A 230,686-nucleotide genomic window follows, 5' to 3' on the forward strand; every position below is an offset into this window, starting at 1 on the left:
TCTGTATTCGCTAAATAAACGTAGACCACGGTGCCGCCCTCATCGCTTAACGTCCCATTCGCAGCGATGCCTGTATTATCGGATTTTAAGGTGTAGCCAGTTTTAGGCTGTCCAACAGTCGTGTATTTCAAATAATCGTCAGCAGTCACATCCGTCCCGTGGGTCGCACGACCCGTGTCCGTTGCCACGACATGCGTCTGTCCATCTGCATCGATGTACTCGTAACGATAGACGACGTCCACATCACCAAGCGTTAAAGTACCGGGCGTCACACCAATTTGATAGTTTTGATTGACCGCACTGGTCTGATCGACAGTCGCGGTAATGGTTTTGGTACCCACCGAACTCATCCCGTCAGTCAGACGATAGCTCAGTGACTCGCCATTAACGGTCCCAGAAACGGTCGCCGTCAAATTTTTAGTCGTGCCATCAACCCAATAAACCTGACTCGGAATGGTAATCGTGGCCTTAACGGTATTGATCGTCAACGTGCCATTCACATACGTGATTTGATAATTTTGTGTTGCATCGGCAGTTGTACCGGTCATGGCATACGATCCCGCATTGGTTTCAGTTGCAGTCCCACTGCCATCCGCGGTAACGGCGGTAAAGGTCAACGCATCATAATTGGTCCCGCTGGTGACACTCGCCGCCGTCCCATGCGCCTGCCCATCGTAATCAACACTCGCATTGTTCACGGTTACAGTTAGGGCTGCCGGCTTAATCACGAGTGTGCCATTAATCTTGGTAACGGTATAATTTTTGGATAAAAGTGCCGCTTGGTCGGCATCAGCCAATCCCGCCGTCATGGTGTAAGAGCCGGCATTGATTTCAGTTGGCGTTGTAAAATCAAATTGATCATACGCCGTTCCACTAGTGACACTGACGCTAGTCCCGTGGGCCTTACCATCGTATGTCACGGTGGCATCAGCAGCGGTCAGTTCTAGTGGTGCAGCCGTTACTTTATTACTAGTTTTGGTGAACACTGACGATGCGTCGAGAACGTAATTGGACCCTAGTGCCGCTTGAATGGCCGCCTGCCCGGCCGCGTTCAAGGTCATCGTGTACGATCCAACATCGACACCCGTTAGATTTGGTTCAGCACCTTGGTAAGTGTCCGTGAAATCTGCTGCAGTCAGAATGGTTTGATTGGCCTGGCCAGCGATATCATCACTTGCGGCGGTAATGACGCCGTTCTTGATTTGAAGAATTATTTTACTCGAGCCATCCCTGACCGTAACTTGTGGCAACATTGTCAGTGAACCAGAATATTCCTGAGAAGTTGCCGCCATCAACAAAATATTTCCAACACCTTCGTTTGTAATGGTTGCTGGCGAAATTTTGACGGTAAAGGTATAGGCTGAAGCATCCGCTGAAAATGTTGGCACATAGTCATCTAAGTTGACATCGTCCGCAAGGTCATAGTAAGTCGCATATTCCTGAATAATGTCAGCCATCGCTGATTTTCCAGCAGCACTCAATGTAAAGGCATAAGTTCCGACTTGATCAAGCTCTGCCAAATCGGTATCGCCATTATAATTCGTGACCTGGCCGTTGACATCTTTATAAGCAATATCAAAATAATCTTTAACATTGCCTACATCCATAAATAATAAATATAATAGATTGACTTTTTGACCGTTCGTATCCGTTAAGTAATTACCAGCTGCATCTTGAATATTGTAAGCGATATCATTATCCGGGCTAGCTTCTGGTCCACTAATATGATCACCCAAATAATTCAGGGCCGCGTTATTCACATGATAGGTCATCGAGACAGTGCCCTTGGTCGCTAGTGAGACCGTCGCCTGGGTTTCATCCGCGCTGGCTACCGCCGATACAGCCTGAATGGCTGATTTAGTCGTCAGTGAGGTGCTGGTGGTTGTCGGTGTTAAACTTAGCGCGGCCATTGTTGCATTCGTCCGCAAACGCGTCATTGGCGTCGCGCTAGAATCTACTGAGGCATTGACTGCAACATCTGATTCTGAGGCAGTATCACTTGCCTGTTCACTAGAGTCGCTGTCATTCGAACTATCCGTTGTCGCATCAGTCGTGGAATTACCCGTCGACGGGTTCTCTTGATTACCATTCTGATTACTCGTATTTGAATCGTCCTTAGTACCTTGCGTCGTTGCCGGGGTCGTCGCATCCGAAAGCACACTAGTCCCCGTTGATTCATCCGTAGTAGCCTGATTAGTGGTCGCAACACTGGCTGAATCAGATTTTGAAGCCACCGTTGATTGCGTGTCACTTGTTTCAGATTGGGAAACGACCGTATCACTCGAAACCGTTGCGGTTGTATCCGCTTTAGTATTATCGCTGGAAGCATTTACCGTACTAGTCTCATCCGTTGCAGTTGTCGACGTTGCATCCCCGGTTTTAGTCGCAGTCCTCGACGAATTAGTGGTGGCATCTGTCTTAGCCCCGGTGCTCCCTGAATCAGTTTTAGTCGCTTCATCAGACTTTGCCGTCGACGTTGTCTCCGCCGCAGTGCTTGCCGTGGCAGCAGTATCCGCTTTCTCAGTCGTCGACGAAGCCCCTGACTTTAAAACCACGGTCTGGCTCTTGACCGTGGTCGCACTCGCATTGACATTGCTGCTACTTTCGGCGTCATCCGCAGCCGTACTAGTTGCCGCTTTGACTTGTTCCACCTGACTAAACGTTAAACCAAGTCCAACTGAAAACACCGTGATGCCGGCAGTTACCCAACGCCGGCCAGACTTGTAAAGTTTAAAATGCGTCTTACTTGTTAAACCCATTTGATTGAATCGATTTTTCATGATACAGCCTCCAAAGTTCGAACATATGAGGATAATAAGTGAGCTAAATTAATCAATCGATATTCGCACTGATCGCGAACGTTTTGATGTGATTTAATCCCCAGTTTTAATTATAAAATAGCTACTCAATTGACCCCTTCAATCATTAGTATATGTTCAAACAGGTGGAAATAACAAGGGTAAATATTAACTTATGTGGTAATATTGTTGACCAATGGTATCGATTAACGTTATAACGCTGTTAGTTTATCGACCAAACTCAGGTCTAGCCTCATTCTTCGGATGCTTTGTTCATTCAACATCGTTACCAGATAAACCGTTATTTTTCGATTTGAACCGCACCAATCACTTCTTGTATTCTGAGATTAATTCGTCGATTATCACAATTTGTACGGTCACAGAAGATGACGACTTCTCGCTAGTTGGATCCTAAAAATCGGGACGAAAAATAGATCACCACAAAAAAGTGCTGATCGATTTTAGATATGAGGCACAACCAACTATTGGCGTCCTTTCCATAAGAGCAGAAGTGTCTGAGGCTGGCCGCCAGTCTCGCAGCAGTCCAATCCAAAAATTATGGCTTTTGCCTTAAATTACGGCTTGCTGATAGCATCTCGTTTCTGTTGGAATCTTTATCTGCAAGCCGGATCACAGGTACTTCGCTGACATGGCAGTCAGTATAAAGTATAGCTTGAGTACGGCCGGACATGACAATCCCACATGAACATTAAATACGCATCTGTCTACCTTTAAACATGAATAAGACTGAAGCCACTGTCAGAACAATTAACAATAACAAAACACCTAGATTACCTCCTGTTGTTCCTTGAAATGTACTAAATAAACTGGCTACGATGGTTGTACTCATCGCACCAACAAACTGCTGGAGCGTATTCAAGATACCATTTCCATCTGTTTGTTCAGATTTTGTTAGTTGCGATAAAGCCACTGCCATCAGATTGCTCGCCGCAAAACCAACACCCATCATCAATACAACATCAAACATTAATAGCGCCATAAAACTGGCCCGAGAAAAATAAACAGTTGTCAAAAGCATCCCAATAAACATTAGCATTAGCCCTAACAAGATTGGGCGATAAGGGCCAAATCGATCCATGATAATGCCGGACAAAGGGGCCAAAACTGCAACCAGAATTGCACCGGGAAACATAAAAAGGCCTGATAGCGCGGCAGAAACATGTAATCTAAGTTGTAAATAATTCGGCAGAATGAAGGATAAGCCCAAAACAGTTGCTTGAATCGCTAACACACCAAATAGTCCAGTAACAAATTGACTGTTTTTAAAAATAGTCAAATTGAGAATTGGTTTGTTTCTGTTGAAACGATAAAAAAATCCAAAACTGATCAAGCTGATGAGGCCCAAAAACCAAGATAAGTTTTCTATAGCTAGCAATAATGTAGATAGACCAATTGCCAAGCAGAGAAAACTAATAAAGTTAAATGGTTCCCCTCTCTTATGACTTTCATATCCGATGCCATCCACACCTAAAAATAGAGATAGGACTAAAAATGGAAGCAAAAATAAAAAAATACGACGCCAGTCAAATAACGAAAGCATCAAGCCACCATATGTTGGACCAATTGCGGGCGCTAAAGAAGTGGTCATCGTTGCAATCCCCATCATTAAGCCCCGTTTACTTTTTGGTGCGTAATTCAAAATGATATCAAACATTAGTGGCAGAGCTATCCCCGTTCCGACTCCTTGAATGATCCTTCCAAGCACAAGAACTAATAAACTTGGAGAAAGAAAATCCAGGAGTACGCCTAAAGCAAATAATAAATTGGCAGTGATAAATAGTGTTTTAATTGAAAAATTACGAACTAAAAAAGTTGAAAGTGGAATAACAATTGCTAGTGCTAACAAGTAGCTAGTCGTTACCCATTGAATTGTTGCACTAGTGGTGTTGAACTCAGCCATTAGAGTTGGAAAAGTAACATTCATGGATGTTTCAATCAAGACTCCTGCAAAGCTCATAATCGCTGTCGCAATGATTGCTGGTACAACTCGCCATCTTTTATGATTCATAATCGACTGCCTCCAAATTATTCAATGCAAATTTTTCTTTGCAAATTCATCATAACTTGGATATTTTGAAAATAGAAGTAGGCACTTTTTTGTTCGATAGTTTCCAAAAAGTAGCAACTAACCAAAAAGTGCGTCCTTTACGAGGCTGCTAATTTAAGTGGCTGCCCGCTACAATATTAACCAGCAATCTGTTTTTGGCCTTTTCAAGATTAACGGCCAAGAAACGTTTTGGCGTGAGACGCATTAGGTTAGCGAGCTTTCCATGAAACTTTATTTTAACGCCCTAGTCTTACGTACAAAAGCGACAAACTTAACACCAATGGCAAACAAAACACGTCATCGCATCCCACAAAAAAGGTGTAAAAAAACAGGCCACCACAAAAATGTGATGACCTGTCCTCACCATTAGCCCAGCCTAAGCTGCAACCAATGATTGTTGACGTTGTGATTTAGCCACGACGACGTTCTGGGATACGAGCAGCCTTACCATGTAAGTTACGCAAGTAGTATAACTTGGCACGACGTACGCGACCTTGACGAACGACATCAATTGCGGCAACCCGTGGTGTGTGTAATGGGAATGTCCGTTCCACACCAACACCGTTACTGATCTTACGAACAGTATAGGTTTCGCTGATACCGGAACCATGGCGCTTGATAACAACACCTTCGAATAATTGGATCCGTTCGCGAGTACCTTCGACAACTCGTGCATGAACACGAACTGTATCACCGGCACGGAAATCAGGGATATCCGTACGAAGTTGTTCGTTGGTGATCTTTTCGATTAATTGATTTTGACGCATAATGTATTTCTTCCTTTCGCCGACATTCGTGACAACCTGGTCAGCGGAACATCGTTAATGGGCACAATAGCCAATAAATAGAATACCACATCCGCGACCGGACGTGCAAGTTTTTCTTAACTTTTTCATCGAACTGGTGCGCACATGCTATGCTTGTTCCGCGTCCGCTTTGATTTCAGCTAGCATCTGCCGCGCCTTGCCAGACAACGACAAACCCGCTAACATATCGGGCCGCCGTTCATAGGTGCGTTTAAGCGCCTGTTCTAAGCGCCAGTCATCGATTTTACCGTGATCCCCACTCAGTAAGATGTCAGGGACTTTCATACCCCGGAAATCAGCTGGGCGTGTGTATTGGGGATATTCCAACAAGCCACTCGAGAACGAATCCCCTGGTGCGGAGTCCTCATTCCCCAACACACCTGGCAACAAGCGAACAGTGGCGTCAATCATCACCATCGCACCAAGTTCGCCACCAGTTAGGACATAATCGCCTAATGAGACTTCATCCGTCACTAATGACCGAATCCGTTCATCATAGCCTTCATAATGGCCACAGATGAAGGTCAGGTGTTCTTCCTTAGCGAAGTCTTCAGCGACGTGTTGGTTGAACTGAACCCCAGCTGGATCAAGCAAAATCACGCGTCCAGGTTGCGGATGCTTCTCCTGAACACTCGCCAATGCATCAAAAATCGGTTGTGGCTGTAGCAACATGCCAGCACCACCGCCGTATGGATAGTCATCGACATGGTTATGTTTATCGGTCGTAAAATCACGGAAATTCGTCACATCCACGTTAATGACCTGCTTTTCGATGGCGTTACCAATCATCGATTCGTGCAGCGGCCCAGCAAACATCTCTGGAAACAGGCTTAAAATATCGATTTGCATTAATCAATCAGCCCTTCCATTAATTCAACCGTCACGACCCCGGCATCCAAATCAACCTTTTTGATGACCTGCGGAATTTTTGGCAACAACACATCCGCTTGTCCGTGTGCTCGTTTAACGACCCAGACATCGTTGGCGCCTGGTGACAAGATTTCCTTAATCGTTCCCAGTGGCTCGTCATCAGTCGTCACGACGTCTAAACCGACGATTTGATGATAGTAATACTCACCAGCTGGTAATTGATGCAAGGCTTCAGCGGGCACTTTGATCGTCCATCCCTTATAACCTTCAACATCATTAATATTGTCCAAGCCCTCAAAAGTCAGAAAATATAGGCCCTTTTGTTCGCGTGCTTTTGCGACTGTGACGGTAATTCCACCAGCCGTTGCATCTGGCGACTTAAACAGGACCAGTTGTTGCCCGACTTTAAATCGTTCTTCAGGAAAATCAGTCACAACGACGACCTTCACTTCACCACGAATGCCGTGGGTATTAACTAGGGTTCCAACACGATAGTAATCCATGCGTTACCTGCCTCCTCATTTCATCTCAATGACTAAGTAAATTATTCTAACACATCTGATGCCAATCAAGCACCCACTCTGACCATCCGGCGACAAACCCTATTTAGACTATCCCGGTCTCGGACTAGCTTGGCAATTGCTCCGAGGATAATAAAAAACTCTTAAACAAAACATCACTGCTTCGCTCAAGAGTTTTTTTGTTGTCCGTCTTCGATCGTAAGCCGGACACGTTTTGGTCCTGAAACTCGGACACTATACACAATCGTCCGAATTGCGGAAGCAACCCGTCCCTGCCGGCCAATGACCCGACCAATATCTTCGGCGTTAACCGTCAAGTTGTATTCAAGGTACCGTGTGGTTTCCTTGAAATTGACTTGAATATCGTCCGGGTATTGAACTAACGGGGTAACAACTGTGATGATTAAAGCTTTAATATCTGCCATGATCTATTACCGCTTTATTATTTAGTGAACTTAGCTTCGTGGTACTTCTTCATGATACCGGCCTTGGATAAGATATTCTTAACCGTATCTGAAGGTTGGGCACCATTGTTCAACCAACCGAGGATATCTTCCTCTTCAAGCTTAACTTGGGCTGGTTCAGTAAGTGGGTTGTATGTGCCGACTTGGGCGATAAAACGACCATCACGTGGTGAACGTGAATCTGCGACAACAATCCGGTAAAATGGATTTTTCTTTGAACCCATCCGCTTTAGACGAATCTTGACTGACATTTAAACACCTCCCGAATTCTTTAACAGGTAATAATATACCAGTAAATCAATAGCTTGTAAAGGACTTTTTCTTGACAGGCTAAAAATTCTTACTGATTAGCGTTTGCGACGGCGCATGGCCTTGGCTAAACGCTTTTGTTTTTTCTTCTTCGTCTGACGAACCATGCGCTTCATCGCCATTTGCTGCATCTTACCGCCGATGCCGCCACCGCCATTTGCGCCGCCCATGAGGCCTTCCATACCGGAGAAGTTCCCCTTGGACATTTGATTCATCATTTTCTTGGTCTGATTAAATTGTTTGATCATCCGGTTGACTTCATGAATCGGACGTCCAGAACCGGCCGCAATTCGCCGCCGACGAGACGGATTCAGTAGGTCTGGATCAGCCTTTTCAGCTTTGGTCATTGAATAGACGATCGCACGAATATGTGCAATATCCTTGGGATCCATGTTCAGGTTCTTCATGGCCGGGTTGTTGGCCATGCCGGGAATCATTTTCATGATGTCTTCCATGTTCCCCATCTTGTCGACTTGGTCCAATTGGTCAATGAAATCGTTGAAGTCAAAGGTATTCTCCTGAATCTTCAGGTTCATTTCTTCGGCTTGTTTTTCATCGTATTGCTGTTGCGCTTTTTCGATCAGCGTCAGCATATCACCCATACCAAGGATTCGGTCTGCCATCCGGTCTGGGTGGAAGACGTCCAAGTCGGTCATTTTTTCACCTTGACCAACGAACTTGATGGGTTTACCAGTCACGGCGCGAATTGATAAGGCCGCCCCACCACGGGTGTCACCATCTAACTTGGTCAAAACGACCCCGGTGACGTCGAGCTTATCGTTAAACCCTTCGGCAGTATTAACGGCGTTTTGCCCAGTCATCGCATCGATAACTAACAAAATTTCATCTGGATGAACTAAATCTTTGATGTTGGCCAATTCATTCATCAGCTGTTCATCGATTTGTAGCCGCCCAGCCGTATCAATGAAGACGTAATCGTTATGATTTTCTTGGGCTTGCGCCATCCCTTGACGAACGATTTCCACGGGATCGACATCGGTTCCTAATTGGAAGACTGGCACATCGATCTGCTGACCAACCTGTTGCAATTGTTCAATCGCAGCGGGCCGGTAAACGTCAGCCGCAATCATTAACGGCCGTGCGTTTTGTTCGTTCTTCAACTTCAGGGCTAATTTACCGACCGTCGTCGTTTTCCCGGCCCCTTGAAGCCCAGCCATCATGATAACGGTTGGAATTTTAGGTGATTTATTCAGTGGGACTGCTTTTTCACCCATCGTTTTCGTTAATTCTTCATCAACGATCTTCACAATTTGTTGTGCTGGATTTAACCCTTCCAGCACCTTTGCGCCGAGCGCGCGTTCGCGAACCGTTTTAACAAAATCCTTAACCACCGTAAAGTTAACGTCGGCTTCCAGTAAGGCTAACCGAATTTCACGCATCGTGGCTCGTAAATCGCTTTCCGAGATCTTCCCTTTGCGCCGTAAATTGGTCATTGCTTTTTGTAACCGTTCCGTTAGGCCTTCAAATGCCATTGGTGTCACCTAACCTTTATTATTATTCTGAGTCAGCTTCTAAGTTGACTAGTTGTTGAATCATCTTAATTAACTGGGTATCCCCATGATAATGTTGCTTAATATAGTCAGAGATCGCGTCGACTTCATGATTACGTTCCACGAAGTCCTTGTAGAGGTGCAGCTTAGCTTCGTAACCTTCTAAGATCTTTTCCGTCCGTTTGATATTGTCATACACGGCCTGCCGTGAAACGGAGAATTCCGCTGCAATCTCGCCTAAGGAATAGTCGTCAGCGTAGTACAGTTGAATATATTCTTTTTGCTTGTTCGTTAACAAGGGCTCGTAGAACTCAAATAACGAATTGATTCGATAATTTTTTTCAATTTCCATGCGGGACTCCTCACGCTCATAATCACAGACTACACACTAAATAAGAGTACCGATTTTATCGGCATTCGTCAACTATCAGTCGCGATTTCAGTTAAAAATAAATGGCAATCGTTCCCGACCGGAACAATTACCATTTATGGTCAGCTAGATACGCTTCAACAGCGATTAGCCAGTAATAATATCCTTGAACAAGCCATAAACAAAGTCGTTGGCATTAAACGGTCGTAAATCAGTGACCTTTTCGCCTAATCCCACGTACTTGACAGCGAGATGTAGCTCATTACGAATTGCCAGCACGATCCCACCACGAGCCGTCCCATCGAGTTTCGTCAGGACGATTCCGCTGACATCCGTAGATTGTTTAAACAACTTGGCTTGATTGAGGGCATTTTGCCCGGTGGTTGCGTCTAAGACCAGTAACACCTCATGGGGCGCGTCCGGGATCTCACGGGTGATGACCCGTTTGATTTTTTCCAACTCATTCATCAAGTTGACTTTGTTTTGCAACCGACCGGCAGTATCGACGAATAGCACGTCGTAATCTTCGGCCTTAGCCTTTTTGACGGCATCGAAGCAGACCGAGGCTGGATCACTCTTCTCGGCCTTAGCGACGACGTCAACCCCATCGCGTTGCCCCCAGACTTGTAACTGCTGGATGGCCCCAGCTCTAAAGGTATCGCAAGCCGCCAACAAGACTTTCTTGCCCTGTTGCTTATACATATTGGCCATTTTACCGATGGTGGTCGTCTTACCGGCCCCGTTGACCCCAACGAATAAAATCACGGTTGGGCCACTGGCAGCCATGTGAATCGAATTATCTTCGCCTTCACCGGCTTCACCGTACATATCAACCAGCTTTTCAACGATGACGCTTGAAATTTCTTTCTTGCTCTTCGCATTCTTGAGTTTGACCTCATCGCGTAGTTCATCACTGATACGCATCGCCGTTTCGTAACCTACATCGGATTCGATCAAGGTATCTTCCAAGTCGTCAAAGAACGCTTCATCGACGTGCCGGAAGTTTGCTAAGAACGCATTGATGCGGTCCCCGAACGTCTTCCGTGACTTCTTCAAACCGCGGTCATACCGTTCTGCTTCGGTCGGTTCGTCGTTGGCTTCAGCTTCTGTCGTCGCTGGCGTTTCAGATTCTGCCGACGTATCTTTGTTTTCAGCTGCTGGTGTGGTTTCAACCGTAGACTGCTGGTCAGTCACGGTCTCTTCCGATTGGGTCGCTACTTGAGAGGCCACGGACTCAACTGGTGCCGACTGACTGGCTACCGCAGTATCGCTGGAAACTGGTGCTTCACTGGTTTTGGCCGTTCCTGCTTGAGCGGCTGATTCACGTAAGGCCGCTAAAGACTGGGCCACCATCTCACTGGCCGTTAGTGGCGCAGCTGAAACGGTCGCTTCTTCATTGTCGGCGGCCGACTGCTCAGTTGGTTCAACATCGACTTGAGATTGTGCGTCTGTTTGTGCCTCAACTGTTGCTTCACGGACATCAGCTTCACTTGCAGCGACCGTTGCGTGCTGATTTTCAGCACTAGTACTGTCAGCGGCACTCGAATTGGCGCTACTTTCAGAGGTCGTCGTCTCGTTGACCGCCGTCATTGATTGTTGGGACGTCGTATTGCTAGCCGCAGAAGTAGGTGCCGACGCTTGACTCGCCGTTGCAGAAGCGGCACTAGCGGTCGAATTGGCCTGTGAGTCATCGGATTCAGGTAAGCTGAACGCCTTTTTTAATCGACTAAATAATCCCATCTGTAACACTTCCCTTTTATTTTAATTTTGATTATCTTTCAAGTCTGATAATGAGACCGAAACCATTTTGGAGACCCCAGATTCTTCCATCGTGACCCCATATAGCACGTCAGCGTGCATCATCGTCCCTTTACGGTGCGTGATAATCACGAATTGCGTGCCCGTTTGGAAATCATTCAAGTACTGGCTGAAACGGTCGACATTGGCATCATCCAACGCCGCTTCGGCTTCATCCAAAATACTAAATGGCACGGGCCGAACTGCTAAAATGGCAAACAGTAACGTAATCGCCGTCAATGCCCGTTCACCACCAGAGAGCAGACTCAGTCGCTGGAACTTTTTACCAGGTGGCTGGGCCATGATGTCGACCCCACTGGTCAATAAGTGGTCCGGATCCGTTAAAATCAATTCAGCCTTCCCGCCGCCAAACATTTGCTCAAAAATCGTACTGAATTCGCTGGCGACTTGGTCAAAAGCGGTTTTGAAGCGAGTCGCCACCGTCGTATCCAAGTCAGTCATCGTTTGCAGCAGATGTTCCTTAGCTTCCTTCAAGTCATTGGCTTGATTGTTCAAGAAGTCAAAGCGTTCCTTGACCCGCTCAAACTCGTCAATGGCACCAAGGTTGACCGTTCCAATTTCATCCAGCCCCCGTTTGAGTAGTTTCAATTGCTCGCTAATGGCTGGTAATTCGAGCGGACTGACGTCTTCTTGAGCCGCTGCAACCGTCAGTTGATACTTCTCGGCTAAATCAGCCGTCGCATGGTCGACTTCGCCGGTGAGCTTTGTCTGACTGAGTTCTAAGCGCCGATAGTCATCCGTCGCCGCGGCTGCTAATTGCTGCAGCCGCACTTGCTTAGTCGACAACGCTTCAACATCGTCATTGAGGGTTGCTAATTGATTTTCACAAGTAGCCTGTGCTTTTTGGACCTCCGTTTGTTGCGCTTTAGCCTTCTTTAAGACCGCATCACGCTCAGCCACGGACATCTGCTGACTGGCTAAGGTCGTTTGGATCGCAGCTAGGTCTTGTTCCGTTTGCTGCTTAGTCTGTTGTGCTTGAGCCAAATTAGTTTGACATTGCGTTAACTGTTGCTGTGTCTGCTTGACGTGCTCTTGCGCCGTAATCAGCGCTTCACGTTGCGCCTGCAGTTTAGCTGCCTGAGTCTGTTGATAGCTTTCATAGTCAGTTTGTTGTTGCTGAACGGTCGCCATCTTAGCTTGATAATCCGCTAGCTTAGCGGCGTTCTCCGCTTGGGCCTGTTGATTGCGCGCTACCAACTCATCGTAACTATCATCGGCTTGTGCTTGCTGCTGTTCATAGGCCAAGGCCTTGACTTGCCGACTCAGCTGAGTCTGTTCGCTCTGTGCAGCCTGTAATTGTGCCTGCACTTGGCTGAGTTGGTCCTTAAGCTGGCTGAGTTGTTGACGTGAAGTTTCAACCTGAGCTGTCAGATCCTGGTTGGCTTTCTTTAAGTCGGCCAACCCTTGTTCGTAGGTCACGAGTTCGGATTGCATTTGCTGAACATTAGCTGCAATCTTTTCAGCAGATTGCTGTTGTTGTAACAGACCGTTATCGTCGTGACGCGTCGCCCCACCAGTAATCGCACCACTTGCCGCAATCGTTTCACCATCGACCGTGACCAGTTTGCACCGGAAACGGCGTGTTCGTGAAATCGCCATGGCATGATCCAGCGTATCCACAATGGCAGTTGTGCCTAATAAATAGCGCTTGATTGCCATCAGTCGCGGTTCACAATCGACTAGCTCGCTGGCAACGCCTAAAACACCGGGCTGTTGTAACAGTTCGTGTTCCGTATTAACTGGCAATTGCCGTGCCGTGATTCGTTCAATCGGCAGAAACGTCGCCCGACCAGCATGATTTTGCTTCAAGAAATTAACGACCGCTTTAGCCGTTTGTTGCGTGTCACAGACCACGTTTTGCAACTGGCCACCTAACGCCACTTCGACCGCTTTCGTGTACTGTGCTGGCACGGTCAGTAATTCTGAGACCGCACCGGCGACCCCGCTGAATTGCTGCCGGTGTTGTAAGACCATCCGCACACCCGCATAAAAATTCGTGTAGCGTTCCTGAACGGCTTGCAGGGCTTCTAACCGCGACTTTTCACGTTGCATCATCCCTGCCGCATCCAACCAGCGTTGTTGCTGAGTATCGATTTCTTCAGCGTTGTGCTTAACTTGCGCCTGTTGGGCCGTTAGTTTCGACTGTTGCTGATTGACTTGATTTTCTAAGTCCCGTTGGTCGCGATTATGCACGTCGACGGTTGTCTGGACCCGTTTCAAGTTCGCTTGCGCTTGGGCCAATCGTTCGGCTAATGCGCTACTCTGCGTTCCTGATTGTTGATGTTGCTTAGTTAAGTTTTTGGCTTCATTATTCAGTTCGGCCTGGATCTGCTTTTCATCAATATAAGCATTGCGTAGCTTCTCTAGCTCATCCGCCAATTGTTGGCGTCCAGCAGCACTAGTGGCCGTTGTCAGCTCAGCAACCGTCGCCTTTAAGGTTTTAACTTGATTTTGTTGCTCAGCCAAGGTTTGCTGCAGCTGGCCTTGTTGCTCGGTCAGTTCAGCAATCTGCCGCTCAGTCGTCGTCAGCGTCGCATTCAAACGTTCCTGTTCAGATTGTTGATTTTGCCGCCGTTCTGCGTCGACCCCTTGCTGACCCTGTGTATTCTCAATGGTCTTGGTCAAATCGAGATTCTGAGCGGCTAACTCATCCTTATGCTTCAAGGCAGCCGTTTGTTGCGTTTTAAGCTCGGCCAATTTGGTCGCACCCGCATCCACATCTCGCTGGTACTTGGCAACCAGTGCCTTCGCATTAGTCAGTTTTTCGTTGACGCCTTGTAACTGGTCACGAGCAATCGTCAACTTTTTGACCAGCCGTGAGCGGTCTAGATAATCATACTTTTGCTTTTGATCCTGATAGTCGCGTGCCAAGCTGGCTTGTTCTTCTAGCGGGCCTTTTTGCTGATTTAATTCAGCGATAATATCATTCACGCGGTCTAAATAATCAGTCGTTTCGGCCAGCTTATTTTCCGTCGTGAGCTTATCTTTTTTATATTTCAATACCCCCGCGACATCTTCAATGATGCTACGGCGGTCTTCTGGTTTAGCGTTAAACACGGCCTCGACTCGGCCTTGTGAAATCACTGAAAATGAATCTTTGCCCAGTCCAGTATCAATCATCAAATTAGTAATATCTTTTAAACGACAGGATTGATTATTAATTAAATAATCGCTATCCCCATTACGGAAGAGTTTCCGCGTGATACTGACCTCAGCATAGTCGAGGGGGAGAAAATGATCACTATTATCAAAAGTAATCGTGACTTTCGCCATATTTAACGGTTTGCGATTCGCCGAGCCGGCAAAAATCACATCGGTCATCTTGGTGCCACGCAGACTTTTGACCGCCTGCTCACCAAGCACCCAGCGAATAGCTTCAATAATGTTACTCTTACCACTACCGTTTGGGCCGACAATTCCCGTCATTCCGGCTTGAAAATCAATTTTGGTTTTATCAGCGAACGATTTGAATCCACTGATTTCTAATGATTTAAGTTGCATTCGACACAAACTTCCTGTAATTATTAGTCGTCTTGGGTTGGCTGACTATTTAATGGCACTGATCACCGCACACGTCCATTGACTTAAACGAGCAGGCAACGGACGGCTCCGGGTTGCTTGACCGGTTGCTAGTTAGTCGCCCACGCACTGTCATAATCGCATCGCGAGTCACACGCAGACTAGGACCAGTACGTCTTCAACTGATGACAACCTGCAATTTTTGACCACTAAACGTCCACCCAATCGTTGATTATTGTTGTTGTAACTGTGAATAGGCTTGCCGGGCAGCACTCTGCTCAGCTTCCTTCTTGGAATGGCCGCGACCTTCACCGATTTTTTGACCATCGGCAACGACGGCAACCTCATAAGAACGTTCGTTAGCTGGGCCTTCCTGTTCGATCAGCTGATATTCAATGGCCACATCACCGTCACGTTGGAGGTATTCCTGTAACGTGGTCTTATAATCGAACACGCCGTCAAAACGTCCTTCATCCAGCTTTGGAAAAATCACTTGGTGAACGAACTTCAAGACGGGTTCGCGGCCTTGGTCCAGGTAGAGCGCACCCACGAAGGATTCGAAGATGTCACATAACAGTGAATCACGTTCCCATGCGCGGGCCTTTTGTTCACCCTTACCTAGACGAATATATTGTGGAAAGTCACATTCACGAGCAAAGCTGGCGAAACTTTCTTCGCAGACCATTGCTGCCCGTAAACGAGTCAACTTGCCTTGGGGCATGTCTTTATAACGTTTGTATAAATATTCGGATACCACTAATTCCAAGACGGCATCCCCCAAAAATTCGACCCGTTCGTAATATTTTAATTGCTGATCCTGATGCTCGTTGACGTATGACGCCTGAGTAAAGGCCTCCGCTAGTAACGCAGGATCATTGAAGACGATGCCAAAGCGTTCTTTGAGCATTGCAGCTAATTCAGTTATCATTTGAAACTTCCTTTCAGATTTTGTTTGAATGCCTGTCAATCCCAGTTGTGCTGGGGGCATCAAAAATACGCTTGTCCATGGAGACACACCGGTCAAGCCATTGCGTATCATAACATTATACTATGATTTAGGGGTTAATAACAACGTTAGCGCCTAGGTGAGACGTGATTCAGGCCAATTAAAAACAGGTACGCTGCACATCGCATACCTGTTTTTAAGGCGGATCGTCTTATTTAGCTTGATGAGCAGCCACGTAATCGACCACTTCACCGACCGTTGATAGCTTTTCAGCATCTTCATCTGAAATCTCACTACCAAAGGTATCTTCTAATTCGAGTACAAACTCGACAAAATCAATGGAATCAGCATCCAAATCGGTTTGCAAGTTCATGCTGTTGGTAATCGTTGCCTTATCAACTTCGAACCGATCAGCAATGATATCCGCAATTTTATCGAAAATTTCTTCTTTCGTCATGTAAAAATCCCTCACTAACTTGAATTCACTAAAGTATTCTAATCGTTTTCAGCAGGATTGTCTACACTTGCTTGCTGATTAGCCTGTTGATTTGCAAAATATTCCGCGACACCCGGTACGATATCGGTGCTGACCATCTGCCGAATTTGCCGGATCGTATTAACGATCGTCGGCGCTTTACTAGAACCATGCGTCTTGACAACTGGCGCTTTCAAGCCCAGTAGCACGGCACCACCATATTGCGAGTAGTCCATTTGTGAGCGAATCTCGTTGAACCCGTTCTTGAGGAGTAAGCCACCCAGTTTACCACTAATCCCGGTATTGTAGACCGCATCCTTCACGAGACCCAGCATTGAGCGCGCGGTCCCTTCGATACTTTTCAATACCGCGTTACCCGTGAACCCGTCAGTGACGACAACATCCGCCACCCCGTTCAATAAATCGCGAGATTCAACGTTACCGATAAAGTTGACCCCTTCCGTTTGCGAAAGCAGTTCAAAGGCCGCCTTGTGTACTTTATTCCCCTTGTCGTCCTCAGTCCCATTGTTTAACAGCGCGACCCGAGGATGTTTGGCCTGCATCATCCGCTCAGCGTAGTACGTCCCTAAGACACCGTATTGTTGAAGGTTCAAAGGCTTACTGTCCGCATTGGCACCGATATCCATCATGACAAAGTTAGACTGATTGGCGTTACGGACGACCGGCAAAACGGTCACGAGTCCCGGCCGGTCAATCCCTTTGATTCGTCCGACGATAAATAAGCCAGCCGCGAGCACCGCTCCCGAATTACCGGCGGAGAAGAAGGCGTCCGCTTGCCCATCTTTGACTGCTTGGGCCGCCATCACGATTGACGAGTGCTTTTTACGGCGAACCGCTCGAACTGGTTCATCTTCCATCGTAATCACTTCATCAGCGTTGATAATCTGAATCCGGTCCCGGTTTTTCAGTTGGGCGTTGATCACATCTCGTTGCCCATAGAGTAAAAAGACCGTGTCCTCAAATAAGTCCCGAGCCTGTTCAACCCCTTCAATCACTGCGTTAGGCGCGTAATCGCCACCCATAGCATCAATCGCAATTTTAATCATTGTGTCACCATTCCTCTCATCACGGTACGCGATTTGTTTGTTAATCAAGTGTTCCTACTGCTGCTAGCTTGGCGCTCAAATACGTCGCTAGCGCATGGTTCTCAGGTTCATCCTGCCAATTTGGTCGCTGAACGATGGCGTGGGCATCCTGCTGTGCCACCTGTAAGACGGTCAAATCCGCAATCGGGTCGCCGACTTTGAAGGCCGGCATCCCGGATTGTTTGACCCCCAAGACGTCACCGGCGCCCCGCAGTTCCAAGTCCTTTTGCGCAAGCACAAAACCATTAGTCGTCTTGGTCATGATTTGCATCCGTTCGATTCCCTGCTGATTTTTCGGGTCCGCCACTAAAATACAGTAAGACGCCTTAGTTCCTCGTCCGACCCGACCACGCAATTGGTGAAGCTGGGCCAAACCAAACCGGTCGGCATCATAAATCATCATGATCGTCGCATTTTTGACATCCACCCCAACTTCAATGACTGTCGTCGAAACGAGCAATTGAATCTCGTTAGCTTTAAACGCCGCCATCACCGCTTCTTTTTCTTCCGGTTTCATGCGACCGTGTAACAATCCGACCTTGACCTGCGAGCCAAAATACTCTTGCAAGTTTGCGGATAAAGCTTCGGCGTTCTTCACGTCTAACGTTTCCGATTCTTCAATCAGCTGGGTGACCACGTAAGCTTGCGAGCCATTGTCAATTTGCTGGTGAACGAAACTCAACGCGGAATTGGCCTGGTTACTGCGAACCCACGTCGTTTGAATCGGTTGCCGGCCAGCAGGTAGCTCGTCGATTTCTGAAACGTCCATTTCGCCGTACGCAGTGATCGCCAGGGTCCGCGGAATCGGGGTCGCCGTCATCGCAAGCGTATCAGGCTGACCACCTTTTTGACGAAAGGCCGCCCGTTGATTGACCCCAAACCGGTGTTGCTCATCAGTAATGACCAGTCCAAGGTTGGCATACTCGACGCCATCTTGAATCAGCGCATGCGTTCCAATCAACAGGTTGATCTCGCCAGCGGCCAGCGCTGCCAAGAGTGTCTTTCTGGCAGCCGGTTTGGTTGCACCCGTCAACAAAGCGACGTTAACGTCCGTGTCGGCGAAAACTTTTGCTAAATTATTGGCATGTTGTTCTGCCAAGATTTCGGTCGGTGCCATCAGTGCTGCTTGATATCCCGCCGTAATTGCCGCGTACATGACGATGGCCGCCACGATCGTCTTCCCGGAACCAACGTCACCTTGTAACAGCCGGTTCATATGTTTCGGCGACTTTAGGTCTAAACAAATTTCGTTGACGACTCGTTTTTGGGCACGCGTCAATTCAAACGGTAGCGTCTTAATGAACGCTTTTAGTCGTGAATTGTCATAGGCAATCGCAATGCCATCCGTCGTCGCGTCAGACTGCTTCAACGCCTGCATCTGCATTTGAAACAGCAAAAATTCTTCGTAGGTCGCTGAACGTCGGGCCGCAGTCGAATCCGCTTGGCTGGCTGGAAAATGCATGTCATGAATCATCTGCCGCCGGGGTAACAAGCGATATTTTGCACGCAATGGCTCCGGTACGATATCCGTAATGACCGGCGCATAGCTGTCATACGCCTGTTTGATTAATTTTTGAATGGTGCCCTGCTTCACTGACTTACTAGCAGGATAAATTGAGCCAAACGCCGAATCCGCATTATTGGGATTGATAATTTTCATCCCAGTCAAACTACTGCGCGTCGCATCCCACTTGCCATAAACCGCTAAGTCTTGCCCCGTTTCAATCTGTTTCATCAGATAAGGTTGATTAAAAAAGGTGACCATGTACACATCGTGGTCAATCAGCAGGCGAAAATTCAAACGGTTCTTTTTGCGACCAAACCGCGCCAAGACCGGTTCAGACGCCACCGTGCCTTTGAGCGTGACTTTCTCTTGATCTGCAATTTCATTGACGTCTTTGACTTGGAGATCTTCATAGCGAAACGGATAATAAGTCAACAAGTCCGCAATCGTATTAATGCCGAGGGCTGCCAAGGCCTTTTGACGGGTCGGACCGACACCGCTTAACGTCGCGACTGCATCACTCAATTGTTGGGCCACGCTTGACCACCTGCCTTTCTATCAAACTCAAAATCTACCGTCATTGCAGAGACCGCTACATACATTGGTCATATTTACATGACTGCCGCGAATTGCGGCTTACACATAGACACGACCAAGCGCGTATCTCGAATAACAGTCAATCATCATTATTATACCAAAAATTCAGTTTTACGCTTACCGCAACGGCTGACTGAACAAAAACAGGCCCCAGCATCGCTGCCAAGCCCTATTTTTGCGAAATCTTATTATTCAACTGATACGAGGAATGGATAAACCGGCTGATCACCCTCATGAATTTCAATTTCTAATTCATCATCCAAGTCTTGGACTTTGGCCGCCAATTTATCGGCATCCGCCTTAGTTGCATCTTGGCCATAAATGATCGTGACGAGCTCGCTATCCTCATCCAACATGGCTTTAACCATGTCTAATGCCGCCGTATCGCGATCAGGGTTCGTAATGACGATTTTGCCATCAACTAAGCCCATGTAATCATCTTTCTTGATTGCCAAACCATCGATGGTCGTGTCACGCACCGCATGAGTCACTTGACCGCTGACTACCGTGCTCAAAGTCTCTTCCATCGCCGCTTGGTTATCATCAAGACTGGCTTCCGCATTGAAGGCCAACATCGCGGTCATCCCTTGTGAAATGGTCTGACTGTGGATGATCTTAACCGGGACGTCAGCAACTTCTGCCGCCTGTTCAGCAGCTAAGAAAATATTTTTATTGTTTGGCAAAACTAATGCCTGCTTGGCACCACTGTCGTTGACAGCCTTGACGATATCCGCCGTACTTGGGTTCATCGTCTGACCACCAGCGATAATGTCAGTGACCCCGAGGCCTTTGAACAGCTTGCCAATCCCATCACCGGATGAAACTGAAATAATGGCGTAACCGTGCATGTCAACTTGTGGTTGCGATGGCATGGCTGGTTCTGCAGTTGCTTGGGCTTCACTTTCTTTATCGTGTTCCATGATAGTTTCTTGTTGAAGCCGCATGTTGTCCACTTTAACCTTGATGAGGGCACCAAAACGTTGGCCCCAAGTCATAACATCACCAGGATGTTCCGTGTGGACGTGGACCTTAACGATTTCATCGTCGTTAATGACTAACAATGAGTCACCAAGTTGGGCTAAGTAATTGTAAAAGGTATCGTAGTCAAACTTATGATCAACTAACTTACCATCACCAATTCGAACCATGATTTCAGTACAGTAACCGTACTTAATATCGTTCGGATCTAATTGGCCCTGGACACTCTGATGATGAGCAGCATCGATCATTGAATCCATTTCAGCATCGTCTGGCACGTAGTCTTGCGATTCATCGACTTTACCACTCAGCGAGTCACTGAAGGCTTCTAAGACAAAGGTCAACCCTTGACCACCAGAATCAACGACACCGACCTGTTTTAAGACAGGCAAAAGGTCTGGCGTTGATTTTAATGCCGCCTCAGCAGCAGTAACCACAGCATCCATCACTTCACAAATATCATCGGTCGTTTTAACGGCCTCTTTACCAGCACCAGCGGCTTTGCGAATTACTGTTAGGATTGTTCCTTCAGTGGGCTTCATAACAGCCTTATAGGCGGTCTGAGCCCCTGCAGCGAGTGCATCCGACAAATCTGTCGCCGTTAAGACGTCTTTATCAGCAACCGCCTTTGAAAAGCCGCGAAAAATTTGCGATAAAATAACCCCAGAGTTGCCGCGAGCACCCATTAAGAGTCCCTTGGCTAACGCTGACGCTAAATCGCCGACTTTGGTGCTAGTTTCTTCACGTTCATACTTGGCACCGCTGGCCATTGATAGGCTCATATTAGTCCCGGTATCACCATCTGGTACCGGAAAGACGTTCAAAGAATTAATAAATTCAGCACGTTGGCTCAGCTTTTGTGACGCCGCTTGCACCATTTTGCCAAATTCAAGATTAGTAATCGTGGTGATTTTCAATTTCAAAATTCCTCCTTGGCTTCCACCAACTTCAATTTAGTCGTTCATTACCCGGACACCTTGGACAATGACGTTGACCGAATTGGCCGTAACGCCAAGCATGTTTTGTAAGTTATATTTGACCTTGGCTTGGACATTGCGTGAGACTTCTGAAATTTTGGTCCCATAACTGACGATAATGTTGACATCGATTGCCACCCCATTATCCTCTTGGCGAACAACCACACCGCGCGCATAGTTTTCGCGGCGTAAAATTTCATTAACGTTATCACGGATCTGGTTGCGACTTGCCATACCGACAACACCGTAGTTATCCGTTGCAGCGCCCCCAACGACCGTCGCGATAACATCATTATCAATATCAATGGTTCCAAATTGGGTTTTGATTTTGACAGCCATGAAAATAGCCTCCTTGTTTTAACGCGTTCATTTACGATAGTTTATCATAGCACAACCACTCTTGAAAGAAAAATTAAGCGACTGCTTATCGGAAGCCCGGAAACTGGGAATTTAGCAGTAAAGTAAAATTACTTGATAGAAATGTATTGCAACCTTCATTAATCTATGATAAATTATTCTAGTGAATGATAAAGACGACCTTTTATCAATGATTACCGAAGGAGGCAGATCAACATGGCAAAAGACTACGTTACAGGCAAGCGGACGCACTTTGGTAACACGCGTTCCCACGCTTTAAACCACAGCCGCCGCAGCTGGAAAGCTAACTTGCAAAAAGTTCGCATTTTAGTTGATGGTAAACCAAAGAAGGTTTGGGTTTCAGCTCGGACTTTGAAATCAGGTAAAGTTACGCGCGTTTAGCGCAGCAAATCGCCACCACAATTTTTTTGTGACTGGCGTTTTTTGTTACCTAAAATCAGGTTTTCACGATCATTTTTTTATAAAGTTTATAATTTCAGTTTCTCAAAAAGGACCAGGTTAGTCGTTGTTGTATAACGGTCAACTCGGTCCTTTTTTCATGCTAATTTGATTATTTTTTCAGTAACACTACTTAAGTTTTCTGAAAGGCTTGATCAATTCAATTAAGAAAACGTCAGGATAGCCCAGCTCAAGACTTCCAAGCAGTGCCTAATCGCTCACCTGGTCATCTTTACTTTGAATCACCGCTAAAACACCCGCATCAAAGCTGAAATGGCCAGTATCACCACTAAACTCGTTGCTGGCCCATGAGATTGGGTAGTCATTATGGGCCGCTTTCAGCTGGTATTTTTCATCCGACAACGTCAGGTGCATCGGCATCATCGGCACGAACGCCAGATATTTTTTATCCGCTTCCTTTTGGATCTCATACTCACCCGGCAAAAAGAATTGCACGCTATTCTGCTTATCAATCAATTTGATTTGGGGTGCCCACTGCCGAAAGACGGGGTCTAAAACCAGCCACAAATTGGCTAAAAGATGGTCTAAACGGCCACCCGTAGCCCCATAAATGTGCACGGCGGTCGGGTTTAACTGTTCAAAGATCGACTTAACTGCTAACTGGGTATCGGTGTGATCCTGGTCGGGTTTGACGATAATCGTCCCTGCCAGTGCCTGCTTGACCGTCTGTAATTCGGCTTCATCGATCGAATCAAAATCACCAACGACCATCACTGGCTGAATGCCACGTTTGACAAGTCGTAGTGCGCCCCGATCCGCGCCGACCCAGTCCCCAGGAATCGCCGTCAAATCGGCCGGATAATTGGCAGTCGGCCCACCCACTAATAAATTAATGATGGTCGCCATTAATTGGTCGCCACCTTCAAATCTTGGATCCGTTGCGCCGGATCCGTGCTATTGTAAACGTATGAACCGGCCACAGCGACCGTTGCACCCGCCTCATAGCAAGCTTTGACTGTCTGATCATTGATGCCACCATCGACTTCGATATCGAATTGATAGCCCTGTTGTTGCTTGATTTTGTTAAGTGCCGCAATCTTAGCAACCATCCGGTCCAGAAAATGTTGGCCACCAAAACCAGGGTTGACGGTCATAATCAAAACTTGGTCAACTAATGGCAGTAAGTCAGTAATCATATTAAGTGGTGTGCCAGGATTGACAACCACTTCGGCTTTGACGCCGGCATCCTTGATCAATTGTAAGGCATGGTAAATGTGGCGCGTACTTTCAACATGCACGCCAATCAAGTCCGCACCGGCTTTGGCAAACTGACCGACAAACCGTTCTGGTTCCATAATCATCAAATGACAATCTAACATCAATGACGTGACGGGCCGTAAGTCCGCAACCGTCCCCATGCCAAAAGATAAGTTCGGCACGAATTGGCCATCCATAACGTCGATATGCAAGGCATCCGCACCAGCATTCTCGGCCATCTTAACATCACGTTGTAGGTTTGCAAAATCTGCACTCAAAATTGAAGGGGCAACTTTAATCATTAATCTCACTCACTTTTTTTATTTTTTCTTGTTATAAACAACTTTTTTATTTTTGATAGTTTCGTAAAACTGCAAATAATTCTCATAACGACTGGCTAAAATCTCACCGGCATCCAATGCTTGTTTGACGGCACATTGGGGCTCGTTGATGTGCACACAGCCCCGATATTTACAATCCGCACTCAGGCGGACAAACTCTGGGAAGTAATGCGTCAATTCGTTGGCCGCAATATCAAAGACTTCATACGATGAAAATCCTGGCGTATCAGCAACTAGGCCACCTGCAATCGGAATCAAACTAACTTTACGCGTCGTGTGTTTCCCACGGTTGAGTGCCTGAGAAATTTCACCGGTCGCTAAATCTAAGCCCGGCTGTAAGTGATTCAGTAAGGTCGACTTACCGGCACCCGTCTGGCCCATCACGACCGCGACATGGTCCGTCAACGCCGCCTTAACCGCTGCCAACGCCGATTCTGAGAACGCCGTGCGTTCGCAAATCACTTGATAGCCAATTTTGCGATAGGCTTCCGCTAACGTTAGTCGGTCTTGATAGACGGTATCCGTCAACAAATCCGTTTTTGCGAAATACAATAACGGTTCAATGCCAGCGACGGCCAGCGCTACCAACTGCCGATCAAGCAAATTGGTTGAGAATTCCTGTTCCGTCGTGGCCGTCACCACGATACCTAAATCAACATTCGCTACCGGCGGCCGCACCAATTGGGTTTGCCGCTCACGAATTTTTAACACGTAACCTTCCTGAGGCGTTGGGGCATCAAACTCCACCACGTCACCCACGAGGGGTGTAATCTTACGTTTCCGGAAATTGCCCCGCGCCCGGGTCCGATACATTTGGCCATCCGCATACACGTCATAAAACCCGCTTAGCGATTGCCGAATTTGTCCAATTTTCAAATTAGCACCACCTTATTTTATATTTGGTACGGTCCACTTTTCTATATTGTACCAAAAAAGTCATGCGTTGCGCATGACTTTGACTTATTTTGTTGCATTTTCACTGGTAATATTGTTCTTTTCCATAATGGTGACCCCGTTGCGGACAATCCGGTAACACCCCTTCGTGTCACCGGTCAGCTGAAACGGTAAACTGATTTTGGTCGACCGCATGATGGCAATATCGCGATAGACCGTCTCAATCATGTGGGTGTCATCATACAGATAGATTTTCACATCATTTGCCGCAGAATTACTCGTGGACAACGCCTTGTACGGAATCGTCACTTTGACATAAAAATTCTTCGGTGGCGTTGTATGATCATCAGATCCGCGTGACATGGTCACCGTCACTGTCGACCCAGTGCGGACGTTGCCGCCGCCATCTGGATCCTGATCAAATGAATAGCCAGATTTCTGCTCACTTGAATAACCCTGTTTGAAATTGATATTCAAGTCATTCGACCGCGCATAGTCCAAAATGTCACTGCGGCTCTCGCCCGTTAAATCTTTCAATTCGACATACCGGCTACCGGCACTGACCGTAAACGTCACGGTCGTGTCTGTCGGCATCACCCGACTACCCGCAACGACATCTTGACTGATGATTTGGCCAGCGGAGACTGATGACGTACTGTAGGTCTCCTTGACCTTAAACCCCGCCGAAGTCAACGTTTGGCGGACGTCATGATAATTATCATTGACATAATTACCAAAGCTCATCGGCTTCGCGCCGTTACTGACGACCAGGTTGATGCGTGAATGTGACTGCACCTTGGATGCCTTGGCTGGTGTCGACTTAATGACCTGATTTTTACGGACTTGATTACTCTTGGCATGTTGCACCTTACCAACAGTCAAGTTATGCTTTTTCAATACCTTGGTCGCCGCGGCTTGACTCATGCCCGCCACATTCGGCACCTTAGTCGTCTGTGGCCGACTCAGTTCAAGACCAACAATCACGGCAATAACCAGTAGCAGAACGACGGTACCCCAGAAAATGATGCGGCGCCGTAACGGATGACGTTTAGACCATGACCGCGTTGGTAGTGGTGCATCATCATCGTCATCGTGAGTGGCTTGGTGAGTATCAGTATCATGAGGTGCTGATTTAGCTTGTTGCGCAATTTTATGTGCCACGACCTGTGTCTTACCATCCTGATTGGCGGCAATCGCGGCTTGGATATCCGCACTTGGCATGATTTTTGTCTCGTCATTGCCAATGTCTTGTGGCACAAAGCGTTTCTCCCCTGCCCGATCTGCCGACAAAACCGTCAATAAGTCAGCGGCCATATCTTCAACCGTGGCATACCGTTCGCGGGGATCCTTCGTCGTTGCTTGGAGCACAACGTTTTCTAACGCTTGCGGAATATCAGCATCAAATTCTCGGACCGATGGCATCGCGTTCTGAAAGTGCTTGAGCGCGATTGAAACCGCCGTTTCACCTTTGAAAGGTACCGAACCGGTCAACATTTCGTATAAAATAATTCCTAGTGAATAAATATCTGACTGCTTAGTTGCCATACTACCCCGCGCCTGTTCCGGCGACAAGTAATGTACGGATCCCAGAATCGTATTGGTTTGGGTCATCGTATGTTCAGACAAAGCGACGGCAATCCCAAAGTCCGTAATTTTGGCATTTCCCTGCTCATCAATCAAGATATTTTGTGGTTTTAAGTCCCGATGAATAATATTATGCGCGTGGGCCGTTGCCACGGCACTCAATATTTGCTCCATAATGTCGATAACTTGCTGCAATGGCAGTGGAAAGTTCTCTTTAATATAGTTCTTGAGATCCATTCCTTTAACGTATTCCATTACAAGGTACTGCATGCCATTCTCTTCACCGACATCGTACAAACTCACAATGTGGGGATGTACTAATTCAGTCGTTGCTAGTGCTTCACGTTGAAATCGTTTGATCGTTTTCGGATCATCCCGTAAGTCTAGCCGGAGCAATTTGACCGCAACATCACGATCTAATATTAAGTCATGTGCCAAGTAAACATTGGCCATCCCACCTTCACCTAAGGACCGGACGATACGATACCGTCCGCTAAGGGTATAGTTGGGTGTCATTTACTGGCCACCTCACCATCAAGTGCCATAATCAGGGCGGTAATATTATCCTTACCGCCAGCTGCGTTCGCTAACTTAATCAAAGTCTCACACTTCTGCGTCGCAGTTTGCTGCGTTGCTAACACTGTGGCGAGTTGGTCGTCAGTCACCATATTAGTTAAACCATCTGAACATAGCAATAATTGATCGCCGGCCTGCATCTGGTACAGATTAGTATCAATATCCGCGTCTGGCGAAATTCCGAGTGTCCGCGTAATAATATTCTTTTGTGGATGTTCGCGCGCTTGTTCGGCGGAAATTTCACCACGTTTGACAAGTTCGTTGACTAACGAATGGTCTTCCGTGAGCTGGTGTAATTTGCCGTCACGAAAGAGGTACCCGCGACTATCACCGATATTAGCCATCAAGAATTTCTGATCAAACAGGAGTGCTGCAACCATCGTCGTGCCCATCCCATTTAAGTCCGAAAACTCGCGCGCTTTTTCGATAATGTGTTGATTTTCGTCCTGAACCTCGCTGGCGAGCCATTTGACAGCATCGTTGGGTTCTTGAAACGTCGTATTTTCAAACCGAAAACCCATGTGCGACACGGCCATCTCAGAAGCCACGTCGCCCCCTTGATGACCGCCAATACCATCCGCTACGATTGCAAAGTTGATCCCTGCTTTATTTTGGAAGAAGCCGACGTAGTCCTCGTTTTCATCACGCTTTTGGCCAATATCCGACCGGTATGCAAAATCCATTGTTTACCACTCCACCATTATTTTTTTCGTAAACAAGCAATGAAAAAGCCGTCAGATAAATAGTCGTCTGGATAAATCGATAACGTTTTATCCGTCCGGTCAGCTTTTAAATCTTGCTCAGTTGGCGTTGTTTGCAACTCAAATTCGGGATGGTCAGCTAAGAATTTCGCAATCACATCCTGATTTTCCTGTTGCAAAATCGTGCACGTACTATACGTCATGATACCACCTTTTTTCAAGGTTGGGGCGACCACCGCCAAAATCGCAAGCTGAATCTTTTGCAAGTTCAGACTGTCTTGTAACTGTTTTTCGTAGCGAATTTCTGGTTTACGCCGCATTAATCCTAACCCTGAACATGGTGCATCCACTAGAATGCGGTCAAAGCTTTCGTCATCGAACTGGGTTTGAACCTTACGAGCGTCCAGTTCAGTTGCGGCCACGCGATCAGCAACGTGCATCCGTGCCGCATTTTGGCCAATCAGGCGCACCTTATTGGCGTGAATATCCAGTGCGACCACTTCGCCACCAGCATCCGCATCCAATTGGGCTGCAACCTGCGTCGTTTTCCCACCAGGCGCGGCACAGGCATCTAAGACTTGGTCACCAGGCTGCACATTCAAGGCTGGTACCACCAGTTGGGCACTCTCATCTTGAACCGTGAACATGCCATAACGCATTGCTTCGGTATTGATGGCCTGTCCATCCGTGACCACTAACCCGAGTGGTGAAATCTTGCTTGGTTCCACTGTTAACCCATCGTTGGTTAAAGCGGTCGTCACGTCTGAAACCGTTGATAAGGCCGTATTGACCCGCAACGACTGCTTGGCCGGTTGGTTCAACGAAGCAATAATCGCTTCCATCTTAGTCGCGCCCAACTGCTGCCGCAATTCTTGAATCAGCCAAACTGGCATACTATAAGTGACACTCAACCGCTCATCGGGGTCTTCAATCGTGTCGAACGCAGGCAGGCCACTCCGATCCATTTGATGCAAAACACCGGTCACAAAACGGCGAATTCCAGGATGGCCCTTCACTTTGGCAATTTCAATCGTTTCATTGAAAACGGCCCGTTGTGGAATCTTGTCCAAATATTGCCATTGATATAAGGCGCTCAATAACAATTCGCGTACCCACGGATCAAGTTGATGCGGATGGCGAACAAATGGTTTTAACCAAAACTCTAAGGTCAACCGATGTTGAATGACGCCGTAAACCATGTTGGTCAATAAATTGATATCACGTCGATCCATGCGGTGTTCATTGATCAATTGATTCAATTGTAAATTTGAATAAGCCCCATTTTTGATTTTTGCTAATGCTGCCACCGCTAACCAGCGGGGGGTGTTGTCAACTGTGCTCATTTACGAATAACCTGCTCTCCGGTAGCAAATTTATCTGCTGCCCCATTTAAAAAGTCTGTGATCGTCATCTTCGGTTTGCCAGCAGGTTGCAACTGATTAATTGCCAGTGCGGTATGGTCGGCCGCCGCAATAACCAGTTCATGCTTGGTCTTTCGTACCACCTGACCAGGTTCCTGGGTCACAGGACCTTCGTCTAAGGGCGTCACGTCCCAAAACTTCGTCCGTTTGCCATCCATCATGGCATAGGCGATCGGTGCAGGCCGCATCCCCCGAACTTGGTGATCGATTTCAGCAGCCGTCTTGGTAAAGAAATCCAAGACCTCCTGTTCTGGTTGGATATTAGGTGCAAACGTCACCTGGTCCTCATCCTGTGGCACGGCTTGAATCTCGCCGGCGATGAGTTTTGGCAAAGTTTCCAATAACAGATCACGGCCAACTAGGCTCAGCTTATCAAACATCGTGCCAGTATCATCACTCGCTTCAATTGGAATCGCACGTTGGGCCAGCATGTCACCGGCGTCCATTTTTTTAACCATATAAATAATGGTAATACCCGTCTCTGCTTCGCCGTTAATGATGGCATATTGCACCGGCGCACCACCCCGATACTTCGGTAATAACGAGCCGTGAACATTGACCGCGCCAATCTTGGCAGCTTTCAATAGTTTCGTTGGTAAAAATTGTCCAAAAGCGGCCGTCACGATTAAATCCGGCTGCAAGTCAATAATTTGCTGCATTTCAGGACTGCCGCCGATTTTTTCAGGTTGAAAGACCGGAATGTCATGCGCAACAGCCACTTCTTTGACTGGTGAGGCGGTTAAAACGTGTTTACGACCCACGCGTCGGTCTGGTTGGGTGACCACACCCAAAATTTGATAATCTGCTTTAATTAAACTTTCGAGAATTGGTGCCGCAAATGCGGGTGTTCCCATAAAAACGATCGATGTCATTACACTTATTCCTCCTCGAATCGTTACATAAAATGCAGCGGTTCTACATCAATTCCAATCTGCAAGCCTTGACGCTGCTGCGCTTGGGTCTCATGTAACAGCGTTGTCAACGTTTTAGCGAGATTGGGTTCCTGTTTGTATTTAATCACAATTTGGTAATAATAGCGCCGGTTCACACGCGCAATCGGTTTGGGCGTCGGACCTAATAAAATCGTGGATGGTGCCAAGCGTGGCCGTAGCCACTGTAATAATTGGTACATCCGTTTGGCCGCGACTGCTTCCTCCAAATCACTCGCTGTGATCTGGACGGTAAAGTAGTACGGTGGATAGCCGCCGCGATGCCGCATCTGCATTTCATACTTGAAAAAGCCTTCATAGTCATGGTGTTGCGCAAAGCGAATCGCATAGTGGTCTGGGTTAAACGTCTGAATATAGACGTGCCCGGTCTTTTCCGCCCGACCTGCCCGGCCACTCACTTGGGTTAAAAGTTGGAAGGTCCGTTCACTCGCTCGGAAATCAGGCAGTCCTAGGGCCGTATCAGCATTCAAGACCCCGACCAACGTGACGTTTGGAAAATCAAGGCCCTTGGCAATCATCTGAGTTCCAATCAAGATATCCGCTTCACCACTACCAAACTTGGCTAGTAGCTTCTCGTGGGCGCCCTTCTTACGTGTCGTGTCATTATCCATCCGAATAATCGTTGCGTCTGGAAGCAAGTCCTGTAATTCTTCTTCGACTTTTTCCGTTCCCGTCCCGTAATAACGAATCTGACGGCTATGACAGTTGGGACACGTCCGTGGAATCGCTTCTTCATGGCCACAATAATGGCATTTCATGGTGTGGGTATCCATGTGTAACGTCAGTGAAATATCACAATTAGGGCATTTCAAGACAAATCCACAATCTCGGCAGAGCACAAACGAAGAGTACCCGCGTCGATTTAACATCAACACACTTTGTTCATGACGTTCAAGCCGATCCTGCAGTGCGACGAGTAATGGGGCCGAAAAATTACTCTCGGCATGTTGCTGCATCTCCTTTTTCATATCAATGATGGAAACTTTAGGCAACGGCCGTCGATTGACCCGGTCTGCTAGCAACAATCGCTGATAGACCCCTTTTTCAGCCCGTGCACGCGTCTCTAATGAAGGGGTCGCGGACCCGAGAACAACTGGGCAATGATGATACTGACTCCGCCATAACGCCACTTGGCGCGCATGATACCGCGGTGCATCATCCTGTTTGTAAGTACTTTCGTGTTCCTCATCCATGACGATCAACCCAATATTTTTCAGTGGTGCAAATACCGCAGAACGAGCGCCGACTACGACTTGGGCTTCACCACGTTGAATCCGACGCCACTCATCATATTTTTCACCACTGGAGAGGCCACTGTGAAGAACGGCCACGGCTTTCCCGAACCGCCCCTTCACGCGTTGGACCATCTGTGGCGTCAATGAGATTTCGGGCACGAGCATCAATGCGGTCTTCCCCTGAGCCAGGGCGGCCGCCATCGATTGCAGGTAGACTTCGGTCTTTCCGCTCCCCGTCACACCCTCTAGTAAGAAGGTCGTCGTCGCAGCCTGATCAACGGATGCAGTAATCTGATCGACCGCAACCTGCTGCTCATCGTTCAACTTCAAAGCCTTAGTTGCCTTAATATCGTGACTGGCATAGGGATCGCGATAAACTTCGACCGCGATTTTTTCGAGCCACCCCTTCTGTGCAGCGGTTCGGATGGCACTCTCATTGACCTTAAACCGCGTACAAAAGGCTTTTTGCACCATCGTTTCACCATTTAGCGTAATTAGGCCTTGTAAGATGGCCATTTGTTGCTTAGCCCCCGCCCGAACGTTGGCCTTCTCAGCTTCAAGTTCTGGAATCGACAATCTTGCTTTCAGTGCCGTTTGGGTCTTACGCCGCGCTTGATTTTTCACTTGGTAATAAACATCGACCTGACCAGCTGCTTGCAGTCGCAAGAGCTGACTGACAATGGCCGGGGTCGTGGCGACCGTATCAAACGGGACCATTGATTGACCACCAAACAAGGTCTCGCGAATTTCGTCAGGCGTCGTCGCTGTTGTTCGCAGTTGTTTCTCATATTTAGCCCGCATGACGGCTGGTAACATGGTTTGAGCACAGGTGATTTGAAATGAAAAGGTACTCTCAGCGAGCCACTTGGTCATCGCTAAGCCTTCTGTGTTCAACACCGGTGCCAAATCGACCACCGCATCGATTGGTTTAAGTTCACCATCAAAATTAGTGACATCATCACAAGCCAACACAAAGCCTTGGACCCGCCGTTTTCCACGACCAAATGGGACGACGACGCGCATGCCAGGCTGCACCTGGGATTGCCACGCAGCTGGAATCTGATAACTATACGGTCGATTTGTCTGCATAGTGGGCACATCGACTAAAACTTGGGCAATTTGTGCCACACAACTCTTCCTCTCTTTTAAATGCTTTGACTAATTCAGTGCACCGTCCGCAATTGCCGTCTCTAAAATGATTTTGGCAATCGCCGTCTTAGATGCTAATTCCGTAGTCACTAGTTGCTGATGCGGCCGCAATAACGTCACTTGGTTGGTATCACCATTAAAGCCAACGCCTGGTTGTGAAACGTCATTAGCAACTAACAAGTCCAACTTTTTATGAGTTAATTTTCGATTGGCGTTTGCTAGCAAATCCTGCGTTTCGGCGGCAAAACCAACCACATACTGATGCTTCTTTTCGGCTGCCAACGTTTTGAGAATATCAGGCGTTTCCGTTAATTGAAGCATCAAATCGCCATGACCAGCGGGTTTCTTAATTTTCTGCGTCGCCAGCTCTGTCGGTCGATAGTCCGAAACGGCCGCAGCCATGACTAAAATATCTGCGTCATCAAAAGCGGTACGAACAGCAGTTAATAGCGACGATGCCGAGTCAACCGGAACGATGGTCACGCCCGTGGGTACTGGCAGATGGGTCGTTGCACTGATCAAGGTGACGGTCGCACCCATTTCACGCGCAACTTGTGCCAACGCATAACCCATCTTGCCTGATGAACGGTTAGTAATAAACCGGACGGGGTCTAACGCTTCACGCGTCCCACCAGCCGTCACAACGACGTGGCGTCCCGCCAACGGTAAATCAGGTGTAAGCTGAATCAATTGGTCCGTCAGCCACGCCAGAATTGCCTCAGGCTCAGGTAAGCGCCCCTGACCGGCGTAGCCTTCCGCTAACATCCCAGTTGCTGGTGTCAGCACATGCAGTCCGTCAGCGGTAAGCTGTTCCAAATTACGCTGTGTTGCTGGATTCGCATACATGTGAGAATTCATTGCTGGGACCACAAACTTCGGCGCAGTTGTCGCCAAGACCGTGGTTGTGGCAGCATCATCCGCCAACCCATTTGCGACTTTGGCAATTAAATTAGCGGTGGCTGGAACGAGCACCATCACTTCCGTCCAATCTGCTAAGGCAACGTGGACAACGTGCTGCGGATCAGTCGTCGTAAATTCATCCAGAACGACTGGTTGCTGGGTCAACGTCTGAAAAGTCAGTGGCGTTACAAACTCAGCGGCGTGAGCAGTCATTGCCACTCGCACTACCGCACCCTGTTTCATTAAACTCCGAATCAACACTAGTGCCTTGTAACTCGCAATCCCACCACTAACCACTACGGTTACATGGCGCTTTGTCCATACACTCACTTTTTCACGTCCTTCAAAAATCAACGCTGCAACCTGCAACGTCATTTTGTCACTTTAATGTTTCAATTGTATCAAGAATCCACGGTCACGTGAAGCTGAACGTCCGTTTGGGTGCAAAATAAAAAAAGCACCAAGCCTGAATTGGCTTAGCACCTTGTTTTATGACTAGTCTTCGTCGATTTCATCTGGATCGATCATTAAGTCACCAGCGGCAATTTCTTCCATTGCCCGACCGATCGTCTTAACTGACTTGTATTCACTAAGCATTGGTGGCGCACCGGCATCTAATTCGTGGGCCCGCTTGCTAGCTAACATAATCAGTGAATACCGTGAGTTAACTTGCTTTAATAAATCATCAACTGATGGATATAAAATCATGATTCCACATCTCCTAACATTTCTTCATACTCAGGCATCACCCGTTTGACACTAAACCGTTCACTACGAATAATTGCTTTGATTCGTTCAGCGGCTAACGGGACTTCGTCATTAATTACGGCGTAATCATAATTCCGCATCATTTTGATTTCATCAACGGCTTTAGCCATCCGTTTGTTGATCACACTCATATCATCTGTCCCACGACCGATGATTCGGTGCTTCAATTCCATTAAGTCCGGCGGTGTCAAAAAGATAAACACCCCATCAGGCATCTTTTCGCGAACTTGCATCGCACCGTTAACTTCAATTTCTAAGAAAACGTCTTTGCCAGCTGCTAATGACTGCTTAATATATTTTAAGGGCGTTCCATAGTAATTGTCAACATACTTGGCATATTCAAGCATCCCGCCACTCTTAATTTCATCCTCGAATTCTTCTTTGGACACAAAATAGTAGTCCTTGCCGTCTACTTCGCCCGGACGCATCTGCCGCGTCGTCATCGAGACTGAATATTGAAAATCGTTATCATCTGAGTCAAATATTTCCTTCCGAACAGTACCTTTACCGACACCAGAAGGACCTGATAAGACGATTAACATGCCTTGTTTCGCCATGATCACAAATTCCCCTTAATTAAAATATGTTTTAAAGCTTATTTTGCACTTTTTAGGCTTAGATTGCAAGTATTATCAAGGTTTCACCTGATTTTTCATTTTTTAAAAATAATTTTTCCCGATTTAGGGCTTGCTTTTTAGAACGCCTGTTCGTATAATGGAAACACAAACAAATGTTCGAGGTGGCTATTATGCAAAATCAACAATCAAATTTAAAATTAATTTCTAAGAACTTACACGCTTCCTATCGCCAATTTATGGATGACTTTACTGCTGCCCCGACCATCGTTGCACCATTATTACCAACGATGCCGGCTTTCCAGCGGGATTTGTTCTTAAAGCAGGCGCATGACCAGCAGTACCACGTGATGCTACAGATGCAGCCCCAGTTAACGGAGGCCCACCCTTATAACATTCATGGGGTCCTCAAATATCTGGCGAGTGGTCAACTCGTCTTAGTTAACCACCAATTGCATCTGACGCATTTGGTCAATCTAGCGGCCGTGCGTTATGTCAAACGCGTTTAATTCAAATCAATAATCCTTGCATCGAAAGATGAAATCACGTTAATACAACCTTGCATATTCGCGTGGTGTTTTCGATGCAAATCAAAAAGATTGATGTTACAGCTCCACGAACTTCCCTGAATGAGTGAGTCGGAGTACCTGTAAATCAATCTTTTTTAATTACATCTATTTTTGTGTTGGATCCGCCCGTTTTTCAATCCAGGCTAACACCGTGTCAGAAATAATCGCCATTAAGGCCGTTGGTAACGCACCGGCGAGAATGATCGCCCCACCATCCGTGGCGTTAGTCCCACGAATAATGATGTCTCCTAAACCACCAGCACCAACGAAGGTCCCAATCGCGGTAATCCCGATAGCTAAGACCAACGCATTTCGCAAACCAGCCATGATAACGGATAGCGAAAGTGGTAATTCAACCATCCGTAGCAATTGCCAGCGAGTCATCCCCATCCCCTTACCAGAATCGAGAATGCTGGCACTAACATTTTGCATCCCGGTATACGTATTTTTGATAATTGGCAGCAAGGCGTACAAGAAGACCGTCACAATCACCGTATTAACGCCTAAGCCAAGTCCAATCATGATAATCGATAGCATCGCTAATGATGGAATCGTTTGAATCACGTTCGCAATGGCAATTACCGTTCCACTCAGCCGGCTATGATGGGCAATAAAAATTCCAATCGGAATGCCGACGATGGCCGCAAAAAGCACACCATAAATTGAAATCAAGAAGTGACGACTAAATTGACTCAAGACGTACACACCATTTTGTTGGTAGTAATAAATCAACTGTTCCAGCAAGTTCATATTAGCCATTATTTGTCACTCCCTTCAAAATAATTGTGCTTTTCAAGGAACTGTTTAGCGACCACTTCAGGTTCCACTAAGTTGTTATCAACTTGATAATTCAACTTTTGCATCGTCTTCAAGCTAATTTTACCATTCAAACGATTCAGAATCGGCTTCAACTTAGGATGTTCCTTTAAAATCTGATTCGTGGCGACTGCACTAGCGTTATATGGTGGGAAGAAGTTCTTGTCGTCCTTCAAAATCTTCAAATCATAACTGCCGATCCGTCCATCGGTGGAATACCCTAAGATGGCATCCATCTTACCGGATTCCAGTGCATCGTAGACCAGCCCAATTTGCATTGGATAGGTCTTACCAAACTGGTAACCGTACAGTTTTTGAAAGGCATCGTAACCGTCACCCTTACGTTCCAGCCAAGTTTGGTCAAGTCCAACCGTTAACTTGGAAGCCACCTTTTTCATGTCGCTGACCGTACTCAAGTTATACTTCTTAGCCGTTTGCTTGGTGACCATGAATGCATACGTATCCGCGAACCCATAAGTTGGGAAGTAGTGCATATCGTACTTGGTATTGAATTGACGTTTAACCTTGGCATCCGTTGCTTTAACGTTGCCACGATCCGCTTTTTCACCTAGAATAGTCGTCAAATCAGTCCCAGTATAGCGAATCGCAGAAATGTCAGCCTGACCATTCTTCAAGGCATTAAAACTAACCGTCCCGGACCCTAAGTTGTTAATAATGGTCGTATTCAAGTTAGAATAGTGTTGAATCATGTCTTGAATCACATAGGCCATAATTTGTTGTTCCGTCGTATTTTGCGATGCGATTCGAATCGTATCAGAAGACGTCCCGGATAAGCCAGGAAAACCACAGCCGGCTAGTAAAATCCCACTAGCAACTGTTGCGACCGCACCTAATAACCACTTTTTAAATTTTTTCATCTCAGTTTTCCCCCTTACGCTTGTGTGGTTCTTGGGGTGACAACTGCTTCCAGCTTACCCAATAGCCAGTCAACGATGAGGGCCAAAATAATCACGGGAATCGAACCACCCAAAATCAAATCGGTACGGTACAAGTTCAACCCGTTAAAGATGAAGTCACCTAGACCACCGGCACCAATATAGGAAGCTAGCGCTGCCCAAGCAATCACATAGGTTGCTGATAAGCGAATACCGGCCATGATCACCGGCGCTGCCATTGGTAATTCGACCTTTACGATCGACTGCCAATTGGTCATCCCCATTCCTTTGGCGGCATCAATCAGGGCTGGATCAACATCTTCCATCCCGAGATACGTATTCCGTAGAATAGGTAACAGTGAGTAGATGAACAACGCAATGATGGCAGGAATCGCACCAATCCCAAAGAACGGAATCATCAGTGCTAACAACGCCATCGCTGGAATCGTCTGGAGCATACTAGCAATTGACATCACGACGTTGGCGATTGGCTTGACCCGTGTCAGTAAAATACCGATTGGCACCGCAACAATCACCCCTAGTAACAGTGAGAACGCCGAAATGTAGATATGCTGCCACGTTTTAACAATGAGTTGCATCCCATAAGTCTGTAGGAAAGTAATCATGCTTGGTCACCGCCTTCAGCGGGCGCGTCGTCCTCCCCATGATGAATATTGTTTTCAGCTTCATCTTCGTCTTCATCGCCCCAAAGTGCATCGTACACGATATCAACCAAGGTTGCCCGCGTCACGATACCGACGAGTCGATGCTGATCATCAACAACTGGGATATTCTTTAGACCGCGTTTCAAAATCCGTTCAACAGTATCCCGAATCAAAGAATTGGATTGCACGTAGAACAAGTCAGTCTTCATGATATCACCGACACTCGTGGCTGAATTAAAGTTGTAATCAACATCTTCAATGCCAATCACACCCTTTAAAATACCCGCCTCATCAGTGACCAATAGCGAGTCGACACGCTTGTCATGCATTTGGCGTAAGGCGACCGTTAAGGACTTCCCAGGGGTCGTGGCAATCGGATCTTTTAACATCACTTGACCAACTGTCGTAATACTTGGCCGGGCTTGAATCAACCGATCCTTACCAATCAGGTTTTCAACGAATTCATTGGCTGGATGACGCAAAATGCCATCCGGAGTATCGATTTGCATAATTTTACCGCCGTCCATGATTACAATGCGCGTGGCTAACTTCAGCGCTTCATCCATATCATGGGTGACAAACACGAAGGTCTTACCTAAACGCTCCTGCAAGTCCTTGACTAAGTCTTGTAATGATTCCCGCGTAATTGGGTCCAAGGCCCCAAACGGTTCATCCATCAAGACTAAATCTTGGTCTGCAGCTAACGCCCGGACAACCCCGATCCGTTGTTGTTGACCACCAGAAAGTTCTGATGGATAACGGTCTAAGTAGTCTTCAGGCAATTCAACCAACTTGATCATCTTTTTGGCACGTTCGTTCATTTTTTCTTGGGGCCATTTTAATAACCGTGGCACCAACGTAATGTTGTCACGAATCGTCATATGGGGCATCAAACCAATGTTTTGAATCACATAACCCACTTGACGGCGCAATTTAACCGGATCAATCTGGCTAATATCTTTCCCATTAAGTTTAATGGTTCCGGAAGTCTGACTTAACATCCGATTAATCATCCGCATAGTGGTCGTTTTACCTGAACCAGACGTCCCGATGAAACAAACAAATTCACCTTTTTCGATTTCTAAATTAAAATCTTCAACGGCGACCTTGCCACCAGGATACGTTTTATTCAAATGTTCCATTGTCAGAAACAACCTCATCACTCCAACCATTTACTCAGTTTATTTCGTTTCCTAATAAACTGTACTGTAATCAAGCATAACTTATAATGAAAGTAAAATGCAAATAACAAGACATATAAAATATTTATATCAACGTCAATAAGCTAGCATTCATACCGTTTGAGCCCTGGTCAATAAATTTAGACCCGTGATTTACTGGCTTCAACATCATAATCAATCACATTATAACGTATTCTGTTCGGACTGTAGACCATTGTCACTTAAGAATTACCGCGTCCAAAGCATCCTGTCACCTGGCGTAATATCTCGGGTTGTTCAGACTTTCACGGGCAACCAAAAAAGGCCCACCATCACTGGTCGGTCTGATTTGAATGCTTATTTGAATTAAGGCGTAACAGTACTCGCTTAATCGAGCCGTCAGTTAGTTTACACCTCTGATTACTTGCCAGCACGTCCAATGACACTGTATCGCCTGCTAATTTGGAATTAAATCAGCTATGAAAAAAACATCATTCGTCCTTTTCTTCATCGGCCAGTTGCAATAGCTCTTCGGCATGTTCCAATGAAAGTTTAGTCACCTTCGTACCAGCCAGCATCCGGGCCAATTCTTTCACCCGGGCAGCGTTATCCAGTTTCGTGACACTCGTCTTGGTGCGTTTGCCGGTGATTTTTTTGGCAATGAAGTAATGATGATCACTCATTGCCGCTACTTGTGGCAGATGCGTGATACACAGCACTTGTGAAAAGTGTGCAATTCCATTGATTTTTTCAGCAATCGCTTGTGCGACCCGACCGCTGACCCCGGTATCCACTTCGTCGAAGATAATACTGGTGATTCCTTGTGATTCTGAGAAAATCGTCTTGAGTGCTAGCATCATCCGTGAGAGTTCCCCACCAGAGGCAATCTTAGCCAGTGGTCGCATTCGCTCACCTGGGTTGGTTTGAATGTAAAACTCGACACTATCTAAACCACTCCGATAGATTTGACCTTTAGTGGGCTTAAACCGAACTTCGAAAATGGCCTTGTCCATGTATAAATCTTTGAGCTCTTGATGAATCTGACGTTGTAGGACTTTGGCAGCCGTGCGCCGCTTATCTGACAAGGCCTCACCCGTCTTCAACAGTTTGTCTTTGGCATCGGTCACTCGTTGTGCGAGATCTTCACTATTTTCTTCTGAGTCAGTCATTTTGGCGAGCTCAGCGGCAATTTTTTGATAATAATCGAGAATTTGCTGTTCAGAATCACCGTACTTGCGTTTCAATTGGCTCAACACATCTAGGCGTTGCTCAATTTCATCTAGCCGCCCTTCATCGAATTCTTGTAAGTCTAACTGATTTGAGATTTGCCCAGCTGCATCCTGCAAGCCATAAAAGGCATTCTTGACATTGACGGTAATTTCGTTGAACGCCGAATCCAAATTGGCAATCGGCTCCAATGCATTCATCGCCGTCCCAACCATGTCGACAGCTCCAGTCGTTTCCTCGCCAGCAGCTAACAACGTATAGCTTTGTTGCAACGCCTGATTGATCATTTGATAGTTATCAAGCCGATCCCGTTCAGCAATCAGCGCCGCCTCTTCACCAACTTTAACTTGGGCAGCTGCGATTTCATCAACCTGAAAATTCAGCATGTCTAAACGTTGTGCCCATTCTTTTTCATTTGCATTTTTCTGTCGTAGTTCGCGATTTAATTGCTGATAGTGATCATACTGCTGTTGATACTGCTGCTTTAACTTCCGAATCTTGGCCGCAGCAAATTCATCTAATAGCCCTAAATGCTTTTCTGGTTGCATCAATTCTTGATGTTCGTTTTGTCCATGAATATCAACAATCGTTTCACCAATTTGCTTCAAAGTCGTCGTATTCACCAGCATGCCATTGATTCGACAAGTGTTGCGGCCACTCTTCGTAATTTCGCGTTGCAAAATCACCGTATTGTCAGCGTGGTCAATTCCTGCTTCATCTAACAGCTGAGCCGTCACGCCGTCCGCCGGCAAAATAAACATCCCCTGTAAGACAGCTTTATCTGCGCCCGTCCGAATAAATTCTGACGAACCGCGGCCACCTGCTAACAGGCCGACCGCATCAATAATAATCGATTTACCAGCACCCGTCTCACCAGTCAAAACTGTCATCCCAGCTTCAAAGGCAATATCTAAATGTTCAATAATTGCAAAATTCGTAATCGATAGTTCTTGTAACACCCGCAAGCCCTCCTTAAAAGCATTTGCGTGACCCAAAAGTTTTTGAAAAAAAGCGACCTGACACGCACGTGAACAGGTCGAAGATGGCTTACCAGCCTAATTATCGCTAAGTAAGCGTTGAATTTTTTGTTGCAACTCGAGTGTCATCGCGAGCGATTTGCAGATAATCAAGACGTTGGCATCATCACCAAGCGTCCCAAAAATTTCTTCATAATGCATCGCTTCTATTAACGTTGCTAGCGCCGGCCCATTACCTGGCAACACCTTGATGAGCACGAACTTATCCTGGGTCGCATAAGACACATAGGCATCTTTCAGCGTTCGCTTCAGCTTCTTCTCGGTATCCATCTGTTTCTGCACCGGCATACTATAATGGTAACCGCCCGTTGCCGAGGGAACCTTGACCAGCTGCATATCCTTAATATCGCGCGAAATCGTTGCCTGCGTCACGTCGATATTTTCGGCACGTAACAGCTTGACAAAGTCTTCTTGTCGTTCAATTTCGTTCGAACTCAATAATCGTTTAATGTAGCGTTGGCGCTCTTGCTTCTTCACCCGATCACCCCCGGTAGCTATTCATACTTATTTAAACACATCATAAGCCAAATTGCATAAATATGAAAGTCCGGATTTAAAAATTAGGCTTTGTTCAACTGTTCATAAGCAGCAGTCTGTGTTTTTTCGATTGAAACGGATGGTGCAACCCGTGGCGTTTCATCCGTGGCTTGTAGGTGAACCAAGAATTCGATATTCCCTTCACCACCCTTGATTGGTGAGAAATCAAGGCCTAAGACGTTGTAGCCATTTTCCTGGGCAAATGAAATAATATCCGTCAAAACGGCTTTGTGGACGGCGGGATCACGCACAATGCCGTGCTTTCCAACGTTCTCACGACCTGCTTCAAACTGTGGCTTAATCAATGCCACCACGGACCCACCAGTTTCAATAATCGCGTGCAGTGGTGGTAAGATCAAATGCAGCGAAATAAACGACACATCAATTGAGGCAAAGTTAGGCTGACCTTCCTTGAAGTCCGCTAACTTACTATACCGGAAATTGGTATGTTCCATGACCACTACTCGGGGATCTTGGCGCAATTTCCAGACCAACTGATTGCTACCGACATCGAGTGCATAACTCATTTTGGCACCATTTTGAAGTACGACGTCAGTAAAGCCACCCGTTGAAGAGCCAATGTCCAACACGGTCTTACCAGTCAAATCAATTTCAAAGCTCTTGAGGGCTTTTTCTAACTTTAAGCCACCCCGAGAAACATAGGGCATCGGTTTGCCCTTCAAATGTAAGGCGGTGGCCACTGGAATCTTCATCCCAGGTTTGTCCAAGCGTTCTTCATTTACGCCCAGAATTTCACCGGCCATCACCGCCCGCTTGGCCTTTTCACGGGTATCAAATAACCCCTGTTGTACTAATAATACGTCAACTCGTTCTTTTTCCATCTAAATTAGTCCTTAATCTGTAAAATACGTCAAGAAAGCTGCTAACAGTGTCATTTCACGCTCACTGATTGCTTGCGCTTGTTCCAAGGCCGCTTCAGCAGCCGCTACCGCCTGTTTGAGCGCCTGTTGCGCGCCATCGAGGCCTAACAAGCCCGGATAAGTGTTTTTATGCTCATCCGCATCCTTGTGCGTCGCCTTACCAAGTTCTTCAGGGGTACTGGTGACATCCAAAATATCATCATAAATTTGAAATGCCAACCCATACGCATCCGCATACGCTAATAAGGGGTCTTGAATTGCCGTTGGTACTTCGGCTTGAATTAGTCCGGCTTGAACAGCATAGTGGATCAATGCCCCAGTCTTTTCACGATGCAGCTGTTGCAAAGCTGGTAACGCCAGATGACGTCCCGCACCCAGCACATCCGCAACCTGACCAGCCACCATTCCTTTTGGACCAGTCGCTTGGGCTAAAGCGAGCGTTTGTTGCGCAATCATGGTTGCCGGCAAGCCACTATCTGCGATCCATTCAAACGTTAGCGGCTGCAACGCATCACCGGCCAAAATCGCGACATCTTCACCAAACTTGACGTGATTAGTTGGTTCCCCACGGCGCAAGCGGTCATTGTCCATTGCTGGCAAATCATCGTGAATCAGCGAATAAGTATGCATTAATTCTACCGCCGTACTGGCACGCAAATGTGCTGGTGTAATTGTAACCCCAAAGACATCAAGGACGGCTAGTGTTAGTAGCGGCCGCAAGCGTTTGCCGCCAGCTAGTACTGAATAACGCATTGACGCTGCCAACGTTGGCCGGTCTGAGCAAGCCTGTAACTGTTGGTCCAAATACTGATTGATTCGAGGTCGCCATTCGGCTTCAAAGGCTGCCAATTGTTGCTTATTCATTGGCGTCAGCTTGCTCAAACGGGACTTCGTCACCATTTTCATCCATCATCTTAGTCAGTGTCTTTTCGGCACCTTCAAGGGTTGCTTGTAACTGCTTGCTCAGCGCAACCCCTTTTTGAAATTGATCCAAGGCTTGTTCCAACGGCACGTCACCTTGTTCTAATTGGTTAACGATCGTTTCTAATTGTGATAAATTTTGTTCAAAAGTAGGTTGTTCAGCCATTATTTTCCTCCATCAATCTTAGTAACTTGAGCTTCAGCTTCACCATCAGTCATATGAATCGTCACAGTTTGTTGCGGTTGCAACTGCTTGACGCCATGAATGACCTGGTCCTCAGCAGTGACGAACGCATAGCCACGGGTCATGATCTTCAACGGACTCAACAAATCTAATGATTGAACCGTCTGCGTTAGCTGTTGGCGCTTTTGCCGAAGGACTAACTGAGTACTCCGATTTAAGCGCTGCTCCAAATTGGCTAGTTGCGTCTGCGCTTGGCGAACTTGGTGAATGGGTGTCTGTTGCCGTAACTGCTGAAAGACGCGTTGATATTGTTGATTAGCGACATTCAACTGGTTTTGACCCGCTTGTTTTAGGCGCTCGTTCAAGAAATCCAGTTTCTGCAAGTAGCCTTCATATAAGCGATTAGGCTGTGTGAAGACATACGAGGCCGTCAGCTTATTTAAACGTTGCCGGTCACGCTGGACCAAGTTTTGAAACGCGTTCAGCACCCGCGTCTGATCCTGCTTCAATTGTAGCAAGACATCATTGTATACCGGAACCGCCAGTTCTGCCGCAGCAGTCGGCGTTGCGGCGCGGACGTCCGCAACTAAATCCGCAATCGTCGTATCGGTTTCATGTCCGACCGATGAGATCACGGGTAATTGACTTTGGGCAATTGCGCGCGCCACGACTTCTTCATTGAACGGCCACAAATCTTCAATCGAACCACCACCACGCCCGATGATCAGGGTGTCAAAATCACCCTGGGCATTGGCACGTTCAATCTGTCGACTAATTTCGGCAGCCGCCGCGTCTCCTTGGACCTGGGCTGGAAATAGGACGATCTGCGCAATCGGAAACCGTCGCCGGGCCGTTGTGATAATATCTCGAATCACGGCCCCACTGCGACTTGTCACCACGGCAATTCGTTTTGGAAAACGCGGAAGCGGCTTTTTGGGCGCACTAAACAAGCCCTCAGCCGCTAATTTCTTTTTTAATTGTTCATAGGCTTGGTACAGCGCACCAACCCCATCTGGTTCCATTCGTTCAACGTAGATCTGATAACTACCACTCGGCTCATATAGTCCGATGCGGCCAACGACCAGCACCTTCATTCCTTCTTCAGGTTGAAACTTCACCTTGGCAAAGGCCGATTTAAACATGATGGCTGAAATCTTCGCATGGTCGTCTTTCAGGCTGAAATACTGATGCGTATTCGGCCGCGGCCGGTAGTTTGAAACTTCACCCGTTAGATAGACCTTGCCTAAATACGGGTCGACTTCAAATTTACGCTTGATATACTGTGTTAAAGCTGAAACCGTCAAATATTGTTGACTCTCACTCACGTACATCACTCCATTTTGCAAGTTCGACTGTCGTCTGCATCAACGTGGCAATCGTCATCGGGCCGACCCCACCAGGAACTGGCGTGATCAAGCCGGCGACCCCTTGTGCAGATTCAAAGTCGACGTCACCCACTAGTTTACCATTTTCATCACGGTCCATGCCAACATCAATAACCGTTGCGCCCGGCTTGATATCATCACCCGTAATTAAATGGGCAATCCCAGTCGCAACCACTAAGATATCAGCCGTACGGGCGACTGCTTTTAAATTCGCTGTTTTACTGTGGGCAATCGTTACCGTGGCGTTGGCATTCGTCAACAGTGCCGCCATCGGTTTGCCGACAATCGTACTACGACCAATCACCACCGCCGTCTTACCAGCAGGATCAACGCCATATTCATGAAGCATCGTCATGATACCGCGCGGCGTGTTGGCAACGGGATAATTCCCAGGAAAGTTGGTCAGTAACTTACCGACATTACTTGGATGGAACCCATCCACATCCTTTTTAGGATCAATCGCCATGGTGATCAGTGGCTCATTGATTTGGGCGGGCAATGGTGACTGCACCAAAATCCCATGAATACTTTCATCAGCATTGTAGTCAGCAATAATCGCTAACAACTCCGCTTGCGTCGTCGTTGCCGGTAATTGCCGAACGACGGAATGCATCCCCAATTTAGTGGCTTTGCGATTCTTATTTCGCACATAGATTTGACTGGCTGCATCGTCCCCAACGATAATGACAGCAATCCCCGGTTGAATTCCTTGCGCAACTAAATCCGCGACCGCCGTTGCTGTCTGTGCATTAACCTTCTTTGCTACTGCTTTACCATCAATAATCTTCGTCACAAGTGCCACACTCCTCTTTCTCTGTCTGGTCTTATTTTAGCATATTCATTGCCTTGATTTATGACAGGTTTTCTAATAACTTATTAAAAAAAGTCTGGCAAACAGCCAGACTTTTACGGTAGAACATAAGATTGTTCGGTTTTAGACTAATTGGCTTGATTTTTGACCACTTTGCCCAGGACACCACTCACGAATTTCCGTGACCGGTCATCACTGAACGCCTTGGCCAATTCAATTGCTTCGTTGACAGCGACCTTGGTCGGCACGTCGTCAACAAATTGCAATTCAAAGAACGCCATTCGTAAGATAATCAAATCCGTCTTAGCGAGGCGATCCAAGGACCACTTCTGACTAAGATAAGGTTGAATTTGAGCGTCTAATTCCGCTTGATGTTCACGAACACCAGTTACTAACGTGCTTAAATAAGCTGGAATCTCGATATCATCCGCTTCTTCAGGGTTGAGTAACTGTTGGAATAACTGATTTTCATCAGCGTCCGGGTTCGCATTTAACGCAAACAGCGCTTGAAATGCCTTTTCCCGGATTTCATGACGCGTTAAACTCACGATTCTTCACCATCTTCATTTTCATCGGCAGTGGTGTCTTCATCGCCAAACAAGTTGTTTGGATCGATCGCACTTTCAGTCTTTTCAGTCACGATACCCGTGATATGCACGTTTACTTCGCTCAGTGCTAGGTCAGTCATGAATAAAATCTGTTGCTTGACCTTATCCTGAATCGCCAACGCCACTTTCGGCACTGACACACCATAGTCTAAGTAAGCATAAACGTCCACACTAATTTGTGAATCGACGATTGTCAGCTTGACACCCTTACCAAGATTTTTCTTGCGACCGAACAACTCATTTACACTGGAAGAAATCGTTCCACGCATCCGGTTGACGCCATCAATTTGACTTACGGCGATGCCAACGATGATTTCAAGCACTTCTGGTGCAATTTGAATTTGTCCTAAGCTGGGTTCTTTGGTTTGTAACGTAATGTTGCTACTGTCAGCCATTTTGACATTCCTCCAATTCCATGTTTGCCGGTATTAGTTCGTTGAAATTAAGCCCGTGAAACGTAAGTGGAATCAACGGTGTTGACGATCAACTTGTCGCCCGCCTTAACGAAGAATGGCACTTGAATGATCGCACCAGTTTCCAACGTTGCTGGCTTTGAACCACCAGAAGCCGTGTCACCCTTGATACCAGGTTCAGTTTCGGCAACTTCCAAAGTAACCGTGTTTGGTAAATCAATCCCTAACACTTCACCCTTGTAAAGTGTCACTTGAACTTCCATGTTTTCCTTCAAGAACTTCAATTCGTTTTGAATGTGGTCGCCAGGAATTTCGATTTGTTCGTAAGTTTCAGTATTCATGAAGACATAACTGTCACCATCGGCGTAAAGGTACTGCATCGTACTCTTTTCGATTGGGGCTTGTTCCATCCGAGCACCGGCACGGAACGTCTTGTCTTGAACCGCACCCGTCCGTAAGTTCTTAAGCTTTGAACGAACAAAGGCGCCACCCTTACCAGGCTTAACGTGCTGGAATTCCACGATGCGCCAAATTGCGTTGTCTACTTCAATGGTCAAACCATTTTTAAAATCTGCTGTTGAAATCATTTTAAAAAATCCTCCTCAAAGATATCTTTATAACTATAACAAGACCAGGCCGTTGTGGCAACTGTCTTAACTATAAAATCAGTAAATCACGAGTGGCCTGTGTCAGCCGTTCATGTCCGGTCGCAGTCACGAGCACGTCATCCTCGATGCGCATGCCACCCAAATCAGGGAAATAAACGCCGGGTTCAACGGTTACCACACTATTGGGCACTAGGACCCCGGTCGTGTTTTTAGAGATCAGTGGTCCTTCATGAATTGCTAAACCAATCCCGTGGCCCATCCCATGGTTGAATGCGGGACCGTAGCCGGCATCCGTCAAAAGTTGACGACCAACAGCATCTAGCTCAGCCGTCGCTGCACCAGCCTTCACCTGATCCACCACTGCCTGTTGCGCCGCTTGAACCGCTTGGTAAGCCGTTGCCAGTTTGGCATCCGGCGTTCCAAGCGCAAAGGTCCGGGTCATATCAGAAGTATAGCCATTTAGAAAATAGCCAAAGTCCAATGTAACCAGCTGCCCCGCCTTAAGCAGCGCATCCGAGGCCGTCCCGTGTGGCAAGGCCGCTCGTGCGCCACCAAGCACGATGGTGGTGAAAGATGGCCCACTAGCGCCGTGTGTGCGCATAAAGGCATCTAGCAAGTTACTGACATCAATTTCACGCATGCCAGGACGAACGATGCTGGTCACGTACTCAAAACCGGCATCCGCCAACTTAGCGCTAGCACGGAGCTTGGTCAGCTCATCAGGTTCCTTAGTGATGCGCAAATCGTCGACAACGTCTGGCAGTGCCACCAAGTCACTGACCAAGTTCTCATCCAAATAGCTGTAGGCTGAATATGGAATCTCCGCCTCAAATCCCATGACACCAGTGTGCGTCCGTTCAATAATATCACAAACGGCCCCCAGATAATCACGGGTGATGACTAAGTGCTGGTCATCATAACGGGTAGCAAATGCAGTCTGGTAACGGGCATCCGTCACCAGATAAGCGTCATTCGCCAACACTAGCAAGTAACCGTCACCGGCCATGTCTGCCATTCCAGTCAAATATTGCAGGTTCGCACCGCTAGAAACCAAGAATGCATCGATTTTCAGTGGATCAAACTGATCTTGTAACCGCTCAACTCGAGTTTTCATACTGTCACTCCCATCATAACCTCACGCTTCATTATACCAAACTTTCCAAAACCTGAAGCTAATGATTTCAATGGCGCATCCAGTCAACGGTAAAATTAGCACCGTCGCCACGTGAGCTTATGCGCTGGCGTCACAAAAAAAGAGCCTCCATGCAGAGGCTCTTCAAAAATTATTTTGCTGGGTAAACAGAAACTTGGCGCTTGTCGCGACCTTTGCGTTCAAAACGAACGACACCGTCAGCCATTGCAAATAATGTATCGTCGCCACCACGGCCAACGTTTACACCTGGGTAAATATGGGTTCCGCGTTGACGATAAAGAATGTTCCCATTCTTAACAGTTTGGCCGTCAGCCCGCTTGGCACCTAAACGCCGACCAGCTGAATCCCGACCGTTGGCAGTTGAACCGCCACCTTTATGGTGAGAGAAGAATTGCAAGTTCATTAACATAGTAAAGTCCACCTCCGAATGTGGTTATCGTGTTTGTTCGCGAACTTGGATGTAATCTCCATAGTTCGCGGCCACATCGTTCAAACCAAGTGTGAAACTCGCCAGTAACGTCTGTAATTGGGTGTTCGCCAAGTCAAGCTTGGTAAAGTCCGCAATCAACAAACCACCATTGGTTTCATCACTTTGCACTGCGGGTTGTAAGTGGGCAACTTGTTCAATCCCATTGATCGTACTAATTGCTAACACCGAAACCGCCGCACAAACGATGTCTTGTCCATAAGCACCTGAATCAGCATGTCCCGTTAACTTAAAGGCGGTCACCTGACCGGTCGCATTACGGGAAATGGTTGCCTGAATCATAAAGGAATGCCTACTTTCTTAATTATGCATTAATTGTGTCGATCGTTACCTTAGTGTATGGTTGGCGATGACCCTTCTTAGTATGTTGGCCCTTCTTAGCCTTGTACTTGAAAGTAACCACTTTACGGCCACGGCCCTGCTTTTCAACAGTACCTTCAACCGTCGCACCATCAACAGTAGGTGTTCCAACCTTAGTTGTGTCGCCACCAACAAAGACAACTTGATCAAAAGTTACCTTGTCGCCAGCAGCAGCGTCAAGCTTTTCAACGTAAATTGCTTGGCCTGCTTCAACTTTATATTGTTTACCACCAGTTACAATAATTGCGTACACGTTTGTGCACCTCCTTAAATTATGAATCACTTAGACTCGCCGAATGTAAGTGCCATTGCTGAACTTAAGACTCAATCCGTGCGGTTGTAGCTGTAGAAGTCCACAAATACAACAGGAAAATATTATCAAATTTCCATTCAATAGTCAAGCAATGATTTTATTTGACAAAAAAATCAGTAAAACTGATATTACTCATCGTCATTAAATGATGCATCTTTTTGATACACTTCGTCAAATAATGTGGCGTATAGATCATGTCATTTTCCAGCCAGTCCGTAATCAACCCGACTGTCGCAGAAACATAATAAGCGATTTGAATGCTGACCGGCACTTCCAAATCTGCAAATTGCGCTTCAAATTGATGATAAAATTTGTCCATCCAAGTCGTCATCTGCTGGTTGATGCGCTGGTTCACCGCTAACTGCCGTTGATGGAGCAAGAGGGTCTCGAAGGCTTCTGCATGCTGACTAATATAGCCCAGTGCTTTCGATAGCGACAGCACCTGCACACGTTGCAACGGATCGATTGGATTAGTCATAATATCTCCGACCGACACCGTGACCATCGCCGTCTCAAACAGCTCCGTGACCAAATCATCGAGGGCCTGATCAACAAAGGCGGATTTGTCCTTATAATGAAGGTAAAAAGTTCCACGCGTCACTGACGCCGTACTGGTCAATTTTTGCACAGAGATGTTCTCCACTGATTCTGTTTGTAATAAGGTAATTAATGCTTTTCTTAGTCGGCGCCGAGTTTTATCGACGCGCGGGTCCACTTCATGGCTCATGTTTACTTCCCTACTTTCATTTCATAACTAATATAACATTAATTACTAAGAGCGTCTAACAGTTACTGATTACCCAGACAAAAAGTTTAATTACGTCTAACATCAAACAGAATATCAAGGCAAGCGCCACTACTCTAGGGAAGCCAATCTTACCGACATAGCGGGCTTTGAGCGTCCTCTACTGGTAATTTCTCACCCATTTCATCGCACCTTGATCCATAATCAGGCACCGTAAGCATCGCTGTAAAGGATTTTATCTTGACAACCAGGTAAAATAACCGGTATACTAATAATGCAATTTTTAGGAAAAGTCTGGCTTTTCCTGTTAATTCGGTTGCAATGTACACTATTCTTGTTTAATATAGTCGTTATTGGACTAATCAAAGGAGGGACATCTCTTATGACTGTTGTTGCAAAACCATATAACACCTGGGCGGCACGTCGGCCAGTTGCAGGCAAGCAAAAGCGCGTTCGTCGCGAAAAAGAAATTGCTGCTATCCAACGTTGGGCTGCCGGCAAGACTGACACCATCGAAAAAGCACCAAAACTTAAGTAATTAAAAAAAGAACTGCTCATTACGATGAGCAGTTCTTTTTTTAATTTGATTGTATAATACCGATGTGCGTAAGAATCCCCGTTGACTAACGGTCATTACGGGAAGCAGTGAAATGCTTACTGCTTGCATTCTCTTTGGCAACAAAGTTTGAATAATATTGGACGCCACCAGCGATGGCGATGATACCGACAATTGCAACTACTGAACCCATAAGAATTCTCCTTCCTTGTTACATGATTATTATCGTTTTGTTACAGCAATATTTCAAGTGAAACAAATCGGTTTAATGCTTTTTTTGCATTTCTTTAACTTTTCTTAATGGTTGTTGGTTAATTTCCCTTTTTTAGTCTCGTTTTAGCTTGGATCTTTAAGTCATTTATTTTCGTGTAAGCACCGACATTGTGACTGTTATTAAAGGGTTTATACCCGGTCGTTTTTCTGAAAATGATCTGTCTTGGCTGAAAGAAATTTAAGTCCTACGATCAACAGCGATTTTATCAGCAACATCCTCCACGTAATTCAATTGAGCTGATGTGCTTACTTTTTATTAACACAGTTCTGTTACAAATATTACAATCCGACGATATAAACTTGATGTATTCGCTAAAATCAAAACTATTTCTGAGCGACTGACGCTAGCTCTTAACTCGCCCCGCGAACAGCACGCTTGCCGGACGACAGCTTTCTGTCGTGTCGAAGTTACGTTCACATCCCAAAATAGCCGTCAATGTCAAATTGACCTAGTGACCATTAACCAGATTTTGCTTGCAGTTACCAGCAACGTCGATGACACAAATAATTTTCTTATCCGGCTGACCAGTCATTCTAAAAACAAAATAAGACATCAATTTCATGAGCACATTTTTCCAATAATTGCAGTTTTTAAAGACACACGAAAAATCAGGAACCCCGTTAAACGTTGATTTAACGGAATTCCTGATTTTTTGTTTTGCACCAATAGCTTCTAATATGTCACGAGTGAGACTTGAACTCACAACCCTCCGCTTAGAAGGCGGATGCTCTATCCAGTTGAGCTACCGTGACAACAACAAGATTAATTATAGTTAAGTTGTGGAAGTGTGTCAATTTATTATTTAAACATTGAATAAAAATCCAGTTACTGACAAATAACCAGGGTGAATTTTTCAGTTGAGGAAACTTTAATTAGGATGGAAATACACCAACCAAGGAGGAAACTTTTTTATGACACAAGACGAAAAAACTATCAACTTTATTGTAAGCTCTGCCACAGTGATATTCAGTGCGATAATTGGCAACGCTTATCCCGACGTCCCACAATGGGTGAGCTGCGCAATCGAGATTTGGATCCTCGCGTTCTTGTCTTTTGTCGTAAACCATCATCAAGTTGCCTTCGACCCAATTAAACAGCTAGATACAACCGTCTCGTGGACAATAGTACCATCATTGATCGCCATAGCTATTCTTATCGGAGACACGTCACTAGTTACTAATACACCAGTCCAACCTTTATTCAAAATCATGAGTTTGACGCTTTCTTCAATGCTAGTGGCGTATATGGGCAACATTGGAAGTAAGTAAACCTGAACTGACTCATCCCAACTAACATTCGCTGACCCAACAATCCAAGTGCATCGTGACCACCCCACCGACCAACGGGATTAAAATAGGCTTATTAATGGACCTCAGGGGGGCGTTCACCAATGTTAATCCGTCATGGCATCAGCAGTAACATCTATCTCAATGACACGCTCACGTTTATCCAACAAGGGCGCGCAACGTTTGAATTTCACAACAATTTACTGGTCGCACAACGACACTACCGACTGACGATACTAGCCTACCGCGCGTTTAACCAGTTTTATGCCGCGGAAAAGCAACGCGCGGAACAGTTGCTCGATTGATTCTACGATCAAATCAGCGCTCGCATCAGGGTCAAATAGTGCGTATAATATGACCTGAGGTGAACTGTATTGAAACTTGAAGCAATTGCCGGTAACGTGGCCCACGCCATCAAAGACCGGTCGACTGACACGCCGTTCGTACTGGCAGTGGAGTTTACGGACAAAGACTCTAAAGGAAAATCTGCGACTGGTTGCGTGATTGCGCGGATGCCTGACCACCAACACTATACCATCACCAGCAACGATTACCGCTACATGGACGCCGGTAAAGATATTTTAGCCGAGGAATTAGGTGCGTTCTTTGAATGTGATGACGACCTTGACCAGCGACAAACATTGATTGACCGTGTCAACGAGCTGGTGGCTCAAGATCCAGATAACGACGCCGAATTGATTACGGCAGACTAAAAAACCTAGTTACGTGAATGTGCTTGCTCGCGTAACTAGGTTTTTTTAATAGTGATCTGCTTGTCGTTGCTGATTAACTTGATTTTTAGCCGTAAACGCAGCCTGAATCTCGTCTTGCGTAAAGCCGAAGTCCACCAGCCCAATCTTCAAGAAAACGTGCCAAGCGTGCCGATAGCTCTCTTGACGATGATTGAAATAAGCATCATAGACCAAATGTTTGATGGCTAAGTATTGCTTATTCAAATCAGTGGCAGGCTTTGCTGCGATTTCCTGTAATTGCTCAGCGGTCAGTGGGATGAGATGGGTCCACTGCTGAATCGCTGAGACGAGGAAGAAGAAGTCCATCGCGTCGACGTATTCGTTTAAGAGTGTCTCGCGATGCGTCTTATCCGGATCAGCTTTGCCGCGATGAATTTTCCATACTTTGAACCACTCCGATGTATTAGCCATTTCTGCCAATTCCACATCGAGTGAGACCATCGCATTTTGTAGCCGTTCTTCTGGTCGCCAATGAATTTGTTGTCGGGCCGTGATATCACGGTCGAGACGAATAGATTGCTGTAACAATGTCGTTAATTCTAGCATCAAAATCCCCCATGTTTAAGCAAATACTAATGGATCCGCTTTTATTTCGAGTGAGTCGATATTATCTAGATACCAGTCGCGCATAAACCCAAAGTGCAAGAGCACGTCGAACCATGATACCGTTTGGTCAGGATCATGCACCGTCAATACCCACTTAGGGCTCGCACCGGCGTCAGCCGCATCAAAAATGTCGACTGTTAGCCCGGCCCGTAATTCGATCTGCGCGCCATGGCCCTGCTGTGAGTTCCGCAACATATAGTCATTTTCCGCCGCACTCACAAACAGTTTGTCAACGATTGCTTGGTCCAGGTCTGCGGCGCGTAATTCATACTTGGCCGCATTAGCAACATCCAAGATATTGAAATCAACGTTGAAACCGAAATCATCCTGTAAACAGTGACCAAACTTAATCAGTGTCGACAAGACCGTATTGATCTGATCAATACCCGTCCCCTTCAATAATAATTTATTAATAAATAAATTGGTGAACGCCGTACTATTGAAACGTAATAAGCGCCGTTCTAGATTAATATAAAAGAGTTGTTCGCCGGTCGTTTGTTCCCGGTAGTAAGCGCCACCATTCCCCGTTGCGACAACTTGATACAAGAACGTATAGTCATCGGTCAAAGCGCTGTAGACGTGGTATAACGCTTCAGTATGGCGTTGTGAGTTGAGAACGGCCTGTTCATCACCGTGCATCCCCAGTAAACGACTCATAAAAATCAGGTAGTAATCCGCATTCTGATACTGATGCGGGAATGTCACGTAGGCCGTATCCAGCTTAAAATCAGCTAACGTTTGGGCAGCCGCCAACAAAGTTTCCCCATCGGTCGTGTCGATCAATTGGTCCATCAAGGCCGTGAATCGTTCCCCGTTTGCTAAACCTTTCTTGAGGCCTTCATTAAAGGTACTCAGTTTGCCATGGGTGCTTAATGTCGCCGTATCGATTTGTGTGTCTGTATTATTCGCCATCAGCCGCTACCTGCGCCTTCCCAATCAGCGTTGTCAAGTAGTCCACGTAAAGACTACGGTTGCGCTCATTAAAATTCTCGAAACTCTTAAAGGCGTTTTCAATCGCTTGCTTTTCGTAAGCCAAAATCGTATCTTCCTTGGATAACGTCAAAATTTTAGCTTCGTTATCTTTCATGGTTGCGTGCGCATTATTCGCCTGTTCATCTTCGTCCGCTAACTTAGTCAACTGGTCAATGATCTGTTGGCGTTCTTCCTTGATGCGGCCAGAATCAAAGAGTGAGTTACGCTGACCATTTTCCTTCAATTGTTTGCGCAACTCATCTTTTTGGGCATCACGGTCAGACTGGGCATCAATTAGCTTTTGCAGTTGGTCGCTGCCGGCTGAGATTTGTTGAATCCGGTCCGTATTGAACCGTTTATGTGCCGGTGCCAGTTCAAAGGTCTTTTCAAGTTTGTTATATTCTTCGGAGCTGAATTCAAACGCAACTTTTAACACGTTCAGCTTACCGAAGCGACGCCGATCCCACCAATTACCAAAGTAGATCTGAAATTCCCCGAGTTGGGTCTCTTCATAGTAGAAAAATGGGTACTCGTGTGCTAGATAATCAATTAACTTGGTGCTCAAATAGTGACTGATTGCCGGATAAACGTCCGTAATTAAATCGACTTGGGCGTTACGGGTTGGATCCGGTTCCTCGTTAAGTAAGGCTTGGTGATAATGGTCACCATCGATCAATTCATAGATCAACCGGTCGTCACCAGCCGTTATTGCTTGGCGCACCGTGGTTACATAGTCTAACTTTTGTTGAAGTCGCTTCGTAAGCGCGCGCGTTGGTTGATCTTGTTTTTCAAGATCAGGCTGATTTTGTTTTTCCATAATAATCTCCTTGCAATCAATAATAATTGGATACTTGCTGAATTGCACTGCTATTCTTAATGTTACCGAAAATTAACCGATTAATAAAGGTCAACCCGACTAATTTACTAATTTTATAACAAAAACGGCTAGTTCGCCATTGAAGGTGCCCTAACCGTCTCATTTTAATCTAAATTAATCGCTTAGTACAATTCCATGTACTGATCGCGTTCCCATTCGCTAACTTGTTGACGATATGATGCCCATTCAAGTCGTTTAGCTTCCAAGAAACTCTGATAGATGTGTGGTCCTAACGCCTTCTTCATCGTTGGGTCCGTCTGGAATTCCTTCAGCGCGTTGTGTAAGGTCGATGGTAAATCGGCGATGCCAGCAGCGGCACGTTCATCCTCATCCATCACATAAATGTTACGGTCAACACTCTTTGGTGGTTCGATGCCATTCTTGATACCATCCAAGCCAGCTTCCAATACGGCTGCAAAGGCCAAGTATGGATTGGTTGAGGCATCAACACTCCGTAATTCCAAACGAGTGGATAAGCCACGCGCACTAGGAATCCGAATCATTGGTGACCGGTTTGAAGCAGACCAAGCCACGTAAACGGGTGCTTCATAACCTGGCACTAACCGTTTGTATGAGTTGACCGTTGGGTTGGTAACCGCCGTATAAGAACGGGCATGCTTCATTAAACCGCCTAAGAAGTGGTAAGCGTCAGATGACAATTCTAAGCCACTCTTATCACTAGCATCATAGAAAGCATTACCTTGGTCATGGAATAAGGACATGTTGACGTGCATCCCAGAGCCGTTAACACCATTCAATGGTTTCGGCATGAAGGTTGCCCAGAGATTATATTTACGGGCAATCGTCTTCACGACCAGTTTGAAGGTCTGAATATGATCCGCCGCTGACAACGCATCCGCATACTTGAAATCAATTTCATGTTGGCCCGGCGCCACTTCATGATGACTGGCTTCCACATTGAAGCCGAGTCGTTCGAGTTCAAGCGCGATATCACGCCGGCAATTTTCACCTAAGTCCATTGGTGATAAGTCGAAGTAACTCCCCTTATCATTCAATTCAGTCGTTGGTTCACCCTTTTCATTCATCTTGAAAAGGAAGAATTCTGGCTCAGTCCCACAATTAAACGACGTATAACCCGCTTCACGCATGTCGTTCAAGACCCGAATCAAGTTGTTCCGCGGATCGCCTTCAAACGGTTTGCGGTCAGCTGTATAAACTTCACAGATAATCCGTGCAATTTTACCATGTTCCGTGTTCCAAGGCATGATCAACCAAGTTGATAAGTCTGGATAGAGGTACATGTCACTTTCTTCAATACGAACAAACCCGTCAATGGATGAACCGTCAAACATCAACTTGTTATCCAAGAGTTTGTCGAGTTGTGAAACTGGAACTTCAACGTTCTTGATCGTGCCGAATAAATCGGTAAACATCAACCGCAAGAAATTAACGTTCTCTTCTTTGACGATGCGGCGAATATCGTCTTTCGTGTAGGACTGTTTTGCCATGAAAATCGCTCCTTAAATTGATTGACTAACGGATGCAAATACCTTTAGTGTGCCGGGTAATTGGGGCCCTTATCGGACTGCAATCGACCGAGATTCAGGAATTCGTCTTGAAGGATCCGGCGAACGTCGCGATCCGTTAGTGGTTTCGCCAAGTCAGCTTGCTTTTGTTCAGCACGCTGCTGTTGGAGCGCATAGAGTTCCTTAATACCTGCCATGTTAATGCCATCTGCTAAATAATCCTTGATTTCAAGTAAGCGATCAACATCATTTAACGAAAACATCCGTCGGTTACCGGCGTTGCGTTCTGGCGTAATCAAATCTTGTTCCTCGTAATAGCGAATTTGGCGTGCAGATAAATTGGTCAACTTCATAACCGTACCAATCGGCAAGACAGCTAACGAGCGACGCAGTTCCTTTTCCTTCATAACGACCCTCCTCTTTAATACAGACTTAATAATATCAATGTTATTATTGAATGTCAATCAATCATGTTAGAAAATATCACATGTTTTTATCTTAGGTATACCAATTTATAATTAGCTTAACCAACTAGCCAGCCGTTGGTCGATTGACGCCCGTAATTCGGGGTGTTCCAATAAGTCGACCCAATCAACGGTCATCTTGTTGCGGAACCAGGTCAATTGGCGTTTAGCGTACCGCCGCGAATCTTGTTTGATGGCCGCAATGGTCGCGTCACGTGATTGCGTGCCGGCAAAATACGGGAACCACTCGTGGTAGCCGATGCCCTTACCCGCTGGCAAGTCCGCACCACCCTGGTCGTACAGCCAACGCGCTTCCGCTTCTAGGCCAGCAGTCAGCATTAAATCGACTCGCTGATTGATTCGGTCATAGAGCAGTGACCGTTCCGCCGTCAGACAGAGCGTATACGCGTCGAGCGTTTCAGTAGCGGTGTCAGCTTGAGCTGAAAACAGTTGGCCGGTCGTATGCAGATACTCCAGCGCCCGCACGACCCGAACCAGGTTAGCGGGTGCAATCGCTGCCGCCGCTTGGGGATCCCGTTGATTCAAGGCATCCCAGACCGCTTGATTGCCGGCATCGGCTGCACAGTCAAACCATTGCTGGCGATACGCCATATCGGGCGCATTATCGTTGGGTCCGAACTGATACCCTGCCAAGAGTGACTGTAAGTAAAAACCGGTACCGCCAACGATGATTGGCAGTTTTCCCCGGGCAGTGATGTCATTGATCAGTGCCGTGGCGCGACTCACGAACTCGGCGACCGTAAAACGTTGATCAACCGTTTTAATATCGATCAAGTAGTGCGGAATGCCCGCACGTTCGTCAGGCATGATTTTGGCCGTCCCAATGTCCAGATGCCGATAAACTTGCATCGAGTCACCGGAGATGATCTCGCCATTCAATTGCTTTGCGAGTGCCAGCGAAAGCGCCGTTTTGCCGACAGCAGTCGGTCCAGCGATCAAAAGAACTTTATGTTTAGGTGTTGTGGCCACGTCTCTAACCTCCTTGAACTTGTTGCCGAATTTGGCGTGCCAACCCAGGATAATCCGTAATCAGGCCGGCAAAGCGATGGCGGTAACAAAAACGCATATCACGAGCCGTATTGACCGTCCATGGTCGTAATTGGACTTTGGGTAACAGAAACCAATGAAAGCGAACCCAGCGCATATCCGGATGATAACCCAAGACAATGTGCTGCGCGTGCAATCGTTTGGCCGTTTGAACTTTAGCCTTGAAGAGACTGTCGGATTCTACTTCTGGTTGCAAGATGTGCAGGCGCTCGATCGACTTACCATAAAAGCTTGAATAAACCAAAGTAAATGGGACGGAATGGTGTTTGAAATAATCTGCGACTAAATCTTCAATGCCGTCATAATGGATCTTATTGGTTTTGATCTCGAGATTAAAAATACCGGTAAACTGGCGCTCAATCAGGAGCTGAACGACTTCATCCAAGGTTGGAATCCGTGTTCCGACATAGGCCGGATCGTATTTGACACCAGCATCGAGTTGTTTTAATTCCGCCAGTGTCAAGTCTTTGATATACCCGGTTCCAGTGGTCGTACGGTCGACTTGTTCATCGTGCATAATGATGAGATGCCCGTCTCGCGACAAGTGCACGTCCGTTTCGATACCATCCGCACCATCTTCCAGCGCCGCAATAAACGCTGGTAGCGTATTTTCAGGACGGGTCCCCTTACTCCCACGATGGGCAATAATCTTAGTCAGCATCTTTTTTCACCCCACATTTATAAAATTTAGTTTGAATTGATTGCTATCTTCACGCAAAACAAGCATAATAAAACTAACAATTGCTAGGAGGTTTAACTAATGAAATCATTTACTCGTGGCTTCTTATTCGGAGTTGTTGCAACTGCCGGCGCTGTGATTGGTTCTGTCTTATCATTTAAGAAACAAGTGGTAGACCCAATCGAAGACCAAGAAAACAAATTCGAAGAAAACCGTAAAAAGGCTTTGCGCAAGAGTCGCTCTGCTCACAACGGTTAATTAACTAAAAAATGGTGGCTGAACAAGTTGTTGTTCTAGCCGCCATTTTTTAATACTTCGCTTTTTTCGTCTTGCCTTCCCAACGTGCATATCCGGGTTTTAAAATGTATAGCTGTGAATAACCGTTTTTAGCTAAAGTTACCACTGCCCGTGTGCTTAACGTGTGGGTCTGGTCATAAACGTAGATTGGCATGTCCTTACGAAGCTCGCCCATCCGGACCTTCAAACTATTGAATGGAATGTTACGGGCACCCAAGATATGACCGGCATCGAAATCTTTCTTCTCACGCAAATCAATGACTTGAGCCTTCCGCATCCCAGCTTGAAATTCAGCTTCGTCCAGCATCGTTGAAACTTGCCGGCGCCGAATATAACTATATAACTCATAAATAAAGTAGGCTGCAATTATGATAACTAACACAATGTTAACATAAGTCAGACCGCTTACTGCACCTAAAACCACGTTATCCCTCCTAATTTCCACTTACCTATTTTACACAAAACCGCTTACTTTTACTAGGGGTAAGTGGGAAATGCATTGATTAAACCGTTACCAATCATTTCGTACAGTGCTTTGTTCTACTGGTAGGCACAACGGTCCTCTGGTCGGAACGATTAAACTGACTACGCATTGTGCTAGTTAATTTGTCATGATTCATGGTTAGATCATGCCATTTTATAAGTTCAAGAACTGCCAGCTGAGACCCGCTGGAAAAAGTGCGACTTAGCGTAAACTTGCTGTTGTGGAGACGTCCTAGGCCGGCCTCCAGGCATTCTGGGCAATGGCCGGAGCGTGGTGGACACAGATTTAAGCCGACAACCCACGTCTTAAATACTGGTCTTTCACTAACCAAGCCAAAAACGCTTGCTAAGTGAAATTTCACCACTTAGCCTTGCCCAGAATACCTTCCAGCCGGGACCCTATTCGAAAGGCAGACATGTGTGAACCCAACCTTTTTTTGATTAGTCGTTGTTTTCACGGTACAAAGCCATTTTGACATTCAACTGTCAGACTAGTTCTAACAATAACCAAGCTTCCTGACCCATGATTTAATGCTCCGAACACGCGTCCTCACTGAAAATGTGAGATTTTTCTCTAGTCGCCTGAGATAGAAAAGTCCCAGAATTGTATGCACAGGTGAGTTTATTGACTAAATTCGGGGACTAAATTCAAGACTAGTGTCCATTGGGATTTTTGAAAAATATTCAGGTAATCCTCTCAGTACTCAAATGCCATAAATCATCATCGATACCGATTGAAATTTACCTAAAGGACCAACCACTTAACGTTCAGCGGTCAATTGTACCCAGATAGGTGGCCGTTCATCTGCCATTCGAACGGCTTCCCGACCGGAGGGGCCGACTGACAATGCTCAGTAGCCAAATTATTCTTAGTCGGAAGTGTTTTTCTTTCGGCTTAGAATAAGACTCGTATTTGAAATTGCGCAGTGATTTTCTGAGTGAGTTCAAATCGATGTCGGCTGCGCTCCAGCAATTGTCAGCCGGCCCCGGAAGTCGGACTAAGACGTCCATCGGCTGACGAACCGGACGCCAATTTGGCATGATTTAACCATCTTTAGGGCTAAAGAATAACTATCACAACGCGTAACTGACTACTGCGATATTACGAATTACGCCATGAGTTTCGGCGTGAGTTCAAATCGATGCTCGGCTATGTTCCAGCTATTGTCAGTCAGCTCCAGAATTCGGACTAAGGCGCGCACCGGCTGACAAACAGTGAGCTAAACAATTGGTGTGATTTAATCATCGCGCCACTAAAAAACAACTAACACAACGCGTTACGCATTGGCTACTTTTGACCTTAATAACTAGCGCGTTTGGATGATCTTTATTGCTCAACAGTCTGTAGTCGAACTCATTTCGATGCCGGCTGAATGAGCTGGACTTCTGTACCACGAATCCGCAATCCCTGATCATTCGTCAACCGCGTCACGTGCGACCCAGTCTGCCGTTCCCAGTCCGTAATTAAACTTGGTAAATTAGGATTAAGTTGACAATGAGCGTCATAATGCGGGTAAATGCGAATTGGGGTCGCATTGATGGCCGGCGCGTGCGTCAGCTGTTCCATATTATCTTCTGGATACAGTTGCGTATACAAGTCCAGATCCGGGCCCAACAGAATGGCACCGGCACTAATGCCATAAAATGGTTTACCAGCAAGTGCTAACTGCCTGAATCGCGTCAGCAGGTTCATCTTGCGTAAATTGCTTAGCAATAAAAATTCGTAGCCACCATTCAAAACAATTGCATCCGCCGTCTCCAATGTCGCCAAATCATCCGTCAACACATCTAACAGCGTCACGTGTTCAAATCCGAGTTGCTGGATCGTTCGTTGTAAAGCTTGCATCTGGGGATGGCGTTTTCCTTCTGTAACGGAATTGACGATAATCACAATCGTCGCATTCGGCTTGACTAGAGCTAAAAAAGCATCCGTTATGGCCTGATTACAAAATGCACGTGAAGATAATAATAAATTTGCCATTGGTAACCACCTCCGTTTTTCACGCAGCTCGCATCACTGGTCGAACTGCAGCCATGTTCCTTCAGCGCGACACGATCAAATCAGAAATTAGCGCAGTGATCCTGACTAGTTTCAAAAAAAGAAGCCACTGACGATATGTTCAGGGCTTCTTTTTTAACCAGATATTTAGCTTAAATAAACCGTTGTGCTAATGAACCAGCGCCAATCACACCAGCATCGTTACCTAAAACGGCCAACTTCAAGATGGTCGTATCACGGATAGTTGGGAAAGTGAATTGCTTGAAGTAATCAACCACTTGGTTCAACAAGAAGTCACCGGCAGCTGAAACGCCACCACCAATGATAATTGAAGATGGGTTCATCGTGTTACCAACATTGGCTAAGGCCAATCCTAAGTAATATGAAACACGGTCAACGACCCGCTTAGCTAAGACGTCGCCTTCCTTGGCTAAGTCAAAGGTGATTTTAGAACTGATTTCCTCACCGTTATCTAAGAGTTGCTTCAACTTAGAGTCACCAGAGAATTCTTCAGCCATGTCACGCGCAACGTGGACAACACCAGTCGCAGAAGCGTATTGTTCGAGACAACCCTTCTTACCACAAGTACACATGTAACCATTTGGTTCAACGGTCACGTGGCCGATTTCACCAGCGCCACCGGCAATCCCGTGAAGTAAACGGCCATCAGCGATGATTCCGCCACCAACACCAGTACCGAGCGTCACGAAGACCACGTCGCTACCATTTTCGCCAGCGCCCTTCCAGCGTTCACCTAAAGCAGCCACGTTGGCGTCATTGTCTAAAGTGAACTTGATACCAGTTCCCTTTTCAATCTGTTCCTTAACTGGTTGTAAAGTCTTCCAGTTCAAGTTGTAGGCACCAATAACCGTTCCCTTTTCCAAGTCGACCGTTCCGGGTGTTCCCATCCCGATACCGATAAATTGTGAGCGGTCCATCTTGTATAAATCGATGTGGTGGTTGATTGAATCGATGATGTTCGGCACGATGTGTGAACCTTCATCCAAAATCGTGGTTTCAATACTCCACTTTTGTTGAATATCGCCATTTTCCGTTAAAATAGCAAACTTAGTTGTCGTCCCACCAAGGTCGACTCCGATTAACTTACGATCCATGCTGCTAAATCCCTCCATTAGTCCTGCGCCGTGTCTTCACGGGCGCGTTCTGCTTCTATCCGGTGCTCATGACTCAATACGAGTTTGACGCGGGCATACAGCTTCGGGTCGATCACACCGGCCTGATAAAGATGATCAATCTCGATGGCCATTAGTTCGATGTCCCAAATACGTTTGCCCACGTACACGTACACGCCAAATTTTTTAAGTAATTGTTGGACGTCGTAAAGTGTTTTCATGTGCATATCCTCGATTAATTATACAGTTAAATTAACATTTGTAAAACCCATTTTTAGTAGTGCGAGCCAGCCAACGACTAACACCACGCCAGCGACGATTCGTTTGAGCGGCGCAATCTTCCCGATCCGTGGCACTCCGAGGACGTAGCCGAGTAAAAAGCCACCTGCAAGGCCGCCCACGTGGCCCCAAATATCGATGCCATTCGAGAACATATCAAAGACCAAGTTTAAAATGGTCAGCAATAGGAACTGATTGGTCAACTGTCGAATCACGGGATTCTCCCAGAAAGATTCACCAATCGTCAGGAAAGCGCCAAATAAGGCAAAACATGCCGTACTAGCCCCGACAGATTGGTTGGTCGATAACGCAAAGCTCATGATGTTACCACTGATGCCGCCGAGCATATAAAGTGCCAGCATCCGCCAGTGACCGTACATCGCTTCAATCTGCATCCCCATAAAGTAGATGACAACACCGTTTAACGCGATGTGTGTCAGCCCCATATGTAAGAACATCGGCGTGATGAACCGCCACCACTGACCGGCTGCGATTGCCTGGTTATTCTTCGCACCGATGGCGTTAAAGACTAGTGTGGCACCATCACCCATCAGCCATTCGATTAGGAAGACTGCGACCGTAATCCCTAAAATAATCTGGGTGATTGCAGGCTCCATTTGCCACCATCGTCTAATTCTTGTCATTTTGTCCATCCCCTGCTACCAAGAGCTCGTCTAGTAAAATATCATAGTCATCCACTGGCCACTCGGCGTGTTCGAAGGCCATTTCGTTATATGCCAACGTCAACTTGGTACCAGCATAGTCCGCCAGGTAGCGGTCATAATAGCCACCGCCAAAGCCGATGCGAGCATGTCGATCACGACTGTAGCCCAAACCGGGTACTAGGATCAAATCAATCGCTGATTTAGCGATTGGCTGACCATCGACTGGCTCTAATAAGCCAAAACTCGTGCGTGTAAGCTTGGTCGTCGACGTGTATGGGTAAAAGGCCATCTGCCGATGGGGTAACGTCTTAGGGATCACGACCGTCTTTCCCTCCGCCCAGGCACGCTCGATTAACGGCTGCGTCGCGACTTCGATGTCGCCACTAAGCGTGATGGCGACGACCTGTGCCGCTTGCCAGGCTGAATGAGCAAACAATTGTCGTTGTAAGGCCAGATTCTGCTGCTGACGAGCTGAATCTGAAAGCTGGCTCAATCGTTGTAACTGCTGTTTGCGAAATGCGCGCTTCTCCACGTCAGTCACCTCCGTAAATTCATTGGTATAAAAAAATCTCATTCATTAACATGTCAAATTGAAAATTCAATTTGGCAGTTGCCAACAAATGAGAAACCCATTGTCTGATGACAATGTTACAGAAAAAACAACAGGAGTCCCCGTTGTTATTTTGTTTCACGATGTAATGTCACTTTGTGTTCCCGTGGACAATACTTCTTAAATTCAACCCGGTCCGGATTGTTCCGGCGGTTCTTTGAAGATAAGTAGTTGCGTTCATGGCATTCTGTACATTCAAGTGTAATGTGTACCCGCATGTTGTTGACCCTCCAAACTCATTCGCATATTACAGGGCCGGAACCCTTAACTTGAACTACTATACCATTAATGACTAAAAAATACCAGTATCAATTAAGATACTGGTATCAAAAATCAGTGATTATTTGTTGTAATACTTCCAGAACGCTTTATAAATTTGGGTTGCAGTCGTGGTGTTATATGCCCCATTAGTTGCAGTGATTCCAGGAAAGGCAATCGCGATGACGACCTTCGGATTCTTATATGGTGCATACGTTACTAAACTCAGTGTTTCAGTCGACGTCGTCCCATGATAAGTTTCGGCAGTCCCAGACTTGGCGGCAACGGCAGGTGATAAGTTCTCAAGTGCGCTCCCCGTCTTGTAAGTACTAGTCCCATGAACCACGTCCCAATAACCGGTATGCACAACATCAAAGTATGATGATGGCACGTCGATCGTATTTAAGACCCGTGGCTTCACGTTGGTCTTTACGGCCCCTTGTGACCCATTGGCCTTGGTTCCCGTAATTGCAGACACGATATGGGGAGCAATTCGCCGACCACCATTAGCCATCGTTGCGATGTATTGTGCTAATTGGATCGTCGTGTAAGAGTCATAGTTCCCATAGGACAAGTCTAACGCTTTACCAATATCTTTCTGTGCAGAGGAACCTTCATAACCAGTGGCTTCACCAGGCAAATCAATCCCAGTCTTGACACCGAGACCGAACTCGTTGAAGTAGCCACGAAGCTTGGAAAAGACTGAATTGGACATCGTCAAGGCCTTACCAGAAGAATAATTGAAGTTTCCTTCCTTCATGGCTAATTGCATCATGTAGGAGTTAGAAGAAACTTCCATCGCGGTCGAAGCATTCAACGAAATACTTGCGCTCCCAGTCTTGTTGAACCAAGAACTCTTAGAAGCAGTCCCAGCTAACTTGATTGGCGTATCAGTCAAGGTACTGTTAGTTGGCGTAATTACGCCATCTTGCAAGGCCCCCATGACAGTGGCCCCCTTGACAACCGACCCCATAACAAAGGATTGGTTGATGGTTCCTAAGGCATTTTCAGTAACCTTCCCAGTCGATAAGTTCCGGCTGGCACCCGCCAAGGCATAGATCGCCCCGGTCGACGGATTCATCACGACGGCGTATGCCCCTGGTGAATAGGCATTAGCTGAACCCACCGTTTTGGCTTCCGACATAATAATCTGTTGGACCTTCTTTTGGAACTTCGAGTTAACCGTCAGCTGAATGTTGTCACCTTTTTTACCACCATACTTCTTGATTTCTTTTTGGATGACCCCATCCTGAGTTTTGACCTCGGTCTGTGACTTGGTCCCACTCAGCACATTTTCATACTGCTTTTCCAACTGACTTTGACCCACGGAATCATCCCGTGAATAACCCTCAGCAAGCAAGGTCTTGATGTTGTCACTAGGCAACCCTTGCTTTTCAGTCGTGACTGTTCCCAGCACACTACTCAAGTCGGTTCCGTTCGGATAACTCCGAGTCCAACTGGTTCCGACCTTGATACCAGGCATCTCTGATTGATGTTCACCAATCTCAGCGAGCTCGGTACTCGTAACGCCAGTCGACTTGATATTGACCGTCGACAATGAATAGGCGGAATTCATCTTATAATAGATGGCCGCCGCATTCTTTTGTGCATCCGTCATATTTTGAACGATATGCTTCTCCGTGTAGGCCACTTCTCGGGCATACAAGACATCATCATCGGTAGATGTTTTGACCTTCTTAGACACTGCCTTTAAGTTGGCAGCCCCCGCTAAGTAATAGTCAGCCAAGTTACGATCCGTCATGGTCGAAGTTGAAATGGTTAGGTATTCACCTAACTTATTGGCAACCTCGTACATTTTGGTTGACGCAACTGACAGCCCCTTCGTATATTGAATCGCTTGGTGGGACTTGTTACCCACTAAGACCCGTCCGGTCGAATCATAAATCGATCCCCGTTGAACCTTGCCCGTCGCAGTCGTGTTATTGGCCGAGTTCACAGTACTACGGAATTTCTGACCGTAGTCCACTTGTAAGTAAGCTAACTGTGCAATCAACGCGGCAAACAACAAGAAGACAATGAAGAACAAGAAGTTCAGCCGAAATGGAATATGCGACTTGTTGGGATCACGATTTATGGTAATTTTCTTAAAAAATTTCAATTCTCAGGCGCTCCCATTCTTAATTTGGTAAACATTTCGCAAAAATTTACCAGATGATACTAGCAATCCTAGATAAATACCACACTTATGTTATTCTAAACGATAGACATAAAAATTTCAGCCGATATTGCGGATTTTAATGTTTTTTTGATTATTTTTCTGCGCGGCGATGAATTATTAGAGATTGAGGTGGCAATTTGTGAAACTTCGGCGTTTTTTTGATAAGCGGACGTGGCCGCTATGGATCAGTTTTTGGTTACCCTTACTGATTATGACCGGTTACTTTATCTACCGGCACATGGCCCCATTTGGATCAAGCAGTTTGTTGACGGTCGACTTGGGTCAGCAATACGTGGACCTATTCGCCTATTTCCGACATACGCTCCTGCACGATCCAAGTGCGCTATTCTATTCGTTCTCCAAAACCATTGGTGGTGAAATGGTCGGGGTCTGGGCTTACTACTTAATGAGTCCCTTTAATTTAATCTATTTATTCTTCCCTGGTCAATCAATCACCACCGGTATTTTTATCGTAACGGTCTTAAAGTATGGTTTTGCCGGACTCTCCTTTGCCTGGCTATTGACGAAGACCCACACGCAAAAGGGCTGGTTGGTGCCAACTTTCAGTACCGCCTACGCCTTAATGGGTTGGATGGTTGCCAACCAATTAAACATGATCTGGTTGGATACCGTTGCAATTCTACCACTGGTTATTTTAGGGTTGGAACGCCTATTCACAACGGGCAAGGTCCGCTACTTTGCGGGTTGGCTCGCGGTGATGCTGATTGACAACTACTATATGGGTTACATGGTCGTCTTGTTTAGTTGTTTGTACTGGTTGTATGGCGCAACTAAGTACTGGCAAGACTTCAAAACGATGATCAAACACGCCCTTAAGTTTGCTTGGGGTGGCTTACTGGCAGCTGCGCTCTCCGCATGGTTGCTACTACCAACCTTCTGGGCGTTGATTCAAAGTAAAGCCCAATATAATGAAACAAAGATTCATTGGAAATTAGAATATGCGCCCTGGAAGATGCTAGCGAAGTTTGTGACTGGGACGTTTAACTTTGACCAGATGCCTTCGGGTCAACCGAACTTCTACGTTGCCTGGTTTGCAATTTTTGCGTTTATTCTGTTCTTCTTACGCCGCCGATTCAAGTGGACCGTTAAGCTGAGCGCCCTATTAGTCACTGGCTTTATTCTATTGTCATTCTGCTACGAACCATTAGACTTGCTGTGGCACGCAGATCAATTTCCAGTCTGGTATCCGTACCGCTTCTCATTTGTCTTCTGTTTCTGGATTGTCTGGCTCGGTGCTCAAGCAATGGCCGACAAGATTACGATCAAGCTCTGGCAAGCGCTCACGATGCTGGCCTTGACCGTTGGGCTGTTTACGACCGTCTATTTAAACATCAAGAAAGTGTCGTACGTCACGCAAGCCAACCTCTTGATTACGATTGCCTTAGCTGCGCTTACGTTGATCTTCTTGACGCTGCCTAAACAGCGGCGTCTGATTTACCAAATTGTCGCGCTCATCCTGGTTGCGACGGACATGTCGATCAACGTTGTGGCGTCATTGAATAATATTTCGTACGTCTCACAATCAGAATTTGGCAAGTATACGACGGCTTTAGATAACGCCGTTAATAAAATCAAAGCAAACGGCAAGGGCTTTTACCGAATTGGCAAGACCTTTACACGGACCAAGGATGATCCGATGCAAGCAGCTTATAATGGCGCTGACCATTTCAGTTCGACGTTTGAAAGCATCATTCCGAATTTCTTTGGCTCAATCGGTCAACCAGATGGTGATGGCGTCGTCGCCTACACAAACGGTACCATGATTACCGATTCACTCTTAGACATGCAATACTTCATGGATAAGAAGGTTCCCACGTCGCAAAATGACAATACGAACTATCGAAGCTATATTCCGGTGACGAGCACCAAGAAGGATTTGACGAACTATCAGAAATCCAATAAGCTCAGCACCAGCAAAGTCACGACTTACAAGAATCCGTATGCGTTAGGCTTAGGATTTGCGGCTTCTGATAAGATTACCAAACTAAAAGTCTCCAAGACGACTGGTGATCCGATTGCCCGACAAGAGCTCATTTACCAAACGCTCGCTAACCGTTCGACGAGCAGCCTGATCAGTGCTGAAAACTTTAACGAAGTCGTTTTCCAAAACGTTAAAAAGGTCACGACACTGACTGGTGCCGTTTTGAATAAAGAAAATCTCAGCAAGACCGGTTCCATTTACTTCAAGTTCACCCCAACGACCAATGATTCTTACTACATCACGTTGGGCGCAAACTTAACAACGTCGAATGCTAGTTTCTACATCAACGGTAAGGAACTCAAGCAATATCCGACCTACCGTCATACGATTGCGGTCAATGTCGCTTCAAATAGTAAAGGCAAAACGGTCACCTTTGGGATTCAAATGAAGAAGACCTCCCTCTGGTTACAAAACTTTACGCTTTACAAGTTGGACAACTCGCAATTTAAGACTTCGGCCAAGAAGCTCCAGCAAGCACCGTGGAACATCAGCGCTCACTCTAACCGCAAGATTACTGGGACCATTAATATCAAGCACAACCACCAAGTCTTGATGACGACGATTCCGTATTCTAAAGGCTGGCACGCGACCGTTGATGGCAAGTCCGTTGCCACTAAGAAGGTCATCAACACGTTCGTCGCGGTACCGCTCAGCAAAGGCAAGCACACCGTGACACTCACGTATCGACCACCGTTCCTAGTCACCGGGAGCATCATCACCGGTGTTAGCGCAATTGGCACGATCGGCTGGTTCGTTATTCGCCGCCGTCGTCGCAACCACGCAAATTAGTTAGTTATTAAAAATCAGTGCAGTCAGAATTTTTTTAGATTCTGACTGCACTGATTTTTTTGCGTACTGAATTATATTAAATCATGCTATTTCCTAAGTTCAAGTGCTGCCAGCTATAGACCGCTGAAAACGGTGCGAGTTACCGTAAACTTTCCGTGGTGGATGCGTCCTACACCGGCTTACAGGCATTTCTGACAACGCTGGAACGTGGAGGACACAGATTTAAGCCGATAAACCACGTCTTAAATGCTGGTCTTTCACGTTAGCTGCAGTATGGATGAAACGTGCTCGGGTCAAACTGGGACTTCCGGTTAGCTACGCCAGAACGCCAAGCGGAAGTTCACCGCTTAACGCTCTAGCTAGGCTAATCCTCAGTCCCAACCCGTCTGAACCTCACACTCTGAAAAACGCTTAGCATTGTCAGAAACACCTTCCAGCCGGGATGGTATTCGAAAGGCAGACATGTGTGGACCCAACTTTTGATGACATGGTCGTTGGTTCTCAGTAGACAGGCATTTTGACATTCAACAATCAGAATGGGTTCTACCGATTGCTCAGCTTCCTAAACCATTATTTAATACTTCGGACACGCAGTTTCACTGAAATTGTCAGAATTTTCTCTAGTCACCTGAGATAGGAAAGTCTCGAATTCTAAACGAAGGTCATTTTATCTACAAATTTCAACACTAGTTAACATTGAAATTTGTAATCTTGCGATGGGCGAATAATATTCAGATAATCTTCTCAGTAACTAAATGCCATAAATCATCATCGATACCGATTAAGAGCTTTCTGGAAGGACAAGCCGCCTAATATTAAGTGGTCAATTGCACCCAAATAGGTGGCCGTTTATCCGCCATTCGAGCGGGTTTCCGACTGTAGGGGCCGGCTGACAATGCTCAAGGGCGAAATTCTTCTTGTCCGGGCGAATTTCCCGGGCTAGAAGAAGACTCGAATTTGAAATTGCGCAGTGGGTTTCTGCGTGAGTTCAAATCGATGTCCGCCCTGTTCCAGCGTTGTCAGCCGGCCCCGGAAGTCGGACTAGGGCACGCATCGGCTGACGAACAGGAATCCACCAACTGGCATGATTTAATCATGATTCAGGTCAAATTTACCTGGTACGATATGAATCGTCATTAGCCGTTTCAAGTGTCCTATTCATTGTTAGGGGTGTATTCGTATTTCGGACCATCGTTTGCTTCGTCAAAGTCGACGGTTAGATCATAGCCCGTAAAGAACCACTCGTCACGGTCATTGACATAGTAGTTGACACCGTCTTTTTCGGTCATCGCAATCGGTTGGTGAGGTTCGTCGTCGCGCATGATACCAATGGAGAAGCCACTGTGAACCGCCGTTTTGCCATAAGTTTTGCCATAGAAGCGGACCCCGTTTCCAGTCGTCACACCCATGTCATCATGAAACCACTTGCTTGCTGCATCCGTAATCGTTATTTTCATATTTGCCACCTCATTATTGGAATCGTTTACAATCATTGTGCCCGTTTTAGCGACAAAACGCAACATTGACAGTCAGTGAGCAAGGTAAAAACCACTTGCGCCGACAAAATGACCACTGGGGGAATTCTGATTTACAGCACGTAAGGTTTGTGGTGTACTTAGATTACTCAAGGAGGTGAAACCCATGAAGGTGCATCTTATCCAGAACTCAGAAATCGACGTGCCCAGGATCACGTTAGAAATTCCTGATGACTATCCTGATTCTGATGCGTTGGTGGCGGCATTAGAAAATCTAGTCTCGGCGGTGGTTACGTTAACCGTTTCACAACGTGGTCAGTTAATTCAACTGCCAGTCACCGACATCCTATTTATCGAAGCCACGGGTCACCAGGTCGCGGCGCATACGCGTACCGGTGTCTACCGCGTCAACCACTCCCTAACTGCGGTTGGTGACAAATTGCCCAGCGAATTCATGCGAGTCTCAAAATCCGCCATCGTGAACACCCACCAAGTTTATGCCCTAACGAAAACGTTGACTGGCAACCTGATTGCGTTTCACGATTCTCCCAAACAATTGTATGCCTCACGTCGATACTATTCCCCTCTGAAGTATCGGCTTGAACAGAAAGGACTGTTATAAATGCGAAAAAATTGGTTTTGGCCGATCTTCCTGATTGCAAGTGCGGTGATTCTAATCACCAGCCAACTGGGCCTGTTCAGTTATCATCTCAGCCTGTTGACCGTCTTCTTCACCTTGATTCTGGTCGCCTGCTTAGGAAGTAGTTTACGATACTTAAACATGTCCGGAATCGTCTTCTCAGTGGCGTTTCTCGCCATCATCTATGCCCCGCCACTGGGCATTACACGGTTAGTGCCTTGGACGATTCTAGGCGCCGCCCTCCTGCTTAGTATTGGGCTCAGCATGTTGATTCGTCCCCGGTACTATCGTTATCATCGTAGCCATTATCACCATCATGAGCATCATCGAGACACCGAAGAGAACGTCGGGACCATCAATGACGACCACGTCAATCTGGATATCTCGCTGGGCAACAGTATCCGCTACATTCACAGCGAGCATTTCAAGTCAGCAACCTTAAACGTCTCAATGGCGGGTGCCAAAGTCTACTTCGATGATGTCAATATCCAAGACAACCAAGCCACAATTTCAGTCGATGTCTCACTAGGGAGTTTGGAACTCTACCTACCAAAAACTTGGCAAGTCCAAGAATCTATCAGCAATTCAATGGGCCACGTCTCCACTGAAGGTACCCCCTTAACAGCTGGGCCAGGTGTGACAATCAATGGAAGCGTCTCGCTGGGTGAATTACGGATTATTTATATCTAGCTCGTTCATTGATCTGGTTTCCTGATTAAAACGTTGGGCTTACGTTCGCTAGCTAGCACACGTGAGGTCCTACTGGTAGGCGTTAGAGACAACATTAATCAAGCTAACTGATACGTGCTCGAACAATTTTCAATGAGGCTATGTTAGTTGCTTTTGGGGGTTAAAACCGACAATTAGTAACTGATTCTTCAGTGATTCAATCGAACTGATGCAGAATTTCAGTTGGCAAAAACCTTAATGCAACAACATATTGCGATTGCCAACTAATTTTCGCCCCCGCTATTTTGAGTAAGTTGCATGTACCAAGTATCCCGACAAACTGTCCAGAGCATTATTCTACAATTACGACCGCCTCGTACAGACTTATCTGTGCTAGGCGGTCGTTTCGTCACTAACGCTTCATTCATATGCGACCAGAATAACTGTTAGCCGCTTATTCTGATCTTTTGGTTCCCGAGTCAAAAAATTCCCAGTGCCCGCCAATCATTGGCTTGCACTGGGAATTTTACGCATTAATTACGCGTTTTCAACTTTTAAAATCTTGACCGTCATCGTACCAGCAGGGATATTGATGGCCACTTCTTCATCGACGTGGTGACCAATTAGACCCTTGGCAATTGGTGAGTCGTTTGAAATCTTACCCACCATTGGGTCTGCTTCAGCGGCACCCACGATGGTATATGATTCTGGTTCTTCATCCGGTAATTCTTTGAAAGTCACAATCTTACCAACTGAGACTTCAGTTTCATCAATCTTATCGCTATCAATGATTTCAGCGTATTGAAGCATGTGTTCAACCGTCTTGATCCGGTTTTCTAACAAACTCTGTTCATTCTTAGCAGATTCGTATTCAGAATTTTCGGATAAGTCGCCGTAACTCCGAGCAATCTTGATCCGGTTGATAATTTCTGGACGTTGGTTAATCCGAAGGTCTTCAAGCTCCTTTTCAAGCTTGACCTTCCCTTCTTCTGTCATTGGATATGTTTTTTCTTCAGCCAATGTGTTTCACTCCTCGAATAGAAAATATAGTTATCAAAAACCAGCCTACCATTTCGAATTTTAAATGTAAACGTTAAAATTCGAAATGGTGCTGGTTTAGACGTTATTTTTATAAAATAGAACGGACCTTAGTCGTCAGCAAGTCAATCGCGACTTCATTTTCCCCGCCTTCAGGGACAATTAAGTCTGCGTAACGCTTAGTTGGCTCCACAAACTGATGATACATTGGTTTGACCGTTGCTAGATACTGATTGATGACTGAATCAAGGGTTCGGCCACGTTCCTTAATATCGCGCTGGATCCGACGAATGATTCGAATATCATCGTCGGTATCAACGAACACCTTAATATCCATCAAATCACGGAGACGTTGGTCATCTAAAATCAGCACGCCTTCCACGATAATCACATCACGCGGTTCTTGATGAATCGTCTTCGCGCTCCGCGTGTATTGTTCATAATCATAAACCGGCTTTTCAATCGGTTGATAGTCTAGTAACTGTTTGATTTGCTTAATCATCAAATCAGTGTCAAAGGCCAAGGGATGGTCGTAGTTGACAGCGTGGCGCTCGGCCATCGTCATCTCACTCTGGTCATTGTAGTATGAATCTTGCTGTAAAATCAGCAATGATTGACCAGATAATTGATTGTAGATTGCGTTACTAACCGTCGTTTTGCCACTACCTGAACCACCCGTTACCCCGATGACTACGGGGCGGCGATGTTTATTTTCCGTCATTTAAGTGTCGCCTCATTCTTAGTTTTCAGCGGCTTCGTTGTGTTTCGAAACCTTTTTGATATTTGCTGCATGCCCAGCTGCGGTCTTCGCGTAGTAGACGTCACCGGTCTTCAAATCAGCGACAAAGTACATGTAACCCTTGCTACGTTGCGCAGGATCAAGCACAGCCTTGATTGAAGTCAAGCTTGGACTGTTGAATGGTCCAGGACCGTAACCCAAGTGTAGTCGCAAGTTATACGGTGAATCATTTTGCAAGTCCTTGTTCGTTAACGTCGACTTGTTAGAATTAATCGCATAGAACACGGAAATATCTGAATCAAGTCGCCATTTAGCGGCTAATCGATTCAAGAAGACACCCGCAATCAAACGGCGATCCTTCGTCGTACTACCTTCACGCTCAACCAATGAAGCTAACGTCATCACTTCTTGCACGGACATCTTCGACTTCTTGATCTTCGCATAGTATGGTTCTAGCTCGTCATTAGTCTTAGAAACCATTTGGGTGACTAACTGCTTCAACGTGGTCTTCTTACCCACCACGTAAGTTGCAGGGAACAAGTAGCCTTCAAGGCGATAACGTACTTTTTTAGCACTCATCGCTGAGCCCAACAGTTGCGGATATTTCTTAGCCAATGATTTGATGAATGTTTCATTCTTCATCAAGGCCAAAAATTCTGCCGACGTGAAGTCAGTTTGCTTCTGAACCGTCTTGGCAATCGTCTTAATCTGACTACCTTCGACAATTAAGACCTTACCGCTGGAACTTTGCAGTGGTTCAGATGAGCCACCCTTGTTCAGTGCCTTCGCAATTTGCGACAGCGACATTGATGGCTTCAACTGATAATAGCCGGCGTGGAAGTTCGACAAGTTATGCGCTTTGGTCCAATATTCAAACACAAAGCCACTCTTGATCACTTTGTCACGCTGGAGGATATCGGCAATCTTCTTACTACTTGCGCCGTACGGGATATCAACTTGGACGACCCGATTATCCTTGCTATTGTAAGGTTGCGTTGCATTATCAAAATACCGGTAACCCAGCACCCCGATAATGACTAACAACGCGATTAAGATACCAACGACACCACCAATAACGCGCTTGGAGAACTTTTTACGTTCTTTTTGATCGACACGATTTGGCTCACTTACCCCATGATCCTGTTGATCATTTTGATCTTTTTGATCCTGGTTATCCTGGTTGTTATTCAAGACTCGCCCCTCCATTTATTGATTAATCCTATCAATTATACAAAACTGACGCCCAGTTTGCACTAGTTCGCGACTAGTTTTATATTTTTTTAGGTTCTGCACCTGTGTTGTGCTCGTTATTATTGGGTATTAACGATGATTGAAAGGTGCCATTTAGCCGAATTACTGTTTGTCAGCCAAGCGCGTCGTTCTATTCCGACCTCCGGGGCTGGCTGACAATTGCTGGAACGTAAGCCGAAAGTAGCCCACTTCCGACTAAGAATAATTTGGCTACTGAGCATTGTCAGCCACCCCCTCCAGTCGGGAAGCCGGTCGAATGGCAAATGAACAGCCACCTATTTAGGTACAATTAACCATTGAATATTAGGTGACGGCCCCTTCATGCCAACTTAGCCAGCAGAAGACGTTCTCCTGAATCACGAAACGCCGAATGACCTTAAATCATTCGGCGTTTCATCGCTTGAGCAGCTAACTAACGAATCTCGGCACCGAGTTCATCTGTCAGTGCATTCAGCACTTTTTCAAAAGCAGTCGTGACGTCATCATCGACCAAAGTGGCATTCTGGTCTTGATACGTCAACGTGTAGGCCAACGACTTCTTGCCCGCTGGTACGTGGCTGCCATGATAAACATCAAACAGCTGTACTTGCCGCAAGTGTGCGCCGCCCTTCTTGTTGATCAAGGCAACTACCGCAGCGTTGGTGACATCATCATCGATCAACATCGCCACGTCACGCGTGATACTTGGGAACTTCGAAATTGGTTGATATTGTTGCCGCGCCTTTGGTAAGGCAATCAGCGCCGTCAAATCCAATTCAAAGACGTACGTTTCACGAATCTTGTAAGCCTTAGCCGTCGTTGGGTGAACTTCGCCAACGAACCCAACCAATTGATCACCAACATAGATGTCAGCGGTCCGACCAGGGTGCATCTCTGGATGGTCAGTCGTTGCGACGTAACTCACAGCATCTTGTAAGGCTAATGACTTCAAGTAGCCTGCCACGATACCTTTAATTTGGAAGAAATCAACGGGCTGTTCGGCCACGCCCCAACTCTTTTGAACCATCGAACCAGTAATGGCACCCGCAATGTGTTCAATTTCCTTAGGCCGGACTTCCTCAGGTTGGCTGTAGAAGACGCGTCCTTCTTCGTATAACGCCACATTATGTTCTTTACGAGCATTGTTGTAAGCTAAGTCATCTAACAAGCCAGAAACCAGGCTCAACCGCAGCGTCGTACGTTCTGAACTCATTGGGAAGTCCAGCTTGGTCACATCACTAGCATGTAACGCAAAGGCACGCGCTTTGGTTTCAGTCGTCAGTGAATAACTGATGGCTTGCGTCAAGCCGGCACTTTCCATTAACTTGCGTGAATCCCGAATCACTTGTTGAGTCTCATTGAGTTTACCAATCGTTGGTTGACCAGTTGGTAAGGTGGCTGGCAAGTTATCATAACCATAAAGCCGAGCGACTTCTTCAATCAAGTCAGCTGGAATATGAATATCCCACCGCCGTGAAGGAATCGTCACTGTGAAGGTCTCGCCGTCCACGGTCGTTGGGAAATCGAGGCGTTTGAAGATGTCAGCAACCGTTTCGAGGGACAACTCAGTACCTAAAACATGGTTAATACGTGCCAAATCAATTTTGACCGTTTCAGGTTGAACGTCTTCATCGCGTCCAATCACCATGCCACTAGCAACCGTTCCGTCGCCCAATTCAGCAATCATCGCAGCGGCGGCATCCAAGGCCGTCGCAGTCATACCGTGGTCAATGCCGCGTTCATACCGCATCGAGGCTTCACTATGCAAGTCGTGGTTATGCGCAGTTTTACGAATCTTAACTGCATCAAACACGGCCCCTTCAAGGGCGATCGTCGTAGTTTGATCCGTTACTTCGGTATCCAAGCCACCCATCGTCCCTGCCAAACAGATCGGTTGGTCGTCACTACAAATCAACAAATCAGTTGGCAACAATTCGCGGTCTTCGCCGTCGAGGGTCGTCAAATGCTCCCCGGCTTTGGCTAACCGCACGTTGATGTGACCGTTGTTTAATTGGTCAAAATCAAATGCATGTAAGGGTTGACCGTATTGCATCAAAATGTAGTTAGTGGCATCGACCACGTTGTTGATTGGCCGCATACCAGCATTCCAGATGCGAATCTGGAGCCATAATGGACTTGGTTTGATCGTCACATTTTGAATCAGACGCATCTTATACATTGGCACGTCATGTTCATCCGCATCAACACGAACCTGCAATGCGTCTGCGGCAGGATGAGCCGTGTCTTCATGCAAGTCGACCGTTGGCATCGTTGGTTGTTGGTCATAAATCGCTGCCAGTTCATGGGCCGTCCCGTTCATACTCAGCATGTCACCGCGATTAGGCGTCACTGACATATCGATGATCTCATCGTCCATTCCCAGGTATGAGAAGACTGGTTCACCCGGTGTGGCATCAGCTGGCAAAATAAAGATACCATCTGCGACTTCCTTAGGCACTAATTTTTCATCAAAGCCTAATTCGTCTAACGCGCACAACATCCCGTTTGACGGTACCCCGCGCATCTTGCTCTTCTTGATCTTGGTGTGGCCACCGATCCAAGAATTAGGTAAAGCAACGATGACCTTCTCACCCGCAGCGACGTTGGGTGCACCACAGACGATTTGCAAGGGGTCGTCTTCACCGACGTCAACCTGACAAACGTGCAGGTGGTCGGAGTCTGGATGGGGTTCACACGTCAATACATGCCCCACCACGACTTTTTTCAAGCCTTCGCTCGGACGAATTACACCGTCAACTTCAACGGCCGTCCGTTCAATTTTTTCTGCTAATTCATCGACTGGAATGTCCAGCTTCAAATAATCGCGTAACCATGTCGTAGAAATTCTCATGTGAACGCCTAACCTTTCTTATAGAACTGTGACAAGAACCGCACATCATTGAGATAGAAATTGCGGATATCGTCAACACCGTACTTCAGCATTGCAAACCGGTCTGGTCCGAGACCAAAGGCAAAGCCACCGTATTCTTCAGGATCAATCCCAGACATTTCTAACACGTGGGGATGCACCATCCCTGCGCCTAAGACTTCGATCCAACCCGTTTGCTTACAGATGGCACAGCCCTTGCCGTTACAGTTGAAGCAGGTCACATCAGCTTCAACGGACGGTTCCGTGAATGGGAAGAAGCTTGGCCGAAGCCGTACATCAAACTGGTCACCAAACAACGTTTTGGCAACTAAAATCAAGGTACCTTTCAAGTCAGCCATCGTGATATGCTTATCGACTACTAACCCTTCAATCTGATGGAATTGATGGGAATGGGTCGCATCATCCGTGTCACGCCGATAAACGCGGCCTGGTGAGAGCACTTTTAATGGGCCCTTTGAGAAATCATGATTTTCAAGTGAACGTGGTTGGTCCGCAGAAGTTTGCGTCCGCAAGAGCACGTCCTTGGTAATGTAAAAGGTATCCTGCATATCACGTGCGGGATGGTCCTTTGGTAAATTCAAGCGTTCGAAGTTATAGTAATCCTCTTCAACTTCATCACCATCAACGATTTGGTAACCCATTCCCATGAACAGGTCTTCCAATTGGGTGATAATTTGCGTAATCACGTGTGGTTGTCCTTGTGGGACTTCACGACCTGGCAAGGTCACATCCAACTTTTCAGCGGCCAATTGTTTATTGACTGCTGCTTGTTCAAGTTCTTCTCGGCGTTCGTCAATTGCAGCTTGCAGACGGTCACGAACTTGGTTGGCGTAGGCCCCAACCTTAGGCCGTTCTTCTGGACTCAAGTCGCGCATCCCACGCAAAACTTCCGTAATTGGTCCTTTTTTCCCAAGCAAATCAACTTTAACTTGGTTAACCTTCTTCAAAACATCAGCTGATTTAATATCGGCCAAGCCTTGATCGCGTAATTCGGTTAATCGATCTTGTAAACTCATATGCTACCTCCAATTTATAATCACGTTGTGGACAAAAAAAAGACCCCATCCCAAAAAAAGGGACGAGGTCATCGCGGTACCACCCTTGTTTGCATCGCCGAAGCGACACACACTCATACCCGTCATAACGGTCGGGATACCGGAAAATTATTTGTTTTCACAAACGCCCAATTTCAGCTCGGAGAGTGAATTCATTAATCTTGGTCGTCGGGGTGCTTTCAATCGGTGACACCCGTCCCTGTGACGCCATAATCAACTACTATTTCTCGTCAAGGCTTTTATCTACATTGTCAGTTTATGGCAAAGTTACCAGCACGTCAACCCCGTGATTAGGATTCAGCTGGACTAAACCACTTATCCGACCAGTCATGAACCGTATCCATCACTTGCCGTAAATCCTGACCCTTAGTGGTCAAACGGTACTCGATCAGTGCCGAATCACAATGCGTGACCCGACTAACAATGCCGTTTTCTTCCAATTCCTTTAAGCGAACGACCAAGACCCGATCGCTACACTTAGGAATCCGCCGTGCCAGGTTCTTAAACCGTTGCGGCCCATCCTCAAGTAAAACGTCGATAATCAGTCCATTCCACTTCTTACCTAGAATTGAAAACGTCTTTTCAAATTTTGGACACAGCTCAAAATCCACGTTGGATTCTGTTACCGTGTCAGCTAGCATTTCTGACATGCAATGACCCCCAATTATTGAATTAACCGGCGGAGACCTTGCCTCGGAACCGATCTAGTTGTTTGGCCACCTTCATACGTAATGGTCCAAAAAATTCATGTTCTGCTTCATAATCATCAACCAAAGAGACGAGCAAACTTTCCCGATATTTCGGCATCGCTAACGTTGCGCCGAACATATGCTTCAAAATGATATCCTTTTCCATTGGCGTCAATTTCGTCAACTTTTCGGCGTTACGTAACGCAACCCGTGGATGGATGAATGCGTGTGATCCGAGATCAAACTTGGTTTCACGCCAGTCATAATAAAACAAATCATGCAATAATCCACCACGCGCCACTGCCGTCGTATTAAGATGCCATTTCTTCGCTAAAACATAACTATCATATGAAACTGCAATCGAATGATCCAATCGATTCGAATGGTGGTGTTGTGTGAATTCAGCTAACCGCTGAACAGCTGGCTGTGCTAATAAATCTTCGACAATTGCCACGTATTCGGAATCTTGTTGCCACGCATTATTAGTTTTCATCAAAAGCTCCCTTTGCTAATATCTACGGATATTCTACTAAAAAGTAAGTGAATTTGAAAGTATTTTACCTGGATTTTAGCATTTTCTTACTAAATGTAAGTCAGCGATACAAACCAAACATCAAGATTCCCGCCGCTACTGCAACGTTCAGTGACTCAGCTTGTCCTTTGATTGGAATATATAAATTTTGGTCTGTTTGTGCCAACAATTCTGGACTCATCCCATTACCTTCGTTGCCCATAATCAAGCCAAAGGCGGCTGGCGCATCGACATCTAAGTATTGCGCCGCTTGTGGGTTCAGTTCCGAACCGTAGACCGGTGCGCCCTGTGCCTGCAATTGTGCGACTAACGCCGTTAAATCCGTGCTAATTAGTTGCAAGTGAAATTGGCTGCCCTGCATCGATCGTTCGACTTTCGGTTGATGAATGTCAACCGTCCCAGTCCCAAAAGCGACACCAGCAAAACCCGCTGCATCCGCTGTCCGGACCATTGTTCCAATATTACCAGGATCTTGCACGTTGTCCAACAATAACCACGGGCGTGTCAAATCAAGTTGGGCCAAATCTTCAACGACTGCTGGTAAAGTCGCTACGGCAAAGACGCCTTGGGGGGTAACGGTCGCGCTAATATGCTTGGCGACTTCCTCTGAAATTTCGATTACCGCCGGAAAGTGGGTCAAATCCGGCTCAGTCGCCAACTGTTTGCTCGTAATCAGCAATGTTTGAATGGCCACGTGTGCTTTGACTGCTTCATTGACTAAGTGCCAGCCGTCCAACAAATATTGGCCCTGTTGTTTGCGGCCCTTCTTCGTCTGTAACTTTTTCCACGCCTTGACGTGCGCGTTTTGTAACGAATTTATTTTTTCCATTTTGAACTTCCCCATCCTGTCTGCAGGTTATTGATTCCAAGTATAGCATATCGCTGAATGACTAGTTCCATGCTATGATAAGGTGTGAGCGGTTTCGATTGCGTTGCCGGCTGAATCAGGTGCCGGCTCAAAATCTGGTATGACTAAGGTTTAAATTGCCGTCAGTCGTCTCAGTTTTAGAAGCCAGCATTCAACGAAGCCGTTTGCATCCTGGTCCATTTGGATGCAAACGGCTTCGGATGAAGCTACCGTCTGTCGGGATTCCAGCTTGATTCAAGCGGTCGCATACTCAGTGGTCGTTTGCTCGTCTCAGCGCACATCCAGCCACTCACAACGCAGAAAATAAGAGGAAGTGATTTTATGCGTGCAGTCACGTTAAAAGCAACCGGTCGCGTTCAGGGCGTCGGCTTTCGGTGGGCAACCAAGGTCGCAGCGGATAAATGCGGCGTCAATGGTATTGTTCGCAATCTGATGGACGGCTCCGTGTTCATTGAAGCAGAAGGTGAAGACCAGCGCGTGCAAGTCTTTATTGACGTTGTCCGCCAGTCGCCCACTGATTTTGGCAAAGTTAAGCACCTCGAAGTCCATGAAGTCGAGCCACAAAACTACCACGATTTTCGGATAACCAATTGAATTCCCCCGACATCTTTAGTATCATCATCATTATATGAATTTTGCAAAGGGGATTAATAACTAGTGAAATCAAAAAAAGGCCTTACGCTCACGGTCACCTTGGGAACGCTCGCACTGTTCTTGAGTGGCTGTGTGCAAACGACCAAATCTGGTAAACCATACGGGTTTGTCTACGACTATTTAGCCAGACCTGGTCAAACGGTGATGGAATGGCTCTCACAATTATTTGGTAACAACTATGGCTGGGCCATCATCGGTTTGACTGTCATCGTGCGGTTAGTCCTACTGCCAATGATGATCAACCAACAACGTAAGTCGACGTACCAACAAGAAAAAATGTCGGCCGTTCGACCACAGATGACTAAGATTCAGGAACGGCAAAAAGCAGCGAAGACACAAGAAGAAAAAGCAGCCATCAGTAACGAATTGATGCAACTCTATCGTGACAATGGCATTAGCATGACGGGTGGGATTGGCTGCCTGCCCCTGCTGATTCAATTACCAATCTTCTCGGCACTGTATTATGCCATCCGTTACTCACCTGAATTATCTAAAGCCACCTTCATGGGTATCTCACTAGGGAAATCTAGTTTGATCCTAGCGATCTTAGCCTTCTTATCTTACCTGGCACAAGGTTACTTATCCATGATTGGCTTGCCAGAAGAACAAAAGAAAACGATGCGCTTGATGCTGATCATGAGTCCGGTCATGATTTTGTTCGTCTCCATGTCAGCACCCGCTGGATTGGGCTTGTACTTCTTCGTTGGTGGGTTGTTTGCCTGCTTGCAAACCTTGATTATCAACTTCTTCCGACCACGTATTCGCCGGGAAGTGGAAGCTGAACTCAAGAAACATCCAATCAAGACGCCGACTCCAGCTGCAGCACAACCAAAGCCGGTCAAGGCCACGGAATCCCATCCAACTAACCGACCACGTAACAACAACGGTGGTCGCGGACGGAATGCTGGTAAGCAACAACGGCATCGTCACTAACATCAGCTTGTAAACTGGTTTTAAAAAATAATCCGAGCCATGAAATCAACATGATTTCTGTGGCTCGGATTTTTTATTTGTCGTAATTCGGATCAGCCCTACCCTTGAGCTGAAAATAAGTGTACAAACAATCGGTCCAATTTGTACGGCACCGTGAAATTCTGCGTGACATTGCGCTGACCTGACTACTTCCACACACCTTTACAACAATTTCCGGCTTAAACGATAAGAGTAGCCAAAAACAACCAATGTTGACAATATCAGCAGAGACAAAAATACGGTGAAGAACAATGCTTGGTTGGCTCGACCGAAGAATAGCAACGTCAAATAGCTCATCGCTGTCAGCAGACGTGCCCCAAACACATTCGTCTTCCGCCAATTTTCATCCGACGCGAAAGTCAAAGGAATACGGACCCCAATCAAATTATTACGCGGCACATAGGCTTCTGGTACCCCGACGATTGAGACGATTAACGCGATCGTCAGAATACCGGGCGTGACGATCAAATTGAAATCCACCAACAATAAATAGCAGAACACCACTAAGTTCAAGTCCAGACCAGACTGCACTAATGCTGGATTGACGCTTAATCGCCAACCGCTCACAATAAGCAAACAGCTGATTAGAAATAGCCCCGTTAAGCTAAGTAGTGTCATGTTATTCATGGTCCAAACTGGGCGTGAACTAGCGACATATCGTGCGAATAAAACCAGCAAATTAATAAAATTAACCAGCACCAACCATTTTAGCGCTGAATGCGTATACCAAGTTTTCGGTAACATTCGTGATTCCCCCATTCCACCGGGCCGCGTGCCCGTCGTAACTCGTATCGTTTCATCCTCAAATTATTGTTTTAATGACAACGCTGAAAATTGACTTAGCCCACTGGTAGCTGCTGTTTGGCACCGGTTGACTGAGCTAAGGTGATTATAGTGCGTTTGGCTGGTAAGGCGTATATGTTGTCTTAGTCTGGTTATTATCCTTACTAAGTGAGATCGCGTGACAATACAAAACTAGTACTACATGCAATTCACATGCGGCACTAGTTGATTTAGAAAAAATATATGTTACGACGCGTTGTGCTATTTAATTTGTCATGAATCATGATTAAATCGTTCTATTTTCCAAATTCAAGCGCTGCCAGCTTAGACCCGCTGGAAACAGTGCGAGTTCTCGTAAACTTGCTGTGGTAGATGCTTCCTACGCCGGCTTCCAGGCATTCTGGGCAATGGCCGGAACGTGGTGGACACAGATTTAAGCCGAAAACCACGTCTTAAATACTGGTCTTTCACTAACCAAGCACAAAACGCTTGCTAAGTGAAATTTCACCACTGGGCCTTGCCCAGAATACCTTCCTGCCTGGGATGGTATTCGAAAGGCGGACATGTGCGCACTCAACTTTTTGATGGATTGGTCATTGATTCTTAACATACGGTTATTTTAGCATTCAAACTGTAGGGTGAGCTACTGATTTTCACTAAGTTATCCTAACTTGTATTTGAACGTTATAAACCAATAGCATCACTGAGCATTATTGTCTTTTCTAGTCGACCGAGATTACAAACCTTGAATCCTAGATGCAAGGCAATACTATCGGTGAATTTTAAAGCTAGTTACCAGTAATACTTATCAATGATTTTTAGACCGTTTTCACAGGATTTACGTGTGCCACAAATCAGCGTCGTTGCTGATTATGAGTTTATCTGAAGGACCGGTCACCTAATATACAGTGGTCAATTACACCCAGATAGGTGGCCGTTCATCTGCCATTCGAGCGGGTTCCCGACTGTAGGGGCTGGCGGACAATGCTCAAGGGCGAAATTCTTCTTGTCCGGGTGGGGTTCCCGGACTAGAAGAAGACTCGTATTTGAAATTGCGCAGTGGGTTTCTGCGTGAGTTCAAATCGATGTCCGCCCTGTTCCAGCGTTGTCAGCCGGCCCCGGAGGTCGGACTAAGGCGCGCATCGGCTGACGTACAGGAATCCACCAACTGGTACGATTTAATCATTTTTAATGCTAAATCATAATTAGCACAACGCGTATATTACTCAATCCCAGCTAACTTCTTACAAGCTTCTGTGTAATGCTAAATTGTGGTGAGACCTTATCACGTTGTTACTTTAAGTGCCGGATCCAACTTTCTATCTCTGGTTGTGTCTTCAAATCACCATTTACAAATCGACCGATTTCTTGACCATCATTAAACGCCAGAAAGCTTGGCAAGCCACGAATGTTCAAATCCAAACAAAGCTGGGTGTTATCGTCGCGGTCTACCTTGATGAAACGATACTGTGAGAAGTTATTTTCAATTGCCGGGAGCTTTGGACGGATATACTGGCATTCTCGGCACCAGTCAGCGCCGAAGTAAATAATAAAACGACCGACGCTAAGTTTTTCCAAAAATTCATCTTTAGTTTGTGTTTCAGCTTTTCTCATTAGTTATGAACTCCCTTTTCATTTAAAATATGCCCTAGTATAGTCGGTTTCGCCAGCCACATGATAAGCAACACCCTTCAATTTGTGGTTGACCAGATGTGTTTCACGAACATAGTATAACGGAATTAAGCCTGCTTGACTGTGTAACCGTTGGGCAGCCTTTCTTAAATACTGCCAATACTGTGTTTGACTGCTCGTTTGATTGGCCTGAGTGAGCAGACGGTCATAAGTTTTATCATTAAATTGACCACTGTTCATACTATTGGTAGACTGAAGCACACCCAAGTAATTAATCGGATCGGCAAAATCTGCAAGCCAGTACCATTGACTAAGCGCAAACTTCCCACTACTTTTCAGACTTTGCAACCCTTTATCAGGAACGTTTTTAATGCTGACTTGGACATGACTCAGATGTTGTTGCACTTGTTGTTGAACAAATTGCGCGACGTTTTTGGTGACATCCTGATCATCACCAATCAAGGTCAAGTGTACCGTTCCCTTGATGTTGGCTTCTTTTAAGCCAGCAGTCCATAACTGTCTGGCCTTGGCAATATCTACCTTGGTAGAGAAACTAGTCTCAGCACTAAAATCACGATTCGTGGTGGGGTCAACGGCAGTTCCAGGGCTAACAAAACTCGACGCTGGCTTTGAGCCGTCCGCTAAAACAGTCTTGGTTAGTTGTTTTCGATTGATAACAAGTGAGAGTGCTTGCCTTAATTTCTTATTCTGAAGCGGCTGACCTGAACGTTGATTCACTTGTAAATAATAAGTCCACGCGCGGTCGACATGTTTGACATTGGCATTATGCTGCAAACTTTTTGCTGTTACACCGGAGATAGTCGCGTCATCCAACTTCCCATCAGCAAACAAATTATGTGCCGTATTCGCATCCTTAACGGTTTGATAACGAATCTGTTTTAATTTGATTGCCTGCTTGTCCCAATAATACTGGTTTCGTTTTAAGACATAAGAATCGTTAGAGCCAGTCCAACCGGTCACTTTAAAGGCACCGTTCGAAACCGTCGTTGCCGAGTTAGTACCATACTTGTCTGTTCCGACTTTAGTCACAAACTTTTCATCCTGTGGTAAGAACACCGGTACGGTCACAAGCTTGTTAAAATAAGTCATCGGGTGATCTAACTGAATTCGTAAGGTTCGTTTTCCAATCGCCTTAATTCCCAAGCTCTTGTATGACTTCTTTCCGTTATTGATGGCATCCGCGTTCTTGATACCACTAAAAATGTAAGTATAAACTGGCTTGTTAGCTGGATTCATCGCACGCTTCCAAGCATACTCAAAGTCACTTGCTAAAACGGGATCCCCGTTACTCCACTTGGCATTTTTTCGAATATGAAAGACATATTGCGTGCCGTTTTTGGTCGGTTTAACAATCTTAGTCGCCATCGCAGGAGCTGGTTGATCCTTGCTGTTCAAACGATAAAGGCCTTCAGTCGTGTTGACCAAAGTATTAAATTCAGGTAGCGTCGCTTGATTCGTACTGTCCAGTGTCGTGAGCGTTGCTGTCTGCATCAGATTCAAAGTTCGTTTATTTTGATCAGAAGCCCCACTTGAGTGTCCACATCCTGATAACATTAGCAGTGCCCCACCAACAATTAGACTAAGTTTCAATACCCTTTTTTTCACATTTCCGCCTCCCGACAAAAAAATAATCCCGTCCTTAACATAAGGACGAGATTTCCCGCGGTACCACCTTTTGTTGAGCTACTAGCACATAGCCCCACTTACAACATGGTCGTTAACGAGACCAGCCGTAGTTTCAGCTTTCACCAAAACGATGCTCCGAGTTCATCTTCACCAGTCATCGAATTCCATGCTTTCACTATCCATGGTCGCTTTGAATTATATTCCTGGCTACTCTTCTCATCATCGCTTAATTTTATAATTTAATATTAATGTTAAACATCGAAGAATGCAACCTCAAATCATCTAAAATGTAAAATGGAAGTGAATTTGTCATAGATATGATTTAACGACTACACATGATGCGGCCACTTTTACGTTAATCAGTTTTGACCGTTCTACCGCGTCCCCCTGCCACGTATTTTTACCAAAATATGCGATAATAGAACTCAATGATTCAATCATTTAAGGGAGGACCTCACATGAAGTTACTACATACGGCTGATTGGCATATCGGTCGCACACTTAACGGCTACTCGTTGCTGGACGAACAGGAGGCCGCATTCAAACAAATCTTGGCGATTGCACTCGCTGAAAAGGTGGACGGAATCGTCATCGCCGGCGATATTTATGACCGGGCGGTTCCGAGCACCGATGCGGTCACGTCGCTTGACCACATGTTGCAAGCGATCAATATCGAACATCACCTACCGATTTACGCGATTGCTGGGAATCACGACGGCGCTAAACGTCTCAATTACGGTCGTGAATGGCTGGCGTACACCAACTTCCATCTCAACACGTTACTCGCTGAGGCCTTTACACCGATTGAAACCCCTGAGGCCCAGATTTTCATGTTGCCATTTTTCGACCCAATCGATGCGCGGGTCTACTATCAACAACAAGGCTTACCCGAAAAACAAGTCAAAGCGATTCATACGATCAATGACGCCATGCAATTGGTACTCGCAGACTTGACCGCCCAATTTGACCCAACGAAACGACACCTGCTGATCACACATTTCACGGTCACACCCAAAGCCGACGACGACTTGGAACTGACCAGTGAAACGACGTCCAAGGTCGGTGGTTTGGCAACTTTAACGACCGATTTATTCAGTGATTTTGACTATGTCATGCTCGGGCACATTCACACTCGGCTGGCCTCACCAGACCCCGACCGCATTCGTTACTCAGGGAGTCCCGTGAAGTTTAACGTCAAGGAAGCTAATCCTAAATTTCATGGAAAAGGTGTCGAAATTATCACCATCACCCCAGACGATATCACCCACGAGTTTAAGCCCATTCAGCCTAAGACTGATTTGGTGAGTCTAAAAGCACCGTGGGACACCCTACTCGACCCGGAATTCTATCAACAGCAGCCTTTAAAACAGGCGTGGTTCGCGATTACGGTCCAGGACTTCGATCGTAGCAAACATCTCAACGTCCGGGCTCAGCTAGAACAAATTTATGGGACGATCGTCGAACTTGATTACGAAACACACCATCAAGCCGCAATGATGAACCATGCACAAGCGCTCGACACGTTATCGCCGGATGCGATTGTCGGTCAGTTTTTCAATGATATTACTGGTCAGCCACTTTCGAAAACGCAACAGCAGCTTGTCGATCAAATTTTTGTCAATTTAAGAAAAGAGGATTAGCCGTGAAACCCGTCTACTTAGACATGACCTATTTTGGTCCCCACGAACACTCCATTATCGATTTTAGTAAACTTGAAAGCACCCCGATTTTTTTGATCAGCGGCGATACTGGCGCTGGTAAATCAACGATTTTTGACGCCATGACCTTCGCGCTGTTCGGGACGACAACTAACGATGGTACTGACGGCCGCGCCGCTAAGGACATGCGCAGTCAGTTTGCTCCGGCTGACCAGCCGACTCAAGTCATCTTCTACTTTGAACAAGGTAATCAGCTTTACAAAATCAGCCGGACACCGGAGCAGTCGCTAGCTAAAAAACGTGGCTCCGGAATGACTCAGCGGGCTGCGACTGCCAAACTAGCAGTAGTCGACCACGTTGGTGGCGTAGAAATCAATTCAATTGCGACGAAACCAGCCGACGTTGGTCCGGAAATCGGTCAAATTCTAAACTTGACTGCCGACCAATTCAAAAAAATCATTCTATTACCACAAAACGATTTTTCAGAATTCTTGAAATCTAAGACCGACGATAAGGAAAAAATTCTGAAGAAGATTTTTGGAACCCAGCTTTACAGTGACTTTAGTGCGGCCCTTAAAACCGAATACCTCGCCGCTCGCAAAACTGGCGAACAGTTTATCACGGATTTACGGGTCGCTCTATCATCGACCACTTGGACTGACGATGAACAAGCGCAACTCAAGGCCACGCCGGATGATCAAAAAGTGTCCCTGTTGACCCAGTTCGTTGCCACTCGTCAAACGCGCCTTGAACAAGCGCAACAGGCCACTGAAGCACTTGATGCGACCGTTAAGCAGGCAGAAGCTGTCAACCAGGCCGGCCGTGACCGTCAGCAGCAATTCAAACGGTTAGCGGATGCCCAAACAGAGTACCAGACTCAGGTCCAACAACCAGCAACCGAAATGACGGCGATGCGGCAGCACATTCAAGCCCTGACTTGGTCCGAGGGCTTGCAGTCGACTGCTCAAGACCTACTTCGGCGCCAGCAAGAACACAAACAGTTGTCAGAAACCCAAGTCCGGATCGCGACTAACGTCAAACAGACTGAGGCTAAGGCTAAAGCTGCTCAGGCCGCCCTTAAACAGTTGGCGGCACAAGGTGAAGACAACCAGAAACAGCAACAACGCATCACCCAACTGACGACGTTGATTCCACAAGCAAGCCGGATTGAAAGCTTGACGACCCAACTAGCAACGTTGACCCCGGAATTTAATAAACTCCAGCAAACAAAGCGGCAACAACAACAGCAGCTTACTGATTTAGATGAGCAAATTGAAGCAAAGCAAACCGAGTTGCCAGAAGTCGAAAAATTGCGGGCAACCAAGGATCATTTAAGCCAGCAACGGTCCACGTTTATTGAAACGCTAACGCCGCTTGACCATCAGTGGCATCAAGCCAAAAAAACGGCCGCCGACGCAAATGCTCTGCTGACGAAGCACAAAACTGCACTCACCGACGCACAACAAAAATTCGAAGCAGCTCAACGTTCGTTTGCCCAACAACGGGGCCGTCGCCAAGAACTCATGATTGCCCAGTTGCAACAAGAACTGGTCGACGGTGAGCCCTGTGCCGTCTGTGGTTCAACCGACCACTCGCACATGGTCGCAACCATCAGCGCGAGCGAAACTGAATTGCGACAATCGATGACTGCCGTGGATGATGCCCAAAACGCCGTTGCCAGTACCCAACAAGCGTTCAAGTCGGCACAACAACAAGTTGAAGCTGCGCAAAAAAGCGCTGAAGAAGCCGCGGCTCAAGTTGAAGTGGCTGCCAATGAGATCAAAACCAGCTATCAACAATTGGTGGTCAGTGCTGGACTAGAATCAATTACCATCTACAATTTAAAGACAATTACAGCCAATTTTGACACACAGCTACACGAAATCAATCAACAATTGACGGCCGCTCAAGAACTTAGTATCGCGATTGATGAACTTAAGACAAACCGGCAAGCGCTCCAAGACCAAGTCACGGCCACCAAACTTGCGGTCACGCAAAAGCAGACGCAAATCGACGCCAAAACGACTGACCTGCAGCACGCCCGAACAGAAACGCAACTTAAGGCTGATGAGACCAGCCAAACGCTACGTCATGAAAAGCAACAACTTGAAAAAGCTGTTGCGGATTATCAAAAAGAAGTTGATACGGCCAAGGACGCGGCTCAAGCCAGTGAAGTGGCCTTATCAAAAGATCGGATGCAACAAACTGATTTGGCAGAACGCTTAGACGCAAATCAACAAGCAACGGTCGAACTCAATCAGACGTTAACGACTGCGCTAAACACCGATGACGCGCCCACCCATGACACCGCCGTTTTAAACGCTTGGTTAACGGAATTGTCAGCTGGACAACTCAGCAAATTGCAGGTCACGGTTGCTAAATATGACGAAACTAAATCACGTTTGACCCGCGAGATTAAAGAATTACAAGCCGCACTCGCTAACGTTGAACAGCCCGATTTACCGGCACTTCAAGCCCAGCTGGAATCACAGCGACAACTGCGTGACCAAGCCATTCAGCAACAAACGGTCGCTAAACAGGCGTTCACCGATGGCGATTCCTGTTTGCAACGTGTCCAGAAAATCATGCAGCAACAAGGTAATTTTGCCAAACGATTCGCCGAAATCACCGGCTTATATAACATTATCACCGGTAAAGACGGCAATGAATCCAAGCTCAAGCTGGAGACCTATGTCGTTCAACATTACCTCCAGCGAGTGCTCAACTATGCCAATGAGCACTTCATTAACTTGCTGTCGAACAACCGCTATACGTTCGAGTTAGCGGATGAAGCCAGTGACAAGCGCACCGACCATGGTTTAGACATTAACGTCTACGATAACGAAACGGGAAACTCGCGCTCCTCCAAAACTTTGTCCGGCGGCGAAACCTTCATTGCGGCGCTGTCAATCGCATTGTCGCTAAGTGAAGTCGTTCAGTCCTCGGCCAACGGAGTCCAAATCGACGCTCTCTTTGTCGACGAAGGCTTCGGCTCGTTAGATGATGAAACCCTTGAAAAGGCCATGCAAGCGCTCGAAACCATTGGTGAAAATCGGATGGTTGGCGTTATCAGCCACATTGAATCGATGAAGCGTACGATTGGTCAACAAGTACTGATCAAAAAGCTCGGCGATGGCCGCAGTACGGTTCGTCTGATCAGTAAATAGTGTCGAGCAATTATTATTGAGTCACAATTCTCCCCATAAACAAAGGACCTGTATCCAGTCACCTATTGAAGTGGTGACCGGATACAGGTCCTTTTTGACGATTGTTTTGAGCAATTGAAGTTAGTGGTGCTTTTGATAGTTCTATCAATTAAGAATGGTAGAACGTCTGAAGATGCCTCAGTGACTCATCTAAAACGCTAAAATAAGATGCCTAAAATCAAGCCTAGTAGTTGCATACCTTGAAACAGCATCAAATTTTGTGGCGCCGTGTTGAACGTGGTTTCCTTGACTTGAACTGCATTGAAGGCCCGAATATTCTTCAAAATTTTAGGCAACACAAGCAACACTAATAATTGCGTGATGGGTAAAATTTGTAAGGCGACGCTAATCAGTACCGGGATGTAGCCCAGTAATGCCAAAGTATCATAGACCTTCAGTGACCAGCGATGCCCGATATAATACGGGACCGTGTAACGTTCGTTGCGAATATCCTGCTTCAAATCGGAAATGTTATCCGCGAGCATGATATTGGCAACTAAGAAAATGCCAGGTAAGCCCACTAAAATCATGACGAGGATATTTTGCAGGTTACCGACAATCGCAAACTGTGGCCAATCAAAAGTCAACCCTGCTAAAACGGGTGTCGCAACGTTCATATAGACGCTCAAGAAGAAGACGCCAAAGCCTTCAACGCAGCCTGACAGTAGTTCACCGAGTGGAAAGCGGGAAAATGGGACTGGTCCGTAAGTGTAAAAAATTGCGACGCCAATCGCCGCGGCACCCATGAATAACAATAACCAGTTTGTCAAAAAGACTAGCACCAGGCCCAAAATAATAGCTGTCGCTAGCATCACCAGCATTAACCGCAAAGAACGACGCGGTGACAAATGTTCACGCCCCACGATGTTATAAGTATCGCGATAATGCAAATCCTTAGCTAAATAATAATCCTGCACGTTGTTGAATCCCGTTACAAACAACGCAATCGCAACTTGTGCAATTAGATAAATTAACGAATTAATCCAATTGAACGCGTGAAAATAATAAATTGAAAATAGCACCCCGATAAAATACGGCACCACGCTTGCCGCTTTGGCATTCAGCCGGATAAACTCCAAAAAGATTTTGAAAGTCATCGGCCGATAAGCCGTTTCATTGGTCAACAATCTCGACCCCCCTGATAAAATTAAAGACGCTTGCGCGTTGCACTGTGGATGGTTAAGGTCGATAAAAATAATTGTGACAACTTCGGTTCAAAAGATCGAACCGTCCGCTGAGAACCGCTCACCAACCCATTGTCCCCAATGAGGTCCGTATTTGATTGCGACCGAATCATAAGTCGGATTCACATCCGCTAAATACCGAACGACGCACAATCAGCTTTTATCGTAACCTGACTCACAATGCCTCCTCTTCCACTATATCAAAGAAGTAGACTTGTGAAAACCGTTTCAAGTGTAAAATGTCACAAATCAGCACGATTACACGTGCTAGCCATAACCATCGACGGGCGTTGTGCTTGTTGTTACTGCCGTTATGAGTTGGCCATAGCGAAAATCAACATGTGCACTAGTTATTCGGCCGTCAGTCGACGCGTGTCACATCAAACGTTCCAATTACGACGTGCTAGGCCAAAATAAGCGCCTCCACAACAAAACGACACTACCAATGCAGACAAGCTTGATACTTGCGCTCATTAGTGGTGTCGTTTTTTAAGACTAATTAACACGATTGAAGATTGCGACCTTCACGTGATTTATTTTGCATTCTAGTTAGCAACGACCTTCATCAATTCCGGTCCCTTGTTGGTTAACAAATACCCGGTGTTACTGGTATGTTGCCAAACGAGGCCTTCAAATTCACGTTTGCCAGAGAAGTTGCTGCGACTGACATCTGCGGTGCTCAACTTACCCAGTTTGTTAGCTGGTACCGAAAAGATACTCTCGTCAGAAACTAAGTATAAGCGACCGTTATTCGAATTGTAGCTCATTGATTGCAAGACCTGCCCGGGGGCCTGACTCAAGCCCTGTTTGACCAAGCTAAAGTGGACGCGGTTGACCCCAAGCGTCCCCTTGTAAAACTTGACTGAATTCACCGGTGCGGTCGGCCAAGCGGACTTGGTCTGGGTCCAGAAATAGGCATTCCCGCTGTTATCAAAGCTGAGAACGCTGCCCATGTGGACCGTTGACTTCAAGGTAAAGTTGACAATCGCATTCGGCTTCAAGGTAGACATGCTCAAACGTTGAACGGTCGCGGTCGTACTATTCTTATAAGCCTTGATAAACCACAATTGATTCGTTTTCGGATTCAACGCCAATGACTGCACGTGGCCAGCTTTGAACTGCGGACCGACTTTCATACAAGCGAGGACTTGCCGGTCCAAGGCAGTCGTTGTGCCTCGATAGTAACGATTCGTTGCGCGCCGAATCATTGATAAACTACTCCCACTAGCATTCAATAGCTGGTTTAATTTGGTCCAATCATACCGAATCACCCAACCAGTCTGATTTTCATCACTCGCCTGCTGGTTATCGTTGTACATCACATATAAGTAGTGATCGTCCTTAGAAAACGCGGCACTTTGTGGATTACCGAGGATCGATTTACGACTAAAGCCCGGATAATCGATTGGCAGGTAGACTGCCGTCTGAAAATGATACTTGCTATAAGCATCGTTTGTCGACTTGGTCAAAGGTAACGTATGTACAGCCGTCTGAAAAGAATTCGTCGTACTGTAATCTGAATCATAGGTGTAAGTGATTTTACCCATCGTGTATCCGCTGCTGTTGACGGTTGAAAAATCTTGGGGCCGATACGGCGAGAGGACGTTGCCACTCGTGGCGTAACTGGTCAGCCCATTGGCCTTGGATGTCACCTTAGTCTTACCAATGCTACTTTCACTGACAATATCGCCACTTACGGCCCAGCCATGCGTCGACCCCGCAGTCACGTAATTATACGTATACGCTCGGCCGCGCTTGTAAATCACCCGTGTTTTCGTCCGCGTGTACACCAGATTAGCGTTCAATGACGTCTTCGCCTTAAGTTTCACATAATTATTAGTCCCACTGATTTGATAAATTTTACCCGTATGACTAGCGACTTTATCGTATGCGCTCGCAGTCGTTTTTTTAGCAGTCTTGGCCTGATAATCTTTTCCAGCTTTCAGGTAACTGCTGGCGACCCAGCCAGTCGCACCATTCTTAGCGCTTTTGACATAATAATAACGAACTTTACGATTGCCCTTATAAACATACGCCTGTTTGGTGCGCGTCCATGTCGAATTATGATAAGACTTGAGCGCATGATTAGCGTGCATCTTCGTCTTCTTCAGCGACCCGCTAAACGTATAAGTTTTGCCCGTATTACTCGTTGTATAATACGGTTTACTAGCCACCTTAGTCGCTGCTGTTCGACGGTAGGTTGCCGCCGAGGCGTGGGTCGGTTGACTCACGATGGCCGTAAAACTGCCGGCACTAACCAATACCCCGATTCCAGCTTTGATTGCCCAATGCATCTTGACCACTCCCTTTTTTGTTTATTGCATGAATAATTATGCTAATGTTATTTTAGCACAAGATAAATCTATTTATTAAATTTTTTATAAGTTAATTAGATCACTTGTTATATCTAGTCCCTGCTACGCTTCATTATCATGTTAGTCACACCCAATCGTGCAAAAAAACACACCTGTGAGTCGGCGGTTTGCCGCTCACAAGTGTGTGATTAGAGCTGATTAAATTTGCAATTACTTTTCGTGTTCGTGATCATCCAACGGTGGTTCGTCTTCATCACGAGTTGCGGGTTTGATCCCGGCTGGAAGTTCCGACTTTGCAATTTTCTCCACGTCATTGGTTTCAGCTTCAGCTTTTTCCAACAATTTGGCATCGCGCAAAATCGGTAACTGGAACCGGAAAATCGACCCTTGGCCAACCACCGACTCCACACTGATATGGCCATGGTAGCCTTCGATTAAGCGTTGGGCGATAGACAAGCCCAGGCCATTTCCGCCCTTATCGCGACTACGCGCCTTATCGACCCGATAGAAGCGGTTGAAGACGCGGTCCAAATTATCCTTAGAAATCCCCTCACCGAAATCTTGAACGGCGACTTCCACATACCGGTAGTCGGTCGATAACGACAAGTGAATTTCCTTACGACGCGTCGAATACTTGACGGCGTTGTCGAGCAAGATAATCAAGACTTGTTCGAGATGATTCCGATAGATCTGCGCGTACACCGGCTTTTTGACATCATCATCAAACGTAAAACTAAAGTCTGGATGAATCATCTTGAAGTCGTTAAACGCTTGTGTGACCAATTTTTGGACGTCTGAAGTCTCATGACTGAAGTTGATTTCCAACTGTTCAGCACGTGACAAGTCTAACATTTCTTGAACCAAACTCTGCATCCGTTTGGTCTCGGATAAACTGGCCGCTAATGATTCGGATAAGACTTGTGGATCATCCTTGCCCCAGCGATTCAGCAGTTCCATGTGTCCCTGAATAATGGCAACTGGCGTCCGCAGCTCATGGGAAACGTCCTCGACGAACTGCTGTTGCTGCGTAATGTAGCGTTGCATTTGGTCCAACATGTCATTAAAGACGACTGCCAAATCGGACAATTCATCATTGCGTTTGAGGTCTGGCACCCGTGAATCGGTCTGGGGGTCGTCATTGACGGCATTAATGGTCTGCTTGATTTTACGCATCGGTCGCAACAGGAAGGCCGCCAAGAAGTACCCTAACAAGGTTGCGCCAAAAATCGTAATCATCGTCATCACGATGAAGATCCAAATCAAGTTTTGCGTTGTCGCATGGTATTCGGATAAGTTATCCGTCACCTGGGTGTAACCAATCAACTTATGATTGCTGGCGGCATAAATTGGTGCCCGCCCGACCAATTCAGCGTTGCTCCCGTGCCCGACTAGTCGAACTTGGCGTGACCTGTTTTTCGAAAATTCATGAGCATCCTTGCGTGACAAATAGAGCGTGTTGCCATTTGGGTCATAAACGGTCACGGCTAAATTCGTCCGCGATAAGGCTGTCAGGTCAGAATCGGTAAAAATCTTGCTTTGAAGGACGCCGTGTTTACGTTCACTCATACTATTGGCCGGCTCAACACTGGCTTCCGGCTGCAATTTGGCCGCGACGGATTTAATCGTCAATCCGGAGCTTTCGGTTCGTAATGATTGTTGGACTGTCGTGACAGCACTAGCCACGTTCCGTTGCTCTTGGCGCAATAAGAGGTTCGTGAAACTCTTATAGACCAATAAAGAAAAACAAATAAAAATGAGCGCGGACCCAATTGCGGTCCCGAGCGCCCATTTCCATTTTAATGACCAACGGCGCCGTGGTTTAGGCGTCACTTGTTTGGTATCAGTCTCAGCCATTAAGAACGAATCACGTATCCAGTCCCACGAACAGTTTGGATGTAACTCTTTTCACCTGGTCGGTCAATCTTGTTACGTAGATAACGAATATAAACGTCCACGACGTTGGTTTCAACTTCAGATTCATAGCCCCAGACCTTGTTCAACAAGACATCTCGTGCTAAGACCACGTTAATATTTTCCATTAAAGTCAGTAACAGTTCATATTCACGTTTGGTTAAATTGATGACCTCGTCACCACGCTTAACGACTAGGTTTTCCTTTTCAATCGTCAAGTCCTTGTAAGTGACCGTCGTTTGCTTGGTACTTTGTTGTTCGCTTTCCAAATCAATCCGCCGAAGTAAGGCCCGTAGCCGTGCTAATAATTCTTCGATGGCAAATGGCTTAACGATATAGTCGTCAGCACCATGATCAAGTCCAGAGACCCGGTCGATCACAGAATCGCGAGCCGTCATCATAATGATTGGTGTATTCTTGACTTCACGCACCCGCCGACAAACTTCAAGTCCATTAAGTTCTGGTAACATTAGGTCTAATAGGATGGCATCAAAATCTTCAGCTAACGCTGCGTCTAACCCCTTACGGCCGTTATATTCAACTTGAATATCATAGCCTTCGTGTTTTAATTCTAATTCAACGAAGCGTGCGAGGTTTTTTTCATCCTCAATAATTAATATTCGACTCATTTACTTTTAGTCACTCCTAATATTCAACTTTATCTAAAAACCGTACGAATCAGTGATTCATCACCACTAACCTGCGTTAAGCTAGTACAACATGTTATTTTAACATGAAAACGCTGAATTTCCTACACCCCAACCAGTCTCTAGTCCTCACTCAAATCTAATTTTAGCGAATTCTCATTAAATTGCAATTTTTATGTCTCGTCATCTGGCTGGTCATTCGACTGGTGTTGCTGGTGCCACTGACGAATTGCAGCCAGCCGTTGTTGCCAGGCTTTCTCTTGTCCTTGGCTGGTTGGCTCGTAATAATGATGCGTACTCAACTCGGCTGGCATCGTGGTCATGGTCGTTAATTTATCGGCTGTGTCATGTGCATATTGATAATCGGAACCATAACCTAAATCTTTCATTAATTTTGTGGGTGCATTACGAATCTGTAATGGCACTGGCAAATTCCCCGTCGCCTTGATGTCAGCTTGTGCGGCTGATTTCGCTGCATACAGCGCATTGGATTTCGGCGCGAGCGCCAAATAAGTGACTGCTTCGGTCAGGTTGACGTCACACTCTGGCATCCCAATCATCTGGCAGGCTTGAAAGACCGCGACAGTCAGCGGCAAGGCTTGGCGGTCTGCCAGGCCAATATCTTCACTGGCAAATCGAATCAGCCGGCGCGCAATGTATAGCGGATCCTCACCACCCGCAAGCATCCGCATCAACCAGTAAATGGCAGCATCCACGTCACTATTCCGCATCGATTTATGCAAGGCAGAAATGATATTATAGTGTTCCTCACCATGCTTGTCGTAGCGCAATGACTTGGTATTGATCAGCTGCGATAATCCAGCCGTAGTGATCGTCACGTCTTGTCCATGACGGTCGCCGTTTAGCACCGCCATCTCTAGTGTATTTAGCGCCATCCGGGCATCCCCATTCGCAAATTCCGCAATTAATTGGAGCGTATCAGGTTGCAGATGGATGGTTAAGTCCGGGAACCCATTGGGATTGTCTAGCGCGCCTTGCAAAACGGCGACCAATGCGTCCGTCGTCAATGCTTTTAAGACTAACACTTTACACCGTGAGAGTAACGCCGCGTTGATCTCAAACGATGGATTTTCAGTTGTCGCCCCAATTAGGGTGATACTTCCCCGTTCAACATACGGCAAAAAGGCGTCTTGTTGGGCTTTATTGAACCGATGAATTTCATCAATGAATACGATCGTCTTTTCACCAAAATCGCGGTTGGCTTCGGCCTCATCCATAATTTCACGAATCGCCTTGATGCCACTAGTGACCGCGCTAAACGTAATAAAATGCGACTGTGTCTGCTGGGCAATGATTTCAGCCAATGTCGTCTTACCGACCCCGGGTGGTCCCCAGAAAATCAGCGACGGTAACTGGTCTTCAGCAATCAGTTGCCGCAATAGTTTACCTGGGCCTAATAAATGGTCTTGGCCTTTGAAGCCATCCAAGTTCACCGGCCGAACCCGATAGGCCAATGGACTCGCGCTGGCCTTGTCGGGATTAAATAATGATTCTTGCCGCATGGCAATCCCTACTTTCACGAGAATACTTAGTTCTATTTTAACGCAAACATATGTTCTTAGCCACTAAAACCCTCATTTAATCAAACTTGCACTCGTTTTGCCAAAATTCATCTCACGACAAAATAAAAAACTGCGACCAACAATCAAAATTGTCGGTCACAGTTCATTTCAATTAGCTAAACTTTATTGTTCTTCGTACCAACTGTAATGGAACAAGCCTTCACGGTCAGTCCGTTCGTAGGTGTGGGCACCGAAGTAATCCCGTTGTGCTTGTAACAAGTTAGCAGGTAAAACTTCTGCACGGTATGAGTCATAGTATGACAATGCCGCACTGAATGAAGGTACTGGTACACCAGCTTGGATGGCAAGACTCAATACTTCACGAGTTGATTGTTGATACTTAGCTGCGATTTCAGCAAAGTAGTCGTCCATCAACAAGTTGTTTAAATCTGGCTTCTTATCAAATGCATCGGTGATGTTTTGTAAGAATTGGGCCCGGATAATGCAGCCGGCACGCCAGATTTGAGCAAGTTCACCGAACTTCAGATCCCAGTTATAGTGTTCAGAAGCGAACCGTAATTGTTCGAAGCCTTGCGCATAACTCATGATTTTACTGAAGTAGAGCGCTTGACGAATCTTTTCAACCAATTCTTCCTTGGCTGGTAATTTAACGTCAGCAGTTGGGCCAGCTAACTTCTTAGAAGCAGCAACCCGTTCGTTCTTCATCATTGAGATGTAACGTGCATAAACGGCTTCAGTAATGACTGATTGTGGGACTTGGATGTTCAACGCATCTTCGGAACTCCACTTACCAGTTCCCTTGTTGTTCCCACGGTCTAAGATCATGTCAACGATTGGCTTGGTCTTGTCTTCGCCTAAATCATCTTTACGTGACAAGATATCAGCGGTGATTTCGATCAAGTAGCTGCTTAATTCGCCCTTGTTCCAATCAGTAAAGATATCGGACATTTCGTCAACCGATAACCCAGCAACGTTACGCATAATGTTGTAAGATTCGTCGATTAATTCTTCGTCCCCGTATTCGATACCGTTGTGGACCATCTTGACGTAGTGACCAGCACCATTCGGGCCAATGTAAGTGACGCAAGGTGCGCCGTCTTGAGGGGCCTTAGCAGAGATCTTTTCCAAGATTGGGGCAACTAAGTCATAAGCTTCCTTTTGGCCACCAGGCATCAATGATGGGCCTTGTAAGGCGCCTAATTCACCACCGGAAACACCCATGCCAATGAAGTTGATTCCTGATTTGTCCAAACGAGCGTTACGAGCCATCGTGTCGTTAAAGTTGGTGTTCCCACCATCAATTAAGACATCGCCCTTATCTAGTAATGGTAATAATTCATCAATCACAGCATCAGTTGGCTTACCAGCCTTGACCATCATGATGATTCGACGTGGTGTTTCAAGTGAAGCGACAAAGTCTTCGATCTTGTAACTTGGAACGAGTTGCTTATCAGCGTGGTCCTTAACGACCTTTTCAGTCTTAGAACCCGTCCGGTTAAAAATCGCAACTTTGTAGCCGCGGCTTTCGATGTTCAACGCCAGGTTTTTACCCATGACGGCCATCCCAATGACACCAATTTGTGGTTTTTCATTACTCATTAGTTTATTGCCTCCCAATTTTTAATACGCAACTATCGTACCAGAAAAAGCGTTCTTTATAAAGTAAATGACCGCAAATTTCAAAATTAATTTCATATAAGTCATTACAGGAAGAAATTAATTTTCATGAATCATGCTATTTTCTAAGTTCAAGACTAGTTACCATTGAAATTCGTGGCATCAAATCGAACAGTCCGCGTTATCTCGCTTAAAACGGCCCATCACCCTCTCTGGGGCAACGCGCCGTGTATTTGGGCATATTTATTATCGAGCTTCTGAGAGCGCATTGGGGTCACTCACAGGCCTTTTGCGCGGATACTTTCAGTAAGAACCTTTTCAATTGCGTGACTCATGACTGGTTGATTCTTCGCCACTGTTTACTGACAACCAAGTGACCCTAATCGTCATGTTCAGTTTTCAAAATACTTCCTTCCTGGGCGTCAATCTTAATCTCAACTTGTTGTTTTCCTTGATGCACCTGGACTTCCCAATAAGTCGTGCCGTTGTCCTTATCCAGTTTGAGCTCACTGGCATAACCGCCATTACGATCATGGACAGCAATCGCAACCGCTTTACTAGGACTGATGACCTTTTTCAAATTGAGTCGGTCGTTCTCAACCTCAGCTTGGTCGTCCTGGTCCAGCCGTTCGGAGTGTTTGCTGATGACCTTTCCCGTCCGCCCGTTCAGCTGTAATTCGTGCTCCTGAGTGCCACCGACACCTTCCAGCGTATAAACGGGGCGGCCGAGTTGATCTTCTAGCTCAATACTCGTCAAACTAGCATCCGGATATTGTTGTTGAAATGCCTTGATGGCCGCGTTTAAGGACACCTTCGTCGTATCCGTCACACTTTTGGTCGAACTACTTTGACTACTACGCGACTGGCTGGTCGCCTCGTCTTTTTCCGACTGCCGGGTCCCACACCCCGCTAACAAGATCACACTTAGCAGTACCAGCCCGACGCCACTTCTTTTGCTCATCATCGCCATAACCTCCTTGTCGCTGCGTCAGTAACAATCGTCATGGGACTGTGCCCATTTGTTTCCCTTAGTATACGGAAGCCTGATGAGGTCTCGCAATCAATATGCAAAACGGCCCGGTTGACCATGTGGCGTCGCAATTAGGCTGAAGGAACTGGACCAATTCAAGCCAAGGAACATCTGCTGGGTTTCCTCAACCTAGCTGGACAAGGCCGCCCTTGATTTTCCGTCAACTTTGCTTAACGAAATGCTAAGCAAGACTGCTTAGAGCAAGTTCCCAGTCAACGCCAAAGATGGTCACACCCAGTTACTCCTAATTCTATCAACCAACTCCAATTGACGAAGGTGGCTGCTGAAAAACTAAATGACTGATTTTTAGTTCACCACTCCAAAGCAAAGTCAGCCCTCAAAATGGGAATTAATCTCCACTTTAAGTGCTGACTTTGTATTTTGAGGAATGTCGACAACGTAATTTGATCGTTCGACAGGTTTTTCAGCAACCTCTGACCAAGAGCCCTGTTTTGGACGAAGCCCCCCAAAATTCACTTTATTGAAGACACTAAAAAAACCCGCCTAAGCGAGTTTTTTAAGATCGTATTATGGTAACGAAAAGTGCCATGCGCCATGGCCGCAATGTCACTGTTCACCAACTAACAATTAGTTGTTTACTTTTACGACTTGCTTGCCGTTGTAGTATCCACAACTTGGGCAAACACGGTGTGATACACGTAATTCGCCACAATTTGGGCATGGTGCCAAATTTGGTGTAGCCAATTTAATATGACCACGACGGTTGCGTTTACGCATCTTAGATGTTCTTCTTGCTGGTACAGCCATCAACCTACACCTCCTTCAAATGAATTCACATAATGTGATTTTTGATACGCTTAGCTAACTTAATCCTTGTCTTCCTGATCAGGGAACAGGTCTTTTAACTTAGCTAAACGCGGATCAACAGTTTTAAGTTCTGCAGCCTGCAACGCTTGGTCGTCCTCAGAGAGAACTTCCCAGCCCTTACCTGTTGGCATTGGGGCCCCGTCTTGCTCAGCTTCAGAAAGAATCTGCATGGGGATGTGAATTAAAATATTATCCTCCACAGCGACATCAAAATCTAAAATATCATCTTCAGGTAAAATAATTACCGTATCGGTCTCCTCGTCAAAGCGACTGAGATCCGTTCCCTGGGGAACATAATATTCTGTCATCTGAAAAGCCAATGGCACATCCACTGGCGTTAGCGACCGACTTGACGGCAACGTTAACGTCGCGTCAATCTTCGCAGTGATCAGCACGTTATCCTTGTCATAACTGGCCAAACCCGTTGCGTGAACGGATTTAACATCGATAATTTCAGGATAACGGCTCATCAAGGAGTGTTTTAAGTCCAATGCTTCATCAAACTGGAGTGGCGTTTCACGGTACGTTTTAAACTGTGAAAGTGACCATTTCATTTAAAAACCTCCTAATGCAACGTGATAAATTATACCTGTGTAAAAATCCTTTGTCAATGTTTTTTCCTTGACAGGTCAAAATGCCCGTCATCAGTCCTAACCATATCAAGAAAGTTCTGGTTGGTCAACTGAAATTGCTGGCATTCGCCAAGGTCGCCGATATAAATCTTGAGACTGTCCATTAATTAATTCATAGACCCGCCCCGCTCGGTAATCAAGATTAAGCGCATGTTGTCGTAAATCTTGATTAATTTTGGTATACAGTGGTAGCGGCAATTGTTTTTTGACCTGATGCAAGTAAGCCTGACCCTTAGGGGTAAACCCGAGCAACCGTAAATACGGTGCTGCTTGGGCGGCCTGCACCTCCTGTTGCGTCAGTTGCAATAAAGCTGCCGTTGCCACGCGTTGGAGCCGCGTATACGTGTACCGTTTGGACTTGACAAGGTGCATAAAGTTATCAAAGTCCGTCGCTTGTTGGGCCATCGCTTGCATGCGATACTCGAGTCCTTCTGCCATTTGGTCGTATTGCCCGCTATGAGCCACGTCGACCGTTAGTAGTTGATAATGCAGCAACGGCCAAAAGTCTCGCCACCGCTGCAACCGCTGGCTCTTTAACGCCGTCAGTGTATCGCTCGGCACGACTGGCGCAATCGCAGGCCAATCCTGCGCAAAAGCTGCCTGACGAATCGCTGTGCCACTCGCGTACGCTTTTCCAGTCGTTATCGTCGGCGTAGCATGGTCGGCCTGTTGGCGCTGGATGGGATACAACTGCATCGGGTGCGCCAAAGCCTGATTGGCGGTGTAATAACAAAAGCTCAGCATGTCATTGGCCGCCGTTAATGTCACCCCAGTCGCCGCTTTTAAGGCAGCGTTGAACTGCGTCGCATAGGTGGCGTTGTAGTGACTAAACGCATCTTGATGGCCTTCAATTTCAGCCGTCAACCGTTTAAAGTCTAAATCCGGGTGTTCCGCGCCAAAAACGACACTCGTGCAACCCAGTGCACTGAGCAACCGAATGCCACCCTCAGCGAATAAGTGGGCCGGCTGCGTGGCATAAAACACCGGCAATTCAACCACCAAATCCGCCCCGTTTTCCAAGGCTAGCTTAGACCGGGTCCACTTATCCAGAATGGCGGGTTCACCACGCTGTAACCAATTGCCGCTCATGACGACTACGACACAATCGGCACCAGTCAGCTGTTTGGCACGCTGCAAGTGATAGCGATGACCATTATGCAATGGATTATATTCAGTTATTAACCCGACTGCTTGCATCGACTAGGCCTCCCAACACTCACTCACTTTATTTACGACATTTGAAGAACCAGCGCGTCGTCTGGGCATCCGGTTGTTGCCGACCAAAATCCGCACTCACCGTCACTTGACTGAATCCAGCCGCCTGCAGTGCCTGCTGGTAATCAGCTAACACATACGTGCGTTCTTGATGTAATTCGCTGACTTCATCGAAAGCTTGTTTGTCTTCATTGTAGATAAAAAACGTCAAATCATGCTCGGCACTGTGCGGTTGTTCCCCGGCATAACTGGTCCACATAAATGCCCGGTCTTCATCACGATAGTTATACATATAACCTGGATAGACCTCATCCGTTTGATACGGCGTAATCACGTCGAAGAGGAATTCACCACTCGCCGTTAAGTGCTGCGCAACCTGCTCAAAAGCCTGCTGCACCGTCGCGATATCAGGCAAATAGCAAAATGAATCGGCAAAACACGTGACAGCATCAAACTGGCCAATGGCTGATAAGTCCAGCATGTCCCCTTGTAAGAGTGGTAAGGTCACCGCCGCCTCATCCGCATGGTTTTGAGCCAATGCCAACATATTGTCTGATAAATCTAATCCGGTCACTTGATAACCATCCTGTGCGAGTAACACACCCAATCGACCCGTTCCACAGGCCAATTCCAACAATTGACCGTCCTTATGAGGTAACTCCCGACGGACAAAATCCAGCCATTGCTGGTACATGGCTGGATCAAAAAGTTCATCGTAAAGTTCGGCAAACGTCTGATAAATCATGCGTTGACCCATTGATCAACGTCTACCAATGGGGCGTCAGACCACAACTTTTCAAGGTTGTAGTGTGCGCGCGCATCCTTTTGGAAGACGTGTACGATCACGTCACCGGCATCGATCAAGACCCATTCACCGGCAGTCCGACCTTCGACACTCTTCACGTCTGAACCTGCCTTGCGAATAAATTCAACGATGTTATCCGCGATGGCTTGAACTTGGCGTTTGGAATCAGCTGATAAAATCACAAAATAATCAGCCATCAAGCTAACTTCAGCGACGTCCAATGCGACAATGTCATCGGCCCGCTTGTCATCAGCAGCCTCAACAGTTAATTGTAAAAGTTCTTTGCTATCCATAAAACTCTCCCTTAAATTTAGTTGGCATATTCAGGTGCAACGCCACCGACCCAGGCATTATAAGTTGCTAACGTCTGTGGATAAACGGGCGCACCCTTTTGAATTAAATAGGCTAATGTATGTTGAATCTGGAAACGGACTCCCGCTGCAAGCGACTCAGCAGTCGCCTTGCGCGCTTCATCAACGCCTGGGAAATCTCGCGCCGGTTCAATAAAATCAGCCATAAAAATAATTTGATCTAATTTCGTCATATACGGCGCCCCAACGGTGTGCAACCGCACTGCGTTGAGAATCGCCTCATTATAAATGTGTAGTTCGTCCTTGATGAGTTCAGCACCAACATAGCCGTGCCATACCCCGTTACCATATGCCACCAAGTCTGGTGCCATCCCCCGCGACTTGATCAGCTCGATAAAGGTCGCGTCGTCACGCTGCTTGGCGTAATCATGTAACAAGCCCGCAATTCCAGCTAATTCAACGTCCACGCCGTTGGCTGCAGCTAACTTTCGCGCCGTTTGTTCAACACGTAAGCAGTGCTGATAACGGCTATCAGTCAACTGTGCTGCGACTTTGGCCATTAACGCTTCGTGGCTATATGGAACAATGTCTTCAGTATACTCAATCGTTTTGCTCATACAAATGATGCTCCTTAATATAAGCGGCCACGGCTTCCGGCACTAAATAGCGAACGGAATGGCCATGACTGATTTTTTGACGAATCTGGGTCGAACTAATGTCAATCAGTGGTGCATCGACCCAGATGACGGGATATTGACTCGTCGTCGGATACCCTGTCCGTTTGATACCGACAAAGGTGACCAGCTTCACGAGATCCTCGATATGGTACCATGTGTGCAAATAATCGACCATATCCCCGCCGATAATAAAATAGTACTGGGTATCTGGATGTTTCGCCTTGAGTGCCTTCATCGTGTCGTAAGTATAACTCTTACCACCCCGCTCAATTTCGGCAGTTTCCAACCGAAAAAGCGGATTATCGACGATTGCTTCTTGGACCATATTGGCCCGGTCCTCGACCGCAATCGTCTTTTTTTCATCAACGTGTGGTGGCTCAGCATCCGGCATGAAGCGAACCTCATCCAGACCAAGCTGGTCACCAACTTGTTGGGCCATGATCAAGTGTCCTAAATGCGGTGGGTTAAACGTGCCACCTAAAATACCAACACGGCGTCGAGGTCGATTCGTCACCGTTTCCGTCAGAACTTTCGTCGCTGTTTGATTAACCGTCTGCACCCGTCATTCCTCCTATAACTTTGCAACTTCTAATGAGTAGTGCCGGTCTTCCTCATGACTTGCTGGCAAGTATAGGACCAGCACCCGGCCAATGGTTTGAACAACCGTGATAGCCGTATTTTGTTCGATGGCCGCCTTCACATCCGCAGTCGTCACATCGGCATTTTGTAAGATGTTAACTTTGATGAGCTCGCGTTTGTCGAGTGCACCAGTCAGCTGTGTCAACCACTCATCAGTCAAGCCATTCTTACCCACGGCAAAAAGTGGCCGCATGTGGTGGGCTTCACCACGTAAATAGTGCTTTTGTTTTCCACGTAAATTTTCCATTAAATTTGATTTACTCCTATATTATGGTTAGTTTGACTGGCTGAACTCGCTGTCGATCCGTGGCGGGAACAGTCCTAGTCATTAATTAGCGTTTGTTGATCATCGCTGGCCGTGTGAGCACAGCAACACCCTTAGGCGCCCAGCCTGCAACCCGCGTATCCGCAGCAACAGTGACCCATCCTAGGCCTTCAAACACGATGTCACTAGTTTCAGTGACCTTGAATTCGTGCCGAACTAACGGTGGAAAGTCTGTGACTGCCGCACCAGTTGGTGGTGTGATCAATTCGCCGACATGTTTCGTATAGAAATTATCGGCATTTTCTGTCCGGGTCCGATGTAACGTCAGATTGTTGTCAACGTAAACCGTCCCAGTTGGCTTCAGCGTATCAACGATGTCCAAACGGGCGACGCCACCTAAGAATAAGGTCTGACCGTTGCCCAATTGAAAACCTTTGGGCCGAATTTCTTTTTGCGGTGAGACCAACTTCAAATCATCGCCAGACAACACGTGTGCCATCTGTTCGGGATGAATAATCCCAGGCGTGTCAACCATCTTGTGGCCATCGTCCAACGGAATTTCGATTTTATCCAACGTCGTGCCAGGGAACCGCGACGTCGTGATCAAGTCCTTCAAACCAGTATTATTGGCAATGATTCGATTAATCAAGGTCGATTTACCGACATTCGTGACCCCCACGACATAGACATCCCGACCGCGCCGATATTTTTCAATCATCGCTAATAAGTCGTCGATGGCATGGCCCTTTTTAGCACTCGTCAATGCCACGTCCACCGGTTTGATACCTTGCGCCCGAACTTGTTGGTTCATCCATTCACGCAACTTAGTCCGCCGTAATTGCCGTGGCAAAACGTCTTCCTTGTTACCGACTAACAAGACAGGGTTATCACCAACGAACCGTTGCAGTCCCGGAATAATGCTCCCATTTAAGTCAAAAATATCAACCACGTAGACGACTAGCGCGTTGGCATCTCGAATCGTTGCCAGTAAGCGCCGAAAATCATCATCCGTTAAGCCAACTGGCACGATTTCGTTGTAGTGCCGCAGTCGAAAACAACGTTGACAATATAAGTCCTGCGCATCGCTTGCTAATGATTTTTGCAGCGCACTATTCGGGGTATACCCCGCCGCTTTGGGGTCCGTCGTTTGAATGGCCGCCCCACAGCCGATACAATATAAAGTTTCCTCTGATGTTTCACTCACTTATTTAAGTCCTCCTGAAAATGCATTTCTGGATAAACATGTGCTAATCGTAATTTAATAAAGCGTTCAAAGAAGCGGTTGATGCGCGTATTCCAGGCATCCGTCGTCACGATTGGCTTGACCAGAATACTGGGCACACCGGCTAAGTGGGCACTCCACATGTCCGTGATGTATTGGTCACCGACCATCACCACTTCATTTTTGTGTAAGCCTAAATCGTGCCGGGCCTTATTGAGTCCAATCGGTAACGGCTTCAACGACCGCGAAACGAATGGCAAATCTAACTGCTCCAATGCCTTGGCGATACGTGCTTCCGAGTTATTCGAAACGACGACTAACGGAATCCCAGCGTCTTGCAACGCATGCAGCCACTTTTTCAGTTCCGGGGTGCCATCTGGATTATCCCAGGCAATCAACGTGTTATCAAGATCCGTAAAAACGGCCTTGATACCTTGCGCCCGTAGCTGTGCTGGCGTCACATTATAAATTGCTGGTATCATCCAAGTTGGTTTAAATTGATTAATCATCGTTATCCCCTTCGCTTCTCACTGGATTATTTGGTTATTGATCTAACCCCACTAGCCCATTTTATCATACTGGTTCACGAAATACCGGACCAAATCAGGACTGGGACCGGATTCCATGACGATTACGAGCTAATTTTAGTCATCATTATATAATAATTTGTTTTTTGAAAATAAGCAACGAAAATCCACCCATATAATGACAATGTCCTGAAAATGAAAGTATCAGTTTGCTGAAGATGGATGCTGCGATTAGCTGATGCTTGTGGTTCAGTTGGTATGGCACTGACGTAAATAGTCACTAAATTAGTTGGATGGCTGGTGGAAATTCATTGCCAATGAGTGGGCATCAGGACGCGCTCGTTATCGACACCCGTGAACATGACTTGAAAAGTTAGTCGCGATAAGAATTCTGACATTAACTCTGTCAAAGGTGATAATGGCACAGTGATCAAGCCTAGAATTAGTCAGATGATGCCACAAGTGAACGAATCGTGCTGGTTCATCCTGCTATCCGCATCTAAATGTGAATCGGCCAAATCCGTCAAAATAGATTCACAAATGGCGTGCTTGAGCGTATATTTGAAGTGTGATGTCGCGCGTTTGACTTATGCCATAATACTGATGTGCATATTCGTTGCATGCAACTGCAATCCTCGTGTAAGCTTATGATTATGGTCAAAGGGCAAGTCTGAGTTGAAACTGTTCTGCGCAGTTTCAGTTCAAGATAACCCTGGTCAATAATCAGCATTTAAACGGTTGCCATCAGTCAAGAAATAAATTAATCGCACCCATTGCGAGTTATCAAAATACTTATTACGGAGGTCTGTTTATGGAGAAAAAAGATGTGATGAAACAATATGTTACCGACAAATACTTTTCGAAGGGTCATTGGTGGACAAAAATCTGGCAAACCATCGTCGCCATTGTCGCTTGGATCTGCGTGGCTGTTCCGGTCTACTGGACGATTTCGTCAACACTGTTAGCTAACAACCCGCGCTTCATTCACGCTTGGAAATACGAGGAAGGTAAGACGCTCTTCTACTTCTTTGACCGGTTCTTCATCTTTGCGTTCATTTTGATTGCCATTATTGTGATTATTTCCACGATCCATAACAATCACCGGGTCAAACAACATATTAGTAAGGAACGGCAATATGATGAAGAGCGGCTGGATGTTCGTAAGCGCCGTTTGAATAATTTTTACACGCAACGCTTTGGACAAGCCACCTTCCGTCAACACGTCAAGCACTACACGGTTGATCCGGAACAAAATCTCGACGTCAACGAAATTCACAAATTATACGAGGACTAATCTATGGAAATTATGCAAACACTTAAAGCATCTGGAACTTTGTCCTGCTGCTACTGGTCTCCTACCCAATCCTAGGGGCCTTCGCGTGGTTCATCGGCGTGCTCTGTTACCAATTGGTCTACCGGCACCGCCACAAAGATGATGTTGAATTCAAGGAACTCGCGCCTGCAGAACAACCTTTTATTACCATCATGATTCCAGCGCACAACGAAGAAGTTATGATTGAGCACACCATCAACTACTTAATGAACAATTTAAATTATCAAAACTACGAAGTGCTCGTTACTGATGATGGTTCCACTGATGAAACGCCGGCTATTCTGGAACGGCTCCAGACCGTTTATGATAACTTGCGGGTCATTACGATCAAAAAGAATCAAGGGAAAGCGCACGCCTTTAACGTCGGCGTTAGTTTTGCCCGCGGCGAGTTTATTCTCAGTAACGATGCTGATTCGATCCCGGAACCTGATGCACTGTGGAAATACATGAGTTATTTCATGGGCGAAGAACACGCTAACACCGCCGCAGTTACGGCTAATATGGACGTTCAAAATCGAAGTACGATTATTGCCAAGTCACAAACCGTCGAATTCTCAAGCATCGTCGGTGTTATCAAGCGGAGTCAAGTTAGCGCTCTGGGTAACATGTACGCCTACAGCGGTGCCAACACGATGTATCGCCGCGATGCCTTGATTGACGTCGGCTTGTTCCGGCAAGACCGTGCCACTGAAGACATCAGTATTGCGTGGGATCACCAATTGAATGGTTGGACGACTGTCTTCTCACCGGATATTTTATTTTATATGAACGTTCCTGAAAATCTAGACGCGCTCTATCACCAGCGGAAACGTTGGGCTAAGGGTGGGACAGAAGTATTGCTGACCAATTTTAAACGGGTCGCAAGCCATCCTGGCAAGTACCTCAAGCAATGGGCGTTCATTACCGACCAAACCTTGAGTATTATCTGGTCCCTATTCTTCTTTGTCTCAACACTGATTTTCTTAATTTCACTGGTCACCTTCTTCTTCACCGGCAACTACGAACGGGTTTACCACATGTTCTGCATGGCCTTCATCTTTGTGACTTTCGAGATGTTTGCCGGCGTCTTGCAGCTACTGTCAGCCCTGATTGTCGATGACCGTGGTCGTAAATTCAAATACTTGATTTTCATGCCGCTATACATGTTGATCTACTGGCAAGTCAACGCACTCGCCCTCGTTACAACACTGATCCCAGCCGTTAAAACAATTCTTGGTTACGGTAGCGGAACTTGGGTCAGCCCGGTTCGGAAACATCATACGGAATAGTATTATGAGTGATAGAAAAGCGAGTCCCTTGGTTGGGGGCTCGCTTTTTAGGCTGTGATGAATGTGAAAATTGGCCTGCGTTATGATGTGTGGCCTCATCAGTGTGGGATACGGTATTATTGGATCATCATTGCATGCGTGAGGAATACAAACCGATTCATCACTTCCTTGGGCGTAAAACAGGAACACTCTCGCATACGCGGGGAGTACGTCATACGGTGTGGCCTTTTCAAAACCATAGTAGGATCACCCCCGTATACACGGGGAGTACATCTAACGTGGACTGCGGAATATAAATTAACCGGGATCACCCCCGTATACACGGGGAGTACGTAGTCGCGAGGGCTGCGCCAGTAAATAACTTAGGATCACCCCCGTATACACGGGGAGTACACTTAATAAATCCCGTCTCTAAGCCTTTCTGAGAACACCACATGGCAGTTTTTAGTTAACTTGGTTTCTAACACAGTCAGCATCATATCGTACCCACGACTCACCAACTCGAGCCTATCCTAATCATTGTGCCTCAGGAATAACCGTCATTAAGCCCATACCAAATGCTCTTTCACGGCCAATCCCCATCGTCAAGGTTCGCTTGAGGGCCGTTACGTCTTTGACGCGTAAGAGTCCTTCAAACGTAACACGGCTCATGCGAACACTATTTTCTGTATGGTGGTGAAGCACTGGCCAATCATGGCTTACAACATCGAATGCTAACTTGTGAATTGTATCAGGTTCAACATTGCTACGACGAATCAACTCAAATCCAGCTCGAGTCGCACGGTCTTCTAGCCATTTTTTCTGTTGTTCAATGGTCACATGTGGCACAACCCGTCCCTTTGGATGCTCAGGATCGATAATTGAATGGGTGGGATTGGCGGTAAGTCGAAAGCGCATTACCATTCCGGTTTCAAGCTGGTCTAACCATGCATCGTAAGACTTGGTGACTGCTGTTCCAGCAACCCCGTACCGCTCGAAATCTTTAAGCACCGGACGAGTGGGGCTCAACAACAATAAATAGTTTTTTCCATTTAAACGATCAATACGCCATAGGTGACGTTGCCGCTGGCCTTTTTGGATCTCATCAGGAAAGCTATGTTCCACCCAATTATGATAAGCACCTAAATGGCTGAGATCCCTTGTCTTACGACGATTAGTGGTATCAATTTCAACTCTGGATAAATACATTTGCGACTCCTTTCTATAGATAACTCATAATATCGTGTTCGGTATCCTTGGCTGTGAAATACAGGTTATCAAGCGACACCCGTTCGACCGCCACAGCTCGGAAACCATATTGTCGGTGCCGCTGGTCGAACGACACCACCGTATCCTTCACCATCGAACTAGGATAATCAGGTAACAACCACGCATCTGCAATCAGCTCTGCGACAAAAGTAGCTTGCTTGATCTTCCGCATATAAAATTGAGATGCTTGCCAACTTATGTTTTGTAATACCTGAACTGGGTTTTCTTCTAACCCGATTGACGTTATTATCGGGCCTGCTGGGACATTCGCACGCCGGCCTAATGCCAGTTGAAAATGAGGATGCCGAATTGCCCAGTCAATCTGGTCAATGAAGGCGTCATCTTCACTGCCGAGTGCAACCATAAAAACAGCATCTTGCAAATAATCGCGGTAGGTTAGTTTCCGTTGGTTCCGCTTCCATTCGACAATTTGAAAATCCGTCATCGGTTTGGCCGGCTGATCGACACGAACAGCGTAAGCTAACTGATTGAGCCTTTTAATTCGTGTGTCACGTCTGGAATAGCCGAGCGCAGCCGCAACCAAGCCGATAACCGCACTCTTAGAAGGATAATCATAACTGGTTCGCCGGTCAAAGTTGGCTTCATTGCCATATGACTGCAATGGCGCTGTCAGTTTAATCGTTACCGTTTTCATGTTGGACCACCTTCGTTAAATTTGCCACCAGTTTTTCTAGTAAATCGGTCAGACTAGTGGCTGAAGTTGCCTGTGATAACTTCAAAGGGCTAAAACTGAGATTCACAATTGGTGGCTCAACGAAATCCAACGTGTTTTCATATTCAGTCGTCAATCGTTGAATCGATTGTTTGACATACCCATTATTGGCAGATACTGGGTTTTCAAACCCAGTGACAAAATTAACCGGGGTATCCGGACGAAGTGTCAGCATGACAAAGCTCGGTAGTGTCTTATTAGCAAAGGTATTCTGTTTTCCGGTCGGCATCGACAAAACGAATGACTTTACAAATTCACGGACCCCCTCGATTGCGGCAGCTTCACCTAGGTTGGCAATGAGCTCATTAACATTCACATTGGCATATCGATAGAGTGTTGCCGAGTTGAACTCTAAGGTTCCAAGCATTGCGGCCCCGGGCTTTTCATCCGATTGTAAGTCATCTAGAGCCGTAAAATAGTCAAATTCAGGAACGACTTCATGTGTCGAAATCGCATGGGCAACCTGTACAGCAGCTTCAACGTTCAATTCTGGATTATCCGCCACCATCCGACCAAAGAGTGCCAAATCAATCGACTGATTACCTTTTAGTACGGCTGTGATAGCCTTTTTGTCTAATTCAGTGTCTGCATTATCTTTCATATACTGAGCTAATTGCTTGATTTGACCAGGACTGACCATCAACAAAGCACTTGTTTTTTCATCTTTACCCAGCGTAATTTTGACTAACTTAAAGACCGCCTTGATCTGTTTCCATGCATCATCATCACTGAGTTCTGGCGATACTTCTTGAAGGGCTTGCTTCAAAAGTTCAGCGGCTGACTTGGTGCGGTCACCTACCATGACTTTATGGTCTTTAAAGCTGTGTCGAACGGCACGTTTCCAACTCTGAGATGAGACTCGTGCCCGCGTAACACCACCGTACAAGGCGGTTTTGGGTGCACCAGTGTCATCGCGGTTAATGTTTGAAGATGGCACCGATTGAATCACGTGAATATCAAGGTATAAGTTATTAGTCGTCATTTGTTTTTCTTCCCTTCAGTTGTCTTCGTTGACTTTGTGGAACGATAGTACGCTTCGCCCCATTGCAGTCGAATCCGATTGGCTTGTTTGTAATTTTGTTGAAACCAGTAGAGGTCTTGTGCTAATTGGGCGTAATCAATTTTCAGTGATGGTTTAGTCGCTTTTAGGATACTTACCAAGTGCGTTAACGCATTAATGACACTGGCAAGATTCGTCGTTGCCAGTAAAGGCTGTACTCGTCGATCCAATGCGACACGCGTATCTTCACTGCCTCGCAATTGTGCCAGCACCCTGAACAATGGCTCTCCTGTCTGTTCATCATTCTGTGGCTCAACCGCGCCAAATACGAAAGATTTGGTACTCTGTTGATGAACTGCATAGAGCCGAACTGCAGTATACACTGCTACCTCTTGTGCAGTTGGCTGACCATCCGAACTCAGCATATTGGGGGTTAAATACTTCATTAGTAGCGGCCAGAGTGCCTGGGCTTGCGGACTGTCGACAGTCGGCGCATGCCGCACACTGGCTAATATGCCCTTTTTCAGATCTCCCTTGCTGTAAAGCTGTTTAATAATAGCTGCAGTTCTCCCTTGAATTTTGTGTTTCTCTTGAATTGAATGGGTCATCTGTGAACGCCACCTACTTTCCGTTAAGTTCTGTGAATACAAGTCGACGTAATTGATTATTAGCCGTAAAAACATTGACTTGGTGCGCGACATTGTTGTTATCAAGTTCAACAATGCCCCTAGTATCACGAGGAGAACTAGCTGCCATCATGGTATCAGCTGCTCGTAGTGTGATCTGCAATAAGGTGTGATTCCACTCACTAATTTTGGCCTCACGATCATCATTTCCTGTTAAGCTCGCAAGCCAAGCCTTGAACGGTTGATTAAGCTCAGCATAGAATTGTGCGCTATGTCGCTGTCCAAATTGCTTAGCATCAATATTACGAATTCGACCAATCGTTGCCGCAAAGTGATAGTAGCCATCACCAATTTTTTGCGTCGTTTGGATTACATTCTCAATTCGAAGGGGCCAATAGTTTGCCGTAGATTCATCAAACAGTACGTCTGCCTGAATCCGCATATCGTCATACAATTCAGTCGCAGGCATCTGCGAAGATGAGTTGCCGTCACTAATCAAAACAGTTGAAGCTAGACGCAATTGTTGATCAGCAAGAACCAGTCCGGACGACTTTAAATAATCCATCCACTCGACAATGCCCGCCCCATTAATATCGTCGCGATGATAGACATTGACGTACTGACCAAAATTGCGCCACATCGCTTTACTCATTGATTGAATAGTGGCAGTTACCGGACGAAACTGGCTCGATTTCTTATCTTGGTGCCACAAGGTCATCGGCTCAATCAGTGCCCCCTCATTGTCAAACATCGGAATACCGGCACTATAGATTGTTGGCCGTTGATGCTCATCCCACTCGATGTGGATAAAACGTGACCAGGTGGTATACAGTGCGGCTAAATTATTAGGAACTTGCTGTCGTTGACGCTCCCTCAAGTAATCTGACACAGTCGGATATTCCCACACCGGTTGCTGAACGGCTAACACGTTTTCTGAATCACCCACCAGAATCAAATTCAGCATTAGAATTTCAAACAGGGTATTTCCGCTGGCGAACACTGGGGTCAGACGATATAACCAGCCAGCTCCATTGGAAAACTTTTCATTATTATTAATTTTGGTTTTGTCAGTGACCCCGGTATAGTTTTGATACATGATCAACCAGCGTGCTAACTCAGCCAGCGACAGCTCATTCTTCGTCTCATCAACTTTCGGTGCGAACAGTGCCACCGAATTGCCGCTCTCGGAGATGCGTCGATTCATTTGCCGTACCGCGACTTGTCCTGTAGCTTTCCCGGTTCGCTTGCTGCGTGCAACACTCTTAGACTCAGGGACCACAGCATCGTATGCTGACGCCGTAACTTGATAGAAGGGCTGGTCGCCAAACAAATCGAACTGATCTGCATGCCGCTGCAAGTAATCCGTCACAATCTCAGAAAAATGACCACTGTCGTACAAATCGTGCCAGGTTTGCGTCAACTCAGTCTTGATCTTACTGGTATCATAGTCTTCATCAACACTTTCAACTTTTAATTCATCGTTTACAATCAGCCACTCATAAGGTTGATTTTCAGCACTATACCGCGTGTAAACAGTCGTAAGAATCGCTAACAGCAGTCGTAAAATTGCTAAGTCTTGCGTTCGCATATCTCCAGCCAGTTGGCGATAATACTGCGCATTTTGAAACAATTCAATTAACGAAACCTTTTTCTGCTGATTCGTCCTGGCATCGATTACGACAATCCACGGATTCGTCGTCAAATTAAAACTTTGCTTTGTCACTGTCTTCATTCCTCCTCTGAATAACTTAATCCAGCTTGGGCTGAGTAACTAAGGTGCCACTTGTCAAGTCTGGCGTTCAAGTCCTGATCAAGCGGTAATACCAAGGCACCACGCAACCAAACGTCATCCTGCCATTGAGCATGATAAGGCCAGGTCATTTTCTCTAACTGTTGGACCGTTTTGTTAACATTTTCGGTTACCGCTGCTGGCAATCGCAATGTTTGTTGCGCAATCTCTTTAGAAGATACCTTGTCCAGACTACGACCATCAAGCAAGAAGTCGCCCTCATCCGTGTGTTGGAGTAAAATAACCTCCAGTGTTTCCTTAATATCCCGCACGGCTGCTGCAACTTGTTGGTCCGTAGCAACAGTCGTGTGCCTACGCGTCAACCAATCGATAATCGATTGACCTTGTTGTAACGCCGGCTTATCTACTTGATACTGCGAAGCCTTATATTGCTTTTGCTCGACTTTATTTACAAACGATGCTTTGGCTTCAGCAATATTAGGTACTTGTGCATCCGTCGTAGTATCATAAACTTGTTGAACCAGCTTCGAAATATCATCTGGAAGCTCAATATGGCTTTTAAGAAAATAATCTGTTTTCATTAATAAGTACTTACTATAAATATCTTCAGTGTGATTCTCATAGTCGCCAAATCCATTGATACTCATGATTTTCAGCTGCGGTCGTTGGAATCCTCGTGGCCGCTGAATCGTTTGGTGCCGTTGCAAGCGGCCAGCGCGCTGTAAGATCAAGTCCATAGGTGCGATGTCTGTGTACAAGATATCGAAATCAATATCCAAGGACTGTTCCAATACCTGTGTCCCGATTACAATTAACTTCTCAGGCCGCTTACCATCTTTACCAATGGCTGCTTGTAGTTCGGCTTCCTGACGAGCCCGATCAGGTGCCAGAAAAGCCGAATGTAACACCATCAATGGGACATCGTTTGGTATCAACGCCGCTAACGCTTGTGCCCGTTTGACGGTATTGACAATAACTCCGGCAACACCGCCTTCACTCAGTTGTTGCAACAACGCCGCAATTAACGCTTGATCATCCTGATTAATGCGCTGAACATCAAGCGTCACCGGTATTTGATCACTCTGACCTTCAAAGTGAGTCAGTTGTTTGAGTTTCAATCCATCCAACACGCTCAAAAGTGGATAAGCCTGCGTATCCTCCCAATCTGGCGGCGCAACCAACAACTTTTTGTAGTTTTTGCCATACTTACCTTCTAGATACGCAGTTAATAACCGATTTCGTTTTATTTTTGGTAAAGTTGCTGATAAGATGACCACGGGCACATGATAGGCACCCAACCATTCGACTGCCCGGACTAGGTATGCGTCCATAAATTCGTCGTAGGCGTGGGCTTCATCAATCACAACGACTTTATCGGAAAAACCCAGGTGTCGCAGAAAAAGATGCTTCTGTTTCAGGCCCATTAACAGCAAATTATCGATAGTTCCCACCACAAACTTAGTTAATATCGACTTTTTTCCACTAAACCAATCATTCACAGTTACGGCGGCAGCCGCTTCCTCCGTTGCATTAATATTGCTAGCTTTCGGCAAACTCGTATACACGCGATCGAATGGCGACTTACCTTGCAGTTCCTCAATCGACAAGTGGATAGTTTGGTCCGCCGCAACACGCTTTAGCCAGTCATTCACACGTGCAAACATCGCACTGGTCGTCGCCTGAGTAGGTAATCCCATATACAACCCGTCACGACCTGTAATGCGAGCAAGTTGTTCAACGGCAATCAGCGCGATCTCGGTCTTACCTATTCCCATGGGTGCCTCAATAATTGCCATCCCAGGATCAGTAGTGGCATCGAGCGCCCGTGTGATTGCGGCTTGAACTGGCCGCGCATGAAAGCCAAACCGAACTTGATACGGGTCTGACATTTGATCAACCTGAGCAGGAATCCACTCATCATCTAACTGCCAAGTCGTGATGGCACGTTGAAAACGAGCTTGTAAGTCAATAGTTATCATAGATTGTGTTGTCTCAATCAATGGAAATAGTGGCTTTGTGCGGTCTCCGTCCATAAACTCGCTTGATGCTAACCAGTCTGCCATGATCAATAGTCCGGTCAAAATCACTGCCTCCGGTTGGTTCAAAGTTGGGATTTCCGTGACATCTCGGTAACCTGCAGTGTGCAGCCCATATTCCACCAATTCACGCTGAACTTGTCGCCAAGGCGCCTGAATATCAGTGTCGTTATCACTCTGATAATAGTTGGCAGTATAATATATAATTTGGTCATTTGGCACTTTGCTAGCGGGTTTACCATGATGCGCACCAATAATTGCTCCCACTGTTTTGTTAACACCGAACGATTCTAAAATCGCTTCACCGGCAAGTGCATGCGGTGATTGATCACGGTGGTGAAGTCTAATTCCGTCAAAGCTTTTGAACCCATTTTGTACCAAACGTTCAATCAATAATTGATCGAGTTGTTCGTCACCGTTGTACGCGGGCTTAGTCTGGAACGCAGCGCTTGCTTTTCCAACATCATGAGTAAACCCCAAAAACTTTACCAGCTTCTGCATGTCTGCCTCTGAGGTTGCTTCCGATAATTGACGTCGCTGGCCATCACTCAACCAATGATTAAATAACCAACTGATGGTATTTTCACAATCCTTTAAATGGACAACCAGCGGCAAGTAAAGCCGTTGTCCATCGTCTGAGCGCTTCTTTGCCCAGAGACTCTGTGCTAAGCGAGAAAATTCTGACATTGCTGCGCCTCCTAATTAACTGTTTGCTACTTGAATTTTAGATATAAAACAACCATGAATCATAGGTACTGCATCACTTAGATAGTACTTGCATAGTCATGCTAAAGACTTATGAGTAAAGTTGACTTAAAACTTTCAAATACCGATTTAATATCGCTAATACGCAATGCTTTAGCTGGTTAATTCCCGTGTATATAAGGATGACCTCGGAAGAGGCGTCAAGTTCCGACTTATGAGACGCTATCTGCCGTGTATACGAGAGGAATCCTACTCCAATTCAAACCAATTTCTTCACATTACTCGACAAAATCGGCCTAAACTTTCAAGTGCCCATCTTTAATTAATCTACGAGCTAACTTCAGTGTTGAACTTGCGTCTTTAAGGGCATTATGCGGTCTCGGATTTACAATTTGATATGCCTCTAAAACCGCTGACAGACGATAGCTTTCTAAAAACAAGTTTGTTCGCTTGACGATAGGCATAAGATCAGTTATTCGGCTGGTCAACTTTTCCATGTTAATTTTCTCAAATGCTTGCTTCAAGAACACATCATCGAAATGAAAATTATATCCGACAATCATGTCATTACCAATAAATCCCTTCAATTCGCTCAGGGCCGTATCTATCGGTACACCTTGACTCTTCAGCATCTCATCTGTAATTCCAGTAAGTGCAATAATATTTTCTGGCAACGGTCGGTCAATCTTTATCAGCCTGCCAAATTCTGTCACCTGACCATTGTCAGTGCCTTTAACTGCAGCAACTGAGATGATAACGTCCTTGGTTGGATTCAATCCAGTCGTCTCAATATCTACCGCCACGATTGGTTCATCACTGCAAGCAGTAGATTTTGATTGAGATTTACGCTTCATTACACGAGCTTTATGAAACTTGGCAGCGTTGCTATAGCCATACTTTCCAATCGGTTGATCAGCTACCAAGCGCATCATTAGTGGAATACCATCAAAGTCTACCACCTGGTGGTCATGACGAGTTGTCTTGAACTGATAGCCAATTTCGTTATTGGCATTATAGACCATCGTTGCCTGGCCCTGGCCAATATTCTTAACAATACGCGACCGCAGCGAATCACGGATACGGGCACTAACACTTCCCACATAGACACCTGTCTGAATTTCTTGATACCATTTGGTCAAATCTCCTCGCAGTGCTTTTGGTACTTTTGTGAACGTGATTACGATCATTTGGTTTCACCCACTTCACCTTCATGATACTGAACGCCGAATTTTTGAAGCCCCAATCGGTCATCCCATAGGTTCAGATTGCTTGTCTCCGTCGTTACATCGTTGACACCCAGAATGGCCTTTAAATCTAAAACCATTTGTCGTAATAGTTTCCCGTCCACAAACGTATCGCGCATTGCGAGTCGTGTTTTTCTGCCGATGTCTTCATCAGCTGTTGAGGAAGCAACCACATCAAACGCGACCGGAATAGAAGTTTCAGCTTTATACAAATCTGCAAAGTCATAAACAAAGGACAAATCATGACCAGTGTGCACGAACCCAAGCCCAGCTGACGCTCCCATCGCCATGATGACACTATAGCTCAATCCATACAATGCTTGGTGCGCTGCAGTCAACGCTTGATTGATAGGTGTGCTCGCTTCAAAGTTATCAGGATTGTATTCTCGTCGAGTCCATTCAACTCCCGTACGTTCTGACTGTATCTGATAAACTTGCCGAACACGGGCGCCCTCCTTACCACGCAACTTTTGCATCGACAAATTCATCACATCATCATTTGGAAAACGCATTTGATACATTTTACGTGCAACTGCCAGTCGCGAACGTTGATTAGAAAATAATTTTGCTTGGGCTTCAAGTAGACGTGATGAGTGATTCAAGGCTCTGCCATGTGCATACTGCCGCACGCCATGCTCACCGACCCATACAACCGCCATCCCCGTATTTCCAATCAGCTCCATTGCACGGTGCGTCACATCAACGCCCGGCCCGAGCATTAACACACTAACAATCGCAGCCGGCACAAATACAACACCACGAGCGTCGCTGACTCTAATTGCGCTATCTTGACGATCAATCTTAGCGTGTTCTAAATACAGGAATGTCAATCGATCACCAATTCGACTTAGCTCCGTTAATTCGGGCTTTTTTGCTCCAGTTCGTTTCAATATCAATGCACCTCCAGAAGATGTAACAGCGGTTCTACGTTAATTTTATTTCAACCCAAATTGCGGGGTATCCTTTTACTGACATGTGGCTAGCCCCACCTAAGATGGTGTGTTAGCTGATTATCAGTTTATTTATAAAGCGCTTACAAAAATTCTGATAAGTCGTCTCAAAGCTTATTACGACCAGCTATATTCAGCCATCTAAGCATTAATTGAATATTTATTAGAGATATCCATATGTCATTTCTAACACTTAATTACTTTATCTATATTATACTGTCTTTGTCTAAAAAAACAACACAAACTTTCAGATAACCGACGGATAAGTTAAACATTTCAATTAAAAAACAATTTTTTCATGTCCATTATCCGAAATCCGATTCCTACGATCCATCCTTCAAATGCCTCTCATTCAATAAATTTAGCATTAGTTGCAGCGTTCCCTACCCAAATCTATTTCAAATGTGTTATCCTTTAATCATAAATTAAGTGGCCTCATAATTATGTGTGATATAATTCACACTAATTACAGTTCCTCGTATACACGAGGGTGATCCTATAGATAAAGTCATTTAATTGTGTTCCCCGTGTATACGGGGGTGAATACTGCAAACGGATACTCCGAGTCTTAAGTGCATTTTACTCGCAACCATAATATACCAAATAAGCGTCTTCATCGATGTATGAGGACGCTTATTTAGTATTCCATAAAATCTAAGGTCATAGCCTTTGCCCAATTACCTAAACTAAAGAAGGCCAATCACGACTCATGACCATCAGTGTTTGATTAAATTGTTCAACACGTATTTGCCATCATTTACTAATCTGCAAGCTATATTGGACTGAATACAGTATTCATTGGCTGTTTTGCTCATATTACTTAGATGCAATCATTTTTTAGCAACGATATTGCTTGGCATTCAGGTGCCCCCAATCTCTCTTCAGAAATTACCAAAGGAACATCCGCACAGTAATAGACATTCCCCAAGTTACTACCCCGTCATACTTTCGGAATCACTACACCTTTGCTTGACTGCATTCACTTCAAGTTACACCGTCCAGACACTACAGCCTACCTTAACGAGCAACATTATATGATTGATTAGATGCTATTATTATTTTGCGGCATATGACGTCTCACATGGCGATTGTCAAATTTACTATCTAGACACGCCATTTTTCACTTTGTACTTTTACTACTGCGTCCTGATGGTAAACTATTGATTTTATTTGGATCATACCTTATAGTCAAAGCACTAACTATTTGACAAGTTGACCCTAAACAGTCATTTTCATATTTTAGATTGTTGATTTACCGGCATTTGTTTAGTCTATTCCCCGTGTATACGGGGGTGATCCTTTTCGCCATATTGTTGATTCAGCGACTCTCATTCTATTCCCCGTGTATACGGGGGTGATCCTAGACTCAATCTCAATAGCGGGATGTTTATCTGCTATTCCCCGTGTATACGGGGGTGATCCTTCTCTCGCGGGCAGGAACAGTATTTTCGTAAACTATTCCCCGTGTATACGGGGGTGATCCTTCTGAATGCTCTGCTCGGTTTGGATAAATTTTCTTTTTCCCGTATAAACGGGAGTGATTCCTAAACTCAATGGTTCCTCAACGACTGCCACGTTCTCCGCACATGTAGTATTCCACCCGAGCCAGTGCCATTGTTCAGTACCAAATTCATTGTTCAAAAAAAACCGCCACCCCACAGGATGACGGTCTTTCAACATTAGAGCAACGCCCTAATTAAGTTTTAAATTAAGCAAGTGCCTTTTTAGCAGTGTCAACTAATGCCTTGAATGCATCCGCATCGTTAACGGCTAAGTCAGCTAACATTTTACGGTTAACGTCAACGTTAGCAACCTTTAAACCGTGCATTAATTGGCTGTAGCTGATGTCGTTGATCCGGGCTGCCGCGTTGATCCGGGCAATCCAAAGACGACGGAAGTCACTCTTACGCCGGCGACGATCGCGGAAAGCGTATTGGTATGACTTCATTACTTGGTCCTTAGCAACCTTAAATTGGATGTGCTTAGCACCACGGTAACCTTTAGCTAATTTTAAAATCCGTTTGCGACGTTTGCGTGTTACAGTTCCACCTTTTACTCGAGCCATGTTATTTCCTCCTAGATTTAACTAAAACGTTGTGAATTATTTTTGTAATAACTTGTGGTATGTTTTGACCATTGGCTTTTCGATAATAGCCGTACCACGTAATTGGCGACGTTGTTTCTTAGTCTTACCATGGAAACGATGACTAGTAAAAGCGTTGGCGCTCTTAATCTTACCCTTAGCAGTTACCTTGAAACGCTTTGCAGCAGCGCGGTTTGTCTTTTGTTTTGGCATAATCAATAATCCTCCTAGAAATTACTTATCTGTTTTTGGTGCTAGCACTAAGAACATGCTCCGGCCGTCCATCTTAGGATAGGCTTCAACCGTCGAAAATTCCTTAGTGGCTTCGATCATTCGATTCAAGACCTGGCGACCAATATCCTTGTGGGTAATGGCACGGCCCTTAAACCGGATGGAGACGCGAACCTTGTCACCTTTTGACAAGAACTTTTCAGCATGTTTCAGCTTCGTGTTAAAGTCATTGGTGTCGATAGCTGGGCTCAAGCGGACTTCCTTGATGCTGACCACTTTTTGCTTCTTACGGGCTTCCCGTTCCTTCTTTTGTTGCTCGAAACGGTACTTCCCATAATCCATAATTCTGGCAACGGGTGGCTTCGCTTTCGGCGCAACCAATACTAGGTCTAAACTAGCGTCTTCAGCAATCTGCATTGCTTCTTGTCGTGACTTGACACCTAATTGTTCACCATCACTGGCGATCAAACGTACTTCGCGAGCACGGATGCCGTCATTAACCATTGAATCCTTAGCTATGGTAATTCACCTCCGAAAAATTTTAGAGAAATTCACAAAAAGAGCGGGCGCATAATACGCCCGCTCAACCCCGTTAATGGGAATCAATTCATCGTTCATCTGCCCGATAACTCTGGTTACCAAGGCGAGAAGCGGGTGCTTCTGCTTTTTTTCTCAACTCCAATATATTAACAAGAACGACCGCCCTTGTCAACCCATCAATCTACATTGATGTCATTAGTCCTTAATTATTTGCTGGCACCACGACTGTAACGCTTGATTTCCTGCGTGATTGCCCCGATGAACATGTCGACAGCTTCTGATTCCGTCCGTTCTTCACCGTACTTCCGAACTGAAACGCTACCGTTAGCAACTTCTTGGTCACCGACAACTAACAAGTATGGGACCTTCTTCGTTTGTGATTCACGAATCTTGTAACCCATCTTTTCGTTCCGGTCATCAATACTTACCCGAACGCCTTCAGCGGCTAAGCGACGACGAACCGTTTCAGCATAGGCGCCATGTGCACCGTTGTTAACTGGAATGATGGTAACTTGCTTAGGAGCCAACCAAGTTGGGAAAGCACCCTTGTACATTTCAGTCAAGTAAGCCACGAAGCGTTCCATCGTTGAAACTAAGCCACGGTGAATCATCACTGGACGGTGTTCTTCACCATCAGCACCGACATACTTCAAATCGAAGCGTTCTGGTAACAAGAAGTCCAATTGAATCGTGGATAAGGTTTCTTCACCACCAAGGGCCGTCTTCGTTTGAACGTCTAACTTAGGACCGTAGAATGCGGCTTCCCCTTCAGCTTCGAAGTAATCCAAGCCCATGTCATCCATGGCAGATTTCAACATCTTTTGGCTCCGTTCCCACATTGCATCGTCATCGAAGTACTTTTCAGTATTTTCAGGGTCACGATAGCTCAAACGGAAGCGGTAGTCAGAAATATCGAAGTCTTCGTATACTTCAACCATCAAACTCAAGATCTTCTTGAATTCTTCCTCGATTTGATCCAACGCAACGAATGTATGACCATCGTTCAAGGTCATTTCACGAACCCGTGATAACCCAGTCAAGGCCCCGGATTTTTCGTAACGGTGCATCATCCCAAGTTCGGCGATCCGCAATGGTAATTCACGGTATGAGCGAATGTGATGGTTGTAAATCTGAATATGTGATGGGCAGTTCATTGGCCGTAATTCCAATTGTTCGCCGTCACCCATGTCCATTGGTGGGAACATGTCTTCACGGTAGTGGTCCCAGTGACCAGATTGCTTGTAAACGTCTAAGTTAGCAAGCACTGGTGTGTAAACGTGTTGGTAACCGTTAGCAACTTCCTTGTCGATGATGTAACGTTCGATTTGACGACGAATCGTGGCACCATTTGGCATCCAGTAAGGTAGCCCGTTGCCGACCTTAGGATCAACGAAGAATAAGTCTAATTCGTTACCAATGACCCGGTGATCGCGTTCACGTGCTTCTTGACGCCGCTTTAAGTCAGCATCCAAGTCTTTTTGCTTCAAGAAAGCCGTCCCGTAGATCCGTTGTAACATTGGATTGCTGGACTTGCCTTGCCAGTATGCACCGGCAACGGACAATAACTTGAAGACTTTGACTTTACCAGTTGAGGCTAATTGGGCACCATCTGATAAATCAACGAAATCGCCCTGCTTGTAAACCACGACTTGACCATCGTTTTCAGCAGCCCGTTCGTTAACTAAGTCTTGTTGGTAAGGATTGTCGCCAACTAATGCAAGCGCATCCGCCTTCGACAAAACTTCGCGTTCGATTGGTAAGTCTTGCTTGATGATTGCAGCCATCTTATCACTGATTGCTTCCAAATCATCTTCGCTTACTTGCTTACCATCTTCGTCTGGGTTGTCGGTATCAAAGAAGAAACCGTTGGCATTCCCTTCACCACTCCCAAAATGAATACTTGGGAAGAGTTGCTTGACCGCATTAGCCAATACTTGGGCAGCCGTTTGCCGTAAGACATTCAGGCCGTCTTCGCTATCAGCAGCGATAATTTCGATACTACCATCGGTTGTCAGTGGTTGGCGGTAGTCCACGATCTGATCGTTGAACTTACCAGCAACCGACCGTTTAGCCAATGAAGGACTAATTGACTTAGCAATTGCTTCCGTCGTTACGCCGGCATCAAATTGCTTTACAGCACCATCTGGGAACTTAACATTAATACTTGCCATATACTTGACACTCTCCTTAAAATTTACCCACTCACCAAAACACCGCGCCGGGACGACAAAAAAGTCCCTAATGCCAGACTGAACTAACATTAGGGACGTCATTGACGTGGTTCCACCCGATTTTTCAGTATCACAAAAGACACTGACTCATTAGCGCTAATAACGGAAGCGTTCCGGCTCAATTGAGCATGTTCACAAAAGTGGTATCTTCATAAATCCGGTCCAAGACTTCCAGAACAAGGTCTTGGTCTCTGTGAGCCATGATAAACGAAGCGTGTCTTTTGCATCTGTTTTCATTAAACCACTTTTAACTTAAAAGTCAACTCTTGATTTTAACCATCTGGATTCAAGCGCCGATTGCGACCGACCATTTCGATCTCACTGGAGAGGTAGCGCACCCGTTGCATGATTCGCTGGGCTTTGACTGGTTCCTCATCACCCTTTTGCGAAATCGTTAAGTAACCGTCCTGTAATTCTTGCATTGAAAAGTTCGATGAAAAACAGGTTGGTAACTCTTCTTGCATCCGGTACTCTAAAATCACCCCAAGCACGTCATCGCGAATCCAAGTGGACGACGCGTCGGCGCCAATATCATCGATCATCAAAATTGGCGCCCGTTTAATCGCATCGACCTTATCAGCAGACGTATTGTTGCTGATGGACCGCTTCATTTCGACCGCAAAGCTTGGAAAATGAATCAATGTCGTATTGAAGCCGCGGGCGGCCAGTTCATTCGCCATCCCACCGAGCAGATAGGTCTTGCCGACGCCAAACGACCCATACAGGTAAAGACCGCGATGAAACCGTTTCGGGGCTTGCGTGTAAGCATCAATAAAGTCCAGCGCTGCCACCAGTGCCGTCGCGCGGTCGCCGTCTTGATCATACGACTTTAAATCGGCCGTTTGAATGCTTTTGGGCATGCTGATCGACCGGACTCGTTGTTGTAGCGCTCGGGCTGCCTGTTGTTCTTGTAATTGCGGCGTTGGTTGATAAGCAATGTCGATCAGATGATTACTCATCACCAATGTCGGCTGATAGCCCGGTGCCTGCGTCGGTTCATGCCGGGCGAGCTTGCGTTTTTCTTCGCAAAATTCATATAATTTGGCACCAGAGCGTTCCAAAGCATCCGCAGATAATTCATCCTGGTGAGCGGCTAAAAACTGACGAACATCTGGATCATGATACACGGTCGTCATTAACGCCTCATAGCGATGATTCAAATTTTTGCGATTCATTAACGTCCGGAGTGTTTCTGAGATATTCTCCATGCTTTAGTCCTCCTTTTCTGAATTTGTCTCGAGCTTGGCGAGTCGTGCCGCTAATTGCTGGCGTTGTTCTTCCGACAGTTGCTTGTTGGGCTTGTCCGGCTGAGCTTCGCCGGCCTGTTGTTTCTGGGCCCACTTCGGCATCACTTCTTTGCGGGTTGGCCGGGCATTCGACTTACGCCGCGGTGTCGAGGTCTTCGGCCGCTGACGTTGCTTCAAGTAGGCCAACGCCGCTTCTGGCGTGTTGACGCCATGTTGTTGCCAGTCATTGGCGACCGTTTCTATCAAACTTCGATTGAGCGCAGCCAACTCCCGGTTTTGGAGCAAGTAATAAATGACGATGTTGATGACCGAATTCGGTAACACGCCCCTACTGATCAAGTCATGGACCAGCCGATTTTCACCACTTGTCACAAAGCCGTGCTTTTCTGCCTTCACCGCCGCCAAAAAATCGTACGGCGCGGCCTGCTTCGCAACATCGACCAGTTGCTGTTCCGCCTTAGAAAGTTGTGCCGTTGAAGCTGGCTGCCGGGTTGCCTTACTAGAATTGGCCGCCGTAGTGGTTGGTTTAGTCGACTGATCGGTCGTTGCTTCATTTGTCGTCGTCCGAGTTGGCGTGGTTGGCCGCTCATACCGGCGTGCGATCAACAGTTTCAACTGGTTCTCGTCAAATTGTCCAGTCGTCAAACTGGCAACTTCACTGATCAGCTTGGCCATCTCGATCTCACTGATGCCATAAACCCGACTTTCCGTAACGATAAGTTGGCGCGAACTAGCCACTTGTTTCAAGTCAACGTAATTTTGCTTCAAGATTTGACCTAATAATTGCCAATCGAAGTCATCATCACTGAGTACTGGTGATTGATCTTCAGCTGGCTCATTGGCAGCCAGCTGTGCCCGCACCTGCTGGACAGGGCGTGGCGTGGTCGTGACTTTATGACCATCAATATGAAATACCTCGAGGATATTAGCCGTCACGTCCTTTGCCGCCGTCAGATCCACCGGTTGCGTGGCAAAATCACTAGCCAACTGTTGGTAGCGTAATTCACCCACGGTATCGAGTAATAAAACGCTCAACAGGTCATCCGCAAAGAATTGTAAGGCTAGTTGCGGTGCCTGCAAGCGATAAATATACAAAGTGCCGAGCTCATCTTGTTGGTAATAACTCCGTAACAGCCCCGTCGCCTCTAGTTTACGACGTGCTGCCAATACGGTCGGTAAATCGGCGTTCAAAATTCCTAGCAATTCCGCATGACTACGACGATTACTCAGTTCGTTTTCACTGCTTTGTAAGCTTCGCAGCGCGGCATACAAACTATATGCCAGTGGCCCGATCAACGGTAAATACAGCTCCGCTAAAACCGCTTGCTGGGCGGCGCTCAACGCTGGGGCTTGTGGGACCACCAGTCCTGATTTGGGCGTCAATGGTTCTTCATTTGGCATCTTGTTCACCATTCTTTTGACCTAATCTTTTTTACGTTTTGGCGCGTGCTCGGTCTTCGCTGACGGTTTCGCCAACTTGACCTTGTCACGTTCCATCATATCTTGGAGTTCGTTCAAGAAGACGTGCATATCCTTGAATTGGCGATAAACACTAGCGAAGCGAATATAAGAAATTTCATCAATATCCGCGAGTTGTTCCATCACGTACTCACCGATCACTTGGCTAGAAATTTCATTTTCACCCAGCGACCGGACTTTATTTTCAACATCATCAACGACCCCAGTCATGGTTTCCATGCTGACTGGGCGTTTTTCGGCGGAGCGAATAATCCCTCGTAAGACCTTCTCACGATTGAATTCTTCACGGGCACCATTTTTCTTGATCACTAATAACGGGGTCGCTTCGACCCGTTCAAACGTCGTAAATCGGAAACCACAGTTTTCGCATTCCCGCCGACGCCGGATGACGCGACCGTCATCAGTCGGTCGACTGTCAACCACACGGGAGCCATTATGATGACAATGTGGACATTGCATAGCTTTCACACCCCTTGTAACAAGTCACAATTATTTTTATTAAACAGTCATAGTTTCTAGCCATTTTAACACGGCGGCTTCAGTTTTATCAACGGTTGAACCGTTATCAATCACCACGTCCGCCCACGCGGCCTTTTGCGCCAATGGCAGCTGACTCGCAATTCGTGCCTGGGCCGCTTGCTTTGACAGCTGGTTGCGCGCCATCAAGCGTTTTAGTACGATGGCCGGTGGTGCAGTCACGACGACAACCTGGTCACAGATATTCTGCCAGCCACTCTCATAGAGTAACGGCACGTCTAGAATAATCGCCGTTGGATTCGACTGGCCTGCCGCAACGATGGCTTCAAACATCGCATATTGAATCGGCAAACTGGTGATGGCCGTCAAATCCTGCAAGGCGGCCGAATCATTAAAAACTAACTGACCAAGCCATGGGCGATTGAGTGAACCATCCGCCAATAATGCGTCCGGCCCAAACTTAGCTGCGATTTTCTGCGTCGTGGGTTGTCCTGGTCCTTCGACCGCCCAGGCGATTTTGTCAGCATCCACGATAGGTAAATACTGCGCTAATAACTTAGAAACGGTTGATTTTCCAGTCGCAATTCCACCGGTCAACCCGATTAATTTCGTCACGGTGATCACCTACAATCGTTGTTCAAGGGGACAGAAATGTGTCCCACGCTGCGCGACCTTGATCTTCTCAATCATCGTGCCACACCGCTCACAAGGTTCGCCTTCACGACCATAGACATGCAGGTGATTCTGAAATTGACCGGCCTCACCAAACGCCGTTGAGAACGAGTGTACCGTCGTTCCGTGTCCTTTGATGGCTAATGCCATTTCGGTAATAATATTGTCGCGCAACGTTGCAATTTCATCGGCTGTCAGCGAATTAGCTGGCCGCATCGGATGAATCTTGCTCATCCACAACGTTTCATCCGCATAAATATTGCCGATGCCCGCAATCTTACTCTGGTCCAGTAAGAGCGGCTTGATCATTTTCTTGGAATGTTCAAGCGTCGCAGTCAGATAAGCCAAGGTCAGTTGGTCAGCGACCGGCTCCGGCCCAATCGTGCGTAGCCCAGCCACCGACAGCTCCTCACCAGTCGGCACCAACGTCATCCGCCCAAATTTACGGGTATCGTTATACAGCAAGTCCCGGTCGTCCGTTAAATGAAAAACGACGTGCGTATGCTTGTCGCGCGCTTCACCACGCGGAACGACGTTGTACTTACCTTCCATGCGTAGGTGTGACACCATCGTTAAACCGTTACTAAATCGGAACAATAAATATTTGCCACGCCGGTCGATGGTTTGAATCGTCTGGTTAATCAGTCGTTCTTTAAATAAAGCCACGTCATTATTGATGATTTTGGGCCAATAGACGTCAATATCAGCAATCGTGGCACCCTTAACGAGCCGATTCAACCCACGACGAACCGTTTCAACTTCTGGTAATTCAGGCATGGTGGTTCCCCCTATTTTGCATCGTACCAAGTATCACCGTAGTGACTCTCGACCTTCAACGGTACGGCTAACTTCACGGCGGAATCCATCACGCTTGGTACTAATTTTTCTAAAACTGGAATCTCTTCCTTTGGTGCTTCAAAAATCAATTCATCATGAACTTGTAAAAGCATGGTTGCTTTCAAACCAGCTTTTTTCAACTCGGCTTGCATCTTGATCATCGCAATTTTGATAATATCGGCCGCACTACCTTGAATTGGCGTGTTCATGGCCGTCCGTTCGGCAAACGAGCGTTGGTTGAAACTCTTCGAATTAATGTCTGGCAAATAGCGACGACGATGAGAAATTGTCTCAACGTAGCCTTGTTCCTTTGCCGATTTGACAATATCATCCATGTACTGCTTGACACCTGGATATTCCTTGAAGTAAGCGTCAATAAAGCTGCGCGCTTGCTTACGACTGATACCAATATTTTGTGACAAGCCATAGTCACTGATGCCGTAAACGATACCGAAGTTGACCGCTTTGGCTTGCCGACGAATATTAGGTGTCACGTCTTCAGCGGATTTCAAATTAAAGATCCGCATCGCTGTGGCGGCATGAATGTCGTCGCCTTCCTTAAAGGCCGCTTGCATGTTCTCATCACCGGTAATATGGGCGAGCACCCGCAATTCAATTTGTGAATAGTCAGATGAGAAGATCTGCCAACCGTCATGACTCGGAACGAACGCCTGCCGAATCTTACGCCCTTCTTCGAGCCGAACAGGAATATTTTGCAAGTTCGGGTCAACTGAGGACAAGCGGCCGGTTTGCGTCAACGTTTGGAGATAACGCGTGTGCACTTTTTGGTCCGTGGAATGAATGGCATCCAGCAAGCCCACCACGTAGGTTGATTGAATCTTTGAAATTTGACGATACTGCAAGATATTCGCGACGATTGGTGCTTCTGGTGCTAATTTTTCCAACACGTCGACGGCGGTCGAGTAACCGGTCTTCGTCTTTTTAATGACTGGTAACTTCATTTCTTCAAATAAAATGTGGCCCAATTGCTTGGGTGAATTGATATTGAACTCTTCACCGGCTTCTTGATAGATGGTCTGTTCGATCTCACTCAGGCGTTCAGTAAACTGACTACCCATCGCCTTCAAGCGACTGCTATCAACGGTAATGCCGGCAATTTCCATCTGAGCGAGCACCGTCGCCATTGGCTTTTCGATATCATCGTAGAGTTGGGCCTGCTCATTATCCGCGAGTTCTTTCAACAAGCGCGGTTTCAAATCAGCGATCGCCGCTAATTTTCGTGCCAAATGACTGAAGAACACGTCATCATCTTCAGGAATCGCACGTTTGACACCCTTGCCGTAGACGGTCTCGTCACTTGGCAAGTCAGTGTAGCCGTGTTGTTCCGCCAGACTACCAAGGTCGTTGCTGTTATCATTGGTGTCTAGTAAATATGAAACGAGTAATAGGTCAAAATCAACTTTACCAAGCTGGATGCCCAAACGGTTCAGCCCAACCATCGTTCGTTTCATATCAAAAACGTCCTTGGTCAGCGTATCGCTAGTCAAAAGCTCGCTGACTGCGGGTTGCATCAGCAATTCAACATCACGACTAATATACCAATGACCATCCGCACCAATCGCAAAACCAGCGAAGGCGGAGGTGTGGTAGTTTGGTGTCGGCATTTCAAGATAGAAGTCGACATTGGTCGTGAATTGTTGTAATTCATCCAAATTGTCTTTGGTCAAAACAGTGTATTCGATTGGTGTTGCTGGTTCGTCAGATTGCAGATGCAACTTCTTCAAAAATGACTGAAAATCCATCGTTTGATAGAACGCGGCCAACTGGTCCAAATCAGGGCCATTATAGGTCAAATCTGACAACTGAACCTCAATCGGTGCATCCCGCTTGATGGTTGCGAGCACCTTGGCTTGAGCCGCCTGTTCGCGGTCCTCAATCAGATGTTCCTTCATCTTGCTGGCCTTCATCGCATCGATGTTTTCATAGATACCTTCCATCGACCCGTATTGTTTCAGCAATTTCAGCGCTGTCTTCTCGCCGACCTTGGTCACACCAGGATAATTATCTGAAGTATCACCCGTTAGCCCCTTCATATCAATGATTTGTGCCGGCGTGATGCCTAATTTTTCTGTAACGTGTTCTGGGGTGTAGCGTTCAACTTCTGAAACCCCTTTAACGGTCACTGCCACCGTCGTCCGTTCCGTCGTCAACTGGGTCAAATCACGATCACCAGTAACGATTGTCGTCGTATAGCCAGCTTGATCAGCCTGACCAGCCAGCGTCCCGATAATATCATCGGCTTCATAATCTTTTAATTCATAATGTTTAATGCCATAAGCGTCCAATAATTGCTTAATATATGGCATCTGCTCAGAGAACTCACTTGGGGTCTTGGCGCGGCCCCCCTTATAGTTATCATACATGGCAGTTCTAAACGTGGTCTTACCCGCATCAAAAGCCACCAGCATATCAGTGGGGTCCACGGCCTTGATCATGTGGTCAAGCATGGTATTAAAGCCATAAATAGCGTTTGTATGCAAGCCATCCGGATTTACGAACCGTTCCAGTTGGTTATGCAAGGCAAAGAACGCCCGAAACGCCACACTGTTACCATCAATCAGTAATAATTTTTTTGCCATTGGTTTGCTCCCCGTCTCTTAATTTTAAGTTATCGATATCATGCAATGCTCATCAGTGTTATCAGTCATTTTGCATCAAACTGATTTTGCGACCGGTATGTGGTCCACTAACAAGTGGTTTACCCTTATAATTGTACCAAACAATCACCTAAAACGGGAGTTCGGCCCACTGAAAACCCAGCAAATCATAGATTTTCTGTTCGTTAGTGAGCTGGCCGCCTTTGACTTTGAACATTGACACGCATTGTGTGTTATGAATCATGATTAAAACGTGCCATTTTCTAAGTTCAAGTGCTGCCAGCTGGGACCCGCTGGAAACAGTGCGAGTTACCGTAAACTTGCTGTAGTAGATGCTTCCTACACCGGCTTCCAGGCATTCTGTGCAATGGCCGGAACGTGGTGGACACAGATTTAAGCCGACAGCCCACGTCTTAAATACTGGTCTTTCACTAACCAAGCCAAAAACGCTTGCTAAGTGAAATTTCACCACTTGGCCTTGCCCAGAATACCTTCCAGCCTGGATAGTAGTCGAAAGGCGGACATGTGCGGACCCAACTTTTTTAAAGACTGATCACTGATTCATATCAAACAGTACAGCTGTTATCTGACTGTTAGATTTGTTTTGTCTAAAACTTTTTCTTAGTCATTAGTCTATCGTCTAGTGTCGTCGATACAGGAGTGTCCAGATTACTATCCTTTACTCGATATGTCTTCGAATAAGGCTAAATATTAATTAGTCGTTAATGCTTTGCAATCAGTAATCCAGTCATTCACCAACAAAGCAGTTTCGATTAGGTCCGCTCGACAAAATCTTGGCCTGAAAATTTCGATGAGTTTTTTAGCCATCATCGATACCAATTAAAAAGGTTTGTCTGAAGGACCAGTCACCTAATATTCATTAGCCAATTGCACCCAGATAGGTGGCAGTTCATCCGCCATTCGAGTGGGTTCCCGACCGGAGGGGCTGGCTGACAATGCTCAAGCGCGAAATTCTTCTTGTCCGGGTGGCCTTCCCGGGCTAGAAGAAGACTCGTATTTGAAATTGCGCAGTGCTTTTCTGCGTGAGTTCAAATCGATGTCCGCCCTGTTCCGGCGTTGTCAGCCAGCCCCGGAGGTCGGAATAGGGCGCGCCTCCGCTGACGAACAACAATCCAACTAGCACGTTTCAATCAGCTTTTATGCTAAATAATAACTAGCACAACGCATATTGACGCATGTTTCAGTAATTATGCAACGCAACTCATAACCACCAGCTGGCCCCAAACGACATACTAACGAAAAGACACCCTAACCGAACGGGCTAGCGTGTCTAATTTGAAGCTTATTCTGTTAGTGATTAGTCGCGGCTTGAGCCACCGAAGATTTGGACGAAGTATAAGAATAAGTTAACGAAGTCCAAATAAAGTTGTAAGGCCCCGGTAACGGCTAAACCAGTAGATGAAACTTGGTCACCATATTGTAAATACATGTCTCGCATCCGATTAGCATCCCACATGGATAAACCGGCGAAAATCAAGACACCGATGTATGAGAAGATGTAACTAATCATGGCGCTTTGTAAGAACATGTTAACAATGGAAGCCACAAACAAACCAATTAATGCGGCAATCAGATGACTACCGATCCGTGAAATATCACGCTTAGTGGTCGTCCCAATGACAGCCATCGTGGCGAAAACTGCACCAGCAGCAACGAAGGCCCCGGTAATCACCGCACCCGTGTATAAGGATAAGATGATCGACATTTCGACCCCAAAGACCACTGAGAACAGCATCAGCAAGGTAAAACTCATTGCTGGATTACGCGTTGCATTGGCTTGAATCCCGCCAATCATGACGAACATGCTGACAATGAAAATGACCAGCGCCATGATTGGATGAGCATTGAAGGCAGCGTAAATTTGCGCCTGGAACATGGTCATTGATAAGTAAACGGTCAAGGCTGAAACCAACACGGCAACCGTCATGAACCCATACATTTTTGTTAAGAAACTACGGAGCCCAACTTGCGTATTAATGGTCCGTGGTTGTGGGTCATTTTGAAAATTGTTCATAGAATCCCTCTTTCACCTAAAATTGACTACTCGTACGTTTCCCGAGTTAAGATTAAAATTGAGTTAGTGAATCGTTACTAACGCATACGGCGCTAGCAACTTCCTCACACTAGTTTGTCAATCATTTGCCTATGACTAGCCATCTCAATCAGTCACCTCAACTTTCTTATCCTAAGTTTATCAAATTAGTCAAAGAAGGTAAAATAGTTTGTGCTTGGGAATTTGCTAAGAATTTCTAATGATTGCTTGTCGAGGACACCTATGATTTACCTGGATATAGGACCGATATCGTCTGATGAGCAACTGATCAGGTCCTGACATGTTCTGACGTGCCAACCCGTAACGCACTCCTCAAGGAGAAATCTATTCAGTGACAACACACCCACTTGGACATCCTGATATAACGGGACAAAAAGTTTCATCTGAATGCGGTAAAGCAGCAGTCTTTCACTAAAAATAGTCGCCATAGAACCACCAATCACGGGCCAGTTCCACAACGACTATTTATTAAAATTCAGCTACTCAAATTTCACTCAACATACTTCCAGATTTCATCATCAAAGTGCCCGAGCCCATTTGCTTCCAGCGTCTTAAAGTACGCCAACAGTTCAATCGCCCCAGCTTTGCTAGCATGGGCAATCGCGTTCATCCCAGTTCCAGTTGGGACCACGTTACTCATCTCGGTGATGTCATGCCCATTTTCAATCTTGACTTGTGCGCAGGTGACTGTCCAGTGATTTAAGACGTTGGGCGCAAATACCAAGAAGACGTTATAATCATCCGATAAATATCCCGGCAGCGCCCACGCCGTCTCGTCGATCGGCTCTGGATACAGATTGCCCTGCAGCGCAAATTCCTGGATATTATTCGCGGTTGGGACCACGTCTAACATAAAAATAACTTTTTCAAATGCTTCAGTTCCTAACTGTGCATCAACGGCCATCTTGCACCGCCCCCTTCATTAAAAGTTCGCTAAAAGTTTTCCCGATAAAATTGGTATTTCTGCTTAATTTCTTTTAGCGGTGCATCCATCACGTGTTCATAGCCCTGCGCATCGAGTTTAAAATTACGGTTAACGATTGCTGCCAGTCGGATTCGCAAGCCCGGATTTTTGGCCAATAACGGCCGCAAGTCACTCGACATGATTTCAAAGCGCGGCAACTGGTCTGGTACTAAAATCTTGATGAAATCTTGGTACGTATCCGCTAATACTTCTGAATAGATATGATCGGCATATTTCAATTCGACGGCTTCCAACTTATCGTAGTAGTCGGCGTTGGTCAGGCCCTTCTCATTTTTGATCAAATGCTGTTCATCGTATTCATGTACCAGATATGCATCCCAGTCTCGATAAGCATAAGTCGTCATCCGCACGACCAAATGCCGCCCAGGTGCCGTCACGTTTTCGGGAACCAGCTCGCCATTTACATCCCGCAAATAGGGCTTGACTAACAACTGAGTCACAAAATGATAGTAGGTTCCCGGAATCAGCTCCCGGTCACGGTCAGCGTCATACAGTTCACCCGTGCCTTCCAGATCTGGTAAGCCAATCAAACTCAGCCGGGTCTGGTTGACCGCGTAAATAATGTCCTCAAGTTCTTCGGTGATGTCATCCGTCCGACTGATGACTTGTAACACGTGGGTGAACAACCGAACGAGCTGATTACGCTCCCCTTTTTGGTTTTCATAAACCCCCACTTGGCGCTCATACTTGCGGGTTTCGCGCTCTAATTGTTCTTCCAGCGAGGTGGTCATTCGTTCGACTTTAACGGGCAACACGGGTTGGTCAAACGCCTCGCGCGCGACTGTTCGTACGGCAGCCCGCAACGTCGGCCGCATTTCGATAAAATCGGGAAACTCAAAGACATTTTGAAAGTCATAGTGCCCACTCGCGTCCATCCGCGCAGCATTCAATGTAAAATTAAACTTGGCCATGACGGCACTCCTTTCCAATAATTTAATTAATTTCAGCATAGCACCCCCACCGCCATAATCCTATTAGGGAAACACCCCAAAGCGCGTCCGCTCACAATTTGGTCACGCTCACATTAATTCGGGCGTCAGCTTTTCCGAACACCAGCCGATTCGTGCTGGTCAAAACTACGTCGTACAGACTCGCGGAATGCGGACAACTTGTTTCTGCCTATTCTGCGGGACGTTTGACGCCATCAGTTCTAGTTTAAACGCATCGCGAAAACTCCCATCTAAGCCATTTTCAAGCCTAATTTGACCATCGAATTTTTCGAATCAATCCGTTCCAGACCAAATTTAACGTCGAAATTTTCAAGCCATTGCCGGTCCAAGCTACCGTCAAATCTTCCGGGCCACGCCATTTTCTGACCAAGGTGCCCGTCAAATCTCCTGCGCCTACTCATTTTGAAATCAGCCCGAAATCACCGCCAAACTAGCACCGCCGGCAACCAAAAACTGGCCCCCAGACTTCAAGAATTCAGCATTCTCGAAGTCCGAAGACCAGCATTAGTTAATTTACATTTAAGCGATAGCTGCTAGACCCGTGGCCGCCGACGATACACAATGTAACGGCGGTAGAAGTATTGATATGGAATCGCAATCGCGTGAATCAACCGGGTGTACGGGAAGAAACCGAAAATTGCAAAGCCACAAACCACGTGAATCTTGTAAATCCACGGTACGTTGGCCATCAACCACCATTTTGGTTGGAAGTAGAACAAGGACCGCGCCCAGACTGATAAAGTCGTCCGGTAGTCAAAGGTCGGGTGAAATGGCCCGGACAGCGTTGATGATAACCCTAAGATAATCGTAATCAACAGGGCTACGTTGACCATCAAGTCGCTCCACGAACTGGTCATGAAGACCCGCACATTGGTGAAACGCCGGTAAGTCAGGATAATCATCCCAGCCAGCGCTAACACCCCGGCACCGGTCCCCATCATCAGGGAGCCAAACATATGATACATTTCATCCGAAATCCCTAGGAAATCCGTAAAAGCTTTGGGAATCAAAATTCCTAAGATGTGGCCGAAGAACGCTAGGATAATCCCAACGTGAAAGGTGATTGCACCAATCATCAGCTTTTTCTTTTCTAGCATTTCACTGGAAACTGCGGTGACGCTAGCTGGATAAAACTTGAGTCGGATAAAGGTTCCGAAAAAGAACGATAACAACATGGCATACGGGTAAATGACCCATACGACCACGGAGAAGAAATCTTTCATGACGCCACGACCCCCGTTTCGACACAGGTTCGTAAGGTGGCCCGAACGACCTGTAAAAGTTGGAAATACGGATCATCCAAGTCCGCGGCGGCATTTTGCAATAAGGTATAGGTGCCATCTTCAATCACTTGAAAGGCGAGCTTAATATCTTGTTGCCGGGCGTCCCCTTCGAAATGACCGTATGCCAGGAATTCTAGCAGCAAGGGCAAAAAGTCTGCCAATTCACTGTTAACCGTCGTCAAGCCAAACATTTCATACATCATCTTGAGTTTGGCCAGAATCGTGCCGCGTTCGCGTGAATCCGTCATCTTGTAATAGCTCATGTACAAGGTGTAACGCTTATTCATTTCAAACAAGCCGGCATAATGGGCCTGCTGTTCGAGTGGTGTTTGAGCGGCAATCGCATCAAAGGCGGCCAACAACTTCGCTTTTTGCGCGTTGATGGGATAGCTCATGAGTGCCGCACGGTTACTGGCCGTGAACGTCTCCTCATCGGGATAATCAACCAGTTGCGACAGTGTCACCAAGGCCGGTCGGATGGTTGTCAATTGTTTAAAATTAATCACGCCAAATCCCCCCGTAGAAACTTTCTGCGTAAATCTGGTTGGTCGATTCACCAGCTTCAGCCTTCTTGAACATACTGCCGTGTTGTGGTGCTAAGGCACAGCCGGCACATTCATCGTAGCCTAAGCCACCCTGTTCACTCTGCGCATCCTCGACCTGTTCCTTGTGATTTTGTGGAATCACAAAGCGGTCTTCATACTTGGCGATTGCCAGTAAACGATACAGTGAGGTGGCAGTACCCGTGGTCAAACCGACACGTTGTAACTTGGCAACGTCAAAGTCCTTGCCACTGGTCTTGGCCCGCATGTAGAGCCGCATCATCGCTAACTTATAGAGCGCGTGCTTGATTGCCGGCACATTGCCACCAGTTAGTAAACTAGCCAAATAATCCACTGGAATCCGCATTTCGTCGATCCCTGGGAAGATCATTTCAGGATCTTTGATCGAATCGCGGCCTTCAAAGTAATTCATCACTGGTGACAGCGGTGGGATGTACCAAACCATTGGCATTGTCCGGTATTCGGGATGCAATGGAAAGGCAATTTTTTCTTCGACTGCCATCCGGTAAATTGGTGAATTTTGTGCTGCTTCCAGCATTTCTTCTGAAATCCCGTCAGCCAACGCTTGTTCGATCACTTCTGGGTCATTCGGATCCAAGAATAAGTCCAGTTGGGCTTGATAAAGTTGATCTTCTTCAGGTGTCTCAGCGGCTTCTTCTACCCGGTCAGCGTCATAGAGCATGGCACCAATGTAACGAATCCGGCCAACACAAGTTTCGGCACAGACAGTTGGTTCACCCTCTTCGATCCGTGGGTAACAGAACGTGCATTTTTCAGCCTTGTGGGTCTTCCAGTTGAAGTAGACCTTCTTGTAAGGGCAGCCAGTCATGCAGAAACGCCAGCCGCGACACCGTTCTTGGTCCACCAACACGATACCATCTTCATCACGTTTATACATCGCACCAGAAGGACAGGATGCCACGCAGGGTGCGTTCAGACAGTGTTCGCAGAGCCGTGGTAGGTACATCATGAAGGCCTGTTCAAAGTTGGCCTTGATGTCGGTCTCGATTTTTTCCATGTTGGGGTCAGCCTTGAAGTATTCTGGTGAGCCCGCTAAGTCATCATCCCAGTTAGGCCCCGTCTTCAAGTCCATCTTCAGTCCGGTAATTTGGGAACGGGCCCGCGCAACCGGCTGATGCGACTTTTCTGGACCGAATAAAGTTTGATAATCATAAGTCCATGGTTCGTAATAGTCATCTAATTCTGGCATGTCGGGTTGATAGAAAATCTTTCCGAGCGCGATCTTATTGACTTTGTTCCCTGCCCGGAGTTGAAGTTTCCCCTTGCTGTTGAGTTCCCAACCACCTTTATAGTGGTCTTCGTCCTCCCAACGTTTCGGGTAGCCGACCCCTGGTTTGGTCTCGACGTTATTAAACCACATGTATTCCGCCCCAGGCCGATTGGTCCAAGTGTTTTTGCATGTGACTGAACACGTATGGCAACCAATACACTTATCGAGGTTTAAGACCATCCCAATTTGTGCTTTAATCTTCATTCCAGTTCACCTTCTTTAACTTCCGTACGTTCACGTACAGGTCCCGTTGGTTACCGATTGGCCCGTAGTAGTTGAACCCGTAGCTCAATTGACCATAGCCCCCGACCATCTGAGTCGGTTTGACGTGAATTTGGGTTGGCGCGTTGTGTGACCCACCCCGATTACCGGTAATGGTCGACAACGGTTCTTGAATTTCCATATCTTGTGCATGGTACATATACATCGTTCCAGCAGGCATCCGATGCGAAACAACGGCCCGCGCTGTGACGACCCCGTTACGGTTGTAGATCTCCAGCCAGTCGTTATCCTTGATGCCGGCTTTATCGGCGTCGACCGGACTCAACCAGACGTTAGGACCGCCCCGGAACAACGTTAACATTTCGAGATTATCGTAGTACATCGTGTGAATGTTCCACTTGCCATGTGGCGTCATGTACCGCAATGTCAGCTCATGGTCGGCCGGTGCAACATCCGTATCTCCAGGCGCCATGACTTGTGGTGGTAAGGTCGGCTTATAGTTGGCCAAACTTTCACCATATTCTTGGAAGATTTCATGGTCCAAGTAAAATTGTTGCCGCCCAGTCAAGGTCCGGAATGGGACTAACCGTTCAACGTTGACCGTAAATGGTGAGTAGCGGTCGCCGTCATGCTTAGCCGACGTAAAGATTGGTGTCGGAATGGCTTCTGCCGGTTGCACCGTGATACTCTTAAACGTCATCTGCTCTTCAGTCCGACCGGCACTAATATCGCTCAATGGCCGACCAGTGACGGTTTCAGCATTGGCCCAGGCCTTCTTGGCCACGTGACCATTTGACGTACTCGACAGATGCAAGATGGCATCAACGACGCGTTTGTCTTGGTCGAGCTTTGGACAGCCTTCGTTGATACCGCGGTCATATTCACCCAAGATATCCTTGAGTTCATCGTATTCCGGTGACACATCATAACTGAACCCTAGCCCACCGACTTTGCCGCGGGCATTTGGTCCTAACGCAATGTACTTGTCATAAACTTGGGTGTAGTCCCGTTTGATCAGTGACAAGGCTGGCATCGTTTGACCAGGAATCGCGTCAATTTCACCCTTCTTCCAATCACGAATCTCACCCAATGGTTGGCTGATTTCGCCCTTGGAATCGTGGCCAAGTGGTTGGGTCTTCAAGTCGTACTGTGGCGTTGGGTAGTACTTCTTCGCCATATCAGAGAACGTCTTGGCTAACGTCTTGAACTGTTGCCAATCACTCTTGGATTCCCACATTGGGTTGATGGCTGCGTTGAACGGGTGAATGAACGGATGCATATCCGTCGAGGACAAGTCAGCTTTTTCGTACCAAGTTGCCGCTGGTAAAATCACGTCGGAGTACATCGGCGTTGCGACCATCCGGAAGTCCATGTCAACGACTAAATCGAGCTTACCGGTGATCGTGTCATCGTTCCACACCATTTCTTCTGGTTGACAACGACTATTGGATTTTGCCAACAAGCCATTTTCAGCCCCTAACAAGTGTTTCATAAAGTATTCTTGCCCCTTACCAGAAGAGGTAAAGAGGTTCGAACGCCAGATGAATAGGCCTTTCGGTTGATTTTGATTAGCATCTGGATCTTCCGCTGCAAAGTGCAACTGACCAGATTTCAATTCTTCAACCACGTGCTTCGAGATTTCATTGATGTCAGTCGAGTCATACTGTTTAGCGAATGCCAGCGAACTGCGATCAAACTGTGGATACGATGGTAACCATCCGAGCCGAATCGCAAGCTGGTTGTAGTCCGCAGCATGTTCATAGGCGTGCGCAGAGCCACTGACCGGTGACTTCTGTGCGGCATTGTCGAGTTCATCGTATTTCCACTGATCAGAAGCAAAGTAGAAGAATGAGGTCCCATTTTGTTGCCGGGCACCGCCTGCTTGCCAGTCATTGGCAAAGGCAATCGTACTCCAGCCTTCTTGTGGCCGTAATTTTTCTTGGCCGACATAGTGCGCCCAGCCACCACCAGAGACGCCTTCACAACCACACAACATCAAGTTGTTGATGATCGAACGATACGTCATATCAGAGTTGAACCAGTGGTTGATACCAGCACCCATGATGACCATCGTCTTACCGCCAGTATCTAAGGCGTTTTGGGCAAACTCGCGGGCAATTTGAACGACTAATGAGGCTTTGACCCCGGTGACCGTCTCCTGCCATGCTGGCGTGTAGCGACTGTTGACATCATCGTAACCACTCGCTGCCAATTCATCGTGCGTGCCTTGGTCGATCCCATATTGAGCCAACATTAATTCGTAAACGGTCGTGACTAACTGTTGTTGACCATCCGCGAAAGTGACCGTTTGGACGGGGACGTGGCGTTTGAGCACGCCATTGCCATAAGCATCGAAAGTTGGAAAATCAATCACGACTTGTTGTTCGGCGTTAACCGTGAGTTGTGGGTCAATGTCGTTGCCGTCTGCGTCTTTCAAAGTCAAATTCCACTGCTGACCAGCTTCCCAACGTTGCCCAATCGTCCCATTTGGCACGACGACTTGCTGTTGGTTCTGGTCAAACACGACTGGCTTCCATTCCGCATTCACCGCTGCTTGCTTACCTTGTAAGTCAGAGATTCGAACGAACCGGCCAGAAGTGTAATCGCTATCATTAGCCGCACTCGGTTTCAGCATGACCATGAATGGCAAGTCCGTATATTGCTTGGCATAATTCAAAAATTCAGGCGTTTGGCGATTCTGGTAGAACTCTTGCAAAATCACGTGCGTCATGCCTTGTGCCAAAGCGGCATCGGAACCCGGATTAGGTGCCAGCCAGTTATCCGCAAACTTGACGTTTTCTGCATAATCTGGACTGACCGCCACGATTTTGGCGCCGTGATACCGGGCTTCCGTCATGAAATGGGCATCGGGTGTCCGCGTCAGTGGGACGTTCGAGCCCCACATCATAATATATTGACTGTTGTACCAATCCGCTGATTCGGGCACATCGGTTTGTTCACCCCAGATTTGTGGGGAAGCCGGTGGCAAGTCCGCGTACCAGTCGTAGAAGCTGAGCATCTCACCACCAAGTAGTGACATGAAACGAGCTCCGGAGGCATAACTGATCATTGACATCGCCGGAATTGGCGTAAACCCAGCCAACCGATCCGGACCATACGTTTTAATGGTGTAAAGTAACATGGCTGAAATCAATTCAAGTGCTTCTGGGCGATGGACCCGCACCATGCCGCCATGACCACGTGCTGACTTATACAGCTTAGTCTTTTCTGGGTCTTCGACAATGCTGGCCCAGGCGTCTAACGGATTAGTGTGCGCTTTTTTGGCATCCGTCCATAATTGCCATAATTTGCCCCGAATATAAGGATACTTGATCCGAACCGGACTATATTCATACCAGGAAAAACTAGCCCCCCGCGGACAGCCCCGTGGTTCGTATCCAGGCATGTTCACCCCACATTCCGGATAATCCGTTGCCTGATGTTCCCAAGTAATGATGCCTTGCTTAACATACACATTCCAGCTACATGAACCGGTACAGTTGACGCCGTGAGTCGTACGGACCACTTTATCATGCGACCAGCGTTCCCGGTAGAGTCGTTCCCAGCGCCGGCTATTTTCTTCCAGCTGTGTGAACGTGCCGTTGAACTTCTCGACGTTTTTAAAGAACCGAGATTTCTTCACCGATAAGACCTCCTTTATCACGTGTAAACGGCTTGAATTAAAAGTAAGCCATTTCCCTAATATCTATGGTAGCAGGCGTTTTGTTATACTTCGACTAGGGAAACACCTATATTTTTTCATTTTAGCCATTGAATTTTAAATGGGCCTTATCGGTCAATAACGCCGAACGGATGCGGTTTTACCATTTATGGCGCACGAATGAAATTAGACGTCTGATTTTAAGAATAGTTACCATTAAAATTAGCATCTTTAGATTATGATTCACAAAATTCGCACAATATTTAATATGTAGAAAGAAGATGAGCACATGCTAAATCGTTACGACCGCCAAGAACGCGTGGCCGCCATTGGTGCCGCTGGGCAGGCGAAGATCAGCGCGGCGACCATCTTAATTGCTGGCGTCGGTGCCTTGGGTAGCTATGCGGCTGAACAGCTCGTCCGTTCTGGCGTCGGTCACTTGATTCTGGTTGACCCAGATACGGTGTCACTGACGAATCTTCAGCGTCAAACGCTATTTACGGAAGCCGATGTGCAGCAGCGCGCCCTCAAAGTTGACGCAGCAAAACGTCATTTATTGGCAATCAATCATCAGGTTGACATCACGGCAATGCACACATCGCTATCTGGTGACCTTTTACAGGAAACGACATTTGACCTAGTTCTCGATTGTTTAGATAACTATGGCGCACGGATCTTATTGAATCGAGCCGCGCTCGTGCGAAATTTTGATTATATTTTTGCAAGCTGTGCGGGGACGTTTGGTAGTGTGATGCCGATTCGAGCACGCCAGCACGCTTGCCTCAATTGTGTCTACCCCAATCTTGCTGAACTTCAGCAGACCGATTGTGACTTACTGGGTGTCAACACGGCGCTCGTTCCAATTATCGCTGGTCTACAAGTTTCACTCGCACTACATTATTTAGTCGATGCCAGCACGGTCAACTTCGACCAACTCACCACGGTCGACAATTGGCAACTGTCACAACAAGCATTTCGCGTGCGTAAGAATCCGGCCTGTCCAACTTGTCAGCGCACCGATTGGGACTTGACTGAGCCCGCGATTCCGAATCAGGTACAAGTCCTCTGTGGGACGGAAACCTATCAGGGCCGCTTGAATAGTCGGCCCCAACTCGCAGCAATCGGTGACTGGCTCGTCGACCGTCAGTTAACGGTCAACGCCCACGCCAGTTTTGTCAGCTTTACCGCCGAAGACAAAACTGTCAGTATTTTCAAAAACGGTAAGGTCCTGCTCTATGGCCTACCTGATATCACAGCCGCAACCCAATTATTCAACCGGTTACAAACCCAATTAAACCCATTTCTGGAGGTGAGCGTTTCATGACTCGTGCTTGTATTTTGACCGTCAGCGATACCCGCGACTTGCGAACGGATAAGTCTGGCAAATTGATTGCCTCACAGCTTGAAAGCCATGGGGTCACTGTCATGGCACGTCACGTCGTCATTGATGACATCGTAGACATTCAGCAGCAATTCCTGGCCTTTGAACAACTCGGACCCGACCTGATCGTCACGAATGGCGGTACTGGCATTGCGCAACGCGATGTGACGATTGCCGCACTGACACCGTTACTGCCTACTATGATTCCAGGCTTTGGTGAAGCCTTCCGCGAGCTGTCGTTTGAAGAAATCGGCACCCGGGCGCTAGCTTCTAAGGCCGAAGCTGGTTTCAACGTGCGCAACCAGCTCTGCTACTGCCTACCAGGGTCTACTAATGCCTGTCGCACGGCCCTGGATCAATTGATCTTACCTGAATTTGAACACCTACTATATGAACGTCACAAATAACGAAACAAGGAGTAATCGCTATGTTAACTAGAAGATATCCGATCTCAATTACCGAAGCACAAGCTAAAATCAACAACGTTGCACTGCCAACCGTCACTGAAACGATTCCTGTCGCAGAAGCCAATCACCGCGTCTTGGCTGAAACGGTAACCGCTCCCTTCGCCTATCCGCATTTCCGGCGGTCCGGTGTTGACGGCTTCGCGATTCGCCACGCGGACGACCACGATTATCCACATGAATTCAAAGTCGTCGGCAACGTCCCAGCTGGTGCCACCTTTCATCAACGACTGGGCCAAGATGAAGCCGTCCGTATCATGACGGGGGCGGACGTCCCAGTTGACGCTGGCGTCGTTGTTATGCTGGAAAAGACCCGCGACCTCGACGATCATCACATCAACATCGTGGTCCCTGAAAAGCACAGCAACATTACCGAAATCGGCGAAGAATATCAGGCCGGCGATGTTTTGATTGAAAAAGACACCGAATTGAATCCCGGCGGACTGGCTGGTTTGACCGCACTCGGCGTCCAAAGGGTTAACGTTTATCGGCAGCCACGCGTCGCAGTCATCACGACTGGTAGTGAATTGATGGCAGCTGACGAACCCGTCCAAGAAGGTAAAATCTACAATAGTAACGGTATCTTGATTCCTGAACTCGTCCGTGAAAATGGCGGTATCGTGACGAGTGTTGAACAGCTCGTCGATGACAACGATTTGCTCCAAGCTTCGCTCCAAAAAGCCATTGCCGAAAACGACATTGTTATCACAGACGGCGGCGTTTCAGTCGGTGACTTTGACTTCATCGGCGATACAGCACGTCAAGCTGACGAATTGTTGTTCAATAAAATCAAGCAGCGTCCCGGTAGCGTCACCACCGCGTTCGTGCAAGACCAGACCCTCGTCATGGCCTTATCTGGTAATCCGGGCGCCTGCTACACTGGCTTTTACCTGTACGTCGAACCATTGTTACGGCGGTTTGTCCATCAAGCTACTCGCCTGCAAAAAGTCACATCACGCTTGGCCGCGCCATATCATAAGACCAACGGCTTCGACCGCATCCTACGCGCGACTTACACCGTTGAAGATGGCCAGTACGCCACTTATCCGAATGGCCCTGACCGTTCAGGCGCGCTCAGCAACCTACAAACGACGACGTGTTTGATTAAGATTCCACACAGTAACCAACCGATCGCACTCAATGCCGAGGTGGAAACATGGCTCTTACCTTTCAAATAATTGGTTATAAAAAAAGTGGTAAAACGCGGATTACGACGGCTTTGGTTCGGCAACTCAGCGCACAACAATTACGCGTGGGCGTACTCAAACACGACGCCCATGCCAGCAGTATGGACGTGCCTGGCACCGATACCGCACGTTTTAGTGACGCCGGTGCCCAAGCCGTCCTGCTACAGTCAGCCAACGGCACGTTTTATCATCAAACGACGCCGCAAATGCCGCCCGTCAGCGCTTTGATTGCGCAGCTACCGGCGACGACCGACGTTATTTTACTAGAAGGATTCAAGCAAGCCGACTACCCCAAGTTAGTCTTGCTACGACCAGAAGATTGCGCGACCGATTTTGCCGCGTACCCGAACATTCAAGTGTTCGCTAGTTTAACCGCTCACCCAGACGCAACGCTAATTGGGGTGCCAGCCATCTGCGACTGGTTTCAACAACACTACTTAACGGACTTTAATTTCAAGGAAACGGAGGACTGATTTCTATGACAGATTCATTGACGCATTTTAACGACCAGAACCGCGCGAAGATGGTTGACGTCACCGACAAGGCCGTCACTCACCGCGTCGCGACCGCCACCGGCCAAATCTCGATGCACCCCGCGACGCTTCAGCGGATTCACGATGGTCAAATTAAAAAAGGCGACGTACTCGCAGTCGCCCAAGTGGCTGGTATCATGGCAGCTAAACAGACCAGCAATCTAATTCCCATGTGCCACCTGATTCCACTGACGGGCGTCGACATTCATTTTAGCGATAATGACACCGACACCATCACCGTCGACGTGCTCGTCAAGACCAAACACGTCACCGGCGTTGAAATCGAAGCGTTACTTGCCGTTCAGGTGACTTTACTGACGATCTACGACATGTGCAAGGCGATCGACCGTGGCATGCTGATCAGTGACATCCACCTCGTTGAAAAAGATGGTGGCAAAAGCGGCCACTTCGTCTATCACGACACACCTGAATCATAAGAAAGAAGGCCTAGAAATGCTGGGAATCGTTTTAGCGGGCGGTCAATCACAGCGCTTTGGTCAAGATAAAGCCCGTTACCAGTTGGCCAATCAGCCACTCAACAATGTCGGTTTGGCTGCGGCCAAGTTACAACTACTGTGCGAGCACGTGATTGTTAGCGCGAATACCAACAATTTCAGTGCGCTCGCGGCCCAATTTGCAAGCGACCAGCACGTGACCGTCACCCGCGATCAAGCCCCGTTTGTACAGCAAGGTCCGCTCAGCGGTATCTACGTGACAACCTGTCTTTCGCCTGAACTCACTGACTACTTGTTATTAGCCGTCGACTATCCCCTAATGACCACGACCATTTTGACAACTCTAACGACCGCAGCCAACTGCTACGCGGCCACACCGACGCGCGACCACTACCTCGTCAGCCACTTTCAAACGAGTCAAGCCATCGTCCGCGACGATTTATTATTAGGTGATTTACGGGTCAGCCACTTTATGACCGCCACTTGCCAGGCTGTTCCCATCACTTTTCCTGCTAGCCGTGCACTAATCAATTTAAATAAACTGGAGGCACTTACAGATGTTAACTAAAGCAGGCATGTCCGACCGTGATTTTCAAAAATTATTACAGGTGGCCCTGACCGACTTAGGACTTCGCCAGACCATGCTCGAAAACCGCGTCAGTGAAGTCAACGAAGAAATGCGCTCACTTGAAAAAGATGATCAATTGGATAAACTAGATATGCAGCTGCGCGCCGTCCGCCAAGACTACGACCACTACCGGCAATTCGTCGATCCTGATTTCAAATTAGATGTTGCGGATCAATACCGGGAATCTTAAGCGCTGTTTTGATATTAGTTTCCAAATCAAAACACACCAGCTGAGGCCCGCTGGGAACAGTTCAGGCTTGCGTAAAGTTGCTTTATGTCCGCGTCCTAAGCCGGCTTACAGGCGTTTCTGACAACGCTGGATAATATTCGAAAGGCAGACATATGCGGACCCAACCTTTTGACGGACTAGTCGTCGATTCTTCGTAAACAGTCTTTTTGGTAATAAACCGTTTATGACGAAAGCGATCATACTCGTGTTTAATTACAAGACTCAGCAGCATTACTGAAGGTTGTATAGATTTTAGCTACTCACCTGAGCTGACAAAACCTTTATGCTAAGTGAAAGCCAGGACTATCGACTAATTTCATGGCTTTTTACCAACATTTGGATGGTCGGGTAACATTTAAATGCGACAAATCAGTGTCATGCTGATTCAAAGTTTGTTTGAAGTTACTGCAACTAAATATTCATTGGTCAATTGCACTAAGATAGGTGGCCGTTCATCCGCCATTCGAGCGAGTTCCCGACTGGCCGGCCCGCCGGACAATGCTCAAGGGCGAAGTTCTTCTTGTCCGGGCGGGTTTCCCGGGCTAGAAGAAGACTCGTATTTGAAATTGCGCAGTGGGTTGCTGCGTGAGTTCAAATCGATGTCCGCCCTGTTCCAGCGTTGTCAGCCGGCCCCGGAAGTCGGACTAAGGCACGTATCGGCTGACGAACAGGAATCCACCAACTGGCATGATTTAATCATGCTTCAAGACAACTTAATTAGCACAATGATTTCAAGACGCTACCCATTAACTATAGTAATAAGGTAAAATAAATCAGTTGGCATAAATCTGATAAAATATTCCATTTATGTATAATTGTAAAAAATAAAAATGTGTAAATCGGTTTCAAACCGTTGTAATCATGGTATGATAAAGGAGGAATAAAAAGTGACCTTAGCTGAAAATGCCAATCGACCAAATTATCAACAGGTCGTTGACCAACTCTACCAGACAAGCGATTTTGATTTTGTCGGTATTGCCCTACAAAGTGCGCAACCGCCCCATCAGATTACTTGGCAATACGTTGCCGGAAATCAAAGTGAGCAGTTTCGTAATATCGTATTGCGTAGTGGAATTGGCATTGCCGGATTAGTGGTTCGCACGGGTAAACCATTTTGGAAGAATGCGTTACGCGCCACCAGTTACAGTGATGCCCTGTATACCCCGATTGCCGCCAGTGAATCATTGACGGCGGCCGCAGCGATTCCGATTCTAGCGACCCCCTTTCGATTAGTCGTCGGAGTGCTGCTAGTCGGCTATCGCTCCACGCAAACTGTTTCTGAAACAACTGTCAGTCGGCTTTCCCGTTACTTGGCCACTTTTTAATTCGGCGAAGGGAGGCCGACTTTTTGCTAGAATCAAATCATTGGATTCAACAATACTTTGCAGAGGCAACGGATGCGGTGCTGATTTTTAAAGATGAACAACTCGTCATCAGTAATCAACTCGCCCGTGATTTGCAAGCGGAATTGGATTTCGACCCCAATTATTTAGTACAAGTCGCGGATAACGCGGTTCAACAAAAGTTTAATACGACTGATGATTGCTTTGACTGTGTCATCCGCAATCTGATGCCGGAAATTTCGATTCCAATTACGCTGGCGGTCAACAAGCCCCACCCACTCAATTACTTTCTCATTTATCACGTTATCGATAAAACCGAGCGGGTCTTCTCACTGACGCTCAAAAATCGGGGCACCATCAAACGAATGGATCAATTGGCGCAGCAACGGCAACTGAACGCATACGTGAACCGGGCACACGAAGAGGAACGTAAGAAAATTTCAGCGGACCTCCACGATAGTATCGCCCAAGGGATTTACTCCGCAATCATGGGCGTGCGTCGAATCAGCGATGATCAAGCGAATTCCAGTCAGACCCAAGCCCTGACTCAAGTGATTGAAACACAACTGGAAGATACCTTAGCCGAAGTTAAAGGCATGGCACTGGACATTCGACCTTCAGTCCTAGACAATTTCGGCTTATTAGCCGCGTTGCGGGCGCTCGCCAAACGTCTCCAGGCTAACTCCGGCGTCACGATTACCGTGACCGGCCAGGATAAGGCAATGCCGCTCTCGACTGACGTGCAAAACGTGCTCTACCGGTTGGCCCAGGAGTCAATCAATAATGCCCTTAAACACGCCCACGCTAATGAAATCAATTTGTTATTAGTTGCCCATCATCACTACGTTACACTCGAAGTCATCGACGACGGCCAAGGTTTTTCAGTTCCTGCGCAATCCGGGTTTAACGGGCACTCACTGGGACTATTGAATATGAATGAACGGGTCAAAGCACTCAACGGCACGTTTGGTATTCATTCGCAACCTGGACACGGCACCACCGTTACGGCAAAGTTTCCGATGGCTGATGAACCAGATTGAGTCGATCATCGAGAATTCGTGGGGAACGATTGAATCGTGTTCGCCACGAACGATAGCCGGTGTGCGTTTGATGGCTTAGAGCCAAACGACAAATAAGCAGTCACGCTGAGATTGCTCGCTCACAACTGAACAGGCTGGACAAGCCTTGCATTACCGTCCCACCAAGTTTACCAACCACACGACACCAGCGTTACCTTTTGCCATATTTGCCTATTTGCCAATTTGCATAGAGGAGTTGTTTTATCATGTATCACGTCTTAATCGCGGATGACCATGCCGTCGTCCGTTCAGGGTTAGCCTACTTAATTAACCAACAACCTAATTTTGAAGTTATCGATGAAGCCGCGGATGGCACTTCGACCTACCTACGCGTTGAACAAGGTGACGTGGATATCCTCGTCATGGATTTAAGCATGCCCCCTGGTGAAAGTGGCCTCATCACGACCCAACGCATTCACGAACATTTTCCGGATGTCCGGATCTTAATTTTGTCGATGCACGAAGAACAGGAGTATATCAATAAAGCGCTACATAATGGTGCCATGTCCTATATCATGAAGAGTTCTTCTGACGATGAATTACTGAAAGCCTTGAAAACGGTTGCGAGCGGTGAGGAATATGTCGATGCCAATATCGTCATGACCAAATCCGATGTTCAGCAAATCAATTCAGACGGTGTCGACACGAATCTGACCGGCTACAATGGTCTGTCCAAACGTGAACGCGAAGTCTTCCCACTGGTTGCGTTAGGCTACTCCAACAAGGAAATTGCTGCCAAACTGTTTATTTCAACTAAAACGGTTGAAGCGCATAAAGCCAATATTATGCATAAACTAGCGCTCAACAACCGCGCAGATTTGATTCGCTACGCTATTCACCATCATTTGATTGACTTCTAATCGGCACGATGGGTGGCGTCTTTAACTTAATTGTTTCACCGCAGAATCTAGCACTGGCTGGGTTCTTTTTTTAACCACATTTAGCTACTGGACGTCTGAGACGGGTGAATTGGTCATGGATTCATGCTTAAACCGGCGCTTCGCCGAGTGGCGTTATTTGCATCTCAAACGGGCGCAGTAGTTGGCTTGGGTTCGTCTACCGATGGGGCCCCTATTTCGTCCTCGAAAAAGCCAGTTCGCGCCCACGCCGACCACTAATCTACGCCAGCTCACACGGTTTCCAATATTCTTCAGCAGGCGTAATTAAGCCTTTTTCGATGAAACACGCCAACAAAATTCACGCCACGTAATATTAGTCATTTCCCCAATATCTAATACCGATGCAGTCCGCTAAACTAGGGTTAAAAGCACTTGGAAGGAGCACTACCTCATGGCACATAATGTTAGTCAAGATGAAGAACTATTAGGAATCCTACGGGACGTTGCGACCCACCGTTTTCACCAAGGAAGACAAGTCAATCCCAATTCAATGCTCTACCAAACAGTGAGCGTGGCTGTTGGACGTGGTTACCTGAACAACGCGACCCTGGACGACAACTACAGTCATACCTTGGCCAGTATCGACCTGACCAAGGCGACGTTAACTGAAGCGGGCACGACAAAATTGCAAGCCCTTACCAATACCAACGATAACAATGATGGTAATGAAGCAGCCGCCGCGACAGATACTGACAACCAACCAGAAGCATAGGAGGCCGTTCATGGATATTCAAGAAAAATTAGCTGCAAAGTATGATAACATCGCCATTTATACGGCTGGCTTCTATGCGGATCCTGAAGATGAATTGGGGACCCGTAGCAAGCTCAGCGAGACTTTAAAGTCATTCACGATGAACCAACACGCGGACACCCCCTTCTCACTGCAAATCATGACGACAAATGGTGAAATCAACGTCATGCCACTGGGTCTGCTGAGTTTGGATGAATTAAAAGCCTACGAAACTAAACGCCGTGAAGAAGCTGGTCTCAGTGCAGATGACGATTCAATTCCGTTGGTTGTTCAATTTGCACCTCATACTGAAAAAGGCCAAGTTCAAAAACAAATCGTAGACAGTACGCAAGCATTATTCGCAGATTTCAACACCCAATTTGCCAAAATCTGGGCGGTGGTCAAAGCAGACCTGCAAGTCAATCAGAACTTGTTGGTGACGATGGAACGCGATTTGATCGCCGATAGCGTCGATGTCCAAAGTGAGTATCAAAACAACTTCAAGATGATGGATGCCGCCACTCGGAAGTCTAAATTAGGTTTCGAATTAGCCGACGAAGACTTGGGCCATTTTAGCGCGTACATGGCTGACATGCACGAAATTCAGGCAATTGTTCTTTCAGCAGCCGCTTTCGTCAAACATGAGCTTTTGGGTGACGATTTGTTTGCCCAGGTCATGAATGACAAGGTTTCACGCAACACCCTCTTCTGGGTACTGGATAATACTTTCTACGAGACGCTTTACTACTTCATCGAGAAGAATCGTGAGACAACCAATGGTGACAAACTCGTCAAACATCTGCATCATCAGAAAAAACTACTGATTATCAACATGCGCAACGATGCCTATCAGCGCGCACAAGCGGCCCTGGATGATACGACAACTCGAATCGACATGGACAAGTATTTCAGCGATATTTTCGTCCCAATTGCCGAACAACTGGCCCGCGAAGTGGATCAATTTCAAGATTAATGGGGGCAAACATGCATGTTACTAGATTATGACGTCGCCTTAGAAGACGATTTTCAAAAATTACTGGCCCACCTACCAGCCCCTGTCCGTGATTTATTAACGGGCGTTGATACTGATGCGCACCATGAGCGCCAAGCGGTTTACACGCTGTTTGGTGCCGGCAGTCCGACATCCGAATTGACACAAGCCGTCGAGTGTTTGGCGCTAGCGACCAATCTGAATCGTGCCAGTTTCACACCTAAACCGACCCTGAACGACTTGGCCATCAGTAAAGCACAGGCCTATGCCAGTCAATATCTGGGTCAACGTTTCAATCAGTTAGTGGTTCATGCGACTGGTCTAGCCGATACCACGAAACAAGACCTATTTACGGCCGCCACCGAGTTACCGCTCGCTAATCTCAACCGGTTGCGACTGAACTTCAACCAGCGCGAACGCATTGCCGACTTTCTAAAGGATACCAAGGATCGCTCGGCCCGACTGACTGGTCTGAGTGCGGAACTCGCCGCAAGTCTTGCCGATACCGACACAGCCGTGAGCGGCCTAGCCCGCGCCATCGGGGAAACGATTGGGATTATTGCCAAGATTCACCATGACGTCCAAGATACACGGCAGATCGCCGATTTTCATGAACGGCTGTTACGTGGCGACTACCCATTGCCGCTACTCTTTGGCTTTGAAAATGAAGCGGGTTATTTCTACGACTTCTTCCATCAAGCGCACCAGCCCACTGCCGACCAATTCGTGGCCGCCCAACAAAAAGTCCTCGCGACTGGACTGGAACCCGCCCTCACGATGGCCAATGAACTGGTCGATCAAGCCCGTCTGGATTGCCAGCAATTACCCGCCGGTGACACGCGCCAACGCGTTGAACGGGCCTTGGAACGACTGACAGCAACTAACAACTAATGAAGCATAGGTGTGATGAGGCGAACAGTGATGGGCTCGTCGACAACGGTTGCTGGCGGATATTCATCGTTATCATTCTGGTTCAACCTCATCTCACATCAACAACTAGCCGCATTGAAGTCCTCCAGGTGGATCACTTCGATGCGGCTGTTGTTTGGGCAATTGTTCATGATTCAACCGCTCCCAGTTGTGGCCCGATAGTCTAAAAGCAGCTCGACCCGCATTCGTCTTGAATACGGGTCGAACTGCTTTTTAATGTGAATGCTAACTGACACGCTAGTAACTTGCGCCATTAAGCCCGTTTACTTGCACGTAAATACCGACTTCGTAACGCCGCCGTTTTGACTTCCACGACCTGGTTATGGTTGATGCGGGCAAACGCAACTGCCTCGCTCAGTAGCTGCTGAATTTCAGCAGCTGGGCGCTGACGTTCGATGGCATTTGCCGCCGCCAAATATTTGAGCCGTGGCAAATAGTAAGTCACGTGTTGACTGGAACACAGGTTGACACCATCGTCGATCAATTGGTTGCTGGTCGCAAAGTCGGCACGCATGCTGTAATACTCAGCCGTATAGAAAATCATCGTCAGCAGTCGCAAGTAGTCTTGGTCAGCAACTGCCGCCATTAACTGTTCGATCGCCTGATGAACCTTTTCAAAATAAAACTGCGCCTTTTCCAATTCCGCCAGCCGACTGTACATCACACCTAGCCCAACATAGGCTAACGGGGTGAAGACGGTCTCGTGGGACTGGTCCAGGTCATCTAGGATTTGATCGAAATCAAAACAGACATCACTGGCGGCACCATTGATCAATGATTTAAGTAGCCCACTGAGATAGTAAAATTGCATTTTTAGTGGGACCGCCTCGATTTGCGCGACCTGTACTTGTTTTAACGCCTGTAAAACAGGTTGGTAGTTTTCCATCATCAACTGCCGTTCGATCTCATCCAGTTGCGCACGAACTTGAGTCACTGAGTGGTCGCGACTTTCGTTTAAATCATCGACCGTCAGCCCGAGTCGGCCGCACAGTTGTTCCAAAATCGCTAGTGATGGCACCCGCCCACGTCGCTCAAACTTGCTGAGGGTTGCTTGCGTGCAAATGCCAGTCGATAACTTCACTTGTGAAATTTTCAGGGCCTTACGACGGACCACAAATTTTTGAATGTCCATACTCGTTTCAACCCCATTTCACAATTTAATCCTGGCGACCACTTAACCGTGGATACCCAACGCGACCTTCGCAAACCGGCTCATTTTGCTCATATCCCAAGCTGGTTCCCAGACTAGATCAATTTCACAGCCCGTCACACCGTCAACGCTAGTCACCGCGCGGTTGATTTGGTCGGCTAATAAGTTCCCAAGTGGGCAGCCCATGGTCGTTAACGTCATGGTAACCACACAATTACCGCCATCATCAACGTGAATATCGTAAATCAGGCCTAAATTGACCATATCGATACCTAATTCTGGATCGATTACATCCTCAAGTGATTTCATCACCGCGTCTTCAATCGGCGAGAATTCTTCGCCTTCACCAATGCCATCTGCCATTCTGCCACACTCCTGTCTAACTGTTATGCGTTTAATTATACCATTTTTATAAGCGTTTTTATGTCAATTGCTAATATTTGACACACAACTGTAATCGATTACAACTTACTTCACGATATGCACGTCCCCGTGAATGAATCGACGCCACAATGCGTACCAGCAGACCAACCCAGTCAAGGCCAGTAGCACGATGCCTAACCGGTAACTCCCAGTCCAGGTATGAATCCAACCGACGAGCAATGGTGGGAAGAACCCACCGAGGCCACCAAGCGCACCAACAAAGCCGGTCACCGCCCCAGTATTTCCCTTTGAAACGTACGGCACCATCTTGAAAATGACCCCGTTACCGAAACCAGCGATCAATCCGGCACCCACGATACCAAAGATGAACAGTGACTGATTACTGAACGTCAGGGTAATGATGATGGCAAAGACCGTGATCCCAATAAAAATCCACTGGAGCATCTGCATCGGCCGCCACTTATCAGCTGCCGCACCCCCGATAGGCCGGACGATCGTACATAAGCCCGCAAATAAGGCAGCGTATAATCCGGCCGTGACTTGTGGGACTTTGAAAATATCTTCTAGGAAGAGTGGCGTTAAATTCGTAAATGAAACGAACAACCCGAAAGTCAAGAAATAGAATAATGACAGATACCAAGTACTGCTTTCTTTGGCGACCGCTAACGCTCCTGTGACCGTCTTGGTCTTATCGACCGGCATTTCACGACAGAAAATCGCAAATAACACGGCTAAGATCACCGTCAAAATCATTAAGAAATAGTAGACCACGTTAAAGCCATAGGACGTTGAAATCGAAGGTAGCGTCAACGCTGCGACGGCGTTACCCATGTTCCCCATACTGACGATGCCGAGCGCAAGTCCTTGTTTTTCTGGTGGAAACCAGACCGACGCATAGGAGACTCCCACGGCAAACGATGTGCCGGCCATCCCAACGAGCAGCGCTGCCACGAGTAACATGCCGTACGTGTGAACTTTCGTAATCATAATCAGTGGAATGAGAATAAAAGCCATCAAAATTAAGTAGACTTTCTTACCCCCATACCGATCACTCAAAATCCCCACTGGAATCCGCATGATGGAGCCGAGCAGAACTGGTGTCGCTAACAGTAGCGTCCGTTGTGAGACACTAAGGTGAAACTTCGTCGCCAACTCCCCCGCGAGCGGTGCAAAGTTCGACCACGACATAAAACAAACGATCATTGCAACAGTTGCCAGTCCCAGCGCCAAATACGCGCGCCCCCGATTACTGGTTTGTGCTTCTTCAACAGTCATGATTTATCCTCCAATCTGACTCATATGACGCCATGTTGGGGCTTTGTCGATAATCCGGTCCGTCTCCTTCATGGCCATTTCATGGTTGAGTGGCTTGTTATCTAAGGCTTTTTGAATCAATTGACGAAATGCCGCTGGGTCACCGATGGCCGCACGAATGTCGATTTCTTCGTTCCAGTAGAGGCACGCCTTCACGTAGCCGTCCGCTGTGATCCGTAACCGATTACAGTTTTCACAGAACTTCGAACTGATTGGATGAATCAAACCAAAGCTCCCCTCGTAACCGTCGATCTGATAATTATCCGATGGACCGTTACCTCGAAGTTCAATTGGATGGTAGGTCAGGCCGTTTTCATCGCAAGTATCAAAGACACTCTTCAAGCCGACGTACTCCTTTTGCCATGTCTTGAGGGAATTACCAATCGGCATAAATTCGATAAACCGAGCATTGACGTCGTGATCCTTGGTATACTGCAGAAAATCTAGCACTTCATCGTCATTTTGACCTTTAATCAACACAATGTTTAATTTGATTTTCTTAAAATGTAACTTGCTGGCCGTTGCGATTCCGTCTAAGACCTGCTGAATATTCCCGCCACGCGTAATCTTACGGTACCGGTCTGGTTTGAACGTATCCAAACTAATGTTGAGTCGGTCTAAACCAGCTTCTTTGAGTGGCTTCGCCAATTTCGCCAAAAACAGGCCATTCGTCGTAATCGAGACGTCGTTGATCCCTTCAACGGCCTTAATGCGCCGCACGATTTCGACCACGTCAGTCCGCAATAATGGTTCGCCCCCGGTGATGCGCACTTTTGAAACACCCATTGCGGCAAAGTTCTCAATCATCTGGACGATTTCATCCTGCGATAACACCCGGTCAGTTGGGAAGAATGGCAAACCTTCCTTGGGCATACAGTAAACACACCGCAAATTGCACCGATCAGTAATCGATAACCGGACATAATCATGGAGCCGGTCAAAACTATCATATAATTTCTCCATTTGTTCATCCTCCTTCGTTGTCACTAACCCGCTGCGCCTAGCCCCCGCTTACTGGCGGAATCAGTGCAACCTCGTCGGTGGACTGTAGGACTTGTTGCCCGTCCACGATAAATTCTTGATTGACGGCAATGCGCGCATTATTAATCAGCGTTTTCAATGCTGGTGCTTGCTGGCACAATGCCGGTTTGACCATTGCCGCGGTACTGGGCTGCGCGACGTCAATCGTCACGGTCGGCCCCAGCTGTTCGCCGAGCATGGCAAAGAGCTTAACTGTCAGTTTCATCTTCAATCCCCCCAACGAACCTTATCGGTATCAAATTCTTTCTTCCAGATTGGGACTTCTTGCTTTAACGTATCAATCAAATACTGACACCACTCAAAAGCTTCCGCACGATGCGCCGCAGCGACACCAATAAATACCGCCTCGTCCATTAATTCCAAATGACCAACGCGATGTGCAATGACCACCCGGGCACCCTGAGCTTCAATCGGTGCGGCCAATTTCTCTAATTGACTGATTGCCATTTCTGAATAGGCTGAGTATTCAATTGACTGAGTCTCAATATCCCCCGTCCACTGGCGAACCGTCCCCACGAACGTCACGATTCCCCCATATTCCGGTGCCTTCAACGCCTGATACAGCGCGTTGACATCCAACGGCGTCGCAGATAATTTGATTTTCGCCATGGCGCACCCTCCTTTTGACCTCATTTGCTTACCCTTCTATTATGTCAGAGCCCACTTTTAAAATGAATTAGTCAAATCCCTAATAATGGTCAGTTCGTGAAAATGCTATCATATATTTATAGCACGTATTGTGTGGCTTAATTGGGCATGAAGTGTGATTAAATTTAAAGTCAAAAGCGGCCAGCTGAGACCCGCTGGAAACAGTGCGAGCTTGCGTAAATCTGCTGTTGTGGTCGCGTCCTACACCGGCTTACAGGCATTTCTGACAACGCTGGAACGCGATGGACACAGATTTAAGCCGACAACCCACGTCTTAAATACTGGTCTTCCACGTTCTATGCAATATTGTCGAAACGTGTTCGGGTCAGACTGGGATGGTATTCGAAAGGCAGACATGTGCGGAACCAACTTTTACTGGACTGATCGCTGATCCCTAGTAAGCAGCTATTTTGTCCATGAACTGTAAGACTAGTTTTAACTGATCTCTGTTCTGTATTGACAGACTCGTTCACAATTCGATTAATCGTCAACTTTTCTGAACGTGACGTTTATCTTCTATAGATTGTCTAAGCCGATAAATGTCGAACACTAAACAAAAGATATTCTATTGGCGAATTTATAAATTAGTACCATTAAAATTCAGTTATTAGTCTCCAAATAGTCCACTCTGTATTTAAATACCATAGATTGTTATGAATACAGATTCAAAGTTCGCACGAAGAGCCAGTTTCTTAATATTCAAGTGGCCAATTGCACCAGGATAGGTGGCCGTTCATCCGCCATTCGAGCGGCTTCCCGACTGGAGGGGCTGGCGGACAATGCTCAGTAGCCAAATTATTCTTAGCTGGAAGTGACTTTCTTCCGGCTTAGAATAAGACTCGTATTTGAAATTACGCAGTGGGTTTCTGCGTGAGTTCAAATCGATGTCGGCTTACGTTCCAGCAATTGTCCGCCAGCCTCGGAAGTCGGACTAGGACGCTCGCCTGGCTGACGAACAATACGCCAACCAACTGGCATATTTTAATCATCAATAATGCGAAACAATAACCAGCACAATGCGTTTAAGGCATAAATGGGCATACTGGGCTATTTGAACGACTTTGAAGTGCGTGACATGCTGCACTGACAAGCGCACCTCGCGATAATGGGTCCAGTGACCATTCGGTATAACAGAGGAGGAATCCACCATGAACGCAACGATTATCTACGCTTCATTAACTGGCAACAATGAAGAAGTTGCTGAAATTATTCAAAAACAACTACAGGAACAGGGGGTTCAGACTCAGCTGATTGAAATCAGTCAAGCGGACGCCTTTGAACTCTCATCCGCAGATTTGGCGATTGTCGTCCCCTACACGTATGGTGAGGGCGATTTACCCGAAGAAGGTCTCGATTTTTATGAAGACTTACTAGATGCGGATTTGGCCGGTGTCGTCTTTGGCGTCGCTGGGTCCGGTGATGAGTGGTATGCGGATGAATACTGCAAAGCCGTCACGGAATTTGATCAACAACTTGCGGGTACGAAGGCAACCCGTGGCGCGCAACCAGTCTTCATCGATTTACATCCGGAAGCTGAAGACGAACAACGGCTGGCGGCGTTTACCACTAGTTTGATTCAAACCGCCACGCAACTGGAGGTTTAGCGAATGGTTAAAACTCGTACACGTGGTTATGGTATTTTGACGCTCGCACTGGTGACGTTACTCGTCCTGATGTTCGTTGCACTCTGCCTGGGACGCTATCAATTAAGTCTGCAGGAGCTTACCGCCACTTTGACGGGGCAAGCTACGGTTAGTCCAGTTATTCACAATATTGTATTCAGTCTCCGTTTGCCCCGGATTTTAGCGGCAGTCGCAATTGGCGCCGCCTTGGCGATCTCTGGGACGGCCTACCAAAGTATCTTTCAAAATCCACTGGTCTCGCCCGACCTGCTCGGTGTCTCAAATGGGGCCGCAGTGGGTGCCGCCCTCGCAATTTTACTGGGTTGGCACACGGTCGGGACACAACTATTGGCGTTCGTCCTCGGACTCGTGGCCGTATTACTCAGTGTCGGCATTCCACGGCTGATTCATCAGTCGAGCACTTTGGCATTGGTCTTAGCCGGCATCGTGATCAGCGGACTGATGCAAGCAATTTTAGGCTTGCTCAAATATCTGGCTGACCCTGATTCGCAGTTACAAGACATCGTCTACTGGCAACTTGGAAGTCTAGCAAAAGTCAATCTTGGCAGTCTTGGTGCCGTTCTACCGCTATTTATTATCGGCATGCTCATTTTACTGATCATGCGCTGGCGACTGACGGTATTGGCGTTGGGCAATCAAGTCGCACTGGCCCAAGGGATCAACGTTCGTTTGGAACGTGGCCTAGTCATCCTGAGCGCAACGATGCTGACAGCCAGCGCAGTTTGTTTGAGCGGAACGATTGGCTGGATTGGCCTAATTGTCCCCCACATGGCACGCATCGTGATTGGTGAAAACACCAAATGGTCCCTACCACTGGCTGGATTGATTGGCGCCATCTTTTTGTTAGTCGTCGACACGCTCGCCCGGACGCTGTCTGCTGGCGAGATTCCGCTCAGCATTTTGACTGGTTTTATCGGCACCCCGATTTTTATTGCAATCTTACTTTCAAAGAAGGTGGCCCTATGACCGCACTATTATCTGGCAAACACCTGGCCTTCCACTATGGCCAACAGCCCGACTTGTTCACTGATTTGAACCTCGAACTGGCTCGTGGTCAAGTCTTGACGTTACTTGGACCCAACGGCATCGGCAAATCCACACTTTTGAAATGTCTATTAGGCCTATTGACGCCGACAGCCGGCCAACTTGAACTCGATGGCCAACCACTAGCGGCACTCACACCGAAACAACGCGCACAAATCATCGCGTACGTCCCGCAGACCATTCCAGTCACGACTAGTCTGAGTGTGCGCGACTATTTACTAACGGGTCGGACGCCATACCTAAATTTCGCGCAATCTCCGGGCGCCGCTGATGAAGAATTAGCGAACGACGTCTTGGCCCAACTTCACTTGACTGCCTTAACGGACCGCGCCATCAATACCTTGAGTGGTGGGCAAGCCCAGCTGGTCACGATTGCCCGCGCGTTAGTCCAACAACCACAACTGATCATTTTGGACGAACCGACCGCCGCCTTGGATTTTGGACGTCAGCAACAGATTTTACAACTGGTACAACAGCTTGCTGCATCTGGCATTGCGGTGATTTTAACGACCCACAATCCCAACCATGCTCTGATTTTGAAGCAGCACGTCGGCTTGTTTGGCGCGCACGGCGACTTTCGGACGGGTGGCGTCGAACTATTGACCGAAGAACGGCTGCAAGCCACCTACCAGACCAAACTACACCTGTTGTACGTCCCTGAGCTTGGGCGGATGATTTGTGAATTTTAACGATTTGCTGGTTAGTGAGCAATGGCAAGAGAAGACTCGGCAATGCTGACCGTGTTCACATTAAGCATTTGGCCGCCGACCTTCACCACTCGATTTTTCAAGGCGACTGATCGTAAATTAACCGCAATAGGTCGCTTAATCGTTTGCTCGCCAGTTGAATTCAACTTATCGCCAACCGAGCAGCGCCCGACACCGTACCACTCATCAGGCTACCGCGACCAGCGTTCGAAATTCAAAACGCAAATAACCGTACACCCGAAAAAAGCTAAGCGAACCAACCACGAGAAGGCTCTCGTCAGTTGGTTCGCTTAGCTTTTTCATTGTGCGCCCGATTTATTTACTTAGGCGTCGATGCCCCACTCAACAGTCGGTTGGTCTGGGCGGTACTCAATTGATAATGATAAAATTCCTGATAAAAGGCCTTCGTCTTGGCGACCATATCCAGTTGTTTAAAATGAGCTGGATGTAGTTTTTGTGCGGCCCACAAGACTTGCAAGGCTTCCTCCGCGCTATAGCGATCCCACGGGAAGGTTCCCTGCGGATTACCATACACGTGATTAGTCTTGACCGCCTTGAGCTTACTCAAGACCGCGTTCTTCTTCAGCGCAGCTCGAGCTTGAGCGGTGGTGGCACTACCGACGATAATCACGTCCGGATTCGACTTCGCCAGAGTCTCCGTTGTGACGGAAATCATATTGCCGGATTGCCTCAAGGCGTTCTGACCCCCGGCAGCTTTGATCCATTCATCGACGATCGTACCAGTTCCATCGACCTGATTCAGGTTAGTCGCGTTCACAAAATGCAACACTTTTGGTTTGGTTGTCACGCCTTTCAGCTGCCGCTTAACGTATGCCAAGTTGCCATTCAGCAAGCGTTGATAGCGTTTCGCCACTTTAGGTGCCTGGCCACCGAGGACTTGTGCCGTCAGATTGACCGACCGCCGCAGCCCAGCAAACGTCTGATACATCGCGTTGACCGTGGGCACCTTGGTCTTCTTCGCCTGCTTGATTTGGGCCGGGTCCGCCGCAATCACGACATCCGGTTTGGTCTTCAGGAGTTCCTCGGACTGCAAGTCGTCGCCCGCAAACGGTGCGGTGACTTTGCTGATGCTGGGATCAATCGTCTTGAACCATGGCGACTGCTTGATCATCTGAGTCGTCGCAACCAGCTTCTTCTGACCACCGAGTAACAAGACCACTTGGTTATTGGCGTGCCATAAATCCGCGACCCGCGTGACTTTAGCCGGTAACTGAACCCGTTTACCACTCATATCGGTGACCGTGCGCGTCGTTGAAGAAGCCGCGGCCGTCGATTTAGCTGGTTTCGTCTGAGACTGACAACCCGCAGCGACATTGATTCCGAAAACGAGCGCCAGTCCCAGTAAAATTCGTTGTGTTTTCTTCATATTCCTACTCCAAAGTAACCGAATTAACCGATTGAACCTTCCATTTCAAAACTAATCAACCGGTTCAATTCGACCGCGTATTCCATTGGTAATTGCTTGGTAAATGGTTCAACGAAGCCCATGATGATCATTTCAGTGGCCTTAGCTTCTGAAATCCCACGACTCATCAAGTAATAGAGTTGTTCTTCCGAAATCTTCGAAACTTTGGCTTCGTGTTCCATGGCAACGTTGGCACTATCAATTTCGTTATACGGAATCGTGTTCGATGAGGATTGGTCATCCATGATGATCGTGTCACATTCCACGTGGGCCTTGGAGCCGTCAGAATGTTTGGCGAACCGCACCGTCCCACGGTAATCAGTGGCCCCACCAGTCTTAGCGATTGATTTGGAAACGATCGAACTGGACGTGTTCTTGGCATTGTGGATCATCCGCGCCCCAGAATCTTGGTGGATCCCGTTGCTAGCGACCGCGATCGACAACATCGTGCCGCGCGCACCTTCACCGTTCAAATAAACGCTCGGGTACTTCATCGTGACTTTAGAACCTAAGTTACCGTCGACCCATTCCATCGTCGCGTTTTCAGCGGCCGCAGCCCGTTTAGTTTCCAAACTGTACACGTTATCCGACCAATTTTGAATCGTCGTATAGCGGCAATAAGCGTTGGGTTCAACGTTGACTTCCACGACGGCGGCATGCAAACTGTCTGATGAATAGTTAGGCGCGGTACAGCCTTCAACGTAATCCACACTGGCGCCGTCTTCCACGATGATCAAGGTCCGTTCAAATTGACCGGAGTTTTCGGCGTTTAAGCGGAAGTAGGATTGAATTGGCGTCTTGGTCTGAACACCCTTCGGCACGTAAATAAATGAGCCCCCGGACCAAACGGCGGCGTTTAGGGCAGCAAACTTGTTATCGGTTGGTTTAACGAGCTTGCCGAACCACTTCTTGAAGAGTTCTGGATAGTCGTGTAAGGCCGTATCAGTATCCGTAAAAATGATGCCAAGCTTTTCGAAATCTTGACGCATGTTGTGATAAACCACTTCGGATTCGTATTGAGCGGATGAACCGGCCAAATATTTACGTTCAGCTTCCGGCACACCCAGCCGGTCAAACGTCCGTTTCAAATCAGCAGGCACTTCATCCCAGTCACGGAACTTCTTGTCCGTCATCTTCTGGTAGTACAACATGTCCTTCAAATCCAGCTTGGTCAAGTCAGGACCAAACTTCGGCATCGGCATCTTCAAATATTCATGATAAGCGTTCAGCCGATAATCTAGCATCCATTGTGGTTCGTGCTTGGCCGCTGAGATCTCGCGCACCGTCTCCTCTGTTAGGCCACGGCCAGTCGAATAAGCTGGCTGCACATCATCATGGAACCCATATTCATAATCACGGTCATTTTTGACCACGTCAGGTACTTCACTCATACTTCTGATTCCTCCTCTTTGCCATTTTCAGCGAGCAATGCGCGTTGCAAGGCCCACCAAGCTAGCGTGGCACATTTGATACGTGCCGGAAATTGCATAATATTTGATAAAATGGCGGCATCTTCTAAGGCGTCGATATCCGCTTGTGAATGCTGCTTGCCAATTGCCATGTCCGAAAAGGTCTTCGCCATTGCCAAGGCCTGTTCCTTCGACTTACCCATCACGGCATCGGTCATCATACTGGCGGATGCTTGGCTGATCGTACAACCTTCCCCGGTAAAGCCGATGTCTTCAATTTTATCCGTATCATCTAATTGAATCGATAAGTTGATCACATCGCCACAGGTCGGGTTCTTTAAGGTAATCGCGTGCGTCGCATTTGGGAGCGCATTTTTATGATGCGGATGATCACCGTGATCGAGAATCACTTCACGATACAAGCCGCTTAATTTAGACAGTCCCATGTTTGAAAAACTCCTTTGTTGCTTGGAGTGACGTTAATAGTTGGTCAGCGTCAGCTTGCGTGTTGTATAGGTAAAAACTAGCGCGGGCGGTCGCCACCACCCCGAGTGCTTCCATCAACGGTTGCGCACAGTGATGACCAGCACGAACCGCTACGCCTTCCATATCCAGCGCGGTTGCGGCATCGTGCGGATGTAGCCCATCAATATTGAAGGCAATCACCCCGGTATGCCGTTGTGGATCTTGAGGGCCGTAAACGGTCACGCCCGGCATCGCAATCAGCTTCGGTAATAAGTAATCGACCAACTGCTGCTCATGGGCTTGGACCTGGGCCATGCCAATCGCGTTCAAATAATCGATGGCAGCGCCTAAACCAATCGCACCGGCGATATTTTGCGTCCCAGCCTCGAATTTCCAAGGTAATTCCGCCCACGTACTATTGTCACGATGAACGAAACCAATCATCTCACCGCCATATTGATACGGTGGCATCGCTTGTAATAGGGCTTCGCGGCCATAGAGGACACCGATACCAGTTGGCCCCATCATTTTATGACCTGAGAAGGCGTAAAAATCAACGTCAAGGGCTTGGACGTCGACCGGCATATGCGGCGCTGCCTGGGCCCCGTCCGCAATCATAACGGCGCCATTTGCGTGGGCCAGTTGTGCCAATTCTTTGATTGGATTGACCGTGCCTAACACGTTGCTGGCATGTGTGACTGAGACAATTTTCGTTTTCGGCGTAATCTTTTGTTTTGCATCCGTCAGGTCTAATTCGCCGGTCGGTGTCAACTCGATGTATTTTAAGGTCGCGTGCTTTTTGAGGGCCAACTGCTGCCACGGAATCAAATTGCTGTGATGTTCCATGATTGAAATCACGATTTCATCGCCGGCCTGAATGTTGGCTTCACCATAAGTGCTCGCAATCAAGTTCAAACTATCGGTCGTGCCCTTCGTGAAGACGATCTCATCAGTTTTCGGTGCGTTGATGAACGCTTGAACCTTGGCGCGAGCGGCTTCATATTGTGTCGTCGCCCGTTCAGCTAAAGTATGGACACCGCGGTGCACGTTGGCATTATCGTGTTGATAAAAATGAACCAGGGCGTTAACCACCTGATTGGGTCGTTGCGCGGTCGCCGCGTTATCGAGGTAGACGAGTCGTTCATCGTTGACTTGCTGATCTAAAATTGGAAAATCTGCGCGATGTTTCTCAAAGTTCGATACCATCTTCAAGCTTCCTTTCAATCGTATTCGTCAGCCGCGTCCGGACCGTCTTCGATGGGATCGCACCAATCACGGTACTCAAGAATCCCCGAATAACGAGTCGCTGGGCTTGGGCCTTGTCGATTCCCCGACTCATCAAGTAGTACATCTGATTCTGGTCGATTTGACCGACACTGGCTGCGTGCCCGGCCAAGACATCGTTTTCATCAATCAACAAGATTGGGTTGGCATCCCCATGGGCATCATCGGACATCATCAACACCCGATTTTCTTGTTCGGCATGGGCGCCAGATGCACCGTGGATAATATGACCGATCCCATTAAAAATCAGATTTGATTTTTCCATGATGACCCCGCGTTGAACGATGTTGCCATCGGTCTTCTTACCGTGATTAGTGACCCGGGTATTGATGCAGACATCTTGCGACTTAGTGGTGACCGTAATCACTTTGGCATCCGACTTGGCGCCTTCACCAATCAGTTCGGAATCAAAATCACCAAAGGTATTGCCATTGTTCATCATCCCAATCGCCCAGTCGACTTTTGCCCCACGGCTGATTGACGCCCGCCGATTGAGGTAAGCCGTCGTATTGGCACCGAGTTCGTCAAAAGCGGAATAGTGCACTTCACTGTCACCGCGCGCTAAAATTTCAACGACACAGTTGGCAATGTTAGTCACATCCCCCTTAGTCGTGAGGTGTTGGGTAACGGCAAAGTGGCTGTCCGCTTCCGCCACGATCAGCACGTGGCTGACCAGTGGCTGGGTGCGGGTGCTGTCTTGAATCGTGTTGATTTCAATGGGCGCTTTGATCGTGACACCCTTCGGAACGTAGAGAAAGACCCCCGCATTCAAAAAGGCGGTGTGATAACTAGTCAGGCGGTCTTCATCCGTTTTAACGACTTTGGCCATAAAGTGTTTTTCAGTTAATTGCGGATGTTCACGAAAAGCGGTGAACATGTCGGTCAAAATCACGCCTTGTTCGTCGAGTTCATCTGGCAAGTTGACCGTCACCGTTGTCTGACCGACCTGCACGATTTGGATGTGACCTTCTTCAGCGGTCACGTCGGTTGCCAGCGTCCGGTCTGAGCGACTGAACTTTAAGGGTTGCTCCGTTGGGGTGAGCGGCCAGTCTCGAATGCTGAACCGGTCGGCTTTTGGAACGGCCAAGCCCTGCATCGCATCGACAGCGGCTAACCGCCGTTCAACAAGCCAGTGCGGTTCGCCGTGTTCGTTAGCCGCGTCAGCTAACGTTGTTTTGATTGCTTCATAATCAGCAGTTGCTTCCATCGCTTCACACCCCCTAGTCTTCGTCATCAACAAGCTTGACGTCTAAGTTCAAATCATCACGTAATCCAGCGTAACCTTCTTTTTCAAGCGTCTTGGCTAAGTCAGCGCCACCGGTCTTCACGATCCGGCCACCCATCATAACGTGAACAACGTCTGGCACGATGTAGTTCAGTAGTCGTTGATAGTGGGTAATAATCAATGAACCAAAATCATCGCCGCGCATTGAGTTGACCCCTTTTGAAACCACTTGGAGTGCATCGATATCGAGTCCAGAGTCGATTTCATCAAGTAAGGCGAAGGATGGCTTGATCATCAATAATTGCAAAATTTCGTTCCGTTTCTTTTCACCACCGGAGAAGCCTTCGTTCAGATACCGTTCCGTCATCGATTCACTCATATTTAGTAAGGCCAAATTCTTATCTAACTCTTTTAAGAAGGCCATGACCGAAATTTGATCGTCTTCAGCTCGCCGCGCATTCATCGCTGCCCGTAAAAATTCGGCGTTCGTGACCCCTTGGATTTCAGCTGGATACTGCATGCCCAAGAAGAGGCCTTTACGTGCCCGTTCATCGACTGGCATGTTGACGATACTTTCACCATTTAATAGGATGTCCCCCTGCGTCACATGGTAAGCTGGTTGTCCCATAATAGTTTGTGATAAAGTGGACTTACCCGTCCCATTTGGGCCCATAATCGCGTGAATTTCACCGGTCTTCATCGATAAATTAACGCCTTTTAGAATTTCACGAGACTTCTGTTGCTCATCATCCGTCACTTCAACGTGTAAATCTTTAACTTCCAAGGTTGCCATGTAAATCATCCTCCACAATTCAATTTATAACGCTAGTCGTTATTCCTTTCGTATATAACGAATCGTTAACAGCTTCAACAAAAATACCGAAAAATCGGGCTTTCTGTATTCTATACCTAAAGTATAACCGTTTTCATTTCAAAAGAAAATAAGGCTTTTCCCCATATTATTAAAAGCCCTTTCATGCTATCATGTAGGTATAATATTTTTGACGAATTATTCACGATAGGAATATTCAGAAAGGACTGAGTCACATGCTAAGTCAATCAGTCACAAGCTCGCAGTTACATATTCAACAATTCACAGGTTTGGATGAGCAAACCGTTCAACGCTTGCACAGTTTAGGACTACACGTTGGCAGCCAACTCGTGCCAGTCCGCTACTACCCGTTCCATGGCCCAGTGATTATTCAAATCGACCAGCAACGTATCGGCATTCGCTATACGGTGTTCCAGACGTTGATTGGAGGCAAGTGACATGACAACCGTCGCACTATTAGGAAATCCGAATACTGGCAAGACCACGCTGTTCAACGAATTGACGGACAAGTACGCGTACGTCGGCAACTGGACGGGCGTCACGGTTGAGAAGAAAATGGGTCGCATTCGTCATTCTGAAGTGGAAGTCGTCGACCTACCCGGCGTTTACTCACTGAATCCGATCACCAAAGACGAGGCCGTGGTGACGAACTACTTACTGCACAATCACCCTGACCTGATTTTAAACGTCACTAACGCCAGTCAGCTCAAACGAAACTTGCTACTATCAATTGAAGTCCTAGAATTCGGTGCCCCGGTGATCATCGCACTCAACATGATCGACGATTTGAAGCGCACCGGCCACTACTATGATTTTAAGACGCTGGCACAACAATTAGGCTGTCAGATCAAAGCGACCAACGCACGTAATAAGGAAGGGTTAACCCAGCTACGTGAAGAATTATTAGCGGCACCGACGCCCGCCGCGAGTCCGCTCAAACTCAACTATCCGTTCATGATCGAACAGGCGATTCGTCAGGCCAGCAATCAACTTGTGAATGATTACGACTGCACCCCCGACTTTGCGCGGTGGCTCACGATCCAATTCATTAATCAAAACAAACGGATCCGCACGTACGCCAAGCAGTTGGATTTAAAACCACTCCTGAGTCAGGCCGCCTATTACGATGCACAGCAATTTGACGACCAGATTTTTCAAACCCGCCTGACTTTTATCGAGCAGACGTTAGCGAGTGCCAGTCAGAATCTCGCCAGCACTAGTCACGTTGAAATGACAGCCAAAATCGACAAGTGGATCACTCATCCGTTACTCGGACTGCCCGTCTTTGTCGGTATCTTCTACTTGATGTTCAAGCTCTCATTCGATTGGATTGGCACGCCACTGTCAGATTTACTGGATGGCTTCGTTTCGGGGCCGTTATCGACGACGGTCAGCCATTGGTTAACGATTGCCGGTGCGATACCGATTTTACGGTCACTCATCGTCAACGGACTGATTGCCGGCGTTGGTGGTGTCTTAGTCTTCATTCCACAAATTTTCGTTTTGTTCGCATGTATCTCGATTTTGGAAGATTCTGGCTACATGGCGCGGGCCGCACTAGTCACCGACCGTTTGATGCAGATGATTGGCTTAAACGGGAAGGCTTTTATCCCACTGATCATTGGCTTTGGCTGCAACGTGACCGGAATCATGGCAGCGCGAACGATTGAACAGCCCAAGGAACGGTTGATTACCACGTTGATTTCACCGTTCATGAGCTGTTCAGCCCGTCTCCCGATTTATAGTCTGTTCGTCGCCGCGTTCTTCCCGAGTAACCAAGCGCTGATCGTCTTATCGATTTACTTTCTCGGTATTGCGGTGGCACTCGCGATGGCGAAGTTCTACCAAGTCATTTTCAACGTCGACGATAGTTCGGTCTTCATCGTTGAACTTCCGCAGTACCACATTCCACGCGCCGACATCATCTGGCGCGGCACCTGGGATAAGGGCAAGGGCTTCATCAAAAAAGCCGGGACCATTATTTTTGCCGGGACCGTCTTGATTTGGTTGCTCTCTTCATTTGGGACCAGCGGCTTAGTCAACGATATCGACCGCAGCTTTGCAGCCACACTTGGTAAAACCTTGCTGCCGCTGTTCGCACCACTTGGCGTCACTGCCTGGCAAGTGATCTCCGCACTATTCACCGGGATTCTCGCCAAAGAAGTCATCAGTTCCAGCATGATGGTGATGTTCCACAGTGCCAATCAAGCGGGTCTGATTGCGATGATGGGGCGCTTTTTCACCCCGCTATCCGCCTACGCGATGCTGGTCTTTATCCTATTGTACGTGCCCTGCTTTGCCACGATTGGGACGATCAAGTCCGAGACTGGTTCCACAAAATGGGCCGTCTATTCGGTATTCTCAAGCCTCGCAATTGCGTATGGCTTAGCCTTCATTATTTATCAAGTCGGCAGTTTGTTTATTTAAACGTTATGGATGACTGGATAGATTGACTGATGGCCAACTGATGCGCTCGCTGATTCGACTCTCGGTGCCGGCTACCATCGAACTTTAGAAACGACCTGCTCCACTTGTAACTGATGACAAATTAGCCAACACAACCCACTTAACTTAGTATTTATGATGACCACACTTACCAACCAAATCTCAAAGGAGTCTGATTCAAATGGCATTATTGATTAATATTTTGATTATTGCACTGATTATTGGCGCAGCCGGCTATCAAATCGTCCGGATCGTCAAGCGGGCTAAGAAAGGCAAGTGCGCAGCTTGTGATTATGACTGTGAGGCCAAGAAGATGCTCAATAAGGCGCAGAAACAGCATGGTTAATGTTGTTGCATTAGCCAGCCGCTAGATTTAAATAGCACCAAAAAAGTCGCATGAAGAAAAGCGCCCCGCAAAAGAGCGGAGCGCTTTAAATTATCTCTATTTCATTTGATCTTCATAAATCTTTTCATACTTCTGAATGTCACCGGCACCCATAAAGACTGCAACAGCATTATGGTAAGCCGTCAATGCAGACATATCATCAGTCGTAATGATCTCACCGCCATTTGGCAACTTGGCAGCTAAATCCTTCGATGACACATCGCCAGATTTTTCACGGGCTGAACTGAAAATGTTCGTTAAGAAGACGTGATCAGCCATACTTAAGCTCTTGGCGAACCCGTCCATCAAAGCCTTAGTCCGTGAGAACGTATGTGGTTGGAACACGGCCAAAATTTCCTTATCCGGGTACTTTTGGCGTGCGGCATCCAGCGTCGCTTTGATTTCAGATGGATGATGCGCATAGTCGTCAATCATGACCATATCGCCGACTTGATGTTCGGAGAAGCGCCGTTTAACCCCACTGAAGTCCAATAATTCGCGCCGAATTTCGTCTAAGTTGACCTTTTCAGAGTAAGCCACCGCAATAACAGCTGTACTATTCAGAACATTATGTTCACCGAACAATGGAATTTCGAACTCACCCAATGATTCGTCATGGTACTTGACTTCAAATGAAGACCCCTTCGTCGTCCGTTGAATATTGACGGCCTGGAAATCATCGCGATCACTAGTCCCGTAATAGTAAATTGGTGTGTCAACGTTCAAATTACGCAGGCTTTCATCGTCACCCCAGGCAAAAATGCCCTTCTTAACTTGATTACCAAATTGTTGGAAGGCAGATTGAACGTCGGCCAAATCCTTGTAATAGTCTGGATGGTCAAAATCGACGTTGGTCATGATTGCATAATCGGGATGGTAAGCCACAAAGTGCCGGCGATATTCATCCGCTTCAAAGACGAAGAAGCGGGCATCCGGCGTGCCTTTACCCGTCCCATCACCAATCAAGTAACTCGTTGGTGCAATGTGACTCAAAACGTGTGAAAGCAAGCCAGTCGTTGAGGTCTTACCGTGTGTGCCGGCAACCCCAATACTCGTGAAGCCTTCCATCAATTTACCCAAGAATTCATGGTAACGGTAGACTGGTAAGCCCATCTCCCGGGCCTTCTTGATTTCAGGATGGTCATCCGTAAAGGAATTCCCAGCAATCACCGTCAAACCTTCATGAATATTTTCCTCTGAGAATGGCAACATTTTGATACCGGCTGCGGCTAAGCCCTTTTGGGTAAACGTATATTGCTCGATATCAGAGCCTTCCACTTGATAACCCTTATCGTGCAAAATTAACGCTAACGAGCTCATCCCAGAACCCTTGATCCCAACAAAATAGTAAACCGTCGTTTTATCCATTATGAAATAATCTCCCATATTCACAATTCATCAATCATCCGGTGAATCGTTTATTTTTAATTATGAATTGGCTTGTAATTTAGTTAAATCATCCGCAGTAAAGTAGACATCACGTGGTTTGGATCCTTTGGCCGCTGAAACGTAGCCGCGGTTCTCCAAATCATCGATAATGTTTGCCGCGCGGTTGTAGCCGATTGAGAAGTTCCGTTGCAACTTGGACGTCGACATCGTGTCCTCATTGGCAATATAGGCCAAGGCTTCTGGCATCAAGTCGTCCTCATTACGAGCCGCCTCCTCGTGTTTCAACAAACTATCCGGCTGAAACTCGTAGTGTGGCGCGGCTTGGTCGCGAACAAACTGAGTAATCGAATCAATTTCGCTATCCACGAAGGTTCCTTGCAAGCGAACGGCGTTACTTTGACCATTACCGAGGTACAGCATGTCACCACGGCCAAGCAAGCGTTCAGCGCCACTACTATCCAGAATCGTCCGCGAGTCAATTTGACTCGCAACCATGAAGGCGACCCGGGTCGGAATGTTGTTCTTGATCAACCCAGTCACCACGTCGACACTCGGCCGTTGGGTAGCAACCAGCAAATGAATCCCGGCTGCCCGGGCCTTCTGCGTGATTCGCGCAATGTAATCTTGCACTTCACTCGACGCGACCATCATCAAGTCTGCTAATTCGTCGATGACGATCACGATGTACGGCATTTTCAAGCCAGGTTCATGATGTTCTTCGGCCAGCTGATTAAACTGCTCAATATTGCGCGCTCCACCCGCTGCCAGCTTATCATACCGATTATCCATTTCATCGACGACCCATTTAAGGGCGGCCGAAGCGGCTTTCGGTTCTGAGATAACTGGTGCTAGTAAGTGTGGAATTTCATTGTACGGTGCCAATTCCACGGCTTTCGGGTCAATTAACAATAGCTTGACCTGTTGCGGGTTGGCCTTGTACAAAATCGAAACTAAAATACTGTTGATGAAGACTGATTTACCGGAACCCGTAGCCCCCGCAATCAACCCATGCGGCATCTTACGTAAATCGGTCACTTGTGGTTTGCCGAATAAATCAACACCGAGTGCGACCGTCAATGGGGATTTGGACTGCCGGAACTTATCCGTATCCAGTACCTCTGACAGCATGACTGGCCGCGACTTCATGTTTGGAATTTCAATGCCGACCGTGTTACGGCCAGGAATTGGCGCTTCGATTCGGATGTCCTTCGCCGCTAAGGCCAACTTCAAATCATCATTTAAGTTGGTAATCTTGCTGACTTTGACACCGCGCGCGAGCTTGACCTGGAACTGCGTCACGGTCGGACCAATCGTCCAGTCGACCACGTTGGCATTGACGCCAAACGCATCCAGCGACTCATCTAAAGCACTGGCTTTTTGTTCGATCCAATCATCCATTTCAGATTCATTCGGCACGATTGGCGCCTTCAACAGGTTCAATGGTGGCAAATGGTACGCCGCCAGCTCTTTATCTTCCAGCACTGGCGCTGCCGATTCACCACTATGCACTAATTCCGGCTGGTCTTCATCAGAAGTCTGTTCAACAGTGGCATGTGGCGTCGGCGCCGTTACCGCAGAAGTTGCCGCGGTTGACGGCGCTGGCCGGTTCCCCGTCGTGGTGTCAGCGTGACTTTGATGAACAGACGTTGCGGAAGTCGTCGCGGATGCGGTTGTTAAAACTGGCGTCACGGCCGTACTCGATGCGGGCCGCATACCGACTGGCTGATACAGCTCATCTGGTTGTGGCGCCTGCGAACGAGGAGCTGTTGACGCTCCCCCACTCCCGTTATTGTGCGGGGTAGAATCTGTAGCGTGTGACCCGACTGCCACATCTGATGTCGATTGCGCTTGTCCATTAAAATCATCGGATTCATCGGACGCTTCGGAACCAACTGGTACATCTGAATATTCTGTTACTTCTGACGAATGTTGGTCAGTCACTTCAGACTCCTGTGTTGCAGAATCTGCGGCAGCTGACAGGAGGCGGTCTGCGTCTGAAGTTTTGGCAGCTGAAGATACCGGTGCCGCTGCTTCTGAAGTCGTTGCCGGCTGGTCCTTAAACAGTGCCAAATCAGCCTGTGCATCGTGCTCCGCAGTCATAATATCTCCGAGGGACAGTCCTAAGCCATGGGCGGGTTTAGCCGCCGCACTTTCGCTTCCCGCATCCGTTGTCGAATCAGCTGATTGGGCATTAACTTGGGCTGCTGACGCTGCTAGTTCAGGACCACTCGGTTCAAACACTTCTGTTGGCCGTGCGACTTGAGGCTCAGCGACATGCGCCTGATTAATCGCCGCTGCTGACGCTGCTAACTCAGGGTCACTCGGCTCGAAGATTTCCGTTGGCCGTGCGACTTGAGATTCAGCTGCACGTGACTGATTAACCACCGCTGCTGACGCTGCTAATTCAGGATCACTCGGTTCGAAAATTTCCGTTGGCCGTGCGACTTGAGATTCAGCTGCACGTGACTGATTAATCGCCGCTGCTGAGGCCGCTAACTCAGGATCACTCGGTTCAAACACCTCAGTTGGCGCTGCGCTCGCAGTTGCAACCGTTGCCTGCGATGTAGCTGCAGACTGTTCAGCGGTTGCGGTGGCCTCAGACGCGTTTGCCGAAGTAGCAGCCATCGACTGACGAGTTGGCTCATTAGACATAGCGCTGTCCGCCTTATTTGACGGTGCTTGACTTAATGGCGTTTGGCTGAACGATGACGCACTCGTCTGTGGCGCTTGTAAGTCGACTAGTGGCAAATCGGCCGTCGTCTCGTCTGCAAACAATAGAAACGATTCAGGCCGTTTGTGCAAGCTGGCTTGAATTTCTAAGTAATTACGATCATCGTTATCCTGAATAATGCCCCCATTAGTTAACGCACTGGTCAACTGTGCGGGAACCCGTGATGGATGGAAATCGCCATGTGTGCCGCCATTGAACAGCGTTGTGGTATCCGCACCAGCACTGCTTGAACGGACAGGACTCGCCGCGCGGGCAGGCGTTTCAACGGCACTGGCAGCGCTAGAGGCTGCTTGAGAACTAGCCGACACTGCTGTTGGAGTTGATTGACTGGCCGCTGAATTATTCATTTGTCGTTGATTATATCGATATTTCCGGAAAAATGCCGGGCCATCATAATGGTTCATTTTCAATCATCCTAATTTTTAATGTCTGCAAGTCTAAGCAGTAAATAATGTTTGAGCGCGGTCGAAATCAAAGGCTGCGCCGACTGGTTGATAGTCTGCTGGCAAAATTAAAGCGCCGGGACGTTGTGGCGCGTTTGGCAGTTGTAATTCACGTCCAGAGACGATCATGCCGTTACTCTTAACGCCCCGCAGTTCACCAGGCCAAATAATCAAACCGTTTGGCATCATGGCCCCGACTTTGGCAACCACGACTAAAATATCCGCCTGCATGTTAGGTGACCCACTGACAATTTGGAGTGGTTCATCAGCACCAACGTCGGTCTTCGTAATTTTTAAATGATCAGATTTGGGATGGGCTTCGGCAGATTGGACGTAGCCGACCACAAATTTAGGATCTGTATCTAAGACTAATTCAGGCTCAAAATCGTTCGTTTGTAATAAATTATTTAATTGATCAACTTGTTCGGCAGTTAAGTCAACTTGACCATTGACATCCAAAGACCCAAGCGTCTTGGAAACGTCAAAAAAATTATAGCCCAAGGTTTCGCCACTGTCAGCGTCACTAATACGCGTGACGTTAGCATGTGTTTCAATCGTCTGGGTGGCCGTATCTGGTCGTAAGATGGTGATTAACGTGTCACCTAATTCGGATGGATTATAACTTGTAATTAACATGTGAAACCCCTTTACTCTCATTTTTAGCGTTCAGATATTATTATAGCGTATTTTACTTAAATCATACTGATTAATTATGACTTTTCTTTGTATTCTCGTCAATCATTGGTATACTAAATTTAAACAAACATTTCCTAGTCAAGTTAGCTGAAAGGAGACGCAGCATCATGAATAAACAATTACAGTATGGCGGCCTGTTAGCGGTTGGGATGGCTGGTATCGCCGGGGGCTTTTCCGTTGGCGGCCTGTTCAAGCGGTTGCGCCGTCCCACCCCTAACCAAATCCTCGGACAAGTGAAACGTGCTTTTCTTAAAGAAGCACCGATTGAAGGCTCATGGATTGAAATGAAAAAATCGCCACTACAAAAATTTGCCTTGCGCACGGATGTCTACTATGGCGGTATTACCCGCTACGAAGACGGCCAGCTGGTGCAATACGAATTTTTAGCGGACGCCAATACGGGCAGTATTTTAGATATTTACCGACTTTAAATCAAAAAACTTTCGCACTTCACAATGAAAAGTGCGAAAGTTTTTTAGTTTACATTTAATGCTTTATCATTGGGCACATACCATCCTTGAATCTGACGCACCATCGTCGTCGGCAAATAACGCACCGTAATTGTTCGCTCATGGCGGCCATCGCGAATTGAAACCCGCAGATGTGCACTATGACTGGCACGCATCCACCAGCTTTGCTTAATTATTAGTGCCTGAACTTGATTACGCGGCAGTACCCACTGTTGCCGAGTGAAAAAGTGACTGGTTTGTAAAATCAAAATCGTGTCTGAATTGATTGCTGCACCCCGCCAGTGACTGGCATAGCTGCCCTGCAACACCGCAACGGCGACCCATATCGGTAGACTGATGAGCAACCAACTGAGGGATTGCCGGCCAATTTTTAGAACAATCAGGCCAACGACCAACAATAAACTACTCCATAACAGCAGGCAATTGCGAATCACGGCCCAACGTGCTCGTCGATCGAGCGACGTTAAATTAGTAATCATGGTTGGTACCCAGTCAATAAAGCGACTGACTGTTGTTAATGCTTGTGATTGGGGCACGACTGGCAACAACTTCAATTCATCATTGTCTTCAGTATCCCCGACCTGACTAGCCGTCACCACTTGGACGGTGGTCAGATGCAGCCACTGTCGCAACCAATTCTGTTGCAATTTGACAGCTTGGATACGTGATAGTGCAACGCTCGCTTGTCGTCGTTGCAACCAACCCCGCGTCACGGTCACCACCGTGGCACGTCTTTCAATCGTAAAATGATAATATTGTGCCATGATTTGAGCATAGGCACACGCGTAACTGACAAGCATGACAACGCCCACTGCCATGCTGATTTGCCAAACCGACCACTGACCCACTAGACTGGTCATCCGTCGCCAAACACCACCACGACCAACATCAAAGACCTGCTGACCGAACCAGGCCACCACACCCATGATTAGAACGATGTTCACCGAGCTGAGGGCGTACACGTTTAAATCATGCCAGCTGACCCGTAAACGTTGTGTGGCCGGCTCTGATTGCACCGATTGGTCACCATGCTTGGATGCAGTTGCGTTTTGACTTTGACGCTGATGCGCAATTAACTCATCCCCGACCGTTTGCCGGACTAGGGGCAACTGAATGAGGTCATCTTCACTCACCTTTTCAGCGGTCTCAATAATCAGTTGCTCTAGATGCCAAGGTTGTAAAAACCACGACTGTTGCCGCTGAATCGTTTGAATCTGACGATAAGGGATATGCTGAACTTGACGATTAACAAGGCCTTTATTGATTGTAAGACCGCCATCCGTCAATCGATAAGTAAAACGCCAGTAACGAATCACCGCCAGCAGTAAGGCGCCACCAGCCATCACCCCCATTAGGCTAACGATTAGCGTTGAATAGCGCTCCCACAATTTTAGCCATTTCATTGTTAAAAAGGCGATACCCACATCCAGATAAAATGCGACTTGAATGGCTTGCCAGCTAAACTGTAGTAACGCGAGCGGTGACAAGTGATTAGGCTTCATCGCGGGCCTCCCGTGCAAGCTGCATGATTCGGTCACGCAATCGATTAGCCACTTCCGGTACCACACCATCAATTTCATAACTGTCAGCGGAAGTCGCCACGACTACCTTCTGAAGGTGTTGCCACTGCAGTAGCGGACCGGCTTCAAGCGTCACGTTTTGAATACGCCTGATTGGAATCGCAATAACTCTTTTCATTATCACACCATGATGCAAATACACAGCATCCGTTGTAATCTGATAGCGCCAAAAAGCATACCGATATGGCACCATTGCAAGTTCAACCATAATATCTAGAATCGTTAAACCGCCAACGACTACTGCTAGCCACCACCACCAATGCCACCAAAGATGGCCGAACCAAACACCGATTGCCAGCAGCAACCCGATACCCCCACTCAGCACGATACTCGCGACCCAGACGTGTTTAATTTCTTTTGGCAACTGTTCTGTCATGCGATTTCCTCCAAGTTAGTCTTAAATCAAGTATCGCATACCTGAGCACGACCGTCGAGGAGCGGTTGATTTGATCTGAATCATGATTAAAAACGTGCCAATTGGTTGACTCACTACTCGTCAGCCAGTGCGCCTCCTCATTCAGCCTTCAGCAATGAGTGCTATTGGCTCGAAAAATGACATGTTTTCAACTCATCCTTAATGCAAAATGCTAACCAGCATAACCTGTCAATAATTGGTTCTCCGCCGCTGTTGTAACTGCTGATAGCCTAGCCCAAGGCCAATCAACACGCCACCGGCCAGTAACATCCCCCCAACCACTGGCAGTCCGGTAATCAAACTGTACTCAGTGAAGGGCTGAAGCACCCGGTCAATGCCAATCTGAATCATGAACATCCATAAGATAAAGGTCAGTGCGTAAACAATGGCATAATTCTGAATCGTTCGGCTTAAAATAACTGCCACACTGGTGATGAAGGCAATCACTGCTAAAAATAAGATAATTCGAATGAGAATAGCGGCAATCGAATGCGTCAACTCCCACTTAGCAAAAATTCCGTTTGCATCATTAACGGTCAGGCCCTGAAATGACCGGCCGTTGTGAAAAACGATCATTGCCAGGATTAAATTCAATCCCAAAGAGCCGCCAAAGTTGACCACTGACACCATCACTGCATCGCGGACTCGCAATGCTTGGTCGCCCAACTTGGTGCCTCCCGCTGAGACTTTCCGGGCCGCTTTGGTCCTAATTGGTCGGTCAGCCACTAACATCAAAATAATGATTGGTAAGCCCAAATAAAGGACCGGTAAACTGATGGCACCATGACCACCCATTCCGAGCATCGTTGCGAGTGCCGGCGTCAGTAACCACTTGGCACCCATATAATTGCTGAATTCTTCATAAGCTGAGATTGCGAGGTCGATTTGTGGCAACAACCAAATCAGTGCGACCATGGCAATCATCCGATAATCACGACGACGCGTGCCTGTTATTATGTTAAACAAATGAATCTCCTCCTTACATCTTCGAGACACGCACTAATTTTGCTAGTGCGCGGCTAGCAGCAACCGAACAATCAATGGTTTCACCATTACTGACCGTCAGCTGATGCAGCCGTTTATTGATCACAGTGATACAGGTCTGATTGACGACGATTGATTTATGACAACGATAAAAATTTTTATTGAGTGTCGCTGCCTGCTTAATCGTGCCATAGTACTCAAATTGTGCATTCGCCATATGAACGATCAACTTATGCGGAACCTGAGCACTTTCGATGAACAAGACCTCATCAGCACGCACGGACCGCACTTGTTCCCCAACTTTAAACTGGACGTACGCCGCTTGGTGGTGCTGAGACGACGTTAGTCTGGTTTGCGCTAAATTTAAAATTTGAATCAGACGGGCTTGTAGCGCTTCTGGCTCGTCTTTAATAATGAAATCCAACACTTCTAACTGATGCTTAAACGTCAAGGTCAGCATTTCAGCATGCGTCGTAATAAAGACGATTTTACAATTCACATCGACCTGGCGTAATTTTTGCGCCAACTCAATCCCATTCATCGGGGTGCCGAGTTCAATATCCAATAAATACAACCGTTGATGCTGGTTGTCGGCCTCTGCTAATATCGCTTGGGGGTCGGCCGTTGCCATGGCAATCCGCATATCAAGTTTTTCAATCATCAGGTAGCGGCGCACGATCGTTTGAATCTGTTCAAGTTGTTTGACGTCATCCTCACAAATATAAACATCAATCATCATGATCACCCAGTTTGACTGTGATTCTCTGGGTAAAGTGGTGTGCCGTTACCGCGGTGTCCAACATGTAAGCGGCGTGTTGGTCGATGATAGCCTGCAAATTGGTTAGCCCGAGTCCGCGACCGGGACCGTTCGTTGAGAAATTCTTGCGTTTTAATTGCCATAACGGCGGTAATTCCGTGTGAATGGTATTCCGCACCGCAAATACTAAGCCGTAATCATCAGTCATGATGGCCATTTCAATAACCGAATCAGGCTGGTGGGCGGTTGCCGTGACGGCATTATCCAGCACAATTCCCAGCGCGATGACGAGGCTGACCGGATCTGCGCCAACAGTCGGGACGGTTTCTCGACATTCGAAACGCGTCTTGGTCCCCGTTTCTTGGGCAGCGCTGAGTTTATTAAACACCAGACTCTTAATTTCTTTTACTTGTAACCGGCCCAGATCTTCTAACGCGTATTTTTCCGAAGTGAGTCGCGAATTGACGGGACGCAAAGCTTGGTAATAATATTTTTTCAAACCATCAATATCATCAGTAGCCAGGTATTCATCAAGCGACAACAACATATTCTGATAATCGTGCCGGAAGCGTCGTAGCTGATCATAATGGGCTTCCACTTCATCCGTATAACGGCCATTGCTGACCAATAATTCCTGCTGGTGCGTCAAAGTCGCCGTTTTAAGCTGCATTTGGTGATGTTCCCATTGTAACCAGATCACAATCAGGCTCACGGTCGTAAAGAAGACTAAGTCGAACAACACACCCGGACTTTTCGGATAATTACGACCGGTAAAATTAAGATATTCATAGACGATCAGTAAGGTGACGACGGCTAACACGGCCTCAGTAAGCTTAAACTGTTGTAGCCCCGGACCGGTCTTTTGCGGCCGATAAATCAGTGCTAACAACCCACCGACCGCAATTCCAAGTATTATCGTCAACCCGAGCTGCCAACTGGTCTGACCAATCATCTTAGCGAACAGTGCCGCAAAGTGACTCACAATCAACAGGATGAGGGTACACTCAAAACTCAGGACTACCGTCGCCTTGATGTCAATCACCTCTTGGTCTGGCCCGCCGATTAAAATCATCACACCCGGTACCAATAACATAATTGCAGTATTCGGCCACACGAATGCGGTGATGACCGCCCATACAATGAATCCACCGTCCCACCAATCGAATCGATACCGCTGCGTCACGATTTTGGCAAAAGCGCCTAACAAGAGCCCCTCAATAATAATTTCCAACTGTATCATCTGTACGCCTCCATTCTGTCGTCATCTCTTGCACTTGCTTACACCTATCTTATCAATTCCAGCCGGCAATCACTATTTTTATCGTAAAACCATCGTTTTTAATCATTATCGACTCATTTTTGAAGAACAGGAACAATCATGGCCAAGTTTAGTTGCAAGCGCACCATCAGCTCATCAACATAATGGCACTAGCCTAGTTTCGGCCAGTCCGCGAATCGACAAAAAAACAGCGATCTCTACTGAGCATCGCTGCAATTGTCCCCTTACTTGGCCGGGAATGTGGCAATAATCTTATAAATTGGGCCAAATTGGCTGAATTTTTGTTCGTATTCTGTTTCGACGTTGTCCTCAGGCGTTGCGACCGCGTGCAAGTCCAGCCAGACTTGTTCAAACTGCATGCCGAAGTTGTTCATACTCGTTAATGAGAACTCAAACAGGCCCCGGTTGTCGGTCTTAAACTCGATCTGGCCATTGGGCTTCAGCACTTCTCGATAGCCAGCCAGAAACGACTTGTAGGTCAAACGCCGTTTTTCATGACGCGACTTCGGCCATGGATCAGAAAAGTTCAAGTACAGGCGGTCGACTTCATGGGGTTCAAAAAATGCCGTCACTGCCTGGCCATCAGCGTGCGCCAACTGCAGATTTGGTAAGGGTTCTTCAACCAACTTCTTCAAAATAATGGCGATCACCGAAGTTTGAATTTCAATGGCCACGTAATTAATTTCTGGGTGGCGTTTGGCCATTTCAATAATAAATTGACCTTTGCCGCTCCCCACTTCAATCTGTAACGGTTGCTGCTTGGCAAAGCGACTCTGCCACTGACCTTTCAATTGCGTCGGGTCCTCAGTAATTAGTTCGGGATGGGCCGCAATCAATTTGGGCGCCCATGGTTTGTTTCTGACACGCATAACGTTGACTCCTTCTTAAGCTTAATTCAGTAAAATAGCCGCGAATTCCGACTGGGACTCGCGGCTATCGGTAACTTGTCATTATACTTCGTACTGCGATAGTTCTTCTAAAAAGATGATTTCATGGTTCATCTGATGATACTGGTTCCGATAATAATTGTCCTTGATATTCAACAACAAATTAATCTTGGCATACCACACGACCCGTGTTCGTAGTGCGGTGGTCATCGTCTCGCCGTAAGCACTAAACCATTGTTGCCAGTCCTTGAGTGGAATATATTCGCACAACAAGAGACTAATATCTGATGCTGGATCGGCAAAACGTGCGGAATCCCAGTCAACTAAATAGAGCTGCTGGCGATCAGATAACAACCAATTCTTATGGTTGAGGTCCCCATGACAGACCCGATATTTTGCAACGGGGAGGCTTGGCAAAGTTCCTTTTAATTCTTCTAGGACCCGTGCCATCAGCGGGTGATGTCTCAAATCATCAGGTAAATCTTGTAAGTATTGTTGAATAAAATCTTGTGGTCGAACGCTCTGACCACCGACTTTTCTTAACATCCGGTGAAGCAACTCGGAATTGTGCACACGTGCCAATAAATGCGCCACATCAGGCAGCCGCATTTGTTGCTTCGTTAAAGTTTGACCGTTTAGCCACTCTTGGGCCGTCAACGTATCCCCACTTGAGATTCGTTTCGTCCAGATCAATCGCGGGGTAATTTCTTCCATCGACAGCGCCGCTAGGAACGGCGAGGCGTTTCGTTTTAAGAACAATCGTTGGTGATTTTTTTTGCCCATGAAAGCCTTATTCGTATTCCCATATATCGGATAAACGTCCCAGCCATCATCAAGTTCGAAATCCATCAGCCCCACTCCTCTCAAAATTTATTTAATGTCACATTATCATTTCACTTAACATGATTATTTCACTTAACAATCACATTCTATAGACGAAAACCGCATCCGTCAAGTCCTTTTTAACCCTTGATACACCAAGGTTTTAAGCTAATCTAACTTTCAGATACCAAGTAACTAAGAGATAGATTTCAATGACGTTGATTACCGCTAAAATGCCTACCTGAGCTAACGGTGCGTTGCTTATCCAAAACGCCACTAAAAAGATAATTCCGGTCAGTCCCAAGACGTTTCGCAAGAGCCGCTGGAAGTTTTGCAGACGTTGTTTCGTCGTTAACGGATAAATGTGCGTAAAAACTATATTATCGTATTGCTTGTAAAACGGCAACAATTGGAACCCAATCAAATAAATAAAGAGCACGTCTAATGCCATTGCTAGCCAGCCATGGCCGCTGAAATACAACAGTATCGCGCCAATGACGGTCAGGCGAACCACCAATCCACTAAATTCGGTACCACGTAACATGCCGCGGGTATACAAATAGCCAAAGGCGTGTTGTTGGTCGCGCGGTAACCATTTGAGTAACCAATCTAAATACCGACGCCGTTTGACACTGCCCTGGACCATTGGCACATCCGTGAATAAATTAAAGAAGCGGTAAATACCCAGCATACGGTTGGCCTCGGCCTTGATATCATCCCGCCAAGCAATCACGGTTGTCGGCCAAAGTCGTTGATGTAGCAAACGTTGTCCGGCCGCTACCACTAGTGCAAGCACCAGGCTGAGCCATGGCGTGATCAGCAGACCGAGTGCAAGCACGACTAACGCCAATGCCCAATTGCCCAGCTGCAGCCAACGCCGCAACTTCAGCGGGATTTGGTACAGACGCGTCACACTTAACGTTAGTTGCGCATCCTTGAGCGCAAGCTGTGTCACGAGCAGTGCCAATAACGACCAACCGGTAATCTGATCGACAATCATCAACAGCGGCACGGTCAGTCCAACCAAAACAACTTGCACGAGTTGGGCCAGCCACCAACTGTAGCGCCAGGCGCGAACGAGATAGTCATGCACATCGTGTTCGCGCGGTAACAGGAACACCGTGTCGGCCGGTTCTAGCAGCGTCGCCACGTGATTCAGCCCCAAGCCAGCCCATAATATGAAGCCTAAGACGTACACGAGCCAAGTACTTTGTGGTCCGAGCGTCTTCAACCAGTTGGAATAGGCCAACCCAAGACCACCGACAAAAAACATCAGGGCAATAACGAAGTGGTCATTAAAGACCAGCCGTAAGTAGCGCAGCATCCGTCGCAAGTGTTGCTGTAACCGGGTTTGAAATAACTCACTCATCGCGGGTCACCCCGGTCAATGAAAGGTAGATGTCATTCAATGATTCACCCGCATCCGGATAATTAGCTTTGATTTCCGCGAACGTCCCCTGCGTTTGAACCTCACCCGCATGTAGCAGGACAAACTTATCACACGCTTTTTCGGCCGTATCCAGGACGTGGGTCGACATCAAAACTGCCGCACCCTGTTGCTTCACGTCCGCAATCAGCGCTAATAAATCATGAACGGCTAAGGGGTCCAGCCCTAGAAATGGTTCGTCAATGATGAACAGCTTGGCGTCCGTAATGAAGGCGCAGACAATCATGACCTTTTGCTTCATCCCCTTAGAAAAGTTAGCTGGAAACCAGTCTAACTTATTCGCTAACCGGAAAGTTTTGAGCAGGTCGTTTGCGCGTTGCCATGCCTTGGTCTGGTCCAAACCATAGGCCAACATCGTCATTTCTAAATGTTCTTTGAGTGTTAATTCTTCATATAAGATGGGTGTTTCAGGGATATAAGCGATCTGCCGCTTATACGCTTGTGGGTCTTGGGCAAGCGTGACACCGTTGAGACTGATGGTCCCCTTCATCGGCGTTAACAAACCAATAATATGGTTAATAGTTGTTGACTTACCAGCCCCGTTTAATCCAATCAAACCGACCAGCTCGCCTGGTTTGACTTCAAAACTGATATCTTTTAGGACGGGAATTTGCGAATACCCACCAACTAAGTGCTGTACCGCTAATGCCATTACGTTAACCTCTTTCTGTGTTGGTATAAGTGTTCCTATTATAGCATAGCTCCGGCTGGAATCCGTGCTGGAGTCATTCAGACGAATCGTCTTTAAAGAAAATTCAGCATTTTCGCCCACCACGCCATCGTGTTTTGATTGCAGTCGCGCCGATAGTGTATAATGAACCCAACTAATAAATAAAGAAGGTTATCATATGACAGCTTTTGAACCAAAACTCGATGACGATTGTATCTTTTGTAAAATTATCAAAGGTGATATTCCAAGCTACACGGTATACGAAGACGACATGGTCAAAGCTTTTCTTGATATCTCTCAAGGGACGCCCGGCCATACGTTAGTCGTTCCTAAGACCCACGTCGCTGACATCTTCGGCTATGATCGTGACCTGGCTAGCATCGTTTTTGCACGGATTCCTGAAATTGCGCGGGCAATCAAGGCTTCTGACGAAAACATCATTGGCATGAACATCGTTAACAACAACGGTGCGGTCGCTTATCAATCCGTCTTCCATTCGCACTTCCATCTGATTCCACGGTACAGCGATAAGGATGATTTCCGGATGATTTTCAAGGATAACGCTAAGAAATATGATGAAACGGACTACACGCGCCTTCAGAATGCCATCAAATCTGAATTAGCACACTAACCGAGGAGGACGCCCATGGCAAAATTTATTCGCAACAGTCTGATTGGCTTAGGCCTCAGCGCTGCCGCTTACATGCTGGTCAATCAGAAGACGCCCAAAGCGGTGTATCATGACATCAAAAGTTACGTCCAAGACGTCTTAGATGCTGCCGACAACTTACAAGATGCCCGTGAAGAATTCAGTGATGCCCAATCGGACCTCAGTGTTCAAATGGCCCATGCTGCTGAAGTGTTCGATGATATTCAAACGGAACTCGACAAGTTTCAGTTTCAAATCGAACCCCACGTGGCGATTATGAAGAAACGCGCGGAACATCTGCAGTCGACTTTAGACCGACTGACTGGCGATGATACTGACCCTCATCAGCAGTCCTAAACCTGAATCGTGAAACCCTAATTGCTGGTTTCACGATTCTTTTGTTTGGTATCCGAACAAGCTGGTTTCGTTTAAATTCACTGACACATTAGGTAAACTTTATGAAGACGCTGTGAAATCTCTGAATATTTTGTAAAGATTTCCATATGCCTGCAGAAGCTTTCATAGTTATGGTATAGTAGTCTGTGAAGTCTGCTGATGCAGAACGATTTCAAGAATAGGATGTGTTTTAAGCATGAAGAAATGGCTCATTGCCCTTGCTGGTGTCTTACTAACCTTCACCTTGGCTGGTTGCGGTAGCAAGACCGTTGCAACAACTTCCGGTGGTAAAATTACCGAAAGCCAATATTATAGTAGTATGAAGGGTACCTCCTCTGGTAAGCAAGTCTTACAACAAATGATTTTGAACAAGGTGCTTGAAAAGGACTACGGCGACAAGGTTTCAACGAAACAAGTTACGAAGCAATACAATACTTACAAGTCACAATACGGTAGTTCATTCTCAACAGTCTTAACCCAAAATGGTTTGACGACCAAGACCTTCAAGGAACAATTACGTTCTAACTTACTATTGAAGGAAGCCGTTAAAGACAAGGTTAAAATCACTGACAAGGCTTTGAAGAAACAATGGAAGTCTTACGAACCTGAAGTGACTGTTCAACACATCTTAGTTGCTAAGAGCGCCACTGCTGACAAAGTCTTAGACGCCTTGAAGAAGGATTCTAGCCAAGCCAACTTCACGAAGTTAGCTAAGAAGTATTCAACTGATACGACCACTAAGAACAAGGGTGGGAAGTTAGCTGCCTTCGATAACACGAACACCAGCTACTCATCTAAATTCTTGACCGCCGCATTCAAGCTGAAGAACGGTGAATACACCACTTCTGCTGTTAAGACTAGCAACGGTTACGAAATCATTCGGATGATCAAGAACCCTGGTAAGGGCAAGATGTCTGATCACACTGCCGAATTGAAGAAGCAAATTTGGGACAACGACATGAGCGACTCAACTGTCTTACAAAACGTTGTTTCTAAAGTGCTTAAGGGTGGGAATGTTTCAATCAAGGATAGCGATTTGAAGGATATCTTATCGTCATACCTCTCAACCTCATCTTCATCAAGCTCTAACTAATTTTTAGCTTATTAAACCACCCGGACCTGTTTAGGTTCGGGTGGTTTTTTTGTGTGCTGACTTCAATTGAAAAGCTGATTGGCAATGATTATGCGTCGTGCTAGTTATTCTTTAGCACAAGAGATGATAAGATCATGCCACCGCTTGGCGTACTGTTCGTCAGCCAGTGAGCTCCCTACTCCGACTTCCAGGGCTTCTGCTCCTTAGTCGACTATGCAGGTTTTGCAAATGTTCAATACTGTTGACGGTTTCTAGAACTAAAATACGAATAAAGTAACTTAAAAATTATTGAAAATCAGTCTCAAAGTGATTGCTAAAACGACTGTTTACTATGAATCAATATCCAGTCCACTAAAAAGTTGGGTCCACACATGTCTGCCTTTCGAATACAATCCAGGCTGGAAGGTATTCTGGGCAAGGCCAAGTATTTTCAGAGTGTGAGGTTCGGACGGGTTGGGACTGAGGATTAGCCTAGCTAGAGCGTTAAGCGGCAAACTTCCGCTTGGCGTTCTGGCGTAGCTAACCGGAAGTCCCTGTCTGACCCGAACACGTTTCGTCCATATCGCAGCCAGCGTGAAAGACCAGTATTTAAGACGTGGGTTGTCGGCTTAAATCTGTGTCCACCACGTTCCGGTCATTGCCCAGAATGCCTGGAAGCTGTTGTAGGACGCGTCTATCCATTAGTTTTATACTAACTCGCATTGTTTCCAGCGGTCCTAAGCTGGCTGCTTTTGAACTTAACAATTGGCATGATTTAATCATCTGTAGTGCTAATGATTAGTTCATTCTAAGGACGCTATTTTTTTGATTTCGGTATCGTCGCACGCTGTTAATCCAACAAGACTTGCAGATGAAGTTCCCCCACTCTCCTCGCAAGTAAACAGTGCGCTGCCTTCAGTCTGTCGCCTTGGCAAGATAACGCCTTGCTAAGTCGTGCCAATCAGCAACATGCATAACGCTAGCTGGATTCGGATGGTTTATGCTAATCTAATGTCAACGATACGCTACAAGTAATATTCTGGCCGGAATTTTATTATCGTTACTGTATGTTGATTGATGAGCGCAGGCACGAACAGCAAAAAAAGGAGCGAGCTATCATGAAAAAAACAGTGATTACGGCAACCATGCTGCTAGGCTTACTGGGAACCCCTGCCATTACGGCGAATGCTGCATCCAGTGCGAACACGAACACTACTCTAGAATTGACTGAAAACACGGGTCCAACCGTTCCAGTCGACCCAACCAATCCAACGAATCCCCAAGATCCAGACGATCCAGATAACCCCGCCACCGGTAATACCGGAGCCTTAACGTTAGACGTTGCACCTAAAACCTTTAACTTTGGTTCCGTTCAAACGTATGCGGCCGAACACACTTACAAGGCCGTTGCGACGGGCAGTGGCTATCAATACTTGCAGGTCACTGATAATCGTGGGACTGACGAGCAAGGCTGGACAGTGACCGTCGAACAGGACCAAGATTTAACCGAAACCAGTGGTGATGCCTCACACGTCTTAACTGGAACGACTATTCACGTGCCTGCCGGGACTGCCCGTAACAGTTTGGCAACTGATCCGACCGCCGCTGACTCAAATCTGAATGCGACGGTCGCCAACGTTACCAATACCAGTGGCGCAGTGACCGTCTTCAGCACGACTGCGGCAGAGAATGCAGGAAAAGGCACATCGGTAAAAGCCTGGGATCCAACTGATGTCACGTTGACCATTCCTAAGAATACTGCCAAACCAGGAACCTACACGAATACGTTGACTTGGACGTTGACCGCCAACGTTTCAAGTTAGCACAAGGAGGGATGGCCCATGTTCACCCGTGTTAGCATCCGCGTTGGACTGGTTGTCCTGGGGCTAGTTCCTATTGGATTGACCGCCACGGCAGCAACTACGACTGGTACCGTGACTTTTCAAGATGACACGAGTGCCACTGCCCCTGTCGACCCAACGAGTCCCAACATCCCATTAACTCCGGCTGACCCCAATAACCCTGCAACTAATAATACGGGGACGTTGACGCTGGACGTTGCGCCCAAAAGTATTGACTTTGGGACGGTCACGACTTCCAATGCTGCCAAAACTTACAATGCAACTGGAACCTATTATCAGTACTTGCAAGTTTCAGATAAACGCACCACTGCCAACGGTTGGCAAGTCAATGTTAAACAGGATCGCACGTTAACTAATGATAGTAATAATCACGTGCTCACTGGCGCGGTGATTCATTTGCCAAAAGGGACCCCACGTAATTCCTTAAATGAACCCGCGTCAGCCACCGATGCCAACCTTGTCACTAACTCCGTAAGCGTTTCCAATTCCGACCAAGTTGTTTTTAACGCGGCAAATCTCGCCAGTGTCGGAAAAGCCACTTCGACCACCACTTGGAACGCGAACGCCGTCACCCTATCCATTCCCAAGCTAACTGCTCGCGTTGGTAACTATACGAACAGTCTAGTCTGGACGCTAGTCGCCGCGACCACCAACTAGGAGGGTATCATGAAAAAGTTAATGTGCTTATTCGGCGTAATCGGTGGCTTGGTTTTCATGAGTCTCACCTCAGGACAAATCCAGGCCGCCGATGCCAATGCCGAAGTTCAATACAGTGTGAATAAAATCAATCCTGGTCAAGAAGTTGATGCCAGCAGTCCCTTTTTCGACTTGAAGGCCAAGGCGGGAACGACACGTCAAATTCAAGCGCGTATCTACAACCCAACCGACAAGGAAATTACCGTCAAGACCCGTTTGCTGACCACCTTCACGAACGACTCAGGTCAAATTGCCTACACCCAAACGGCGAAACGATACGATCCAAGTTTAAAATATCGTTTTGATCAAATCGCCAGTCTAGCTCGTGGCTCTGACAAGGTCACCGTCCCTGCCAAAAGTAATCGCGTCGTGAGGGCGACTATCAATATCCCGAAGAATTTTGATAACGGGGTCATCTTAGGCTCATGGTATTTCGAAAAGACGGGACAAGGCACCAACACTGCCACTAAAGGGGTCAACATTAACCAAAAGTACAGTTACGCTTTAGCCGTCAAACTAACGGCTAAAGAAATTGCACAACCCAAACTGACTTTAGGCAAAGTCACCCCCGGATTACGCAACTACCGCAAAGTCATCCTCGCAACGATTCGCAACCCAGAACCTGCCGTGGTTTCTAAGTTGAAACTGACCACCAAAGTCACGAAAAAAGGAAGCACCAAGGTCCGCTACCAGAATAAAAGCGACCACTTGATCATGGCACCGAACTCGAGCTTCACTTACCCAACTTTCCTGGATGATCAAAAGATGCGCGCTGGCGACTATACGTTGACTGTCACCGCGACCACCACTGACTCAAAGTGGTCTAAGAAGACTTGGCGCTGGACTCGCGACTTTACGATTACGAGCGAACAAGCCCGTCAAAATAATCAAAAAGCCAAAAACGATCCAGCTGCGCCAATCAGTATCTGGTGGTATGTCTTAATCGTCGTGGTCATTGCGGGCTTATCTGCCGGAATCGTCTATTTCATCATGAAACGTCACCATCATGACGCTTAATGATTGCAAGCAACTTTCAATTTGAGACCCGAGGAGGTTACCATTATGGCGCAATTTAAGCAGCTGGTTTTGGTGTCATTGGGCATCGGACTAGCCCTCGCTGGTGGTTGTCGGAGTCCCGACGCCCACGCGGCGACAACTACTCAGACGACCGTGAGACTATCTGACTGGCAAACGGGGACTGATCTGACTAACTTTCAGCACCCACATCCCAATCAATATCTGGCGGTACCCAATGTTATCGCAACGGCTAATCAACAAGCCTCAACCCATGCACCGCACCAGACAAGGCCGCGCGCCTTATCAATACTACCGCAAACTGATGAAGCCCATCAATTTCTGGCCTGGTTAGGGCTGGTCATTGCGGGCTTGACCGGCTGGCTGGTATGGCTCAAACAACGCCGAAGGGAGTGATTCATTTGCATCGATTACGCCAATCAGTGACTGCTTGGCTCGGATTGCTGATTCTCTTGATGGGCCTGTTCGTTGTGAACGGGGGTGCCATCTATGCAACCGCGACCACAACGGCCACCCCACTTAAATTTCAATCGGCCCCAGAAAAATTAGTTGTCGACCAAGCATTCACGATTCAACTCACTTTACAGGATCCCCAGGGGCAGCAAATCGTGGTCACGATTCCCGAGGCGCTCACTGTCAATCAAGAGCAAACGCGCAAAGCCAACAAACAAGCCCTGGCCGACCTGGAGTTTGATGAACAGCAACGCCGCTTGACCTTGACCGTCTCAGATTCATCACCCACTAGTACTTTTGATTTGGTACTGACTGCTCGCGAGGCTAAATCCTACCGATTGACTGCCAAGGCGCTGATTAGCGGACCACCGTTAGCTGCAGTGTCTGATAGCACCGACTCAAGTGCGGATAAGTCGATGACGCAAACCATCACGGCCGAACCACTCACTTTCACGGTGACGCCTGCCAGTACCGAAACATCGAGCCAGCCATCCGCCGACGTCAATCTTGAGACTTCCAACGATGCACAGGCGGATGATAACAGTTCAAGTGCTGATTCAGCGCAAGTGTCAACCGAGGATGAATCAGCACAGGATAACGAAACTGATGATACCCAAGGGGCCGACTCGTCATCCCAAGTTGCCAGTGAATCCAGCACAATTGCTAACAGTGACACTGAACTTGATCGCGCTAAAGCATCGGATTCGTCAGTAGCCACTGATGAGTCGTCACCAACAACCAAGGCAGCTGATTCAAAAAAAACGAGTGACATTGCAGCCACAGCAATCGTAGTTAACCCAGATGGGAGCACCACCGTTTCAACTTACGATGACTTAAAATCAGCCTATACGAATACTGCCGTCACGACGATTAAATTAGGGGCATCGATTACCCACACTTCAACCAGCGCAACAGAACTGGGCACACGCACGACCAGCCTCACGATTGATGGTCAAAACCACAGCCTTGATCTGGGTATCGGGAACTTCACGCTTGGTACCACATCCACCGCCCAGACGATGACACTAAAAAACTTTGCGAGTATTCGCGGGGCAATCGCCAGTGGAACCAGTAGTGGCGGTGCGGCTGGCCTTATCCAAAGTGGGGTTGACGCTGGCACCAATGCCGGTGGTGCCCGTTGGACAATTACAGTCGCCGACCTGATTACCACTAGTGACGTCTATCGGCTCGTCAACGCGCCAGGTAATCAAGTCAACGTCAGCGGTTCTGTCACTGCTACGACCGTCGCCGAAAACATGATTACCGGTGGCATGACTTTTGCCGCTAGTAGCACCTATGTTGGTCGCAAAGCCAGCAGTAGTGCTGCAAATAAGGCGTTCTTCAACTTTACCGCAACCAGCACGGTCGGTACTGGGAACCGGAAAGTCAACATTGGGAGCGCAGCCAATGTCAACTTGTTGGGAAGTACGTCGGATGCGATGCGTGGGATCTTCTATGATCAGTATGATGCCGTCAACGTGGAGACAAACGCGATACTAACGGCTAAGATGTATGGTAATGTTTATCGCGCAGAGACTGCCAACACCTTCACCGCCAACGCTGGTAGTAAGGTTACGTTTAAAAACCTAGCCACCACCAGTAGTAATGCCCTCTACTACGTCACACCGCTGATTCCCCTTGGTAATAACAGTACGTTTACGGTCACTGGCGGTGAATTGTACATTACCAGTAGTGGCTCGGCCCCAATCTTCGGCGGCTACATGTCCGGTTTGAGCGTTCTGCTAGATTCACCGAAGGCCTATGATATTAAAAATACGGACTTTGCGCTCCTCGTTCAAACCGGCTCCATTGTGGAGACCACCATCAAGAGTTTCAAAATCACGAATAGTAACCTCAGTATGTGGTCATTATCACTACTGAACCTGCTGAGTGCGAGTGTGACCTATCAAGGGATTACCGCAATTGAACAAAACGGGGCCCTGATTACGAACAGCGGAAGCGTCTTACCTGGACTGCTCACCTTCTCCGCTGCCCGTCGAATTGCGAACACCCTCGCATTACCCACGGTCCAATTCAGTTCACCGTATACGAGTGATTTGAACGCTCAGCTCGTGACCAATGCGGATAAAAAGGTTCGTGTTCGCGTCATTACCGGTTATACTGAATCGAACGGCGCACAAACACCGGTCTATGCAGGTGCTGGGACTGCCACCGTCAAATTGACGGATGATCAGGGTGCAACGCAAACTGGCACGACCGACAGCAGTGGTTACGTCAACTTTACTTTAACCCACTTTCCAACGGCTGGTGCGACCATGACCGCTCAGGCCACGACCACATACACTTCTGACCCTGTCACGATTACCGTGCAAGATAAAACACCGCCAGATCCAGTGACGGTTAAAGACGGCAAAATTGTTGCGGATCAAAAGACGATTCAAAGTGGTTCTACAACGACGGCGGGTCACACACTGCGTTATACGGTCAACGGAACTGCCGCTACTGATAGCAGTGGCAAGGCCATTACAGCGACTGCTGCCAGTGATGGAAGCTGGTCGCTCGCAACACCAGCAACAAAATTGAAAGCTAACGATGTCGTTCAGATTTTTGTCAAAGATGGTGCCGGTAACGAAAATCCCGTCACTAGTACCACGTATCATGACGCCACGTTTGCCGCTGCAACGCAATACACCGTTGCCCCGGCGATTGGTCCGACTGCCCCAACTGAGCCTGAACAACCTGGTACGACCAATACCAGTGGTCAGGAAAACAGTGGCACTGGCAACACGGGGGAACTGCGTCTGGATTATGCCCCGAGCCAGTTTAACTTTGGCAACGTCACCACGAGCATGACAGCCAAAACCTACGCTGCTCAGCCAATTAACGGAGTTGCCAAACAATGGCTCCAAGTTTCAGACAACCGGTTAGCCACTCACGGTTGGACCGTCACGGCCCGTCAAGATGTCCCCTTCACTAGCACCAGCGGTCATCAGCTCACGGGGGCGGCGTTACGAATTCCTGCTGGCCAAACTTATAATGAACGTGCCAGTGGCCAACTTAAAAGTTACGCCGTTAGCCTCACAACCGCTGAACAACCCGTCTTCGCGGCACCTGCAACTGCCAACATTGGTAAAGACATTTCAACCAACGTGTGGCAGCCTACCCAAGTGCAGCTGACGGTTCCCGGCAACACCGCTAAAGCGGGACAGAGCTATAACACGACTGTTACTTGGACGCTGACTGCAACTGTTACAAACTAATATGATGTATAATCCTGACTACCACAGCTTGAAAAGGCTCGGCAACGTTCACCCTAGTGAGTGTTGCCGAGCCTTTTTGGATGCCAATCAGCGTTTAGTCTCCAAATTTGGACGCAAACGCCGTAAAACGCTCCTCTAATAATGGGCGATTCAATATCTGTTGCCACCAATCAGTTGCGACTGGAATTGCAGGATGACCAGCCGCCGCTAATGACGCCGCAATCGTTGCAATGGTGTCAGTATCGCCCCCAAAGTTAGCAGCCGCGAGTACCGTCTCTCGAGGTGTTTCATAATTCAACGCCAACCAGCACGCCGCAAGCAGCGTATCCACCACATAACCGGTGTTGCGAACATCTGCCCGACTAGTCTGTTTGAAATGAGACGAGAACAACGGCTGATAGGTGTTAAGTTCACTCAAAAGCGCTGGGGCTTTAATCGTCGCAGCTAATAACTGGTGTACTTCGATGAGTGCCTTTGATAACTGCTGTCCCTGATGAAGTGCATGTAAGAGCTCACAATAAATCAGACTAGCCATGATTGAGCGAGGATGCCCATGCGTCACTGCTGTATAACGACGAACCCGAGTCAACCGATGTGCGATACTCGAATCTGACTGCAACGCAGTCCCCAGTGGCGCCATCCGCATCAGTGCACCATTGCCATTCGCGTTAAGCGAGCAATCGCCGCACTGAACCGCTGGTAATTGATTGATGGCAAAATCACGAATTGCATGGGCGCAGGTACGGCCTATATCAAACATTTCGCCACGTGGCGTGTCCGTTCCAAATCGCATGTACGATTCGAAGCGACACATCAAGTCATCGTAGTCGCCATCGACAACTAAATTTTCAACCATCGCTAGGCTCATCGAAGTATCATCGGACCAAGTTCCAGCGGGTTGTTGCCAATACTCGCTAGCAATCATCGTTGTTATTGGCGAATAAGTATCCCGCTCATGATTTTCAGCGGGCAATCCCAGCGCATCACCGACGACTGCCCAACGTAACTCGTTAATAATTGCTTGTCGTTGCATTTTAGTCAGTCCCCCATCTGTCAATCTGCTTTTATCCATAAATTTGTCGTTAACCACGCGTTGTGCTAGTTATTCTTTAGCCTTAAAGATGGTTAAATCATGACAAGTTGGCGTCCTGTTCGTCAGCCGATGCGCGCCTTATTCCGACTTCCGGGGCCGGCTGACAACGCTGGAACAGGGCGGACATCGATTTGAACTCACGCAGAAGCCCACTGCGCAATTTCAAATACGAGTCTTCTTCTAGCCCGGGAAGGCCACCCGGACAAGAAGAATTTCGCCCTTGAGCATTGTCAGCCAGCCCCTCCAGTCGGGAACCCGCTCGAATGGCGGATGAACGGCCACCTATCTGGGTACAATTGGCCACTGAATATTAGGAGACAGGTCCTTCGAGCAACCTTTTTTAATCGATATTGATGCTGCTTTATGACATTTTGGTACTGAGAAGATTACTGAATATGATCGCCGGATATTAGTCTTGAATTTTATCGATAAAATTACTTCCGTTTAGAATTAACGACATTGCTATCTCAAACGACTAGAGAAAATTCTGACAAGTTCAGTCAAGCTGCTTGTCAGAAGCCTTAAAGCATGGGTAAAAAGTTAACTATTGTTAGAACTAGTCTGACAGTTCAATATCAAAATTCCCGTGTACCAAGGAACCAACGACTAATTCAATAAAAAGTTGAGTACGCACAGGTCTGCCTTTCGAATACCATCCCAGGCTGGAAGGTATTCTGGGCAAGGCCCAGTGGTGAAATTTCACTTAGCAAGCGTCCTTTGCTTGGTTAGTGAAAGACCAGTATTTAAGACGTGATTTGTCGGCTTAAATCTGTGTCCACCACGTTCCGGCCATTGCCCAGAATGCCTGGAAGCCGGCCCAGGACGCTTCCACAACAGCAAGTTTACGCTAAGTCGCACTTCTTCCAGCGCGTCTCAGCTGGTAGCACTTGAACTTAAAATTTGTCATGCTTTAACCATGAATCATGACAAATTAACTAGCACAATGCGTAGTTAACCATATTGTTCTAACACATCGTAATCTGCCGGTTATTCACAATAATCTTACCTTCCATAGCTAACTGCTTAAATTGACGGCTGAGCGTCTCCGGCGTAATTCCCAAAATATTGGCGAGTTCCTTCTTTTTAAGCGGTAATTCAAAGACGACTTGTCCAGATTCCACCGCAACATCGCGCAAATAGGCCATCAGACGGTCCTTTGCATCCAATAGATCACGGCGCATCTGATTTTTCTCAACTTCAATCAATTGGTTGCCAAAATTGTTGATCATCGCTAACGATAAACTGGCTGATTCTCCGAGTAACTGCTGAAAATCGGCGTACTGAATCGAACAAACCCACGCATCACTAGTCGCTTGAATGTAACCCTGATTTTCATGCGGTGCGAATAACCAGCGCTGACCGACCACATCCCCAGTATGTAGTAAGTCAATAATTTTTTCCTTGCCATTATCGGCTAACGCATAAACTTTGGCCGTCCCCTCGTCCAAAATCAGCATCCCTTCTTGGTGGTCCAGCGGTTGTCGGATCAGTTGGCCCTTTTGAAAAAACTTGCGATGGTGCGTCACTGTAATCAATTTAGTTTTAATCGTTGGTGACAGCGGCGCGAAAAGTGGCGAGCGACTAATACAATCCATTTTTGAGTGCATAAATTTTCCTTTCTTGACATATATCAATTTTAATAAGCTTAGAATAGCATATAATGGACTTATAATGAAGAATTGGAGGAATCATTCATGACTAAAAAATACGTTGCTAACATCGTACCACTAAACGCAGAAGGCATTGGAACGGCACCCCATGGAACTGCCACCTTTGTTGAAGACGGTGACCAATTACACGTGGCGATTGAAATGTTTGATACACCTGCAAATACGCAACACTGGGAACATTTCCACGGTTTTCCAGATGGTAAGGCGGCCCAAATTGCCACGATGGCGCAGGATGCCAATCATGACGGATTTGTCGACTTGCCAGAAACTGAACCAGTCTCAGGGACAACGATGGTACCATTTGACAACGCCCCACACCACATGGACGTGCCAAATGATAACTACCCAGTCGCTGACGCCCAAGGCCACTTTGCCTACGAAATCGACGTGCCATTAGCTGATTTACAAGCAAAGTTCAAGGAAGTCTTTGGCACCGATGATTTGGAACTCGACAAACGGGTCATCTACATTCACGGCGTCCCACAAGACTTGGCTTTACCAGCCACCGTTGCCGGTGAAGTTGGCGCCTACGATGCACATGTCACCTTACCAATTGCGGTTGGGAAGATTGAAGTCGCAGACTAAACTAAAATTTGAAGTAAGCTAAAACATAATGACCGGATGATCCTATCACATGACAGGTTCATCCGGTCGTTATTTTTATTGCTTTTGACTATCAACGGAAGCCTTGAAAACGCGAAATCGATTGACGATTATGCTTCCGACTGGCGAAGCACGTCTGTTAATTGTTGCCGAAAAATTGGCGTCCAGATATTCCGATAGCCTAATCGGGTTGGATGAGCGTCGTCGACCATTGCCAATGGCTGGGCGCGATTTTCAGCTTTGACCACTGGATCTTGCCAGAGGTCAATAATCGTGAAGTGCCACTTTTTTTGTAAGACTTTCAATTGCTGCACTAATTTACCATAATTCGCATCGTGTTTTCGCACACAAGTGAAGAACACGATTGGAACCGCCCAATGCTGTTGAACATAGGCCACGATTGTTTCAATCGCTCCGAGCGTCGTCGTTTCGTCAAAGCCGTGGCGCTGTTGTCCACCCGTAACTTGTCCCATAGCCTTATCATGCCGCCCATCATTGGTTGAGAGTTGGCAGACAAAAGCGTCCAATGGTTGGGTCACTGGAATCCGATGATAGAGCCGCTGCACATAACTATCTGGTGCGTTACCTGCTAAAGTGGTGCCGCTCACCGCTTCCTTGATGGCAATCACGCCATCCGTTGCGACGAGATAATCGACGAAGGAATCTTCCAGTGCACCCGCACCAGCCGTAATTGACGAACCCAGAAATGCGATCCGCCGACCCATCAACGGTGACTTGGGATTCAAGGTTTGATGGCTGGGGGCGTAACTAGGCAAATTGCCCGCAATCAACCGCCCCACCATCGTCTCACGCTGCAACTGCTTATTCACCGTTCCAACCTTGATTGCCGCCTGCAACAACTGCTTACGAATACTCATCTCGTCCGCCTCCTGCATTTCCAACGTGTTTGCAATACGTTGCTTACTCAACTACTGTAGCACATTCAGTTGCGTTGATGTTAGCTATGGCTACTGTAAATCGTTGTAAATCACAAGTCATCAATTTGGTTGGCAGAGTTATCATTCGCTACCAGCAGTGCGGTCAGAAATTGGCCTCGTGTAGCCGTTAAATAAACGCAACCTTTCTTGATTCAATACCATTGCAATACCACGATTCAAAACTTTTTATATGTGCAACAATCCGAGACCTCATCAGTTACCAAGAGATCATGATTTGATGCCAATCCATCAAAACTGTGATACGTATTCTTTGAAACAACTAATTCACTCCCAGTTATTAATCATATATGATTTTCTGAAATACAGTTAGTTAATTGAACAACCCAACTTAGAAAACATCTCCTAAACAACAAGCTTCTCATTACTGCCATCATTAAAGGTTACCCGTGGTCTTTGTTAATCGTATATACTTTTCAATAATAATGTGATAAGTTAAAGTATATAAACACAACAGATTCAGGTACCAACGGGGGGAACCATGGAACAAATCAACGTTATTATTCCGGCACTAAATCCCGATAAAAAGCTGATTGCTTTGATTCGGGATTTTATTGACGCGCCGGAACTAATGCAGAAAATTCGAGCATTCATTATTGTGGACGATGGCAGTGACAGCGATCATCAACCGATTTTTACACAATTAGAACAGCTACCTTTAAATAACCTAACAATTTTACATCACACACACAATCGCGGTAAGGGGGCCGCATTGAAAACTGGCTTTCAGTATGTCGAGGCACACTTACCAACCGTTTCCGGAGTTGCAACGATGGATTCTGATGGTCAGCACACCGTTGCAGCACTTGCAAGCTGTGTCGCGACATTCAGTCGACAGCCACAACAGTTGGTCATTGGCGTTCGGCACTTTACCAACGCGGTCCCCTTTCGTAGCCAGTTCGGCAATCTGCTGACCAGTGGCCTCGTCCGTTTGTTGACTCATCAGAATATTTCCGATACGCAGACTGGTTTGCGTGTGATTCCAATCAGGTACATACCAGCATTGATTCGATTTCCGGGAGACCGGTTTGAATTTGAATTTGATATGCTACTGCAAGCTAAAAAGTACCAGATTAAAGTCATCGAACAGCCGATTCCGACGATTTATCTAGATGGAAATTCATCTTCCCATTTTCGTGTTATTCGGGATTCGATTGCGATTTATGCGCGCTTTTTTAAATTTGCTGCGAGTGGCCTCATCTCTTTTGTGGTTGACATCAGTCTGTTCTATCTCACACTTTTTATTCTGGGCAACCATGTCTTGAACAGTATTCTCATTGCGACAATTGCATCCCGCGTGCTTTCGTCGATCATCAACTACGCCATCAACCATCGTGTGGTCTTTGAACATGCCGGTCAGCAAACGTTACTTAAATATGCGGGCCTCTTCATCGTGCAAATGTTAGCTTCTGGTTTCTTGACCAATGCCTTAACTGCGGTGTTACCGGCTTCAAGTGGACAAATTGTGCCAACGATTGCCAAGATGCTGGTCGACTTTATGTTATTTATTATCAGTTATCAGATTCAACGTGATTTTATATTCAAGGAGCGGACTCAACATGTCCAATAAACGGCGTTTTCTCTATTTTCTAGCAATTGCATTATCGATTATTTACCTGCTGTGGCGCGTCTTTTTTACGATTCCGTGGCGGGCAAATATTCTAACGCTTATTTTTGCATTATTGCTCGTGATTAGTGAAATTCTCTCAAATTTGACCGGGTTTATCTTGATCTTTTTCAGGATGCTTTCAACTAAGAAAAAATGGAACTTAGTCATTCCTGATTACACGTCAACCCAGCCATTACCTGACGTCGATATCATTATCGTGACGCACAATGAACCGGTTGAACTGCTACGAAAGACCATAAATGCCGCGACTTATATTGACTATCCAGACAAAAGTAAAGTTCATGTGGTGGTCGCAGATGATGGCAATCGGCCGGAAGTTAAGGCGTTGGCGAAACACTACCACGTCGGCTATTCCGGTATGGACGACAATCATCAAGCAAAATCTGGGAATATCAACCATACGCTCGCAAAACTGCACGCACCGCTATTTGCAATTTTTGACACGGACATGATTCCCTTTTCGAGCTTTCTCCGGAATACCGTTCCGTTGTTCACCGAAAATTTCCAGCAACTGGCTGACGACCCTGACCACACCGAACCACTGAGTTTTGTGCAAACGCCGCAAAGTTTTTACAATGCGGATATTTTTCAGTTCAATCTATTTTCCGAAAAAATCATTCCGAATGAACAAGATTTTTTCTCGCGTGATGTCAACATTCTAAACGGCGGTAACAAACGCGCCCTCTTCACGGGCTCCAACGCTGTCTTTTTACGGCAAGCAGTCGATGAAGTCGGCGGGTTTCCGACCGACACGATTACCGAAGATTTCGAACTGGGCACGATGCTCAATATGGCCGGCTATATTAGCTTGGCGACCAAGGTACCACAATCAAGTGGCATCACCCCAATTGATATGAAAGGCGTCATCAAACAGCGGACGCGTTGGGCTCGCGGCGTGATTCAAAGTTGCCGCAACTTGCATATTTTTACGAATCGCCACTTATCTTTTATTAATCGCGTCATCCTGCTCAACACGTACTTCTATTGGTGGGCTTTTTTCCGGCGAATGATTTATATGATTGCCCCGATTTTGTACGCACTCTTCAAGATTCAAGTCGTCAATGCCAACTTCTGGATTTTGATGGTCATTTGGGCACCGGGATACTTCCTACTCCACTACGTCATGGGGGACACTTCTGGCATGGGCGATAACGCCAAGATTCGCAATGAACGCTGGGGCGAAGTTCAAGAGACTTTCTTTGCCCCCTACCTCTTTATTCCCGTTATTCTTGAAAGTCTCGGAATCAAAGCGAAAAAGTTCAAAGTCACTGCCAAGAACGTGACCTATTCACTAAAAGACAAACTTTATATCCTACCGTACTTGATTTTATGGACCATCACCTTGGTAGCGATCATTAAATTTAATTACGGTAAGTATGGCTCTGAGATCCTAGTCGGCAGCGTGATTACTTTCTGGCTCCTGATGCATTTTGTGAATTTAAGCATGTGTTTATTTATTGCAATGGGGCGTCCGGTGTACCGCAAGAATGAGCGCTTCATCCGTCGCGTGTCTGGCACCGTTCAAGCCACTGATGGGCAGTGGCACCCCATCATGACTGAGGATGTCTCTGAGGGCGGAATTGCCTTTCGAACGACTGATGGCCCGGTTGAAACCATTGCCGAGGGTGACCATATCAAATTGACCGTAAAGCATCAGGACTTCACCATCCACTTATCTGGTCAGGTCGCTCGTATCAGTCATCGAGATGATGACGTGATCTACAGTGTTCAAGTTGAAGTTACTGCTGATGAAAATCGCAACCATTATTTACAACTTATTTACGATGGCAGCAACAAAACCCTCCCAAGTGTTCAAGATACCTGGGTCACGCCATTTGATGAGCTTTACATGAACTTAGTGGTGCGTGCTCGCACTTATGAACGCAAGCTTAGTCGTCGTTTTAATCGCTTTTAGGAGGAATCAGTCGTTATGTCAGTTTGGCTTGGATTCGCGATATATGCCATTGGACTTTTAGGTTATAATGGGACGCTCCGCCGCCTGGGAGTCAGTCCCTACCTGGCCTGGATCACTGCAATGTTGGTTCAAATTTTGATCTTATATGGGTTTGCCATGACCGGCTGGCTCACGCTTGGCATTCAAGTCGTCACCTATCTAGGCGTTGGACTCGCAGGCCTCTGGCTAGTCATGAGTTTCTTTCGGAAAGCTCAGCTGCGTTTTGAAGGTATCCATTTATTTGATTTCTGGATGATTGGACTGGGCATCGTCACCGGGCATACCTTATGGCAAAGTCCCTTAGTTCATTACGATAATTTCTCTCACTGGGCCGTGATGGTCAAGTTTATGGTGTTCACCGGTCGGCTGCCCGGAGCTAGCGACCATCTGATTTCATTTACGTCTTATCCACCAGCAACGGCACTGTTCATCACCCAGTTCGTGCACTGGGTCGGTTTTAGTGACGGCGCCATGCTGGTCGCTCAGTTTATCTTGATTTGGGGTGCAGCCTACGCCCTTTTTGCTGGCTTAAGGGATCGCTCACGCGCATTGACCAGTTTTGCCCTGTGCTTCACTTTGGCAATCTCATTCGTGTTCAACGTGGCAATTCGACTCAATAATTTACTCGTTGATTACGTCCTGCCAATTGTGACGATTGCGGCACTCGTCGGAATTTTTGTCTATCGGAAGCGACCAATTTTGCTGTGCGCCCACGTGGCTATTTTTGTCTCAGTCTTACTACTAGTTAAAAATTCAGCGACCTTTTTCGTCATCATGATTGGCGCCTATTTCTTATACACCTTAATCACCAACCATCACTGGCACTGGCGCCGACTAATCACCGTACCGATTCAATTTGCGGCTAGCATCGGCGCCGGCGTTTTGCCATTTGTTTGGTGGCAATGGCACGTGAAACAGACGTTTACCGTTTCAAAGCACCAGATCAGCACCCAGGCGTACGCTAAACAACTCAGCGGTGAAAGTCAGCAAGCCCTGTTGAAAATTGGTCACAAGTTTTTAAACCAAATTTTCAGTCTCAATTCACTATCCACTAAGGGCATCCTATTGATCAACGTCGTTTTGATTGTAACTTGGGCCTTTGTTCGGCTTCGGCAACATCAACGGAACAATCTATTGGCAACAGCCATCCTGCTCGATGTGATTTTCATCGCCTACTATGCCAGTTTGTTTGGCATGTATATCTTATCAATGCCATACGCGGAAGCCATTCTCCTCGATGGCTTTGAACGCTATATGGCAAGTACCGTGATCCTTAACCTATTCATCGGGGCAATCGCGCTCGTCCGGGTTCTTGATCGGCAACAATTCGAGCAAAATTTTGCAAAACGTGACACCCAAGCTTTCAAGAGTGCGACCACCAAAAATATTTATCAGATAGCGACCCTCGTCACCGGCTTTTTCGCCATCACCATGATGTATTCTGAAATCACCGGGACTAAGTTCACCAATGAGATGAATCACAATACACTTCCTTTACAAATGTCGCGGGTCTCTAAGCAGTGGACTCACTTAAATCACCGTAAAGTACTGATTGTTGATCCCGAAGTCGTCGATGTAAATGATTACTATGCAGGCTACGTCGGCCGCTACTGGTACTTCACTGACAAAGCGGTCGGACAAGAGGACTTTATGATGACGCCGAAAGTCTTCAAACGGACCGTTGAGCAGTATCAGTACGTCGCTATTCCAGAAAGCCATCGCACGTTTACGGTACTGACCAAAAAAGTCTTCCATCAACACGTCGTTACGGGACTGTTTAAAGTCACAAAACACGGGTTGATTCGGATGCATTAAGAAAGGTGGGGTCAACTTGGCTATCATTGGGGGACTCTTCTTCGCCCTGGCGTTAATTGGTTATAGTAGCGCACTCCGGCTAGTCCACGTGAATCCCTATTTAACGTGGATTACCGGTATTCTGATTCAAATGATGTTGTTGTATGGTTTCGCAATGGTCAATCTGTTAAGACCTGGAATTTGGCTTGTGACTAGTTTGGGCGTCGTGTTGCTCATCACCCGCCTGGTACTCGGCTATACCGGGAAAGTTAGCATCCATTATGACGGACTACATCTATTTGACATTTGGATGATTTTCCTAGGAATCGTGATGGCAATCGTACTTGGTCAGAGCCCACTCATTCATTATGATAATTTTTCACACTGGGCGACGATGGTTAAATTCATGACGTATACCGGACATTTACCTGGCGCAACCGATACCATTATTTCCTTCAGTTCCTATCCACCCGCGACCGCCCTATTTCTAACACAGTTCGTGACGTTTGCTGGATTCAGTGCGGGGGCAATGCTGGTCGGACAATTTATCTTGATTTGGGCGGCTAGCTACACTATTTTTGCAACGCTCCGGGATCGAACACGCGGTCTTAATTCAATGTTACTCTGTCTGACGATTGCAATTTCGTACGTCTTTAACATCAACATTCGACTCAATAATCTCTTGGTTGATTACGTGCTCGCAATCATCACCGTTGCCGGTATCGTTGGCATCTTCGTTTACCAGTCGCGTCCCAAGATGCTAGCAGCACACGTCGCCCTGTTTTGTGGCGTCCTGCTACTCATCAAAAACTCGGCCGCATTTTTCGTCGCCATTTTAGTCATTGACTATCTCGCCACGCTGATTCACCACCGCGTGCGTGGCCACCGATTCCGACAAACGTTGAAGATCACCGCACGACTATTGGGGACACTACTGGTTGCGGCGCTACCGTTTATTTGGTGGGAAATTCATGTTCACCTGACCTTTACCACTTCAAAACACGAAATCAGTGCGGCAGCCTATCAAAACCAGTTTGCTCGTGAAGGCGTCACCGGTTTAATCAAAATTGGACAAGCATTTTTAAATCAAATTTTCAGTTGGCAGTCATTGTCCACCCAAGGCTTCCTGGTGATCAACCTCGGTTTGATTGCGGCCTGGGCCATTATCAAATTTATGTGCCATCATCCGAATTCGCTACTAAAACTTTTAGGCCTGCTTGACCTAATTACGCTTATCTATTACGGTAGTTTGCTCGGTATGTATGTCTTATCGATGCCATACGCTGAAGCCATTACACTCGATGGCTTTGAACGGTACATGTCGACCGTCGTAGTGTTGAATTTGTTCATCGGCATGATGGCCCTCGTCCGTGTCATTGACAAAACGTTCTATGAACAGAATCTAGCCGAGCGCAGTCCCCGGACTTTTCGTTCGATTTGGACCAAGAACGGCTACCAACTTGCAACCTTCTTGGTGATGTTTTTTGCAATCATCATGATGTACTCTGAAATCAACGGCACGACGTTTACGAATCACTATAACCGCCGCTCACTGCCGGTCAAGCTCAGTCAAGTGACGCAACCATGGACCAAACTGAACAACGCCAAAATATTGATCGTCGACCCGCAACAAGTTGAAGTGACCACTTATTATGCGGGCTATCTGGCAAACTATTATTTCTTCACCAATAATGCCAGTGGTCAGGCGCACTTCAGTAAATCGCCCCAACGATTTCGCAAATCCTTGCGTCAATATGAGTACGTCGTCATCCCTAAATACGACCGTTCTTTCACACGCGGCGTTAAGCGGGCCTACCATCAACGCATTCGGACCGGCTTCTACCGGGTCACACGCAACCAGCTACGACCAGTGACGCGATATGAAATCCAGCGTTATCGGTAAGTTACCGAAAAACGGTATTGTCAGAAATGCTTCGTACGCGTTGTGCTAGTTAATTTATCATGAATCATGGTTAAATCATGACAAATTTTAAGTTCAAGTGCTACCAGCTGAGACCCGCTGGAAAAAGTACGACTTAGCGTAAACTTGCTGTGGTGGATGCGTCCTACACCGGCTTCCAGGCATTCTGGGCAATGGCCGGAACGTGGTGGACACAGATTTAAGCCGAAGCCCACGTCTTAAATACTGGTCTTTCACTAACCAAGCCAAAAACGCTTGCTAAGTGAAATTTCACCACTGGGCCTTGCCCAGAATACCTTCCAGCCGGGATAGTATTCGAAAGGCAGAAATGTGCGAACTCAATTTTTGATAGATTGGTCATTGATTCTTAACAAACGGTTGTTTTGAGATTCAACTGTAAGGAAAGCTGCTGATTTTCACTAAGTTATCCTAACTTGTATTTGAACGTTATAACCCAATAGCATCACTGAACATTGTTGTTTTTTCTAGTCGACCGAGATTACAAACCTTGAATCCTAGATGCAAGGCAATACTATCGGTGAATTTTAAAGCTAGTTACCAGTAATGCTTATCAATGGTTTTTAGACCGTCTTCACAGGATTTACGTGTGCCACAAATCAGCGTCGTTGCTGATTATGAGTTTATCTGAAGGTCCAGTCACCTAATATTCAGTGATCAATTACACCAATTTAGGCGGCCGTTAATCTGCCATTCGAGCGGGTTCCCGACTGTAGGGGCTGGCTGACAATGCTCAAGGGCGAAGTTCTTCTTGTCCGGGTGGGGTTCCCGGGCTAGAAGAAGACTCGTATTTGAAATTGCGCAGTGGTTTTCTGCGTGAGTTCAAATCGATGTCCGCCCTGTTCCAGCGTTGTCAGCCGGCCCCGGAGGTCGGAATATGGCGCGCATCGGCTGACGAACAGGAATCCACCAACTGGCACGTTTTATTCATTTTTAATGCTAAACCATAATTAGCACAACGCGTGCTTCATATTAATACGCCATAAAAAACAACCCGAAGCCAACTGCATCCGTGATGCAAATTAGCTTCGAGCTGTTTTTTGATACACATACACGTATCTAAACGGTTCACGCTGTTTTGAATTCACAACGCTTCGTTTCACGCCAATTACTCAGTTAACGCCCGTTGCACATCGATCGTCTCCAATAAACTGACCGCGCAATTGGCCCCCTTGTTGCCGCTCTTAAAACCAGCGCGGTCCATCGCCTGTTCAATGGAGTCAGTGGTCAATACGCCAAACATCACCGGCGTGTCGGTGGCCAGGCTGACGGACGCGACACCGGTGGTCACACCGCTACAAACGTAGTCAAAGTGTGCGGTCGCACCGCGAATGACAGCACCTAACGCAATCACACCATCGTAGCGCTTGGTGTTAATCATTTTCTGTACGGTCAGTGGGATTTCAAACGCCCCCGGCACCCAGGCGACATCAATATCATCCGCATTAACCCCGTGTTGTTGCAGGCTTTCTTGTGCGCCAGCCAACAGTTGTTTGGTCACGAACTCATTGAACCGGGCCACGACGATGCCGACTTTGAGTCCTTGACCTGTGATTTGTCCTTTAAAAATTGTCATTAGTTAACCTCCGTAAGTTTGAGTTCATGATGGAAACGATCCCGCTTCGTCTTGAGATAGGCATAATCGTGTTGATTGGCTGGAATTTCCAATGGCACGCGTTCGACGACTTCGATGCCTAATGCTTGCAGCTGCTTGACCTTATCCGGATTGTTCGTGAGTAACCGCACCTTGGTCACGCCGAGTTGCCGTAACATAACAGCGGCAATGTCGTACCGGCGCTCATCCGGTTTAAAACCAAGTTTGACGTTGGCATCATAGGTATCCGCACCTTGGTCTTGCAAGGCGTACGCCGCAATTTTATTTGCCAAGCCAATGCCGCGACCTTCCTGCCGTAAGTATAAACAAACGCCACGTTTCGCCTGACTGATTGTTCGTAGGGCCGCGTGTAATTGTGCGCCACAGTCACAACGTTGTGACCCTAAGACATCCCCCGTAAAACACTCGGAATGCAACCGCACTAGTACGGGTTCGTCCCCACTAATATCACCGGTTTGTAGTGCTAACGGTAATTCCGTGTGCCCCGGAACCGTGAAGCCCGTTAACTTAAACGCGCCGTCCTGAGTGGGTAGATCAACTGTCGGTGTTGTGTCAAGCTTGACGGTACCCATTTGGATGGCGTATTGTAATAAATCTTCAATCGTAATCATTGGCATCTGCAGTCCTTCCGCCAATGATTTCAAATCGCGCCGGCGCGCCATTAAGCCATTTTTCTTGACCACTTCACAGATGTAGGCAACGGGCGAACCACCGGCCAGCTTGGCCAACGTCACCGCAGCTTCCGTATGACCGCGTCGTTCTAGTAAGCCACCGGCCCGCGCAATCAGTGGAAAAATATGGCCGGGATGATAAAAGTCAGTTGGTTGACTATCAGTTGAGGCCAACGCTTGAATCGTCCTGGCACGGTCGGCAGCAGAGATTCCCGTACTTGTCGTTCGATGGTCAGTTGAGACCGTGAAGGCAGTTCCAAATGCGTCACGTTCGCCAGTCATCGGTTTTAAGCCCAAGCGGGTCGCAATTGCTGGCGCTACCGGGACGCACAACAACCCCCGTGCTGAGGTAATCATGCGATTAACGGTCGCAGTAGTGGCTTTGGCGGCCAAACCGACCATGTCGCCCTCTGCTTCCCGCGTTTCATCATCAGCAACAATAATCAAATCACCGCGTTTTAATGCGGCCAAGGCCTGTTCAACTTTTGTCATCGTATCCATGTTAATGGCTCCCTTCTAAAACAACTTGACGGGCTAAGTATTTGCCCAAAATATCGGTCTCCACATTCACCGTATCGCCAATCTGTAACGCGCTGAGGGTCGTGACGTCTTGCGAATGCGGAATCAGATCAACTTCAAAGGTCGATGCAGTCACGGCTACAACGGTCAAGCTCACGCCATCAACCGCAATCGAGCCCTTAGGAACGACCAACGCTTGATAATCCGCTGGCAAACTGATCAATAATCGTAACGCGTGTTCATCCGGCACCAGCTCCTGAACCTGACCACAATAGTCGACATGCCCCTGAACAATGTGTCCGTCCAGACGGTCATTGACCTGCAGTGCCCGTTCCAAATTAACTTGTGACCCCACGCTCATCTGGCCCAGATTCGTCCGGCGCGTTGTTTCGGGCATGACCGCAACGCTGAATGCATCCGGCTGTAGCGCCGTTACCGTCAAACAAATCCCGTTGACCGCCACACTGTCTCCAATTTTAAGTGTGGGTGTCACGATTGTCGGCGCAGTAATCGTGAGCGTCATCTCTAATGCGTCACGCTGGCACTGGCTGACGCGACCTTTGGCTTGTACAATTCCTGAAAACATTTACTCGACTCCCTTTCGCACGGCCCGTAGCCGCAAATCTGTTCCCAACCACTTCAATGTCGGTTGCTCAAACGCCAGCTGTTCGGTTGGTACCGCTCCCATTACTGCTGGCAAACCGGCACCGCCAATCATTGTGGGTGCGATATAGCTGACCCATTCATCAATCAAATTCGCTGCAACGAAATCCGCTTGCAGGTGCGCACCACCTTCGACCAATAACGACTGCCATCCGTGTTGAAGGCATAATTCGCTGATTGCCGCCGGTGTCCAATCACCAATTCGTACTTCCACGTTTGGTAACGCCTGTAATGACGCATCACTGGCGCTCGCCTGGCGACACAAAAGCCAAGTCTCACCAGTGGTTTCCTGTAGTATTCGCCGGTCACGCGCCACGGCACTGGTATTCAGTACAATCAGTCGAACTGGCGGATGGGTCATCGCGAGTAAACGGACGGTCAGTTGCGGATCATCGATCGTCAGGGTGCGTTCACCAATCAAAATTGCTTGAAATTGCGAACGCAACCGTTGACTGTCGGCATAACTGGCCTGATTAGAAATCAACGTCCGCGCGTCCCCAGCGGCATTGGTCTTACCATCCAGACTCATCGCAGTCTTGAGCGTCACCCACGGCCGCTGATGCGTATAAAAATGATTGTAGTGCGGATTCAACGCTCGTACTTCCTTTGCCAGACAACCCGTGACGACCGCCACGTCATGATCCAACAAATACTGGCAGCCCTTGCCACCGACAACTGGATGGGGGTCCAACTGACCAATCACCACTTTACGAATTCCAGCTTGAACGATGCGCTCACAGCACGGCGGGGTCTTGCCATAATGCGAACAAGGTTCAAGTGTGACCACCAGTGTCGCATCCTTCGCCTGTTCCGATGTCACTTGCCGTAAAACGTCAACTTCAGCGTGGTCACCACCAAAATAATGATGATAGCCTTGTGCTAAGACTTGGCCATCCTTGACTAGTACCGCACCAACTTGCGGATTTTGATAAGTCGCAACTCCCGCCTTTTTCGCCTGAGTGACGGCGAGTTGCATCCAATCAGTTAACATTGCTTCACCTCCGATAGAATATAAAACACCCGACTATCAAAATTCGATAATCGGGTGTGAGTGTTCGCTAAATAGATTTCACCAGTAGGGTCCAGCTAAATAAACCTTAATGAAGGTCATGAATAGCTACTACTGCCTAGTAAAATTAAGCCATTTTTCTTCTCCCATCCAGACTATACTGTCGGTCCCAGACTTGCACTGGGTCCACCGCGCGCACGCGGGTCACGGACTTCAACATACGTTGTTACCGTCGGTCGGGAATTGCACCCTGCCCCGAAGAAATCGTATTCAGTTTTCACTTTTTATAAAAACACTTTCTGAACAAATTGTCAAATCGTCACTTTGATTTCGACCCACCGACTGCTGTGTTAAACTTTCAATAAATTTATCGATACTTGCTTATAAAGTATAACTATTTTCAGAAATTTTTACGCATTTTTATGTAAAATTGAGACTTTTGAATGTTAGTCTGATGATATTTCTAGTATCGGAGTTGGGTTAAATGGGACAACCAAAAATGCACAATCGCCAAACTAGTCGGTGGCCAGTCGCCATACTTTCAGGGCTGCTATCCATGATGATTATTGGGGTCGTCTTTGGGTACTACCACATTACGCCCTTTGGCAACCATAATTTGCTGATAAGTGATATGGGTGGTCAATACTTATCGTTTTTCACCGCCTATCGTCATGCAATTCTTGCACATTCTTTTCAAGCCTATTCATTTTCACAGTCAATCGGTGGTAACGCCTTACCAAATATCGCGTATTATTTATTAAGCCCCTTCAACTTATTAATTTTATTTTTTCCAGCGGCCCATTTACCGACCGCTTTGAGTTTGCTCATCATCGTTAAAATCGGTGCGATTGGCATCAGTATGACCTGGTTTTTGCAAACACATTTCAATACACGGCACTGGTCCACGGCCATTTTTGGAACGGCCTTTAGCTGCTGCGGATTCGTCGCACTCAATTATTTCACGGTGATGTGGTTAGATGCCTTGATCTGGCTGCCACTAGTCATTATGGGCCTGGACCGCTTGATTGCGACCGGACACGGCGGACAATTCTTCGGTTGGTTCTGGCTCAGCATCGTCACCAATTATTATTTAGGTTATATGACCGGCCTGTTCGTCGGTTACTACTTCATTTATCAATTGTTTGAAACTAAACCAGCCGGTGAGTGCATCTGGCAGACGATTCGCACTCAGTCGACCTTGATTTGGCATTTTATCTTGACGACCCTGTTGTGTGGCTTGAGTACGATGTTTCTGCTCATTCCGACTGGGCTGGGCATGCTGACAACGGCCAAAACGGCGGTCAAGCCTTCCAGTTACTTGCCGGTTTTGCAAATCGGCTGGAAAACGCTCAGTCAGCTTGGGATTGGCGCCGCTAATTTCACGACTCGCCTGGCCCACGCACCAACGCTGTTCACTAGCACGCTAGTTTTACTGCTCGCAGGGTGCTTCTTCGTCCACCCGCAACTATCGCGAGCGCACAAATGGCATGGCTTTGGTCTGTTACTGGCCTTATTTTTAAGCATGGCAATTCGGACACTCGATACGATCTGGCACATGTTTCAAACGCCCGCCGGCTTTCCATACCGGAACGCCTTCTTCTTCAGCTTTGCACTCATCATGATGGCTTTTGAGGCCTGGCAAGCCGGTCCCCGTCAGGTCGCGCCTGTCTGGAAATGGGGGTTGCCGATTGGACTGATGGTGGCCCTGATTTTAGGCTGGTGGGGCCAACGCGGCGGACATCATCCACTGGCAACTAGCACCTTACTCTTGAGCTTAGCTGCGGTCATCTTAACTGCCAGCTGTCTATTTTTGACGGCCAAACGTTGGCAGGTACTAGGTCTCACTGGAATCACGGCACTAGAACTGGGCCTCAATAGCAAGTTGATGATGGCCCATAGTCCGTTCGGCAATCAGGCCAAATACGTGGCAGCCTATCGCATTGAAGACCGGCAGATGCGCTCAGTCAGCGACCCGGATGGCCAACTCTACCGCGTTGAAAGTCGCAATACACTCATTAACCAAGCCTATAATGCCAGTAGCCATTACCGTAATTACAACGATCCACTGTTATTCAACTTTCACGACATCAGCTACTACAGTTCGACGTTTGCCAACCAAACCCGCTTGATGTTGAAATCGCTGGGATTATTTTCTAAAAACGCTCGCCGTGTCAGTTCTGAAGGTCTGAACCCCGTGACTGATTTATTACTGGCAATCAAATACGACGTCCAGCTCAACGCCAACGGCCAAGCAACCATCAACCCGCGTAGCCAAAATGGCTTAGGCTTTGCAGTACCGAACGCCTTCACACAGGTTAAACTGCGGCAAAACAGTGCGCTTATCAATCAAGAGCGTATCTTCCAAAGCCTGCAACCTAGCGCCACAGCCTACTTTGGCCAAGCTGTTCGGCTGGCTGATCACGTCAGTTATGATGCCACGGCACCGACCTTTCCTTACCGCCATACGATTAAGCTCCGCGTGACCCGGACTGGTTATCTGTACTACAACGATACGTTAGGTCAGTCGAAATTCACGACCATGCGCGTTAACGGCCACCTGGTTCCGACAAAGTTCAACGCCAATGGGGATATCGTGTTGCGTTCCTTAGGCTACTTCGACAAGGGTAGCCTCGTCACCCTGACTGTCAAACGTACAAGCGCTAGCCTTGGTACTCACGTCCACCTCGCTAGTCTCGATCAGGCCAAGTTTAATTCAATCAAGCATCGACTTCGTGCCAGTCGCTTCGTCCCAACTTATCACGTCGCTGGCCTGCACACCATTGTCAGTGGCCCCGTCACGGCAACCCGCCAACAACGGTGGTGCTACATTGCGATTCCGGCCGATCAAGGTTGGGCGGCGACTGTGAATGGGGCTAAAGTTCGAACGCGCACCGTCATCGGTGGCATGCTGGCGGTTCCAATTCATGCCGGCCACAACCACATCCGTCTGATTTATCATGTTCCTGGGCTAAAACTCGGGGCTTTGATTTCACTGCTTAGCTGGCTTAGCTTTCTGACCTGGACAATTTGGAATCGGCGCCGATTACGTGACACTGCCAATTAATAATAGATAGCTGAAACAGCCGCACTGCTAATGATAAACTATCATCGGCAGTGCGGCTGTTTATTGCGTTTATGAAGTTATCGCATGAACACGCATTGTGCTAGTTAATTTGTCATGAATCATGATTAAATCATGCCAATTGGTGGATTCCTGTTCGTCAGCCGATGCGCGCCCTAGTCCGACTTCCGGGGCCGGCTGACAACGCTGGAACAGGGCGGACATCGATTTGAACTCACGCAGAACCCCACTGCGCAATTTCAAATACGAGTCTTCTTCTAGCCCGGGAAGACCACCCGGACAAGAAGAATCTCGCCCTTGAGCATTGTCAGCCGGCCCCTACAGTCGGGAAGCCGCTCGAATGGCAGATGAACGGCCACCTATCTGGGTACAATTGACCACTGAATATTTAGTGATTGCCTCCTCAGACAGCGGCTCAACGGGTATCGATGATGACTCATAGTATTTAGTTACTGAGAAGATTACCTGAATATAAATCACTCATCCCCATGCCACAAATTTCAATGGCAACTGGTCTTGAAATTTATCGATGACACTTCCGTTGTTTAAAATACAAGACTTTGTTATCTGGGATAGCTAGTAAAAATTCTGACAAGTTCAGTGAAGACGCTTGTCCGAAACATTAAATTACGGGGAAGGAAGTTTAGCAATCGTTAGAAACCAGACTGCCAGTTGAATATCAAAATTCCCGTGTATCAAGGGATCAACAACTAGTCCAACAAAAAGTTGGGCCCACACATGTCTGCCTTTCGAATACCATCCCCGGCTGGAAGGTGTTTCTGACAATGCTCAGCGATGAAATTCCACTTAGCAAGCGTTTTTGGCTTGGTTAGTGGAAGACCAGCATTTAAGACGTGGGTTGTCGGCTTAAATCTGTGTCCATCGCGTTCCAGCGTTGTCAGAAATGCCTGGAAGCCGGAATAGGACGCAACTACAACAGAAAGTTTACGGTAACTCGCACTTTTTCCAGCGGGTCTCAGCTGGCAGCTCTTGAACTGAGAAAATAGCATGATTTAATCATGATTCATGACAGATTAACTAGCACAACGCGTAACGAATACTTAGGCCTATCAGACAGGCGTTTTTGTTCATCGGCCAGGCTTGCTATCAACTTAGCTAGTCGGTACCGTTAAATCAGTTACAATTACTCACGTGCGAACTTTTGCTTGTTCGTAGATAAATACTCAATTGACCAACTAGTGGCGGCCCAGGCAATGGCAATTACCACCAGGCAGGCCTTACCAGTCGTTAGTGTTGCTGGCTGCTGATAGTGTTGCTTAACGGCATATTGCAAGTACTGTTTAGATTTGGCTGTCACTTGGCCAGTAAGTGGGCTGTAATTGGCCGTTACGACGCCATACCGAACGGCGCGCTTGCCCTGGTTTTTGATCGTCAACTGTAACTGGCCGGCAGCCGTCACCGGGTACACTAAATTTTTCAATTGATTAGGCGTTCCAGTCCAACGTTTAATCGTCCGCTTGCCCTTCGCCAAAGTAATGGTCACCGGCTGTTGCGACTTGTCAGGCTGCAATTGAATGGTATTACTCGGGCCACTGGCTTGAAGCGCAGACTTAAGCACTTGATGGGGTCGAATCGCCTGCTTCATTGTGACCACGTAAGTCCCATTGCCTTGACTCCCGCGCAAGACATCGTTGACTCGTGTCGACTGACTGGTTTGCCACAAGCTGATTAGACTGACTGCAGCAAGCGTTGCCGTCAACCACCTTAACCGATGACGCATCGACACTGAAAACTGCCAGTCGGGAATTTCGTGACCGCCCATCAGACTTAGTAGCATCAGGCCCGGCAATAGTGGCAACGCATAGCGTCCTTCGACTTCCCAAAAGCCAACGTGAAAAATCGTCAGCCCCAGAATGGTCAACGCCAGAAACGTCACGGGCCAGTCACGCCGTTGCAACAATGCCACAATGGCTTGCACTAACATCACTAAATAAATCGTCTGAGTCATCGACACCAGCCAAAATTGACATTGCCGCTGATGATTCCAATACCAACGGGGCGCGCGAATCCACTGCGTCGTCAGTTTAAAGCTATCAAAGTCGCCAGTCGCCCAAAACACTCGCAGCTTTTTCAGCAAATGAACCAGCGTTCCGGTCACGCCCATGTGTTGCAGCCGCTGATGAATCATTTGCTGAGCCTGTTGTTGTTTGGCTTTAGCAGTCGGTTGCTGATTCACTAAGGCAAAATCATCATGGCGGTATTGGCCGTCACTCTTCGGATTTAAACTCATGGCGATCCAACTCGTGGCTGGTAGCGCTGCATTAGGCTGCCGTTGATAGCCAGCCTGATGTTGGGCCCGTTGCATCACTGCCACCATTAATAGCAACGTCACCGCAAGACTCATCAGCCAACCAAATAATTGTCGACCAGACCACCGCCGCTGCAGCCATACAATCCCACCAATCATGACGAGTGCAAACCACAACACAATCAGGTTAGTTTTTATCATCACGCCGGTCGCTACCAGCAGGCCATCAATCAACCAGAGACCCCCGCGCCGCCACCCACCGACCTGTTGACTAAGTGTGAGTAAGGCCAAACTATCAAGCATTAGTGGTAACACGAGCACGTCGGTGTAAGCAAACAACCCGTATGCTGCCACTGGGACGCTCACTAGCCATATGCCGACCAAACCAAGCGCACCCGGTTGCCAGTATCGCCACCGTTTGAGCAAATACAAGCCGCTCACCAGTGCCGTATCGGCCCACAAAAAGCGCAAGCCGTTCATGAAGACCCAGGGCGTCTCTGTCAAATGCAGCAGTGGTTTGAGCACCACCGCTTCTAGTAGCGTCATATTAACGTTATTCGGATAAATCATAAAATAGTGTTGCCACTGATGGCCGCCACTAGCGAGAACAAGTGCCTGCTGGCGAACATAGAAGGCATCCGCCCGCGCCACATCCACAAAATTAACCGCCAGCCAGCCCTGAACGACCACCACTAAACCAATCGCGCCGAGCACCAACCAGTGGTACTGTTTCGCTGACAATTGACGAACGATTAGCCGGCCCGCATTTAGGCATACGAGCAATCCCAGAACTAACGCCAATTGCACCAGTGGCGAAGCCCAGTCCGGGTTACCGAAGAACCGAATCGGTTGTAACCACGCCAAGCCAATTGCAACGACTAACACCGCAGCTGCGAGCCAGTTGATACCTTTAACGATGGCTTTCATACGTGCACCCGCTGTGAATCGAGCAATGCTGGCTGTTGGGTGACGGTATAATCATCGGTCTCAATAATATACCGCGGACGATGTTTGACCTCCGCAAAAATTTTGCCGACATATTCCCCAACCACACTGATCCCAATTAATTGCATGCCGCCTAAAAACCATAAACTCGTCATCAGTGAGGACCAGCCGCTAATGGCCGTTCCCAGCAAGCCTTGAATAACCGCATACACCATCATCAGTAAGCTACCGCCACTGATCAACACGCCTAGCATCAAAATCACCTTGATGGGCGCGATGGAAAACGACGTGATACCGTCAAACGCAAACGACAGCATTTTGCGCAGTGGATACTTAGAAACCCCCGCAAACCGCGGACGCCGGCGATAATAAAGTTTGGTCGTCGGAAAACCGAGTTGTGGCACGATGCCCCGTAAAAATAAATTGGTTTCCTGATAGCTAAGTAGCGCCCGCACCGCTCGCTGACTCAATAAACGGAAATCGGCGTGGTCGGGCACCAACTGGACACCGATGCGATTCATCAAACCGTAAAAGCGTTCAGCCGTCCACCGCTTGAAATGAGAATCACTACTGCGATCATTGCGAACGCCTAAGACGACATCGCTACCAGCATGAAACCGCGCGACCATTTCCGGAATCACTTGCGGATCATCTTGCAAATCCGCGTCAATAGTAATCATCATATCAGAAGTTGGACAGGCCGTTTTCATCCCAGCCATCAACGCATTCTGATGACCAAAATTACGACTGAACTTGATACCGGTCACGACTGGTAATTGCGTTTCGAGTTCTTTGACCAAGGCCCAAGTTGCATCCTGACTGCCATCATCTACAAACAGCAATTTACTTTCTGAATTGACTTGTTTATGCTGAATCAACCCCATCAGAATCTCTGCCAAAACGTGCGCTGATTTGGGCAAAACTGCTTCCTCATTGTAACAAGGCACAATAATCGTTAACCGTGGACTTCGCATGCTAATTCCCCCAATATTACTTTGCTTATTTTCTAACATCACTAATCAAATATTCAGCAACGACATCCTCGCAATCGACACTAGCTGCCACCGATTTCACAAACTCGAGGACACCGTATTTGAACCCAGGTGACTGATTATTTGTGTATCCCCAAATACACTGACTTCATTGATGATACTCGCCCGGCAACCGGTCTGGTATCAGATTTAACAACCACGAACGATTCTTCTAGCTACCACCGTGTTGACTGTCATCGCTATTAATCATGCGAATTTTGAGTATGAATTCACGCCATCAAAAATGAGATTGACCTGCTGATAATGCTGACTACCATTCACGGTCGATAGTTCAGATTGATGGTACCAATATCCAATCGGTAATTCAAATAAACCAGCAATTTTCAGGCCGTACATTAACAAATTATCCGAACATAGTGGCTCACTAAGAACTAAATCTACCAATTTTGCATGGTTACTAACGGGACTCATCTGGCGCATTTTGAACAAAAAATGGCGCTTACTTGCAATTCAATCTGCAAGTAAGCGCCATATCTTCAGTTCTTTTGATGGTTTACCAATGCGCGCCAATCGTCTGTTGCCAGGTGAAGTACTTGGTGCCCTTCGTCAAGGCTTCAAACTGTGCGGTCGTCAAGTTCAGCCAGTCTAAATCACTGGTGGCTAATTGTAACGAATCAGTTAAGTGGAGTTGATAGTCTTTAATCCACGCAATCAGTGGTTCAATCACTGCCAGATCAGTGTTTAACAGTTGATAGCTAGCGCTGGGTGTCATCAGCGTCACCGCCAATGTATAACGGGCTTTCATCCGCACGCCATTGCCTAACTGCCGCACGATTGACCGGTATAGCCCTAGTTGGACGTCCGTAATCGCGGCTGACGTCGGTGCAAGCGTCTGAAACACCTGACCACGTTCGTCTGCCAAACTCAGCCGACTCGGCGTGATCGTCAAGCGCCCGTGTGCAGCCGCGCCTTCGTTTAACGCCTTGAGGATAAAAGGCGTCTTCTTACGCGCAGTAGAATATTTATGATCATTTAACACGATCGTCATGTAGGCTGGCTGATGGGTAATATTGCCGGCGATATTCGTGACCGCAACTGGCATTGGTTTTTGCATGTGATAATCTCCCCCGTTCAATTCGGTACTTCTAGGTCGATTATACACTAACGCCTGGCCGTTGTTGCAGGCACCCGTAAAACTCAACTATTCCGTCACTGCAGTCTCGTGGTCAGCGAGTGCATTTGCTGCCGCGATTCGACCGAATGTAAAGATATCGCTAAGTGAATTACCACCCAAGCGGTTACCAGCGTGAATCCCACCGGCAACTTCACCGGCTGCGTATAACCCATCGATTGGTTGACCCTGGTGATCAAGGACGTGTGCGCCGGTATCAATCTTCAAGCCACCCATCGTATGATGCGTCGCTGGCTTCCGTGGGGTCGCATAGAATGGCGCAACCTCCACTTTCAAATCAAAAGCAGTCTTGTGGAACTCTGGATCTGAACCCGCATCAACATAATGGTTGTAATCGCTGATCGTCTTCGTTAACACATCAGGGTCAACCTTAATCTGTTCAGCCAGTTCAGCCAACGTGTTTGCCCGGAATAGCGTCCCGTCGGCAACTTGTTGGTCAATCTTGGCCTGACTCGTGTTGTAAGCAGTCTTCTTAATGGCCTCATCCGCAATCAAGTAGAACAAGCTCCCGTTATCGATGGCGGCTTGCGTCAATTCATCACGACTACCGTATTCATTCACGAATCGTTTACCTTGTTGATTGACCATCACAAAGTTAGCCGGTGGCACTTGCAGTCCGGTGAACAGTTCACCGGTATTCGGGTCAGAAACGGGCATCATTTGTGAAAAGCCCATGCCGACCAGGTCCGCACCAACGCTCGTCCCTAAACGAATCCCGTCACCGGTCATGGCTGGTGAATTGGTCGTTTTGACATCGTCGTCGATGGCCGTCCAGTAGGTATTGTACTTTTGTAACATTTTAGTATTGGCCGCAAAACCACCTGAAGCGAGAATCACCGCATCCGCATGCACGATGACCTGTTCGTGGTCAGCGTTGGTCGCAACGACCCCGCGGACTTGACCATCCGTCACTAACAGTTTCTGAACGGGCGTTTCCGTCATGATCGTCCCACCTTGTTTTTCAACGAAATCTTTCAAGGTTTGAATATAGGCAAAGCCGAGGTCGCCCATCGGTTTATGACCACGCCGCCAGATCGCACCGACCGGCATTGTGACCTGCGTTTCATCAAATTTGACGCCGATTGACTTGAGCCATTTGACCGAATCCAGTGCATTATCAGTCAATTCTTTGACCAAATCATACTGACCATAAATTTGTTGGCCATTCAAATCGGTCCGCTTCCCACCCAGGTAAGTCTGAATGCGGTGTAGCAGTGTGGAATCAAACAAGGTCCCCGTCTGGTCAGCATTATCCGCTAAGTACGTCTTGATTTGTTGCTTGAGCGTGCGGAAATCAGCCCGATATTCAGGCGCAATTTGGGCTTCATCCAATTCAGTCAATTCTTGTAGCGACCTTTTTTCGCCTGGCAAAGCAGCAAATTGCCGTTGCCAGTCTGGGTCAGCAGCATTCATTGGCCCACCAGCTCGAACGGTGTTACCACCAACCGCTGGGAACTTTTCCAAGACTAATGCTTGATGACCAGCTTGCAAGACCTTGGCCGCGGCCGTCAAACCAGCGCCACCCGCACCAACGACGACCACATCCGTCGTGACTTCGGTAACTTTGGGCTTGGCTACGGCTTTAGTCGCGCGGCGTTTCTTCAATTCATCAGGATTAGCACCCGCTTCTTTGACGGCGCGAGCCACCCCATCGATCACCCCATGACTAGTAATCGAAGCGCCAGAGATTGCATCGACTGCCAACGTTTGACCGTCGATAATTTCCTTAGGAATCCGTTCGAAGGCGACATCCGCGATCCCCTTAGTTTCACTACTAGTATCGATTTCGATGTCTTCGATTCGGTCTGCCGACAACGTGACCCGCATTGGTAATTCGCCATTATGGCCAGTCGCGGTCACTTCATACGTCCCAGGATTAAAACTCAGGGCTTCCGGTGCGTTCATTTCAGCCACGATTTCCGCAAATTTTTGGAACTTGGCAAAACAGCTATCCAAGAAGTCGATGGTTCCTTGAACCTTTAAATTGCCCTGGTCATCAAACGCGGTTTGGGCGCGACCTAACAGAAATTCAGAACCTGGCATGACACTGGCATTAACGCCGGGTGCATCAAGTACCTGGCGCAAATGTAACTGGGCACGGGATGAACCTTGAACACTATAGGAAGCGCCGACGATCATCACCGCTTGCCCGTCAAAGGGATGAATTTTGAACGATAACCATTCAATAATGCTTTTAAGCGCGGAAGGAATCGAATGATTGTGTTCTGGAGAGGCAATGATCACCCCATCCGCTGCTTCGATTTTAGTTGCAAACTGCTGAATGACGTCACTATCCGTTTGGTCATTGGACTCATCAAACATCGGCACGTCCGTCAGTTCGAGAATCTCAATTTCGGCTTGGTCCGCAAAGTGCCGTTGCATGAATTCTAGTAACATCCGATTATATGAGTGGCGGGCATTCGTCCCCACAATTCCAACAAATTTCATTTGGCTATTCCTCCCCAGTGACTTGTTTCCATGAAAATTGCTTACTCTTTTCGAAAAATTGACTGGACGGCATAATCTTGGTCGTCAAATCGACAAAGTCTACGAACTCATCAAACGCGTTGTCCAGTTCTTGCACTTTGTCGGGATACGTCAAATTACCTTGGTCATCGAAGGCTTGCAAGGACCGACCGAGCAAGTATTCAACGTTCGGCATGACCAACGCCTTCAGTTCAGGCGCTTCTAAGATTTGCCGCAAATGGGCCTGCGCGCGTGACGTTCCTAGTGAGCCATTCGAAGCACCGACGATCATGACCGGCTTATTGATCAGTGGTCGTGTCGTGTATGACAACCATTCAATCGCACTCTTCAAAACGGCGGGAATCGAATGATCATATTCAGGGGTCGCAAAAATCACCCCATCCGCGACGTTGATCTTATCGGAAAGCTGTTGTACAGTGCTTGGCGCGGCCCGGTCATCCGGTTCGTTAAACGACGGTAAATCTTTTATTTCACAAATTTCAATCGTGGCTTGTTGTTCAAAATGACGTTGCATGTATTGCAATAACTGACGGTTCGTTGATTGGGTCGCATTAGTGCCGACAATCCCGACAAACTTCATAATATCAGTTCCTTCCATCGTAACTTGTAAGTGGCATTTTATCCGGTCAATGCCTCGAATCAGTTGAGCTTGACCGATTGCTTATACTGATTAGTTTAAATGAAAGCGCCACGCTTGTGAAATATTTATTTATCTATCGCGTTATAACAAATTTACTATAACCAACATTCGCGGTAAACTTAAGACACCTTTGACGCCCCTTTTAGTCAGCCACACGTCCTGAAAAAATGGTCACCAGTGACGGTGCGGGTTGCAATCGGCGTCCTCATTTTTTCGAAAGGAAGGTGTCCATTTGCCAAAAACTGACTCCAGCGAGATGCGCCGCTTTTTGGACGTCCTCTTAAAACATGGCAACTTTACCCGGGCTGCCCGCGACCTATACATCTCTCAGCCTTACCTGACACAAAGCATTCGCAACGTTGAAAAAACACTCGGTGTCAAAATCATCAACCGTGATGTCAGTCCACTTCGACTAACGCCAGCCGGTCGGACCTACTACCAGTATTTGACGGCGTTGGAAAATGACAAGGCCGCTTTTACCAAGCAACTACGCCAATATACGCATGCAGACCAAGTCTTGCTACGATTGGGCATCTTACCGAGCCTGGGGAACTACTTGCTGCCGTTGTTTTTGCCCGCTTTTCTGAAGGCGCACCCCACCACGAAGATTGAATTAACCGAGGATATTTTGGCCCGCAACGAGCAACGGGTGTTACGGGGTGAACTCGACTTTTTGATTGGTCAAAATCCAGAGACGATTGCCCCCGGTTTAGATAGCTTCGACCGCGGCCGCGATGGCTATTACGCCATTATTCCCAACACGGTCACTTGGTATCAACCGCATCAGGCCTATTTAAACCCCGGCGCACTCACCACCCAGGACTTGCTACAAGCCCCACTCGTGCTCTCGCCCCACGGTTCTTCAATTCGGCGACAAGTTGATTATTTGCTGCAAAAATACAACGTTTCGCCCAATATCGTCATTGAAAGCACCAGTACGGCCACCATCACGAAGCTCGTCACAGCTGGACTGGGCGTGACATTTCTCCCAGACAGCGTGCACACCCGTCCGGACCCCGAACGTTACAATCTACTGCCACTACCGCAAGACTTGCTGTCACTGAATTACTTTATCGCATACCCATCAGGCCACCAGCTCAACAAGGTGGAAAAAGACTTGGTCACGATATTCTTAACACAACTCGAAGCGGACTTGGCGCAGTCGTCGACGATTCCATAGGCGTTACGGTTGCTCTGATATAGTTAATGGTCGTGGGTTGGACGAGTAACAACTTTAAATAATCACCTGAATTTTAAATCAATTAAATATGAGTTAAAAACGAGTTATCACGGCATTTAGGAGTCAACTGCTGGATAACTCGTTTTTGATTTTAATAAGCAGAGACCTGCTCAACTAACGTGACGTTCTAATTGCAACTCACGGTTACGAGATTTACACTTTAAATGACCTCAATTCGATCAAAAGAACACTTTAAGTGATGGTGTTTCAAACCAGGCCCCGTCCTTTCTCATCAGTGGTCAGGTGGTCATCATCGCCGTTCAAATCTTTCAGCCAACTAAATTATCCGACTAAACGAGGCGCCAAACATGAAACGTAAACTTTTCCGGGTTATTGGGACCCTACTAGCTTGTATGGGCGTTATGATGCTAACCACCAGTCAACGCTTGTCGCCCCACTTTGACGCCCGACCCGCAATCGCTGCGATGACGCGTCGGGGGATCATCAATGACCGAGCGAGTTGGCAAACCATCCGCGCACAAACTGACGACGGACGCCAAATTACCTCGGTCACACAATTGAGCCGCTTGCTTCAACGCGCAAATCGGCATTCGTTCGCTGTTAGCAACATCAAGCAGGTCGAGCACCATCAATTACCAAGTCTCGTCACGGATCATCGGTTGAAACTCATCAACGTGCCGGGCTTCTTTAGTCAGCGTCGAGCTATCCAAAAACAATATTGGCAGCGCCTACAAGCCCTGCTGAAACAAGCCAGTCCCGCATCTCAACTAATTTTGAACTTTGCCAACAATACGGGTGGCCTAGCGGAACCGATGATTGCCGGTTTGGCCGCGATCATCCCCGATGGCACGCTCTACACCGGTCTCGACAATCACGGCCGAGCCTTTCCACGAACCCTGCACCACGGGCACCTATCTGATAGTTTAGGACAAGAATCTCTGACGTTCCAACCTCCTAAACGGCTCTATTTTAAACACATTACCGTCATTGTCGGCGAACAGACCGCCAGCGCCGCGGAAATCACGCTTATGGCGCTGAAACGTAACCCTCACGTGACATTAGTCGGACATCCGACTGCCGGCTATACGAGTCTGAATAGTGGCGTCTACCTGAATACCGGGGCCGCTGCCGTTTTGACGATTGGCACCCTCAAGTCGACCGTCAAAATTCACGGTCAGCAATTGTTTAACAATCAGCCCCTCATCCCAGATGTGACCACGCTTTATCAGCCACTCGCCCCTGCGCAGACTGGCCATCACCGGCAGTCAGCGCATTTGGATCCGGATTTCATCTCGGAACTACAAACGATCGCTCGCTCCAACGACAGCTAGTAAGTGGGCACATTTTGTTCACGCCACTCACGACAGATAACCGTTGTCCGTGCTCAGTCATCAAATCGCACTGTTATTGCGACCACCGCGCCTGGGCCCCGTTTCAGTCCTGCCCTAAAACGCCGACTCATTTAAAATAATTAAAAAAGACCGCAGCCCCAGCCTAATTGCCGAGTCCGCGGTCACCGATATACATCAGTCATTAATAAAAACTAGGCTAAAAAATCAACCGGCGAATTTGCCGCCAGCCCCAGATTCCAATGGTAATCACAATCGCGGTGATCAACCACGCCACTAAGACGATGCCAACACTGACCATCGCACCTAACGCCTGATTGGACATGCCAACAGCGGCAAGGCCTGGAACGCTCTCTGGCCGAAACATGCCATACGCAATTAAGCGTACCGCAATCAAAACCGTGCTGTAGCTCGCGCCCAATTTCCAGGCTGGCTGTTCTTGCGACTCGTCATCATCGTCTTCATCATTGAATTCAGCATCAAAATGCCGCGCCCATTGTTCAGTGTTCGCCGGTTGTGCTAAATCCCAATGTTGCCATGCATAGACCCAATTTCGCTCAGTCTCTTCGTTGAGTTTGCCATCGAGTGTTCGCTGCGTCAGCTTGTTTTGCAGCGTCACCTTCGCTGTCAGGTCACCATCCCATTTTGCTTGGTCCAACAATTGCAAGGCTAGTGAGAGTCCTTCCACGAGTGTAATGGCCTGGGGATCGACATCGCTAGCGTCCACGATTTGTTGCCATTGTGCATCCAATTCAGCGTCACCCGACACCTGCCACGACTCTAAGGCGTTTAGCAAAGAATAAATATCAAACGGATCATCTTTCAAGTTATACCGCGAGATGAATACCCACACGACTGCCCGTAACTGACGCATCGTCAAGGTCTGAGGCGCACCCTCGGGATGCATGCTTTGACGATGTCGTTGCCAAATCTGCCACCCGGCGCCGGTCACCTGAACAGCCGCGCGAGTCCCAAGTAAACGCAGGTACTCATCATTGGCTTGTCTTTGCAAAAAGGCATTCATCGCCGCATAGGCTTGCACATTTTCTAATTGGCGTTCAGGACGGACCGAAGTTGGCAAGACGACTTCTGATGCGTCATCGGTTGTTACTGAAGTATTCTCAACATCCGACGTCGGCTTGAGCACTTCAGTGACCGCCCGTTGCCAGTCGGCCCAATAGGCATCATCTTCACTCGGAGTGCCAACCGCCCCCGCCTGCATCTGATTCAGCAGATCCTCGACAGATTCATTCATTTCATCCAAGTCATACTCATCTTCTAGGCCAAGATAATCATCGTTCACCCAGCTGTCGGCCAGCCAGTAGAACGTCGTTAAATAGGCTTCGTGTTCAGTCATCATTTCCCGTAATTCCCCTTATTTTGTTTTCAACTATTACTTAGTTAGGTCCGCAATTCTCGCTGTGTGCGGTTGCCAGTTGTTAGCTGCTTACAGCCCACCATTCCGCGGGTCAAACTTGAACCGCGCGATAGAGTCCCCCTGATGGACAAGTCAAATTGGGCTAATATCTGAGGCCAGCAAGCACCAATCAGTTGGTAAACTTGCCAATTGCACATAACGCACCAATTAATCAACCATTTCACGAACCAAATAGCCTGATAATCGTTGAGTCCCATAACTAATAACTCGTAATAACTTATCATGTTAGCTTAGGAATTACAATAAAAATTTTTATAATCGTGATTTCACCTCCAAAAAAGCGCCCCCAATCAATGCCACATCTGAGGCACCATTTCAGCTTCAATTGATGTTAATCACATACTAGCCACACGACTTGCCTTATTTCAGGCGAGTGCGAATCGTCACGATTGCCGGTTATTGTGGCAAATAATTGTCTTTTCTCCAGCAAC

General features: G+C 47.2%; 207 protein-coding genes, 1 tRNA gene, 2 CRISPR repeat arrays, 1 riboswitch and 4 other annotated features (1 of these 215 only partly in view). Of the genes, 53 read left to right on the plus strand and 155 right to left on the minus strand.

Annotated features, from left to right (window positions below; genetic code table 11):
* From MZO40_RS03280 to MZO40_RS03360, 17 genes are all read right to left on the minus strand, one after another.
* Nucleotides 1–2,780: the start of a mucin-binding protein gene (locus tag MZO40_RS03280; protein WP_252133100.1), read on the minus strand. The gene continues 4,105 nt to the left of window position 1, outside the view; 2,780 of the gene's 6,885 nt are visible here — the first part of the coding sequence; the start codon lies at nt 2,778–2,780; its stop codon lies off the left edge, out of view.
* A 727-nt stretch (nt 2,781–3,507) separates the two neighbouring features.
* A complete protein-coding gene (locus MZO40_RS03285; protein WP_122217590.1) occupies nt 3,508–4,827 on the minus strand; it encodes an MFS transporter in 1,320 nt (439 codons plus the stop codon).
* Nucleotides 4,828–5,276: 449 nt separating this feature from the next.
* Nucleotides 5,277–5,633: a 50S ribosomal protein L19 gene (gene rplS / locus MZO40_RS03290; RefSeq protein ID WP_003640385.1), complete on the minus strand. Its 357-nt coding sequence runs from the start codon at nt 5,631–5,633 to the stop codon at nt 5,277–5,279.
* Nucleotides 5,634–5,780: 147 nt separating this feature from the next.
* Nucleotides 5,781–6,521: a tRNA (guanosine(37)-N1)-methyltransferase TrmD gene (trmD, locus tag MZO40_RS03295; RefSeq protein WP_088769601.1), complete on the minus strand. Its 741-nt coding sequence runs from the start codon at nt 6,519–6,521 to the stop codon at nt 5,781–5,783.
* Nucleotides 6,521–7,045, minus strand: coding sequence for a ribosome maturation factor RimM (rimM, locus tag MZO40_RS03300; protein WP_088769602.1), 525 nt, complete (start codon nt 7,043–7,045; stop codon nt 6,521–6,523). Before rimM ends, trmD begins: the two co-directional genes overlap by 1 nt.
* 185 nt (nt 7,046–7,230) lie before the next feature.
* Nucleotides 7,231–7,488: a KH domain-containing protein gene (locus MZO40_RS03305; protein WP_105923047.1), complete on the minus strand. Its 258-nt coding sequence runs from the start codon at nt 7,486–7,488 to the stop codon at nt 7,231–7,233.
* Between the two features lie 17 nt (nt 7,489–7,505).
* On the minus strand, nt 7,506–7,778 hold the full coding sequence (gene rpsP, locus MZO40_RS03310) for a 30S ribosomal protein S16 (RefSeq protein WP_003638633.1): 273 nt from the start codon (nt 7,776–7,778) through the stop codon (nt 7,506–7,508).
* A gap of 96 nt (nt 7,779–7,874) precedes the next feature.
* Nucleotides 7,875–9,329, minus strand: a complete 1,455-nt coding sequence (ffh, locus tag MZO40_RS03315) for a signal recognition particle protein (protein ID WP_101873584.1) — start codon at nt 9,327–9,329, stop codon at nt 7,875–7,877.
* Between the two features lie 22 nt (nt 9,330–9,351).
* Nucleotides 9,352–9,699, minus strand: coding sequence for a putative DNA-binding protein (locus tag MZO40_RS03320; protein ID WP_003638631.1), 348 nt, complete (start codon nt 9,697–9,699; stop codon nt 9,352–9,354).
* A 165-nt stretch (nt 9,700–9,864) separates the two neighbouring features.
* Nucleotides 9,865–11,457, minus strand: coding sequence for a signal recognition particle-docking protein FtsY (ftsY, locus tag MZO40_RS03325; RefSeq protein ID WP_105961820.1), 1,593 nt, complete (start codon nt 11,455–11,457; stop codon nt 9,865–9,867).
* Nucleotides 11,458–11,478: 21 nt separating this feature from the next.
* The gene (smc, locus tag MZO40_RS03330) at nt 11,479–15,036 is read right to left on the minus strand and encodes a chromosome segregation protein SMC (RefSeq protein WP_105961821.1); all 3,558 of its coding nucleotides are present in this window, start codon (nt 15,034–15,036) and stop codon (nt 11,479–11,481) included.
* A 250-nt stretch (nt 15,037–15,286) separates the two neighbouring features.
* Nucleotides 15,287–15,982, minus strand: a complete 696-nt coding sequence (gene rnc, locus MZO40_RS03335) for a ribonuclease III (RefSeq protein ID WP_050338761.1) — start codon at nt 15,980–15,982, stop codon at nt 15,287–15,289.
* A gap of 229 nt (nt 15,983–16,211) precedes the next feature.
* Nucleotides 16,212–16,457: an acyl carrier protein gene (gene acpP, locus MZO40_RS03340; protein WP_003638627.1), complete on the minus strand. Its 246-nt coding sequence runs from the start codon at nt 16,455–16,457 to the stop codon at nt 16,212–16,214.
* Nucleotides 16,458–16,495: 38 nt separating this feature from the next.
* Complete coding sequence (plsX, locus tag MZO40_RS03345; protein WP_083202660.1) at nt 16,496–17,542, minus strand: phosphate acyltransferase PlsX; 1,047 nt, start codon at nt 17,540–17,542, stop codon at nt 16,496–16,498.
* A 40-nt stretch (nt 17,543–17,582) separates the two neighbouring features.
* Nucleotides 17,583–19,622 (minus strand): ATP-dependent DNA helicase RecG, encoded by a 2,040-nt coding sequence (recG, locus tag MZO40_RS03350; protein WP_252133101.1) that lies wholly within the window; start codon nt 19,620–19,622, stop codon nt 17,583–17,585.
* A gap of 248 nt (nt 19,623–19,870) precedes the next feature.
* Nucleotides 19,871–21,577, minus strand: a complete 1,707-nt coding sequence (locus MZO40_RS03355) for a DAK2 domain-containing protein (protein ID WP_050338763.1) — start codon at nt 21,575–21,577, stop codon at nt 19,871–19,873.
* Between the two features lie 36 nt (nt 21,578–21,613).
* The gene (locus MZO40_RS03360) at nt 21,614–21,976 is read right to left on the minus strand and encodes an Asp23/Gls24 family envelope stress response protein (protein WP_003638623.1); all 363 of its coding nucleotides are present in this window, start codon (nt 21,974–21,976) and stop codon (nt 21,614–21,616) included.
* 234 nt (nt 21,977–22,210) lie between these two features.
* On the opposite strand from MZO40_RS03360, the gene rpmB reads away from it, so the two are divergent.
* On the plus strand, nt 22,211–22,396 hold the full coding sequence (rpmB, locus tag MZO40_RS03365; RefSeq protein ID WP_003638622.1) for a 50S ribosomal protein L28: 186 nt from the start codon (nt 22,211–22,213) through the stop codon (nt 22,394–22,396).
* A gap of 267 nt (nt 22,397–22,663) precedes the next feature.
* On the opposite strand, the gene MZO40_RS03370 is transcribed toward rpmB, so the two are convergent.
* From MZO40_RS03370 to gmk, 11 genes are all read right to left on the minus strand, one after another.
* Nucleotides 22,664–23,320, minus strand: coding sequence for a thiamine diphosphokinase (locus MZO40_RS03370; protein ID WP_105961822.1), 657 nt, complete (start codon nt 23,318–23,320; stop codon nt 22,664–22,666).
* Nucleotides 23,320–23,973 (minus strand): ribulose-phosphate 3-epimerase, encoded by a 654-nt coding sequence (gene rpe, locus MZO40_RS03375; RefSeq protein WP_105961823.1) that lies wholly within the window; start codon nt 23,971–23,973, stop codon nt 23,320–23,322. Before rpe ends, MZO40_RS03370 begins: the two co-directional genes overlap by 1 nt.
* Nucleotides 23,974–23,991: 18 nt before the next feature.
* A complete protein-coding gene (rsgA, locus tag MZO40_RS03380; protein WP_088769607.1) occupies nt 23,992–24,888 on the minus strand; it encodes a ribosome small subunit-dependent GTPase A in 897 nt (298 codons plus the stop codon).
* Between the two features lie 84 nt (nt 24,889–24,972).
* A complete protein-coding gene (pknB, locus tag MZO40_RS03385; RefSeq protein WP_105961824.1) occupies nt 24,973–27,006 on the minus strand; it encodes a Stk1 family PASTA domain-containing Ser/Thr kinase in 2,034 nt (677 codons plus the stop codon).
* Nucleotides 27,003–27,749, minus strand: a complete 747-nt coding sequence (locus MZO40_RS03390; protein WP_003638617.1) for a Stp1/IreP family PP2C-type Ser/Thr phosphatase — start codon at nt 27,747–27,749, stop codon at nt 27,003–27,005. The genes pknB and MZO40_RS03390 overlap by 4 nt, the downstream gene beginning before the upstream one ends.
* A 17-nt stretch (nt 27,750–27,766) precedes the next feature.
* A complete protein-coding gene (rsmB, locus tag MZO40_RS03395) occupies nt 27,767–29,110 on the minus strand; it encodes a 16S rRNA (cytosine(967)-C(5))-methyltransferase RsmB (protein WP_252133102.1) in 1,344 nt (447 codons plus the stop codon).
* On the minus strand, nt 29,107–30,060 hold the full coding sequence (gene fmt, locus MZO40_RS03400) for a methionyl-tRNA formyltransferase (RefSeq protein ID WP_105923912.1): 954 nt from the start codon (nt 30,058–30,060) through the stop codon (nt 29,107–29,109). Before fmt ends, rsmB begins: the two co-directional genes overlap by 4 nt.
* A 23-nt stretch (nt 30,061–30,083) precedes the next feature.
* Complete coding sequence (priA, locus tag MZO40_RS03405; RefSeq protein ID WP_105961826.1) at nt 30,084–32,501, minus strand: primosomal protein N'; 2,418 nt, start codon at nt 32,499–32,501, stop codon at nt 30,084–30,086.
* 30 nt (nt 32,502–32,531) lie between these two features.
* Nucleotides 32,532–33,752, minus strand: coding sequence for a bifunctional phosphopantothenoylcysteine decarboxylase/phosphopantothenate--cysteine ligase CoaBC (gene coaBC / locus MZO40_RS03410; RefSeq protein WP_252133103.1), 1,221 nt, complete (start codon nt 33,750–33,752; stop codon nt 32,532–32,534).
* 165 nt (nt 33,753–33,917) lie between these two features.
* On the minus strand, nt 33,918–34,130 hold the full coding sequence (gene rpoZ, locus MZO40_RS03415; RefSeq protein ID WP_003638612.1) for a DNA-directed RNA polymerase subunit omega: 213 nt from the start codon (nt 34,128–34,130) through the stop codon (nt 33,918–33,920).
* A complete protein-coding gene (gene gmk / locus MZO40_RS03420) occupies nt 34,127–34,747 on the minus strand; it encodes a guanylate kinase (protein ID WP_003638611.1) in 621 nt (206 codons plus the stop codon). The genes rpoZ and gmk overlap by 4 nt, the downstream gene beginning before the upstream one ends.
* 191 nt (nt 34,748–34,938) lie before the next feature.
* Here gmk and MZO40_RS03425 point away from each other — a divergent pair, with 191 nt between their 5' ends.
* Entirely contained in the window at nt 34,939–35,274 is a 336-nt protein-coding gene (locus tag MZO40_RS03425; protein WP_082230244.1) for a hypothetical protein, read from the plus strand.
* Nucleotides 35,275–35,439: 165 nt separating this feature from the next.
* Here MZO40_RS03425 and MZO40_RS03430 read toward each other — a convergent pair whose 3' ends face one another.
* The 19 genes from MZO40_RS03430 to MZO40_RS03520 all read right to left on the minus strand — a co-directional run bounded on the left by MZO40_RS03430 (nt 35,440) and on the right by MZO40_RS03520 (nt 50,523).
* Entirely contained in the window at nt 35,440–36,093 is a 654-nt protein-coding gene (locus MZO40_RS03430) for an ABC transporter permease (RefSeq protein WP_003638609.1), read from the minus strand.
* Entirely contained in the window at nt 36,093–37,028 is a 936-nt protein-coding gene (locus tag MZO40_RS03435; RefSeq protein WP_088769611.1) for an osmoprotectant ABC transporter substrate-binding protein, read from the minus strand. Before MZO40_RS03435 ends, MZO40_RS03430 begins: the two co-directional genes overlap by 1 nt.
* A gap of 14 nt (nt 37,029–37,042) precedes the next feature.
* A complete protein-coding gene (locus MZO40_RS03440) occupies nt 37,043–37,672 on the minus strand; it encodes an ABC transporter permease (protein WP_050338774.1) in 630 nt (209 codons plus the stop codon).
* On the minus strand, nt 37,669–38,853 hold the full coding sequence (locus tag MZO40_RS03445; RefSeq protein ID WP_162255255.1) for a betaine/proline/choline family ABC transporter ATP-binding protein: 1,185 nt from the start codon (nt 38,851–38,853) through the stop codon (nt 37,669–37,671). Before MZO40_RS03445 ends, MZO40_RS03440 begins: the two co-directional genes overlap by 4 nt.
* Before the next feature lie 509 nt (nt 38,854–39,362).
* Nucleotides 39,363–41,057 (minus strand): DNA repair protein RecN, encoded by a 1,695-nt coding sequence (recN, locus tag MZO40_RS03450; RefSeq protein WP_050338776.1) that lies wholly within the window; start codon nt 41,055–41,057, stop codon nt 39,363–39,365.
* Nucleotides 41,058–41,153: 96 nt separating this feature from the next.
* Entirely contained in the window at nt 41,154–41,612 is a 459-nt protein-coding gene (locus MZO40_RS03455) for an arginine repressor (RefSeq protein ID WP_021336444.1), read from the minus strand.
* A gap of 83 nt (nt 41,613–41,695) precedes the next feature.
* Entirely contained in the window at nt 41,696–42,514 is an 819-nt protein-coding gene (locus tag MZO40_RS03460) for a TlyA family RNA methyltransferase (protein WP_105961828.1), read from the minus strand.
* Nucleotides 42,515–42,526: 12 nt separating this feature from the next.
* Nucleotides 42,527–43,417 carry a polyprenyl synthetase family protein gene (locus MZO40_RS03465; protein ID WP_105961829.1) on the minus strand — a complete coding sequence of 297 codons (891 nt, stop codon included), beginning with the start codon at nt 43,415–43,417 and terminating at the stop codon, nt 42,527–42,529.
* Nucleotides 43,410–43,640 (minus strand): exodeoxyribonuclease VII small subunit, encoded by a 231-nt coding sequence (locus MZO40_RS03470; protein ID WP_003638601.1) that lies wholly within the window; start codon nt 43,638–43,640, stop codon nt 43,410–43,412. The genes MZO40_RS03465 and MZO40_RS03470 overlap by 8 nt, the downstream gene beginning before the upstream one ends.
* Nucleotides 43,640–44,983, minus strand: coding sequence for an exodeoxyribonuclease VII large subunit (xseA, locus tag MZO40_RS03475; RefSeq protein WP_105920913.1), 1,344 nt, complete (start codon nt 44,981–44,983; stop codon nt 43,640–43,642). Before xseA ends, MZO40_RS03470 begins: the two co-directional genes overlap by 1 nt.
* On the minus strand, nt 44,976–45,836 hold the full coding sequence (locus MZO40_RS03480) for a bifunctional 5,10-methylenetetrahydrofolate dehydrogenase/5,10-methenyltetrahydrofolate cyclohydrolase (protein WP_050338780.1): 861 nt from the start codon (nt 45,834–45,836) through the stop codon (nt 44,976–44,978). The genes xseA and MZO40_RS03480 overlap by 8 nt, the downstream gene beginning before the upstream one ends.
* Nucleotides 45,837–45,982: 146 nt before the next feature.
* Nucleotides 45,983–46,402: a transcription antitermination factor NusB gene (nusB, locus tag MZO40_RS03485; protein ID WP_003638598.1), complete on the minus strand. Its 420-nt coding sequence runs from the start codon at nt 46,400–46,402 to the stop codon at nt 45,983–45,985.
* Nucleotides 46,399–46,857 (minus strand): Asp23/Gls24 family envelope stress response protein, encoded by a 459-nt coding sequence (locus MZO40_RS03490; RefSeq protein ID WP_003638597.1) that lies wholly within the window; start codon nt 46,855–46,857, stop codon nt 46,399–46,401. Before MZO40_RS03490 ends, nusB begins: the two co-directional genes overlap by 4 nt.
* A gap of 47 nt (nt 46,858–46,904) precedes the next feature.
* Nucleotides 46,905–47,462, minus strand: coding sequence for an elongation factor P (efp, locus tag MZO40_RS03495; protein ID WP_003638596.1), 558 nt, complete (start codon nt 47,460–47,462; stop codon nt 46,905–46,907).
* 70 nt (nt 47,463–47,532) lie between these two features.
* The gene (locus tag MZO40_RS03500) at nt 47,533–48,597 is read right to left on the minus strand and encodes a Xaa-Pro peptidase family protein (protein ID WP_105920912.1); all 1,065 of its coding nucleotides are present in this window, start codon (nt 48,595–48,597) and stop codon (nt 47,533–47,535) included.
* Nucleotides 48,598–48,766: 169 nt separating this feature from the next.
* Complete coding sequence (gene rpmA / locus MZO40_RS03505; protein ID WP_003638594.1) at nt 48,767–49,045, minus strand: 50S ribosomal protein L27; 279 nt, start codon at nt 49,043–49,045, stop codon at nt 48,767–48,769.
* A gap of 24 nt (nt 49,046–49,069) precedes the next feature.
* A complete protein-coding gene (locus MZO40_RS03510; RefSeq protein WP_003638593.1) occupies nt 49,070–49,405 on the minus strand; it encodes a ribosomal-processing cysteine protease Prp in 336 nt (111 codons plus the stop codon).
* A gap of 22 nt (nt 49,406–49,427) precedes the next feature.
* Nucleotides 49,428–49,736 (minus strand): 50S ribosomal protein L21, encoded by a 309-nt coding sequence (gene rplU, locus MZO40_RS03515; protein ID WP_003638592.1) that lies wholly within the window; start codon nt 49,734–49,736, stop codon nt 49,428–49,430.
* A 22-nt stretch (nt 49,737–49,758) separates the two neighbouring features.
* Nucleotides 49,759–49,832, minus strand: a sequence feature (ribosomal protein L21 leader region).
* Between the two features lie 61 nt (nt 49,833–49,893).
* Entirely contained in the window at nt 49,894–50,523 is a 630-nt protein-coding gene (locus MZO40_RS03520) for a TetR/AcrR family transcriptional regulator (RefSeq protein WP_105961830.1), read from the minus strand.
* Nucleotides 50,524–50,923: 400 nt separating this feature from the next.
* Between MZO40_RS03520 and MZO40_RS03525 the strand changes: the two genes are divergently transcribed.
* On the plus strand, nt 50,924–51,079 hold the full coding sequence (locus MZO40_RS03525) for a hypothetical protein (RefSeq protein ID WP_003638590.1): 156 nt from the start codon (nt 50,924–50,926) through the stop codon (nt 51,077–51,079).
* Nucleotides 51,080–51,164: 85 nt separating this feature from the next.
* Here MZO40_RS03525 and MZO40_RS17375 read toward each other — a convergent pair whose 3' ends face one another.
* Together MZO40_RS17375 and MZO40_RS03530 are read right to left on the minus strand one after the other, a co-directional pair.
* Nucleotides 51,165–51,290 carry a hypothetical protein gene (locus MZO40_RS17375; protein WP_021336442.1) on the minus strand — a complete coding sequence of 42 codons (126 nt, stop codon included), beginning with the start codon at nt 51,288–51,290 and terminating at the stop codon, nt 51,165–51,167.
* Nucleotides 51,291–52,049: 759 nt separating this feature from the next.
* A tRNA-Arg gene (locus MZO40_RS03530) sits at nt 52,050–52,123 on the minus strand.
* A 159-nt stretch (nt 52,124–52,282) separates the two neighbouring features.
* On the opposite strand from MZO40_RS03530, the gene MZO40_RS03535 reads away from it, so the two are divergent.
* The 3 genes from MZO40_RS03535 (at nt 52,283) to MZO40_RS03545 (ending at nt 53,370) form a co-directional block, all read left to right on the plus strand.
* A complete protein-coding gene (locus MZO40_RS03535; RefSeq protein WP_105961832.1) occupies nt 52,283–52,639 on the plus strand; it encodes a hypothetical protein in 357 nt (118 codons plus the stop codon).
* Between the two features lie 122 nt (nt 52,640–52,761).
* On the plus strand, nt 52,762–52,962 hold the full coding sequence (locus tag MZO40_RS03540) for a hypothetical protein (protein ID WP_101873605.1): 201 nt from the start codon (nt 52,762–52,764) through the stop codon (nt 52,960–52,962).
* Between the two features lie 69 nt (nt 52,963–53,031).
* On the plus strand, nt 53,032–53,370 hold the full coding sequence (locus MZO40_RS03545; protein ID WP_050338785.1) for a hypothetical protein: 339 nt from the start codon (nt 53,032–53,034) through the stop codon (nt 53,368–53,370).
* Between the two features lie 45 nt (nt 53,371–53,415).
* Here MZO40_RS03545 and MZO40_RS03550 read toward each other — a convergent pair whose 3' ends face one another.
* The 7 genes from MZO40_RS03550 to MZO40_RS03580 form a co-directional block, all read right to left on the minus strand.
* A complete protein-coding gene (locus MZO40_RS03550; RefSeq protein ID WP_050338786.1) occupies nt 53,416–53,955 on the minus strand; it encodes a dUTP diphosphatase in 540 nt (179 codons plus the stop codon).
* A gap of 15 nt (nt 53,956–53,970) precedes the next feature.
* On the minus strand, nt 53,971–54,927 hold the full coding sequence (locus MZO40_RS03555; RefSeq protein ID WP_105961833.1) for a hypothetical protein: 957 nt from the start codon (nt 54,925–54,927) through the stop codon (nt 53,971–53,973).
* Nucleotides 54,917–55,804 (minus strand): hypothetical protein, encoded by an 888-nt coding sequence (locus tag MZO40_RS03560; RefSeq protein ID WP_050338788.1) that lies wholly within the window; start codon nt 55,802–55,804, stop codon nt 54,917–54,919. The genes MZO40_RS03555 and MZO40_RS03560 overlap by 11 nt, the downstream gene beginning before the upstream one ends.
* A gap of 182 nt (nt 55,805–55,986) precedes the next feature.
* On the minus strand, nt 55,987–57,333 hold the full coding sequence (gene glnA / locus MZO40_RS03565; protein WP_050338789.1) for a type I glutamate--ammonia ligase: 1,347 nt from the start codon (nt 57,331–57,333) through the stop codon (nt 55,987–55,989).
* A 44-nt stretch (nt 57,334–57,377) separates the two neighbouring features.
* Nucleotides 57,378–57,758, minus strand: coding sequence for a MerR family transcriptional regulator (locus tag MZO40_RS03570; RefSeq protein WP_021336435.1), 381 nt, complete (start codon nt 57,756–57,758; stop codon nt 57,378–57,380).
* A gap of 111 nt (nt 57,759–57,869) precedes the next feature.
* A complete protein-coding gene (miaA, locus tag MZO40_RS03575; RefSeq protein WP_105961835.1) occupies nt 57,870–58,805 on the minus strand; it encodes a tRNA (adenosine(37)-N6)-dimethylallyltransferase MiaA in 936 nt (311 codons plus the stop codon).
* 4 nt (nt 58,806–58,809) lie between these two features.
* Nucleotides 58,810–59,544 (minus strand): glycerophosphodiester phosphodiesterase, encoded by a 735-nt coding sequence (locus MZO40_RS03580; protein ID WP_105921462.1) that lies wholly within the window; start codon nt 59,542–59,544, stop codon nt 58,810–58,812.
* 99 nt (nt 59,545–59,643) lie between these two features.
* Here MZO40_RS03580 and MZO40_RS03585 point away from each other — a divergent pair, with 99 nt between their 5' ends.
* A complete protein-coding gene (locus MZO40_RS03585; RefSeq protein WP_003638579.1) occupies nt 59,644–59,820 on the plus strand; it encodes a DUF3042 family protein in 177 nt (58 codons plus the stop codon).
* 49 nt (nt 59,821–59,869) lie between these two features.
* On the opposite strand, the gene MZO40_RS03590 is transcribed toward MZO40_RS03585, so the two are convergent.
* The 8 genes from MZO40_RS03590 to MZO40_RS03625 all read right to left on the minus strand — a co-directional run bounded on the left by MZO40_RS03590 (nt 59,870) and on the right by MZO40_RS03625 (nt 67,405).
* Nucleotides 59,870–60,283: a rhodanese-like domain-containing protein gene (locus tag MZO40_RS03590; protein WP_003638578.1), complete on the minus strand. Its 414-nt coding sequence runs from the start codon at nt 60,281–60,283 to the stop codon at nt 59,870–59,872.
* A gap of 1,413 nt (nt 60,284–61,696) precedes the next feature.
* Nucleotides 61,697–62,323, minus strand: coding sequence for a Type 1 glutamine amidotransferase-like domain-containing protein (locus tag MZO40_RS03595; RefSeq protein WP_105961836.1), 627 nt, complete (start codon nt 62,321–62,323; stop codon nt 61,697–61,699).
* A 170-nt stretch (nt 62,324–62,493) separates the two neighbouring features.
* Nucleotides 62,494–63,456, minus strand: coding sequence for an ROK family glucokinase (locus MZO40_RS03600; RefSeq protein ID WP_003638577.1), 963 nt, complete (start codon nt 63,454–63,456; stop codon nt 62,494–62,496).
* Between the two features lie 17 nt (nt 63,457–63,473).
* Nucleotides 63,474–63,695, minus strand: a complete 222-nt coding sequence (locus tag MZO40_RS03605) for a YqgQ family protein (protein WP_003638576.1) — start codon at nt 63,693–63,695, stop codon at nt 63,474–63,476.
* A gap of 18 nt (nt 63,696–63,713) precedes the next feature.
* Nucleotides 63,714–64,397, minus strand: a complete 684-nt coding sequence (locus MZO40_RS03610; RefSeq protein ID WP_065674693.1) for a rhomboid family intramembrane serine protease — start codon at nt 64,395–64,397, stop codon at nt 63,714–63,716.
* Nucleotides 64,384–64,950, minus strand: a complete 567-nt coding sequence (locus tag MZO40_RS03615; RefSeq protein WP_252133104.1) for a 5-formyltetrahydrofolate cyclo-ligase — start codon at nt 64,948–64,950, stop codon at nt 64,384–64,386. Before MZO40_RS03615 ends, MZO40_RS03610 begins: the two co-directional genes overlap by 14 nt.
* A gap of 146 nt (nt 64,951–65,096) precedes the next feature.
* Nucleotides 65,097–65,246 carry a 50S ribosomal protein L33 gene (rpmG, locus tag MZO40_RS03620; RefSeq protein WP_003638573.1) on the minus strand — a complete coding sequence of 50 codons (150 nt, stop codon included), beginning with the start codon at nt 65,244–65,246 and terminating at the stop codon, nt 65,097–65,099.
* A gap of 122 nt (nt 65,247–65,368) precedes the next feature.
* Nucleotides 65,369–67,405, minus strand: a complete 2,037-nt coding sequence (locus MZO40_RS03625; protein WP_105920904.1) for a penicillin-binding protein 2 — start codon at nt 67,403–67,405, stop codon at nt 65,369–65,371.
* A gap of 199 nt (nt 67,406–67,604) precedes the next feature.
* Here MZO40_RS03625 and MZO40_RS03630 point away from each other — a divergent pair, with 199 nt between their 5' ends.
* The gene (locus MZO40_RS03630) at nt 67,605–70,256 is read left to right on the plus strand and encodes a YfhO family protein (RefSeq protein WP_105920903.1); all 2,652 of its coding nucleotides are present in this window, start codon (nt 67,605–67,607) and stop codon (nt 70,254–70,256) included.
* Nucleotides 70,257–71,410: 1,154 nt separating this feature from the next.
* Here the strand turns inward: MZO40_RS03630 and MZO40_RS03635 are convergent.
* Nucleotides 71,411–71,713 carry a HesB/YadR/YfhF family protein gene (locus tag MZO40_RS03635; protein WP_105920902.1) on the minus strand — a complete coding sequence of 101 codons (303 nt, stop codon included), beginning with the start codon at nt 71,711–71,713 and terminating at the stop codon, nt 71,411–71,413.
* Between the two features lie 184 nt (nt 71,714–71,897).
* On the opposite strand from MZO40_RS03635, the gene MZO40_RS03640 reads away from it, so the two are divergent.
* On the plus strand, nt 71,898–72,353 hold the full coding sequence (locus MZO40_RS03640) for a LytTR family DNA-binding domain-containing protein (RefSeq protein WP_105961838.1): 456 nt from the start codon (nt 71,898–71,900) through the stop codon (nt 72,351–72,353).
* Nucleotides 72,354–73,061, plus strand: a complete 708-nt coding sequence (locus tag MZO40_RS03645) for a LiaF transmembrane domain-containing protein (RefSeq protein WP_252133105.1) — start codon at nt 72,354–72,356, stop codon at nt 73,059–73,061. It begins immediately after the preceding gene.
* 516 nt (nt 73,062–73,577) lie between these two features.
* Here the strand turns inward: MZO40_RS03645 and greA are convergent.
* From greA to MZO40_RS03685, 8 genes are all read right to left on the minus strand, one after another.
* Nucleotides 73,578–74,060 (minus strand): transcription elongation factor GreA, encoded by a 483-nt coding sequence (greA, locus tag MZO40_RS03650; RefSeq protein WP_003638567.1) that lies wholly within the window; start codon nt 74,058–74,060, stop codon nt 73,578–73,580.
* A 109-nt stretch (nt 74,061–74,169) separates the two neighbouring features.
* Entirely contained in the window at nt 74,170–74,799 is a 630-nt protein-coding gene (gene udk, locus MZO40_RS03655; RefSeq protein WP_003638566.1) for a uridine kinase, read from the minus strand.
* Nucleotides 74,800–74,817: 18 nt separating this feature from the next.
* Nucleotides 74,818–76,023, minus strand: a complete 1,206-nt coding sequence (mltG, locus tag MZO40_RS03660) for an endolytic transglycosylase MltG (protein WP_082230245.1) — start codon at nt 76,021–76,023, stop codon at nt 74,818–74,820.
* A gap of 457 nt (nt 76,024–76,480) precedes the next feature.
* A complete protein-coding gene (gene pheT, locus MZO40_RS03665) occupies nt 76,481–78,898 on the minus strand; it encodes a phenylalanine--tRNA ligase subunit beta (RefSeq protein ID WP_088769620.1) in 2,418 nt (805 codons plus the stop codon).
* Between the two features lie 8 nt (nt 78,899–78,906).
* Nucleotides 78,907–79,953, minus strand: coding sequence for a phenylalanine--tRNA ligase subunit alpha (locus tag MZO40_RS03670; protein WP_003638563.1), 1,047 nt, complete (start codon nt 79,951–79,953; stop codon nt 78,907–78,909).
* A gap of 55 nt (nt 79,954–80,008) precedes the next feature.
* Nucleotides 80,009–80,235, minus strand: a binding site (T-box leader).
* A 47-nt stretch (nt 80,236–80,282) separates the two neighbouring features.
* Nucleotides 80,283–80,642 carry a helix-turn-helix domain-containing protein gene (locus tag MZO40_RS03675; protein WP_021336421.1) on the minus strand — a complete coding sequence of 120 codons (360 nt, stop codon included), beginning with the start codon at nt 80,640–80,642 and terminating at the stop codon, nt 80,283–80,285.
* A 22-nt stretch (nt 80,643–80,664) separates the two neighbouring features.
* A complete protein-coding gene (locus MZO40_RS03680; RefSeq protein WP_003638561.1) occupies nt 80,665–81,174 on the minus strand; it encodes an HD domain-containing protein in 510 nt (169 codons plus the stop codon).
* A gap of 100 nt (nt 81,175–81,274) precedes the next feature.
* Complete coding sequence (locus tag MZO40_RS03685) at nt 81,275–82,042, minus strand: RNA methyltransferase (protein ID WP_050338803.1); 768 nt, start codon at nt 82,040–82,042, stop codon at nt 81,275–81,277.
* A 360-nt stretch (nt 82,043–82,402) separates the two neighbouring features.
* Between MZO40_RS03685 and MZO40_RS03690 the strand changes: the two genes are divergently transcribed.
* Nucleotides 82,403–82,675, plus strand: coding sequence for an acylphosphatase (locus MZO40_RS03690; RefSeq protein ID WP_003638559.1), 273 nt, complete (start codon nt 82,403–82,405; stop codon nt 82,673–82,675).
* A 63-nt stretch (nt 82,676–82,738) separates the two neighbouring features.
* Complete coding sequence (gene yidC / locus MZO40_RS03695) at nt 82,739–83,668, plus strand: membrane protein insertase YidC (protein WP_088769621.1); 930 nt, start codon at nt 82,739–82,741, stop codon at nt 83,666–83,668.
* Nucleotides 83,669–83,869: 201 nt separating this feature from the next.
* Here yidC and MZO40_RS03700 read toward each other — a convergent pair whose 3' ends face one another.
* From MZO40_RS03700 to MZO40_RS03710, 3 genes are all read right to left on the minus strand, one after another.
* The gene (locus tag MZO40_RS03700) at nt 83,870–84,451 is read right to left on the minus strand and encodes an SdpI family protein (protein WP_050338805.1); all 582 of its coding nucleotides are present in this window, start codon (nt 84,449–84,451) and stop codon (nt 83,870–83,872) included.
* Between the two features lie 1,332 nt (nt 84,452–85,783).
* Nucleotides 85,784–86,104 carry a thioredoxin family protein gene (locus MZO40_RS03705; protein ID WP_105961841.1) on the minus strand — a complete coding sequence of 107 codons (321 nt, stop codon included), beginning with the start codon at nt 86,102–86,104 and terminating at the stop codon, nt 85,784–85,786.
* Between the two features lie 18 nt (nt 86,105–86,122).
* On the minus strand, nt 86,123–87,748 hold the full coding sequence (locus MZO40_RS03710; protein WP_225424093.1) for a peptide ABC transporter substrate-binding protein: 1,626 nt from the start codon (nt 87,746–87,748) through the stop codon (nt 86,123–86,125).
* A 38-nt stretch (nt 87,749–87,786) separates the two neighbouring features.
* Nucleotides 87,787–88,001 (minus strand) — a binding site (T-box leader).
* A 226-nt stretch (nt 88,002–88,227) separates the two neighbouring features.
* On the opposite strand from MZO40_RS03710, the gene MZO40_RS03715 reads away from it, so the two are divergent.
* Both MZO40_RS03715 and MZO40_RS03720 read left to right on the plus strand, forming a co-directional pair.
* On the plus strand, nt 88,228–89,409 hold the full coding sequence (locus MZO40_RS03715) for an exonuclease SbcCD subunit D (RefSeq protein ID WP_105961843.1): 1,182 nt from the start codon (nt 88,228–88,230) through the stop codon (nt 89,407–89,409).
* Between the two features lie 2 nt (nt 89,410–89,411).
* Nucleotides 89,412–92,594 carry an SMC family ATPase gene (locus tag MZO40_RS03720; protein WP_252133106.1) on the plus strand — a complete coding sequence of 1,061 codons (3,183 nt, stop codon included), beginning with the start codon at nt 89,412–89,414 and terminating at the stop codon, nt 92,592–92,594.
* Nucleotides 92,595–92,791: 197 nt separating this feature from the next.
* Here MZO40_RS03720 and MZO40_RS03725 read toward each other — a convergent pair whose 3' ends face one another.
* The 17 genes from MZO40_RS03725 to MZO40_RS03805 all read right to left on the minus strand — a co-directional run bounded on the left by MZO40_RS03725 (nt 92,792) and on the right by MZO40_RS03805 (nt 109,984).
* Entirely contained in the window at nt 92,792–93,760 is a 969-nt protein-coding gene (locus tag MZO40_RS03725) for a UbiA family prenyltransferase (protein ID WP_082230251.1), read from the minus strand.
* A gap of 602 nt (nt 93,761–94,362) precedes the next feature.
* Complete coding sequence (locus tag MZO40_RS03730; protein ID WP_252133107.1) at nt 94,363–96,111, minus strand: hypothetical protein; 1,749 nt, start codon at nt 96,109–96,111, stop codon at nt 94,363–94,365.
* Nucleotides 96,112–96,342: 231 nt separating this feature from the next.
* Nucleotides 96,343–97,986 carry a HAMP domain-containing histidine kinase gene (locus MZO40_RS03735; RefSeq protein WP_105923714.1) on the minus strand — a complete coding sequence of 548 codons (1,644 nt, stop codon included), beginning with the start codon at nt 97,984–97,986 and terminating at the stop codon, nt 96,343–96,345.
* Nucleotides 97,986–98,672, minus strand: coding sequence for a response regulator transcription factor (locus MZO40_RS03740; protein ID WP_003638551.1), 687 nt, complete (start codon nt 98,670–98,672; stop codon nt 97,986–97,988). The genes MZO40_RS03735 and MZO40_RS03740 overlap by 1 nt, the downstream gene beginning before the upstream one ends.
* 191 nt (nt 98,673–98,863) lie before the next feature.
* Nucleotides 98,864–100,213 (minus strand): replication-associated recombination protein A, encoded by a 1,350-nt coding sequence (locus tag MZO40_RS03745; RefSeq protein ID WP_105961847.1) that lies wholly within the window; start codon nt 100,211–100,213, stop codon nt 98,864–98,866.
* 183 nt (nt 100,214–100,396) lie between these two features.
* A complete protein-coding gene (gndA, locus tag MZO40_RS03750) occupies nt 100,397–101,833 on the minus strand; it encodes an NADP-dependent phosphogluconate dehydrogenase (RefSeq protein ID WP_088769627.1) in 1,437 nt (478 codons plus the stop codon).
* A 397-nt stretch (nt 101,834–102,230) separates the two neighbouring features.
* Entirely contained in the window at nt 102,231–102,815 is a 585-nt protein-coding gene (locus tag MZO40_RS03755; protein ID WP_105921374.1) for a PepSY domain-containing protein, read from the minus strand.
* 654 nt (nt 102,816–103,469) lie between these two features.
* Entirely contained in the window at nt 103,470–103,649 is a 180-nt protein-coding gene (gene rpmF / locus MZO40_RS03760; protein WP_003638547.1) for a 50S ribosomal protein L32, read from the minus strand.
* 59 nt (nt 103,650–103,708) lie between these two features.
* Nucleotides 103,709–104,263 carry a DUF177 domain-containing protein gene (locus MZO40_RS03765; protein WP_252133108.1) on the minus strand — a complete coding sequence of 185 codons (555 nt, stop codon included), beginning with the start codon at nt 104,261–104,263 and terminating at the stop codon, nt 103,709–103,711.
* 105 nt (nt 104,264–104,368) lie between these two features.
* Complete coding sequence (locus MZO40_RS03770; protein ID WP_105961849.1) at nt 104,369–105,538, minus strand: nucleotidyltransferase; 1,170 nt, start codon at nt 105,536–105,538, stop codon at nt 104,369–104,371.
* Nucleotides 105,539–105,566: 28 nt separating this feature from the next.
* Nucleotides 105,567–106,301: a class I SAM-dependent methyltransferase gene (locus tag MZO40_RS03775; RefSeq protein ID WP_056952418.1), complete on the minus strand. Its 735-nt coding sequence runs from the start codon at nt 106,299–106,301 to the stop codon at nt 105,567–105,569.
* Nucleotides 106,298–106,654 (minus strand): ribosome silencing factor, encoded by a 357-nt coding sequence (rsfS, locus tag MZO40_RS03780; protein WP_003638543.1) that lies wholly within the window; start codon nt 106,652–106,654, stop codon nt 106,298–106,300. Before rsfS ends, MZO40_RS03775 begins: the two co-directional genes overlap by 4 nt.
* 17 nt (nt 106,655–106,671) lie before the next feature.
* Complete coding sequence (gene yqeK / locus MZO40_RS03785; protein ID WP_105961850.1) at nt 106,672–107,289, minus strand: bis(5'-nucleosyl)-tetraphosphatase (symmetrical) YqeK; 618 nt, start codon at nt 107,287–107,289, stop codon at nt 106,672–106,674.
* A complete protein-coding gene (locus MZO40_RS03790; RefSeq protein WP_050338818.1) occupies nt 107,273–107,908 on the minus strand; it encodes a nicotinate-nucleotide adenylyltransferase in 636 nt (211 codons plus the stop codon). The genes yqeK and MZO40_RS03790 overlap by 17 nt, the downstream gene beginning before the upstream one ends.
* Nucleotides 107,909–107,920: 12 nt before the next feature.
* Nucleotides 107,921–108,235: a ribosome assembly RNA-binding protein YhbY gene (gene yhbY, locus MZO40_RS03795; RefSeq protein WP_003638540.1), complete on the minus strand. Its 315-nt coding sequence runs from the start codon at nt 108,233–108,235 to the stop codon at nt 107,921–107,923.
* Between the two features lie 85 nt (nt 108,236–108,320).
* Nucleotides 108,321–109,457 carry a ribosome biogenesis GTPase YqeH gene (yqeH, locus tag MZO40_RS03800; protein ID WP_105961851.1) on the minus strand — a complete coding sequence of 379 codons (1,137 nt, stop codon included), beginning with the start codon at nt 109,455–109,457 and terminating at the stop codon, nt 108,321–108,323.
* Nucleotides 109,454–109,984: a YqeG family HAD IIIA-type phosphatase gene (locus tag MZO40_RS03805; RefSeq protein ID WP_050338820.1), complete on the minus strand. Its 531-nt coding sequence runs from the start codon at nt 109,982–109,984 to the stop codon at nt 109,454–109,456. Before MZO40_RS03805 ends, yqeH begins: the two co-directional genes overlap by 4 nt.
* Before the next feature lie 829 nt (nt 109,985–110,813).
* On the opposite strand from MZO40_RS03805, the gene MZO40_RS03810 reads away from it, so the two are divergent.
* Together MZO40_RS03810 and MZO40_RS03815 are read left to right on the plus strand one after the other, a co-directional pair.
* The gene (locus tag MZO40_RS03810) at nt 110,814–111,296 is read left to right on the plus strand and encodes a hypothetical protein (protein ID WP_050338821.1); all 483 of its coding nucleotides are present in this window, start codon (nt 110,814–110,816) and stop codon (nt 111,294–111,296) included.
* Between the two features lie 29 nt (nt 111,297–111,325).
* Nucleotides 111,326–112,603, plus strand: a complete 1,278-nt coding sequence (locus MZO40_RS03815; RefSeq protein WP_252133134.1) for a glycosyltransferase family 2 protein — start codon at nt 111,326–111,328, stop codon at nt 112,601–112,603.
* A 121-nt stretch (nt 112,604–112,724) separates the two neighbouring features.
* Nucleotides 112,725–112,996: direct repeats of the CRISPR family, unit length 28 nt; unit sequence GGATCACCCCCGTATACACGGGGAGTAC.
* 123 nt (nt 112,997–113,119) lie between these two features.
* On the opposite strand, the gene cas6e is transcribed toward MZO40_RS03815, so the two are convergent.
* The 25 genes from cas6e to MZO40_RS03940 all read right to left on the minus strand — a co-directional run bounded on the left by cas6e (nt 113,120) and on the right by MZO40_RS03940 (nt 146,321).
* Complete coding sequence (gene cas6e, locus MZO40_RS03820) at nt 113,120–113,791, minus strand: type I-E CRISPR-associated protein Cas6/Cse3/CasE (RefSeq protein ID WP_105961853.1); 672 nt, start codon at nt 113,789–113,791, stop codon at nt 113,120–113,122.
* 13 nt (nt 113,792–113,804) lie between these two features.
* The gene (gene cas5e, locus MZO40_RS03825; protein ID WP_252133109.1) at nt 113,805–114,506 is read right to left on the minus strand and encodes a type I-E CRISPR-associated protein Cas5/CasD; all 702 of its coding nucleotides are present in this window, start codon (nt 114,504–114,506) and stop codon (nt 113,805–113,807) included.
* Nucleotides 114,487–115,566: a type I-E CRISPR-associated protein Cas7/Cse4/CasC gene (gene cas7e, locus MZO40_RS03830; RefSeq protein WP_252133110.1), complete on the minus strand. Its 1,080-nt coding sequence runs from the start codon at nt 115,564–115,566 to the stop codon at nt 114,487–114,489. The genes cas5e and cas7e overlap by 20 nt, the downstream gene beginning before the upstream one ends.
* Complete coding sequence (gene casB, locus MZO40_RS03835) at nt 115,563–116,192, minus strand: type I-E CRISPR-associated protein Cse2/CasB (protein WP_105961856.1); 630 nt, start codon at nt 116,190–116,192, stop codon at nt 115,563–115,565. Before casB ends, cas7e begins: the two co-directional genes overlap by 4 nt.
* Nucleotides 116,193–116,205: 13 nt before the next feature.
* Nucleotides 116,206–117,933 (minus strand): type I-E CRISPR-associated protein Cse1/CasA, encoded by a 1,728-nt coding sequence (locus MZO40_RS03840; protein ID WP_252133111.1) that lies wholly within the window; start codon nt 117,931–117,933, stop codon nt 116,206–116,208.
* Between the two features lie 5 nt (nt 117,934–117,938).
* On the minus strand, nt 117,939–120,683 hold the full coding sequence (locus MZO40_RS03845) for a CRISPR-associated helicase/endonuclease Cas3 (RefSeq protein WP_105961858.1): 2,745 nt from the start codon (nt 120,681–120,683) through the stop codon (nt 117,939–117,941).
* Between the two features lie 314 nt (nt 120,684–120,997).
* A complete protein-coding gene (gene cas2e, locus MZO40_RS03850; RefSeq protein ID WP_105961859.1) occupies nt 120,998–121,888 on the minus strand; it encodes a type I-E CRISPR-associated endoribonuclease Cas2e in 891 nt (296 codons plus the stop codon).
* On the minus strand, nt 121,885–122,838 hold the full coding sequence (gene cas1e / locus MZO40_RS03855) for a type I-E CRISPR-associated endonuclease Cas1e (protein ID WP_105961940.1): 954 nt from the start codon (nt 122,836–122,838) through the stop codon (nt 121,885–121,887). The genes cas2e and cas1e overlap by 4 nt, the downstream gene beginning before the upstream one ends.
* A 1,328-nt stretch (nt 122,839–124,166) precedes the next feature.
* A CRISPR array of direct repeats spans nt 124,167–124,441; the repeat unit is 30 nt; unit sequence CTATTCCCCGTGTATACGGGGGTGATCCTT.
* A 162-nt stretch (nt 124,442–124,603) separates the two neighbouring features.
* Nucleotides 124,604–124,960 carry a 50S ribosomal protein L20 gene (rplT, locus tag MZO40_RS03860; protein ID WP_003638527.1) on the minus strand — a complete coding sequence of 119 codons (357 nt, stop codon included), beginning with the start codon at nt 124,958–124,960 and terminating at the stop codon, nt 124,604–124,606.
* A 36-nt stretch (nt 124,961–124,996) separates the two neighbouring features.
* Nucleotides 124,997–125,191, minus strand: coding sequence for a 50S ribosomal protein L35 (gene rpmI, locus MZO40_RS03865; RefSeq protein ID WP_003638526.1), 195 nt, complete (start codon nt 125,189–125,191; stop codon nt 124,997–124,999).
* Nucleotides 125,192–125,212: 21 nt separating this feature from the next.
* Nucleotides 125,213–125,734 carry a translation initiation factor IF-3 gene (infC, locus tag MZO40_RS03870; protein ID WP_031267356.1) on the minus strand — a complete coding sequence of 174 codons (522 nt, stop codon included), beginning with the start codon at nt 125,732–125,734 and terminating at the stop codon, nt 125,213–125,215.
* Between the two features lie 23 nt (nt 125,735–125,757).
* Nucleotides 125,758–125,881, minus strand: a sequence feature (ribosomal protein L20 leader region).
* A gap of 74 nt (nt 125,882–125,955) precedes the next feature.
* Nucleotides 125,956–127,920 (minus strand): threonine--tRNA ligase, encoded by a 1,965-nt coding sequence (thrS, locus tag MZO40_RS03875; RefSeq protein ID WP_056952390.1) that lies wholly within the window; start codon nt 127,918–127,920, stop codon nt 125,956–125,958.
* A gap of 332 nt (nt 127,921–128,252) precedes the next feature.
* Nucleotides 128,253–129,188: a primosomal protein DnaI gene (dnaI, locus tag MZO40_RS03880; protein WP_050338832.1), complete on the minus strand. Its 936-nt coding sequence runs from the start codon at nt 129,186–129,188 to the stop codon at nt 128,253–128,255.
* Nucleotides 129,189–129,191: 3 nt separating this feature from the next.
* The gene (locus MZO40_RS03885; protein ID WP_122217968.1) at nt 129,192–130,628 is read right to left on the minus strand and encodes a replication initiation and membrane attachment family protein; all 1,437 of its coding nucleotides are present in this window, start codon (nt 130,626–130,628) and stop codon (nt 129,192–129,194) included.
* A gap of 21 nt (nt 130,629–130,649) precedes the next feature.
* Nucleotides 130,650–131,165: a transcriptional regulator NrdR gene (nrdR, locus tag MZO40_RS03890; RefSeq protein ID WP_050338834.1), complete on the minus strand. Its 516-nt coding sequence runs from the start codon at nt 131,163–131,165 to the stop codon at nt 130,650–130,652.
* 39 nt (nt 131,166–131,204) lie between these two features.
* Nucleotides 131,205–131,798 (minus strand): dephospho-CoA kinase, encoded by a 594-nt coding sequence (coaE, locus tag MZO40_RS03895; protein WP_050338863.1) that lies wholly within the window; start codon nt 131,796–131,798, stop codon nt 131,205–131,207.
* A gap of 9 nt (nt 131,799–131,807) precedes the next feature.
* Complete coding sequence (gene mutM / locus MZO40_RS03900; protein WP_101873644.1) at nt 131,808–132,632, minus strand: DNA-formamidopyrimidine glycosylase; 825 nt, start codon at nt 132,630–132,632, stop codon at nt 131,808–131,810.
* 11 nt (nt 132,633–132,643) lie between these two features.
* Nucleotides 132,644–135,292 (minus strand): DNA polymerase I, encoded by a 2,649-nt coding sequence (polA, locus tag MZO40_RS03905; RefSeq protein WP_105920876.1) that lies wholly within the window; start codon nt 135,290–135,292, stop codon nt 132,644–132,646.
* Nucleotides 135,293–136,628: 1,336 nt separating this feature from the next.
* The gene (locus MZO40_RS03910; protein ID WP_003638517.1) at nt 136,629–137,345 is read right to left on the minus strand and encodes a Bax inhibitor-1/YccA family protein; all 717 of its coding nucleotides are present in this window, start codon (nt 137,343–137,345) and stop codon (nt 136,629–136,631) included.
* 529 nt (nt 137,346–137,874) lie between these two features.
* Nucleotides 137,875–138,288 carry a hypothetical protein gene (locus MZO40_RS03915; RefSeq protein ID WP_003638516.1) on the minus strand — a complete coding sequence of 138 codons (414 nt, stop codon included), beginning with the start codon at nt 138,286–138,288 and terminating at the stop codon, nt 137,875–137,877.
* A 29-nt stretch (nt 138,289–138,317) separates the two neighbouring features.
* Nucleotides 138,318–139,280, minus strand: a complete 963-nt coding sequence (locus tag MZO40_RS03920) for a hypothetical protein (protein ID WP_088769645.1) — start codon at nt 139,278–139,280, stop codon at nt 138,318–138,320.
* 572 nt (nt 139,281–139,852) lie between these two features.
* Nucleotides 139,853–140,542, minus strand: a complete 690-nt coding sequence (gene narI / locus MZO40_RS03925; protein ID WP_003638514.1) for a respiratory nitrate reductase subunit gamma — start codon at nt 140,540–140,542, stop codon at nt 139,853–139,855.
* On the minus strand, nt 140,539–141,108 hold the full coding sequence (gene narJ, locus MZO40_RS03930) for a nitrate reductase molybdenum cofactor assembly chaperone (protein WP_088769646.1): 570 nt from the start codon (nt 141,106–141,108) through the stop codon (nt 140,539–140,541). The genes narI and narJ overlap by 4 nt, the downstream gene beginning before the upstream one ends.
* The gene (gene narH / locus MZO40_RS03935; protein WP_003638512.1) at nt 141,101–142,660 is read right to left on the minus strand and encodes a nitrate reductase subunit beta; all 1,560 of its coding nucleotides are present in this window, start codon (nt 142,658–142,660) and stop codon (nt 141,101–141,103) included. The genes narJ and narH overlap by 8 nt, the downstream gene beginning before the upstream one ends.
* Nucleotides 142,650–146,321: a nitrate reductase subunit alpha gene (locus tag MZO40_RS03940; protein ID WP_252133112.1), complete on the minus strand. Its 3,672-nt coding sequence runs from the start codon at nt 146,319–146,321 to the stop codon at nt 142,650–142,652. Before MZO40_RS03940 ends, narH begins: the two co-directional genes overlap by 11 nt.
* 307 nt (nt 146,322–146,628) lie before the next feature.
* Here MZO40_RS03940 and MZO40_RS03945 point away from each other — a divergent pair, with 307 nt between their 5' ends.
* The 14 genes from MZO40_RS03945 (at nt 146,629) to MZO40_RS04010 (ending at nt 157,350) form a co-directional block, all read left to right on the plus strand.
* A complete protein-coding gene (locus tag MZO40_RS03945; RefSeq protein ID WP_252133113.1) occupies nt 146,629–147,663 on the plus strand; it encodes a HesA/MoeB/ThiF family protein in 1,035 nt (344 codons plus the stop codon).
* The gene (locus MZO40_RS03950) at nt 147,660–148,127 is read left to right on the plus strand and encodes a MogA/MoaB family molybdenum cofactor biosynthesis protein (RefSeq protein WP_050340071.1); all 468 of its coding nucleotides are present in this window, start codon (nt 147,660–147,662) and stop codon (nt 148,125–148,127) included. The genes MZO40_RS03945 and MZO40_RS03950 overlap by 4 nt, the downstream gene beginning before the upstream one ends.
* A 20-nt stretch (nt 148,128–148,147) precedes the next feature.
* A complete protein-coding gene (locus MZO40_RS03955) occupies nt 148,148–149,362 on the plus strand; it encodes a molybdopterin molybdotransferase MoeA (RefSeq protein ID WP_105961866.1) in 1,215 nt (404 codons plus the stop codon).
* Complete coding sequence (mobB, locus tag MZO40_RS03960; protein WP_252133114.1) at nt 149,341–149,844, plus strand: molybdopterin-guanine dinucleotide biosynthesis protein B; 504 nt, start codon at nt 149,341–149,343, stop codon at nt 149,842–149,844. The genes MZO40_RS03955 and mobB overlap by 22 nt, the downstream gene beginning before the upstream one ends.
* Nucleotides 149,845–149,849: 5 nt before the next feature.
* The gene (gene moaC, locus MZO40_RS03965; protein ID WP_050340068.1) at nt 149,850–150,341 is read left to right on the plus strand and encodes a cyclic pyranopterin monophosphate synthase MoaC; all 492 of its coding nucleotides are present in this window, start codon (nt 149,850–149,852) and stop codon (nt 150,339–150,341) included.
* Nucleotides 150,342–150,357: 16 nt separating this feature from the next.
* Nucleotides 150,358–150,927: a molybdenum cofactor guanylyltransferase gene (locus MZO40_RS03970; protein WP_252133115.1), complete on the plus strand. Its 570-nt coding sequence runs from the start codon at nt 150,358–150,360 to the stop codon at nt 150,925–150,927.
* The gene (locus tag MZO40_RS03975) at nt 150,917–151,177 is read left to right on the plus strand and encodes a hypothetical protein (RefSeq protein WP_105961869.1); all 261 of its coding nucleotides are present in this window, start codon (nt 150,917–150,919) and stop codon (nt 151,175–151,177) included. The genes MZO40_RS03970 and MZO40_RS03975 overlap by 11 nt, the downstream gene beginning before the upstream one ends.
* 926 nt (nt 151,178–152,103) lie before the next feature.
* A complete protein-coding gene (locus tag MZO40_RS03980) occupies nt 152,104–152,541 on the plus strand; it encodes a GAF domain-containing protein (RefSeq protein ID WP_105961870.1) in 438 nt (145 codons plus the stop codon).
* Between the two features lie 23 nt (nt 152,542–152,564).
* Entirely contained in the window at nt 152,565–153,599 is a 1,035-nt protein-coding gene (locus tag MZO40_RS03985) for a sensor histidine kinase (protein WP_105961871.1), read from the plus strand.
* 245 nt (nt 153,600–153,844) lie between these two features.
* The gene (locus tag MZO40_RS03990; RefSeq protein WP_050340064.1) at nt 153,845–154,498 is read left to right on the plus strand and encodes a response regulator transcription factor; all 654 of its coding nucleotides are present in this window, start codon (nt 153,845–153,847) and stop codon (nt 154,496–154,498) included.
* Nucleotides 154,499–154,928: 430 nt separating this feature from the next.
* On the plus strand, nt 154,929–155,249 hold the full coding sequence (locus MZO40_RS03995; protein ID WP_105961872.1) for a hypothetical protein: 321 nt from the start codon (nt 154,929–154,931) through the stop codon (nt 155,247–155,249).
* Nucleotides 155,250–155,259: 10 nt separating this feature from the next.
* Nucleotides 155,260–156,240, plus strand: a complete 981-nt coding sequence (locus MZO40_RS04000; protein WP_065674677.1) for a hypothetical protein — start codon at nt 155,260–155,262, stop codon at nt 156,238–156,240.
* A 15-nt stretch (nt 156,241–156,255) separates the two neighbouring features.
* On the plus strand, nt 156,256–157,149 hold the full coding sequence (locus tag MZO40_RS04005; RefSeq protein WP_105961873.1) for a hypothetical protein: 894 nt from the start codon (nt 156,256–156,258) through the stop codon (nt 157,147–157,149).
* A 12-nt stretch (nt 157,150–157,161) separates the two neighbouring features.
* A complete protein-coding gene (locus MZO40_RS04010; RefSeq protein WP_133305822.1) occupies nt 157,162–157,350 on the plus strand; it encodes a hypothetical protein in 189 nt (62 codons plus the stop codon).
* 91 nt (nt 157,351–157,441) lie between these two features.
* Here MZO40_RS04010 and MZO40_RS04015 read toward each other — a convergent pair whose 3' ends face one another.
* The 6 genes from MZO40_RS04015 to MZO40_RS04040 all read right to left on the minus strand — a co-directional run bounded on the left by MZO40_RS04015 (nt 157,442) and on the right by MZO40_RS04040 (nt 161,686).
* Nucleotides 157,442–158,320, minus strand: coding sequence for a helix-turn-helix domain-containing protein (locus MZO40_RS04015; RefSeq protein ID WP_252133116.1), 879 nt, complete (start codon nt 158,318–158,320; stop codon nt 157,442–157,444).
* A gap of 42 nt (nt 158,321–158,362) precedes the next feature.
* Nucleotides 158,363–158,701 carry a metal-sulfur cluster assembly factor gene (locus MZO40_RS04020; protein WP_003638496.1) on the minus strand — a complete coding sequence of 113 codons (339 nt, stop codon included), beginning with the start codon at nt 158,699–158,701 and terminating at the stop codon, nt 158,363–158,365.
* A 105-nt stretch (nt 158,702–158,806) separates the two neighbouring features.
* Nucleotides 158,807–159,997: a NarK/NasA family nitrate transporter gene (locus MZO40_RS04025; protein WP_050340059.1), complete on the minus strand. Its 1,191-nt coding sequence runs from the start codon at nt 159,995–159,997 to the stop codon at nt 158,807–158,809.
* 3 nt (nt 159,998–160,000) lie between these two features.
* Nucleotides 160,001–160,999, minus strand: coding sequence for a GTP 3',8-cyclase MoaA (moaA, locus tag MZO40_RS04030; RefSeq protein ID WP_105924380.1), 999 nt, complete (start codon nt 160,997–160,999; stop codon nt 160,001–160,003).
* A 37-nt stretch (nt 161,000–161,036) separates the two neighbouring features.
* A complete protein-coding gene (locus MZO40_RS04035; RefSeq protein WP_031267350.1) occupies nt 161,037–161,282 on the minus strand; it encodes a MoaD/ThiS family protein in 246 nt (81 codons plus the stop codon).
* Between the two features lie 2 nt (nt 161,283–161,284).
* Complete coding sequence (locus tag MZO40_RS04040) at nt 161,285–161,686, minus strand: molybdenum cofactor biosynthesis protein MoaE (RefSeq protein WP_003638492.1); 402 nt, start codon at nt 161,684–161,686, stop codon at nt 161,285–161,287.
* 1,187 nt (nt 161,687–162,873) lie between these two features.
* Between MZO40_RS04040 and MZO40_RS04045 the strand changes: the two genes are divergently transcribed.
* From MZO40_RS04045 to MZO40_RS04055, 3 genes are read left to right on the plus strand one after another with little or no spacing between them, the layout of a single operon-like run.
* The gene (locus MZO40_RS04045) at nt 162,874–163,329 is read left to right on the plus strand and encodes a flavodoxin (RefSeq protein WP_050340055.1); all 456 of its coding nucleotides are present in this window, start codon (nt 162,874–162,876) and stop codon (nt 163,327–163,329) included.
* 3 nt (nt 163,330–163,332) lie between these two features.
* On the plus strand, nt 163,333–164,334 hold the full coding sequence (locus MZO40_RS04050; RefSeq protein WP_050340054.1) for an iron ABC transporter permease: 1,002 nt from the start codon (nt 163,333–163,335) through the stop codon (nt 164,332–164,334).
* The gene (locus tag MZO40_RS04055) at nt 164,331–165,101 is read left to right on the plus strand and encodes an ABC transporter ATP-binding protein (protein ID WP_088769659.1); all 771 of its coding nucleotides are present in this window, start codon (nt 164,331–164,333) and stop codon (nt 165,099–165,101) included. Before MZO40_RS04050 ends, MZO40_RS04055 begins: the two co-directional genes overlap by 4 nt.
* 337 nt (nt 165,102–165,438) lie before the next feature.
* On the opposite strand, the gene MZO40_RS04060 is transcribed toward MZO40_RS04055, so the two are convergent.
* From MZO40_RS04060 to sufC, 6 genes are read right to left on the minus strand one after another with little or no spacing between them, the layout of a single operon-like run.
* The gene (locus tag MZO40_RS04060; RefSeq protein ID WP_105961875.1) at nt 165,439–166,506 is read right to left on the minus strand and encodes an ABC transporter substrate-binding protein; all 1,068 of its coding nucleotides are present in this window, start codon (nt 166,504–166,506) and stop codon (nt 165,439–165,441) included.
* 23 nt (nt 166,507–166,529) lie between these two features.
* On the minus strand, nt 166,530–167,936 hold the full coding sequence (sufB, locus tag MZO40_RS04065; protein ID WP_003638487.1) for a Fe-S cluster assembly protein SufB: 1,407 nt from the start codon (nt 167,934–167,936) through the stop codon (nt 166,530–166,532).
* Entirely contained in the window at nt 167,933–168,400 is a 468-nt protein-coding gene (gene sufU / locus MZO40_RS04070) for a Fe-S cluster assembly sulfur transfer protein SufU (RefSeq protein WP_003638486.1), read from the minus strand. The genes sufB and sufU overlap by 4 nt, the downstream gene beginning before the upstream one ends.
* Nucleotides 168,387–169,625, minus strand: coding sequence for a cysteine desulfurase (locus MZO40_RS04075; RefSeq protein ID WP_105961876.1), 1,239 nt, complete (start codon nt 169,623–169,625; stop codon nt 168,387–168,389). Before MZO40_RS04075 ends, sufU begins: the two co-directional genes overlap by 14 nt.
* The gene (gene sufD / locus MZO40_RS04080; RefSeq protein ID WP_105920862.1) at nt 169,609–170,910 is read right to left on the minus strand and encodes a Fe-S cluster assembly protein SufD; all 1,302 of its coding nucleotides are present in this window, start codon (nt 170,908–170,910) and stop codon (nt 169,609–169,611) included. The genes MZO40_RS04075 and sufD overlap by 17 nt, the downstream gene beginning before the upstream one ends.
* Nucleotides 170,911–170,923: 13 nt before the next feature.
* Nucleotides 170,924–171,721, minus strand: coding sequence for a Fe-S cluster assembly ATPase SufC (gene sufC / locus MZO40_RS04085; protein ID WP_003638483.1), 798 nt, complete (start codon nt 171,719–171,721; stop codon nt 170,924–170,926).
* A 254-nt stretch (nt 171,722–171,975) separates the two neighbouring features.
* On the opposite strand from sufC, the gene MZO40_RS04090 reads away from it, so the two are divergent.
* The 3 genes from MZO40_RS04090 to MZO40_RS04100 all read left to right on the plus strand — a co-directional run bounded on the left by MZO40_RS04090 (nt 171,976) and on the right by MZO40_RS04100 (nt 174,551).
* Nucleotides 171,976–172,197: a FeoA family protein gene (locus MZO40_RS04090; protein ID WP_003638482.1), complete on the plus strand. Its 222-nt coding sequence runs from the start codon at nt 171,976–171,978 to the stop codon at nt 172,195–172,197.
* A gap of 1 nt (nt 172,198) precedes the next feature.
* A complete protein-coding gene (gene feoB, locus MZO40_RS04095; RefSeq protein ID WP_105921943.1) occupies nt 172,199–174,187 on the plus strand; it encodes a ferrous iron transport protein B in 1,989 nt (662 codons plus the stop codon).
* Between the two features lie 199 nt (nt 174,188–174,386).
* A complete protein-coding gene (locus MZO40_RS04100; RefSeq protein ID WP_105921944.1) occupies nt 174,387–174,551 on the plus strand; it encodes a FeoB-associated Cys-rich membrane protein in 165 nt (54 codons plus the stop codon).
* Nucleotides 174,552–174,647: 96 nt separating this feature from the next.
* Here MZO40_RS04100 and murC read toward each other — a convergent pair whose 3' ends face one another.
* Genes murC through ytpR form a run of 3 tightly spaced genes read right to left on the minus strand, consistent with a single transcriptional unit; the run spans nt 174,648 to nt 179,789 of the window.
* On the minus strand, nt 174,648–175,958 hold the full coding sequence (gene murC, locus MZO40_RS04105) for a UDP-N-acetylmuramate--L-alanine ligase (protein WP_105961878.1): 1,311 nt from the start codon (nt 175,956–175,958) through the stop codon (nt 174,648–174,650).
* A gap of 60 nt (nt 175,959–176,018) precedes the next feature.
* The gene (locus tag MZO40_RS04110) at nt 176,019–179,114 is read right to left on the minus strand and encodes a DNA translocase FtsK (protein WP_105921946.1); all 3,096 of its coding nucleotides are present in this window, start codon (nt 179,112–179,114) and stop codon (nt 176,019–176,021) included.
* A 33-nt stretch (nt 179,115–179,147) separates the two neighbouring features.
* On the minus strand, nt 179,148–179,789 hold the full coding sequence (ytpR, locus tag MZO40_RS04115; RefSeq protein ID WP_105961879.1) for a YtpR family tRNA-binding protein: 642 nt from the start codon (nt 179,787–179,789) through the stop codon (nt 179,148–179,150).
* A 167-nt stretch (nt 179,790–179,956) separates the two neighbouring features.
* Between ytpR and MZO40_RS04120 the strand changes: the two genes are divergently transcribed.
* On the plus strand, nt 179,957–180,280 hold the full coding sequence (locus tag MZO40_RS04120; RefSeq protein ID WP_003638476.1) for a PepSY domain-containing protein: 324 nt from the start codon (nt 179,957–179,959) through the stop codon (nt 180,278–180,280).
* 44 nt (nt 180,281–180,324) lie between these two features.
* Here the strand turns inward: MZO40_RS04120 and MZO40_RS04125 are convergent, their stop codons facing one another.
* The 9 genes from MZO40_RS04125 to MZO40_RS04165 all read right to left on the minus strand — a co-directional run bounded on the left by MZO40_RS04125 (nt 180,325) and on the right by MZO40_RS04165 (nt 189,142).
* Nucleotides 180,325–181,821 (minus strand): PH domain-containing protein, encoded by a 1,497-nt coding sequence (locus tag MZO40_RS04125; protein ID WP_165860996.1) that lies wholly within the window; start codon nt 181,819–181,821, stop codon nt 180,325–180,327.
* Entirely contained in the window at nt 181,811–182,275 is a 465-nt protein-coding gene (locus tag MZO40_RS04130) for a PH domain-containing protein (protein ID WP_050340044.1), read from the minus strand. Before MZO40_RS04130 ends, MZO40_RS04125 begins: the two co-directional genes overlap by 11 nt.
* A 228-nt stretch (nt 182,276–182,503) precedes the next feature.
* Complete coding sequence (locus MZO40_RS04135) at nt 182,504–183,280, minus strand: hypothetical protein (RefSeq protein ID WP_105921948.1); 777 nt, start codon at nt 183,278–183,280, stop codon at nt 182,504–182,506.
* Between the two features lie 13 nt (nt 183,281–183,293).
* Nucleotides 183,294–184,037, minus strand: coding sequence for a LytTR family DNA-binding domain-containing protein (locus MZO40_RS04140; RefSeq protein WP_252133117.1), 744 nt, complete (start codon nt 184,035–184,037; stop codon nt 183,294–183,296).
* Nucleotides 184,027–185,295: a GHKL domain-containing protein gene (locus MZO40_RS04145; RefSeq protein WP_105921949.1), complete on the minus strand. Its 1,269-nt coding sequence runs from the start codon at nt 185,293–185,295 to the stop codon at nt 184,027–184,029. The genes MZO40_RS04140 and MZO40_RS04145 overlap by 11 nt, the downstream gene beginning before the upstream one ends.
* Nucleotides 185,296–185,558: 263 nt before the next feature.
* Nucleotides 185,559–186,203, minus strand: coding sequence for a tRNA (guanosine(46)-N7)-methyltransferase TrmB (trmB, locus tag MZO40_RS04150; protein ID WP_003638472.1), 645 nt, complete (start codon nt 186,201–186,203; stop codon nt 185,559–185,561).
* A gap of 81 nt (nt 186,204–186,284) precedes the next feature.
* On the minus strand, nt 186,285–187,070 hold the full coding sequence (locus MZO40_RS04155; RefSeq protein WP_050340040.1) for a phosphotransferase family protein: 786 nt from the start codon (nt 187,068–187,070) through the stop codon (nt 186,285–186,287).
* A gap of 136 nt (nt 187,071–187,206) precedes the next feature.
* Nucleotides 187,207–188,412: an ABC transporter permease gene (locus tag MZO40_RS04160; RefSeq protein ID WP_105921950.1), complete on the minus strand. Its 1,206-nt coding sequence runs from the start codon at nt 188,410–188,412 to the stop codon at nt 187,207–187,209.
* Entirely contained in the window at nt 188,405–189,142 is a 738-nt protein-coding gene (locus MZO40_RS04165) for an ABC transporter ATP-binding protein (RefSeq protein WP_105921951.1), read from the minus strand. The genes MZO40_RS04160 and MZO40_RS04165 overlap by 8 nt, the downstream gene beginning before the upstream one ends.
* A gap of 196 nt (nt 189,143–189,338) precedes the next feature.
* Between MZO40_RS04165 and MZO40_RS04170 the strand changes: the two genes are divergently transcribed.
* The 8 genes from MZO40_RS04170 (at nt 189,339) to MZO40_RS04205 (ending at nt 198,544) form a co-directional block, all read left to right on the plus strand.
* Entirely contained in the window at nt 189,339–189,791 is a 453-nt protein-coding gene (locus MZO40_RS04170) for an HIT family protein (protein WP_003638468.1), read from the plus strand.
* Nucleotides 189,792–189,806: 15 nt separating this feature from the next.
* Nucleotides 189,807–190,166 (plus strand): YtxH domain-containing protein, encoded by a 360-nt coding sequence (locus MZO40_RS04175; protein WP_050340037.1) that lies wholly within the window; start codon nt 189,807–189,809, stop codon nt 190,164–190,166.
* 235 nt (nt 190,167–190,401) lie between these two features.
* On the plus strand, nt 190,402–191,298 hold the full coding sequence (locus tag MZO40_RS04180) for a peptidylprolyl isomerase PrsA (protein WP_050340036.1): 897 nt from the start codon (nt 190,402–190,404) through the stop codon (nt 191,296–191,298).
* Between the two features lie 1,097 nt (nt 191,299–192,395).
* Entirely contained in the window at nt 192,396–193,100 is a 705-nt protein-coding gene (locus tag MZO40_RS04185; RefSeq protein WP_105961883.1) for a WxL domain-containing protein, read from the plus strand.
* An 18-nt stretch (nt 193,101–193,118) separates the two neighbouring features.
* A complete protein-coding gene (locus MZO40_RS04190; RefSeq protein WP_105961884.1) occupies nt 193,119–193,796 on the plus strand; it encodes a WxL domain-containing protein in 678 nt (225 codons plus the stop codon).
* Between the two features lie 9 nt (nt 193,797–193,805).
* Nucleotides 193,806–194,852: a DUF916 and DUF3324 domain-containing protein gene (locus tag MZO40_RS04195; RefSeq protein ID WP_252133118.1), complete on the plus strand. Its 1,047-nt coding sequence runs from the start codon at nt 193,806–193,808 to the stop codon at nt 194,850–194,852.
* A gap of 45 nt (nt 194,853–194,897) precedes the next feature.
* Nucleotides 194,898–195,266 carry an LPXTG cell wall anchor domain-containing protein gene (locus tag MZO40_RS04200; protein WP_105961886.1) on the plus strand — a complete coding sequence of 123 codons (369 nt, stop codon included), beginning with the start codon at nt 194,898–194,900 and terminating at the stop codon, nt 195,264–195,266.
* A gap of 5 nt (nt 195,267–195,271) precedes the next feature.
* Complete coding sequence (locus MZO40_RS04205) at nt 195,272–198,544, plus strand: WxL domain-containing protein (RefSeq protein WP_286208136.1); 3,273 nt, start codon at nt 195,272–195,274, stop codon at nt 198,542–198,544.
* Between the two features lie 94 nt (nt 198,545–198,638).
* Here MZO40_RS04205 and MZO40_RS04210 read toward each other — a convergent pair whose 3' ends face one another.
* Nucleotides 198,639–199,577, minus strand: a complete 939-nt coding sequence (locus MZO40_RS04210) for an ADP-ribosylglycohydrolase family protein (protein WP_088769677.1) — start codon at nt 199,575–199,577, stop codon at nt 198,639–198,641.
* Between the two features lie 1,025 nt (nt 199,578–200,602).
* Nucleotides 200,603–201,244 (minus strand): Crp/Fnr family transcriptional regulator, encoded by a 642-nt coding sequence (locus MZO40_RS04215; RefSeq protein ID WP_088769678.1) that lies wholly within the window; start codon nt 201,242–201,244, stop codon nt 200,603–200,605.
* A gap of 87 nt (nt 201,245–201,331) precedes the next feature.
* Between MZO40_RS04215 and MZO40_RS04220 the strand changes: the two genes are divergently transcribed.
* Nucleotides 201,332–201,892 carry a hypothetical protein gene (locus tag MZO40_RS04220; protein ID WP_016374492.1) on the plus strand — a complete coding sequence of 187 codons (561 nt, stop codon included), beginning with the start codon at nt 201,332–201,334 and terminating at the stop codon, nt 201,890–201,892.
* Between the two features lie 128 nt (nt 201,893–202,020).
* Here MZO40_RS04220 and MZO40_RS04225 read toward each other — a convergent pair whose 3' ends face one another.
* Nucleotides 202,021–202,788 carry an SGNH/GDSL hydrolase family protein gene (locus MZO40_RS04225; RefSeq protein WP_105920852.1) on the minus strand — a complete coding sequence of 256 codons (768 nt, stop codon included), beginning with the start codon at nt 202,786–202,788 and terminating at the stop codon, nt 202,021–202,023.
* Nucleotides 202,789–203,347: 559 nt separating this feature from the next.
* Here MZO40_RS04225 and MZO40_RS04230 point away from each other — a divergent pair.
* From MZO40_RS04230 to MZO40_RS04245, 4 genes are read left to right on the plus strand one after another with little or no spacing between them, the layout of a single operon-like run.
* Nucleotides 203,348–204,436, plus strand: a complete 1,089-nt coding sequence (locus tag MZO40_RS04230; protein WP_105961888.1) for a bifunctional glycosyltransferase family 2/GtrA family protein — start codon at nt 203,348–203,350, stop codon at nt 204,434–204,436.
* The gene (locus MZO40_RS04235; protein ID WP_122217924.1) at nt 204,426–206,411 is read left to right on the plus strand and encodes a glycosyltransferase family 2 protein; all 1,986 of its coding nucleotides are present in this window, start codon (nt 204,426–204,428) and stop codon (nt 206,409–206,411) included. The genes MZO40_RS04230 and MZO40_RS04235 overlap by 11 nt, the downstream gene beginning before the upstream one ends.
* Before the next feature lie 15 nt (nt 206,412–206,426).
* Complete coding sequence (locus MZO40_RS04240) at nt 206,427–208,265, plus strand: ABC transporter permease (RefSeq protein ID WP_105921963.1); 1,839 nt, start codon at nt 206,427–206,429, stop codon at nt 208,263–208,265.
* A gap of 16 nt (nt 208,266–208,281) precedes the next feature.
* Nucleotides 208,282–210,147, plus strand: coding sequence for an ABC transporter permease (locus MZO40_RS04245; RefSeq protein ID WP_105921964.1), 1,866 nt, complete (start codon nt 208,282–208,284; stop codon nt 210,145–210,147).
* 1,144 nt (nt 210,148–211,291) lie between these two features.
* Here the strand turns inward: MZO40_RS04245 and ribE are convergent.
* Genes ribE through ribD form a run of 4 tightly spaced genes read right to left on the minus strand, consistent with a single transcriptional unit; the run spans nt 211,292 to nt 214,642 of the window.
* Nucleotides 211,292–211,759, minus strand: coding sequence for a 6,7-dimethyl-8-ribityllumazine synthase (gene ribE / locus MZO40_RS04250; protein WP_105922372.1), 468 nt, complete (start codon nt 211,757–211,759; stop codon nt 211,292–211,294).
* Nucleotides 211,759–212,970 carry a GTP cyclohydrolase II gene (gene ribA, locus MZO40_RS04255; RefSeq protein WP_105922371.1) on the minus strand — a complete coding sequence of 404 codons (1,212 nt, stop codon included), beginning with the start codon at nt 212,968–212,970 and terminating at the stop codon, nt 211,759–211,761. The genes ribE and ribA overlap by 1 nt, the downstream gene beginning before the upstream one ends.
* Nucleotide 212,971: 1 nt before the next feature.
* Entirely contained in the window at nt 212,972–213,574 is a 603-nt protein-coding gene (locus MZO40_RS04260; protein ID WP_105922370.1) for a riboflavin synthase, read from the minus strand.
* Nucleotides 213,575–214,642: a bifunctional diaminohydroxyphosphoribosylaminopyrimidine deaminase/5-amino-6-(5-phosphoribosylamino)uracil reductase RibD gene (gene ribD, locus MZO40_RS04265; RefSeq protein WP_105922369.1), complete on the minus strand. Its 1,068-nt coding sequence runs from the start codon at nt 214,640–214,642 to the stop codon at nt 213,575–213,577. It abuts the gene before it with no gap.
* Nucleotides 214,643–214,794: 152 nt separating this feature from the next.
* A riboswitch (FMN riboswitch) is annotated at nt 214,795–214,927 on the minus strand.
* A 217-nt stretch (nt 214,928–215,144) separates the two neighbouring features.
* Here ribD and MZO40_RS04270 point away from each other — a divergent pair.
* Nucleotides 215,145–217,724 (plus strand): YfhO family protein, encoded by a 2,580-nt coding sequence (locus MZO40_RS04270; protein WP_105961892.1) that lies wholly within the window; start codon nt 215,145–215,147, stop codon nt 217,722–217,724.
* A gap of 1,162 nt (nt 217,725–218,886) precedes the next feature.
* On the opposite strand, the gene MZO40_RS04275 is transcribed toward MZO40_RS04270, so the two are convergent.
* From MZO40_RS04275 to MZO40_RS04295, 5 genes are all read right to left on the minus strand, one after another.
* Complete coding sequence (locus tag MZO40_RS04275; RefSeq protein WP_252133119.1) at nt 218,887–220,938, minus strand: hypothetical protein; 2,052 nt, start codon at nt 220,936–220,938, stop codon at nt 218,887–218,889.
* On the minus strand, nt 220,935–221,930 hold the full coding sequence (locus tag MZO40_RS04280; protein ID WP_105961893.1) for a glycosyltransferase family 2 protein: 996 nt from the start codon (nt 221,928–221,930) through the stop codon (nt 220,935–220,937). The genes MZO40_RS04275 and MZO40_RS04280 overlap by 4 nt, the downstream gene beginning before the upstream one ends.
* A 571-nt stretch (nt 221,931–222,501) precedes the next feature.
* On the minus strand, nt 222,502–223,062 hold the full coding sequence (locus MZO40_RS04285) for a hypothetical protein (RefSeq protein WP_088769691.1): 561 nt from the start codon (nt 223,060–223,062) through the stop codon (nt 222,502–222,504).
* A gap of 87 nt (nt 223,063–223,149) precedes the next feature.
* Nucleotides 223,150–225,588 (minus strand): flavocytochrome c, encoded by a 2,439-nt coding sequence (locus MZO40_RS04290; protein ID WP_105961894.1) that lies wholly within the window; start codon nt 225,586–225,588, stop codon nt 223,150–223,152.
* 4 nt (nt 225,589–225,592) lie between these two features.
* Entirely contained in the window at nt 225,593–226,207 is a 615-nt protein-coding gene (locus MZO40_RS04295; RefSeq protein WP_252133120.1) for an NADPH-dependent FMN reductase, read from the minus strand.
* A 292-nt stretch (nt 226,208–226,499) separates the two neighbouring features.
* Here MZO40_RS04295 and MZO40_RS04300 point away from each other — a divergent pair, with 292 nt between their 5' ends.
* Nucleotides 226,500–227,447, plus strand: coding sequence for a LysR family transcriptional regulator (locus tag MZO40_RS04300; RefSeq protein ID WP_252133121.1), 948 nt, complete (start codon nt 226,500–226,502; stop codon nt 227,445–227,447).
* Nucleotides 227,448–227,815: 368 nt separating this feature from the next.
* Nucleotides 227,816–228,799 (plus strand): S41 family peptidase, encoded by a 984-nt coding sequence (locus MZO40_RS04305; protein ID WP_105961897.1) that lies wholly within the window; start codon nt 227,816–227,818, stop codon nt 228,797–228,799.
* Between the two features lie 217 nt (nt 228,800–229,016).
* Here MZO40_RS04305 and MZO40_RS04310 read toward each other — a convergent pair whose 3' ends face one another.
* Nucleotides 229,017–230,177, minus strand: coding sequence for a hypothetical protein (locus MZO40_RS04310; RefSeq protein ID WP_252133122.1), 1,161 nt, complete (start codon nt 230,175–230,177; stop codon nt 229,017–229,019).
* Nucleotides 230,178–230,686 lie beyond the last annotated feature (509 nt).

The sequence above is a fragment of the Lactiplantibacillus sp. B652 genome (assembly GCF_023806745.1).
Taxonomy (GTDB): domain Bacteria; phylum Bacillota; class Bacilli; order Lactobacillales; family Lactobacillaceae; genus Lactiplantibacillus; species Lactiplantibacillus pentosus.

Excerpts from the sequence above, each read along its gene's own strand:
- yhbY (WP_003638540.1), bottom strand. The coding sequence starts at position 108,235 with ATGGAAAATTTACGTGGAAAACAAAAGCACTATTTACGTGGTGAAGCC.
- MZO40_RS03690 (WP_003638559.1), top strand. The coding sequence starts at position 82,403 with ATGCGTGCAGTCACGTTAAAAGCAACCGGTCGCGTTCAGGGCGTCGGC.
- thrS (WP_056952390.1), bottom strand. The coding sequence starts at position 127,920 with ATGGCAAGTATTAATGTTAAGTTCCCAGATGGTGCTGTAAAGCAATTT.
- MZO40_RS03685 (WP_050338803.1), bottom strand. The coding sequence starts at position 82,042 with ATGGAAAAAATAAATTCGTTACAAAACGCGCACGTCAAGGCGTGGAAA.
- yqeK (WP_105961850.1), bottom strand. The coding sequence starts at position 107,289 with ATGAGCAAAACGATTGAGTATACTGAAGACATTGTTCCATATAGCCAC.
- MZO40_RS03990 (WP_050340064.1), top strand. The coding sequence starts at position 153,845 with ATGTATCACGTCTTAATCGCGGATGACCATGCCGTCGTCCGTTCAGGG.
- sufU (WP_003638486.1), bottom strand. The coding sequence starts at position 168,400 with ATGGGACTGTCTAAATTAAGCGGCTTGTATCGTGAAGTGATTCTCGAT.
- rpmG (WP_003638573.1), bottom strand. The coding sequence starts at position 65,246 with ATGCGGGTACACATTACACTTGAATGTACAGAATGCCATGAACGCAAC.
- MZO40_RS03645 (WP_252133105.1), top strand. The coding sequence starts at position 72,354 with ATGCGAAAAAATTGGTTTTGGCCGATCTTCCTGATTGCAAGTGCGGTG.
- MZO40_RS03465 (WP_105961829.1), bottom strand. The coding sequence starts at position 43,417 with ATGAATAAGCAACAATTGGCAGCCTTTGAAGCCGAATGGCGACCTCGA.
- MZO40_RS03755 (WP_105921374.1), bottom strand. The coding sequence starts at position 102,815 with ATGATGAGCAAAAGAAGTGGCGTCGGGCTGGTACTGCTAAGTGTGATC.
- MZO40_RS03730 (WP_252133107.1), bottom strand. The coding sequence starts at position 96,111 with ATGCATTGGGCAATCAAAGCTGGAATCGGGGTATTGGTTAGTGCCGGC.
- MZO40_RS04295 (WP_252133120.1), bottom strand. The coding sequence starts at position 226,207 with ATGAAGTTTGTCGGGATTGTCGGCACTAATGCGACCCAATCAACGAAC.
- rpmA (WP_003638594.1), bottom strand. The coding sequence starts at position 49,045 with ATGTTAATGAACTTGCAATTCTTCTCTCACCATAAAGGTGGCGGTTCA.
- MZO40_RS03675 (WP_021336421.1), bottom strand. The coding sequence starts at position 80,642 with ATGTCAGAAATGCTAGCTGACACGGTAACAGAATCCAACGTGGATTTT.
- MZO40_RS04260 (WP_105922370.1), bottom strand. The coding sequence starts at position 213,574 with ATGTTTTCAGGAATTGTACAAGCCAAAGGTCGCGTCAGCCAGTGCCAG.
- dnaI (WP_050338832.1), bottom strand. The coding sequence starts at position 129,188 with ATGGAGAATATCTCAGAAACACTCCGGACGTTAATGAATCGCAAAAAT.
- MZO40_RS04305 (WP_105961897.1), top strand. The coding sequence starts at position 227,816 with ATGAAACGTAAACTTTTCCGGGTTATTGGGACCCTACTAGCTTGTATG.
- rimM (WP_088769602.1), bottom strand. The coding sequence starts at position 7,045 with ATGGATTACTATCGTGTTGGAACCCTAGTTAATACCCACGGCATTCGT.
- MZO40_RS04075 (WP_105961876.1), bottom strand. The coding sequence starts at position 169,625 with ATGGTATCGAACTTTGAGAAACATCGCGCAGATTTTCCAATTTTAGAT.
- MZO40_RS04045 (WP_050340055.1), top strand. The coding sequence starts at position 162,874 with ATGAACGCAACGATTATCTACGCTTCATTAACTGGCAACAATGAAGAA.
- MZO40_RS04175 (WP_050340037.1), top strand. The coding sequence starts at position 189,807 with ATGGCAAAATTTATTCGCAACAGTCTGATTGGCTTAGGCCTCAGCGCT.
- MZO40_RS03915 (WP_003638516.1), bottom strand. The coding sequence starts at position 138,288 with ATGGCCGTTGATGCACAGTTAGGAACTGAAGCATTTGAAAAAGTTATT.
- MZO40_RS03765 (WP_252133108.1), bottom strand. The coding sequence starts at position 104,263 with ATGAAATGGTCACTTTCACAGTTTAAAACGTACCGTGAAACGCCACTC.
- MZO40_RS03705 (WP_105961841.1), bottom strand. The coding sequence starts at position 86,104 with ATGAGAAAAGCTGAAACACAAACTAAAGATGAATTTTTGGAAAAACTT.
- rsmB (WP_252133102.1), bottom strand. The coding sequence starts at position 29,110 with ATGAGCACAGTTGACAACACCCCCCGCTGGTTAGCGGTGGCAGCATTA.
- feoB (WP_105921943.1), top strand. The coding sequence starts at position 172,199 with ATGACAACCGTCGCACTATTAGGAAATCCGAATACTGGCAAGACCACG.
- MZO40_RS03360 (WP_003638623.1), bottom strand. The coding sequence starts at position 21,976 with ATGGCTGTCAAAATCAAAACCCAATTTGGAACCATTGATATTGATAAT.
- MZO40_RS03670 (WP_003638563.1), bottom strand. The coding sequence starts at position 79,953 with ATGAGTTTACAAGATCGATTAACCGAATTACGCGATCAAGGCTTGGCC.
- MZO40_RS03635 (WP_105920902.1), bottom strand. The coding sequence starts at position 71,713 with ATGAAAATAACGATTACGGATGCAGCAAGCAAGTGGTTTCATGATGAC.
- rnc (WP_050338761.1), bottom strand. The coding sequence starts at position 15,982 with ATGATAACTGAATTAGCTGCAATGCTCAAAGAACGCTTTGGCATCGTC.
- MZO40_RS03700 (WP_050338805.1), bottom strand. The coding sequence starts at position 84,451 with ATGTTACCGAAAACTTGGTATACGCATTCAGCGCTAAAATGGTTGGTG.
- smc (WP_105961821.1), bottom strand. The coding sequence starts at position 15,036 with ATGCAACTTAAATCATTAGAAATCAGTGGATTCAAATCGTTCGCTGAT.
- gmk (WP_003638611.1), bottom strand. The coding sequence starts at position 34,747 with ATGGCGAAACAAGGCATGTTAATCGTCTTATCAGGTCCTTCTGGTGTC.
- sufD (WP_105920862.1), bottom strand. The coding sequence starts at position 170,910 with ATGGAAGCAACTGCTGATTATGAAGCAATCAAAACAACGTTAGCTGAC.
- cas7e (WP_252133110.1), bottom strand. The coding sequence starts at position 115,566 with ATGACGACTAATAACTTATACCTTGATATTCACGTGATTCAATCGGTG.
- cas5e (WP_252133109.1), bottom strand. The coding sequence starts at position 114,506 with ATGAAAACGGTAACGATTAAACTGACAGCGCCATTGCAGTCATATGGC.
- murC (WP_105961878.1), bottom strand. The coding sequence starts at position 175,958 with ATGGATAAAACGACGGTTTACTATTTTGTTGGGATCAAGGGTTCTGGG.
- MZO40_RS04005 (WP_105961873.1), top strand. The coding sequence starts at position 156,256 with ATGTTACTAGATTATGACGTCGCCTTAGAAGACGATTTTCAAAAATTA.
- rplT (WP_003638527.1), bottom strand. The coding sequence starts at position 124,960 with ATGGCTCGAGTAAAAGGTGGAACTGTAACACGCAAACGTCGCAAACGG.
- MZO40_RS04310 (WP_252133122.1), bottom strand. The coding sequence starts at position 230,177 with ATGATGACTGAACACGAAGCCTATTTAACGACGTTCTACTGGCTGGCC.
- MZO40_RS04190 (WP_105961884.1), top strand. The coding sequence starts at position 193,119 with ATGTTCACCCGTGTTAGCATCCGCGTTGGACTGGTTGTCCTGGGGCTA.
- MZO40_RS03770 (WP_105961849.1), bottom strand. The coding sequence starts at position 105,538 with ATGCAAGCAGTCGGGTTAATAACTGAATATAATCCATTGCATAATGGT.
- MZO40_RS04090 (WP_003638482.1), top strand. The coding sequence starts at position 171,976 with ATGCTAAGTCAATCAGTCACAAGCTCGCAGTTACATATTCAACAATTC.
- trmD (WP_088769601.1), bottom strand. The coding sequence starts at position 6,521 with ATGCAAATCGATATTTTAAGCCTGTTTCCAGAGATGTTTGCTGGGCCG.
- MZO40_RS03520 (WP_105961830.1), bottom strand. The coding sequence starts at position 50,523 with ATGAGCCATGAAGTGGACCCGCGCGTCGATAAAACTCGGCGCCGACTA.
- narH (WP_003638512.1), bottom strand. The coding sequence starts at position 142,660 with ATGAAGATTAAAGCACAAATTGGGATGGTCTTAAACCTCGATAAGTGT.
- MZO40_RS04160 (WP_105921950.1), bottom strand. The coding sequence starts at position 188,412 with ATGAGTGAGTTATTTCAAACCCGGTTACAGCAACACTTGCGACGGATG.
- MZO40_RS04290 (WP_105961894.1), bottom strand. The coding sequence starts at position 225,588 with ATGAAATTTGTTGGAATTGTGGGGACGAATGCCCGCCACTCATATAAT.
- MZO40_RS03435 (WP_088769611.1), bottom strand. The coding sequence starts at position 37,028 with ATGAAAAAATTTAAAAAGTGGTTATTAGGTGCGGTCGCAACAGTTGCT.
- MZO40_RS03950 (WP_050340071.1), top strand. The coding sequence starts at position 147,660 with ATGACTCGTGCTTGTATTTTGACCGTCAGCGATACCCGCGACTTGCGA.
- ribE (WP_105922372.1), bottom strand. The coding sequence starts at position 211,759 with ATGACAATTTTTAAAGGACAAATCACAGGTCAAGGACTCAAAGTCGGC.
- MZO40_RS03735 (WP_105923714.1), bottom strand. The coding sequence starts at position 97,986 with ATGGCTGAGACTGATACCAAACAAGTGACGCCTAAACCACGGCGCCGT.
- efp (WP_003638596.1), bottom strand. The coding sequence starts at position 47,462 with ATGATTTCAACAGCAGATTTTAAAAATGGTTTGACCATTGAAGTAGAC.
- MZO40_RS04035 (WP_031267350.1), bottom strand. The coding sequence starts at position 161,282 with ATGAAACTGACAGTTAAGCTCTTTGCCATGCTCGGCGAACAGCTGGGG.
- mutM (WP_101873644.1), bottom strand. The coding sequence starts at position 132,632 with ATGCCTGAATTACCAGAAGTTGAAACGGTTCGTCGTGGGTTGAATCGG.
- MZO40_RS03540 (WP_101873605.1), top strand. The coding sequence starts at position 52,762 with ATGTTAATCCGTCATGGCATCAGCAGTAACATCTATCTCAATGACACG.
- MZO40_RS03320 (WP_003638631.1), bottom strand. The coding sequence starts at position 9,699 with ATGGAAATTGAAAAAAATTATCGAATCAATTCGTTATTTGAGTTCTAC.
- moaA (WP_105924380.1), bottom strand. The coding sequence starts at position 160,999 with ATGGAGAAATTATATGATAGTTTTGACCGGCTCCATGATTATGTCCGG.
- MZO40_RS03535 (WP_105961832.1), top strand. The coding sequence starts at position 52,283 with ATGACACAAGACGAAAAAACTATCAACTTTATTGTAAGCTCTGCCACA.
- MZO40_RS03715 (WP_105961843.1), top strand. The coding sequence starts at position 88,228 with ATGAAGTTACTACATACGGCTGATTGGCATATCGGTCGCACACTTAAC.
- MZO40_RS03370 (WP_105961822.1), bottom strand. The coding sequence starts at position 23,320 with ATGGCGACCATCATTAATTTATTAGTGGGTGGGCCGACTGCCAATTAT.
- MZO40_RS04140 (WP_252133117.1), bottom strand. The coding sequence starts at position 184,037 with ATGATGATTGATGTTTATATTTGTGAGGATGACGTCAAACAACTTGAA.
- ftsY (WP_105961820.1), bottom strand. The coding sequence starts at position 11,457 with ATGGGATTATTTAGTCGATTAAAAAAGGCGTTCAGCTTACCTGAATCC.
- rplS (WP_003640385.1), bottom strand. The coding sequence starts at position 5,633 with ATGCGTCAAAATCAATTAATCGAAAAGATCACCAACGAACAACTTCGT.
- MZO40_RS04145 (WP_105921949.1), bottom strand. The coding sequence starts at position 185,295 with ATGATACAGTTGGAAATTATTATTGAGGGGCTCTTGTTAGGCGCTTTT.
- MZO40_RS04155 (WP_050340040.1), bottom strand. The coding sequence starts at position 187,070 with ATGGATTTCGAACTTGATGATGGCTGGGACGTTTATCCGATATATGGG.
- MZO40_RS04060 (WP_105961875.1), bottom strand. The coding sequence starts at position 166,506 with ATGAAGAAAACACAACGAATTTTACTGGGACTGGCGCTCGTTTTCGGA.
- MZO40_RS04015 (WP_252133116.1), bottom strand. The coding sequence starts at position 158,320 with ATGGACATTCAAAAATTTGTGGTCCGTCGTAAGGCCCTGAAAATTTCA.
- MZO40_RS03810 (WP_050338821.1), top strand. The coding sequence starts at position 110,814 with ATGGAGAAAAAAGATGTGATGAAACAATATGTTACCGACAAATACTTT.
- MZO40_RS04170 (WP_003638468.1), top strand. The coding sequence starts at position 189,339 with ATGACAGCTTTTGAACCAAAACTCGATGACGATTGTATCTTTTGTAAA.
- polA (WP_105920876.1), bottom strand. The coding sequence starts at position 135,292 with ATGGCAAAAAAATTATTACTGATTGATGGTAACAGTGTGGCGTTTCGG.
- narI (WP_003638514.1), bottom strand. The coding sequence starts at position 140,542 with ATGAAAGATTTCTTCTCCGTGGTCGTATGGGTCATTTACCCGTATGCC.
- MZO40_RS04165 (WP_105921951.1), bottom strand. The coding sequence starts at position 189,142 with ATGGCATTAGCGGTACAGCACTTAGTTGGTGGGTATTCGCAAATTCCC.
- MZO40_RS03570 (WP_021336435.1), bottom strand. The coding sequence starts at position 57,758 with ATGAAGGAAAAGGAACTGCGTCGCTCGTTAGCTGTCTTGCCGATTGGT.
- MZO40_RS03995 (WP_105961872.1), top strand. The coding sequence starts at position 154,929 with ATGGCACATAATGTTAGTCAAGATGAAGAACTATTAGGAATCCTACGG.
- MZO40_RS03500 (WP_105920912.1), bottom strand. The coding sequence starts at position 48,597 with ATGAAAACTCGAGTTGAGCGGTTACAAGATCAGTTTGATCCACTGAAA.
- ribD (WP_105922369.1), bottom strand. The coding sequence starts at position 214,642 with ATGTTAACTGATTGGATGCAACTCGCCGTCACTCAGGCGAAAAAGGCG.
- MZO40_RS04220 (WP_016374492.1), top strand. The coding sequence starts at position 201,332 with ATGACTAAAAAATACGTTGCTAACATCGTACCACTAAACGCAGAAGGC.
- MZO40_RS04020 (WP_003638496.1), bottom strand. The coding sequence starts at position 158,701 with ATGGCAGATGGCATTGGTGAAGGCGAAGAATTCTCGCCGATTGAAGAC.
- MZO40_RS04125 (WP_165860996.1), bottom strand. The coding sequence starts at position 181,821 with ATGAAGCCTAATCACTTGTCACCGCTCGCGTTACTACAGTTTAGCTGG.
- MZO40_RS04200 (WP_105961886.1), top strand. The coding sequence starts at position 194,898 with ATGGCGCAATTTAAGCAGCTGGTTTTGGTGTCATTGGGCATCGGACTA.
- sufB (WP_003638487.1), bottom strand. The coding sequence starts at position 167,936 with ATGAGTGAAGTACCTGACGTGGTCAAAAATGACCGTGATTATGAATAT.
- nrdR (WP_050338834.1), bottom strand. The coding sequence starts at position 131,165 with ATGCAATGTCCACATTGTCATCATAATGGCTCCCGTGTGGTTGACAGT.
- MZO40_RS04025 (WP_050340059.1), bottom strand. The coding sequence starts at position 159,997 with ATGACTGTTGAAGAAGCACAAACCAGTAATCGGGGGCGCGCGTATTTG.
- MZO40_RS03390 (WP_003638617.1), bottom strand. The coding sequence starts at position 27,749 with ATGGATTTTGCATACCGGTCGGATATTGGCCAAAAGCGTGATGAAAAC.
- MZO40_RS04240 (WP_105921963.1), top strand. The coding sequence starts at position 206,427 with ATGTCAGTTTGGCTTGGATTCGCGATATATGCCATTGGACTTTTAGGT.
- MZO40_RS03640 (WP_105961838.1), top strand. The coding sequence starts at position 71,898 with ATGAAGGTGCATCTTATCCAGAACTCAGAAATCGACGTGCCCAGGATC.
- MZO40_RS03975 (WP_105961869.1), top strand. The coding sequence starts at position 150,917 with ATGTTAACTAAAGCAGGCATGTCCGACCGTGATTTTCAAAAATTATTA.
- MZO40_RS04280 (WP_105961893.1), bottom strand. The coding sequence starts at position 221,930 with ATGCGAAGTCCACGGTTAACGATTATTGTGCCTTGTTACAATGAGGAA.
- rpmI (WP_003638526.1), bottom strand. The coding sequence starts at position 125,191 with ATGCCAAAACAAAAGACAAACCGCGCTGCTGCAAAGCGTTTCAAGGTA.
- rpsP (WP_003638633.1), bottom strand. The coding sequence starts at position 7,778 with ATGTCAGTCAAGATTCGTCTAAAGCGGATGGGTTCAAAGAAAAATCCA.
- MZO40_RS03445 (WP_162255255.1), bottom strand. The coding sequence starts at position 38,853 with ATGGAACATTTGAATAAAACGTATCCTGGTGGCAAGGTCGCCGTTGAA.
- MZO40_RS17375 (WP_021336442.1), bottom strand. The coding sequence starts at position 51,290 with ATGGGTTCAGTAGTTGCAATTGTCGGTATCATCGCCATCGCTGGTGGC.
- MZO40_RS03805 (WP_050338820.1), bottom strand. The coding sequence starts at position 109,984 with ATGATTAATCAATTTAAACCAACTTGGATGATACCAGCAATTTATAAT.
- cas6e (WP_105961853.1), bottom strand. The coding sequence starts at position 113,791 with ATGTATTTATCCAGAGTTGAAATTGATACCACTAATCGTCGTAAGACA.
- trmB (WP_003638472.1), bottom strand. The coding sequence starts at position 186,203 with ATGCGTGTCAGAAACAAACCATGGGCGCCCAAATTGATTGCGGCCCAT.
- MZO40_RS04180 (WP_050340036.1), top strand. The coding sequence starts at position 190,402 with ATGAAGAAATGGCTCATTGCCCTTGCTGGTGTCTTACTAACCTTCACC.
- MZO40_RS04100 (WP_105921944.1), top strand. The coding sequence starts at position 174,387 with ATGGCATTATTGATTAATATTTTGATTATTGCACTGATTATTGGCGCA.
- MZO40_RS03560 (WP_050338788.1), bottom strand. The coding sequence starts at position 55,804 with ATGGAAAAACAAAATCAGCCTGATCTTGAAAAACAAGATCAACCAACG.
- plsX (WP_083202660.1), bottom strand. The coding sequence starts at position 17,542 with ATGATTAAAATTGCGATTGATGCTATGGGTGGCGATTACGCGCCTAAC.
- MZO40_RS03460 (WP_105961828.1), bottom strand. The coding sequence starts at position 42,514 with ATGGAAAAAGAACGAGTTGACGTATTATTAGTACAACAGGGGTTATTT.
- mobB (WP_252133114.1), top strand. The coding sequence starts at position 149,341 with ATGGCTCTTACCTTTCAAATAATTGGTTATAAAAAAAGTGGTAAAACG.
- MZO40_RS04000 (WP_065674677.1), top strand. The coding sequence starts at position 155,260 with ATGGATATTCAAGAAAAATTAGCTGCAAAGTATGATAACATCGCCATT.
- MZO40_RS03920 (WP_088769645.1), bottom strand. The coding sequence starts at position 139,280 with ATGGCCAAGTTTAATTTTACATTGAATGCTGCGCGGATGGACGCGAGT.
- rpmB (WP_003638622.1), top strand. The coding sequence starts at position 22,211 with ATGGCAAAAGACTACGTTACAGGCAAGCGGACGCACTTTGGTAACACG.
- MZO40_RS03680 (WP_003638561.1), bottom strand. The coding sequence starts at position 81,174 with ATGAAAACTAATAATGCGTGGCAACAAGATTCCGAATACGTGGCAATT.
- MZO40_RS03525 (WP_003638590.1), top strand. The coding sequence starts at position 50,924 with ATGACTGTTGTTGCAAAACCATATAACACCTGGGCGGCACGTCGGCCA.
- MZO40_RS03490 (WP_003638597.1), bottom strand. The coding sequence starts at position 46,857 with ATGGCTGACAGTAGCAACATTACGTTACAAACCAAAGAACCCAGCTTA.
- MZO40_RS04040 (WP_003638492.1), bottom strand. The coding sequence starts at position 161,686 with ATGGCGAAAATCAAATTATCTGCGACGCCGTTGGATGTCAACGCGCTG.
- MZO40_RS03945 (WP_252133113.1), top strand. The coding sequence starts at position 146,629 with ATGCTAAATCGTTACGACCGCCAAGAACGCGTGGCCGCCATTGGTGCC.
- MZO40_RS03585 (WP_003638579.1), top strand. The coding sequence starts at position 59,644 with ATGAAATCATTTACTCGTGGCTTCTTATTCGGAGTTGTTGCAACTGCC.
- cas2e (WP_105961859.1), bottom strand. The coding sequence starts at position 121,888 with ATGATCGTAATCACGTTCACAAAAGTACCAAAAGCACTGCGAGGAGAT.
- MZO40_RS03550 (WP_050338786.1), bottom strand. The coding sequence starts at position 53,955 with ATGCTAGAATTAACGACATTGTTACAGCAATCTATTCGTCTCGACCGT.
- MZO40_RS04230 (WP_105961888.1), top strand. The coding sequence starts at position 203,348 with ATGGAACAAATCAACGTTATTATTCCGGCACTAAATCCCGATAAAAAG.
- MZO40_RS04210 (WP_088769677.1), bottom strand. The coding sequence starts at position 199,577 with ATGCAACGACAAGCAATTATTAACGAGTTACGTTGGGCAGTCGTCGGT.
- casB (WP_105961856.1), bottom strand. The coding sequence starts at position 116,192 with ATGACCCATTCAATTCAAGAGAAACACAAAATTCAAGGGAGAACTGCA.
- MZO40_RS04270 (WP_105961892.1), top strand. The coding sequence starts at position 215,145 with ATGGGACAACCAAAAATGCACAATCGCCAAACTAGTCGGTGGCCAGTC.
- MZO40_RS04235 (WP_122217924.1), top strand. The coding sequence starts at position 204,426 with ATGTCCAATAAACGGCGTTTTCTCTATTTTCTAGCAATTGCATTATCG.
- udk (WP_003638566.1), bottom strand. The coding sequence starts at position 74,799 with ATGACGGAAAATAAACATCGCCGCCCCGTAGTCATCGGGGTAACGGGT.
- acpP (WP_003638627.1), bottom strand. The coding sequence starts at position 16,457 with ATGACGAAAGAAGAAATTTTCGATAAAATTGCGGATATCATTGCTGAT.
- pheT (WP_088769620.1), bottom strand. The coding sequence starts at position 78,898 with ATGAGAATTTCTACGACATGGTTACGCGATTATTTGAAGCTGGACATT.
- ytpR (WP_105961879.1), bottom strand. The coding sequence starts at position 179,789 with ATGTTAATTACAAGTTATAATCCATCCGAATTAGGTGACACGTTAATC.
- MZO40_RS04050 (WP_050340054.1), top strand. The coding sequence starts at position 163,333 with ATGGTTAAAACTCGTACACGTGGTTATGGTATTTTGACGCTCGCACTG.
- MZO40_RS03595 (WP_105961836.1), bottom strand. The coding sequence starts at position 62,323 with ATGGCAAATTTATTATTATCTTCACGTGCATTTTGTAATCAGGCCATA.
- MZO40_RS03510 (WP_003638593.1), bottom strand. The coding sequence starts at position 49,405 with ATGATTCAGGCAACCATTTCCCGTAATGCGACCGGTCAGGTGACCGCC.
- MZO40_RS03610 (WP_065674693.1), bottom strand. The coding sequence starts at position 64,397 with ATGACAAGAATTAGACGATGGTGGCAAATGGAGCCTGCAATCACCCAG.
- moaC (WP_050340068.1), top strand. The coding sequence starts at position 149,850 with ATGACAGATTCATTGACGCATTTTAACGACCAGAACCGCGCGAAGATG.
- MZO40_RS03605 (WP_003638576.1), bottom strand. The coding sequence starts at position 63,695 with ATGAAAACACTTTACGACGTCCAACAATTACTTAAAAAATTTGGCGTG.
- MZO40_RS03285 (WP_122217590.1), bottom strand. The coding sequence starts at position 4,827 with ATGAATCATAAAAGATGGCGAGTTGTACCAGCAATCATTGCGACAGCG.
- MZO40_RS03305 (WP_105923047.1), bottom strand. The coding sequence starts at position 7,488 with ATGGCAGATATTAAAGCTTTAATCATCACAGTTGTTACCCCGTTAGTT.
- MZO40_RS04110 (WP_105921946.1), bottom strand. The coding sequence starts at position 179,114 with ATGAACCATTATGATGGCCCGGCATTTTTCCGGAAATATCGATATAAT.
- MZO40_RS03775 (WP_056952418.1), bottom strand. The coding sequence starts at position 106,301 with ATGATTTATCAGACGTTTGCCGAACTTTACGATGAACTTTTTGATCCA.
- MZO40_RS03600 (WP_003638577.1), bottom strand. The coding sequence starts at position 63,456 with ATGGATCGTAAGTTAATCGGAGTCGACCTTGGTGGGACGACAACTAAG.
- rpe (WP_105961823.1), bottom strand. The coding sequence starts at position 23,973 with ATGATTAAAGTTGCCCCTTCAATTTTGAGTGCAGATTTTGCAAACCTA.
- MZO40_RS03845 (WP_105961858.1), bottom strand. The coding sequence starts at position 120,683 with ATGTCAGAATTTTCTCGCTTAGCACAGAGTCTCTGGGCAAAGAAGCGC.
- MZO40_RS04275 (WP_252133119.1), bottom strand. The coding sequence starts at position 220,938 with ATGAAAGCCATCGTTAAAGGTATCAACTGGCTCGCAGCTGCGGTGTTA.
- MZO40_RS03580 (WP_105921462.1), bottom strand. The coding sequence starts at position 59,544 with ATGCTGACTAAGATTATTGCCCATCGTGGGAGTAAGGGGACCCGTCCT.
- MZO40_RS03430 (WP_003638609.1), bottom strand. The coding sequence starts at position 36,093 with ATGGCTAATATGAACTTGCTGGAACAGTTGATTTATTACTACCAACAA.
- mltG (WP_082230245.1), bottom strand. The coding sequence starts at position 76,023 with ATGGAGGGGCGAGTCTTGAATAACAACCAGGATAACCAGGATCAAAAA.
- ffh (WP_101873584.1), bottom strand. The coding sequence starts at position 9,329 with ATGGCATTTGAAGGCCTAACGGAACGGTTACAAAAAGCAATGACCAAT.
- MZO40_RS03740 (WP_003638551.1), bottom strand. The coding sequence starts at position 98,672 with ATGAGTCGAATATTAATTATTGAGGATGAAAAAAACCTCGCACGCTTC.
- sufC (WP_003638483.1), bottom strand. The coding sequence starts at position 171,721 with ATGGCAACCTTGGAAGTTAAAGATTTACACGTTGAAGTGACGGATGAT.
- MZO40_RS03745 (WP_105961847.1), bottom strand. The coding sequence starts at position 100,213 with ATGCGGCAAGAATCATTATTTAATCCCGACAAGGCCAGCGCGAGTCCA.
- MZO40_RS04055 (WP_088769659.1), top strand. The coding sequence starts at position 164,331 with ATGACCGCACTATTATCTGGCAAACACCTGGCCTTCCACTATGGCCAA.
- MZO40_RS03470 (WP_003638601.1), bottom strand. The coding sequence starts at position 43,640 with ATGGCTGAACAACCTACTTTTGAACAAAATTTATCACAATTAGAAACG.
- MZO40_RS03885 (WP_122217968.1), bottom strand. The coding sequence starts at position 130,628 with ATGCCAAATGAAGAACCATTGACGCCCAAATCAGGACTGGTGGTCCCA.
- MZO40_RS04225 (WP_105920852.1), bottom strand. The coding sequence starts at position 202,788 with ATGAGTATTCGTAAGCAGTTGTTGCAGGCGGCAATCAAGGTTGGAACG.
- MZO40_RS04185 (WP_105961883.1), top strand. The coding sequence starts at position 192,396 with ATGAAAAAAACAGTGATTACGGCAACCATGCTGCTAGGCTTACTGGGA.
- gndA (WP_088769627.1), bottom strand. The coding sequence starts at position 101,833 with ATGAGTAATGAAAAACCACAAATTGGTGTCATTGGGATGGCCGTCATG.
- glnA (WP_050338789.1), bottom strand. The coding sequence starts at position 57,333 with ATGGCAAAACAGTCCTACACGAAAGACGATATTCGCCGCATCGTCAAA.
- ribA (WP_105922371.1), bottom strand. The coding sequence starts at position 212,970 with ATGGATACGATGACAAAAGTTGAACAGGCCTTGGCCGCATTAAAACGC.
- pknB (WP_105961824.1), bottom strand. The coding sequence starts at position 27,006 with ATGACACCCAACTATACCCTTAGCGGACGGTATCGTATCGTCCGGTCC.
- MZO40_RS04285 (WP_088769691.1), bottom strand. The coding sequence starts at position 223,062 with ATGCAAAAACCAATGCCAGTTGCGGTCACGAATATCGCCGGCAATATT.
- MZO40_RS04120 (WP_003638476.1), top strand. The coding sequence starts at position 179,957 with ATGAATAAACAATTACAGTATGGCGGCCTGTTAGCGGTTGGGATGGCT.
- MZO40_RS04215 (WP_088769678.1), bottom strand. The coding sequence starts at position 201,244 with ATGCACTCAAAAATGGATTGTATTAGTCGCTCGCCACTTTTCGCGCCG.
- MZO40_RS04130 (WP_050340044.1), bottom strand. The coding sequence starts at position 182,275 with ATGACAGAACAGTTGCCAAAAGAAATTAAACACGTCTGGGTCGCGAGT.
- MZO40_RS04195 (WP_252133118.1), top strand. The coding sequence starts at position 193,806 with ATGAAAAAGTTAATGTGCTTATTCGGCGTAATCGGTGGCTTGGTTTTC.
- MZO40_RS03440 (WP_050338774.1), bottom strand. The coding sequence starts at position 37,672 with ATGATTACTTTCCTACAGACTTATGGGATGCAACTCATTGTTAAAACG.
- MZO40_RS03555 (WP_105961833.1), bottom strand. The coding sequence starts at position 54,927 with ATGGCGAATAATACAGACACACAAATCGATACGGCGACATTAAGCACC.
- rsfS (WP_003638543.1), bottom strand. The coding sequence starts at position 106,654 with ATGGATAGCAAAGAACTTTTACAATTAACTGTTGAGGCTGCTGATGAC.
- MZO40_RS03970 (WP_252133115.1), top strand. The coding sequence starts at position 150,358 with ATGCTGGGAATCGTTTTAGCGGGCGGTCAATCACAGCGCTTTGGTCAA.
- MZO40_RS03955 (WP_105961866.1), top strand. The coding sequence starts at position 148,148 with ATGTTAACTAGAAGATATCCGATCTCAATTACCGAAGCACAAGCTAAA.
- rpmF (WP_003638547.1), bottom strand. The coding sequence starts at position 103,649 with ATGGCTGTACCAGCAAGAAGAACATCTAAGATGCGTAAACGCAACCGT.
- rpoZ (WP_003638612.1), bottom strand. The coding sequence starts at position 34,130 with ATGATTTTATATCCATCAGTTGATGATTTATTAAAGCAAGTTAACTCA.
- fmt (WP_105923912.1), bottom strand. The coding sequence starts at position 30,060 with ATGACATCGATCGTTTTTATGGGAACACCCGCATTTGCGGCACCAATT.
- MZO40_RS03425 (WP_082230244.1), top strand. The coding sequence starts at position 34,939 with ATGCAAAATCAACAATCAAATTTAAAATTAATTTCTAAGAACTTACAC.
- MZO40_RS03910 (WP_003638517.1), bottom strand. The coding sequence starts at position 137,345 with ATGAACAATTTTCAAAATGACCCACAACCACGGACCATTAATACGCAA.